The sequence below is a fragment of the Oceanobacillus jordanicus genome, from assembly GCF_022095695.1.
GTDB lineage: Bacteria > Bacillota > Bacilli > Bacillales > Amphibacillaceae > Oceanobacillus_B > Oceanobacillus_B jordanicus.
On the sequence record NZ_JAIFZM010000001.1, the window covers coordinates 288,011 to 454,680 of the forward strand.

The window sequence follows — 166,670 nt, forward strand, 5'->3', positions numbered from 1 at the left end:
GATCAGAAGTGACAAAGGTTTCTCCAGCCTTAAGTCAGGAAAACAGTACAAAATCCGTGGCAACACGTAAAATCGCTGTGTTACTAGATGAGGGCTATAACGGAGAGGTGGTAAACAATATCGTGCAGCAATTGAAGAAGCAGGGGATGGAACCAGAAATCATTGCTTCGAAATTAGGGAAGTTGAAAACAGACAAAGGTCCTCAACTTGAAGTAGATAATACCTTCCTGACAGTAGATTCTGTCCTATATGACGCCGTTTATGTAGCAGGTGGTGCCGGGCAAGACAAAACCTTCCGGGACAAGGCTGGTTACTTCATGAAAGAGGCCTTTTCACATTTCAAGCCAATTGGTGCTACACATGAGGGAGAGGAACTGTTAAAACATCTCGATATCTCCTCCATAGCTGCTGGTGTAATAACAGAAGATTCTACAGAGAGCTTCGTTTCCCGATTCACAGAGGCTGTAAAACAACACCGTTTCTGGGAAAGAGGTGTAGGATAAAAACAAAATAAACTAGTGCGTTGGTAAGATAAAAGATTCCAGTTATCAAATGTGATAACTGGAATCTTTTGTGTTGTAACATTAATAAAACTGGTTGAAATTGCGGATTTTAATATACCCTGTACTTATTCTTTGTCTGTAAAGAGCGTTACGCTAGGTTCACCGCCATTCTTCTTATAGAAGCGATAAACATAGTCGTCGGTAATAGCTTTAACTTCTTTGCTAAGGAAAAGCATTGGTATCACATTGAAGATGACCACAAAGGCAAGCATCAGATCAAGAAACTGCCAAACAAATTGCAAGCCACCAATTGCTCCAATATATATTGCCACAAGGTATACGATACGCATAGACTTCGCTGCGGTTAAACCTGATAAGAATTCGGCTTGTTTTTCTCCAAAGAATATGAGAATCCCAATCGTGGTAATAACAAAGAACAATAGGAATATAGCAACAAATATGCCACCAAATGTTGTTCCGTAGAAGTCGGAAAAGGCAACGGTAATCATGCTAGAGGCATTTGCTGACTCAACTTTTGTCCATGCACCTGTGATGAGGACAAGGATACCAGATACCGTACATATGACGATGGTATCAATAAAGACACTAAAGACTCCCCAGAAAGCCTGTTTCGAAGGGTGATCTGTCTGTGCAGGAGCATGTGCGATAGGCCCAGTACCTAAACCAGCTTCATTGGAGTACAACCCGCGAGCGATCCCCCAGCGAATGGCCTGAGCAATTGCTGCACCGGCAAATCCTCCTGTTGCAGAGATGGGGGTAAATGCATGGGTGAAAATTAAGCTAAACACAGTTCCTAGCTGGTCCGCATTTGCGATAATCACAATTAAAGCTAGAGTTAGATACGCCAAAACCATAAAAGGGACAAGTTTATCGGTAACGTTGGCAATCCTTTTTATGCCACCAATGATAATGACGCCAATTACAAGAAGTACTCCGATGCCTGTTGCTTGTACTGGCCAATTAAATGCCCCCTGAAGCTGTGTAGCGATTGAGTTTGACTGCACCATAACGCTAGGAATAGCTTCAAGCATTAGAAAGACGGCAAACAGGATGGCTATCGTCTTCCAGCCTAATGCCTTGCGTATATAGTACTGCGGGCCACCTACCCACTCACCTTCTTCATTTTTCTCTCTGTATTTCATACCAAGTACAATCTCACTATACCTCGTAGCCATTCCTATTAAAGCTACCATCCACATCCAAAAAAGGGCACCCGGTCCACCGAGTGAAATGGCTACGGGAACACCAACGATGTTTGTAGCACCGGCTGTTGACGCGAGAGCAGAAGTGAATGCTTGAAAGGGAGTAATGGTTCCCTTGTGTTTGTTCTTTTTAAATACTTGTCCAATTGTCTTGCTAATGATGTGACCAAACATCCGAAATTGAAGGAACTTTAAACGGAAGGTGTACAATAACCCCGTAATGATTAAGAGAAAGGATAATACATAAGTCCAAAAGAAATCGGATATGGTTGCGATTAAATCCTCAAATCCTGTCATGTTGTCATCTCCATTTTTATAATTTGTTTTTCTCCGATACCCGATCATGATAAAAGTTAGTCATTAATTTATTAAGAAATTCATGTTTGCACTATTTGTAAACATGTAAACAATAATGTATACAAAAGTAAACAATAATGAAAACATATATACAAATCTGTTTACAAGCTGATATAACAACGAATGCAAAAATGCACACATGTATACATAAAAGAATGCGAAAATAGTAGGATTGCTATTTTCCAAAAAAACTATTAACCTAGTAATTACGGTTAATGTAATAAGAAAAGCGAGATCGGCCGTTAAGCAATGGACATACTGGAGAGCTGCTGAGGAGATAAAGGAAACCCGCGGAACGAAGAGAAGCGAGGTTGACTTATTGAAGGAAGAAGATCGAAGTATGCAAATTGCTGGGCGAACGAGCTAGACAAAGAAAAGCGAGAAGCCCGTTAAGCAATGTGGAATTGGTGGATTTGCTAGTCTTACTATTATATTTTCCTATCTATATAAAAAGGAGATTTTCTATTATGACAAAATCAAGAATTGCAGCAGTGGATGTAGGAAATGATGCCTTGAAAGCAAACTTTGGAAAAATGGAGAATGACGTCTATATTCCAAATGTGGTTGCACAGGACATGGAGGACCGTCCAGTTATCGGAATAGAAGAATTGGATGAAAAAGATGTATTAGATAATTTACATATTCGTGTACACTCCCCTGCCCTAGAGGAGAACAACGTCGTTTATCGTGTTGGTAATTTAGCTACAAAAACAAATAACTCAACAGAGCTGGACATTGGAAGTAATAAATCCGAAGAGGATCAAACACTTGTAATGCTATTTGCCTCTCTAGCGTTGGATGCAGTAGAATCAGGTGCATTCAAAGCAGGCAAAAACGATGTCATAGATGCCAACTACACGCTTGGTACTGGATTACCATTGCGTGAAGTAAAAGAAGGAAAGGATGTTGGCTACAGATCCCAGCTCCTAGGTTCCGTGCATCAAATTGAATTTTTAATTACACCTAAACATCAAGGTAAAAAAGTAAACATCAAATTTGATGAAGTAAAGGTATATCCAGAAGGCTTCGCTGCCTATGTTAACCTCATCATGGATAATGATCTTAACGTTATCAACAAGGAATTAATTGATAAACAGATTCTTATTCAGGATATTGGTGGTTTATCAACAGATATTGCGGTTATCCGAAATCGTAATGTGGATGACGATAAAGCACAAGGTTTCAATCTAGGTGTATCCGAGTCATTGGAGCAAATTCGCGAAGAAATACGGATTAAGCATGGCGTAGAGCTGGACAGCCGTAGAGATGTGGTTGACATTATAACGAGAAATAATGATAGACACCATATTATGGTAAAGGGAAGCAGAACTAATGTGCATGATATTACAGATCACATCTTGCTCGAGCTCGCCAAGAAGGAATATAGATTCCTCCGTAATGTATGGGCAAAAAACTCTCAATCCGAGATTTGCTATTTTGTTGGAGGGGGCTCTGCTGTTCTTAAAGATTATCTAAAAGCATTAAATAACAAGCTTGATGGGTACAATATCGAGTTCTTTGAAGATGAAAATGAAAGTATCTGGATGATGGCAAATGCTTACTACAAGCTAGTTACAGACTTTGCGAGAAAAGCAGAAAAAGAAAAAGTAAAAGAAGAGACAACTACCACAGCTAAAGCTAAGTAGGGTGAGTGTGCATGACAAAGAAAACAATTGAAAGAGGGCAGTCGATCACATTCCGTGTGCCTTCTGATACACCTGATTATCTTTTAAAGCAGCTACAACAATTAAAGGAAACGGCGCGCAGAAACTTCTCAAGTGAAATTGCGCAATTTGTCTTGAAGGGGTTAAATGAGGATCATACAAGGGAACGGGAAACCATTACCGTTCCCCTCCCCCAAAAGCTAACAAAAGAACAAAAAAGCTGGCTCAAGCATGAACATTCGGAAGCGCTGATCGGAAGTCTTATCTATCAGTTATTAAGTGATCCAATGCGTGCTACAACCTTGCTTGCTTCACTTAACAGAGACGCTTATGATCTAGATGAAGAACCACCTACGTATGAGGCTAAGGAGCAAACGAAGAAAGAAGAGTTCCAGCTTCCGAAAAATGTGGAGTTTGACTTAGATGATGTCGATATAGATGGCTTGGAGATAGAGCCAACAGAGAGTGTGAAGCAAGAGCAAGAAGAGGAAAATCCCTTAGGTGACTTCTTTGCCAGTATGAATAAATAGAAAGCTGTCATGATAAGTGAGCATACTTATTATGGCAGTTTTTTTTGTACTCGGAAAAGAATACAATTTAGTGGCCTTACATATTAAGGACACGTAAACGTTTGCTAAAGGAAGAGCAACGTTAACCACAAATATGTTAATACATTCACTTTCGTAATGAAAAATATAAATTAAATAAGCTATCTTCGAAAACTTTTGTGAGATTTTTAAGGTATATAGAGTAGAACGTTATCTAAAAGGAGGATTGGCGCTGTTGATGGATAGAGAAAGCAAGCTCATAAAGAAGATTAAAAAAGGCGATCAGCGAGCGTTTAAGAAACTGTATGACGTGTATGCCGACTACTCGCTCCGGACAGCGTATGGCATTACTGGAAATCAGGCTGACGCAGCTGATATTGTGCAAGAAGTTTTTATTAAATTATACCGAAACATACACTTATTCGATATGAAAAGACCATTTAAGCCATGGTTTTATCAATTATTAGTAAATGAGGCAAGGCGGTATATTGGAAAAAAGGCAAAGCAGGCAATCAGTGTGGAGTCAGAAGAATTACTTGATTATTTGCATACAGGCACAGAAGATGAAGTGGATTTTGAGGATCTCGAAATCGCAATGGATAAACTGGAAGAAAACCACCGTACTGTACTCATATTAAAATACCTGAACGATTTTACAGAAAAGGAAATAGCTGAAATTCTTGAGTTGAATCTAAATACTGTTAAATCACGACTGTATAAAGCGCGAAGGAAGCTGAAAACGTTAATGGGGGGTGTCGCAGATGAGAAATAAACAACAATTTGATGATAAATTGCGAGAAGAAATGCAAAAACGTATTCACGTTGATTCCGAACTAAAAGAAGAAACATGGAACAAAATTCATCAAAATATATTTGAAGCTAAACGCCCAAGCAAATCGAAGAAGAAAAGCTTCGTTGCGGCATTAGGCACTATAGCAGCAATCATACTCCTTACGTTCGGGCTTATGACAGATACTGGCCAGGCGATGATTCAAAATTTGAAAGATATGTTTGTAGAGGAAAAACAGGAAGAAATTGAAATAGAAGGTCAAAAGGAAGAGAGCAACACCCAACTGGAAACGAATGAAGCATTACGCTATGTCATCTATGTCGACGAAGACAGATACAAAATGGTCAAAGGAGAGGAAGTTGACCGTATCGAAACAAAGGAGCCGTTAGGTGATCGTTATCCTGATGTTTATATGGAGATTAGTCGAAGAGAGAATACGACAACGGAAGACGTTTTGCAAGATATCGAACAAGAAATCACAGCTGACGGATTAGAAGTAGTTAGGCAGGAGCATGTAACAGAGCCGATTGAAGCAGAAGTAATTCAAGGGATGGGAAAGAAAACAACGAACGAATCTGGCAAAACAGGGCATCAATGGGATACGCCAATTCACCGATACTATGTGACAGAAACAAGAGAAAACCAAGTGTTTGTTATTAAACAGGCATATTTCTTGGAGGCGGAAGAAGGGCACGGAGCACGTTTTCATTATATGTTGGAGAGCTTTGAAATAGTGGAATAGAAGAGGAGTGTTAACATGTGTGGTTTTGTTGGGATTTTATTAAAAGAGGATGCACTACAATTCAGCCCAGATCATTTAGACGAAATTAAGGCTAGTAGCGAGCTGATTCACCATCGCGGCCCTGATGAGGATGGATTCTATTACGATTCTACTATAGCCCTCTCATTTAAGCGATTAAGTATAATTGATCATGAAGGTGGCCAACAACCATGGGCATTTGGAGAAGATCGCTATCGTATGGTCTTTAATGGTGAAATTTATAACTTTACACAATTACGCTCACAACTTGAGGAAAAAGGCTATGAGTTTATTACAAAGTCAGATACAGAGGTAGTTGGTGCAATGTTTTTAGATAAGGGAGTAGATGCTTTTGTAGAATTACGGGGAATGTTTTCTATTCTAATATGGGATAGACAAGAAAAAGTAATATATGGTGCAAGAGACGCCTTTGGAATTAAACCATTCTACTATACGGAGAGTGACAGCGAGCTTATACTGGCATCCGAAAAAAAGAGCATTACCTATTTATCTCAACAGCAAACAATAAATCACAGAGCATTACAACATTATATGTCATTTCAGTATGTACCAGATCCGATGAGTCTAACAGAAGGGATAAACCGTTTAGAGCCGGGCCACTATTTTATAAAAGAATGGAAAGAGCCTATTAAAAAACAACGTTATTTTCATGCAACCTTTGAGCCGGTAATAGGGAATGAACAACAAATTATTCGTTGTGTCCGAGACGTGCTCATTGACTCCGTTGAAAAACATATGCAAAGCGATGCGCCACTGGGAGCCTTTTTATCTGGCGGAATCGATTCGACTTTTATTGTTGCACTTGCGAAAGAAATTAATCCGCACATTAAAACCTTTTCGGTAGGGTTTGAGGAGAACGGTTACTCCGAGGTTTCTATTGCAGAAAGAAGTGCCGAAGCAATGGGGGTACAAAATTCCAGCTATCATATCACGGCAGAAGAATATGTGAATGCGTTGCCTAAGATAATGTGGCACATGGATGACCCATTGGCAGATCCGGCTTGTGTACCGCTTTATTTTGTTGCACAAGAGGCGGGGAGGCATGTGAAGGCAGTTCTTTCTGGTGAAGGGGCAGATGAGCTCTTTGGTGGCTACAACATTTACCGCGAATCCGAATCTTTAAAGGTCTTTGATTATATGCCAAAGAAGCTGCTCCAACTCTTAAATCGGCTAGCGGCTATTTTCCCAGAAGGGACGAAAGGAAAAAGCTTTCTAGAACGTGGAACGACACCACTTGAAAAACGGTACATTGGGAATGCCAAAATGTTTGAGGAAGCGGATAAGGAGCAATTACTTCAACACTATTATAAAGAAGCGAGGTATGAAAAATGGACTTCACTACTGTATCGACATGTGGAGAATTCCCATAAGGTTCATCAGATGCAGTATATCGATATACACACATGGCTTCCGGGTGATATTTTGCTCAAAGCAGATAAAATGACTATGGCACATTCGCTTGAACTTCGGGTTCCTTTTTTAGATAAGGAAGTATTCGAGATTGCAAGACGTCTACCGGTGGAAGCCAACTTTACATCTGGTACCACTAAATCAATCCTACGAAAGGCAGCCGAGGGGATTGTTCCAGAACATGTGGTGGATCGAAGAAAATTAGGATTTCCTGTGCCAATCAGGGACTGGTTAAGAAACGAACTGTATGATTGGGCTAAAAAGCTTATAAGTGAAAGCGAGACCAGCCACTTGTTAAATAAGCAGGTTGCCATGGAGTTATTGGATGTTCATGCTACCGGTAGAAGGGATTATTCCCGTAAGCTTTGGACAGTTCTTATGTTCATGCAATGGCATCAAGTGTTTGTTGAAAAGGAATATGATGCAAGTGCATTCATTACACTTCAACAGCCTGCTAAGATGACTTCCTAATATAGGCATAATAAAAATGTTGTGTGTCAAACTAACTCTATTAACTATAGGTTATAGGAGTTGTTAAAATGGAATTTGATTGGATATGGAAGTCAATCATCATTGTATTAGGTGGAACATTCCTATTACGGTTAGCAGGAAGAAAATCAATCTCACAAATGACATTGACCCAGACGGTTATTATGATTGGGATTGGCTCCCTTCTAATACAACCACTGGCTGGGGAAGACATTTGGGTCACACTTGGTGTAGGAACGGTGCTAGTTCTAACATTGATTGCAATGGAATTTATTCAAATAAAAGGGGACTTTTTTGAAAATCTTATTACAGGTAAATCCAAGGTACTAATAAAAGATGGTGTTATTCAAGAAGCGAATTTGAAGAAGCTACGGTTAACGGTAGATCAATTGGAAATGAATCTGCGACAAAAAAATGTCCAGCGGATTAATGACGTTCAATGGGCAACACTTGAGCCTAATGGCCAGGTTGGCTTCACCTTAAAGCCGGATTCCCAACCAGTAACAAAAAAGGAGTTTCAACAGCTGGCTAATGATATAAAGAATTATTTACAAACGATGACACCAACGAAGGAAGTAGAACAGCTACGTAACCAGCTAGCGTCTTTATCAGCCCAGGTTCAACAATCTAATGTTGATTCAGAGGGGCTTTTCAAGGAAGTGCAATCTAAGCATCATGAGAATCCACCACCAAAACGGTTGCAGTAATCAATCTCTTAAAGGATTAGAGTCAGATAAAAGAACAGCATGAGATTATAATGTGCTATTGGTTCCCCCCCTAACGTTTAATTTATGTTAAGGGGGGGGATAAAGTCAAAAATAGATTTTCAGCTTATCTTATCTATCAAACAGCGCTTTCATGTCGACATTTTCCCTCTTTTCGGGCGGTGTCTCAAACATAGGTTTCTTTTTAAAACCAAAAGCGCCGGCTATAAGATTACGGGGAAAGGTAGAAATCAGCTGATTATACTTCCCTGTATGGGAATTAAAATTGCGACGTGCTGCTTGAATTTGTTCTTCGATATTATTGATCGAACGCTGAATGTGCAGGTAGTTCTCATTAAACTGGATTTCCGGGTAGCTTTCCATGTTCATCATAATATTAGGCATTTCTTGCTGAAGGGTATTGTGCGCTTTAATTTTTTTATTCATATTAGGCGCATTCATGACACCTGCTCTTAACGCTGTTACATCTTTCAATACTTCCATTTCTTTATCCGTTGCAACTCGAGCTGTTTGAACCAGATTATCCAGCTCATCTACTCGCTTCATTAAAAAAGCATCCAAATCACTAAAAGCATTTTCCACATTTACTTCCTGTTTCTTCATCTTGTTATAGCTCAAGATAAAAAATAAGATAAAAGTAACTGCTACAGCTACAATAATTATCATGCCAGTATCCATATAAACCCTCCTCGTTACGCTTTATTCCTTATTCCATATTCTTAAATTAAGATTTAGTTCATCCACTAGTTCTAGGGCAATATTAATGTCGTGAAAGTAACCCTTCATTACTTCTTTCGTTAAAGGCAAATAGATGCTGAAGGTAAAATGCTCTTTTTCTGTTGGTAACAAGAAATACATTTTGCCATCCTTAAAAGAGAAGTAAGGTGGATTTACAAAGTTTAATTGTGGGGAGTACCGTGCATTCATCGCAATCCGAGATGCTTCTTTAAATGAAGCTGGTTTGGGGATCTCTTTTGTTCGATCCCGTGTTGTAAAGGAAAGTAGCCTGTTCATGAAATTTGGTGTCAGGATATATCTCGCTGTAATCTGATCTGTTGTTCGAACATCAAAAGTATCCATAAAGTCGATGTCTTCCAGTTCTACCTCTTCTAACCTACCCTTACTGTTCTTTTTCTGCTTCTTCGCAACCGTCCGGTCATTTTGTGGGGTGACAATGGTAAGCCCCTCAAAATCTTTATTGAAATCAGCCACAAAAAAGAGGCCTTTGAATAGTGGACGGATACGTTGCTTTTTCTTACCTTCTCTATCTTTAAATGGAACAACATGGAAGGCTTTAACTTCCGAAAACATTAGTTCCGTTTTAGGTTGTCTGTTACCCGACGGATTTCCTTCTACACTGCTGCCTACACTTCCTTTAATAAAGTCATCCCCACTATACCGATTTGGGTCGATATCGAAAATGTTCGAGTTAATAAAATCCTCTTGCGGAACGTATCTTCTTCGAGAATAAGTAAATCTTCGGTTAATAAATTTCACAATATCTGTGACAAGCTCTTCCTTTATCTTTTTTTCAAGTTCCCTACGATTTCTTTCTATATCTTTAAAAAGAAAGGTACAAATAAAAAGGATGCCAAAAAATAGGTAGCCTATAATAAAAGGCCAAAAGAAATAGCTTAATAGTAATACGACAACAGCGGGCAATAGTTTCATTGCCTGCTTTTTGGTCAGGCCTATTGCTTTTCTTCTTTCAGCTTCCAGACGTTCAACATCGCTTTTTAGCTCTTCTTCATAATACGCATCAAATTCTTCCTCTGTTTTTGCAAACCGCTCAAGCTGGTATGCCTCATCCCACTTTTTCATCCGTTTCCTCTCCCGCTTTTTATTATGGATAGTATAGCAAATTATCCCAATAATCTAGGGAGAAATATAAAAAATAATCCAAAAGCACTATGCGCCAAGTCTTGTTTATCCTGATGGAAACAAAGGGAAATAATAAAGTGAAACTGCAACCAGTAGGAGTTTTACGGACGGTTGCTTCGGATAAACAACAGCAAATGAGGAGGAGAGGACATATGAACCACAAGAATGAAGGGAGAAAAATGCCATTCACATCTGTCGGGAGTGGAAACGTACAATTAGTAGCTGATAAGGTGCACTGCTATACAAACCAAATTGTGAACGTGTGTTATGTAGGTGATAAAAAGGAATGGGTGCTGGTTGATGCAGGGATGCCAGGTTCCGCTTCTAAAATTAAGGCAGAGGCAGAGCAGTTGTTTGGAGAAGGAGCAAAGCCAAAGGCAATTATTTTAACACATGGACACTTTGACCATGTAGGTTCTGTAGTAGAGCTTGTAGAGGAGTGGGGTGTGCCGGTTTATGCTCACCCCTTAGAAGTTCCATACCTAACAGGTGAAACGCGTTACAATGAACCCGATCCAAGCGTGTCAGGTGGCATGGTGGCAAAGTTATCTGCATTCTTCCCAAATAGACCAGTCGATCTATCAGGGCACATCCATAAGTTGCCACACGATGGGACGATTCCATTCATGCCTGGTTGGCAATGGATCCATACCCCTGGCCATACACCAGGACATATTTCTGCATTTCGTTTTACTGATAAGACGTTAATTGCAGGGGATGCGTTTACAACAGTAAAACAGGAAGATATGTTGGAGGTAGTACAACAGAAGTTGGAGATTCATGGGCCACCAAGGTATTTTACGCCTGATTGGGAGGCTGCAGAAGTGTCAGTGAAAAAATTAGTACATCTAAAACCACTTCATGGTGTCACGGGGCATGGTGTACCTGTTTCGGGTGACAAGTTGCTTGATGGGTTAACATATCTAGCTGATCATTTTAAAGAGATAGCCGTTCCGAATCACGGACGATATGTAGAAGGAGAGAAATAAGCAAAAATTGAGGGAAACACAAATGCCGAATGGTAGTTGAGCATTAATAAGTGCTAAAATTCATTCGGCATGTTTTAATAGAATCCCTCCTCTCTATTAACTAGAAAAATGGTTGAGAGAGAAAAAATATTTTTTAAATAGATAATGGGTGAAAAACAACGAAATGATAAGAAAACCTAGATTTTTATGAGCATTTTTGGAGTTCTTCTTTGCTTGATTTCGCTTTTGCAATATGGTAGTCTTTAAATACAAGATATTGGTGATTGTAAAGAAAAAAACACTATATATAGTGTTTTTTATAGTTTATAATATATTAGCAACATGATTAAAACACCCGAAAACGGCGCTGAAAAGCATAATAGCGCACGTTCTACTTTACCATAAAACAACCTAGAAAAGGTAGTTAAATTTTAGTGAACTTCTAGTTTTGCTTAACGTTTTGAATCTCCGTGTGTACTCTCGGTTAAAAACCGTTCATTATTAGTCTGATGAGCGGTTTTATATTGAGAAAACTAGGGGAAGTAATTACATAGATTAAGAGGAGGATTCATCGTGAATACCGTAATTCTATCCAATGAAGAAAAAATAATGCAGCTAATTGACGAGGCAGCACAAGGTTTGAATGTGAATACAGAGGCTTATAAGCAAAAAGCAGCAAAAGCCATTCATGCTGAAATGACTGATGAAAAAGTGACAGATACACTTGTTAAAAATGCGCTGGAAAATATTGATGAAGCAGCACCTGAATGGACATATCTAGCAAGTAGAATCTATCTGAATCGTCTTTATCGTCTTGCGGGTGAAAACCGCCATTACGCACCTGAGAAAAAATACGGGGATCTATACGAATTGATCCAGACACTAACAAATGAAGGGGTTTATGCATCAAACCTGCTAGATAAGTACAGCAAAGCGGAAATTGATCAGTTTGCGAACATGATCGCCCCTGAAAGAGATCTGTTATTTAACTATTTAGGACTGCACACCATTGCAACACGTTACCTTGCAACAGATCATGAAAAGAATATCTACGAGCTGCCACAGGAACGTTGGATGGTTATTGCGATGTATCTTATGCAAGATGAGAAATCCTCCCAAAGAGAGCAACTTGTTACAGAAGCGTATTGGGCTTTAAGTAACTTATATATGACAGTGGCAACACCAACGCTAACAAATGCAGGGAAAACACATGGCCAATTATCCAGCTGTTTTATCGACACAGTAGACGATAGCCTGCAATCCATCTATGACAGTAATACAGATATCGCCAAGTTATCAAAAAACGGTGGCGGAATCGGTGTTTATATGGGTAAAATTCGTGGTCGTGGTAGCTCAATCAAAGGCTACAAAGGCATGTCAAGCGGTGTCGTGCCGTGGATTAAGCAATTAAATAATACGGCAGTCAACGTCGATCAGCTAGGGACAAGAAAAGGTGCGATCGCAATCTATCTTGACGTTTGGCATCATGACATTGAAGCATTCCTTGACCTTAAGTTGAATAACGGCGATGACCGAATGCGCGCACATGACATTTTCACTGGTGTTTGCCTTCCAGACTATTTCATGGAGCAGGTAGAAAACAGGGGAGACTGGTATCTATTTGATCCACATGAAGTCCGTGAAGTAATGGGATATTCCCTCGAAGATTTCTATGATGAAGAAAAAGGCGATGGCGAATGGCGCAGGAAGTATGAAGAGTGTGTACAGTCCGATCTTCTTACAAAGAAACAAGTACCTGCTATTTCGATTATGAAACGCATCATGAAGTCACAATTAGAATCAGGTACACCATTCATGTTCTACCGTGACGAAGTAAATAGACAGAACAGTAACGAGCATAATGGCATGATTTACTGTTCAAACCTTTGTACAGAAATAACGCAGAATCAGTCGCCGACTGAATTTCTGGAAGAATACGTGGAGAATGAAGATACTATCGTTAAGAAGTATAAAGCGGGCGATTATGTTGTATGTAATCTAAGTTCCATTAACCTAGGTAAAGCTGTTCCTGACGGTGTTTTAGACCGCCTTATTAAAATTCAGGTTCGCATGCTTGATAACGTTATTGATATAAACACATTGCCAATCAAGCAAACGCAAATGACAAACCAAAAATACCGTGCTATCGGACTTGGAACATTTGGCTGGCATCACCTTCTAGCATTGAAGAACATGAAGTGGGAGACAGAGGAAGCTGTTCAATTTGCAGATGACCTTTATGAACAGGTTGCTTATCTGACAGTTAAAAACAGTATGGAATTAAGTAAGGAAAAAGGCAGCTATCCAGCATTTGCCGGAAGTAACTGGGAAACAGGAAGATATTTCACGAAAAAAGGTTATACCGACGAGAAGTGGACTGCATTAAAAGAAGAAGTTGCAGAAAACGGGATGCGAAATGGTTATCTTATGGCGGTTGCGCCGAACTCAACTACAGCTATGATTGCAGGCTCAACAGCAAGTATTGATCCGATTTTCAAGGCCTTCTACAACGAAGAGAAGAAGGACTTTAAAATTCCAACAACGGCACCTGACTTAAACCATAATACGTACGATATCTATCGTCGTTCTGCGTATATCGTAGACCAACGCTGGTCTATTAAGCAAAATGCTGCAAGACAAAAACATATTGATCAAAGCATTTCATTTAACTTTTATGTGCCAAATACAATAAAAGCATCTGTTTTACTTGATCTTCATATGCGCGCTTGGAGCGAAGGATTGAAAACAACCTATTATGTCCGTTCTACATCCAACGATGTCGAAGAATGTGAGTGGTGTCAAAGTTGAATGCACTAATAGCGTATCTTTCTTATAGTAGTAATACAAAAGAGGTAGCGGAACTTATTGGAGAACAGCTGGAGGCTGAGGGCCTTCAGCTGGATGTTCACCGAATTGGTATCGACCAGCCTGTAGATGCGCAGCATTATGATTTTATTTTTCTTGGAACTTTTACGTGGGATATGGGTTCCACCCCTGATGAAGTGAAGGACTTTGTGCTCGAAGTCGGCTACAAGCCTGAAAATGTAGCTGTCTTTGGCACAGGGGATACCCAGTTTGGGGGCGACGCGCTGTTTTGTAAGGCAGTAGATAAGCTCACAACATTTTATCACAGTAAATGGGCTGGACTAAAAATCGAACAATCCCCCCGTGGCAGCCAAGAAAAGAAAGTAAAGAACTGGGTGGAAGGAGTACTTAATTATGCAAGAAGCTATGCTTAAAAAAGCTAAAACACTAGAGCCGTTAAACCCAAACAAATCGACGGGAATTTTCGGTGGGAAATCCAGCGGCATATTAAACTGGAATGACATTGCCTACCCACACTGGTACAAGATGTACAAGCGACTGATCGGAAACTATTGGCAAGCAGATGAGGTCAATATGTCCAGTGATGTAAAACAGTTTGCTTCACTGGATAAGTCTGAGCAAGATGCCTATTTAAAAATCATTGGTCTCTTGTCAACATTGGACGCACCTCAAACACGTACAGCATTATTGCTTTCTTTGTATGCGAGTGATGCTTCTGTTCAATCGATTATGGCAGTAATCGCCCAGCAGGAAGCAGTGCATAATGAAAGTTATTCTTATGTGTTGTCTTCTGTTGTTTCCTTGGATGAACAGAATGAGGCATTTCAGCTTGGGCGGAAAGACCCCATTCTTCTAAAGCGAAATGAGAATCTCGTTAAGCAATACAATGCTTTTGTGGAAGAACCAACAATGGAAAACATTTTGAAAACGATTGTCTACACTTCATTACTTGAAGGGATGTTCTTCTATTCTGGGTTTGCCTTTTTCTATAATTTGGCTCGACATAATAAAATGGTCGGGACGTCTACGATGATTAGTTATATTAACCGGGATGAGCTAGAGCATGGCCGATTTATCGCGGAACTATTCCGGGCAGCATTGGATGAAAACCCTTCTTATAATACCCCAGAGTTCATTGAATGGGTATATGAGCAATTTAAAGAATCTGTTGACTTAGAAATCGAATGGTCCACTTATGTCCTAAAAGATGTAGAAGGAATCGATTTGGACGAGATGGCAGGGTATGTTAAATACCGTGCCAACAAAATGCTTCGGATGCTTGGATTAAGCGAGATTTATCCAGAGAACTTAGAGAATCCTATGAAGTGGATTCGCGCTTATGTGGATAACTTTGATGGTACAAAAACGGATTTCTTTGAACAGAAATCAAGACAATATACCAAAACAAGTGACCTAAACGGTTTTGATGACTTGTAAAATGATCGTTTAAATAAAGATGCTTGGATAATCTCCAAGCATCTTTGCTATATGAATCGAATCCTTATTCATCTGTACGTAATGTAACGACAACAATTTCGGGGCGGTTAAAAACTCTTAGTGGAAAAAGGCTGTTTCCGAGTCCTCTATTTACAATCATTGTCGTGTCGTTTGCTATATGTTCACCGGAAGTATACGTAGGTAATAGCCCTTGATTCGGGGCAATTAAACCACCTATAAATGGAATTCTAACCTGTCCTCCGTGAGCATGTCCTGAAAACACCAAGTCAATCCCATAGTTACTATAAAGAGATAATAATTCTGGTCTATGGGATAATAAAACTTGAAACGTCTCCTCATCGTCAACATCTTTTAAAGCACTCTCAATATAATTTCCGGTTGTCACGACGTCAGACTCAACACCACTGTTATGTGATGGATCATCCACTCCTATTAGTCTAATTTTCTCTGACCCTAGAGTGATTTCCTCTGTTGTATTTCTCATCACATGTACACCAGTATTTTTTAACTTTTCCTCTAATGAATTGAATTTCTGTGACCGCCATTCGTGGTTTCCTGTTACATAATACACTGGGGCAATTTCCACAATTTTTTCCATCAACTTGATACTAGGTTTCTCATCATATCGCCTTGAATCTATTACATCACCTGTAAATACAATGACATCTGGCTCTGCCTTTTTAATTTTTTCGACTAGGTAGCTTTGATCATCCCCAAAAGACTTGTTATGTAAATCAGATAGTTGCACAATTTTATATCCATCAAACACTTCTGGCAGGTTATCCGATTGTTTCGTATGTTTACTGATTACGATAGAATTGTTTTGATAATAAAAGAATACGATTAACAAAACGATCCCAATAAACACGTATAACCACCACTTTCTCAATATCTTTTTCAATGTGTCTCTCCTTTGTTATTTATCATGAATTACTTTAAAGGTGATTATAACATCTTAGAGATTTGCACAATCCTCTTAATCACGGAATCTACTTCTTCGGTATGCTTCATTACAAATAGATAGTCTGCTTCCTCCTCTTTAGGATCTACGATGTCTTCTAATTGGGATTCAGCTTGTTGCCTTAAAAGCACTTCCTCGAAGTTAGTAAAAGCCCCTCTGAATATATTTGTGCTGCGCTTGCTATGAAAAATTCTTTCCATAAGAACATCATCTGGTATATCAAAATGAACCAGAATACGAACAAACTGTTTTTTATTAAAGAGTCCTTCTAGTAAACGCAATCGACCTTTTTGGCTTCGGTTTGAGTTACAAACAATAAGATGTAAATCAGTATTTTCTATAGCATAATGAACGATTAACCGAGAGAGACTGTGTTTAAGTATGTTTGGTCCTTGTTCTGGCTGCAGTTTGGCATAAAAAGTGTTTAAGAACGCTGCTTGATTGTCTTGGTCCATTACGAAAGAGTTATCCAATTCTTTTTCTAAGGCTCTAGCAAATGTAGTTTTGCCGCTATGTGTTTTACCAACAGTCATAATAACTAATCTTTTCATTATTCCTCCTTCATACATACGGAGAGTATTAAAATCTTAATATGAACTTTTATATACTACTTCAACATAAACAGCCTAGATTCCTTCTACATAGTACTCTACCAATTGGAGCGGACAGTGTAGTATAAAGGTAAAAGGGATGAACCTTGACTAATTAATTATGGGATATATAATAATGGGTAATAGCATATGAGATAAGTTTTCTAGGGTTCCGCAACGAAACACGTTGGTCTGGTCCGAGAGAAAACTCACAGCCTTTGCTGTGTCACGGAAGGATAAAAGCCTGGGAGGAACGATTTTATAGTTCTCTCGGGCATTTTTATTTTTATCTCGGTGTAACCGTCCGTAAAAACATGAAGAGAAATCGTGAGTTTTTAGTGGGAGTAAAAGGACTAACACCCCGATTCATTCAACTAACAATCAATGGGGGAAGAAAGAAAACCTCTACTGATTACAGTTTCATTTTATAATACAAATGGAGGTACGGCTAAAATGAATGCAAACTGGGTTAAAGTAGTAATCGCCGCGATTTTCGAGGTTTTATGGGTCATCGGCTTAAAGCATGCTGATGGAATTTGGGAGTGGACTGGAACAATAATCGCTATTTATATAAGCTTTTACTTGATGATCATGGCTAGTAAACAACTTCCTGTAGGAACGGTGTACGCAGTGTTTGTTGGGCTTGGCACTACTGGAACGGTCCTTGCAGATTTTATGTTTTTTGAGGTGCCACTCAACTTACCTAAAGTCATTTTAATTTTGATTTTATTGGCAGGGGTAATGGGACTGAAGCTAGTTACTAAGGATAATGTAAAAGAAGGAGTGGAATCATAATGGCTTGGGCTTCTTTAATCGTAGCAGGTATATTTGAAATGCTTGGAGTTTCCATGATAAATAAATTGCACAGGGATCGTAATCTGCAGGCCTTGATTCTTTTAATCATTAGCTTTGGTGCTAGTTTTCTATTCCTCGCCTATGCAATGGAATCACTTCCAATGGGAATTTCCTATGCCATTTGGACAGGAATAGGTGCAGCAGGTGGTGCCATTTTAGGGATGATCCTCTACGGAGAATCAAAGGAATGGAAGAGAACTATGTGTATTACAATGATATTAGGTGCAGTGATTGGTTTGAAACTGGTTTCCTAACATCAATATAGAAAAGGCCAAGTCATAAGTGACTTGGCTTTTTCATTATAGTTCGTCTAATAAGATTACGTCACCGGTCGCAGCATTTACTCCGTAAGAACAATCAACTTTACCGCAAAGCTGATAGGTTTCACTATTAGGTTCATAAATATAGACAGGCGTGATCTCAATATAGCTATGCAATTTTTCAAATGCTTCGTCCTTGGTTAACACAGGAGATTCAGCTTCAGAGAAATGGTCAAACATCTCTAGTATAAACTCGTTATCTGTAAAATTGAGTACACTGTAAGTGGCTGGATCAATAAAAAGCTTTAGCTTATGCTGTATCACTTTTTTATCCTGCATCCTTGGCCAGAGCTCTGCAATCAGATAACCGTGTTCGCGGAAAATAGCATATAGCTTCCATTTGCCACTGTCCTCTGGGTATTTTTCTTTTGTAAAGGACCCTACAGCCTCAAAACTCCGTTCTATATCTTCTGGGGTTAAAGGACGTTTATTTTCGTCTGGCTTGTTTGCTAAAGCTTCCTCTAAAGACACCTCATGTGATAAGTCAATCTCTTGAGGAACGAAGGTTTCTTCCGTAGCCTCGAAGTCCCATTCTATATTTCTATCTACGATTTCATAGCTATCCCGCATTTCTGCTTTTTCAAACGGGATGATATGCTGCTTGTTATTGGTTATGAATGTAGTGGTAGTTCCAAAAACCGGAAGCCAACGCTCCTCCTCTTCAATAGGAATCTCCAATAACTGAAGCTGATTAAGGATAATGGGATCTACAATAGAAGAGGTAAGGGCGAAAGGTTCCCATTTAATCTGATCTTCTTGCGGAAAACTGCCATCCATGGAAAATTGAGATAGCATACCTTCTTTGTTAAACACTACTTCAATCGTACCAACAGGAAATACGGGAATGTTATCAGCTGCTGCCAAAAAGCGAATTCCGTTTTCGGCTTCTTCTTTTAGCTGGAACTGTCTTCCGAATTCCAGGCCGGTAGTTTCTTCTACCCATTCAATGATGGACTCACTACCGTCCTTTAACTGTGGAAAAACTTGTTCCTCCACTAAATTGGCACCTTGTACAAACGTGAAGTGACGTAGTTTCTTCGACTCAAGTTCTATTTCAATTACAGCAGTACCTGGAGGATTTAGCCCTTCCTCTACTTCTCCTTCTACGACTCTCGGAACCCATTCCATTGAGAAAAGAAAGGCGTTTTCTACGTTGCTGTTATCGTCACGAAAAAGATGGTATCTTTCTAAGTAATAGTTATCAAGGCCATAATTTTTCTGGCAGGAGTCGGCCAGCTCCTGTAATTGTTCATTCATGTTTAGTCCTCACTTTGCCTACAATTTCCTTTAGTATAACATGGTGTAATCATGGTAAAAAGAAAATGCTTTACCTTCTCGTCACGTTAACGTTTAGTATAATAGACGAAAGGTTGTGAGATTTATGTATATAAAAGAAGTAGCCAAAAAATTAGAGACATCAACTCGGACAATTAGGTATTACGAGGAAAAGGGACTTATTACTCCTGCAAAGGAAGAGAACAATCAGTACCGGTTTTTTAATGATGAAGACCTGATAAGATTGAGTACGATCCTGTCACTTCGTGAAGTGGGACTTCCAGTTGAAGCGATTCATAGCTTATTAAAAGATAAGGATATGCGAGTGGAAGATTATTTAAACGTGCAGCGAGGTGTACTTTATGAGCAATGGTTAGAGCTGAAAGACATGATCCAGACCCTTGACCTGATGACAGAACGAGCTGGAAAAGGAGATAGTGTTACCAACGACTTATTTGGATTGGCGAAACAATTGAAAACCCTTAAAGCAATGCGTAAAAATTGGCAGGATAAATGGAATTTTGATAGCCAAGCCCATGACTATGATCAAAGCATTAAAATGCATGGGTACAAATTTAATGTTCATCAAGATTATGAAACAGCGTTAAATAAGGTTGTTGAGTCGGTTCACCTAAGACCAGGTGATATTTGTCTTGATATTGGGATTGGCACGGGTAATTTGGGTTCACGGTTTATAGTGAGTGGAGCAAAAGTTATTGGTGTAGATCAATCCGAGGAAATGCTTGCTGTCTGTAAAGAGAAGCATCCAGAGATTGAAACGAGGAAGGGGCATTTTCTAGCTCTTCCAGTAATGAACATGCAGGTAGATGCCATTGTTTCCAGTTATGCCTTACACCATTTAACCGATGATGAAAAGCTGCTGGCATTGGAAGAAATGGATCGGGTTCTAAAAAGGCGTGGAGAAATCTGTATAGCAGACCTCATGTTTTTAAATGAGGAACATAGACAGCATATCATGCAAAGTTTTCGGGAAGAAGGCAATGTTGAAGCAATTGGGGCGATAGAAGATGAGTATTATGCAGATCGTTCACAACTAGTTGATTGGTTGCAGAAACATGATTACACGGTGGAAACGCATCAGTTTAACTCTATTTTAAGTATGATCTATGCTAGGAAGCATGTTGAAAATGAAAGGTGAAACAATGGAAAGGGTATCCTTACTGTTTTATTCCGCTGAAAATAAGGCTCAGATGCAATCGTATCATTTAACGAAGCAGCAATTAGAGTATACAGCGCATCCAATCGATGCACTGAAAAAATGTAAGGAAGATCCAAGTCGGTACCCTGTAGTCATTTTAACCGGAACAGTTCCTGCGGGATTTTTCGTACTTCATGAAAAGGAAGGGGTACGACCCTATTCGAAAAATCCTAACGCTATTCTATTGCGTGCCTACTCTGTTCAAACAGCATTTCAAGGTAAAGGTATTGCAAAAAGTTCTATTGAACTACTCACTTTGTTTTTAGCAGAATCATTCCCAACGATAGATGAAATTGTTCTGGCCGTTAATAGTGCAAATGGTGTCGCACAGCAATTATATAAAAAGAGCGGTTTCCGTGATACAGGTAGAAAAATCAATGGGAAATCAGGTGAACAATATATTTTTTCTAAGGTATTAAATTTAAAGACAGGCTATCCATAAAGGACAGCCTGTCTACATTTAATGAAAGTAATTTACCAATCCGTCTGCAATTGCTTCTGCAACCTGGTGGTGATAACCGGTAGTCTGAATGGTTGCATAGTCACCAGGATTTGTGAGAAAGCCTAGTTCAAGTAATATTGCTGGTGCATTATTCTTGCGTAACACCCGAAACTCTTCTTGAAATAACCCACGGTTATAAAGTGGGAGAGATCCGGATAGTTTATTTTGAATATCCTCTGCTAATGCATGGTCTTTATTCAGGGAGGAGTAATAAGTGCCTATGCCTTGAACCGATTGGACGGGAAACGCGTTATAATGAATACTAATAAAAGCATCTGTATTATATGTGTTGCTTATCTCTGCGCGCCTGTCGAGTGAGAGGAAGGTGTCCTTGCTTCTAGTTTGAATGACAGTAGCTCCCTTAGCGCTTAAGACTTTAGCAACTTCGCTTGCTGTTTGACTATTTACTGTTTTTTCTTCCGTACCATTTAGTCCAATGGCGCCTGGATCTTTTCCTCCATGCCCTGCATCAATTACGATATTATACCCATCAAGTGGGCTGCTAGTGGAAACCCCTTTTACCTCTTCGGCAACAGTTCCCGTCTTCTTGCCGGTTTGCTCCTCGGAAGCATCCGCCTTACTCGATTTGTCCGTTAACCACGAGGCAATCCATCCCGTTGAACCATCGTGTAGTTTAATTTTGTACCAATCAGCTTCTGTCTCTACCATGCTGTATGTATCACCTATAGTGGCAGAACCCACAATGGCAAAGTCTGTACTTGGGCCTGAACGGATATAAACACTTTGACCTGTTACCATAAGCTCTTGAGATTCATTTTTTGTAATGGTGTTCTCTTTTTTCTTGGTTAAATAATGTGCTGCAACCCATGCTTCCTCGCCATCATAATAGGTTTGTAGCCAGCCATAATGTTCATTAAAGGCAATTACCTGGTCTCCTTTATGTAATTTGCCGATTACAGGGCCCGTGCTAGATGGCTCACTTCTTACGTTTAATACAATGTCGCCAACTTCATAGACGTCACCACTTTCTGCACTCCCTTGTTTTGGTAGGGAGATAAAGGTTCCGACTAAGACAATAAAAATAATAAGTGCTTTACTAATCTTCATGATAGCCTCCTTTAATTGAATAACTTTATTATGGCATAGTATTTTCCTAGATTGCTAGAAATTAAACGTGCTTTATAGAAAACAAATCGGAAGGACTAGAATATAGTAAGAAATGAGAAGGAAGCAGGAAAAGGAGGACCATTGTAGAATATGTTTAGGTAAGAAGAACTTTTAAAGCGTGGAGAAACTACGAGAAAAGTGATCAGAGACTTGTGGACACAACCACACTCCTATCTATTTTTAGGAGTTGTATTATATTTTACACCTGTAGGATTTGGCTTTAAATTAGTGGTAATGGGAGCCCTGACTGTGTTGGGGCCATTAAATGTAGGTTACAACTACTACATGTGGAAAAAAAGAGAAGCGAAGGTAAACTAAAAACAGCTGTCCAAGCGGGCAGCTGTTTTAATAGAAATTATTGAAGTTCGCTAATTAACGTTGAAGCAGCTTCCAGTGCACGGCGGTCATCTACTATCGCTCCAGGCTTCCGGGCCTCTCCAATGACATAGCCTCCCACTTTTGTACCGTAGAATTGGCAGATGTATGTCAGTTGTTGTATAAGGGGCAAGCCTTTTACAGTTGGTTGGTCCCCGCCAACAAGAATGAAGTAGGCTTTCTTTTTACCCAGTTCTTCTCGAAAGTGGGCGTAATTCGTATCCCTCATTACTTGGGACCAACGATCAATAAATACTTTTAGTGGGCCGGCCATTCCATACCAGTAAATAGGGGTAGCAAAAACAATGATGTCATGTTCGAGCATTTGATCAACCAATTGTAAATGATCATCCTGTGTGTCGGGAAACCCTTCTGGTGAATGGCGTAAGTCTGTAATAGGCTGAATCTCATAATCCCTTAAATAGAAATGGGTGGCCTTATCCTTTGGTACGGCCTGATAAGCTAGATATTCCGTATTTCCTTTTTCTCTTGTGGAGCCGTGAAATACAGCGATCTTCATTAAATACCCTCCTTGTTTTTCGAGCTTTGCTGCATACTATTGCTACCATAACAGTGGTTGGAGGATAAGTTTCATTCATTGAGGTATATAGTAGCGGTCTAATTAAGTTTATTCATCATAATGTAATTTAGAAGTAAAGTTCTTTTCTAGTTAGGTTAAAAAAGTCCTATAATGGGAGTTGGAGTCGTGACCGTGGATTTGAAAAACGGGAGAGGCTTCCCACTCCCGTTTTTCAAATTTAAGCTTTAAGCCATTTTATGATTTCCCCTGGGGTCGCATTTTTTCCGTACATCAGAATACCCACTTTGAATATTTTTCCTGCCAGCTTCATGAATGCCCAAACACTTATAGCAAGAATAGCTAAGGAGATTCCAATTTCAATCCATGGCCATTCTTCTAGTGTGGTTAAGCGAAGCAGCAGGACTGCAGGCGATGTGAATGGAATATAGGTACCTATTTGGGCCATAAGTCCACTTGGGTCACTTAATACAGGCCCGATAAAGACAAATGGTAAAAACGGTAGCATCATGACAAAGCCTTGGAAGTTTCCTGCAGTTGTAACATCAGCCATCGTCGCTCCAATACCTACAAAGATAGAAGCGAATAGGAGATAGCCAAGAATTGCAATAAGTAGATACAATGCAAGCTCTGGAACTAATAAATATTCTAGAAGCGGTTCATCTAGTCGCCACATAAAAACTGGCAATAGAAGTACTGTAGAGACAAGCGTTTGAATGAGACCTAAAGCGAAATAACCGATAATCTTTCCCTGCATCAATTCAGTTGGCGTTAGCGAAGACAGAATGATCTCTGCGATCTTATCTTTTTTCTCTTGGGAAGCACTTTGGAAAATAGCCATCCCTGTAAAGACAACGGATAATAGGACAAAGCCACCAAATATTCCAGGTACCAAGGTTTGTAATGGATTTTCATCCATTCCTACTAAGCTACCTTCACTGGTCTCTGTAGCCGTGTCGTCACCAGCTTCTACGAATTGAACACCTTGGGAGATACCCTCAAACTGGGACTCTGTTAATCCTAGTTCTTCTATTTGCTTCGCTTGAATAGGACTTGCTAAGACCTGAACCTCACTCATAAAGAAGGAGTCCATATCTTCGGACGTATAAACAGATAATGCTCCTTCTTCAAGGCCTTCCTGGTCCACGAACACATAGGCTGTTTCTTCACTGTTTTCTAGATCTTCTTGTGCTTCAGCCTCTGTTAAATCTGTTTGCATGAAGTCCCAACTAACACCTGTTTCTTCTAACGTACTTGCCATGTCGTCATATACACCAAGTTGGTCGTTAACAAATACCGTTGCCGAATCTGATGTTTCTTCCTCGGAATCATCAAAGAAGCTACTAATCACCATAAATCCGATTATAAGGAGTGGAGTTAACAATAGGCCAATAATATAAGATTTATTTTTCATGTTTCGCTTAATTTCCCATTTGGCGACTTTCATCGTGTTACGCATACACTTCACCTGCTTTCTTTTCCTGTAAGAGGTTTTTATCTGATGCTATATCAATAAAGATCTCGTGTAAGGACACTCTGTTTATTTTTAGTTCAAGTATTTGTAGATCTTCTGGTAGCTGCTTAAGCCATTGATTTGGGTTAACATCTTTATCCAAATAGAGGATGGTACTTCCCTCATTTACTTCAATTCGCTGAACATCTGGTAGTAACTCTAATTGTTTAGGATCATTATTCCCATGAATGGTACATTTGAAGTTGGCATATTCTAGCTTCACATCGTCCATCGTCCCGTAAATAACCTTTTTTCCACGATGAATCATGAATAAACGATCAGCCATTTCTTCGACAAGGTTCATTTGGTGAGAAGATAGAAGTATAGCTGTTCCATTTTTTGCTAAATTGCGAATTTCATCTTTAAATAATTCCTGGCTAACAGGATCCAGCCCGGAGAATGGCTCATCTAAAATGAGTAGTTCTGGTTCATGAATTATCGAAGCAATAAACTGTACTTTTTGCCCCATACCTTTAGATAATTCCTCTACAGAAACCTTATCCTTTCCTTCCAAGTCGAACTTTTTTAAGTATTCAAGAGCTCTCGTACGCGCCTTATCTAGTGGATAATCTTTGAGGTCAGCCAAATATAGAAGAATATCCATTACCTTTACATTTTTATATAAACCACGTTCCTCGGGAAGGTAGCCGATTCGATGTCTTGGAATTTCCTTTCCATTGGTACTTTGAAAGTGAATACTTCCTTCATCTGGATACATGATTCCCATAATGTTACGTATGGTGGTAGACTTGCCGGCACCGTTAGGGCCTAAGATAGCCATGATTTCCCCTTTGTGTACATCAAAAGAGATGTTGGAAATTACTTGTTTGTCTTTAAAAGCCTTCCCCAAGTTTGAAACGGAGAGCATTTTATCCATGTTCCTCTTCCTTTCTTTTTCTTATTTATTTAGTAATAGGCTAAGGGATTCTTCAAGGTCCAACGTTTTCTGATTTACGCAATGGAGGTCATGTTCTCGCATGTATGCTTCCATTGCTTCTGGTTTGCTTGTAATAAACTGGTTCCCTTCCCTGGAAACTTCGCCGGGTAGGGACTCTGTAGGTAATGCGTCCCTCATCCAGAATTGACAATACATATGTTGAATCGTTTCTTTTTCATAGGTCCCCATCCATTTTCCCTCTTGTAATACGCACAAGTAGTCAGCAAGTTTCATAATATCGTCAACTTGGTGTGTGCTCATGACAATGGCACGATCCCCTGATTCTATCCATTCTATAAGCAAATCAATAAACTTTTGCTTGGAGGGAATGTCCATAAACGCTGTTGGTTCATCAAGAAGTAGGATGGAGGTGTTTCTCGCAACAGTTAACGCAAGAATAAGTTTTTGTTGCATTCCTTGAGAGAGCTTTCCAAACCGCTTATTTAATGGGACAGAAAAGGCTTGAATAATATCGTTAAATTGCTGATCATCCCATGCCGGGTATAATGGTGCAATAAATTCTCTTAACGCTTTGCCAGAAAAGGCATCCCAACCAATCATCGTTTGTGGCTGGTAGGCGATATGGGTTTTCCACTCTTCATTAAGACCGTTCACAAACATGTTGTGGATTTTAATATTGCCAGCATCTGCTTTAGCTTGATTCATCATCAACTTAAGGAGCGTACTTTTTCCAGAGCCATTCGTTCCTACTAATGCTGTTATTGTCCCGGCTTCAATCGCTAAACTTACTGGACCAAGTTTGAATTCGTCCACATTTTTTTGTACCTGTTTTACTTCTGCTAATGCCTTCATGTTTATGCATCTCCTTTAGGCTTGCGAGATTCTATAACTTCCGCGAATATTTCTTTCACTTGATCTACTGTATACTCGTAGCTGAGCGCGACATCTAAGGCACTTTCAAACGCCTGATAGACGGCTGTTACCTTAATCTGTTGTTTCTTTTCGTTGGCAACCTCTGCTACGAAGGTACCCTTGCCTTGTTCTGTCTGGATAAATCCTTGGTATTCCAAATTCTGATAGGCACGGCGAATCGTGATGACACTCGTCTCTAAATCCTTTGCCATAAGGCGAATGGAAGGAAGTGGAGACCCGGCCTTTAGATAACCACCAGCAATGAGCGCTTTTATTTGGTTCTCAATTTGATGATAAATTGGTTCACGAGAAGTTTTGGAAAGGCTTATTGGTAACTCCATTGTAAACATCCTTCCTTTATAGATAGTCCTGTTTCCCTATTCGTTTTTTCATGTAGGAAATCCAATATCCCATTGCCCCAACGGTAAGTAGTAATGCAACAGCTAGAGAGGCGACAGGTCCTTTTCCAATCGCTACTAAACTCCAATAAACGGGACCTTCTCCTGTGCTGACATGCACAGTTGTAAGGATCGTGAATGAGCCAATGAGTAAAATTAAACTGGCAAAAATAGACCCAGCGACTGTTGTAGTAAGCTTACTCGTATCCCCGGCGTCTGCTACTGGCAGGGCCGAGCCCAAAAATATGCCAATCAATAACCATAATGCCGCAAAAGCTAAATATTCTTGTGTACTTAATACATTGGTAATTGGAGAAAAGATATAGAAGGCGATTAAGAAAAGCAGTTGATATGGTATAGAGTAAAAGAACTGAATGATAAACCTGCTTTTCACCAACACAGAACGCTTTATAGGTAATGCCAGCTGCATCATTAAAATGGGTGATGCTAGGAGGACACCACTAACCTTTTGAATTTGAAATTCCTTTGGTTTTGCCCAAATAGCACCAACAGAAAATAAAAGTAGAAAAAAGAAATCATAACCAACGTACCCATTGTCCAAATAAGATGGCAATGTGGTAATAAGGAATAGTGTTACGAACATCGTGAGCACAAATCCGTAGATAAAACTAAGTTTTGAAGCCTGTAGCTCAAGCTTAGCGAGCTGATAGGCTTGATTCCATTCTGACATAATCTCAACCCCTTAACTGTTATACTGTATATATTTATATACACAGTATATGTCTGTAGTAGATTAAAAGTCAAGGGTGTTTTGAAATAAAACAGATGATGTGCATTTTATCTGGATTCTTCACTCGTTTTGCTCGTCATAGCCTCAATGATGTACAATCTGCCAAGGCATTTCTCTCGATTTGTCCGTCATAGCCTTAATGATGTGCATTCTACCAGGGCCTTTCCCTCATTTTACACGTCATATTTTCAAGATAAAACGCACCACGACACAGTTTTGCCACAACTTTATGTCTTAATTGTGAAACAGTGAGCAATCACCTTTTTTTATTGGAAAATGATGCTAAGATATAAGTGTAAGAAGGAAACACACAATATATTGTGAAACAGTGAGCAATCATCTTAAATAAAAAGGAGTCGGTAAAAATGATGAACAACTTTATTAGAAAAAGCAGTGTTGCAGCAGCTATTTTAGCGTTCTTGAGAGTGTATCTTGGATATCAATGGTTAACAGGTGGATGGGGAAAACTAACAGGTGGAGGATTTGATGCAACTGGGTTTATACAAGGTGCTATTAACAGTGCTGGTGGAGATCACCCAGCTGTGCAAAGCTGGTGGGCCACTTTCCTAGAAACGGTTGCTCTTCCAAACGCAGGCTTATTCAGCTTCATGGTTATGTGGGGTGAGATTCTTGTAGGAGCAGCGTTGATTTTAGGAATCTTTACAAACTTTGCAGCATTAATGGCAATTACAATGAATTTCGCTTTCCTATTTAGTGGAACCGTAAGCACCAATGCACAAATGGTTTTACTCACAGTATTTATTATAGCTGCAGGGTATAACGCCGGAAGATTTGGTGTAGACAGATGGGTTGTACCATTCTTGAAAAGTCATAAGCCTCGTCGTAATAAGAAAGAGAAAAAAGAATTAGCTGTCGCGTAGTCAAAAAACGATAACAGTGTGAAGAGCGAGTAAATCGAAAAAAGCCCGGTTGAAACCCGGGCTTTGATGTGTCCGCCAATCAAAGCAGGACTTCTAACGTTTAAATGCTCCCTAAATGGAAATAAATAGGGCTATAACGAAGGAAGGGAGCAATGAATGTGAAGAGAATGTACATATTTTCTGGTTTGACTTTTTTAGTCCTTCTCCTAACGGCGTGTGGTGGGGATGAGACCAAACACGAACAAGGCAGCAATAGCAATGAAAGCGATAAGAAGGAAAACAAGGAAACACAGGATGTCGCGAGTGTAGTTGAAGAAGAGGTGTTGGTTTCCCTTAAAGATGCTGCTGGAGATGTGGTAGCAGTTGCGAACTTAACGCAAGAGGATGATTACGTGAAAATAAAATTGGAAGGGCAAGGACTTTCTCCTGGTGAACACGGGTTCCATATTCATGAAACGGGGGAATGCAAGGCGCCAGACTTTACGTCAGCAGGGGGTCATTACAACCCAGAGGATACCAAGCATGGTATAGAGCATCAGGATGGATCGCATGCTGGTGATTTGCGTAATATTGAAGTGGCAGAGGATGGAAGGGTAAATACAGAGATAATTGCAGAAAAGGTTACCCTAAAAAATGGGGAGCTGAATTCGGTTTTTAAAGAAAATGGTACAGCATTAGTTATCCATGCAGGAGCAGATGACTACGCTTCCCAGCCGTCAGGTGACGCAGGTGATCGAGTCGCGTGTGGCGTTATTGGCGGTTAAGATAAGCCCGGAGGATTCCGGGCTTTTTTAGTGGGTGGATAATAGTATGTTTTCTATGTTTCTCACTTTTAAAATCCTATAGATACCGTCTATTCGTACCTTCCTTTTGCCGATCATCTCCTGTATACTATATTTCGAGTATCGAAGAAAGGGCGATCATGATGGATACAAAAAAAGCGATGAACGCACAATCTTCTTCAGATAAAATCTGGACGAAGGACTTTTTTCTAATATGTCTTGCAAACTTTTTTATATTTCTTGGCTTTCAAATGACGTTACCGACACTTCCACTGTTTGTTAATGAACTGGGGGGAAGTGATCAATTAATTGGTATTATTGTTGGTATTTTTACCTTTTCTGCATTGCTGTTTCGACCTTATGCCGGTCATGCGCTTGAATCTAGGGGTAGGAGATTTGTTTACATGACAGGACTTGCCATCTTCGTTATTTCAGTGGCCTCCTTCTCTATTATCAGTAGTATTGCAGTATTACTGGTTATGCGCGTTGTACAGGGAGTAGGCTGGGGTTTTTCTACTACTGCAACAGGTACAATCGCAACAGATTTGATTCCTGTAAAGCGCCGTGGTGAGGGGATGGGATACTTTGGCCTTTCAGGGAACATTGCCTTGGCATTTGGACCTGCATTAGGTCTACAACTGGCAGGGATCATCTCCTTCATACAATTGTTTCTTATCTGTGCTGCATTGGGACTTGTTGCCTTTTTACTATCAGCAAAAATTAAATATAAAATGGTAGAAGAATCACCTGCTAAATCTACTACGGTGAAATTTGATATATTTGAGAAAACAGCTTTAGAACCAGCAGTATTATTATTTTTCATTACGGTAACATTCGGAGGGATAGCATCCTTTTTACCATTATATGCAGAGGAGAAAGGAATCGAAGGGATCGGTTTATACTTCCTAGTGTTTGCTATTTTTCTTATGCTCTCACGAACCTTTGCGGGTAAAATTTATGATAAACGAGGCCATATCTATGTATTTTTACCTGGGACGGTATTAATTTTTATTGCCATGCTTTTGCTTTCTTGGCTTCCTAGCACTCTTGCACTGCTTATTGCGGCAGGTTTATATGGATTGGGATTTGGCAGTGTACAGCCAGCGCTACAGGCATGGGCTGTTAATAAGGCCCCGGATAATCGAAAAGGAATGGCCAATGCTACGTTCTTCTCCTTTTTTGATTTAGGAGTCGGACTTGGAGCTATCGTATTTGGACAGCTCGCTTTTCAATTCGGTTATGCAATTATTTATTTAACCGCAGCTGGATCTGTACTTCTTTCTATCATTCTATATGTCTACTTGCTGTTAAAGGCACGAGCGCGGTACGTAGAAAATTAAAGTAAACTAAAAAAGGATGCTAGAATCTGTTGATTTCAGCATCCTTTTTTTATTAACTAGCAACCCTTTAGAACTGCTTAGGCAATACAATTCGCTTGTACATTTGCACTGTAATGAAATAGTAAATACCATAGATTACGAAGAACAATGTAAGCGGGATCCATATTTTTGTATATGGTTCGATAATAATAAAGGAAAACATCTGCATTCCCACGATAACATGGACAATCCCCACAATGGCTGGGAAGAGGAATAGCAGAAACAGCTCGCGGTAAATTGACCTAACGAGTAGTGTCTTTCTAACCCCAATTTTGCGTAGCATACTATAACGATGCACATCCGCGCCAGCGCTAGAAAGAAGTTTAAACATGAGAACACTTGCCATCATCATAAGAAAAGCGATACCAAGAAACACTCCCATAAAAATAGTTCCACTGGCAAACCCTTTAAGTGCTACATAATTACTGTATTTCCCACCAAGTTGTTCAACTTGATTACCAGTATATGTTTCAGCGAGAGACTTTTGGCTAGCATCCAATTTTTCCAATTCAGGTAGGTATGCTGTAAAATCATTTAATTTCGCTAATGTGACATGTTGTTCTTCTCCGTCTACCTCTTGGTAGCTAGATTCTCCATAAACAAAAATAGATCTGTTGCCAAACATGGAGCCTGCCCCTAATTCTGTACTAACTGCTGTCCACCAGTTTCCTGGTAATTCAGTCACGCCTTCTTCGCCATATAGTGCATACTCGTCCGCAGACAATTTTGCTTCAGGAGTAGTTGGTGAAAAACCTTCCGATCCTTCTTCAAATGCCATGACGTCAGGTGGTGCTGCTTCAAGGTCTGTTTTTAGAAAATAGACTCCCTCATCATTGTACTTATAGCGGTAATCCTCTTCTTCTGTCACATCCATTGTTGCCAATGTTTGTTTCTCAGTTTCGTTTGGCTCATAAAGTACAACATCATTGGCATGGAACATAGAGGCCTGTATCCCGATATTATGGTAAAAGGATGTCCCAGCTGTCATTGCCCCTAATCCTAGCGCAATAAGCATCGCCACAGTACCTAGTACCATCATCAGGTTTAGCATCCGGAATCGGAGTTGCCCCAATGTAAATGAGTTGATGCCCGTTTCATTTAAGTTGCGGTTTTGCTTCAGTCTTTTAACCAAAAATGGCAATAAGGAGATGAAGATAAGGTAAGTTCCCGGTATGATGGTCGCGGTCGCAAGTATGATACCGAACTGCATCAATTCTGCAATATGCACCATTGCATAGTAACCGACAGCAATCAAGATGACGGATAACAAAACGCCAAAGAAAGTACGTAATCCACTTGTTTTCACCTGATCTTGTTGCTGACCTGAACGCAACAGACTAAGCACACTTTTCCTGCCAACTCTCCAAGCATTTACAATGGAAGTAAGGAAGAATAAAGCGACATAAAATAGCACTGTGATCAGAAGGGAAGAGGAGTAAAGTGGCTGAAATCCTCCACCTTGGAAGTCAAGTTGCCACATAAGTAGCTCGGCGATGCCATAGGATAGTCCAACACCTAGCACAATCCCGATAATGAGGGCAGTTAAGCCGACAAAAAAAGTTTCCATAAACATTAATTGGGTGATCTTACGTTTTTTAGCGCCTAACGTCATGTACATGCCTAATTCCCTTTGCCGTAAAGATAAAAGAAAGGATGTCGCATAAAAAATGTAGAAAACCGTGATAATGCCAAGAATAAATGTCCCTACATGAAATACGAAGACAATAGAGCTAATAAGGGAATTCGCTTCAAGAAATACTTTATTTTGGGCAAGTGTTTCAAACATATAAAAAATCGAAATGGAAATTGTTAAACCAAATAATAAGACCAAATAGTCTTTTGCTAATTTTCGCATACTCGTTAAAGATAATTTTAGCAGCATATTGTTCACTCCCCCTAGTCCATATCCGGTGACGCAAATTGAGCAAGCACGTCAAGGATATCCTGATGAAATGCGCTTCTAGTGCTGTTTCGGTGAATTTCTTTATACAGTTTTCCGTCCTGGATAAACAGGATGCGCTCACAATAGCTCGCACTTAATGGATCATGTGTTACAAGCATGATCGAGGTGCCGTGATTTTCATTTAAGTGGACCATCGTCTCCATTAGGCTTCGAGCATTCTTAGAATCAAGCGCTCCTGTTGGCTCATCTGCAAGAATTAATGCAGGTTCATGTACTAATGCACGAGCAGCAGCTACGCGCTGTTTTTGTCCACCAGAAATAGTGACAGGGTACTTATTTAAAATTGCCTCAATCCCAAGCTTTGTCGCAACACTTTCTACAGCCGGTTTAATGTTTCGCACCGCAACACTTTGTAAGGAGAGGGGCAAGGCAATATTTTCATAAACCGTTAAATTCTCCAATAAATTAAAGTCTTGGAAAATAAAGCCGAGTTGACTTGAACGGAAATCAGCTAGCTGACCTTGTTTCATGGCGGTGATGTCTGTTCCAGCAATTTTAACGGAACCGTTTGTCGCGGTATCTAATGTGGAGATGACATTAAGTAACGTGGTTTTACCTGCTCCTGATGGCCCCATTACGCCAACAAACTCTCCTTCAGCCATAGCGAAAGAAACACTATTTAAGGCATGAAATTGTTTCTCGCTCTTTTTCCCATAAATCTTATTTAATTGATGTACATCAAGTACGGACTGTTTCATTACACTTACCTCCAATATTATTGAATCTATTTACAGTGTAAACAGTATAGAGAAAGGCTGCTATGTATCTTTCTTTCAGGTAGCTTACAGTTTTGTAAGAATGGATAAAGTGAAAGAGGCGGATAAGATAGAAACAACTAAAACGTATAATATAGCTGATGTCATCCTATCCTTAAGAAAGGGAATAGTTTAAAAACAGAGGGAACTCGTTTACAATGGAGAGAAGAAGAACGGTGGAAGGTAGGTTGCTAGTATTTTGAAAAGTTTCAGCGATATTAACATCCAAAAGCTTTTTCCGGCCATTATTTATAAGCGTGGGCTGGAATATTATAAACGAGGAAAAGTAATGGATCTTTTATACGATCTTAACTACCAGGTCTGGACCGCTACCGTGAAAGGGTCAGAGGACTACTTTGTAGAAATAAATATGAGCCAATTTGCAGACGGGTCCATTGATACGTATTGTGATTGCCCTGCATTCGATACATTTGGCTCCTGTAAGCATGTTGCAGCAACCTTGATCGGTATTTCACAGAAAGAGACGGACCGCCCGCCAGCGCTCCCTCATTTTGATTACCAAACAACAAATCATTTTATCCAGGCATTGACGAATGTACCGCAAACGACGGCAACACATGATATTCTTCCGGAAAAAAGGGAGATGCAAGTCCAATACTTCTGTAGTTGGACTTTAGAAAACAGCCTGCAACTTGAACTTAAAGCAGGTGAGAAACGCTGTTATGTTGTCAAAGATGCTGGACTGTTCTTAGATAGTGTTTTAGATGGAAAAGAGCATTATTTTACAAAGGCATTTACTTATAGCCCTGACCAACATTATTTTAAACCAGAAGATTTAGCAATTTTTGAGACATTGCGGGAAATATTAAACAATGAGCAGATGTATGAGGAACAAAGACAATTTTCTTCTTTTCGGAACAGTAATAAGGATACTCGCTATATAACCATCCCACCATTAGCTGCGAAAGCTTTGCTTGAAGAGTTGGTAAATCGCGATTTTACGGTGGATACCATAAAGAAGAGTTATCATCCTGTAGAGATAGCGCAAGAAAAGCTACCATTTCAGTTTTCTTTATCAAAAAATGAGCGGAATGAATTAATATTAAATATGCCAGAACTTCGAGGTGGCACATACTTACGCCATTACCATATTCTTTTTTCTGATGGTGTGTTTTATTTTCCTTCGAAGGAGCAGATTCCCGTTGTCGAGCAGGTAAGCCAATTTGGATTATCTGATTTACAATTGCCAATAACGAAGCAACAAGCAGACACCTTCTTATCTGAAGTATTGCCTTCATTGAAAAAAGTCGGGGAAGTGGAAATTTCTGAGAAGGTAACAGAAGAAATCATTCAGCTACCTTTACAGGCAAAGCTGTATTTAGAAGTGAGCGACAATTGGATTGTTGGGAAACTGGAATATTATTATGGAGAACATTACATCAACCCGTTTGGTGGCAGGGAAGAGCATGACATCATTATTATACGGGATGTGAAGAAAGAGCAGCAGATCATGCAGCTAATCGAATATGCCAACTTTAAATATAATGGAAAAGAACTCTATATTGAAGCAGAAGCAGAGGAAGAAATTTATGATTTTCTTTATTATGTCTTACCATTGCTTGATGAACACTTAGAGCTATTCTTAACCTCGGAGATTCGCAGCTTTATTATGGATAGGGAGCCTATGCCGAATACAAGTGTGCGACTTGAATCTTCCTCTAACCTTCTGGAAATTGGTTTTGATATAGAGGGTGTGAAGGATGAAGAGGTTTCCAGTATCCTTCAAGCGGTAATTGAAAAGAAAAGATATTACCGTTTAGATAGTGGTGCCCTTCTTTCTTTGGAAGGGGAAGAATTCAGCTCTATGAAGCAGTTCTTTCAGGATATGGAAGTAGATAAAAAGGATCTAAATGATGGTAATATACATGTACCTGTTTATCGAGGGACACAAGTGGATGCATTGATTGAAACGAATAAAAATTATGATCCATCCTTTAGAAAGCTGCTGCATCAGCTTAAGTCACCAGAGGAACAGGTTTATCCATTGCCGGAAGAGCTTCAAGCGAATCTGAGGAATTACCAGCAAACAGGATTTCAATGGTTTAAGTCATTAAGTCATTACCACCTTGGTGGAATTTTAGCCGATGATATGGGCTTGGGTAAGACGTTGCAGAGCATTGCTTATATCGCGTCAGAGCCTAGTGATTTACCACATTTGATCGTCGCACCTTCCTCTGTGGTATACAACTGGAAAAACGAGTGTGAAAAATTTATGCCAAGTCTGTCTGTGGCAGTGTTGACAGGAACCCCTGCAGAAAGAAGGCAGCGGTTGGAGGAAGAAAAAGAGAAAGATGTCTGGATTACCTCCTATGCAACACTACGGCAGGACATTGAATATTACAGGCAGTTACGTTTTCAAACCTTGATTCTAGATGAAGCGCAGTATATTAAAAACTATGTAACCAAAACCTCTCAGGCGATCCGGGAAATTAATGCTGGTAGAAGATTTGCGCTAAGTGGTACACCAATAGAAAATTCAATTGATGAACTTTGGGCCATTTTCCAAGTGGTACTACCAGGTCTAATGCCAAGACAGCGAGAGTTCAAACAGCTCTCTAATGAAAAAATAGCACTTATCACAAGGCCGTTTATCTTACGAAGATTAAAGAAGGATGTATTGAAGGAGCTGCCTGACAAAATTGAGTCTGTTCATGTTTCAGAGCTGACTAAGGAACAAAAGGATCTCTATCTCGGTTACCATAGGCAATTGCAAATTGAAGCGGCACAGTCCATGAAAGAAAGTGGGTTCCAGCAAAACAGGATGAAAATTCTTGCTGGTCTTACGCGTTTAAGACAAATATGCTGTCATCCGTCCTTGTTTATTGAAAACTATGAAGGGCAATCAGGCAAGCTTGAACAGTTAATGGATACCGTTAGGAACGCCATTGGCAATGGGAAGCGAATGCTAATATTCTCGCAATTCACAAGCATGCATGAGATTATTATTCAGCAACTAGAGAAAGAAAACATTGAATACTTTTATCTTAATGGGCAGACACCATCCCAAGAGCGAGTGAAAATGAGTGAAAGATTTAATAATGGGGAGAAAAGTGTCTTCCTTATCTCCCTAAAAGCTGGAGGAACTGGTCTCAATTTGACAGGTGCAGACACGGTTATTTTATATGATCTGTGGTGGAACCCTGCTGTGGAAGACCAAGCGACAGGGAGGGCACACCGATTTGGGCAAAAAAATGTCGTTCAAGTCATTCGTCTCTTAGCAGAAGGGACAATCGAAGAAAAAATTTACGAGCTCCAGCAAAAGAAACGAGAACTAATCGATCAGGTGATCCAGCCTGGAGAAACCATGCTTTCAGGACTTAGCGAAGATGACGTCCGTGAGTTATTAAATATATAATAAAATCTCCAAAGCCAAATGAGCATTCGAATGAACGAAATTCGAATTCATTTGGCTTTTTTGCATGCCTTGGTTAGACCAGTGTGAACAGGGGAATAGTTAAAACAAAAAGAAAGGATGTTTACACGATGACAAAAAGCTTTGTGGCATACTTTAAATCGGAAAATGATGCAGAAACAGCGAAGGCTAAATTAGAAAAACTGCGAGTTTCCAATGTTTTGGTTGATGAACTACCTGAACCCAAAAAGCATAACGCTTATTTCCCTATTGTTGGTATGGGTACTCCTGGGACGATGAGCACGGGGACTGGAGTTATGGGACTAGGGGTGGCTGACGTTTCGGATAACAATCGAGAGGAGTATGGTCAAATAACACACTTATTGGAAGGGAAGGTAGAGGAAGAAGACTACGATCAAGCGATTTCCATACTGGCAGAGAGTAAAGGGTATAAAAATCAATAACGTAGTCTTTCCTTATCTTAACGAAGTGCGAATAGTTTTCTTGGCCGCCCTTTTTGGTAAGGCTTCTCTGACCCGGCTACCTTAATTATTTCTGCGGACAATAGCTTATTTATTGTCCGCTCTGCACTTCGTTTCGTCACGCTGTAATAGTTAGCCACATCATGAGATGAAAATGGTTTATTATTTCGCATCTTAATAAATTCAATAAAGTTATAGGATAGTTCATTGTTTAATTTCGCTTTATGGATCAGTGATTGATATAGAAAAGATGGGTTTATTTGTTTTTTCACACCCACAGGTCCGATACTCGCCTGACTTTCATTGACGATATAGCACGAGCTACCTTCCTCGTCAGTTGTCATCTCTAATGCGAGTAATGCATGTTCCTGCGCCTGCTGATGTGTAAGCCCAAGTCCAAAGCCAATCCCTACAGGCTCCTTGATCTGTTCCTCGATTTTTTGTAGCGGTGGGAAATTCCCAAAATGATTAGTTAAATAATTTAATAGTTTTTTGGAGCCTATTAATACCATATCATGCTGATTGTTACGTAAGGCTATGGCATCTTGTTGTGTAGCAAATTTCTGCAAGAAAGTGTCTAATTCAGCCTGCCTTCTAAAAAGAATCATTTCTTTTAGTGAGCTTGGCAGTTGCTCAAGATGTTTAAAACGGAAGTATCCAATGACGTGTTGTACGGATGTATTGTTATGGAAGGTGATACGTCTTTCCGCCGTATCGAGAGCAGATTTAAAGCATAGGTCAGGAGTCGTAATAAGGCGCACTGGGATGTTTTCTTGTTGCAGACGCTTGGCTATTTCGTTATAAGCTGTAAGTGCAAAGTCGATGCTTTGATCCTCCCAAAGTTTGCGATGGTGGTCCACTATGTTTTCTACAGTCTGACCATCCCAAACATCTTCATAGAATGGAAATAAGTCAACTTGTATTTCCTTTAATGGTGTAAGGACATGTTGAACTACTTCTTCAGTTGTCCCATCGAGTGAAATACGCTTTTGAGGAAGCATATCGGACAGTGACTGGAGAAGAGCGGTAGTTAGAATGTATTCATCGCAATAAATTACAATCGTTGAAAGGCGTCGCTTTTTTGTTTTTTCCTTAACAAAACAATAGGCAATGGACTCGGTAAATAGAAAGATATCACATAGGAAAGCCTGTTCTAACAACTCAGGAGTTTGATTAGCTTCTGTATAGATAAAGGGGAACAATTCGTAGTTGGAAAATTCCTTCTTTAATTTTTGAATTCTAACGACCACATTTTCTGGACCAAACACCGCTACTTTTGCCTTCATGACGACACTCCTATTAAAAATTAGATAAAGTAGATTTTGATCTTGTTATTACATAATCGATTGCATGCTTTCCTATTTGGGCAATAGTGTGCTGTCCCTCTGCGTTTGATGGTAAGTGGTCACTTAGCACAGTTATGTATACCCTTTCTTCCTTGCACTCTAAAATAGCAGCATCATGTTCTATTCCACATAACTCACCAGTCTTATGAAAAATCGTTACAGGCATACTAGGGTGTAAAAAGTTCGCAAGTTTATTCGTAAACTGTTGTTTAGCTAGTATACTCCTCATAAACTTTCTACTTTTACTAGATATGTAATGGTTATCCTCTTCAGAAATTGCCTTCAATAACGTAACCATATCCAAAGCAGTAGTATAATTTTCAAGTCCTTCTTGCTGTGCTTTCGTATCCATGAACTTCCGCTGTACGACTGTGTTTTTAGCGCCAAGCTGCTCTATCGTTTGATTAACAGCTTCCATTCCCAGTGATTCGAGCAGAACATTGGCAGCAGTATTATCAGATACGATTATCATAAGTTCTATTAAGTTCATATAGCTATATATATGGGAATTTGTAAGATAGGATATAATGCCAGACCCTCCTACAAACTGTTCTTCCTCTATGTAGACAAGTTTGTCAGGGTGTAACCGACCACTTTCTATTTGCTGGCATGCCTCGATAAAAATTGGAATCTTGGCAAGACTTGCAGCTGGGCGTAATTGGTGTTCGTTAATGGCTAGGCTTCCATCGCCTGAAGTAAGAAGGACAGAATACTGTGCTTGCGTTTCATGGATTTCTTCACGGATAGATGTTTTAAGTTGATCTAGATTCATACAATCATTATCCTTTCCAAGTAAAGTAGCAGATAGAAAATATAGATCGTGATAACGTTATCAATAGTCCTATCTAAGGAAACTAGGTATATTGTAGGTAGAACGAAATTGAAAACTGCAACAACATTTAATAATTAGTTATATAGTATTGAATTTTCGAAAAATTGTCAAGAATAGCTTATCTAAAGTTACCTTAAATGTTTATGGACAAGGGGATAAAGAAAAGGGATTAGCTTATAGCTAATCCCTTATACAGTGAACGAAGTAATATCTTTTTTATGCGCCTTAACTGGCAGTAAAGGTACAAATTGTTCAACTAACCCTTGTTGGTAGAAGTAGGGACACTCCCAACAAGCGAAATTTTACTTTAGTTGGTAATAAGTTTTAACTTCCTCTCTCAGCTGTCGTTTCAGAAACTTACCGACAGACGTTTTAGGAATGTTTTTTAAGAATAAAATATCATCTGGTAGCCAATATTTAGCAAATTGTGGCTCTAAGAAGGACAGTAATTTCTCTTTGGTGCCCTCCTCTTTTATTCCATCTTTTAGTACAACACAGGCAATAGGCCGTTCCTGCCATTTTGGATCTGGAATTGCGATGACACTTGCTTCCAAAACATCCGGGTGACTCATAATAGCGTTTTCAATTTCAACTGAAGAAATCCATTCTCCGCCGCTTTTAATCAAGTCTTTGGTACGATCAACTATTTTTATTGTTCCTTCTTCGTCAACTGTCACGACATCGCCAGTATGGAACCAACCGTCATGGAACGCTTGGTCACTGCGATCATCTTTATAATATTCACTTGCTATCCAGTTTCCGCGTAAAAGCAATTCTCCCATTTCCTGATCATCCCACGCGATATCTCCCGTTTTACCTTTTACCTTCATTTCAAGGCCTGGGACAAGGATACCCTGTCTAGAACGCTCTTTTATCTTTTCCTCCTGGCTCAACCCCTGTTGGTAGCTCTTCAATCGTGAAATAGTTGCCAATGGTGTTGTTTCTGTTGCTCCATATGCATGATAGAAAGGAATATTAAATTTTTCTTCAAATGCTCGTATTAAGCCGAAAGGTGCAGCCGAGCCCCCACATAGTACTGCTCTTAAACTGGAAGTATCATAGTCGCCAGACTCTAACTCTTGGAGAAGTCCTATCCAAATGGTTGGAACTCCAGCTGATATGGTAACCCGAAACTTCTCTATAAAAGATGCTAGCCTCTTTGGGGTGAAATGGGGGCCTGGCAATACCTGTGTAGAACCAAACCATGTACAGGCAAAAGGTGTCCCCCATGCATTAACGTGAAATTGAGGAACGACAGGCATGGATACATCCGACTCAGATAGCGCTGCTGAATCTGCTAAGCCTAGTGCGAGGCTATGCAGCACAATGCCCCTGTGAGAGTATGTGACCCCTTTTGGCTTGCCCGTTGTGGCTGAGGTATAACACATGCCTGCAGGATCATTCTCATCGATTTCTTTTGTAAAAGGAAATGCGGCATCGCCGGTGCTGAGTAATTCTTCATAGGAGTACAATGGGTGTAGGGATGAATCAGGAAGTTCTTGTTTATCTGTCATTACAATAAAGGCTTCAACAGTGGTCAATTCGTCCTTTATTAGTTCAACAAGTGGAAGGATGTCTTCATCAATTAATAAAATTTTGTCCTCTGCATGATTAATGATGTAGATGATATGTTCTGGGGTGAGGCGAATATTAATAGTATGCAATACTGCATGCATACCAGGTGCAGCAAAGTAAGTTTCTAAGTGACGGTGGTGGTTCCAGGCAAGGGTACCAATTTTATCTCCTTTCTTCGCACCAAGTTCTGCAAAAACGCTCATTAATCTTCTGACCCTTTCGCCAATCTGTTTGTAAGTCAACGAATGTAGCTTGTCATGTGTCTGGGAGTGCACAAGTTTTTTAGGGAAAAATTTCTCTGCATGCTCCATCATAGCTCCAATAGTCATCGGGACGTGCATCATTTCTCATCAACTCCTTAAAAGTAGTATAGTACTCGTTCAAATATATCATAATATTGTAAAAATAATAATAATTATATTAAGAAAGCAACGAAGTTAGATACAAATGTACTAATAATGTAGAATTCTGGTTTTGTTAATAACTAGAAATTATTGGTACAAAATAGGGAGCGTAAAAGGTGTCAAACCTATGTTACTAGCCAAATTTGATAGTAGGATAAAAGTCTCTGAGTTGGGAAAAGTTTGACAACTTTATAGATTCAAAGGTAAAATAAAATTCACTATAGAGTATAAGGGGGAGTTTGTATGAAAAAGAAAAACTATCTATTTTCATTTGCTATGATTTTAGTACTTGCCTTGTTCCTAGCAGCCTGCGGTGGAGATGACGAAGGTGATAAGGCCGATGGTGATTCTGCTGAAGGTGGAGAAACACCTGAGTTTTTACAAATGCTAACAGGCGGCACTAGTGGTACATATTACCCACTTGGTGGCGAAATGGCCAAAATCATAACTGACGAAACAGGTATGGAAACAAATGCAGTATCTTCAAATGCTTCTGCTGATAACATGATTTCTCTTCAGGATGGCGAAGCAGAGCTTGCTTTTGTTCAAACAGACGTAGCCGCAAATGCAATTGACGGTGTTAATTCTTTTGATGGCAACCCAGTAGACAACGTATCAGCAATCGGTTCTTTGTATCCGGAAACAATCCAAATCGTTACGACTGCTGATTCAGGTATTGCTTCAGTTGAGGACCTAGCAGGCAAAAAAGTCTCTGTTGGGGCACCTGGTTCAGGTACATTCGTTAACGCAGAACAGATTTTAGAAATCCATGGTATGACGATGGATGACATTGATCAACAGAACCTTGACTTCGGTGAATCCACTGGTGGGATCCAGGATGGAAATATTGATGCAGCTTTCATTACTTCTGGTACACCAACTGGTGCAGTAGAAGGACTAGCGGCTACTGTTGATGTTAGCATTGTTCCGATTGAACAGGAAAAAGTAGATGAACTAGTTGAAAAATATCCTTACTATGCAGCAGATACAGTTCCAGCTGACACATATAGTGGGCAGTCTGAAGAGGTAAATACAGTTGCTGTATTGGCGATGCTTGCTGTTACCAATTCTTTATCCGAAGATGCTGTTTACGATATTACGAAAGCGATTTACGAAAACACGGATGGAATGGCGCATGCAAAAGCAGAGTTTATTTCAACTGATTCTGCTCTAGATGGTATCGGGATTGACGTACACCCTGGTGCACAGAAATACTTTGATGAAGTAGGAGTAAGTGCTGAGTAAGTAACTTGTAGTTCCTTACTTCATAACGTTCTAGGGAAGATTTGGATACACGGCTAATTAGCCTTATCCTTTTCTTTTGTTAGGCTCATACTGCCAGTTACATAAAGGATAAACATGATGTGACGAGCGGCCGACTGTGAATCCTTTAGTCAGGAGTTGCGTCGGTCGCTCCATTTTTTCATGTTATGTAAGTAGTTCAGAGTGGAGGCTTGCTCTGCGTGCATTGCGTAATTCTTTAAGATTTCAGGTGGCAAAATGATGAAACACAATAAAAAGATAAAAGTTTCAATTCTAATTATTTTACTCGCACTTTTCTCTCTACTTCTATTTGTTCCTTTCCGAACAGCACTTGTATTTTATAAAGAAAATACAGAAGAGATTGAGGCCTTTCTTCCAGTGCAGGAAAGGGATACCTTTCAAATTATATTTACACACTCCATACACCTGACAGATGTGGTAGAAAAATACATTGTTATGGACAACCACGATATTAAACAGTACGAAATTGTTTACGAAGAGTTTGGGATTGGAATGCCTTCCAATGCTCAAGAAGGGGAGAAGTTTGAATATAAGGATGGAAAATACCATATAACAGACCTTGACAATATCTTTCCTTCAATGAATGTAAGAAACGGCAAAACGGTCTCAGAAAACCGCCTCGTATGGGGAAAGAACGATGAACATCTCGTTTACTTTAACGAATATTTTGAACCAGGAGCATGGTTTAAATTAAAGGTAGAGAAACTCTCACTATGGCAGTCTATGAAAGGAGTGAGCATCCATGAGTGATTCAACGAAAGAAAACCCAACCGAAACAAACCAGGAAGAGTTATTACAAAAATATGATGCAGAAGCAAATACAAGAAAACTAGGTGGCGTTGCTGCCAAAGTTGTTTTCTTTGGGTTACTTGCATTCTCTCTATTTCAGCTCTATACAGGTGCTTTCGGCCAATATACAGCATATATTCAGCGTACAGTTCACCTAGGGTTTGCGCTATCCCTAATTTTTCTTTTGTTTCCTGCCAGTAAGAAGAAGGGGAATAAAAAGAAGGTTGCCTGGTATGATTATATTCTCGTTTTATTATCAATCATCGTTTGTGGATACTGGCCGGTATATTATGACACGCTAGTTCAGCAAATTGGTGGAATCGACCAGGCGCAGGTAATCATTGGTGGACTTGCTATACTTCTGGTATTAGAGGCGACAAGACGAGCAGTTGGGCTTCCAATTACAATCATTGCTATTTTATTTATGATTTATGCATTGCTGGGCCCGGACATGCCAGGAGGACTTGCGCACCGTGGTCTATCACTTGAGCAGCTAATTGATTCCATGTTCTTTACAACAGAAGGGATCTTGGGAACACCGCTACAAGTTTCTTCCACGTATATTTTCTTATTCCTACTATTTGGTGCTTTTCTTGTACAAACAGGTGTAGGGAATTATTTCAATGACCTTGCTATTGCGCTTGCTGGAAAACGTACAGGTGGACCTGCGAAAGTTGCGATCTTTTCCAGTGCGTTAAATGGAACAATTTCTGGAAGCTCTGTAGCGAATACTGTTACAACGGGCTCTTATACCATTCCAATGATGAAAAAGCTTGGTTACCGACCTAACTTTGCCGGAGCGGTGGAGGCAGCCTCTTCAACGGGTGGTCAAATTATGCCACCGATAATGGGTGCAGCTGCATTCCTCATGATTGAGTTTGCAGGTGTTGGATACTGGGAAATCGCGAAGGCAGCGACAATTCCAGCTATTCTATACTTCTCTGGTATTTGGATTATGACACATTTGGAAGCAAAGCGAATGGGACTGCATGGGTTGCCTAAGGAACAAATACCGAGTAAGAAATCTGTATTAAAAAAAATACATTTGCTCTTGCCAATTGTGGCAATTGTTCTTCTTTTGTTCCAAGGCTATAGTATAGAGCGAACCGCATTATACGGGATAGGAATTACTATTCTAGTTAGTTTATTTAGAGCAGACACACGGATTACCCCAGGTAAATTCGTGATTGCCTTAACATCTGGTGCGAGAACCGCATTAGGGGTTGCTGCAGCTACTGCATGTGCAGGGATTATCGTGGGTGTTGTAACCAAAACGGGCCTTGGTTTGAAGCTTGGAAACAGTCTTGTAGATATTGCAGGCTCACTTGCAAGTTCACCCGAAACTCAATTGTTGTTGACACTATTCTTTACGATGATCGCTTCCATTATTTTGGGAATGGGATCTCCAACAACAGCAAATTATATTATTACTTCCACAATTGCATTGCCTGCAATCTTGGCTTTGAATGACCAGCTTGAAGTAGCAATTCCTGTTTTAGCTGGACATATGTTTGTGTTCTACTTTGGTATCGTTGCGGATATCACGCCGCCTGTAGCACTCGCAGCATTCGCGGCAACGGGTATATCTGGTGGGGAACCAATTAGAACAGGGGTAAATGCTTCGAAATTAGCGATTGGGGCGTTTATTATTCCATACATGTTCGTACTCCAACCACAGCTCTTAATGATTGATACCCACTTCTGGGAAATAATTTGGATATTGTTTACGGCAATTAGTGGGATGATTGCTATAGGAGCTGGCTTAATAGGATTCTGGTACCGTAAGTTGCACTGGACACTGCGAATCGTATCAGTAGTAATAGGGTTATTCCTCATCTATCCAGAAGGGAATACAGACTTATTCGGACTAGGAGCATTTATTGTCATGATTGTTATGCAGCTTGTCTGGAAAAAAGGAAATCAGACAGATAAGAAACAACAAGTAAGTGATTGATCTTTTCGACCAACATGTGTAGATGAAGGTGACCGGCTAACTACTCGTTAGCCCGGTCACCTTTTCAGGTTTATACATTAGGGAAGTATAAAATTTCAGCAAGGAAGCAAAGTCGACGCAGTTGAAATTTTGAGGTACCAAGTATAAGAAAATCGTACACATTCACCAAAGGACGAGCGAATGCGAGTTCTTCTAATAATATGCTCTGCGGTGTTACTTGAGTAAGGAGTATAGTAAAATAGGTAAAGTGAAACACAAAAGAAAGAAGGAAGAAGGATGAAGAAACAGCATGATTTTACACAGGGTAATATATTAAAACAGCTCATACTCTTTTCTGGACCTATCATGCTGGCGAACCTACTTCAGACGTCTTACCAGGTTGTCGACAGTTTATGGGTGGGAAATCTGCTGGGCGCTAATGCACTTGGTGCTGTCGCAGTATCAAGTACGATCGTCTTCACTGTATTATCTTTTGTTATAGGAATGAATAATGCGGCGTTAACTATCTTATCTCAACAAAAAGGCAAGAACAATGCTACTGGGTTGAAGAATTATCTTAACGCCTTCGTTGTATTATTAACAATAATTTCTATCGGGCTAGGTATTGCAGGTTTTTTCCTGACAGATTGGCTGTTATCCGTTCTGGGCACACCTGAAGAGATGATGGGTTTGGCTGCAAGTTATTTAAGGATTAATTTCCTAGGGATTTTATTTTTATTTGGCTACAATTTCATCAGTACTATATTACGTTCGATAGGTGATAGCAAGACACCGCTATTGTTCGTCGTAACCGCTGTTTGTTTAAACATCATCCTTGATCCTTTGTTTATCAGTTATTTCGGTTTTGGTGTCGAAGGTGCTGCATATGCAACTATTTTATCCCAAGGAATTTCCTTTATGGTTGGATTGGTATTCATATTACATCGTAAACTAGTACCTTTTACTGTACCTAAGCTTCCGCAGCAGCATGAAATTAAGTTGATTTTAAATCTAGGTATCCCTTCTGGTTTACAAATGGCTGTTATTTCTGCAGGAGTGGCAGCTATTATGAGTGTGGTAACAGGGTTTGGGTCTAGTGTTGTGGCTGGATTTAGTGCTGCGCAAAGGCTCGATAGTCTTCTCATGCTGCCCGCCCATGCACTTGGCACCTCTGTTAGTAGCATGGCCGGACAAAACATCGGATCTGATGACTGGGGTAGGGTAAATAAGATTGCTAAATACGGCGTTTTATATAATTTTACGATTATGCTCTTAGTAGGGCTCCTTGTATTTCTCTTGGCAAATTACGGTATTCGGTTGTTTATCGATGATCCTCAATCTATTGCTTTTGGTACCACTTATTTGCAAATCATTGCCTTTTGCTATCCGTTTCTTGGCATAAATTTCATTTTAAATGGTATCGTGCGAGCAGCCGGTGCAATGTATCAGGTATTGGCATTAAACATCCTATCCTTTTGGGTATTGCGCTATCCATTAACAGCGTTCTTTTCAGGAATGCTAGGTGATACAGGTATAGCGATTGGGATGGGGAGTAGTTTTCTTATCAGCAGTCTGGTTGCTTATTTGTATTACCGGTTTGGCGGATGGAGGAAGAAGGAACTGTTTAAGAAAAAGCATGGAGGATAAATATGAAACGTTTAAGTCTGGCTTTCATAGGAATTATTTCGGGTTTATTTTTAGGGGCATTCTTGTGGATCTTTCAAATTATAACGACAATAAATGTATATACATTGTTAATAAATGTTGACTATATTCCTGTATTGAAGGAATGGAATATGCATCCTATAATCGAACTTGTCTTGCATCTTATCGTATCGGTAATAGTTGTTTTTGTCCTATATGCTATTTTCAAACGATGGGGCATGCAGCATCGTGTGCTCCCATATGTGCTGGCCAATGGTGTTATAGGTGTTCTGCTTTATGGGACAACCTCTTTCTCTACCAGGACCCCAGCGCTTCTTGACTATTTCGCTATCTTTTATTGGATACTCGGGCATCTCTTATACGGCTTAATCGTTGGCATCTTCTTGCAAAAGCTAGAAAGGACGTTCCCATGAAACGAAGGAAACGTCACATAAAAGCAATTAAACGTGCGACAATACTATTTTTATTATTTAGTGGGATATTTTTAATTCTTTCCTTTTTGACGAGTGAGAAAAGTAATATTACAGAAAATAGTAGGAAGCCAAAGATTAGTGAGGAAATCAGACAGTACCAACCTTTAGTTAAAATGTATGCAGAGCAATACGGTGTCGAAGACTATATGGATGTCATCCTGGGAATTATGATGCAGGAATCTGGGGGGAGAGGTCAGGACCCTATGCAGGCATCTGAAAGCTATTGTGGTGAAAGAAACTGTATCGAGGATCCAGAGCTTTCAATAAAACAGGGGGTTTCATATTTTTCCAAAACATTAGATGAAGCGAGCGGGGATGTCCAGCTTGCTGTTCAATCCTATAATTTCGGATTAGGTTTTATTGATTTTGTTCAAGAACGGTCTGGGGAATACTCACAGGAGACTGCCATCGACTTTTCACAGCATATGTATGAACAGGACCCAGATAAAGAAAAATATCGCTGTTTGCGAGAAGGCTCACGAGAGCTAGATGCATGCTATGGAGACATTTACTATGTTAATGCGGTGATGGGGTATCGAGACGTCATAGAAGCAGAAGCCCAGTGAAACATGATATGATGAACAGACAGGAATAATGAACACCTAATCAAAGGGAGGTAAAGTTTATGGGGAAGGCTATATTCACGAATAAGGCACCTGCTGCAATTGGTCCTTATTCTCAAGCAATCCAGGCTGGCGATTTTATCTATGTTTCAGGGCAAATTCCGATTAATCCTTCAACAGGTGAGGTAGTAGAAGGAATTGAAAATCAAACAGAGCAAGTATTACAAAATTTAAATGCCATACTGGAAGAAGCAAAGGTCACGTTTGAAGATGTCGTGAAATTTACGATCTATTTGAAAAACATGGATGACTTTGCAACCGTAAATGTAATTTATGGAAAGTACTTAACTGAACCATTTCCTGCAAGAGCTACCGTAGAGGTTAGCCGTTTACCGAAGGATGTCCTCGTAGAAATGGACGTCGTCGTTTATCGCAAATAATAGGAGGTTTATATATTGGAAAACTTTACGTATCATAACCCAACGAAGTTAATTTTCGGCAGAGGTCAGATGGATGCACTGCCTAACGAGGTTGCACAATATGGAAAAAAAGTGCTTATTGTCTATGGCGGCGGAAGCATAAAGCGTAACGGAATTTATGATAGTGTACTAACTAAACTCGATGAAATTGATGCAGAAGTATTCGAATTGGCTGGAGTGGAACCAAACCCAAGAATTTCTACTGTACGTAAAGGGGTAGAAATCTGTAAGACTGAAGGAATTGAGTTTCTGCTTGCGATAGGTGGCGGAAGCACAATTGACTGCACAAAAGCTATCGCTACAGGTGCTAAAACAGATACAGATATGTGGGACATTGTGACTAAGAAAGAACAAGCAACAGACGCATTGCCTTTCGGTACAGTTCTTACTTTAGCAGCAACCGGTTCAGAAATGAATCGTGGCTCTGTTATTACAAATTGGGAGACAAACGAAAAACATGGATGGGGCTCCCCGTACACAAGTCCAAAATTCTCTATCTTGGACCCAGCCCATACGTATTCCGTACCACGGGATCAAACAGTATATGGCATTGTTGATATGATGTCACATGTGCTTGAGCACTATTTCCATCAAACGACAAACACGCCAATACAGGATAGATTCTGTGAATCAATACTGAAAACAGTAATGGAAACCGCGCCAAAACTGTTGGAGGATATGGAGAACTATGAATACCGTGAGACGATTATGCTAAGCGGAACCCTTGCTTTAAATGATATGCTGAACATGGGATTCAGAGGGGATTGGGCAAGCCATAACTTGGAACATGCTGTTTCAGCAGTGCATGATATTCCCCATGGTGGTGGATTGGCAATTTTATTCCCGAACTGGATGAAGCATGTCATTGATGAGAAGAACGAAGGACGTTTCAAGCAGATGGCAGTCCGGGTGTTTGATGTAGAGACATCTGGGAAGTCCGACAGGGAAGTAGCCCTAGAAGGAATTGACCAGTTAAGAGCATTTTGGAGTAGCATTGGGGCACCTGCAACGCTTGCTGATTACGATATTGAAGAGAGCAGCGTCCAGGACATGGCTGAAAAGACGGTTGTAGCAAGTCCGGAATTTGGAAACTTTAAGAAACTAACCAAAGAGGATGCTGTCGAAATTTATAAAGCAAGTTTATAAAATCCGACGAAATATTTCCCGGGAAATTGTTTTGTCATATTATGTATAGAAGAGCGTGGATTCGCTCATTATGAACGACTCCGCGCTTTTCTACATAAAAAAAGAACTGACTGTTTATTGATAAACGGCCAGTTCTTCTTTTATTGCTATTCGTATTTTATCTAAACATTCTTCAGGTGTGTTACCGAAAATGCGTCTGTTATTAATAAGTGCATATGGTTTTACCCTGCACAAACCGCAAAAGGATAAACATTCGTTCATCAAAACGGCTACTTCTGGAAATTCCTTTTCCAAAATTTCTTCTATATTAATTGTAGTGATTGCATTTCCGTCACAGACCTCAACTACGACTATACCCATACGATCACGTACCTTCTATTGAAATTCTATCCTAATATAGGACTCTGTTAGTTTTAGCATATATTTAAAAAGAAATCAATCGTTTGGTTTTTTGTAACGTGCTGGAAGTGTATAAAAGTTTGGCTAGATAGCGTAGGCGTAGTGAACCAACTTGACGGTTATTGCTCTGTCCGATCAACAAAACTCATGCTGACCCAGTGGCGTTTTCGCCATCTACGTAACATAAAGACTCCTCTCAGCCATTCATCAGCGATAAACGCAATCCAAATTCCAATGAGGCCAAGATCTAAAAAGATCCCGAAGAACCATGCAAACGTTACGCTGATTCCCCACATGGAAGCAATGCCAATATAGACGGGAAATTTTACATCGCCAGCTGCTCGTAATGAACTGATCATTACTAAATTAAACGCTCTTCCAGGCTCTAATATGACAGTCATCAGTAGAAGGAAGGCACCGGTTTCAAGGATGGTTGGGTTGTCTGTGAAAATGCCAAGTAACTGGTCGTGCAGTATATAGACGATGCCTGCTGTTCCCAAGGAAATGAAAATAGAAATTCGCAGGCTCTTAATCGCACGTTCATAAGCATCTTCTATCTTCCCTGCACCAATCATATGGCCAATTAAAATCTGGGTTCCTTGACCAATGGCAATCGAGAATAGAAAAATGAACATCATGATGTTTTGGGCATATACTTTGGTTGTAATAGCTACTGTACCAAGCTGTGCTACAAAGTATGTAATAACCATTTGACTAGCATTATAGGAAAGCTGTTCACCGGCAGATGGGATACCAATCTGCAGTAACCCTTTTACATGCTGCCTTGGATAGCGAAGAAATCGCGAAAAGTCTAGCTCACCTTGCGTACGTTTAATAAGAAGTAATAACAGTACAACAAAACCAATGAAACGGCTAATGGCGGTGGAATAAGCAACACCAGCTACACCAAAGACAGGAAATCCGAACGGTCCAAAGATAACGAAATAGTTTCCGACCACATTTAAGATATTCATACCAATAGTGACCATCATTGTATCCTTTGTATGTCCATAGCTTCGCAAAATAGCACCAGTTGTCATAATGAGTGCCTGAACAAAAATAAGTCCCCCAACAATTTGCATATAGGCTGTAGCTTCACCCATAATTTCATTTGGAAGGTCCATGATACGTAGGATACCTTTCGCGCCAAAAAACAGTGCGACACTTAACAGGAGGGAGAACCAGAGGTTTAAGCTAATCGATAGTACAGAAATTTCACCGGCTTGTTTGCTGTGATTCGCCCCAAGGTTTTGTGCAATTAATATTGCTGCACCTTGTGCTACGAAACCGAACATAACAATTACAACAGAGAGTATTTGGTTGGATACACCAACAGCGGCAACTGCCTTATCAGAATACTGACTGAGCATAAGTGTATCGGCATTTCCCATCAGCATGTGCAGTAGTATTTCGACAAAAATAGGCCACGTAAGAGCGAATAACGTGAGATGCTTCGTTTTATTTTCTTTCATTCAGACCCCTCTTTCCTTTTAAAATAAAGAATATATAATCATTAACTAATGGCTTTATAAATGCAATTTGGTTTTGGGCAATAAAGACAGTCTACCTTTTATTTGAGAAAATAAAAAGGTACAAATTTATTACATTAATACCTATCCCAAATTGGACAAGTAGTCCCTCGCCATCTAGAAGATGACAATAAAAAAATCCCAAGGGGGCAAAGGCTCCCTGGGATGCTATAGAGCGTCATGCATTTTTAAAAAAATCTACTCAGTAAAAAGGTGGTAAACTAGCTAATGTCGTGAGGCGGAAAAGGAATGCCTGTGTCTTCCACTATATTCATGTTTATACCATGTCACAAGCATGATAATACCGCTTATAATGAGTAATACACTTGTCACTAGAAAAACAGAAGAGAAGCCGAAAAATCCAGACAGCGCTCCGCCTAACGCAGGACCAATAATGTTTCCTAGGAAGCGTAAACTGGTGTTATAGCCGAGCACTTCTCCTTGCATGGAAAGTGGTGCCTCCTGCCTTATATATGCTATACGTACGGGTATAATGCCGCCAATTGAAATCCCCAGCAAGAATCTTAGTACTACTAGTTGCCAGATGTTTGTAACAAAGGCACCAGGTAAGTAGACTATCCCTGCCATGAATAAAAGGAAGATGAGAATCTTAATATAGCCTATACGATCACCTAACCTGCCCCATCTCCTGGCCATGAGTAAGTTGCCGAGACCGGCTGCTGAGAAGGCCATTCCAGAAAAGAAAGCAATACTCACTGGGCCATGTATTTCGGCGACGAACAATGACAGAATAGGCTGAATGCTAAAGTGTGCTATTTGCACAAGTACGGATATCAGCATAACAACAAGCAAGACGGGTTTTCTTATAATATGAAGAATGACCTCTTTACTAGAGTAGGATTTATAATCCGAATCATCTTCTGAAATTCTCAAATTCAGTTCTTTAATGCCAAAGAAAACAATAATAGCAGAAAGAAATACGGTTAAAGATACCCATTTAAAGGTGCTCGCATAGCCAAATGCATCTGCGAGGACCCCACCGAGTAATGGACCCATTAACGTTCCTGTAATACTCCCGGTTTGCAGGGTTCCTAAGACTTTCCCAGCAACTTCTTTGGGAGTTTGGGTGGAAATGAATGCCTGTGACATTGGGATAAACCCAGTTACGATCCCCATAAACAAACGCAATAAAAAAAGCTGCCAGACTGTTGTGGCGTAGCCCATTAAAAATACAGATAAACCTAATCCGATGGCTAATATAATGAGAATTCTTTTTCTGCCGTATTTGTCACCAATTCTTCCCCAGATCGGCGAAAAGAGAAAAGCAGATACGAACGTAATAGCAAAAATCCATCCTGACCAATTTTGTACATAAGCATCAGAGAAATTCCCCATTGATTCTATATATAAAGAGATAAATGGCAGCACCATCGTGATACTTCCGGCAATAAAAAAGTTAGCTAACCACATGATAGCTAAGTTTCGTTTTACTAAACTATTCTGATCAATGATTGCAATGCCCTTCTTTCTTAAAAATATTTCGTTACCCTAAATATATCTTATTTTACCCTTTGTTTAAAGTTATTTGCATTCCTTTTCTTAACAATTCAACTGTATTCATTTAATCCCGAAAAAGGTATAATAGTAACGAGGGATATTGCCAAATGGACAGGCATATGCTAAAGAGAAGTCCAGAAAGCCTCATAGAGTTGGACCCTCGTACAACCTTCCTAGCATTCTAAGGAAAAAGACCTGCGGTAACATCTCAAGGAAAGATTGATAAGTTATTTGATTATCAGGGCACAAATCTTACAAAAAAGCATCACGAAACTAGACCAATAAAAAATTGTACATTACGGGTACCATTTAATAGGATTTAGAAACGACAGTTTCTTCCTATATCTACGCTCCTTACGGCGTGTAGATTTGGTTCTTGCGTAGTAGCGCATCAACCAAGCGTACAAATTTTCTTGCGGTTAGAACGAGTGCTCTTCAGGTGGTAAAGTGTCCGGGCTAGTGTATACGTCAGCACATGCCTTTGTAAGAACAACAGAGATTGTCCAAGTGATTGATATGAATTCATTGGAAGAGAAACGAAAATCAGGTTACCTAGAACGAATGGCGGCGACTCCTGTGGGAATAGCATGAGACTTGAGACCCCACAGAATGAAGGAGCAAAGGCTAATACCGCCACCTCCTGTGGCAACGCCTTCGTGACCAACCTCCTGTTGGCCCGAGGCTCAAGCCATGCCCCACGGAAAGCGTCCGTCTGTAGCGAAAGGTAACGGTGTTTAACTGTCTTAGGACTTTAAAAATGAAAGAAGAAATAGGCAAAAAGTGAATGCCTAAATATACTATACGAGGGGAAACGAAGATGAAAAAATATACGATTAAAAAAGTATTTACGCTTATACTTATTGCATTATTTATGTTGGGAACTTCCGTACAGGTAATGGCCGATAGTGGTGCCAGTGATTCAGACAGTATCAATGAAAAGCTTGGAGCTCCAATTGTTGTTTATGGTGACACTTTATCAGAATCACAGAGAGAAGAGGTTCGTAGCTTACTGAAGGTTGCCGATGCTACAGCAGTACAAGAATACAATGTTACAGGAGAGGATATAGCGAATTATATTAACGGTGATGTGCACTCCAATATGTATTCAAGTGCAAAGATAGTGCGACAAGAAGAAGGAAATGGGCTGACGATCAATATTGTAACACCAGAAAATATAACGGAAGTAACAAAGGAAATGTATGCAAATGCGTTGCTTACTGCTGGGGTTGAAAATGCCACCGTTGATGTTGCCTCACCTGTAAAGGTTAGTGGTCATTCTGCTTTGACAGGTATTTATAAAGCGTATGATGTAGAGGGAGAAGAGCTCGACAAGGAACGGATGGAACTAGCTAGTGACGAGCTCGATGTTGCTACAGACCTTGCGGAAAAAGAAGGTATGGATCAAGAGAAAGTAAGTGAGTTATTAGCCGAGATCAAGAAGATGATTGCAGAGCAAAACCCTGCAACAAAAGAGGAAGTTGAACAAATTGTTGAAGATCAATTAAGCAAGTTGAACATCACGTTAAGTGATGCAGATAGACAAATGCTAGTTGATTTATTTAACAGAATGCGTGACCTTAATATAAATTTTGATCAGGTAAAAAATCAATTAGAAGATATTGCTTCAACAATTAAAGATAAAGCTGATGAACTCGGCTTAGATGAGGGCTTTTGGGAGAAGGTAGGAAACTTTTTCCGAGAAATCTTCCAGTCTCTCAGTAACATGATAAAAGGATTATTCAACTAGATATTATGGGGGGATGGGGAACAAAGATCGGAGTTATCCATCTCTATCTAATGATAAACCTATTTACAAACAATTTTATTTAAAGGCAGATTTTATAAATCACAATAAAAGCACTCTTGACCTCGCGGGGCTATGAGTGCTTTTATTGTGACTATTTTGCTTTATGGATACGTTAACTACGCGTTTTCCAGAATTACGCATGCTTTAAACAGACAGGTTATACAGCAATAATGTGCAAAGCATTACAGCTATTGTTATTACACCTACCATGAAAGGGATTAAGTAGTTTTGTGGTACGAGTTCTGATAGCGGACGCCTGTCCTTATCCTGCATACGACTAAAAAAATGCTGAAAACTATAAAATACAATATCAAAAAATCTGCCCTTCAACACATAGCCTGCTAATGAATAAAGGATGAAGAAGGTACCAACAATAAAGGAGACATTTGTATAGGACAGAAGGTTAATCCCGTTGTAAAAAATAAAAGTGAACAAGAGGATTAATAATTGTGATATTACAATCCACCACAAGACTTTTTTAAACATATTATCAACTTCCTTAAAAGAATATATGGATCATTATATCACTAGTTAGTTAAGAAATTATAAATTCTATATTATTGGAAAGAGAAATAGTGATAAAACAAGAGGTACCCGTTATCACTAGTTAGACTAAAGTCCCGTTGAATAAAATACCATTAGTTGGTAATTTTGAAAGAGTTTGGTATTTTAAAGATTGTAAAAATTATGAAATTATGTGCGGTTTTTGTCGAAAATTGTTAGAAGATTCCCCTTATAAACCCTTATAACATGCTGGTTTGACCTATTTTGCGACATAAAGTGTCAAATTTTATCGAATTAAAAGACAATTTACAATTAATTCCCTTGTTTGTATAATAACTATTGTGAATAAGAAAAGGGAGTGTAAAAAGTGAAAAAGTCAAAATATTATCTCATTATTGCTTTAGCTTTAACAGTAGGATTAGTACTTTCTGCCTGTAACTCTGGTTCAGATTCTGGCAGTGATGATGGAGGAGATAGTAACAATTCCTCAGAGTCAGGAAAACAAGTCCTAAATATGATAGAAACAGCAGAAATTCCGACTGGCGACCCGGCACTAGCTACAGATGCCTCAAGCTTTATTGTTTTTGGACAAACAATGGAAGGTCTATATATTTTAGATGAAAATGATAACCCTATCCCAGCAATAGCCGATGGGGAGCCTGAAATTAGTGAAGATGGAAAGGAATACACTTTTAAATTGCGTGAAGATGCAAAATGGTCTAACGGTGACTCAGTCACTGCAAACGATTTTGTTTATGCTTGGAAAAGAGCAGTAGATCCTGAAACTGGGTCACAATACGCTTACATGTTTTCTGGGATTATAGAAAATGCAACGGCGATCGTAAATGGAGAAGCTGATCCAGAAGAATTGAGTGTAGAAGCCACTGATGATTATACATTAAAGGTAACACTTGAAGAACCGGTTGAGTATTTGAATTCATTACTTGCATTTGGAACTTACTTACCATTAAATGAAGAGTTCGTTGAAGAAAAAGGTGACGATTTTGGTACAAATAGTGACAATATGCTAGCAAACGGTCCATTTGTACTTGAAGAGTGGGATGGCACAGGCCTAAATTGGAAATATACTAAAAATGACGAATATTACGATTTAGACAATGTAAGCTTAGATGAAGTAAATGTACAGATTTCTAAAGAACCAGGTACAGCGGTTAACTTATTTGAGACTGGAAAAGCAGATCGTACAGCTGCCTTAAGCGCAGAATATGCGAAACAGTACAAAGGTAACGAAAATGCTGCTACGTTTGAAGAAGGAAGCTCTTGGTATTTGAAGTTTAACCAAGAACGTAATGGTGAAGAAACTCCATTAGCTAATGAGAATATTCGTAAAGCATTAGCTATGTCTTTTGACAAAGAGGCTTATACTGAACAGGTACTATCTAATGGTTCCGTTCCAGCTGACGGTTATGTGCCAAGAGGCTTGGCAAAAAATCCGGAGACTGGTGAGGACTTCAGAGAAGAAAGTGGAAGTCTAATTTCATATGATGTAGAAAAAGCCCAAGAGTATTGGGAAAAAGGTTTGGAAGAATTAGGCGTTGATGAACTTAATCTAGATTATCTAAGTGATGATACAGAAAATGCCAAAAAAACGTCTGAGTATTTCAAAAACCAGTTGGAAACAAATCTTGAAGGTCTAACTGTTAATCTAAAAAATGTACCATTTAAAGTACGTCTTGATACAGTGACGAAGCAAGATTACGATATTGTAATGCATGGTTGGGGACCTGACTACCTGGATCCAATGACCTTCCTTGATTTGTATGTTACAGATGGAGGAAATAATAATACAGGTTATTCAAATGAAGAATACGATCAGTTAATCGACGATGCTAAAGTGAAATATGCAAATGATCCTGCTAAACGTTGGGAAGTAATGTTAGAAGCTGAAAAACTTTTAGTACAAGAGGATACAGTAGTTGCACCTATTTACCAACGCGGAAGATTAACACTAATTAAACCATATGTAAAAGGGTTAGAAGAACATTTATTTGGCCCAGATTATTCACTTAAAAATGTAACAATTGAAAAGTAAGATAAGTAATTAAAAGAATAACCAGCAAAATGGTAAAAGAGGGTATTTCATATACTCTCTTTTATCCGTTTTTGTACCCGTTTATTTAGAAAATTTTCATTTATTTGTGTTTAGGAGGAAACAGGATGGCGAAGTATATTACAAAGCGTATAATTTTTCTAGTTATTACGTTGTTTATTATAGCTTCAGTAACATTTTTCTTAATGAAGTTTCTGCCTGGTACCCCATTTCAAAATGAAGAAAAATTATCAGTTGAACAGCGAGAGATTTTAAATGAGAAGTATGGCTTGGATCAACCGGTACCTGTACAATATGCGAATTATATGATCAATATTGTAAAAGGTGATTTGGGAGTATCGTTTCAATTTGACAATCAATCTGTAACGCACCTATTAGCAAATAGAGTAGGACCATCATTACAGCTTGGTTTTCAAGCAATGCTAATAGGAACAATAATTGGCGTCTTACTTGGTGTACTGGCTGCAATGTTCCAAAATACGTGGATTGATTACGGGAGTACGTTCTTGGCTGTATTTGGAAAATCTATTCCATCCTTTGTATTCGCAGCACTTCTTCAATTCGTAATAGGAGTTAAGCTCGGATGGCTCCCCGTCGCTTCATGGGATGGATTTTCCTCATCGATCATGCCCACCATTGCATTAGCAATTTTCCCTATCGCAACAGCAGCTCGTTTTATGAGAACGGAACTGATTGATGTTTTAGGGTCAGACTATATTACATTAGCTAAAGCAAAAGGTAATTCCAGAATGGAAGTATCCTTCAAACATGCTGTCCGCAACGCGCTCATTCCCCTGATAACTGTACTAGGGCCAATGGCCGTTGGATTAATGACCGGCTCCATGGTTGTAGAGCAAATATTTGCTATTCCAGGAATTGGTGAGCAGTTTGTAAAATCCATTCAAACAAATGATTTCCCAATCATTATGGGGACAACATTGTTTTTTGCTTTCTTGTTGACAGTGATCATTTTAATCATCGATATACTCTATGGAATTATTGATCCAAGAATCCGCTTGGCTGGAGGGGATAAATCATGACAAAAAGTGCAGAAGAGATAGAAAAGCACCGGTTTGCACCTGCTCCTCAGCAGAATGGTGATAATGAGAGAATCGCGAAACCACAACTTTCATTTAGTAAAGATGCTTGGCTTCGTGTTAGAAAGAATAAAGGGGCGCTAATTAGTTTAGTTGTTTTGGCCCTTGTGGTTCTAATGGCTATAATAGGCCCACATCTTTCTCCTCACGACGGGTACGAACAAGATGTTACAAGAAACAACCTTGCGCCTCGTATTCAAGGTTTAGAAAAATTAGGGATATTTGATGGTACCCAGAAAATTGGTGGGGAAGAAGTAAATAAATATGATGATCTCAATGTAGACGATTATTACTGGTTTGGAACAGATAGCCTTGGACGTGATTTATTCACTCGTACTTGGTTGGGAACTAGAGTTTCATTATATATAGCACTTTTAGCAGCAGTTATCGATATGCTCATTGGTGTGATTTACGGTTTGATTTCTGGTTTCAGAGGTGGACGAGTTGATAATGTCATGCAACGAATCCTAGAGGTGCTTTCTGGCATACCGAATTTGATCGTTGTAATTTTAATGTTGTTGATCTTAAATCCTGGTATCTTGTCCATTACAATTGCCATGGTTATCACTGGCTGGATCGGAATGGCTAGGGTTGTACGTGGACAAGTATTAAAACTAAAGGATCAGGAGTATATTTTAGCTTCAAGAACACTTGGAGCCAAAAACAACAGGTTGCTATTTAAACACTTATTACCAAATTTGTCAGGCGTTATTATTATAAACACGATGTTCACGATACCAAGTGCTATTTTCTTTGAAGCTTTTCTAAGTTTTATTGGAATTGGGTTACAGGCACCGGAAGCATCCCTAGGTACATTAATTTCCGACGGATATAAAACGTTCCAATTCTTGCCTCACTTAATGGTTATTCCATGTATTGTGATTTGTATTATTTTAATAACATGTAATTTAATTGGAGATGGACTTCGTGATGCATTTGATCCAAAAATGCGCGATTAAAATTGAGGTGAAATGGATATGAAAAAACTATTGGAAGTGAAAGATCTTCATATATCGTTCCATACATTTGCAGGAGAAGTACAGGCAATCCGTGGAGTGGACTTTGATTTAAATGAAGGAGAAACGCTTGCGATTGTAGGAGAATCAGGTTCTGGTAAATCGGTAACAACCAAGTCTATTATGCGCTTGCTACCCCCAGGGAATTCTGAAATAAAAGCTGGGAATATCCTTTTTAATGGTAAAGATCTTACCAAAGCATCGGAAAAAGAGATGCAAAAAGTGCGTGGCCAGGATATTTCAATGATTTTCCAGGATCCGATGACCTCTTTGAATCCTACAATGACAATAGGAAAGCAGATTATGGAGCCTTTATTAAAACATCAAAAGTTAAGCAAACAGGAAGCAAAGGAACGTGCAATTAAATTGTTGGATTTAGTTGGAATTCCCAAACCGGAAATTCGCCTAAAGCAATATCCGCATCAATTCTCTGGAGGAATGAGACAACGTGTGGTAATTGCTATTGCACTCGCTTGTGCTCCTAAAGTACTGATTGCAGATGAACCAACAACTGCTTTAGATGTTACGATACAAGGCCAAATATTGGACTTAATGAAAGATCTACAAAAACAAATTGAGACATCGATTATTTTTATTACGCATGACCTAGGCGTTGTAGCAAATGTTGCTGACCGTGTAGCAGTCATGTATGGTGGTAAAATTGTCGAAATTGGAACAGTGGATGAAATCTTTTATAATCCACAACATCCATATACATGGGGACTAATTAGCTCAATGCCTAGCCTGGATAGTACAGAAGAGGAGCTCTATGTGATTCCTGGTACTCCACCAGACTTGCTTAATCCCCCTAAGGGTGATGCGTTCGCTCAAAGAAACCCTTATGCAATGATGATAGATTTGGAAGAAGAACCACCAATGTTCAAAGTGTCGGACACTCATTTTGCAGCCACATGGCTTCTGCACCCTAATTCGCCAAAAGTAGAGCCACCTACTGCGGTCAAAGAAAGAATGGCTAAATTCCAAGCGAAACAAGCTAATTCTTTGAAAGGGGGAGAGTGACTTGACGGAAAAGCTATTGGAAGTAAAAAATCTTAAGCAACACTTTAATGTTGGCAAACCAAAAGAAGTCCGCGCTGTTGATGGGATAACTTTTGATATCTATAAAGGCGAAACATTAGGGCTTGTTGGGGAATCTGGTTGTGGGAAATCGACAACCGGAAGAACGATAATACGTTTATACGATGCTACAGATGGTGAGGTTCTGTATAAAGGTGTCAATGTTCATGGAAAAAAATCTAGTTCTGAGTTAAAGGAATTTAACCAAAAAATGCAAATGATTTTCCAGGATCCTTATGCATCATTAAACCCAAGGATGAAGGTATCTGATATTATTGCAGAGGGGATGGACATCCACGGTCTTGCCAAATCACAAAAAGATCGGGCGGAAAAAGTCTATTCACTATTGGAGACAGTAGGCCTAAATCGTGAACACGCTAACCGTTACCCCCATGAATTTTCTGGTGGACAAAGACAAAGGATCGGGATTGCCCGCGCACTAGCTGTAAATCCTGAATTTATCATTGCTGATGAGCCAATTTCGGCTTTGGATGTATCAATTCAAGCGCAAGTAGTAAACCTGTTGAAGAAATTGCAAAAAGAAAAACAGTTAACCTATTTATTCATAGCGCATGATTTGTCTATGATTAAATATATAAGTGATCGTATTGGAGTTATGTATTTTGGGAAGTTGGTTGAACTTGCTCCAGCGGAGGATTTATACCGTAACCCCATGCATCCTTATACGCAATCATTACTCTCAGCTATTCCGCTTCCAGACCCTGATTACGAACGGTCAAGAGTGCGAAAAACTTATGACGCTAGTCAGCATAAGTATGAGCAAGGGGAAGAGGTAAAAATGCGTGAAGTAGCACCAGGACATTTTGTCAGCTGTTCAGAGAAAGAGTTTGCAGAATACAAAGCAAAGTATATTGTATAGGTTTCACTAGAGAGAAACTAGAACATAATTGCCTAGTTAGATAGAAGGCTCCGATTATCAAGTTTGGTAATCGGAGCTTTTTAGGTTATATGTATTTTAAATAGAGTAATCACAAAATTTTTTAAGTTAAAAACTCTTAATCCTACCAGTCTAAATCCAAGTAATAGCAAGGGTTTGAAACGTGTATAAATAAATAACTGAATATTTTAAATATCTAATAATACTAACTTTTTTGCAAAAAAGTAGTGAAATAATTCTAAATTAGTAGTATAATTTGCTCATGGGTAATTTCGAATTATCTGTTAATTATACTAGAGAAGAATTAGGAGGGTCAATGAATGTTAAAGAAGAAATGGTTTTTGCTATTAACTTTGGTTTTTGCTTTAGGTCTTCTATTAGCAGCATGTAGCGGGGATGATTCGGGAGAAGAATCCAGTGGAGACAGTAATGCAGGGGAAGACAGTTCAGATAATTCAGAAGGGTCAGATGGGGAAGAGAAGCTTGCTGCTGACCAAACATTTGATATAAACATAAAAACAGAGCCACCTTCATTAAATCCAGGGACCGCATCGGACACTACTTCCGGAGCTGTACTTGATCAGGTTTTCGAAGGTCTAATGCGAATTAACCAAGATGGCGAAGTTGAAGAAGCAATGGCTGAGTCATATGAAGTCTCAGATGACCAAAAAACATACACGTTTAAAATTCGTGAGGATGCAACTTGGTCAAATGGTGACCCTGTAACAGCACAGGATTTTGAATATGCTTGGAAATGGGTGCTAAATCCTGACCATGCAGATACTGATTATGCTTATCAGCTATATCCAATTAAAGGAGCTCAAGCAGCAAAAGAAGAAGGAGCATCCTTGGATGATGTAGGAATCACAGTAGAAGATGATAAAACACTTGTCGTGGAATTAAACCAAGGAACTCCATATTTCCTTGATCTAACAGCATTTTATACTTATTATCCAGTTAACCATAAAGTAGTAGAAGGTAATGATGATTGGGCTCAGGAAGCATCTGACATGTACGTAACAAATGGTCCATTCACTTTGGAATCATGGGCACATAAAGATCAGGTAGTACTTAAGAAGTATGAAGATTACTGGGATGCCGAAACAGTAAAACTTGAAACAATTAACATGTATATGGTTGACGATGCTAATACAGCATTAGAAATGTACAATGGTGGAGAATTGGATTGGGCGGGAGATCCGACAAGTTCATTACCACTTCCAGCAATTCCATCTTTGAAGCAGGACGGATCGTTAAATCTATCACCACTAGCGGGTGTATACTATTATGCATTTAATACAGAAGAGTCTCCTTTTGATAATGTAAATATCCGTAAAGCATTTGCTTCAGCGATTAACCGTGAAGGAATAGTGCAAAGTATTACGCAGCGTGAAGAGCAACCTGCAATGGCACTAGTTCCTCCATCAATCTGGGAAGAAAATGAAGAAGGGTACTTTGAAGACAATAACGCTGAGCAAGCAAAAGAATACTTGGAAGCTGGCTTAGAAGAATTAGGTATGGACGAATTACCACCAATAAGCTTGTCTTATAACACGGATGAGGCGCATGCTGCGATTGCGCAGGCCGTACAGGATATGTGGAGAGAAAATCTTGGTGTAGAAGTTGAACTAAATAACGAAGAATGGAACGTATATCTTGACAGCATGGGCGAAGGTAACTTCCAAGCAGGAAGAATGGGCTGGTTAGCTGACTTTAACGATGCGATCAACTTCCTTGAAATCTTCCAATCAGTAGGTGGAAACAACTACACAAATTGGGAGAGCGAAGAGTACTCCGATCTACTTGAGCAATCAAGAACAGAGGGCGATGCTGATGCACGTAAAGAAATCTTACGTGAAGCAGAGAAGATCTTTATGGATGAAATGCCAATTGCTCCAGTATACTTCTATACAAACGCATGGTTAAGTAAAGACAATGTTAAGAATATCGAAGTTTCTGGGCTTGGTGGAGTTCAATTTAAGTGGGGTTACCTAACAGAAGAGTAAAAAAAGATTATAAACAATAATGGAGTATAGGGGTATATAATTTATATACCCCTATACTCCCCATATCTTTTAACATAGAAAATTCCAGAAAATAACAACACGACTATTAAACTCCTAGAAAGAATAATGAACATAATAGCGAAGCTCCTACTAGAGCTTTCTTTATCAGCTGTGTATCTGACACCAACATGTTGGGTGACTCGGTACTTTTTAGGGGGTGAACCATTTCACTCCCTTTAAATTTGGAATTAACTAAATACTTCATTTATTTAGAAATAAAATTGGAGGTGTGTACATATGGCAAGATATCTGCTGAAACGACTTGTTTACATTGTTGTTTCCTTGTTTTTAATCGTAACCATTACTTTTTTCTTAATGCAGGCCGCCCCTGGTGGTCCCTTTGCTTCCGAAAAAAAATTGACCCCCGCCATAGAGGCGCAGATGAATGAGGCATATGGCTTGGATGAACCATTGCACGTACAATATATGAATTATGTGGTCAACGCTTTCTCCTTTGATTTTGGCCCTTCTTTTAAATACGTTGGCCAAGACGTTACAGATATTATTGCAAGAAGTTTTCCATATTCCCTAATACTGGGCCTTGAAGCTATTTTCATTGCTTTATCAATTGGTGTGTTACTCGGTGTGGTTGCAGCAGTAAAGCACAATAAATTTGGTGATTATACGGCAATGGTAATTGCGGTACTAGGTATCTCGGTTCCAAGCTTTATAATGGCGACTATTCTTCAATATATATTTGCAATTAAGCTGGGAGCGTTACCTGTGGGTAGGTTTGATACATTTTGGCATTCCATCCTTCCAGCCGTTGCACTAGCTACGACTCCACTTGCTTTTATAGCACGACTTATGCGCTCAAGTATGCTGGAAGTACTAAATTCGGATTATATAAAGACGGCGAAATCCAAAGGGATGAGTCAAAAAGTAGTAACGTACAAACACGGACTTCGAAATGCGATTTTACCAGTAGTATCCTATTTGGGGCCGCTGGTTGTCAGCATTCTAACAGGAAGTTTTATTATCGAGAGTATCTTTGGTATTCCCGGGTTGGGCAGTGAGTTTGTACAAAGTGTAACAAACCGAGATTACACGGTAATCATGGGTACGACAGTATTTTTCAGTGTGCTGTTACTTATATCTATTCTTATCGTGGACTTATTATATGGTCTCGTCGACCCACGAATTAAGGTTACTGGCAAGGGAGGCAAATCGTAATGGCACAAACACAATTGAAGGATTCAGATTTCGAACCACTATACGTGGATGAAAATGAAGCTGAGAAAATTGCCGGGGAAAGTAACTCCTATTGGAAGGATGCTTGGCGACGGTTTAAGAAGAATAAACTCGCACTTTCTGGGGTTGTCGTCATAATCTTATTAGGAATCATGTCTTTTATTGGTGGACCGATATCAGGGCATAATTATTTTGAGAACGACCTTTTAAGTGCAAACAAACAACCTTCTGCGGAACATTGGTTTGGGACAGACAACCTTGGAAGAGATATTTTTGCAAGAACGTGGTATGGTGCTAAGATTTCGTTGTTTATTGGACTAATGGCAGCCTTGATTGACCTTATTGTTGGAATTATTTGGGGTTCCATTGCAGGCTTCTTTGGCGGAAAAGTAGATGAGTATATGATGCGTGTTGCAGATATTTTATACGGTGTGCCATATCTTCTTGTTGTAATATTGCTTATGGTAATACTTCCACAGGGCCTATGGACGCTGATTATAGCGATGACAATTACTGGTTGGATAAATATGGCCAGAATTGTTAGAGGACAGGTTATGCAATTAAAGTCAGAAGAATATGTGTTGGCTTCACAATCACTAGGAGCGAGTAATGTAAGATTGCTATTTAAGCATCTCGTGCCAAATACAATGGGCCCGATCCTTGTTACGTTAACACTAACTATTCCGACTGCAATCTTTACAGAAGCATTCCTTAGTTTTCTTGGACTTGGTGTCCCTGCACCACTTGCGAGTTGGGGAACCATGTCATCTGATGCATTAGCATCGTTTCAGTACTTCCCATTCCAGCTATTCTTTCCAGCCTTTTTCATTTGTTTGACCATGCTGGCTTTTAACGTAATTGGAGATGGAATGAGAGATGCTCTAGATCCGAAAGAAAGATAGAAAAGGGGAAGATACAAATGAGTAAAATACTAGAGGTGAAAGACCTTTCGATAGCATTTGAAACGTATGGAGGAGAAGTCCAGGCGGTCCGTGGTGTAGAGTTTGACCTACATGAACAAGAAACATTGGCCATTGTGGGAGAGTCTGGTTCAGGTAAAAGTGTAACTGCACAATCACTTATGAGATTAACTCCGATGCCTCCCGGAAAATTTACCAGCGGCTCGATTATGTTTAATGGCGAAAATCTTGTTGATAAGTCGGACAAGCAAATGGAAGAGATTCGTGGAAGAGACATTAGTATGATTTTTCAGGATCCAATGACGTCTTTAAATCCAACTATGACAGTTGGAAAGCAAATTGCTGAAGGCCTGATTAAGCACCAAAATATGTCGAAAAAAGCAGCCCATAATCGTGGGGTTGAGTTGTTAAAACTTGTAGGTATTCCAAATCCTGAAACTAGAATTAATCAATACCCCCACCAATATTCGGGGGGAATGAGGCAACGTGCTATGATTGCAATAGCACTTGCTTGTGATCCAAAGCTATTGATAGCTGATGAACCTACCACGGCTTTAGATGTAACAATCCAGGCGCAGATACTTGACCTGATGCGTGAAATCCAAAAGAAAACTGGAACAGCTATCATTCTCATTACACATGACCTTGGCGTTGTTGCGAATGCTGCAAGTAGGGTTGCTGTAATGTATGGTGGGAAAATTGTAGAAACAGGGAATGTTGATGAAATCTTTTATCAACCAAAACATCCATATACATGGGGCTTGCTTTCTTCCATGCCAAGTCTAGATAGTAAAGAGGAAGAATTGGAGGCGATACCAGGGTCTCCACCAGATTTAAAGGATCCTCCAAAGGGTTGTCCTTTCGTTACCCGTTGCCCCTATGCAATGAAAGTTTGTGAGAATCACATGCCGGAATATACCGATGTTTCTGCTACACAAAAAACAGCCTGCTGGTTGCTAGATGAGCGTGCTCCTGATGTGGAACCACCTCAATCTGCAAGAGTTGAAGGGGTGAAGACACATGCATAGCAGCAAAGAAAAATTACTAGAAATAAAAGATCTAAAAAAGCATTTTAAACTAGATAGGAAAAATATATTGAAAGCTGTCGATGGTGTTTCATTTGATATTTACAAAGGTGAAACTTTTGGACTTGTAGGGGAATCTGGTTGCGGAAAATCTACTGCAGGAAGAACCATTATGCGATTATACGAGGCAACAGAAGGCGAAGTTGACTTCTATGGTGAAAACGTTCATGGGAAGAAACGTAAAAAGGAATTAAAGAAGTTTAACCAGGATATGCAGATGATTTTCCAAGACCCTTATGCGTCATTAAACCCACGTATGACGGTTAAGGATATTATTGCAGAAGGGCTTGATATTCATAAGCTGGCTCATTCAAGAAAAGAAAGAATGGACAAGGTAAATGAATTGCTAGAAACAGTGGGGCTCAACAGTGAACATGGTAACAGGTATCCCCATGAGTTCAGTGGAGGGCAGCGTCAACGTATTGGTATCGCCCGTGCATTGGCAGTAGACCCTAAATTTATTGTAGCTGATGAGCCGATATCTGCACTGGATGTTTCTATTCAAGCACAGGTTGTTAATCTTCTTAAAAGATTACAAAAAGAACATGGGCTTACCTACTTATTTATCGCTCATGACTTGTCCATGGTAAAACATATCAGCGATCGGGTAGGAGTTATGTACTTAGGGAAAATGGCAGAAATTGCGCCAAGTGATGATTTGTACGCAGAGCCTTTACATCCATACACACAGGCATTACTAAGTGCTATTCCTATTTCAAACCCAGAAGTAGAACGTTCCCGCGAGCGTATTATAGTGGAAGGCGATGTCCCAAGCCCTGTAAGCCCACCAAGCGGTTGTCGCTTTAGAACAAGATGCCCATTTGCTATGGAGTCTTGTGCTAAAGTGGAACCAGAATGGCAAGAGCATACAGAAGGGCATTGGGTTGCATGCCACTTGTATAATGATAAGTATAATCAAGAATACAAACAAAAACAGGCTAATTAATAGAAGAAGAGGACGGGACATAACAGAAAGTTTTAGTCAAAAGACGGATGATAGCTAGAATAAGCGAAGAATATTTCTGAAGCGGTTTTTCAGACACCATTACTTCGTGTTTATCATTTGCGTAAATAACTTTGTCCCGTCCTCTTTTTTCTGTGTGCATTTATGTAATAAGATACGTATATTAGCAATCTATTGTAATATTAGTGAGATATATAGGCAATTTGACACAAATCTATTATATTTGTAATATTTGAGGCTAGTTTTGGTAATGCTTGTAATAGACTCTTAAAAGTCTTGTAACTGCATTGACTCTACCCGTGTGGTACGATAGTCAATGTCAGAAATTCAAGGAGGGACTATCGAATGAGAAAATTAGTAGCTTCATTCGCAACAGGCATTATTATTGCTGGCGCTGCTGCAACAACTGTTTCAGCAGAAGAGTACGAGGTAAAACCTGGAGACAACCTGTGGGACATTGCAGACGAATATAACACAACCGTAGACGATCTAGTTGACATAAATGAATTGAAATCCACTGTGATACTACCAAAACAAACATTATTTATTAATGAAATGTATGAGGTAGAAAAAGGAGATACGTTAATTGGTATCTCTAAAAAGTTTGATACTACGGTAGAAGATTTGAAAGAATGGAACGAGCTAGACTCTGATTTACTTACAATTGGACAAGAGTTAAAAATTCAGGGTGTAAACGTTGCAGAGGACAACAAGCCAGCTGCCAAAGTTGAAAAGAAAGAAACAGAGGAAAAAGAAGTAACTACACAGAACAATGCTAAAGCCGATAAAGAAGAGCAAGAAACTAAAGCAGAGAAAACAACGAAACAAACTTCAAATTCCGATCAAAAAGCAGAAGGAAAAACGATCTCTGTAACAGCAACTGCGTACACTGCAAATTGTGATGGTTGCTCTGGTGTTACTTCAACAGGTGTTGATTTAAATAAAAACCCTGATGCAAAAGTAATCGCTGTGGACCCTAATGTAATTCCACTTGGTTCTAAAGTTTATGTGGAAGGTTATGGTTATGCCACAGCTGCCGATATCGGCGGAGCAATTAAAGGTAATAAAATTGACTTGCACGTACCAAACAAAGATGCCGCTTATGACTGGGGCGTACGTACAGTAGATGTTACTGTTGTTGAATAAGTAAACAATTAAAATTAAATATAAGCTTTATAAAATAAAAGGGAAGCATCGTTTAGTAGATGTTTTCCTTTTATTTTTTTATATTAAACATATATTTTATCTAAGATTGGACACTAATAGAATGCGAGTTTTCGTCAACTATTTCTGTTGCGTCATCATTGACTTGAGTATAACCAATTACGCCAAATCCGACGATGAGCACTGCAAATAAGGCTACAAGTAATTTCTTCATGCTGATGCCTCCACTAATTTATTTATCCTGCCTTAAAACTGGCAGTAATCCCCCCACCAATTGAAGGTTCACGTTATATTTTAAGTATAATCGAGATTGATATTCCTAGCTATGCTTTTTGGTTACATTTTTACAGGTAATTCTTACAAATTTGTAAGGGTTTTAGAAGAGTAAGACTATTTAACAGGTACCTACTTCCATTAAACATTTAGTTGGCTTTGTGTTAAACTTAAAGTAAAGAAGAAGTACAACAAAGTGAAACTTCAATCAGTGGGGTTCATTCTTAACACTGATTGTTAGTTGAACGAATCGGGGTGTTAGCGTCCGTTTTCTCTCACTAAAAACATACAGTTTCACCTCAAGAAGTGGGAGACTTACGGACGGTTGCACCGGGATAAATCCATGTGATTGCCATATAAGGAGGAAAAAGTAATGAGTAGTAAGATACTAAATAACTTTTTAAATGAAAATATTGCTGAACTTAAAGAACGTGGATTATATAATGAAATTGATCCAGTAATCGGTGCAAACGGCCCGGAAATTAACATTGATGGAAAGTCGTTAGTGAACTTGTCTTCCAACAACTATTTAGGTCTCGCAACAGATGATAGACTGAAAGCGGTTGCGAAAGATGCTGTAGATTCGCATGGTGTTGGAGCTGGTGCCGTACGTACAATTAATGGGACGCTGGACCTCCATCTAAATTTAGAGAAAAAGCTAGCTGAATTTAAAGGTACAGAGGCGGCAATTTCCTTCCAATCTGGTTTTAATTGTAACATGGCAGCAATTTCAGCTGTTATGGATAAAAATGACGCAATTTTATCGGATGAACTAAACCATGCATCCATTATTGATGGATGCCGTCTATCAAAGGCGAAAATAATCCGTGTAAATCACTCTGATATGGAAGACCTTCGTCAAAAAGCAAAAGAGGCAACAGAGTCAGGCAATTATAATAAAGTAATGATTATAACCGATGGTGTATTTTCTATGGATGGCGATATTGCCAAGCTTCCTGAGATTGTGGAAATTGCAGAGGAGTTTGATCTGATCACCTATGTGGATGATGCACATGGCTCAGGAGTACTTGGTAAAGGCGCCGGAACAGTGAAGCATTTTGGCTTGCAGGATAAGGTGGACTTCCAAATGGGAACACTTTCTAAAGCAATTGGCGTAATTGGCGGGTATGTTGCTGGTAAGGCAAACTTAATTGACTGGCTGAAAGTTCGCTCCCGTCCATTTCTTTTCTCCACAGCCGTTTCACCAGCAGATGCAGTTGCGAGTACCCGAGCTATTGAGTTATTAATGGAAAGCACAGAACTTAATGAAAAACTATGGGAAAATGCCAACTACTTGAAAGCCGGTTTGAAAGAATTAGGCTTTGATATTGGGAATAGTGAAACACCAATTACCCCGTGTGTAATTGGGGACGAAAATGATACCCAAAAATTTAGCAGAAGACTTTATGAAGAAGGCGTATATGCAAAATCCATTGTGTTTCCAACAGTTCCACGAGGCACAGGGCGTGTCCGTAACATGCCAACTGCTGCACACACGAAAGAAATGCTGGATAACGCCTTGAAGGTTTATGAAAAAGTAGGTAAAGAGATGGGCATAATCTAGCATCAACGAAGATGAGGGGTTTGAAACGATGAAAAAAATACTAGTGACAGGAGCCCTAGGCCAAATTGGCTCCGAACTTTTGGGCAAACTACGAGAGACTTATGGCACGGACAATGTTATTGGTACAGATATTCGAGAAGCAGAGGGCGGCCATAATGATGGCCCTTTTGAAATCGTCGATGTGACGAATGCTGAACAACTTCATGAAGTAGCAAACAAGTACAATGTAGATACAGTTATGCACTTGGCTGCATTGCTGTCTGCAAAAGCGGAGGTCTACCCAAAAGTCGCATGGGATATCAATATGGGCGGCCTTGTAAATGCTCTTGAAGTAGCGCGTGAGCTGGATCTAAAATTCTTCACGCCTAGTTCAATCGGCGCATTTGGTCCATCTACACCAAAAGATAACACTCCACAGGACACGCTCCAGCGTCCAAACACAATGTACGGTGTAAATAAGGTAGCAGGAGAACTATTGGCTGATTATTATTACCACCGCTTTGGTGTGGATACGAGAGGGGTACGTTTTCCTGGTCTAATTTCTTATGTCGCACCGCCGGGCGGGGGAACCACAGATTATGCCGTGGAGATATATTATGAAGCAATTAAAAAGAAGACCTATCACTCTTATATAGGCGAAGGTACGAAAATGGATATGATGTACATGCCGGATGCTCTGAATGCTATTATCCAGTTAATGGAAGCTGATCCTACTAAATTGGAACATCGTAACGCTTTTAATATTTCTGCGATATCTGCTGCACCAGAGGACTTCGAAACGGCGATCCAAAGGCATATACCAGATTTCAAATTAAGCTATGATGTGGATCCAGTCCGACAAAATATTGCCAACAGCTGGCCGAATAGCATAGATTCGTCTGTTGCTTCAAAAGAATGGGGATTTAAAGCAGATTACGATATTGATAGAATGACAAAAGAAATGCTGGAAAAAGTAGAACAGAAGCTTGTAAAACAATAAGAATTCAATAAGGAACACCCCGAAAAGTAGACCCTACTTTCGGGGTGTTTTTTAGGAAGACAAGCTTTTAGAAAAGAAGTCGAGTATTTAAGGTGAAAAAAGAACGAATTACGCTTGATGCGTAATTCGCTCCAATTTATGTTTAGGGTAACAGATTAACCAGCATACATTGCAGAAATTTCTTTTTGAAGCTTCTTATCTGCAACATACTCGTCATAGCTCATTTCTTTATCGACAATACCATTTGGTGTGATTTCAATTAGACGGTTTGCGATACTTTGCACAAACTGATGGTCATGTGACGTGAACAAGATAGAACCTTTGAATTTAATTAGTCCATTATTTAGAGAGGTAATGGATTCCAAATCAAGATGGTTAGTTGGTTCATCTAACATTAGGACATTGGCATTGCTTAGCATCATTTTAGACAGCATACAACGCACTTTTTCACCACCGGAAAGGACGCTTGCTTTTTTAAGTGCTTCTTCACCCGAGAACAGCATTCTTCCAAGGAAGCCTCGAAGGAATGTTTCTGTTTCATCCTCTGGTGAATATTGACGAAGCCAGTCAACTAATGGTAGGTCATTGTTTTCAAAGTAAGCAGCGTTATCTTTAGGGAAGTAGGACTGAGATGTTGTTACACCCCATTTATACGTACCCTCATCTGGTTCTATTTCGCCTGCAAGGATTTTAAATAACGTTGTTTTTGCAATGTCATTTTTACCGACTAAGGCAATTTTATCATCCTTATTCATAGTAAAGCTGATGTCATCAAGGACCTTCACACCACTAACAGTTTTTGTTAACCCTTCTACACGTAAAAGATCATTGCCAATTTCACGTTCAGGCGTGAAAGCAATGTATGGATACTTACGTGATGATGGCTTGATATCATCTAACGTAATATTATCCAACATTTTCTTTCTTGATGTTGCTTGCTTAGATTTAGAGGCGTTTGCACTAAACCTGGCAATAAAGTTTTGTAATTCTTTAATTTTCTCTTCTTTTTTCTTATTATCATTTTGTGCCATTTGTGCAGCCAACTGGCTGGATTCGTACCAGAAATCATAGTTCCCGATATAAATTTGGATTTTACCAAAATCTACATCCGCTATGTGTGTACACACCTTGTTTAGGAAGTGACGATCATGGGATACCACAATAACAGTATTCTCAAAGTTAATTAGAAATTCTTCTAACCATTGGATAGCTTGAATATCTAGTCCGTTTGTTGGCTCATCCAGTAGAAGAATATCTGGATTACCGAATAATGCTTGAGCAAGGAGTACCTTAATCTTTTGGTCTGCAGCAAGATCGCCCATTTGTAACATGTGAAGGGATTCGTCAATGCCTAGTCCTTTTAATAAAACAGCGGCATCAGATTCAGCTTCCCAACCATTCATTTCAGCGAATTCGCCTTCAAGTTCAGCTGCACGCATACCGTCTTCCTCAGAAAAGTCGCCTTTCATGTAAATAGCATCTTTTTCTTGTTTGACAGCATATAGTTCCTCATGACCCATCAGAACTGTTTCCAACACTTGATGATCTTCATAAGCAAAATGATCCTGTTTTAATACAGCAAGTCTTTCTCCTGGTGAGAGACTTACATTTCCGGATTGGGCTTCAACTTCACCCGATAAAACCTTTAGAAACGTTGACTTACCTGCACCATTGGCCCCAATTAGACCATAACAATTGCCGGGTGTAAATTTTAAATTTACATCCTCAAACAATTTTTTATCTCCATATCGTAAACTTACATTATTTACATTAATCATGTATAACCGATTCCTCCAATAAAAATGAAATTGCAGTCACAGTTAGATTACGGTATTTAAGAGGTTTCGTCAATGTATAACACGCATATATTATAATAGGAAGTAATCTTTTCTAAAAATTTACTTGTATATTTGTTCGTTTTTTGCAATAGTAGATAAAAAGGGATTATGAAACAAGCATCTTAACATATAGAGAGAAGTAAGATTGGAGAGGGGGGACTGATTTGCAAGAGCGAACAATTTATTTGCTATTTACTGATACAGGTACTTACTTGGCAAAGGCCATAAACTTTTGTACACGGCAATCGCTAAACCACGTTTCCATTTCTCTTGATGGAGAGCTAAGACAAGTATATAGCTTTGGAAGAAAACGTCCAAGAAACCCTTTTATTGGAGGATTTGTAGAAGAAGACGTAACAAGTGATTTTCTAAGAAACTCTCAGTGTGCTGTATACAGTTGTAGCATTTCAGCAGAAGAATGCGAACAGATCATGGAAAATATAAAAGAAATTGAAGCAAAGAAAGATAATTATCGATATAATTTCATTGGACTTTTTGGTGTATTATTTCATATTAAAATAAATCGTAAAAACGCCCTGTTTTGCTCACAATTTGTGGCGACAGTACTAGAGGGTGTAAATACAATCCAGGTAAAGAAACCATCCCATTTTATAAGGCCTGGTGATTTACGAACGCTGGAAGGTATGCAATTAATTTATCAAGGGAAATTAGAACATTATCCGCGTCATTTAATGAGGCAAGAGAAAACTTTGGTAACTGGAACGCAGACAGAACAAAAGCAATCATTTATTTTTCTATTATCTTCTAAAGTTAAACGATTTGTTATTCGATAAAAACGAGCTATTGCTCGTTTTTTTATGTTAGGAGAGAATTACGATGCAATTACGATTACTTTTTCCTCTCCCAACAACATTAGTCAATTCCTAAGGTCTGATAAGGGATTCGAATACGGAAAGCAAGATTATTTGCCTCAAGATCAATATGTTCTACACCAACTTCGAAATTACTTCGAATATCCATTTCTGTAACGGCAACATAAATTTCTTCCTCTTTTGGATTCACGGTCACCCAGTCTGGCATAGGGAGGTACTTTCCAATATACTCCATTATTTTTCGATTCGGTAATTCAAGTAACCCTATGGATATTGATTTTTGCTTCAATATAATATCCCCATTTTCCTGTACCAATGGTTCCAGGTGTGCAGAGAGCGGAACTGTTGCGGAGAATACAGGAAGTTCTCCAATCAGGTGTACATCCTCATCTAATTCGATACGGTAGTGATGACTCGTGCCCTTCAATAATTGGTCTGTATAAGCGTTTATTAGGTCGTTAAGATTTTGTTTTGTCGTTCTTACAACAAATTCTGAGCTTTCATCCTGAGATGTTGCCTCATTTTCGGGATAGGAAGCATCAGGGACTGGCCAGAAGATAAGCGCAAGGAGGATGACTACCACTACAACATTTATCGCTAATAAGCTATAAAATAACTTTTTCCATTTACTTTTTACTTTCCTACGTTCTTTTCGATCTGTCATTGTTTTCATCCTTCTTCACTTGTTAGATATTCAAGCACCCTTTTAGCAATCCGTTTATATCCCTTATCATTGGGATGAAAGTTATCTTCGGAAAACAGATCAGCTTCTGACCCTTCGAAAAGATCTCTCGTTGGAATATACATTGTATTATCCAGTTCCTCCGTGACCTTACGACTAGTACCATTCCATTCTTCAACGATAACGCTAAGCTCCTTAATTTCTCGGAAATATTTACTAAAAGGATCGTAAAAACCTAGCAAGTATATTTGAGATTTCGGACTAATATCGTGGATTTTAGAAAAGATTTTCCTTAATCTATCTTCGTACGAGTCCCGTGCTTCATCAAAGTCTTCCATTTTTAGATTGGTGAAATTTTCTTTTACCACTTGCATAATATCATTCGCACCAATCGTAATGAGGACAATGTCTGACTGATGTATGGAGTCGACCACCTCGGGATCTTCTAACCTAGAGAGTAACTGATCTGATCGATTTCCACGTATCCCAAGGTTATCAATTGCTACAAGATCCTCTTCCTTGTTAATGGAACGGTCCAATATTCCGACATACCCACCTTGTTCATTTGTCGCCCCAACCCCCTGGGTGAGCGAATCACCGATGGCCGTTACATGTGTCTCTCTTAATGAAAAGAACTCCAAGGTGCTTTCTACGACATTAACAACGATCTCTGAAAGGGGCTTTTGTTCTGTTTCGCTAGCTGACTCTTGTTCAGTCTGCTCCTCTTCTTCTTTTTCAAGGTCCTCTTTTTCTTCTTCCGGCAGTTCGCTTTCCATAATAGTTACATCTTTAAATTGCGAGTTAGGCTGGTAAGAATAGATAACAACCATGCCGATACCGATAATAAGAACGGAGAGCAAAATAAGTATTATTACATTACGTTTTTTCATCAATATCCCACACCTAGCTGTTTGAATTTATTTAACATGTCAGGGAGTGTAAGTTCCAACAGATTAATTTGTTGGTTTCATATTATCCTATGCAAGATAGGCCTGTATTACATGTTGTCAGGCTAGTACTTCTAAAATATCACACTAGATTATCTCATGAATTCCGTCATTTAGGAAGTGGACAACTTCTTTTGTATGTTATGTAGGAATACTAGGTTAGAAGAGCAACGTGGGCCCGGAGGATCCGGGTCATGCCGATCGTTAACCCAGGACGGGTCGAACTTCGTCGGCCTTCCTTAATACGTGCGCTCTGCGCTTTTCTTTGTCTAGCTTCGAGCGGCAAAAACTAGGCGACTTCACGCATCACCCTACGATAAAGAAGACTTGCCGACTGGTGAAAACCAGAGGCTTAGTCACCCTTATACCCGGAGGGTGAAAGTCATCATCGATTCGACAATTAAGGTCGGTCGACTAATAGCGGCCTTTGCGGCCAACGCCGACATACCCCTTTTGCAGGGGCATGATTCCTTTATCTCCTACGTAGGAATGCTCCATTAAAATCGCCACTTTGCGTGGCAACACGGAGCCACCTGGCATGGCCAGGCGCAGTTCGTACGTGGGCCCGGAGGATCCGGGTCATGCCGGCGTAGCCACAGGACGTGGCGTTCTTAGTCGGCCTTCCTTAATACGTGCGCTCTGCGCTTTTCTTTGTCTAGCTCAGAGCGCACAGCGACTAGCGCAACTTCCTTCACCTCCGTACAATAAGTCATCATCGATTCGTACCTCATCGTGATTCCTTTATCTCCTACGGCTCAGTCCAGTTCGTACGTCGCTCTTCGTGCGCTCTGAGCTTTTCTTTTAACATCAAAGAAAAATCGCCTTTTAAAAGGCGATATGTGAAAGAAAAGGGGTTATCTTTATTTTCCCCCATTTTGCAGAAAGATAAACCTGTTTTTCTGCAAGCTATTATATTAATTGTTTAGGAAGTGTTCGACCACAGGTCCCCATTTGTTGAATTCTGTTAGAAAACCATCATGGCCAAACTCTGTATCTACGTGAAAGTAACTTCCATTTGCCACTTCGCTTACGAACTGTTTCATGAAGGAGGGCTCAAAAATTAAATCCCTATCGTAGCTTATTGCAAGCAGGGGAGGCTTCATACTTCTTGCGGCAACCTCCCAACCACCTCTGTCCTTTCCAATATCATGCTCGTTCATTGCACGGAGCAACGTCAAATAACTGTTCGCATCAAACCTCTCTGTCAATTTTTTTCCCTGGTGGTCTAAATAACTACTAACGTCATATTTAAGTTGATTACCTTTTCGATCAAAACGCTGATTGAACAAGGTAGCACTTCTATAGGTGACCATGCCAATCATCCTAGCAATTTCCAATCCTTTTAATGAATGGTTCGATTCATACTGGCCATTTTTCCAGGCGGGATCCTGTTTAATGGATGTTTCAGCAATATGGTTGTAAGCAATCCCGTAGTCTGTAAACACTGGAGTAGAGGCAAGAACGATGAGTTTATCCATTTTATCTGGATAGAGGAGTCCCCATTCCATTACCTGCATACCTCCGAGTGATCCTCCCATCACGGCAGCAAGGTGGTGGATACCCATTATTGTCAATGCCTTGTGTTGAGCATGGACCATATCCCTAACCGTGATGTCAGGGAAATGACTTCGGTAGGCCGCATTGGTCTTGTTATGAATAGTGGTGGGACCTGTTGAGCCATGACAACCACCAAGTACATTAAAGGTGAGGACTTGATAGGCGTCTGTGTCAACATACATACTCTCGCCAATAAGACCACTCCACCAGCCGGGATTTTTATCATTTCCAATTGTATGCTGGTTCCCTGTTAAGGCGTGGCATACAAGAATAAAAGGAGCACCCTCTGGTCCGGAAATCTCATAACGGAGAGAAACCTCCTCAAGCAGCTCCCCAGAAGTGAGGAGGAGTGGTCCAATGGTGATGTCCCCAGTAGTAGCAACCGTTCTCTGGGAATTTGTCATAAAACGCCCTCCTTACCCTTGAAGAGTAGTGCTTTGGTTGATTCATTTATCACAAGATAACCTCCCAGGAAATTTCCATTCTCACACTCCTGCAATCACACTCTCAGGAAGCCCTCCCCTTAAGCGGATGAATTCATCATAGGGGGTATTTCCAGAGACAACTGTAATCCCGGTTGCCTCAGCATTTTCGATAAGTTGTGTATGGCCCTCTGCATAACGTACCCATAAGATACTGCTTTGCTTATTTATGAATTGTTCTAAAGTGTCAGATGGAAGGACGTTGTGATCTACATAGACAGCGTCTACTTGATAAGGTACATCTGCTAACTGAGTAAAACGATTCTCTTCTCCGTTGATTTCCTGCTGGATTGTTGGAACAAGGAATCCGAGTGCTTTAAGCTGTTCAATTGTTTTATTCACTTCTCTATTGTTTCCTTCAGTATAAACTGCGATTGCTTTTTGTCTTACTGTCCCATCACTTCGGTCGAATGGAGATCTGACGAGCCATTCTATTGCATCTTTTTCCGAAGGTTTTTGGTTCGTTGTTTTACCAACAGCCTGATTGATCGCCTCATCCAATGTGCTTAGCAGGTCAGAAGTAGCTTCTAACCCGATAGATAATCGAACTAACTCTTCCGACACCCCGGAGCTTTTCAACTCTTCTGGGTTAAGCTGCTGGTGGGTAGTCGAGGCTGGATGGATAATGAGCGACTTCGCATCCCCCACATTCGCTACATGTGACCATAATGATATGGAATCAATCAGTTTCCGGCCAGCTTCCCGGCCACCTTTTATGCCAAACGTTATGATAGAACCATATCCGTTTTTTAAATACTTTTTAGCTAGCTGGTGAGAGGGATGGTTTTGTAGACCAGGGTAGTTTACCCATTCAACAGCAGGGTGATCGGCTAGGTACGCAGCAATTTCTTGAGCATTTTTAGTGTGTTTTTCTATTCGCAAATGTAATGTCTCCAGTCCCTGTAATAACTGAAAGGCACTTTGTGGGCTTAAACACGCTCCAATATCACGTAAAAGCTCTACGCGTAATTTTGTCGCAAAGGCGGCTGCCCCGACATCAATAAAACGTAATCCGTTATAGCTTTCCTGAGGCTCAGTAAACCCTTTAAATCTCGCATTGTTCCAATTAAAGCGGCCACCGTCAACCACAACACCACCAATTGTTGTTCCATGTCCACCGATCCATTTTGTAGCTGAATGGACAACGACATCCGCTCCCCAAGTAAGTGGCTTGGTTAAGTACGGTGCAAACGTGTTATCAATAATGAGCGGGATGCCATGCTGGTGAGCGATGGCTGATACAGCCTCTACATCAAAGATATTTAGACTAGGGTTTGTAATGATTTCTCCAAAAATAGCTTTTGTCTTGTCTGTTATAGCATTCTTGATTTCTTCAAGATCGGTCCCATCTACAAATTTTACAGTTATTCCATAGCGCGGCAACGTGTGAGTAAATAAGTTGTAGGTACCACCATACAAATTGCTGTCTGCAACAATTTCATCTCCAGATCCGGCAATGTTTAATATTGCAAAGGATATTGCGGCCATACCTGATGACGTAGCTACAGCTGCAACTCCATCTTCCAGTTGGGCAATTCGTTGTTCAAATACATCAACCGTTGGGTTCCCTATCCGTGAATAAATGTTACCCGCTTCTGATAAACCAAATAGGTTTTGTGCATGCTCCGTATTATTGAACACATAAGAAGTTGTTTGATAAATGGGTACAGCCCTTGCCCCGGTAGATGGATCAGGCACCTGTCCTCCGTGAAGTAACGTTGTTTCATCCTGTTGGTAAGTAAATGATGACATGTAAATTCCTCCTTTAAGATTATGGACTGCCAGTCAACAGCTGTTCGATGTAAGACTGCAGTTTGCAGTGTAACCGGTCTGGGGGAGGAGGGGGGAATATAAAAAGCCCTCTTCCTAAGAAGAGGGCGTATTATTCACGTTCCTCCTCTTATCTTCCAGATCCAAGATGATCTGTAGGATTTAGCACCATCGGAAGCAAACAAGGTTTGCTTTCAGGTTGCCGGGCTTCGCAGGGCCTATTCCCTCCACCGCTCTTGATAAGAGATTTAATTTTTAAATTATTCACATTATAATACCAATTATACGCGATTGTCAACCGTTTATTGAAAATAATTGTATAGTAAAAAAACAAGAGGCAAGAACCTCTTGTTAAGTGACATACGGTCTATTCTCTCGCCCTTTTTCGAAAAGGGAAATAAGTTGATAGCATATAGTTGATGAGGGCTATCCAGATAAGAGAAAATGCGATTAAATGAGCAGTAGTGAAGGTTTCATTATATACAAACACACCGAGAACCAACATAATGGTCGGAGCAATGTATTGGAGAAACCCAATCATGGCTAGCGGTATTCTTCTTGCTCCACCTGCAAACAAAAGTAACGGAACTGCTGTAACGATTCCTGCGCCAATGAGTAGCAAGGTGGAGGACGTAAAGAAAGTATTAGCCTGAAAAATATTTTCCGGGATAATCAGTAAATAAAGGATAGCTATTGGTGTAATAAACATTGTTTCAATTGTTAAACTAGCAAAAGCTCCTACATTTAATCTCTTTTTAAATAATCCGTATAGCCCAAAGCTCATAGCGAGCAATAAGGATACCCAAGGGAAAACCCCGTAGCTGACTGTTAAAAATAAAACACCCGCACCTGCAAGAATAAAGGAAACCAGCTGTCTTTTTGTCAGGGTTTCTTTTAACACGAGAATACCGAGTAATATACTAATTAATGGATTAATATAATAGCCAAGGCTTGCTTGAAGAACATGGTCGCTATTCACAGCCCAAATGAAGGTCAGCCAGTTGAGTGTAATCATAATGGATGCAAAAATCACAGCAATTAATTGCTTTTTGTTGGTCAAGATTGCTTTGCATTCCTTGAGTACGGTGGACCACTTTCCTAGCAAGGCAATGAGTACTAGCATGAAGACGAACGACCATACGATTCTGTGTGCGAGAATTTCACCAGCAGATACATGATTCACTGCCTTCCAGTAGATCGGTAGAAAACCCCAGAGTAAATATGCCCCTGCAGTTAGTAGAATGCCTGTTTGTTCCTGTTTTGCGTTCATGCCAACCCTTCTTTTCTATACAAATTTGTCCCCCGTGTATTACTGCAGTAATTCCTAAACTTCTTTTATCAAATAAACTCCATTTTAAAAGAGTCTGATCTAAAAAGCAAAAAGCATGATTGTAGTTATAAGAAAACGCTTTCAAAAAGAGTGTGAATAGAATAAGATAGTAGTAGAATAAGAAATCATTTCAGGGGGGATCTTTGTGAAGAAAGACGATCAACATATCGAAACAGCAGTTATCCACCAGGGCTATGACGCAAAGGATATGCTGGGGAGTCTGACACCACCTATTTTCCAGACCTCCACGTTCACATTTGCTACCGCAGAACAAGGAGAAAGGCGGTTTGCAGGGGAGGAAGAGGGCTACATTTACTCACGGCTAGGGAATCCAACAGTAAAGATTCTAGAAGAGAGAATTGCTTCATTAGAGCAGGCTGAACGTGGTCTAGCTTTTGCTTCAGGAATGGCTGCTGTGTCTTCAGTGCTAATTGCTCTAACAAAAGCAAACGATCATATTCTATGTTCTTCAGGGCTTTATGGCTGTACCTACGGCCTTTTATCTATGCTACAAGAGAAGTACCAGATAAGCCATGACTTTTCAGTAATGGATACTGAAGAGAGTATCCGAGAAAAAATAAAACCAGAAACAGCATGTATTTATGTCGAAACACCAATTAATCCGACGATCCGGTTAATTAATCTTAAAATGGTTGCAGATATAGCAAAGGAGTATAATATTCCTGTTGTGGTCGACAATACATTCTCCACACCCTATTTACAGCGACCACTGGAACTTGGCTGTGACATCGTAGTTCATAGTGCTACCAAGTATATTGGTGGGCATGGTGATGTGATAGCAGGTCTAGTAGTAGGAAAGAAAGCGTTTCTTGATTCAGTTGCCATGACAACACAGAAAGATATTGGAGGCATTATTTCTCCATTTGATGCATGGCTGCTTCTTCGGGGTATGAAAACATTGCCTATCCGAATGGACCGGCATTGTGATAATGCAGAAAAGATTGCAAGACTGCTCGAGAACCATCCTAAGATATCGGCTGTTTATTATCCATTTAGTGCCCAGATGAAGGAGCAGAATTTTGATGAACAGATGAGACGCGGAGGCGGGGTCCTCTCATTTGAGATTTATGGTTCAAAAAAGGACGCCCAAACATTGCTTAACCATCTCACTTTTATAAAAATTGCAGTAAGCTTAGGGGATGCGGAGACATTAATTGAGCATCCGGCAACAATGACACATGCGGTTATCCCAGAAGACACTCGTATGGAGATGGGGATAACTGATCAGCTTATAAGGCTTTCAGCGGGATTAGAGGCATGGGAAGATATTTGGCATGATTTGGAACAGGCACTAAGTAAAATATAGTATTGATACCCCTTACAGAGGCACTCTGTGAGGGTTTTTTCTCGGCTTCTTCGTTTTTGTTTTTAACTAGGCGCTATTTGCTTGTCGTTTTTTCCTGGCATAATCTTCAAGCTCTGAGGGTAAATATATAAGATGGGATAGGTGCATGGTACCCATATGACGGTATATGGAAAGATGTGCTATATTATATAAATGATCCGTTTTAGACCGTGAGCAGAGTTTTGGAGGGAGCCTTACATATGGAAATCATATCCTTATTATTAGGTCTAACTATCTTTTTTAATATTGCGCTAGGCATCTCCATTATCTTTTTGGAAAGAAAGGATGCCACTTCTACGTGGGCGTGGTTGATGGTATTATTGTTTATTCCGATTATCGGGTTCTTTCTTTACTTAATTTTTGGAAAGCCAATAAGTAAACGTAGAATTTTCACTTGGGACACGAAAAGTCGTCTCGGTGTAAAGACTGCTGTCCAATCCCAACTGCGGGCCCTGGAAAGAAATAACTTTAGCTTTAAGCATGAGGAGATCGCCGAGTATGAAGATTTAGTTTATCTACATCTACGCAATGATGATGCTATTTTTACCCAAGATAATACCGTGGATATTTTTACAGACGGTAAGGAAAAGTTTGATGCTTTAATCCAGGATATGGAGAGAGCTACCGATCATATACATCTTCTGTACTATATTTTAAGAAGTGATCAACTAGGAGATAGAATTGCAGACGTATTAATCAAGAAGGCTAATGAGGGAATTGAAGTTCGGGTGCTCTATGATGACATGGGTTCCAGAACGCTAAAACCCAGATACATAAAAAGACTTCGTCGGGCTGGCGCTCAAGTAGAAGCCTTTTTTCCGCCAAAGATACCGAAGATCAATTTTAAAATAAATTATCGGAATCACCGTAAATTAGCCATTATTGATGGGAAAGTGGGCTATACTGGGGGATTTAATATTGGGGATGAATACCTTGGTACAGTCAAAAAGTTTGGATATTGGCGTGACACCCATTTAAGGATATGCGGAGATGCGGTAACAAATATGCAGACACGTTTTATACTAGATTGGAATCAGGCTTCAAGACATCATATTTTTTACGATGAACGATACTATAACCATAGCCATAAGGGAGATGTCGGGATTCAGATCGTCTCCAGTGGGCCAGATTCTGAGTGGGAACAAATTAAAAATGGTTACATCAAAATGATTATGTCAGCTAAAGAATATATATACATTCAAACCCCCTATTTTATTCCTGATGACAGTTTGCGAGACGCCATACGAATTGCGACACTGTCAGGGGTGAAAGTAAGAATTATGATTCCGAATAAGCCTGACCATCCTTTTGTATACTGGGCAACCCTTTCCTACATTGGCGATTTATTAAATGCAGGAGCAGAGATTTATATTTATCAAAATGGCTTTCTGCATGCTAAAACCATTGTAGTAGATGGAAAAATAGCCTCTGTGGGAACGGCAAATATTGATGTTCGCAGTTTCCGTTTAAATTTTGAAGTAAATGCTTTTCTCTATGATAAAGGGGTAACCGAAAGGCTAGTCGAGGCATTTAACAATGATATTGAACACTCTACACAAATGACGAAAAAGCTTTATGACCAGCGTTCTCTTGGGATTCGCTTTAAAGAATCTATTTCACGACTATTATCGCCTGTTTTGTAAAATACTAAAGAGAGATGGGGATGGGCTTTTGCCCATCCAATGACTTGTGGTAATATATATCAATACGTTTTAAAACAATTATTTTCTATACTTAAGTAAAATGAAAGAATATGAAGGAGGAAGTGCTGTGAATAGAAAGCCATGCTCTGAATCGCTAACAGTAAAGACATCCCATGTATTACCACCAGATACGAACACACATGGCACCCTATTTGGAGGAAAACTGATGGCCCATATTGATGATGTGGCCGCAATTGCTGCTGTCAGGCATGCTAGGCAACTAGTTGTGACAGCTTCTACGGATTCAGTAGATTTCCTACAGCCTGTTAAGGAAGGCGACTCCATCTGTATGGAAGCCTTTGTAACATGGACACATAATACGTCCATGGAGGTATTTGTGAAGGCTGTAACAGAGGATTTGCTGACTGGCAAAAGAAAAGTGTGTACCACTGCTTTTCTTACCTTTGTTGCGATTGATGAAGACGGGACTCCTATACCGGTTCCGCAAGTCTACCCTGTAACGGAACATGAAAAAAAGCTTCATGAAAATGGGGCTCTTCGTGCAGCCCATCGTAAAGAAAGAAGAAAACAATCCAAGGAGCTGGCGGAGGAATTCGGTACAAGTTTTCCTTGGAACAAAGAGAGATAAGAAGCCTTTATAACGGGGCTTCTTTTCGATTTGGTTGTCTGTAGGTTCGCATAGTCGAAAAAAGGGGTATATGAGCCCTAAGCAACCAACACAACAAGGAGGATAATCACATGGCATTATTAGAAAATATTATTGGTGATATAAACAATGTTCTATGGAGCTACATATTAATAGTTGTCTTAATCGGACTTGGTTTATGGTTTACCATTCGAACAGGTTTTGTCCAATTTCGTTATTTTCCAGAAATGATCCGGGTCCTTTTCGACAAGCGAACGTTAAGCGCGTCTGGTAAAAAGGGGACATCTGCATTCCAAGCCTTTGCCATTAGTGCCGCATCACGTGTCGGAACAGGTAATATGGCAGGGGTTGCTACAGCAATTGCAGCAGGTGGTCCAGGAGCGGTATTTTGGATGTGGCTCATCGCACTTCTAGGAGCAGCTTCTGGGTTTGTAGAGAGTACGTTGGCACAGGTTTATAAAGTTCCGGAGAAAAATCAATATCGTGGCGGGCCAGCTTATTACATGGAAAAGGGATTAAAAAACCGTAAGCTAGCTATTGCTTTTGCCGTTATTATTACGATCACATACGGTCTTATTTTTAACTCGGTACAATCCAACACGATTAGTTTAGCTTTTTCTGAACAATATGATTTGAATAAGGGTTTACTTGCAGGGATTTTATTCGTCTTTACCGCTATTGTCATATTTGGCGGAATTAAAAGCATTGCCAATGTGTCTCAAGTCATCGTACCAGTAATGGCTATACTCTATATTTTTATTTCTGTCTATATACTTCTAACTAACTTCACCGCAATACCTGATATGATTTCGATCATATTTACAAACGCATTTGGAATTCGAGAAGTAGCTGGTGGTGGATTTGGTGCTGCGATAATGATGGGAATTAAAAGAGGGCTATTTTCCAATGAGGCAGGTATGGGTAGTGTGCCCAACGCTGCTGCCACTGCAGAGGTAACACATCCGGCAAAGCAAGGGTTTATTCAAGCATTCGGAGTGTTTGTTGATACGATCCTTATTTGTAGTGCTACAGGATTCATTCTTATTACAGCAGGTGGTTATGAGGGGAAAGAAGATCTTGACGGGATTCAGCTAACCCAAGATGCTTTTGCTTTCCATATAGGTGATTGGGCAAGTACATTTATTGCCATCGCTATTCTGTTATTTGGTTACAGTTCTATTTTAGGGAATTACTATTATGGCGAAAGCAATATTGCCTATATTAAAAACAGTCGTTTGGTGATGTTTCTTTACCGTGTAGCCGTATTGCTTATGGTAGTATTTGGAGCGGTCGCTGCATTTGATCTTGTTTGGTCTTTGGCTGATTTGGCCATGGCAGTAATGGCTCTTATTAACCTATATGCCATAACGCGGTTATTTAAGATTGCCAACCGGGTATTACAGGATTATATAACACAACTTAAAGCCGGTAAGGATCCTGTCTTCTACCGAGATACACTTGAAGATGAAGACGGGATTGCTTTTTGGGGCAGAGATCAGAGCTCTGACAAAGAAAAATAAAGTAAAAGCTTAGTAAAGAAAAAGCCGATCGTGATTCGAAACTATCATTCGAAGTCGATCGGCTTTTTGTCTGTTTTGATGGTGTAAATACTGTGAAATAACGACGTTCATTGCTTCCTAGCCAAAATTCTATACTTTCCTAACATATAAAAAAAGGGCGGCAAATGCCGTCCAGTTTACTCACATTCTGTATTCAATTCTTCTTCTGTAACATGATTGTCGGCCCAGCATTGAATCTCTTGTATCACTGGCTCAAGAGCCTTTCCTTTATCTGAAAGAGAATACTCTATTCTAACAGGGAACTCTGAATAAATATTTCGCTTTACGATTCCTTCTTTTTCGAGCATTTTTAATCGATCAGAGAGTAATCGTCCGCTAATAGGTAAGTCAGATTCCATCTCCGAGAAACGCTTTGTCCCACCGAGCAAATCAGATAGTATTAAACCAACCCAGCGTGTGCTAAGAAGTCCCATTGCCTTTTCAAAACGTGGACATAATTTCTCCATGATCATCACCTCACTCTACGACGATATGCTCTAAAGCTAATAAATCTACATTAATTACAAAAAGTAACTACCTTCTTATTATCATAACACAACTCTTATTGGCCGTAAATAGAGATAAGAATTGTGGATTATAGTCGTACTATTTGAAAAGTTATTTTGGTAATTTCTTTCGTTTTATGAAATAATAACGGTATACGAAATTTATTTATTGGAGGTAGAAGGATGGTTAGTCAACAAACAAAAGAAAAGTATGCAGATTTAGCGCTTCGTAAAGGAGTTAATTTACAAAAAAACCAAGCGTTAATGATTAATGCACCATTAGAGGGAGCGGATTTCACTAAAATTGTTGTCCGTAAAGCCTATGAAATGGGTGCTAAAGATGTACATATTAATTGGGTTGATGATGAACTGACCTTGTTAAAATATGAAAATGCACCAGATGAAGTGATTGCGTCCTATCCAGATTGGAAGGTCCAATTACATGACAGCTTTGCTGAGGATGGCGCAGCGGTATTAAATATCCGTTCTACAAATCCTGATTTGCTTAAAGATATTGATCCAACAAGAGTAGCAAAAGCAAATAAGGCTGTAGCACAGGCTATGAAAAATTTCCGCAAATATACAATGAACGACCGAATTGCTTGGTCTATTATCTCTATTCCAACAGGTGATTGGGCGCAAAAAATCTTCCCTGACAAAACAAAAGAAGATGCAGTAGAGGCCCTTTGGGACGCTATTGTGAAGATTGTAAGAGTTGATCAGGAAGACCCAGCAGCAGCTTGGGATGCCCACAATGAGACATTGAGAACAGCGCGGGAGATTTTAAATAAAAAGGATTATAAAAAACTTTTATTTAGAGCGCCTGGAACTGACTTAGAAATGGAACTTCCAGAAGGACATATTTGGAAAGGTGGGTCTGCTGTAACAGAGGGCGGAACTACGTTCAACCCGAATATGCCAACAGAAGAAGTATTCTCTATGCCACATAAGTATGGGGTTAATGGTACAGTTTCTAGCACGAAGCCATTGAATTATGGTGGTAGCCTAATTGATAATTTTAGCCTGACATTAAAAGATGGAAAAGTTGTCGACTTTAAAGCAGAGCAAGGGGAAGACACACTGAAGCATTTACTTGATACAGATGAAGGGGCAACACGTTTTGGTGAGATTGCGTTAGTACCACATGAATCACCAGTTTCCCAGTCTGGGTTAATTTTTTATAATACGCTATTTGATGAAAATGCGTCTGTTCACATTGCGTTAGGTAAAGCCTATCCAACAAACTTGAAGGGTGGCTCTGCAATGGATGAGGAGCAATTGGATAAGCATGGCGTAAACGATAGCCTTACACATGTTGACTTTATGATCGGCTCAGAGCAACTTGATATTGACGGTGTCCTTGCAGATGGAACTACAGAAGCCGTGTTCCGTAATGGTACATGGGCATTGAATGTAAAATAGTAAACAAAAGCGCAAACGCCCGTATTAAGGAACGCCGACTAAGTTCGCCTCGTCCTGAGGGAACGTCGGCATGACCCGCAGCCTCCGGGCCCACGTAGCGGCTGGAGCGAGAAGTCGCCTAGTTTCTGGGTGCTGGAGCTGGACGTGGCTATTCCTGTTAATGAACGGCAATGAGAACAAGATCTTATGCTTTCCTATTTCAATTTAAAAAGAGGCCATACTTCGTTAATTCGAAGTATGGCCTCTTTCTCTTAGGATTACATCTTGTCATTCTTTACAAGGGCTGCTTTGATTTTGGTATAGTCGAAGCTATCGCCGAGCGTTTCTTTTATTTCTTTAAGTTTAGGTTCTTCTAATTGCTGGTGTACTGCAAGGACTTTTGCCTCTTCCTCTTCATTGAAAAATATTTGCCATAAGAGGGGATGTCCATCTTTGTAAGCTTTAAATAAATGGCTTTCTACAGTTTGCTTAGAAAGGTCTCGCATCGCGGCAATATCTTTTATAGACTTGCCAGATTGGAACAATTTATAACTAACAAGGTGACTAGGACCTTCCTCACTCTCTTTGCGTGGCTTTGCTCGAGGTGTGTCCGAAATGCGTACCCGTTCTGTTACATCTTGATTACCTTGGCGCCATTCCTGAATAACTTGGAGAAAAGTTTCTCCATATTGCTCGTATTTTTTCTCGCCAATTCCTTTAATGGTTAGCATATCTTCTTTCGTAACAGGGAAGTAACGACTTAGTTCCTTCAGTGTAGCATCAGAAAAGAGGACATATGGTGGAACGTTCTTTTCATCCGCTAATTCTTTCCGTCTTGCTCGTAACGCTGTAAATAAATCTTCATGATAGTCTGTCTCCTCAGATTGAGGAATAGGTGCAGTAAACATCCATACTTGTCGTTTACCTTTCAATACATCAACGGATTGCTGATTAAGTTTTAACACCGGAAATTTCCCTTCTTCTGTAGCAAGCAGTTGCTCTGCAATCAAAAAGTGGATCCACTCGGTCAGTTCTTTTTCAGTATAAGAAGAAAGGATGCCATAAGTTGAGATCGAGGTAAGCTGAAACTGGCTTATCTTTTTATCCTTGGATCCCTTTAACACTTTGGCGGTCATTCCTACACCAAATCGTTCTCCCATCCGTTTGACACAAGAAAGAATCTTTTGGGCTTCCTCCGTAATATCACTTTTCTCTTGGCGCTCTAGACAATTACTACAGCGACCACATCCCTCTCGTGAAGGCATATCGGAAAAGTAGTCTAATATAAAGTTAGTCAGACAACTATGCGTGTGACAATAATTGATCATTGCCTGTAGCTTTCTGTATTCACCTTGCTTTGCTGCTTCTTCCATTTGCGACTGCTCAATTAGGAATTTCTGCAATTGAATGTCTTGAGGGGAGAAGAGTAGGATGCAATCACTCATCTCCCCATCCCGTCCAGCTCTTCCTGCCTCTTGATAGTAGGATTCTATATTCATAGGCATGGCATAGTGAATAACATAACGGACATTTGACTTATCAATACCCATCCCAAAGGCATTTGTCGCTATCATGACCGTTGTTTCATCATGAATAAAAGCAGCCTGGGCTTGTTTCCGTTCTGTCTCACTTAACCCAGCATGATATTTTGATACCGAAACGCCTCGTTTGGTCAATTGCTCATGTAAGGCGTCTGCTTGTTTTCGAGTTGCCGTATAAATAATACCAGATTCGTCCTCATGTTTTTGAATAAACGAACGTATATAAGTAGGCTTGTCCTTTCCTTTTATAAGATGGAAGTTCAGGTTTGCGCGTTCAAAACCTGTATTTATAACATGATCCATCTGCAGCATTTGCTGAATGTCCTTAATCACTTCTCCCGTTGCTGTGGCGGTTAGGGCGATCAAGACAGGGACGGACTGTAACTTCCTTAGGTTAGGTACAATCGAACGATAGCTTGGCCTGAAGTCGTGCCCCCACTGAGAGATACAGTGTGCCTCATCAAAGGCAATAAGGGACAACGGAATACGTCGTATTACATTGATGAAAAAGGATGATTCAAAGCGTTCTGGAGCTACGTAAACAAATTTGTAACGTTTTGCAGCAATATCCTGCATGCGTTGCTGTTGTTCTTCAGTGGTTAACGAGCTATTTATATATGTAGCAGGGATCCCTAATGATTGGAGGGCATCTACCTGGTCCTTCATTAATGAGATTAATGGGGAAATAATAATGGCTGTGCCATCGAGAACCATTCCGGGAACCTGGTAACAAAGGGATTTCCCGCCGCCGGTAGGCATGACAGCCAGGGTATTGCGTTGCTGCAAGACATGTTGGATCGTTTCCTTTTGCCCAGGGCGAAAAGATTCATAACCAAAATAAGACTGCAGAATTTCTTGTTCTTTTGCCATCATAACGCTCCTCCTCTAAAAATATCCTATCACATATTCGTGAATAAAGAAGTATGTTTTGCCCCGGTGGAACCGTCCGTAAGACTCCCACTTCAAAACATGAGGTGAAACAGTTAGTTTTTAGTGGGAGTAAACGGACGTTAACACCCAGATTGGTTCAACCAAAAATCAGTGGGGGATATTAAAAACCCCCACTGATTGAAGTTTCACTTTATCGGAATATGGGGATTGCTGCTCGTTCGCTAAATTGAAAAAAAGGGTGTTCCACATAATCAAACAGCCTTGTGCTTTAGCGCTTTTGTTCTTTTATTTGTGTGATTATCAAACCTAAGAATACACCAAAAATCGCAGGTAGGATCCAGCCCAGTCCAATACCGAAAAAAGGCAGGTTTGCAACATATGGGTTTGCCCAGGTTAGCGGTACACCAAACTCCTTTAAGCCATCGTAAAGACTTATAAAGGCTGTAAAAAGAATGGCGAAACGATATACATAAGGAGAACCGTGAAACATCTGATTTAAGAAAGTAAGGATAATCAAGACAATGGCAATCGGGTAGATGAATACCAACACTGGGACGGAAAAACTTAAAATAGTGTTCAACCCTTGGTTGGCGATAATATAACTAACCATCGTTACAATCAATACTAGCCATTTGTATGGAATGGGCGTTACCTTGGAAAAAAACTGCCCACATGCAACGACTAGCCCTATTGAAGTAGTAAAACAGGCTAGGGTGACAATAATACCTAAAAGAATAACACCATATTCTCCAAAAATGGTGTCAGCAGCAAAAGAAAGGATATCTCCTCCGTTATCAAAAGAGCCATGTTGGCCCATCTTCGCGCCTATCCAGCCAATTGACCCGTATACTGCGATTAAGCCAATTCCTGTCACCAAACCAGACTTCAAGGTTTCCTTTACAATGGCCCGACTACTATGGATCCCTCTTTCCCTGTAAGCATTAACGACAATGATACCAAACGCAAGTGCTGCGATAGCATCCATGGTAAGATAGCCTTCTACAAAGCCATTAAAAAAGGGATTGCTTTTGTAATTACCGCTAGGTTCACCAAGTGGCTCTTTTAATAGAAAGAACCCACCAACTATGAGGGCAGTAATAACCAACAGTAACAGTGGTGTCAGGTATTTGCCAATCTGATTTACCACCTTCGAAGGGTTAAGACTAAATATAAATACGAGTATAAAAAAGAAAGTTGTAAAGATTAAGAGTGAAAGGGACCCAGTCTTAAATGGCTCGATAGACATTTCATAGCCTACGGTTGCAGCACGAGGGATACCAAAAAATGGCCCAATTGCTAAATAAACTACAGATGTAAAGATCAAACCAAATAAGGGGTGCACCTTGTCTGCAAGTTCCCTTGCATCATTTTTAACATAGGATATGGCGGTCACAGCAAGAAGGGGAAGCCCAACCCCAGTGATAACAAATCCGCTAATTGCGGTAAAATAAGATGTGCCAGCTTCTATTCCGAGAACAGGAGGATAAATTAAATTTCCCGCACCAAAAAATAAAGCAAATAACATAAAACCGATGATAATATTATCCTTATTCATTAAAAATAACTCCTTGGGAGAAAAATAGGTTGTGCCCTGTCCTCTAGAGAATGGAAAGGTCGAACCTCTGAGAAAAGGGCATCTGGTTAGAACTGCATTTTGTCTTATTTATTTTACTTTAGGAAAGTATAAAATTTTAAGATCCTTAGTCCAAGAAAAACGTTCAGCTTCCCTAAAAGAAGGGTGAATACTAGTTTTTCTAGTCTGTATTATCTGACAAAAAAAGTCATTTCATGCTAAAAAACAATTTAACGTACGGTGCTCTCCATACTTTGGATAGCAAAACAAAGGTAATCGTAACAAGAAGGGAAACACGCTGTCAATGGCTAGATTTTACAGCCATTGTAATTTAAATGAATGCGTGTACATAACATTAGCGATAAAATATAAGTTTAAAATTGTTTACTTTCTCCTAATAGACCTATAAAATGTCCTTATTAATATAGAATTACAAAGTGTGGAAAAGTAAGTCACACTATTATTAACGCTATCCTATAGGGGGTATGACATGGTTCCGTCACTATTATTTGAAGTTATGCTGATCGGTCTTCTCGGGATTGGCTCTCAATGGCTTGCTTGGCGTTATCGTATGCCGGCAATTGTTGTAATGTCCATAACTGGTCTACTAGCTGGTCCAATCCTAGGTATACTTAATCCTGAAGAAGATTTCGGCAGTTTATATAGTCCCATTATTTCCGTAGCTGTAGCAATCATACTATTTGAAGGCAGCCTAAATCTTAGTTTTAAAGAATTGCGTGATCTGGGAAAACCCGTATTCCGCATTTCCACTATTGGGGCATTTATTGCCTGGATTTTAGGATCACTGACTGCGCATTATATAGCAGGATTATCTTGGGCAGTAGCATTTGTAATTGGAGGCTTATTTATTGTAACAGGTCCGACTGTTATTATGCCTTTACTACGTCAATCTAAACTTAACCCACGCCCAGCAAAGATTCTAAAGTGGGAAGGGATCATTGTAGATCCAATCGGGGCTTTACTGGCAGTATTCGCTTTCGAGATTATCTCATTTATGACTGCTGATAATCCTGATGGTACAAAACTATTACTATTCTTTGCTGCTTCCCTGTTTGCCATAATATTTGGTTGGGCATGTGGCCGTGGAATGGGCTGGATGTTTGAAACAGGACATATTCCAGAATTCCTAAAGTCACCGGCTGTTGTAATTGTCGTCATACTTTGTTTCACAGGTGCAGATGAAATCATGCATGAAACGGGCTTACTGTCCGTGACTGCGATGGGGATTACATTAGCAAATATGGGGATAAGTTCTATTTCGGATATGCGCCACTTTAAGGAGAATATATCCATTCTCTTAATTTCGACGATCTTCATCATGCTGACAGCGTCATTACAACTGGAAACCCTTCTGCAAATTTTTAGTCCGAATATTATTGGGTACGTTATTCTTATGATGTTTATCGTTAGACCATTGTCGATCTTTCTCTCGACCATTGGAACAGGGTTATCCTTTAATGAGAAGGCGCTAGTAGGTTGGATTGCGCCAAGGGGGATTGTAGCACTTACAGTCTCAGGATACTTTAGTGGAGTTCTCCAAGAGGCTGGTTATGATGATGCAGGAATTCTGACAACCCTCACTTTTGGTTTAGTGTTCTTTACCGTACTAGCCCATGGTTTTTCAATTGGATGGCTTGCTAAAAAGCTCCATCTGTCAATGGAAGGAAAACCTGGTACATTAATCGTCGGTGCCAACAGATTTACTGTTGAGCTTGGTAAATCACTACAAAAAGCAGGGCTTCCAGTTATCATTGTAGATTCCTCATGGGAAAGATTGCGCAAGGTTAGAGAATCTGGTTTGAATTTCTATCATGGCAATATGCTGTCAGAGCAAACGGAGTATAACCTGGATACCATTCCGTATGAATATCTGCTTGCTGCGACAGACGATCGTGCGTATAATTCCCTCATCTGTACTACGTTTATGCCAGAGTATGGAAGGACGAATGTCTTTAAGATAAGTCCGTTTGTTGAAGGGAAAAGTACGAATTCAGAGATAGTCTCTAAGGTAGGCGGAAGAATCCTATTCGATAAAAAATTCTCAATGGATGATCTTACGGATAAAATGGCAAATCATTATATTTTCCGTCAGACTACATTAACGGCACAATATAATTATAAGCAGTATGTAGAAGATAAAGATCCATCTACCGTATTTTTATATTTAATCAAGCCGTCTGGTCAACTTAAGTTTTATTCTGAAGAGATGCGCACTGTCCCAGTAGTAGGGGATACCATCGTAAGTTTGACACCACCGAATAAGGAAAAAGCTAAAATACAGGCAAAGCTGGAAACAAATCGTAATAACAATCAAAATGGGAATCAAAACTAAGAAAGAGTGGGTGCCATAAAAAGGTACCCACTCTTTCTGTTTACAGTAGAATATAATTAATCGCTTGCTAGTACAGTGCTCTGCATTTAAATTTAGGCTTCATCCAATCTTTCACGAATGTCTGCAATTTCCTTTTCCAGTCTGATTAACTGCTCCTCAGCTGAAGAGACACGTCCCCGAACATACTCAAGCTTGTCCATGTCGCTTTGAATACGTACATAGTCTGACTTTAACTCATCCAATTTAGCTTCTAATGCTTGTTTATTCATCCGTATCACCTCTCTAATAAGTGTAGCCGATTTCCCCTTTGCAAAACAAGACAAATCTAATAATTGCTACATTTGTAAGGAGTTTGTGAAAAGCTTGGTTGTGGGTGTTAAAGATGAAAAACAACGAGGCTGGGACGTTATGTCCCAGCCTCGTTAGAAATCTTTCCCTATTCTATATGAGGGAATCTTCTTTTGTGTCCTTTGATTTCTGGTAAGTCTTATAAAAGTGAACGATAATGGTTTTTATTACCGCGTAGAAAGGTACTGCAAAAAGGATTCCTACAAATCCAGCAATACTACCTGCAGCAAGGATAACGGTGATAACTGTTAGCGGGTGCAAATCAAGCGCGCGTCCCATGACGTTTGGCGAAATAAAATTACTCTCAAATTGCTGAACAACCAGCATCACGATCGAAACCCAAACAATCATAAGTGGGTCTTGGAAAGCACCAACGATGAGAGCTGGCACCACTGCTATAAACGGACCGATAAAAGGGATCACGTTCATCACCATAGCGAATAAGGCAAGCGTCAAGGAATAGTCTAACCTGATGATGAGGTAGCCGATAAATAATAGAACACCTACAGCAAAGCTGACAATTAACTGTCCTTGGATAAAAGCGGTCAGGGTATCATCGATTTTACCAAGCAGACTACGCAGATTCTTTGCTTTTTTCTTTGAAAAAATTTGGGTTACAAATGGTACGAGTCTATCCCCATCTTTTAGCATAAAGAACAGGAAGAATGGTACCAATACAAGTGCTGCAATAACCGAAATTAACTGTCCGATAAAGCCAAACAGGTAATTTAAAACATTTTCGATATGGGACTGCAGATTATCCGTGAAATTGCTAATTGCCGTATCGACTTGTTCAGGGATCATTGTCTGGTTGGATTGCCAATATGTGATCATATCTTGTGCCCAGTCTACCATTTTCGGAATATTGTTTATCAAGTTCTTAAACTGGTTTTGCGCTATGGGAGCTATGTAGATCCACACGAGATATCCCAGTAAAATGAGGACAATGAATACTAGAAAGATAGATACAATTCGATTAATACGAAAACGTTCGAACAAATGCATTAAAGGCTTTGTCAGGTAATAGAGAATTCCTGCCCCAATGAGAGGTAATGCCACAGCACCCAAATATTTGATAACAGGATCAAATACAAAATTCGTTTCGGAAATTAAAAGGATGAGGAGAAATACTAATATAAAGTATACTAAAACCTGAAACCAACGTTTATTTACCAAATCTAACCCTACTCTCGTAATCTAATATATATATTTAAGTTTATCGTTTTATTAACGAAATAGAAAGCGGTATATAAGTTTTATTTTAACCTAAATTCCTTTAGGTTAAACACCTTGTCTATAGGAATAGAATAATTAATAAAAGTATGCTAGAATTTGAACATCTATACATATGTTGGGGGAAAAATGCATGTACAACTGGGAAAAAAATTTTCAAAAGTGGCGTTCTTTTCAAAATCTTGATTTATCTTTGCAACAAGAGCTAACGAATTTGGAAAATGATAAGACAAAGTTGGAAGATGCCTTCTACAAAGAATTAACATTTGGGACAGGCGGAATGCGAGGCATTTTAGGACCTGGAACGAATCGAATGAATATATATGTAGTGCGCAGAGCGGTAAATGGCCTTGCGAATTATCTTTTAAAGAATACCGTGAATGTGAAAGATCGCGGTGTAGTGGTTGCTTATGATTCTCGTTATATGTCACAGGAGTTTGCAGTTGAAACTGCTAAGGTACTTGGGGCACACGGAATAAAAACACATGTTTTTGAGTCGTTAAGACCGACTCCGTTACTGTCATTCGCGGTACGTTACTTTGGCACAGTAGCGGGTGTGATGATTACAGCAAGTCACAACCCTCCTGAATATAATGGTTTTAAAGTATATAATGAGGATGGTGGGCAAATTACACCATCTCAGGCTGAACAAATTATTGAGGAAATCCAAAAGACTGAGGATGAGTTGCTTGTTCCAGTTATGGAAAAGGAAGACCTAGAGCAAGAGGAATTGTTAGATTGGATTGGCAATGAAGTAGATAATGCTTATTTGGAACAATTAAAGCTGATCTCAAAATTGAGTTTAGAAGAACAAGATAGCGAAAAAGATTTAAAAATTGTCTTCACCCCATTACATGGTGCAGCAAATGACCTTGTGGTAAATGGCTTGCGACAATTACAATTTAACCAGCTAGAAGTCGTAGAAGAACAGGCTGTTCCAGACCCAGAATTTTCAACATTAGCTTCGCCCAATCCGGAGGAGCACCAGGCATTTACGATGGCAATTTCCCAAGGTAAGAAAATGGGTGCCGATATTCTGCTTGGAACAGATCCTGATGGAGATCGCTTAGGGGTCGCTGCTAAGGGAGAAGATGGAGAGTATCAAGTGCTAACAGGGAATCAACTTGGAGCATTGCTTCTCGATTATATTTTATCTCACAGCAATCACACTGTCTTAAAGAGCGCACGAATGCTCAAAACAGTGGTCACATCAGAACTAGGAAGAGCTGTTGCAGACGCCTACAATGTGAAAACAATCAATACGTTAACTGGATTTAAATATATTGGGGAGAAAATCCATCAGTTTGACGCAACTGGGGAAACCTTTATTTTTGGCTATGAAGAAAGTTATGGTTACTTAATTAGTAGTATGAGTAGGGACAAAGACGCGGTACAGGCTGCTGTTATGTCTTGTGAAATGGCCTCCTATTGGAAACAACAAGGCAAAACATTGTTGGAAGCATTGGACGTCCTTTATGATCATCATGGTTATTTCCTTGAAGGCATGTCTTCCCTGACCTTGAAAGGAAAAGCAGGTACAGATCAAATTGCTACCATTATGGAAAGCTTTAGAAACGAACCAATGGAGAAAATAGCTTCCTACAAAATTGAAAAGGTAGAGGACTATTTGGTAAGTGAGCGCACTATTCTTGACGGCGAAGGGAAGAAGTCAGAAACCATCGAACTTCCAAAAGAAAACATGCTCAAGTTTATTCTTCACAATGATAGTTGGGTAACGTTACGACCATCTGGTACAGAACCAAAAATCAAATGTTATTATGGAGTTTGCACAGACAGTAGAGAAGATAGCCAGCAAAAATTGGCTGCATTAAAAGAAACAATGGACAATAAAATTGCAGTTATTTTAGATAATGATAAGTAAGATCGTATAGCGAAAACCTATCAGGGCAACCTAAAATGTGTATAAAAATCCGCAAAGAGAAAGCAGTTTTTTCCATAATTAGATATATGGTAGGGTCTATTGTTATTGACTTTTTAGTCATAAAACGTTTTAATAAAGAAAGTAATATTCCTAAAGGGGAGTAGCTGTACAATTTAAGTCGTCATTACGAGAAATATTCTCCGGCTTATTTTGGCAACGGACGTTGTTTGCGAGACCTTTACCACTAACAGGTAAGGGTCTTTTTATGTTCTTATCTGTTGGTAGGATCATAAAAAGGAGAGAAAAAACATGCCAGTAGATTTATTATTGGAATACTTATGGGTACTTGTTGTTTTGATTGGTCTGGAAGGATTATTAGCTGCGGATAACGCATTAGTGCTTGCCATTATGGTAAAACATCTTCCGGAAGAGCAACGCAAAAAGGCATTATTTTACGGGCTGGCTGGAGCGTTTGTGCTGCGATTTGGCTCACTATTTGTTATTTCATTTCTTGTTGACGTTTGGCAGGTACAAGCATTAGGGGCATTGTACTTATTGTTTATGTCGATTAAACATTTGTATGACAAGTTAAAGCCAAAGCGAGAGGTTCAAGAACAAGAAGAATCCGAAAAGGCAAAAGGCAGTGGCTTCTGGATGACGGTCCTTAAAGTAGAGTTTGCTGACTTGGCATTTGCGGTCGATTCTATTTTGGCAGCCGTAGCTTTGGCTGTGGCACTTCCAGCAACGGGGCTTGGAACAATCGGGAGTCTTGATACAGGGCAATTTATTGTTATATTTGCAGGCGGCATGATCGGACTTATCATTATGCGTTTTGCAGCGAATATTTTTGTTGATTTACTTAACAAGCGCCCTGGCCTGGAAATCGCCGCATTCATCATCGTTGGTTGGGTTGGTGTGAAGCTAGCGCTGATCGTGCTTGCGCATGAGGATATTGCGTTGATTCCACATGATTTCCCACATTCTACTTTATGGAAGGCTATTTTCTATGTAGTATTGGTAGGGATTGCGGTTGTAGGTTGGTTTGTCTCTGGACGTACGGTCGAGAAAGTTAAAGATAATACAAATAACTAAGCAAGACGAGAGCAGTCATCTTTCTATAGAGATGACTGCTTTTTTTCGGTATAAGACGTCCTCACGTTTTTTCTTACACCCGAGCTTTTGAGCACCACGAAGGTAGATCGGCTAACAACAACGCCTTTAGCTGGAGCTGGGAGCGGCCACTTGAACTACCTTGCTTACTTCATTCGCTACTAAGCGGACGTTTCACTTAGCTACTCATCTTCTCAATTTGTAATGAATAGTTGTCTGGTAAAATATCTGCTTGCAAAATCCTTTCTATATAGCTTTCGGCAGCCTTGTAATTTGAGAATGTAATGATTTTGTCGTTCTCTGCGAGGTATGCGCGAATCCTGTTTTTTCCTATTACCATCACTTTGAACATGTCGTATCCCTCCTGATTAGTCCTTCCTAAAACACGCAAGCACTTCCAGTCAGACGCCGATGAATATTTTTCTGTATATCACTGCTATCTAAATGAAAATAAAAAAGCCGAGAAGGAAGAAAGATTCCTTTTCGGCTTATCTCTTGGCACTATTGTCCAGACATTCCCACCATTATTTAGTTGGATTTAATATTAATATGACGTATCCTGCGTCATCTGAAAAATCCCAATCGACAAATATGTCATCTATTGTTAAACCAAGCACTGCTTCGAGGTATGGTTTGTTTATTAGGCTTTTTTCTAGTTTCCTTTTAGCTAAGCGAAGCTGTTCATTAAAACCAGAACGTATTAACTCTTGTTCAATCTCCACAAATATTTTATCGCGTTTCGACACAATCGTTCGCGAATTTAGCTTATAAGAATGTAGCTTTTCTGGTACTTTTTGTGCCTGTTCTGTGAATCGGTTAATTTCTTCGTGTATGCCATCCTTTTCTGGATAGTCTTTAAGTCGATTATTTTCATAATTCTCATTTGAAACAAATTCTGCGAAGATAATACCTGTCTTTTTATCTAAGCACCAGTCATAATAAATGCCTTTAACTTGTTCATTTGTTTCCGCAACAATAATGTTTTGAATCTCTGGGATAAGTTTATTCATCAAGGCATCACGTGTTTCTTGTACACGTAATGGATTGTCCTGACTTAATAGCACATTTTCCATTGGGGCTAAAAAATCTCTTAAATACATCGTAATAAAGGGTTTGCCGACACTTACGTATATCGAGCCAGGTCCCTTCCCAAAATTATCACGAAGTAGTTTGCCAATCGTACTGGCTAAAGTGGTCTCTAACGTCTTTTCCATTCGTTTCGTTCCATCCTTCTTTTAGAGGAAGACACATTATATTGCTTTCCCTATTTTTTAGTATAACATTACCCACTATAGAGTGCCAACAAACCTTTCATGTAAAGATTATGTAAATTTTGCTTAACATTAGTAGAAAGTATGGTATTTTTATTTTAACTGTTTTTATAGGAGGTATTTATGAAGAAAGAAAAAAGACAATTAGAAATACTAAGATCCTCGCTAAAGCTTGGCCTTACTTCGTTTGGTGGTCCAGTAGCACACTTGGCATACTTTAAAGAAGAATACATAGATAGACGCAAATGGTTAAATGAAAAACTCTATGCAGACATTATTGCACTATGTCAGTTTCTCCCTGGTCCTGCGAGCAGTCAAGTTGGGATTGCGATAGGAATGATGCGTGGCGGCTTACTTGGAGGAATCGTATCTTGGCTTGGCTTTACCCTTCCATCTGTGCTGATCCTTGTTTTGTTTGCATTGTTTTATCAGAATTTCCAATTAGGGGATACAACTTGGATTGCAAGCTTGAAGGTTGTTGCGGTAGCAGTGGTGGCTCATGCGGTCCTGGGCCTTGGAAGAAAACTTGCGCCAGACAGGCCGAGGATGGGGATTGCCCTTGTGGCCATGCTTATTATGCTAATGTTCCCATCTGCTTTGGTGCAAATAGGGGTCATTGTAATGGCGGCGCTTGTCGGCTATGTAGGCTTCAGAAAGGGAAAGCAGCCTTCTCTATCAACGTTCTCCATTTCTATTACGAAAAGACAGGGTGTTTTATCACTTAGCATACTAGCTTTGCTGCTTGTTGGGCTCCCTATTCTTGCGCAAACTGTGTCAAATGCCTATATTCAACTATTCGACACGTTTTTTCGAGTTGGTTCCATCGTATTTGGTGGGGGACATGTAGTGTTACCGATGTTAGAGCAGGAAATCGTTCCTCCTGGATTTTTGACAGGGAGTGAATTTCTCGCCGGATACGGGATGGCACAAGCCGTACCAGGACCTCTATTTACCTTTGCTTCTTATATAGGTACGACGATGGAAGGAATACTAGGTGCGATTGTCGCAACGGTCGCTATTTTCCTTCCGTCCTTTCTACTGCTCATTGGTGCCTTGCCTTTTTTAAGTGAATTAAGAGGAAAGCAATCCTTTCAGGGTATGTTAATTGGTGTGAATGCTAGTGTTGTTGGTATATTACTTGCAGCCTTCTATAATCCAGTGTTTACTAGCGCGATTCTAAGTAGCCAGCACTTTGCCTTAGCGGTGATTTTATTTGCTCTAATGCAATTTTGGAAAATCCCTGCCTGGGCAGTAGTTGTGATTGGGGTCCTAGGTGGAGAGGTGTTACTCGGTATTCTGTAATCATGAAGCAGATTATTCCCTTGTTATAAAGTTAATTTGGTAGTATGGGAAAAGAGGTGATACTTATGGCAACACATCTATTTCAATTAAAGGCAGATTGGCCTGGTGGAAGAAATAGTGAAGGATTTATTGAAGCAGGGAATCTAAAAACCAAAATTTCTATACCGAAGGAAATGGATGGCCCTGGTATAGGAACAAATCCGGATGAAATGCTTTTAGGAGCAGCTGCCACCTGTTATCTTATAACGCTCGCTGCTATGATCGAACGGTCCAGTCTTCCTTTGAAACAAATGGAGCTTGAATCTGTTGGGTATGTTGATGTAACAGACGGCGTTATAACCTATAAGAAGATTGTCCATAAACCAACCGTGTACCTACAACCTACCGCAACAGAGAGGGAGCAGGAAAAGCTTAGACGGTTAGTTGATAAGGCTGAACAAAGCTGTATGATCTCACGTGCGATTAAAGGCAATGTAGACGTCGAATTAGAACCAACGTTAGGCTAGAAATTAAATGTAAACCGTACGAGATCGAATACCTTCTTAATTCGATTGCTCGTGCGGTTTTTGTCTAAGTGAACTGCTCCCACCACTTCCCACCCTTATGGGTTGCTTGAAGTGGGGGCTTCTTGGGTAATCATCACTTTTGGTAGCTGACGAAATAGACCAAGCTAACCCTCTTGTTCCAAGAGTTTGTATTTTCATTAGGTAGTTGCTAACAAGCGAATGCCTTCTTTTTTGATATTACGTGCTGCATTATAATCTCTATCCAGATTTAGTCCACACGAACAAGTGTATATCCTCACTTCCATAGGCATTGGTTGGGTCTTTCCGCAACTTGAACACGTTTTGGTAGATGGGAACCATTTGTCAATTTTGATAAGGTGTTTCCCTTGTTCTTTGAGTTTGTACTGTAAGAATGAAGTGAACATTCCCCATCCATTATCAGCAACGCTTTTACCAAATTTAAGTGCTTGTGCCATTCCTTTCATGTCTAAATCTTCAATTACGACAGCATCAAATTTAGAAACTAACGCCTTTGATTTATAGTGCAGAAAGTTCTTCCGTTGATTTGCTACTTTCTCTTGAATCTTAGCTACTCGAATACGCTGTTTATTCCAATTTGAAGAGCCTTTCTTTTTACGGGAAAGTTTACGTTGTTCTTTTGCTAATTTTTCAAGCATTAGTCGATAAAATTTAGGGTAATTGGCTTTCTCACCCTCGCTATCGACAAACAACCCATCCATCGCAAAATCTAATCCCACCACTTTTTCAATTTCTTTGCTTTCTATCTCCTTCTCATATTCTGTAAGAATAGAAATATAGTATTTTCCTGATGCACTCATAGATACGGTACAAGATTTTATTTTGTATTCTAATGGTATCTTTCTATGTTGTTTCATTTTAAGGCTTTTCAATTTAGGTAATTTGATATGACCATCCAACAACTGAATATTTCCATTAACGACATTCGTTGTGTAGCTTTGTTTATGTCGTTTACTTTTGAATCTCGGAAATCGAGCATTTCCTTTGAAAAAGGCTTTATATGCCTTATCTAAATTTAATTGTGCGTTTGCCAACGCTAAAGAATCCACTTCTTTTAGCCATTCGTATTCTTTTTTGAATTTAGCAGGAGTAGGATGTTTTACCTTTTTCCATTCTTCTTTATTCTCTTTTAAGGTTTCATACGTTTCTTTTCGTTCTGCTAACATTTTATTATAAACAAAGCGAACACAACCAAAGGTCTTTCGTATAACGAATTCCTGTTCTTTTGTTGGAAAAAGTCGAAACTTATATGCTTTATGTTGTTTAGCCATATCAAATACCTCACTTTATCCCTTGATTTTCAATGTATTTTTTCACCACTTCAATAGGAGAACCACCAGTCGTTAACAAACAAAAACTTCTTGACCAAAACATTTCTTTCCATAACTTTTTACGAACATGAGGAAAGTCCTTCTTGATAAGTCTTGAACTGGCACTTTTATAGGCATTGATAAATTTCGATAATTCACTGTTGGGTTGTGCTTTGAACAAAATATGAACATGGTCCATATCGTGGTTCCATTCCACCAATGTAATATTATATTTTTCACATAAAGACACAAATTTATCTTTAGCATAGTCTGAAATCGTATCATCTACTACTTTTCTTCGATATTTCACAACTAACACAAGGTGGTAATGCATTAAGAATACTGAATGATTATTGCTGTCTAATTTCATTGTATATCATTCCTTATACTTTATACGACTGATTATACCATGTTAAGGGAAAAGCTAGAAGAAAAGGCCTCTGGGCTATCGCCCAAACGAAATTCATCTCCCCCTTACCGTTGGGATATGCCCTTCACACGCTTGAAGAAGGGAGACTTCTTTCGTAAATACGTTAAAGTACTACATTTAATGTATTTTTCTCTCATTCCCTTTTAGCCATTTTGACAATGAAATTAATCCCTTGACACTTTGTATGATGCATTGTATCTTATTAAAGCATACTATTTTTATCGGAATTATATATAATATAACGTACGATAGAAGATCCGTCTGCATAGACTGGATTTAGGTAATTACCTAACTACATACATATCGTAGTTAGAGGATAACTAAAACAGGAGGAAAAGGAGGCAACAAAATGGATGTTTTATATATTGTATTAAACATTGTCGTGTTATTAGCAATCATCGGTTTACTTATTTGGATGCAAAAAAAGCATTTTTCTTTTACAAAACGCGTATTTACTGGTTTGGGATTAGGAATAGTGCTAGGTACGGTGTTGCAATTAATTTATGGTGCTGGCTCAGAGGTGCTTACCGAAACAACGGGTTGGTACAGTATTGTAGGTAGTGGTTATGTACGATTACTAATGATGATCGTTGTTCCACTCGTTATGGTTTCCATCATTCAGTCGATTATTAATCTGGAAAAAACAGCAGAGCTTGGTAAAATGTCTGCTTGGATAATCGGGACTTTAATTTCTTTAACAATGGTTGCAGCATTGGTCGGAATTTTAACAGCTACAGTTTTTGATCTTAGTGCTGAACAAATTGAAGCAGGTCAGGCAGAGAGTGAACGTGGTTCTATGCTTGAGGATAGGCTAGGTGATGTAGAGGCCCAGTCAACTCCAGATAAGATTCTTAACTTTATCCCATCAAATATCTTCCTTGATATGACAGGGGAGCGTTCCACTTCCGTTATTGCAGTGGTAATCTTCTCACTTATTGTGGGAATTGCAGTGCTCGGGGTAAGAAGAAAGAATCCGGAACAGGCAGAAACATTTACTAAAATTGTAAACTCATTTTACGCAGTCGTTATGCGTATCGTTACACTGATCTTACGACTTACGCCATTTGGTATTCTTGCATTAATGGCAAATACGGTGGCAAGTACAGACTTTGCTGGAATAATAGAATTAGGTAAATTTGTGATAGCTTCTTATGTTGCATTGGCTGTCATGTTCATCATTCATCTCGTACTTGTAGGTGTATTCGGCTTAAATCCAATGGTTTATTTACGAAAAGTAATACCTGTATTAGGATTTGCCTTCACGTCTCGTTCAAGTGCTGGTACGATTCCATTAAATATTCAGGCTCAACGAAACTCGCTTGGTGTAAATGAAGGTGTGGCAAACATGTCAGCATCCTTCGGGGCAACAATGGGGCAAAATGGTTGTGCTGGTGTATATCCTGCCATGCTTGCTGTTATGATTGCGCCGACTGTGGGAATTGATCCATTAGATCCAATGTTCATTCTACAGCTTGTGTTAATTATAGGTATTAGTTCATTTGGTATCGCTGGAGTTGGTGGTGGTGCAACCTTTGCAGCACTAATTGTACTATCTTCTATGAATATGCCTGTTGCGCTTGCTGGTTTGTTAATTTCTGTAGAGGCCTTAATTGATATGGGTCGTACAGCGCTTAACGTTAACGGTGCAATGGTTTCTGGAACGATTACTTCACGAATCATGAAAACTTTAAACCTTAAAACGTACAATGATAAAACCGCAATTGAAGAAAACACATCATTGTAATATAAAAACTGTTAAGTAAATTTAAAGCGAGAGCCGAAAGATCATTACGAATGGTCTTTCGGCTTTATTTATTTCACATTAGGAAAGTATAAAATTTTAGCTAGGAAGCAATAACGACGTAGTTAAAATTTTGAAGTCCCAAGTATAAGAAAAACGAATACATTGCTAAAAGACGAGCGAATGCGAGTTTTTCTAATCAGGTAAACAATGTAAGAATCGATTCAGTTTGTTGTTCCTGCTTGGCAAGTTGATAATTGGAAAAAGGGCAACCAAGTTCTTTTACGCGTCCCGGAACATTGTTTATCGTAAATTGCTCGGGTGATAGCCCATCCTTGACCTCATTCCAAAAGAGGGGAGTGGCAACGGTCGCCTCTGCTGTTTTACGTGTAGAGTATGGCGCAATTATGGTCTTATCTTTTCCATGCTGAACATAATCAATGTATAGACGCCCGCCACGATTTTTCTTCATTCTCTCCGTAGTAAAGCTTTTTGGTTGGGCTTTTTCAATTGTCCAGGCCATTGCCTGTGTAAAAAGGGCAGTCTGTTCATAAGACATACTTTTCTCAGGAAGCGGAATGTAAATCTGAAGCCCTTTGTTTCCAGATGTTTTTACAAACGATATCAAGTTAAGCTGATCAAGTAGTTCTTTAAGTAAGCTAGCTGCTTCAATGGCAAGCGGAAAACTATTTCGATCTGGTGGGTCCAAATCAAACACAATTTCAGCAGGATATTCTGAAGCCCGTTTTTGAAACGGGATATGGTATTCTACCGTGCCATGATTGGCGTACCACATGAGTGAATCAAGCCCTTCACAAGTTAGGAGAAATTCATTATCCCCAGCGGGTATTCGCTCTATAAAATCAGGCGCGTATTCTGGAAGGTGTTTTTGGTAAAAGAAATCCTCCTCCACGCCATCAGGGGACCGAATGATCGTTAAGGCTCGCTCCTTTAAGAAGGGGAGCATATAAGGCGAAATCTCCCTTACATATGTGAGCAAATCCCCTTTTGTATATCCTGGTTTAGGCCAAAAGGTCTTATCCGTGTTCGTCAGTTCGATCGTTTCAGGGAGCATTGCCATGTCCAGTTTTAATCGTTTTCTCGTCATTGCAGAAGGTTGCTCAAGTGGGAGAAGGGAAGCGAAGGCCGGTTCGCGAAGCTCATTTTTGTATAAATCTAAACTGTGAATCTGGGCACAAATAGCTGGCGGGAGATGATAGAAAGCACCTCTCTTTTCGCCATTTGTAAGAAACAATTCTTTCAATGTGCGAAAATCTGTTTCTCTCAGTCCATGGGCACATTTCCCAATTTCGGTTACATCGTCCTCCTCTTGATATATACCAATGGAAAAGTAGTTATTTTGTGAATCGTATGTGGTAAGAAATCCATGCAGCTTTCGCCAATTTTTAATTTTATACCAATCACGATGGCTTTTTCCGACTTGATACGTGCTATTTTTTCGTTTTGCAATCAGTCCTTCCCCTTTATGGTCAAAAAGAATATCCCATAGTTGCTTTGGATTAGAATGAGCGGGAACGTAGGAAAGTGTCTTGCCTTTGCCTATCTGCTTAAAAACAGTAGCAAGGGTTTCCTTTCGCTTCATTAGCGGTTCCTTCTCTATTGAAGTCCCATGCAGACCAAGGATATCAAATGCGAGGAAAGAAGCTGGTCGCTGTTCTGCAGCCTGCTTTATCCTTGTGGGGTCTTTTAATCGACCTCGTTGTTGAACAAGCGCAAAATTTGTCTGGTAATCAGTATTTAATACGACAAGTTCCCCGTCTAGAATGAGTGGGAGAAAATTAGCGACAGTTGACTCATGCTTTAAGCAAAATTCTACAATTTCAGGAAAGCTGTCTGTCAGATTTTTTCCGTTTTTACTTGTTAGTCGAATCCTGTCCTTCTCCCAATGTATCACACAACGAAAACCATCATATTTTATCTCATACAGCCATTCTTCGCCTGTTGGTATATCTGAGCTTGCTATCGGTTTCATTACGGCCATTTTCCCAACCCCTCTTTCCTAATGGATGAATGCTTTTTATCTCGGTGCAACCGTCCGTAAGACTCCCACTTCAAAACATGAAGTGAAACCCTTAGTTTTTAGTGGGACAACGGACGCTAACACCCCGATTCGTTCAACTAACAATCAATGGGGGAAGAATGAAAACCCCTGCTGATTGAAGTTTCACTTTATAGCTTTCGTTTTCCACTGGAAAAACATACAGTTTGGATAAAACGTTACAACTTCCGGCAAACTAGTGAAAAAGGAGGAATTCGGATGCACACCATGTGGAAAGGTACTATAAGCTTCGGGTTAGTAAATATTCCTGTCAAAATGCATGCTGCAACAGAGAACAAGGATGTAAGGCTTCGTCAGTTACACAAGGAATGCCAATCACCAATTAAGTATGAAAAAGTTTGCCCAATATGTGATAAGCCAATTGAGCAAGAAGAGATCGTGAAGGCTTACGAGTATGCAAAAAATAAATTTGTTGTTCTTGATGAAGAAGATTTAGCAGCATTGCAGAAAGAGCAAGAGGATAAAGCGGTGGAGATTGTCGACTTTGTAAAATTAGAGGAAATTGATCCCATTTATTTTGAAAAAAGCTATTACCTATCCCCGAATGAAGGGGGCACTAAGGCATATAGTCTGTTACGGAATGCGTTAGAGGAAACAGGTAAGATTGGGGTAGCTAAAATGATTATTCGATCTAAAGAACAGCTGGCTGTAATTCGTGTTTACCAAAATACCTTGGTCGCAGAGACCATTCATTATCCAGACGAGGTAAGGAATGTAGCGGATGTGCCGAATGTTCCTGAGGCATCAGCTAATTCGGAAAAAGAGCTGGATACTGCCAAAATGCTTATTGAGCAACTAACAACAGTATTTGAACCAGAAAAATATACAGATGAGTATCGCACAGCCCTGATGGAGCTTATTGAACAGAAGAAAAATAATGAAGAAACGACAACTCCGGTTGCAACGGAGAAAGGTAAGCCTACAACGGAGGGTGCAACGAATTTGATGGACGCCTTGCAGGCATCACTTGATCGTGCAAAACAGGATAAACCAAAACCAAAGCAACCGACCAAGAAAGTAAAGAGTACGACCAAAAAGAAAACTGCGACATAAAAATACGGTTTGTTCTATTTATCCCGGTGCAACCGTCCGTAAGACTCACCCTTCAAACATGAAGTGAAACCGTGATGTTTAAGTGGGAGTAAACGGACGCTAACTCCCCGATTCGTTCAACTAACAATCAGTGAGGGAAGGATATAAACCCCACTGATTGAAGGTTCACTTTATAAAGTGAACAATTTAATAAAAGAATCTAGGGTACTGCATACTTATCGCTACGAAAAATACAAGCTTTCCGTGGGCACGGCCTCAGCCTCCTCAGAAGCAAAAAACGCTTCTTCCGGGGTCTTCAAACTCGTGCTCTTCCCACTGGAGTCTTATATTTTCCTCCGCTAATTAATGCGTCTCGTATCCATAATGTTATAAAAAGTTCCGGACGTATTTAATAAATTCGTCCGGTTTTTGCTTTACCGATACTCCAATTTCCCAGGCCTTTTAATTCTAGCTTAGCAAGAACGTGAGAAGGTACTTTTGAAAATGTGGCAAATTACACCATGATCATTACAGTTTGAAGGCTTTTTTGCAAAACATTTACATGCTCCTAACAACTACATAAAATCGGCGGCCAACCTATATATTTTTATAGAAAAAGAGGTAAAGTGAAATATGCAACCTTAATTTAACTATTAGAGGATGAGAGATATGGAAAGAAATGCCTTTTTTGATAATGCGAAGGTCGTTTTAATTTTCTTCGTTGTATTCGGCCACATGATACAACCTTTCGTAGATGGATCAAGAGAAATGAGCACATTATATTCTTGGATTTACACCTTTCATATGCCTGCGTTCATTTTAATGTCTGGCTTTTTTGCTAAAGGCGCAGGGAACTTCAGTTATATTATAAATCTAGTTAAGAAGCTGCTCGTGCCGTACTTGATTTTTCAAGTATTGTACACCGGCTATTATTTCTTAATAGGGAAATCAGGATGGCAGACAGATCTTTTTAGTCCCCACTGGGCGTTATGGTTTTTGTTTAGCTTATTCAGTTGGCATCTTTTATTATATTGGTTTAAAAAAATGCCTCCATTGTTAAGTATTGCAATTGCTTTGCAAATTGGTTTAATCATTGGGTACTTTGGCGAAATTGGTCATACCTTTAGCCTGTCAAGAACCTTTGTATTCTTCCCGTTTTTCTTAATCGGTTACTTTTTGACTGAAAAGCAGATCATGCTTTTAAAACATAAAAGTGTTAAAATAGCTTCTCTTGTTATTATGAGTGCTGTTTTTCTAAGTATTTACTTTATGCCAGAGTTTAACTCGGGCTGGCTTCTTGCTTCTAAATCATATGGTGATCTAGGAATGGCAGAGTATGGGGGACTTGCTCGCTTGCTAGTTTATATTACGGCAGCTATCATGGTCGTCAGTGTGTTGGCATGGATTCCTAAAGCACACTATAACTGGACGAAATTAGGTGCACGTACATTGTATGTATACCTACTGCACGGCTTTTTCATCCAGTATTTTCGTCAGGCAGACGTGTTTCAGATTAACGGACTGCATGATTTTCTTGGATTAGCAGCATTATCACTGGGTCTCGTCTTTCTACTTTCAAGTAGACCAATCCTGGGATTATGGCAGCCAGTAATAGAAGGAAAAGCATCCATTCTAAAACAAAATCTGAAAACGTAAGTTTCCCTGAAACTAGGGAAAACGTCTCATTTATACAAAGAGTAAGCTATTTTAGTCAAATGAACGAAACAAATTCTCGATTAAAACGTATATATATGATACCCCCTTTTAATATAAAAAACAGACGGCCATTTAACGGCCGTCTGTTTTGCTGTTTAAAAGATTAGATGTGCAATTAAGATAATGACAGGTAAGGTAATGAGTGTACGGAGCAAGAAAATTACAACAAGATCCTTGAACGATACAGGAACCTTAGACCCCAATAATAATCCCCCAACCTCTGACATATAGATCAGCTGGGTAACAGATAATGCTGCGATAATAAATCGCGTTATTTCTTCCTCAATTCCTGAAGCTAGAATTGCTGGTAAAAACATATCGGCAAAGCCAATTAATATGGTTTCAGATGCTGCAGTAGCTGATGGGACTTGCATCCACTCCAATACTGGAATAAAGGGAACACCGAGCCATGAAAAGAGTGGAGTGTTTTCCGCAATAATTAATGCCGTCAACCCAAAAGCCATTACGACAGGTGCTACACCCATCCACATATCAAGGATATTCTGTAAGCCTTCTTTAATAAATTGGTAGAAGCTTGTTTCCTTTCTACCTCTATCAATCGCTTTTTTATAACCATAAGTGAAGACATTATAACCTTCTGGTATTTCCTCACTAACTCCGTCCGAGTTAGGATCGATATAACGATCCGCTTTTCTGGATAGTGGTGGGATACGAGGCATAATAAGTGCTGCTACAAAACCAGCAAATAAAACAGTTAAGTAAAATGGGACGAACATATGTTGAAGTCCGACTTCGCCAATTATGACAAGAGAGAAGGTAATGGATACAATCGAAAATGTCGTACCAATCACGGCAGCTTCTCGCTTGGTATAATTTCCTTCCTCGTACTGTTTACTTGTAAGTAGAATACCAATTGTTCCATCGCCAATCCAAGAAGCGAGGGAATCAATAGAAGCTCTTCCTGGTAACTTGAACAATGGACGCATAATCTTGGTCATCATCGTACCGACCAGTTCGAGTAACCCAAAATTCATTAAGAGTGGTAGAAACAATCCAGCAAACAAGAAGACTGCAAAGAGTACATGAAGCAGGTCATCAAGCAGCATTTTTCCAGTGTCTGCCCCGTGTATAAATGATGGGCCAAGTTCGAAATACACCATCACAGCGAATATAGCCGCTATCACACGGGTAATTGTCCAAAATAAACTTACATAAAATAGCTGTTGGAAAAAGGGCGTCTTTTGTAAGGCATCCTTACCGGACATTTTAGCTATTAAGGTAAACACTGCGGTTAAGACAATAATAACCATCATTATGGCAGAAAGACGGCCTGCAAGAGCATCCTGCACGATTCCTGCCAACAATGCAATTGGGATGGTCACTCCATCATCGGTTTTGAGCGGGAACATGAAGAGAAATACCCCAATTAAAGAGGGAATAATAAACTTAATATGATCACTAATTCTGTAATGATTTTTTTCCATATAAATACCACCTAGGTAACATAATTTTTCTGATTTGGTTTCTCCTGTATAGGTCTGTTTGATTTTGCAGGCATATAGTAATTACTATGTTCTTATGCATACATTGAGACTACGAAATATATAACGATCTAGGCGTGAGACCCTTTAAAAAACACACTACCGGAGAAACTCCCTTTTGTATTATAAGCGAGTATATTAGATTCGACAAATATTTATGCGTTTTTGTGTTTTTTTATAACCTCTCCTTATAGATTTATAGCTACTTAGCAAGAGAGCGTTGCTCCATCTTTTTATACCTTTTTCTTGGAAAGGTAAAACCTGTTTTATTCAAGGATAAAGTAGGGTATTGATAACAGAGGTGTTTACGTTGCGAAACAAAAGAAATTACAATCTTATTTATCGTTGCAGCATTTTGGTTTGGATGGCCTGCAAGTTTCTTGTGCAAATATACTCCTTCCATTTTATACATAGTATCTGGGATGAGCGGACAAGGCAGAAATGGGACAGGTTGTTAATGAAACAAGCTAGAGAGTATCGGAAACGGGCTGTTCAGCTAGGTGGTGTTCTTATAAAGGTCGGACAGTTTCTTAGTACGAGGACCGATTTTATGCCACAAGTTTTTATTAATGAATTAAGTGGTCTTGTCGATAAAGTGCCACCCATGCCCTATTCGTATGCAAAAAGCTTACTTGAGGATGAATGGGGTACGGAAGTTGATCAAGTGGTTGACCATATTGATGAAGATTCGATCGCCTCTGCCTCTATTGGAGAAGTTTACGCTGCGACATTAAAAGAAAATGGGGAGAAGGTAGCCATTAAGGTGCAGCGCTATCAGATAGAGAAAATCTTTCACATGGATTTTATCGCACTTCGCATCGTCTTTTGGATCCTCTCTGTATTCACTTCGTTTGGAAGAAAAGCTGATCTCAAATCGTTGTATACAGAGTTAATTACGGTCATGGATAAAGAACTTAATTTTCATCAAGAGCTAGATAATGCACTGTACTTCCAAGACCGATTTAAAGAAAATCCGCACATTCATATTCCAGATTATTATCGGCATCTATGTACAGAAAAGGTTCTTGTTATGGAATGGGTGGATGGTGCAAAGGTAACTGATATTGCCTTTATGAATCGAAATCACATTTCGGTTGAGCAGACAGCTAAGCGGTTATTCGAATTTTATGCTGATCAGATTCTTAACGAAGGTAGCTTTCATGCTGATCCACATGGCGGAAATATACTCTTACAGAAGGATGGCACCCTGTGTATTATCGACTTTGGTATGATCGGATCAGTGAGCAACCAAGATATCCATTATTTTAAGCAAATTATCCAAAATGTAATAATGGATGACTATGATCGGGTGATTGACGTCCTTGATGATATGAAGTTTATTTTGCCTAATGCAAACCGAGCAAAGCTCAAACAAATGATTAAGCACACGGTAGAGATGTATCAAAATGGATCATTTAAAACGCTGGATGCACATACAATGGAACAGCTGAAAGAGGACATTCGTATCTTTATAAAGGATCAACCAATTCAGCTATCTGCAGAATATGCTTACCTGGGTAGAGCAATGTCTATCGTCCTTGGGATTTTACTGGCAATCTATCCGGATGTCGAGTTGGATAAGTGGGTAAAGCGAAAAGTCAAAAAATGGTTTGGTGGCAGGCGGCTTATTGAGTCGATTTACAAACAGTACGCAAAGGATACAATTCAGCCGGTTTTTTCTTTTCCTAGAGCGATGTTAAATTGGCTGGAAAATGGGGAAAAGGATAGGCAATGGGACAAGAAGAAGCAGCAAATGAAGCTAAAGCATCATTTTCTTCTTGTGCTGGAGATCATGTTATTCTCTTTAGGAGTATTTAGTGGGAGTGTTAGCCTGCTTGGTTCAAATCTTGGCTCAACAGCTAGCATATTCCTCATGTGGGGTTCTATTGTCTGCTTCGCAGGTTTAGGGCTTAGTATGATACGCCATTACCGATTTCTACGGTCGGAACAGTGAGGGGGGTGTTTCAAGTGAATGAAGTATTAAAAAAAGGATTTTTACTAGGTATAGGAGCAGCTGTCACAAGCAAAGAAAAGCTTGACCAGAGGTTCAAAGCGCTAGTTGATAAGAATGAACTTTCCCAAGATGAGGCAAGATCTGTCATGCAAACATACATGGACAAGGGAGAAATGAAAAAGGACGAGTGGAGCGCAAAGCAATATGAACAAACGCAAAAAATGGCGAAAGACCTTGGTTTGGCAACAAAAGAAGATATCAATGAACTTCGCGCAAGAATCACAGAACTAGAAACAAAGCTTGGGCAGAATAGCGAACTTTAATAGAAGAACAATCTCAATATAGTTAAAGGTCGAACGATTACTCAATAGAGTACGTTCGACCTTTTTTGCATTGGAGCAAACGTTATTGGGTGCAGGATAAGAATGGTCACAAACCTTCTAGCCTCTCTATTCTTCTCTGGTGTGTTTAAGGGAATGTCATATAGGGAAATGGTTAGCGTTTATGCAAGTGTGATCTGACATCGTTTTTTGACAAAAACGATCGCGTCCAGCACCTAGCGCTTTGATCTGTTCCAACTACCAAAAAAGGATGATAGGTATGAAAAGACTTCTGGTAATGCCCTTCTTACTCCTATTAACGGGCTGTAATATAAAGGTATTAGATTCGCGAAGTGACACTGCGAATGATCAAGCTTTTTTAATTATATACAGTTTTTCCTTAATGTTGATAGTCGTATTGGTTGTTTCCATTCTTTTTATACGATTTGTTTTTAAATATCGGTATACGGAGGAAAGAAAAGATAATATTCCACCTGATGTAAAAGGGAATAAGTGGCTGGAGACTGCTTGGGTAATCGGCCCACTCCTCTTGCTTGCGATATTAGCTGTTCCCACTATTATGATGACATATGACCAGTCACCTGTGCTATCTACTGAATCCGAACAGGAGGGAACTTCGGTGCAAGTGACCGCAGAACAATTTAACTGGACGTTTGAGCACGCAAACGGGAAAACCGAACAAAATCGTTTGGTAATACCGGAAGGGGGAACAATCCTCCTCCATCTTAAATCAGAGGATGTCATTCATTCTTTCTGGGTTCCAAGACTTGGTGGTAAGGTGGATGTCATGCCTGATAGAGAATTAGTATATGAAATTAAGAATCCGCAAATTGGTACATACGAGGGAAAATGTGCGGAGTATTGTGGGCTGGGCCATACAAATATGAAGTTTGAGGCTGAAGTTGTTTCAGCAGACGAGTATGCCAGCTATTTAAATGAAAAGTAAACTGTCATGCAGGAGTGGTATAAATGAAATTTACTTTATTTGGAGTTAATATCATGTTGCCTTCTGATGTTCTTGCAGCATGGGTTTTCACCCTCCTATTAGGCGCTGTTGTGGTATTTCTTGTCTTGAAGAAGAAACGTTTAGGGCTTATATGGGAGTATATGGTGACGACCAATCATCGGAAAATTGGTATCCTCTATATATTATTTGGTATTATTTATTTTTTTCGAGCTGGGTTGGATGCATTATTTATCCGCACACAGCTAGCTTTTCCCAATAATGATTTTTGGGTGTTTCAAGGTGAAAAGTACAATGAGGTTTTTACAACACACGGTACAATGATGATTTTCTTTGTAGCGATGCCTCTTCTTTTAGGCCTAATGAATACGGTCGTACCGTTGCAAATTGGGGCAAGGGATCTTGCTTTTCCATTCTTAAATGCAGTAGGATTCTGGCTGTTTTTTTTCGGATCTATATTCTTTAATATTTCCTTCTTCCTTAATATGACACCAGAGATTGGCTGGACAGGCTATGCACCGTTATCAACAGAGCAATTCACACCCGGTGCGGGCAGTGATTTTTACATATTTGGTTTACAGATTTCTGGGTTGGGAACGATTTTTACGGCTCTAAATTTAATTGTAACCATTGTGCGCCATCGTGCCCCGGGAATGAAAATGACTAGAATGCCATTGTTTGCCTGGACATCCTTAATTACTTCATTTTTAATCCTAATCGCTTTCACTGTACTTGCCATTGCCCTTTATCTATTAATGTTTGACCGGCTATTTGGCGCAGGCTTTTTCTCAGGGACAGAGGGAAACCCGATTTATTGGCAGCATCTGTTCTGGATATTTGGTCATCCGGAAGTCTATATTCTCGCTCTTCCGGCATTTGGTATCTTTTCTGATGTTATTTCGACCTTCTCAAGGAAAAGGGTTTTCGGTTACCCAATTATGGTGCTGTCTGTGGCATTGATCGGCTTTTTAGGGTTTATGGTGTGGGCACACCATATGTTTACAGTCGGTCTCGGCCCAATGGCAAATACATTCTTTGCGATAACGACTATGTTAATTGCTGTACCAACTGGAATTAAAGTGTTCAACTGGCTATTTACCATGCGACTTGGCGTTATTCGCTTTACGACGCCGATGCTTTTTTCACTAGGCTTTATTCCATCCTTTGTTATGGGTGGCGTAACAGGAGTGATGCTTTCCGTATCTGCAGCAGACTTTCAATTCCATGATACGCATTTTGTAGTAGCACATTTCCATTACGTCATTATCGCCTCTACCATTTTGGGGATATTTGCTGGGTTGTATTACTGGTATCCAAAAATCACTGGGTATGTCTTGGATGAAAAGCTAGGTAGGTGGCATTTTTGGACCTTCTTAATTGGCTTTCATTTAACCTTCTTCCCTATGCATATCACTGGTTTGGAGGGGATGCCACGACGAGTTTACACCTATGATGATTCAGGCGGATTAGCAGAGCTTAATTTTATGAGTACAATCGGAGCATTTTTGATGGGGGTTAGCATGTTATTTGCTATTTGGAATGTGTATAAGACATATAAAGAAGGCAGAAAGGTTGGAAATGACCCATGGGATGGTCGAACACTGGAATGGAGTGTAGCTTCCCCAGCACCTGAGCATACGTTTGATCCCATGCCTGTTGTTGAAGGAATCGATTCATTTTGGTTTGCAAAGTCGGCTGGGAAGAAGATGCCTGTAACGGATCAAGTGCGAGCAACACCTCTTGAAGTGCAATCTATTTTACCTTTTCTTATCGGATCGACACTTTTCTTTCTGTCACTGGGTCTTACCTTTTCTTGGTATTGGCTGTCTATTTTATCTGCCTTCATTTTATTTACACTGCTTGTAGTACGTTCATTAAAGGATGAACGTGAAGACCATTATGGAAGGAGGAAATAGGATGAATCGTGCTGAACAAGCTTTATTTAACGATAAAAAAATGGGGTTCTTTATTTATCTGGGTGTGGAGGCAATTATGTTTGCCGTACTTTTTGCGACATATTTAATCTTCACTCCTGCTTCAAATGGTCCCCAACCATCTGAAATCTTTGAAGCTAAAACTGTCATTCTTTCCTCCTTTTTTCTTTTATCTAGCAGTGGTACTTTATGGTTAGGGGAGCGGGCTTTAAAGAGTGAAAAGCAAAATATTTTTTTAACAGGTTTAGGAATAACGATGTTATTTGCCATTATTTTTCTAGGCTTTGAAGTATATGAGTTTGCAAGCTTTGTAAGAGAGGGACACGGAATGGGGGTAAATGTGTTCATGTCCTCTTATTATGTGCTAGTTGGTCTCCATGCAGCCCATGTGGCGTTTGGAATTGGCTGGATGGCTGTTCTGTTTGTTCAATATTTTCGACAAATACCACTAACACTTTTCACGGAAAAGCTAAGCATTTTCTCTTATTATTGGCATTTCGTTGATGTTGTCTGGGTGTTTATCATTGGAATTGTTTACTTACCATACTTATTATAGTCGGATAGTTTGTTACTAGCATATGATGCCAAAAACTGCATCTCGATAAAAGATTGTCACAATGAAACGAAAATAAAATGTCAAAACCAGTAGTTATCTGTAAATTCAGCAAATTAGTAATTTACTTGTTGCCAATACGAGGAAATCGCGATACAATAGCTTCAAGATTAAAAGTGTCATCGCTTGGGGGGAACGTAGCGAAATGGAGAGCTTTTTGCAAATATGTGAAGATACCACAAACAGTTTGGGCAGACAGCTTGAGGCTAAAGAAGAGCAGTTTTTGCAATGGGTGTATGATCGCTATGCGGCAGAACAAAAAGAAATTATAAATAATTAATATTTTTTACATGGGACCTTGGTAATCCAAGGTTTTTTAGTTTGGGAAAATACCCTCGACCGCTTGATATATAGACTAGCTTCGCTTTAGTTCTCTCAATGAGTAAGCTCGTGTTATAATATGCACGAATGAACCTAATGAAGGAGCGATGGTGATGGCGGTTGCAAATGAAACCATCATACAAAAGATGATGAAGGAATTACAGCAGGCGAAAGCAAATAAATATGATGATCGCATCGTGCAACAGCATGTACGAAGTGTAAGATTATTATGCGATTTATTCCTTGAAGATGAGCAGACAACGCAGTCTGAAACAACAACAAAGATAGATGATATTTCAACTGAGGAACTAAAGGCAATGATGGGGAAAGATGCCACAGGGAAACAATCGAACAAGCAACATAATTTTCTTGACGATGATGAAGGGAACGGGGATTCCATCTTTGACTTTTAATAGAGAGGGGCTACAATAATGAAGTTATTTTTACTACTAGGTGTAATTAATGGGTTTTTAGCAGTCGCGCTTGGTGCTTTTGGAGCACATGGGCTTGAAGGAAGAATATCAGAGAAGGCCATAGCAACATGGGAAAAAGCAGTCACCTATCAAATGTTTCATACGATGGCATTGCTTGTAACGGGTTTGCTGATGGCTAAGTTCACAAGTGGTAGTCTTGTATGGGCAGGTTCCATGTTTTTTGCAGGAATTATTTTATTCTCTGGTAGTCTTTATATTTATTCCGTTACATCTATTAAGACGTTTGCCATGATTACGCCAATTGGTGGCGTGGCGTTTTTGATTGGCTGGGTGCTTATCGGTACAGCCGTTGCAAAATATTTATAGTTGAAAAAGCAGGTAGGTTGCAATAAGAAATATAAGGAAAGCGCGCAATGCATGCTTGGCCCCTTGAGCAGTTTGGTGAGATTGCCATTCAAGGAGTGCGGAACAACTAAAGCTAATAGTAACTAGGTACAGACTTGCTATTGTGAGAAATAGATAACCTTGAATAATGGAAATAAGACCGATGACCAGCGCAAGCGCAATGGTTAGCAGTTCGATGCGGATAATTTTTTCTAGCGGATGCCGCATATGATCACCCCTTTGCTTGGCAGTTGAATAATATTAGGAAAAAGGATGACCCAGGGATGCAGCTTCCCGGTCATCCTTTTTATTAAATGTCGAAATCGCAGTCCAAATTATCAATCTGTTATCTTGGTGCATAAGAGGACATGGAAGAGTTATTACCATACGGATAAGAATAATTGATCTCTTCATCAAAAGTTACATAATCAAGGTAAACCATAAGTAGTAAATATCGTTTTCCTGATTGTGGATCACTCAAAATAATGTGATCTCTTCCTGCAGCTTCAATAATTCCCCTAAAGACTTTGGCATTCCATTGACTATTTCCTTCAAAGGTCATATAGACGGTTGCCTGCTTGCCACGATTTAGACGTAGAATATTTTCAATATAAGATTCTTGTAGTGGAAGCATACCTTGCTCAGATCCTGAAGGCATTTGCTGCTGTGTCTGCTGGGTTTGTTGGGGATATTGTTGGCGTGTGTTATAGACAGGATAATATGCTGGAGAGGCCGTTGGGTAATAATAATATGGGTAACTTGGATATTGATTTCCTTGTGGTAATTGCTGGTTTTCTTGATTTTCTTGACTTTCACTCATGTAAATCCCTCCTAATAATTACTTCTATTTTCAAGGCCACATCACCGGAAGACTTGTAGTCGATCCATTGCTGGCATTACGGTGTGCCTTAAAACGTCCTACATTCCATCAACTGCTGGGTGGACAGTTATTATCCGATAGGCATTCCTCATTTCCGCAAAATCTTGGTGCAAAACTCACTATTAATAGATATGTAGGAAAGTAGGCAGATATGCAAAAAGAAATAGATGTGAAAATAAAAGAAAGGGGGCTGCCTGATCGACTTATCGACTTCTAGGCAGCCCCTTTTCAAACTAATTATATGGAAAGATAGGTCCGAAGATGCTCTTTTGGAAGATGGTTTCCTACAAAGAATTCACCAAATTCCCCGTATTTGGAGCTCACTTCATCAAAGCGCATTTCATACACGATTTTCTTGAACTCAAGTGGTTCGTGTGCAAATAGGGTAACGCCCCACTCCCAGTCATCAAGGCCGATTGAGCCTGTAATGATCTGCTTCACTTTACCTGCATATTTACGTCCTGTCTTGCTATGTTCATAAAGCATTTTAGCCCGAACATTTTTTTCTAATGTATACCAGTTCTCATCACCTTGGCGTCTTCTATCCATTGGGTAAAAACAAATATATTCCCATTTAGGAAGGATAGGCTTAAGACGTGCTTGCGTTTCAGGTAATGTTTCTGGATCAATCCCGTCTTTAGACTCACGGTATTTAGAAAGCTCTACAACAGATACGTAAGAATGGGCTGGTAGCAAAAACTCACCCATTTTAGATTTGCTAAGCTCTGTTTCCATTTCAGAAAGCTCATCCATAGTGGGGCGAAGGAACATAAACATGAGATCAGCTTTTTGACCAAGTACTTTATATAGAACCTGACTGCCGTCTTTCGCCTCTTCTACAGCTTCCCATTTATCAAGTAATTTGTGAAGGCTGTCGATTGCTTGTTTTCGTTCTTCTTCTGTAGCCAGTTTCCATGCATTCCAATCAATGGAACGTAAGTCATGCAAACTATACCAGCCATCCATGGTTTCTACTGCTTCGACCATATTTATCTCTCCTTAAATTTATAAATGTTATGTGTATGTTTTTACTATAGCATAATTAGGGAATGATATTCATGACATAGATTGTGTATGAGATGACGAATTCCCCTGAAATTTGATATATTGTCATAGGTCTGTCAAAAAAGTCTCCGTCAACGGGAGCAATTTCTTTGATTTACTATGCAAATCATCTAGAATTTAACTATAAGCAATCAGGAGGTTAAGAAACATGAGTCAATTATTTGATCAATTAAAAGAAAGAATCTCTTCAAACAACAAAAGCATTGTGTTCCCAGAAGGCACAGATGAGCGAATTCTTACAGCTGCTAGCCAACTAGGAGCGGAAGGCGTATTGAAGCCCATCTTAATTGGAGAGCGCGCAGCTGTGAAGCAAAAGGCAGAAGAAGCTGGAGTGGACGTGTCTACTTCTACTATTATCGACCCAAATGATTTTCCGGAATTCGATCTAATGGTGGAAACTTTTGTCGAAAGACGTAAAGGTAAGGCAACCAAAGAAGATGCACAAAAGATTCTGCTTGATGAAAATTATTTTGGTACGATGCTCGTTTATATGAACCAGGCAGATGGCCTTGTTAGTGGTGCTGCACACTCAACAGCAGATACGGTACGTCCAGCACTTCAAATCATCAAAACGAAGGAAGGTATCAAAAAAACTTCCGGTGTGTTCATTATGGTTCGCGATGACGAGAAATATGTATTCGCAGACTGTGCAATTAACATTACCCCAGACAGCCAAGACCTTGCTGAAATTGCTGTAGAGAGTGCGGAAACTGCAAAGCTATTTGACGTTGATCCACGCGTTGCAATGCTAAGCTTTTCAACAAAAGGATCAGCTAAGTCTCCCGAAACAGAAAAGGTAACAGAGGCTTTACAAGTTGCTAAGGAAAAAAACCCATCTCTTGTAATTGATGGTGAATTCCAATTTGATGCTGCATTTGTTCCAAGCGTTGCAAGCAAAAAAGCGCCTGATGCAGAAATTCAAGGGGATGCTAATGTATTTGTATTCCCAAGTCTAGAAGCAGGGAACATTGGTTACAAAATTGCCCAGCGTCTTGGTGGCATGGAAGCAGTTGGACCAATCCTTCAAGGACTGAACAAACCTGTAAATGACTTATCACGTGGTTGTAGTTCTGATGACGTGTACAAGCTAGCGTTAATCACTGCAGCACAAGCAGCTGAGTAATAAATAGCTAAAATAAATAAAGCAGAACAGATTCGGAGCATATGCTTCGACCTGTTCTGTTTTTTTGTTATCCACTAAGGTTCCTAATGTTAGTATGCTGATTTTTCCCAATCCACTTCCATTTCCTCAAGCATCTCATAAATAGGATTTTCACCAACGATTTCGTAGGTTGTGTAGCCGATGTTGATCAACTTCTCACTAACATCAATATAATAAATAGGTTGATTTTGCATGTTTAAACTATAAATCTCATCCCAGTCTACATTAACCTCTAGACTTTCGCGAACCTCTAGGGTAAACAGCGTATTAAACAAACGATTGATCAAGTTTGAATCCTCTATAGTAATCATCCGTTCATTTGACCTATCCCCGTTCCACATATAGTTTTCAATCTCCAGTTGTTCGATCGTTCTAGGATCGAATAGTTCTTCATCTTGTACGACTTCCTCAATAGAAATAATTCGTTGTGTAATATAAAGAATGCTGGTAAAGATAATAGCAAATCCAATCATACGGACAAAATGGAAAATATATTGTTTTTCTTCTTGGGCATATTTATATTCAACAAGAGATTGGTACCCGGTATAGAATATGGAAGCGCCCATTGCTATTAACAACGTTAATTGCAAGGTAGAATAAATGAATAAAAGAGTTACAATCATGATAAGCAGGAATAAAAAAATGCGCTTTATAATTTTTTGTCTGTGGTCGATAGGTTGTTTCTCTTCTTCGATATTGTAATGTTGTCGAATCAGATAATTCGCGAGCTGTGTTCCTAACAAAATAAAAGTGCTGAAAATGGAGATTCCAGACACGAATACTCTCCCCCCTTGAAGTGAAAGCGACTACAATTCTTTTCTCTTATCCTAACATATCAAAGCCACGGATTGTGCCATACTTTGGGAGGGAAATGTTTTTCGTCATAAAGTGAAACTTCAATCAGTGGGGGTTTTCGTTCTTCCCCTACTGATTGGTAGTTGCACCGGGATAAAAAAACCTACCTTAACCCGTTATGGTCGAAGTAGGATAGAATAATGCCATCTATTGAATTTTTTCATTGCGTTTGTGCATTTGTTTTAATCTCTTTTCAAAATGGGATATCTCTACATCCGAGAAATCCATCGTCACAACATTCTCTGAGAAAACTGCCAATGCTTGGGTGACACGTTGCTTCATATCCTGAACCGTCAAATCAATTCCGAGTAGTTCAGAAAGGGAACCCATTACACTTGGGTCGACATTTGGGTAACTAAAGGAAGTCTTCTCATTCTTTTTACCAATTTCATAAAATTGCTGAATCAGTGTTGCGCGTTCCTTACTGTTTCCTTCTACATCTAAGTAAATTTGAATGGCGGCGCCGTCCTTCACACGCCTTTGTGATATACCAGCAAACTTTCTGCCGTTTATACTTAAATCATAGTCTCCAGGACAATAGGATTGTACAATCTCATAAGCTTCAATAGCGTCTGTCAGATCATGTAGCATATACTGAACAAAGCTTACCATGGCTTCATAGCAGTCTTGAATGGAGAGTTGCTTTACACCCGGAAGTATTAAGGAAATGTTTAATACGCCTTTATCTAGGGCGACAGCAAGTCCTCCCGAATTCCGGATCACGACTTGTTTTTTAGCCTGTTGAAGAAATGCAATACCCTCGTCTATATAGGGTAGCTTTCCATCGGGTATCCCTAGGACAATTGTTTCATCATGTACCCATAGTCGAACAGCAGGTGGTGACTGCTCGTCGCTTACCGATAGTGCCAACGCATCATCGATAGCAAAGGAGGTCATTGCAGTATATGGTTCACCATGAAAGGTTGGTTGATTAGAATGGTCAATATAACGGAATGTTTGATGTCGGATAATATCTTTCCAATTTTTCATAAGTACTCCTTTACCGTTTAGGCTTTCTTTAAGAATTAGAAACATCTCTTTTTTATCATGCTTATCTATTATATAATAATACTATTATAAGAACGAACAGAAACGGGTTGTAAAATAAATGGCATATAAAGACGAGCAATTGATAGAAGAAAAAGTTTTTAAAGACCCTGTACATAGATATGTCCATGTGAAGGATCGGGTGATTTGGGACTTGATTGCAGCTCCAGAGTTTCAAAGACTGCGCAGAATCAAGCAGCTCGGCACAACAAATTATACCTTTCATGGCGCAGAACATAGTCGCTTCAACCATTCTCTTGGTGTTTATGAGATTGTACGAAGAATTATTTATAACTTCCAAGGGAGAGAGCATTGGAATAATGACGAGCGATTGCTATGTCTTTGCGCAGCCTTACTTCATGACTTAGGACACGGGCCTTTTTCCCATTCCTTTGAAAAAGTGTTTAAGCTTGATCACGAGGAATATACGCAAAAAATCATTTTGGGAGAAACAAAGGTTCACGAGATTCTGGAACAGGTTGAGGAAGGCTTCGCTCAAAAAGTGGCGGATGTCATTGCCAAGACGTATCAAAATAAGCTTGTCGTTAGCCTGATTTCAAGTCAGATCGATGCAGACAGAATGGATTACTTGCAACGAGATGCCTATTTTACGGGCGTAAGCTACGGCCACTTTGATATGGAACGGATTTTAAGGGTCATGCGACCAATAGAGGATCAGGTTGTCATAAAAGCGACGGGGATGCATGCAGTAGAAGATTACATTATGAGTAGATACCAAATGTATTGGCAGGTGTACTTCCACCCTGTGACAAGAAGTGCAGAGGTTATCCTTACAAAAATTCTTCATCGTGCTAAATATCTGTATGAAACAAAGGAATTTGACTTCAAACTGAAGCCGACTCACTTTATTTCCTTTTTCACAGGTGACGTGAAATTAGATGAGTACCTAAAGCTTGATGAGGGTATCGTATCGTATTATTTCCAGCTTTGGCAGGAAGAAGATGACGAGATTTTACGTGACCTTTGTGAGCGGTTTATGAACAGAAGATTATTTAAGTATGTTGAGTTCAATCCAAATCTACAAATGGCGGAATGGATGGAGCTCTATAGGCTATTTTCTGATGCAGGAATTGATCCAGAATACTATCTTGTTGTCGATTCTTCATCTGATTTACCATATGATTTCTATCGTCCAGGAGAAGAGGAAGAACGACTGCCTATCCATTTACTTATGCCAAATGGTGATTTAAAGGAACTTTCACGCCACTCAGACATTGTGGAATCCATTTCAGGTAAAAAAAGAACCGATCATAAATTATATTTCCCGAAGGATTTACTTGAAAGTCTGCCTGACGAGGAAAAGAAAACACGGATAAAGGAAATTTTATACGGGCAAGGGGAGTTAATAGATGCTAACGAATCACGCTAAATTAATGCAGTTTTTTTCTGTAGCAAACGAGGTAACAGGCCGTAAAAAGCTTCAGAAAATGATATATATTCTGCAGAAGTGCAAGCTGCCGTTTGAGGAGAAATTCCAGTTCCATTTCTACGGACCTTATTCAGAGGAATTAACATTACGTGTGGAAGAGCTTTGTAATCTGCATTTCATCCAAGAGGAAAAGGAAGATAAGAGCAATTATTATCAATATCGTTACTCTATAACAGATGACGGCCAGTCTTTCTTAGATCAATTTGCTATGGATATGCCTGGTTTGGGGAATAAAATAGCGATGCTAAAAGGTAAAAGTTCTCGCTTCTTAGAACTTGTGGCGACAATGCTTTATTTTGATGATTTACCACTTGAAGAAAACATCCAGAAAGTGCATACTGTGAAGCCGAAGCAAAAATATACCGATGATGAGATAGAAGAGGCCATTACGTTTATTGCCTCTATAAGTGATGAAAACAGTTAAGATGAAACAACGCTTTAGCTGTGCTAAAATGGGATTCAAGAGTGAAAAAGGAGGATTCCAGAAATGAGTTCTGATAACTCTTCAAACAAGAAGAAACCAAATGCTTTTACTATTATAAAGGACGATTCAACAGACGGACATGGTGGTTATGGCGCCGGCACGATCAGTTTGGAAAATATGTCACCTGTTATTGTGGACCCTAACGAGAAGAAAGCTTATGTCGACATGGGGGCAATGCATGGACGAAGTGATATTGAACGTCGTGTTAAATTCTTGCCGAACAAGGAAGAAGTCCCGAATGGATTACTTTACTGGATTGTTTGGGTAAATGTAGAGCGTAACGAAAACGGAACCTATTATGCTGGTGTCGCAGGTAGTGAAATTAGGGTGGACCGTCCAATTAAGCGAGCATACAAATCTATGCCAGAGCACGTTACTCATATGGATAAGTCCTTAAAAGGTAAAATTATTTTAGAGCATATGGATGAAGAATCTAAAAAGCTTCTAAAGGATTTCCTAGTTGAATTTGATCCTGAAATGTGGGCTAATTCTACTGATGAATTAAAAGAAGTGCTTTCGGTTTAAAGACATAAAGTGAAACTTCAATCAGAGGGGATTTTCGTTCTTCCTCCACTGATTGTTAGTTGAACGAATCGGGGGAGTCTTACGGACGATTGTTCCGGGATAAAAGTGTCGATTTTGTGACAATGTTTAAACGATTCTAGAATAAATGTACCTGGGTTTGGGGGATTCGAGTATGCGAGCATTGACTCAAGAGCATGTCGGACTTAGTCGATGTTCCATCTACAGACGCTTGCGCTTTTGTACTGGAATTTGTAAAATATGTATACATGGGCTAACTCATGTATTACTAGGACAAAAAGAAGCTGATTCCAATCGGATGGGAGGAATCAGCTTCTTTTTGTCTTTTTTTAGGTCTACCAATCTCTAGGGAACGGAATGGCATAAGTTTTAGCTCGGAAGTTAGATACAAAGGCAAGGAGACTAGCTTATGGTCTTTTCGTAAACTCTTTTACCGAAATAAATTAAATAATTGTTCCACCATGCTTTTTTCCTCATCTTTATCCTCTTTTTGGTAATGTTCCGTGCAATATCCCTCTGGTTCTGTTCCTTTTTCAAAGTACATAACACGGCTTGATTCGCAATATGGTGTTGCTCGCAGTCCTGTTACAGGATCAATAGGAATTCCTACAACACCGCTTGGTGCAGTGAAATTTTCCACTGGAAGTTCTTCATGTGCTGCTTCCATGAATCCTGCCCAGATTTGCTTGGTATAAGCAGATTCTGCAACCTTCTCCATTGGTCGATTATCATCATAGCCAGCCCAAACCCCTGTCACAAGTGATGGACTATAACCAATCATCCAACTGTCGGAATTGGTTGTACCGGACTTTCCGGCATAGATTCTGGAGAGTTGGTCTGAAACCGACGAACCTGTCACAGACATATAGCCATCCAGTTCCCTATCAAACATACCAGTCATAAGTTGTGTAAGGAGAAAGGCTGTCTTTTGGTCGAGCTTCTGCTTCCCTTTTTTCGTTTTATGTTTATAAACGGTTTTACCTTCTCGGTCGACAATTTTTTCGATTGTATGGCCTTGAAGTTCATGGCCCCCGTTTGCTAGCATGCCATAGGCAGTGACCATTTCTTTTACATTTACAGTTGCAGTCCCAAGTGCTAGGGAAGGAACGGCAGGGAGCTTACTTGTTATGCCAAATTCTTTTGCAGCATCTACAAGCCTCTCTGGGCCAAGATACATATTTGTTTTTACCGCATAAACGTTATCAGACAAAGCGATAGCTTGTGCTAGTGTAATGGGTTCATTTGCATAATAGCCATTAAAATTACTTGGTTGGTACACGTTGCCATCTGCTAGCTCGAAGCTAGTTGGCTTGCTCATCAACATGGTATTGGGCGTATAGCCATTTTCAAGTGCAGCATAATATAGAAAAGGCTTAAAAGAAGAACCAGGCATTCGCTTTGCCGATGTTGTCCGGTTAAAGGGACTCTGATTATAGTCTCTGCCACCAAGCATGGCAGTAATCCCACCCGTGCTAGGATCGACCGCTAAAGCGCCTATCTCCAGTTCTGTTTCAGGCTGAACTGTCTTCTCTACTTGTTGTTCAAGTAGCTTTTGCTGTTTGGTGTTAAGTGTTGTATAGATAGAATAACCGCCTGCCCGGACTTCTTTCTGTTTCCTGCCTAGTAGCTCAGCGGCTTCCTTGATAACTGTATCTTGGAAATGGGGGGCGGTTTTTTCCTGGCTGTTGGGACTGTTTTTAGCATAGATTAATTCCTGTCGCAATGCCGAATCAAAAGATTTTTGGTCGATAATCCCTTTATCAAGTAAGTTGGTCAATATTTGTTTTTGACGATTTCGCGCCCTTTCTTCATCGTTTAGAGGGGAGTAATAGGTTGGTCCCTTTGGGATGCCTGCTAGCATTGCTGCTTCAGCAACCGTTAAATCTGTGGCTGGTTTATTAAAAAAATAGTTACTAGCGGCTTCGATTCCATATGCTCCGTGACCGTAGTAAATAGAATTTAAATAGCCCTCCAGAATGTCTTCTTTGGAGTAAAACATTTCAAGGCGCACTGTATAAAATGCTTCCTTGATCTTTCGGGTGAGGCTTTTTTCATGGGTTAAATAAAGATTCCTTGCATATTGCTGGGTTAAAGTGCTGGCACCTTCTTTGAGGGACCATGTTTTAATATCCTTTACAATTGCTCCCATGATACGTTTCAAATCAAAACCATGGTGATTATAAAAGTTCTGATCCTCGGTAAGTAGTGTGGCTGCTATAATTTCCTCTGACATTTCGCTCAGCTCAACCCATTGCCGGTATTCCGGTCCACGTTCTTCTCCAATCACTTCTTCATTAGTACTATAAAGAATGGTATTCTGATCCATTTGCAAATCTGGTGGGCCAAGCAGGAAACTAGTAAGGTAGATGGCACCCGCTCCAAGTAGGAAAACTGCCACTAGCCACACGATTAATTTTAATAGGAGTTTTGACCCCAAGTTATACTTTCCTTTTCCCATGATTCGTATCTCCAGTATGTGTGCATTTCTATCAGTATGGGAAAAGATAAAAAGATCTAAACAAAATGTGAGAAAAAGCTTGTCTTTTTGTAGAAATTCTCTATAATTTTATTGTCTTGATAGATGAAGGAGTGAAGAAAATGAGCATGTGGTTTACTGAAAATCAAACAGCCAATTTTGGCATTACAGCAAAAATAAAACAAACACTAGCTACTGTGAAAACAGACTTCCAGGAGCTTCAAATGATAGAAACAGAAGAATGGGGCAATATGCTTGTACTAGACGATATGGTCATGACAACAGAAAGGGACGAATTTGTTTACCATGAAATGGTTGCCCACGTACCATTATTTACCCATCCTAATCCGAAGCATGTCCTAGTTGTGGGCGGAGGAGATGGTGGGGTTATTCGCGAAGTACTTAAACACCCCTCTGTCGAAAAGGCGGTCCTTGTTGAAATTGATGGGCAGGTAATCGAGTACTCTAAAAAGTTTCTGCCTTCCATTGCAGGAACATTGGATGATCCGCGAGTAGAAGTGAAAGTCGATGATGGCTTTTTATACATTGCAAATAGCAAGCGTGAATTTGATGTCATTATGGTGGATTCCACAGAGCCTGTAGGCCCAGCGGTTAGCCTCTTTACAGAAGGGTTTTACAGCGGAATAAAGGATGCTTTAAAAGATGATGGCATTTTCGTTGCGCAGACGGACAACCCGTGGTTCAAAGCAGACCTCATTCATCAGGTATACCATGATGTGAAAAAGATCTTCCCTGTTACAAAGCTATATACTGCTAATATTCCTACGTACCCAAGTGGGCTGTGGACATTTACAATGGGAAGCAAAATACACGATCCGCTAAAAGTGAAGCCAGAACGTTTCCATGAAATCGAAACGAAATACTACACACCAGAACTGCATACGGCTTCCTTTGCGTTGCCGAGGTTTGTGTCAGATTTATTGAAATAGAGGAGGGACTCCATGCGATTCGATGAGGCGTACTCAGGAAAAGTGTTTATTATGTCAGGAAATGATTACGAAAAAGCACAGGCTGTCATTTATGGCATGCCAATGGACTGGACAGTGAGCTTTCGCCCTGGTTCACGATTTGGCCCTGGACGTATTCGAGAGGCCTCTATTGGACTGGAAGAATACAGCCCATATATGGACAAGCATTTAGAGGAAGTTTCCTATTTTGATGCAGGAGATATTCCACTACCATTTGGCAATCCCCAGCGTAGCTTGGACGAGATTCGTAAGTATGTGACAAAGCTTAGTGCAGATGGGAAATTCCCGCTTGGTCTTGGGGGAGAACATTTAGTTACCTGGCCGGTCATTCAGGCGATGCACGAGGTATATCCAGATATGGCAGTAGTTCATATTGATGCGCATGCCGATCTCCGCGAAGAATACGAAGGGGAAGCACTTTCCCATTCGACCCCTGTACGGAAGATCTGTGGCTTGCTTGGTGCAGAGAACGTCTATTCATTTGGGATTCGTTCCGGGATGCGTGAAGAATTCCAGTTTGCTAAGGAAAGCGGCATGCATATGACAAAGTATGATGTAGCGGATCCATTAGAAAAAGTATTACCACAGCTTGCAGGACGAAAGGTATACGTCACCATCGATATTGATGTATTGGACCCTGCTTTTGCTCCAGGTACCGGTACAGCTGAAGCTGGTGGGATCACATCCAAAGAATTGCTAAAAGCAATTCAACTAATTGCCGAGTCTGAAGTGAAGGTTATTGGTGCAGACCTCGTAGAAGTTGCACCAGCCTATGACCATTCAGAAAAGACAGCTATTGCAGCAAGTAAATTCGTTCGTGAAATGCTGCTCGGATGGGTGAAATAAAATTCAAGCCTCTACCTACGGGTGGAGGTTTTTAAATTTCAATATTGTTAAAACCTCTGGTCCATCAACCACATGCGCAGTCCAATCGATTACGAGAGAGGTTTAATCAACCATAGGAGCAGTCCAATCGATCATGTGACAGGTTTAATCAATCAGATGAGCAGTCCAATCGATTACGAGAGAGGTTTAATCAACCATAGGAGCAGTTCAATCGATCACGTGACAGGTTTAATCAATCATAGGAGCAGTTCAATCATCACGCAACAGGTTTAATCAATCATAGGAGCAGTCCAATCGATCACGCGACAGGTACAATCAATCACATGAGTTGTCTAATCACCGGCCAGCTAACTTCAATAGGATGCAAATTCAGGAATTTTAAAGGTAGTTCTGGCATTTCCCCCCTGATTAACGATATAATAGGTCATTATATGATTTTTTACGATTGAGGAGATTTGATGACACAACAAGGACGAAAAGTCATGATTGAGCTTTCTACCTCCATTGAAGACAATGGAAATGTGGAAAAAAGCCAGATGAAGCATACGGCCGAATTTTTTCAAAAAGGCAAGCTGGATGTGTTGCGCTATGAAGAGCAGGATGAGAATGGTTCTTCAACAAAAAATCTGATTACCATACAGCCAGATAAAGTGAGTATTAAACGAACTGGTGATGTTAGTATGAATCAGCAATTTCAGCAAGGTTACATTACCGAAAATGTGCTGAAGCACCCTTATGGTAGCATGCATATGGAAACATCTACCCAAACAATCAGCTATAATGCACCAACAGACCATTCTGAAGGGCGTTTAAAAATAGATTACACAGTTAAATTAAATGGCCAGGATGAACGCAGCCATGAGATCAAACTTACAATTATAGAGGAGGGTGCCAAATGAACGTGTTGGCCCAAACGGAAGAAATATTAAAACAAGCAATAGCAACAGCTGTCATACAGGCTGACCTAGCGACAGAAGAGGAGCTCCCTTCGATTGTTCTCGAAAAACCAAAAGACAAAGCACATGGTGATTTCGCAACAAATATCGCGATGCAGCTGGCTAGAATTGCCAAAAAGGCTCCTAGACAAATAGCGGAAGACATTACGGCTAACTTAGACAATACAAAAGCTTCCATCGAAAAAGTGGAAATTGCTGGTCCTGGATTCATTAACTTTTTCATGAAAAATGATTTTCTCGGTGAAATCATTCCAACTATTCTTAAAGACCAAGCATCATACGGAAGAACTAATGCTGGTCAAGGTGAAAAGGTTCAAGTAGAATTTGTTTCGGTTAATCCTACAGGCGATCTACATTTAGGGCATGCTCGTGGCGCAGCTTTTGGGGACGTACTTTGTAATGTCCTAAATGCTGCTGGCTACCAAGTGGAACGTGAATATTATATTAACGATGCAGGAAACCAGATTGATAACTTGGCGTTGTCCGTCGATGCGCGTTATCTCCAGGCACTTGGAAAAGACGTTGCGATGCCTGAAGATGGCTATCACGGTGAAGACATCGTGAAGATTGGCGAAAAGCTGGCAGAGGAGCATGGTGAAAGCTGGGCTGAGAAAGAACAGTCTGAGCGTCTAGCCTTCTTTAAGGAATATGGATTAAAGTATGAACTAGGTAAAATTGAAGAAGACTTAGCAGAATTCCGTGTGCATTTTGATAACTGGTTCTCTGAGCGTTCTTTGTATCAGGATGATAAAATCACGGATGCACTTGATGTATTGAAAAATGGCAACTATGTGTATGAGAAAGATGGTGCGACCTGGTTCCGCACTACAGATTTCGGTGATGATAAAGACCGTGTTCTTAAGAAACAGGATGGTAGCTACACCTATCTAACTCCAGACATTGCTTACCATAAAAATAAGCTGGATCGTGGTTTTAATAAAATTATTAATGTATGGGGTGCTGATCACCATGGTTATATCCCAAGAATGCGCGCAGCCATTCAGGCGTTAGGCTATCCAGTGGAAAAATTTGATGTGAAAATCATACAAATGGTGAACCTGTTTGAAAATGGCGAGAAACTACGTATGAGTAAACGGACAGGTAAAGCAGTAGCACTTCGAGAATTAATGGAAGAAGTGGGCGTCGATGCCGTTCGTTACTATTTTGTAACCCGTTCAAATGATTCACAGCTTGATTTTGACATGGATTTAGCACGTTCACAATCCAATGACAACCCAGTATTCTACGTACAATACGCCCATGCACGGATATGTACAATGCTGAAGCAGGCGGAAAGCAAGGGATACGAGGTGGAGGCGGGCTATGATGCAAGTCTGCTAACAGCAGAGAAAGAAGTAGACCTACTGAAAAAACTTGGTGAATTTCCGCAAACTGTTGCAGATGCCGCAGAAAAGCAAACACCTCATAAAGTCACACAGTATGTGTATGACCTTGCGACATTGTTACACAGCTTTTATAACGCTGAAAAGGTTTTGGACGAATCCAATAAAGAGCTGACACATGCCCGTATTGCCTTAATGAAAGCAGTAAGAACCGTATTACAAAACGCATTAAAGTTAATTGCTGTTACCGCACCAGAGAAAATGTAAAAAAGATAACTTATATGGTAAAAGCCGGGCTGATCAGCTCGGCTTTTTGCTTAGCAATAAAGAGCACGGGAGCATAGTCCGAGAAAGGCTGAACATCGGCCGGAAATGCGGGAACATCGCCCGGGAAAGATTAAACATCGGCCAAGAATACCTGAATATCGCCCGAGAGAGGTCTAACATCGGCCAACTTCGTATAAGTCCACTGCGCAAGCAACAAATATGGTTAAACAAAAACTCAAGATTGTGGCTTTAATTAGAAGCAGATGTATCTTGTCCCTTAGAACGAATATTTTACAGAATTTAAGTTGACTGAATGATCATTCATCGTTTAAAGTAGAGGTAGAAGTTATTTGTTTTTTACTATTCACAAAAATGAAATCGCTAACATCTTTTGGGGATAGGAGACATGCCAAGAAATGACAGAGGGGGAGCGGATAATGGAGACATTTTTGCTAATAAACGGATTAGCCTTTGCAGCCATCACACTATATGGCCTGTATTTATTCGCTAGAGTTGTAGCGACTAGGGTAGCGTACATTCGACTTGGGAAAAAATCAGAGTTTGACCGACAGTATAAAGAGCGGTTTCGCAGGATAGGGAAAATTGTATTTGGCCAATCAAAGCTTTTGAAAGATAAGAAGTCTGGTACCATTCATGTCATGATGTTCTATGGATTTATTCTTGTTCAGTTCGGTGCCATTGATTTTATTGTAAGAGGAATTTCACCGGGCAACCATTTGCCGTTTGGAATCTTTTATCCAGGCTTTGTATTTTTTCAAGAGCTTGTAACGTTGATGATTCTTGTTGCGGTTGGTTGGGCTTTTTATCGTCGTTATATGGAAAAGCTTGTCCGTTTGAAGCGCGGATTTAAAGCAGGGCTAGTTCTTATTTTTATTGGTAGTTTGATGGTTTCCGTGCTTGTTGGAAACGGAATGGCGCAAATCTGGCACGGTCATGAAATGACATGGACAGAGCCAATTGCTAGTTTAATAGCAGGAGCATTTAGTTGGATATCACCAACTGCTGCAATGGTTGTATTCTTAATTGCATGGTGGGTTCATACCATTACATTACTGTCCTTCCTTGTTTACGTTCCGCAATCCAAGCATGCTCATTTAATAGCTGCCCCGATTAATGTATTTCTAAGTAAGCGGGTCCCGGGTAAACTGAAGAAACTTGATTTTGATATTGATGAGGATGCCGAGGAAAGCGAAGAGGAGATATCCTTTGGTGTTGGAAAGATAGAGGATTTTGAACAACATCAGATGATAGATTTTTATGCATGTGTAGAATGTGGTCGCTGTACCGATGTCTGTCCTGCATCTGGAACAGGCAAAATGCTTTCTCCGATGGATATCATGGTGAAACTAAGGAACCACCTAACAGAAAAAGGTGCTTCAATCACAGGGAAATCACCTTGGGTTCCAGCTTACGCGTTTGCAGGTACACAAGGAAATCAAGCTACTTCAAATGAAGAAGCAGCAGCCACAGTGCAACATGCTAGTTTAATTGGCGATGTCATTACAGCGGAAGAGCTTTCTGGTTGTACGACATGCCGAAACTGTGAGGATGCTTGTCCAGTAAATAATGAACACGTTGGTACGATCATTGATTTGCGGCGCTATCTTGTGATGACAGAAGGAAAGATGGATCAAGATGTACAGCGTGCTGTAATGAATATTGAACGTCAAGGAAACCCGTGGGGACTGTCGAAAAAAGACCGTGTGAAATGGCGGGATCTTGATGAGACAGCTTATATTCCAACAGTAAAAGAACTGAAAAAAGAAGAGAAAGAATTTGACTATCTATTCTGGGTTAGCTCGATGGGGGCTTATGATAGCCGCAGCCAGAAAATTGCAATCTCCTTTGCCAAGCTTATGAACCAGGCAGGCATCCGATTTGCAATACTTGGGAACAAGGAAGCAAATTCTGGAGATACGGCAAGACGAATTGGAAATGAATTTTTATTCCAGGAAATTACCGAGAAAAATATAAAAGAATTTGAGAAAAATGGTGTAACCAAAATCGTAACGATTGACCCGCATGCATACAATATCTTTAAAAACGAATACCCCGATTTTGGGTTTGAAGCAGAAGTCTATCATCATACACAAATGCTTTATGATTTGGTAATGGAAGGAAAGCTAGCCCCTAAGCGGGAAATAAAGCAAAGACTCACCTATCATGATTCCTGCTATCTAGGAAGATATAACGGAGTGTATGATCCACCTAGAGAAATTTTGAAATCCATACCAGGTCTTGAGTTAGTAGAGATGACACGTAGTAAAGAGAATGGTATGTGTTGTGGTGCAGGTGGTGGCTTGATGTGGACAGAGGAAACGACTGGAAATCGGATTAATGTGGCAAGAACCGAACAAGCTATTGCCGTGCAACCGACAATGATCTCAAGCGCGTGTCCTTATTGTTTGACGATGCTTAGTGACGGAACGAAAGCGAAAAATGTTGAAGAGGATATAAGCACAATGGATGTTGCAGAGATCCTGGCATTGTCTGTGTTTACGGAAACAGAAAGCAAAACAGCGTAATTCGAAAACATAACTATGGTAAAATGACAGAGAGGGAGAAGGGAGACTTCCTTCTTCTTTTATGCACGTAATCTGAGCGAGCGTTCAATCAATTTCCATGCGGCTACTTGGTATGGAGTGATAGTTTAATAAGCCGTTTTTAAATAGAAGAAAAGGTGGTAGTGATAATGAGAAAATCTGTAATTGTATCTGGAGCGAGAACGCCATTTGGTAAGTTTGGTGGAGCACTTAAAGGATTTACCGCATCCCAGCTGGGTGGTAAGGCAATAAAAGCTGCTTTAGAACGAGCTGGAATGGAAGGTTCCGAGATTAACGAAGTTATCATGGGAACCGTGCTTCAAGGTGGGCAAGGACAGATCCCGTCACGACAGGCTGCAAGAGAAGCTGGGATACCATGGAATGTAAAAACCGAGACGATTAATAAGGTGTGTGCCTCTGGTCTTCGTAGTGTGACACTTGCTGATCAATTAATCCGACTAGGAGATGAAGAGATCATTGTGGCAGGTGGGATGGAGAGCATGAGTAATGCGCCATACTTTCTTCCAGATGCCCGTTGGGGAAATCGAATGGGTGATAAACAAGTAAAAGACATGATGATCCATGATGGTCTGACGTGCTCTTTTGAAGGGGTACATATGGGGAATTACGGCAATTCCACAGCAGGTAAACATGATTTAAGCCGAGAAGCACAGGATGAGTGGTCTTATCGTAGTCATCAGCTTGCTGTAGAAGCGATCGACAATGGTAAATTTACCGACGAAATTATTGCGGTGGAAGTACCACAGCGCAAACGTGATCCGTTAATTGTGGACACAGATGAAGCGCCTAGAAGAGATACAACGCAAGAAAAACTTGCTGGTTTACGTCCAGCCTTCGATCCAAACGGCACAATTACGGCGGGAAATGCACCTGGAGTAAATGATGGTGCATGTGCATTTGTTGTTATGTCTGAAGAGAAAGCAACGGAAATGGGCAAAGCACCAATGGCCTATGTGCTCGGTCATGCAGAAGTAGCAGTTGAGGCAGAAGATTTCCCAGAAACGCCTGGTCTTGTTATTAACAAGATTTTAGAAAAAACGGGCCACTCTAAGGACGACATCGATTTATTTGAAATTAATGAGGCATTCGCTGCAGTATCATTGGCAAGTGGTAAAATAGCTGGAATTGACCCGGGAAAAGTGAATGTAAATGGCGGAGCTGTTGCGCTAGGGCACCCAATTGGCGCGAGTGGAGCTAGAATTATCCTAACATTAATCCATGAGCTAAAACGTCGTGGTGGAGGGCTAGGCATTGCAGCAATCTGCAGTGGTGGTGGCCAAGGCGACGCAGTACTCATTGAAGTACCAAAACAATAAACAAAAGCGAAGAGCACTGTATTCTAGGCTGTGTCTTGAAAAACCATAATACCCCAGGTGGAAAAGGAAGCCGGGGTATCATGGTTCCTAACATGAGTTTTCCTAATTTTCGTTACATAAAATGAGGAGGGATGGCATGATCAAAAAAGTACTTGTAGTAGGAGCAGGTCAAATGGGTGCTGGAATTGCACAAGTTTGTGCCCAAGCAGGATTAGAAGTTTTCTTGCATGATCAAAAGGAAGAAGCTGTGCAAAAAGGACTCCAGTCCATTGGAAAACTGCTTGGCAGAGCAGTGGAAAAGGGACGGATGACGGAAGGGGAGAAAATCGCTACACAGCAACGGTTAACCCCCTCTACGTCATTACAGGACGCGGCGGACTGCGATCTTGTTATTGAAGCAGTTGTGGAAAAGATGGAGGTTAAAAAAGCAGTCTTCCAAGAGTTAGATGGGATCACGCCAAAGCATGCTATCCTTGCTACGAACACCTCGTCGCTCGCCATTACAGAAATCGCAGCAACAACAAAGAGACCAGACCAAGTGATAGGCATGCATTTTATGAATCCGGTTCCAGTTATGAAGTTAGTAGAAATAATCCGTGGCTTGCAAACAAGTGAGGAAACCTTTAAAGAAATTGAAGAGCTTGCTAAAGTACTTGGAAAAGTACCGGTGTCAGTAGAAGATTATCCCGGATTTGTCTCTAACCGAATTTTAATGCCAATGATTAATGAGGCTATCTTCACCGTATACGAAGGAGTGGCAACAGTAGAGGATGTCGACACGTCGATGAAGCTTGGGATGAATCATCCAATGGGCCCGTTAACGCTTGCAGACTTTATTGGGTTAGACACATGTCTTTACATTATGGAAGTGTTGCATGAAGGGTTTGCTGATAGTAAATATAGACCATGTCCCTTGTTAAAGCAGTATGTCCAGGCAGGCTGGCTTGGTAAAAAGACTGGCCGTGGCTTTTACCAATATGAAAAAACAACAGGATAGACAGGGGGGATAGAGATGGACTTTCATTTTACGGAAGAACAGACCATGCTTCAAAAGATGGTACGCGATTTTGCCAAGGAAAAGGTGGCACCAGAAGTAGAACGTATGGAAAGAGAGCATCGATTTCCTAAAGAACTAATTGGGGAGATGGCAGAGCTTGGACTACTCGGCATCCCCATACCAGAAGAATTTGGTGGAAGTGGGATGGACTTTATTTCCTATGTTAGGACTATTCATGAGCTTTCTAAAGTAAGCGCTTCCTCAGGGGTAATTCTTTCTGTGCATACCTCGGTTGGAACGAATCCGATACTCTATTTTGGGACTGATCAGCAGAAGCAATATTATTTGCCAAAATTGGCTAGTGGAGAATTCCTAGGAGCCTTTGCATTAACAGAACCTAGTGCAGGTTCTGATGCTTCCAGTATAAAAACGAGAGCTAAGAGGGATGGCGATCATTACATCATAAACGGGGCAAAAGTGTTTATTACAAATGGTGGTCATGCAGATACCTTTATTACATTTGCTCGTACAGGAGAGGGTTCTACTGCGCTTAGTGCCTTCATTTTAGAACGAAATACGCCAGGACTTGAAATTGGAAAAGAAGAAAGGAAAATGGGGCTCAATGGGTCCTCCACGGTACCACTAACATTGGAAAATTGCCGGGTTTCTAAGACACAGTTGCTTGGTAAAGAAGGGGATGGCTATAAAATAGCGATGAAAAACCTTCATGTCGGCCGGATTGGAATTGCTGCCCAGGCGTTGGGGATTGCAGAGGCGGCGGTCGAGCTTGCAACAGATTATGCGAAGGAAAGAGAGCAATTTCAAAAACCGATTGCAGCAAATCAGGGGATTGCCTTTAAGTTAGCTGATATGGCGACAGCTGCTGAAGCGGCAAGTCTATTAACCTACCAAGCAGCCTCTCTTGTACAAGAAGGTGTCTCGTGCTCAAAAGAAGTATCGATCGCGAAAATGTTTGCATCCAAGACAGCTGTGAAAAACGCCATTGAAGCGGTACAGGTGCTTGGTGGGTACGGGTACACAAAGGATTATCCTGCTGAGCGACTTTTTCGAGATGCTAAGGTAACGGAGATCTACGAAGGAACCAACGAAATTCAACATATGGTAATTGCCAAAGAATTGTTAAAGAAATGATTGGGGGATGAAGCAATGAATTTTCAATTAACCGAAGAACAGGAAATGCTACGTAAAATGGTTCGGAGTTTCGCGGAAAAAGAAGTGGAGCCAACTGCTGCTGAACGAGATGAAGAGGAACGATTTGACCGGGAGATTTTTGACAAAATGGCTGAGCTTGGCCTAACAGGCATTCCATGGCCTGAAGAATATGGCGGAATTGGTGCAGATTATGTCAGCTATTGTATTGCAGTAGAGGAATTATCGCGCGTGTGTGCCTCAACAGGGGTAACGCTTTCAGCACATCTATCCTTGGCAAGCTGGCCGATTTATACATACGGCAATGAAGCGCAGAAAACGACGTTTCTTAAGCGTCTGGCCACAGGAGAAGCATTAGGTGCCTATGCGCTGTCAGAACCGGGAGCCGGAAGTGATGTTGTTTCGATGAAAACAACAGCAAAGGAAGACGGGGCAGATTATATTTTAAATGGCAGCAAGGTTTGGATCACCAATGGTGGTGTAGCAGATATTTACATTGTGTTTGCTAAAACAGACACGGATGCAAAACATAAAGGGATTAGTGCCTTCATCGTAGAAAAGGGCACGGACGGGTTTACCTTTGGTAAGAAGGAGAAAAAGCTAGGAATTCGTTCTTCACCGACAACAGAGCTTATCTTTGAAAATTGTCGGATACCAAAGGGAAACATGCTTGGTGAAGAAGGGGAAGGCTTTAAAATTGCCATGACGACGTTGGATGGTGGACGAAACGGGATTGCGGCCCAAGCTCTTGGCATTGCCCAAGGTGCACTGGATGCAGCTGTTGGCTATGCAAAGGAAAGAGAACAGTTTGGCAAGCCGATCGCAACGAATCAAGGAATCTCGTTTAAACTTGCAGATATGGCGACAGACGTCGAAGCTTCAAGACTATTAACCTATCAGGCGGCCTGGTTGGAATCCGAGGGCCTTCCGTACGGGAAAGCTTCTGCTATGTCAAAATTATTTGCAGGGGATGCAGCAATGCGAATTACGGTAGAGGCTGTGCAAGTATTTGGCGGGTATGGTTACACCAAAGATTATCCTGTTGAAAGGTATATGCGGGACGCCAAAATAACGCAAATTTACGAGGGAACCAATGAAATTCAGCGGCTCGTCATAGGTCGTATGTTGACCAAAGCCTAAAAAAGAGTTTGCTGAGAAGAAGGGGGGAGTGCTCGGTGGCCGAGGAGCAGGTTTTTTCAGCAGTAAAAGATAAAGGATTAGTGGAGAAAAGACGCAAACAAATGATTAAAGGCGCCCTTAACCTGTTTAAAGAAAAAGGGTTCCACCGAACAACAACTCGAGAAATTGCCAAAGAATCAGGGTTCAGTATTGGCACGCTTTATGAATATATTCGAACAAAGGAAGACGTTTTGTTTCTTGTATGTGATTCTATCTATGACCAGGTCCAAGTACGACTTGAGAAGGTCATTAATGTCCATGGTTCTCCACTTGAAAAGCTTGTTTCCGTAACTGAAGCATATTTTCGTTTAATGGATGAAATGCAGGAAGAGATTGTCATTATGTACCAAGAAGTGAAATCACTGAAAAAGGACACGAAAGAGTATGTCCTGCAAAAGGAAAGAGAAATGGTGCAAATGTTAGAAAAGGTGATTGTGACCTGTTTGCCGGAAGAAAGCATTTCATCAAAGGATGCAATGCTTATGGCAAATAACATTTTTATTCAAGGACAAATGTGGAGCTTTCGTCGTTGGATGTTGCAACGTCAATTTACCTTGGATGAATATATTGAACGGCAGACCCAGTTTATTTTGCGCTCCTTATCGATTGGGGCATCTAAGAAAGGAGAGAAGTAAAAGCATGGATCAGACGATTTATAAACCGGAACATCCAGTTCGTTTTGTAACCGCATCCAGTTTATTTGATGGGCATGATGCTTCGATTAATATAATGCGACGAATTTTGCAGGCGAGTGGAGCAGAAGTGGTACATCTTGGACATAACAGATCAGTGGAAGAAGTCGTGCATGCTGCAATCCAGGAGGATGTACAAGGGATCGCGATGTCTTCTTATCAGGGTGGGCATGTAGAATATTTTAAGTATATGGTCGACTTATTGAAGGAGCTTGGTGCAGAGCATATAAAAGTTTATGGCGGTGGTGGGGGTGTCATCATCCCACGTGAAATTAAAGAACTGCATGCTTATGGTGTAGCACGAATTTTTTCCCCAGAAGACGGCAGGGAATTAGGGCTGCAAGGGATGATTAACTTGATGCTGAAAGACTGTGATTACCTGCCACCAATTGATACAGAGAAGGACCAGGAAGCACTTGTTAAGGGAGAACGTCAGGCAATTGCCAGGTTTATAACGTATATGGAAAATACCGAAGTTGACGCAGATGAAAAGCAGGCTGTTTTACAATCACTAAGGGAAAAGAATAACGGTAACACCCCTGTTCTAGGTATCACCGGAACAGGAGGAGCGGGTAAAAGCTCTTTGACTGATGAACTTATTCGTCGATTTATTCATGGGATTACTGATAAGAAAATTGCTGTTATCTCAATTGACCCAACTAAGCGAAAAACAGGAGGGGCCTTGCTGGGTGATCGTATACGGATGAATGCCATCTTCTCAGAACGGGTTTACATGCGATCTCTAGCTACGCGAGATTCTCACAGTGAATTATCAAAAGCCATTCAAGATGTACTCGATGTGGTACGCGCTTCAGGCTATGATTTTATTATCGTAGAAACGAGCGGGATTGGGCAGGGAGATGCCGCTATAACAGATGTGACAGATCTCTCCATGTATGTCATGACAGCAGAATTCGGTGCTCCTTCACAGTTAGAGAAGATCGATATGATTGATTATGCCGATTTTATTGTGATCAATAAGTACGAACAAAAAGGCTCAGAGGATGCACTGAATCAGGTCCGCAAACAGTATGAACGAAGCCATATGCTTTTCCATGAGGATAAGACGGAATTCCCTGTCTATGGGACAATCGCCAGCCAGTTTAATGATGCAGGGACAAATGCTTTATTTGCCTCGCTTATTGATACGTTAAACGAAAAATTTGACTGGGCAGACGAGGCTGATTTCAAACGTCATGTAATCGCAGAAAAGCAAAATATGATTATTACAAATGAACGCAGACATTACCTTCGAGAGATCGCGACACATGTACGCCATTATCACCAACACGCTAATAAGCAAAGCGATGTTGCAAGAAAGATTTATCAACTAAAAGCAGCAGCGGAAATGGTTGAGGAGGAATCTTCTAAAGAAAGTCTACAGAAATTAATCGAATACCATGAAGGACAACTGGATAGCAGATCCAAGCGCCTGCTTGACTCCTGGGAAGAAATGCAAGAGGCATACAGCAAGGATAAAATGGTCTTCAAAGTACGGGATAAGGAAATAGAGATGGATATTGTATCCGAATCCCTTTCAGGCATAAACATACCAAAAGTGGCATTCCCGAGATTTCAAGACTGGGGTGAGCGGCTATATTGGTTAATGAAAGAAAATGTACCTGGTTCTTTTCCATTTACAGCAGGGGTTTTCCCATTTAAACGAAAGGGAGAAGACCCGACAAGGCAATTTGCTGGTGAGGGGACTCCAGAACGGACCAATAGAAGGTTCCATTATTTATCAAAAAATGAAGAAGCAAAACGCCTTTCGACTGCTTTTGACTCGGTAACTCTTTATGGAGAAGATCCTGCACACAGACCTGACATTTATGGGAAAGTCGGCGAAAGTGGGGTGAATATTTGCACCCTTGATGATATGAAGAAGCTGTATGCGGGATTTGACTTATCAAGTCCGTTAGCTTCTGTTTCCATGACCATTAATGGTCCTGCACCGATTATTTTGGCAATGTATTTTAATACAGCAATTGACCAACAGGTGGATAAATTTAAACAAGAACAGGACAGAGATCCAACGGAAGCGGAGTATGCACAGATAAAAGAAGAAACCATCGCTGTCGTACGGGGAACCGTTCAAGCAGATATTTTAAAGGAAGACCAAGGGCAGAACACCTGTATTTTTTCCACGGAGTTTGCATTACGGATGATGGGGGATATCCAGCAATACTTTATTGATAAAAATGTACGAAATTATTATTCTGTGTCTATCTCTGGCTATCATATTGCAGAAGCTGGTGCCAACCCAATAACACAACTCGCCTTCACGCTGGCAAACGGATTTACGTATGTGGAGTATTATTTAAGCAGGGGGATGGATATAAATAAATTTGCGCCAAATCTATCCTTCTTTTTCTCCAACGGGCTAGATCCGGAGTATTCGGTTATTGGCAGGGTTGCAAGACGTATTTGGGCAATCACAATGCGGGACAAATATGGTGCGAATGAACGCAGTCAAAAATTGAAGTATCATATCCAAACATCAGGGCGTTCCCTGCATGCACAGGAAATTGACTTTAATGATATCCGCACAACTTTACAAGCATTGCTCGCCATTCAAGATAACACGAATTCTCTGCATACCAATGCTTATGATGAGGCGATTACCACCCCGACAGAAGAGTCTGTTCGAAGAGCGATGGCAATCCAATTGATAATCAATAAAGAATATGGGCTTGCTAAAAATGAAAATGCACTACAAGGAGCCTTTATAATTGATGAACTGACAGATTTGGTAGAGGAAGCTGTTCTTGAAGAGTTTGACAAGATGAATGACCGTGGCGGCGTTCTTGGTGCGATGGAAAGACAGTACCAACGCGGTAAAATTCAGGAGGAATCGTTGTATTATGAAGGGAAGAAACATTCAGGGGAGCTACCTATTATTGGGGTAAACACTTATTTAAATCCTACCCCACCTTCAGAGGACCAAATAGACTCCATGGAGCTTGCTCGTGCTTCCAAAGAGGAAAAAGAACATCAAATTAAAGAACTGCTTCGTTTTCAAAATGAGCATAGTGCCCAAACAGATCAGGCGCTAGAGAGACTAAAGGAAGTCGCAGCTTCTGGTGGCAACATTTTTGCGGAATTAATGGAGACCGTCAAAGTAGCAAGCCTCGGCCAAATCACAAACGCCCTATACGAAGTAGGCGGCCAATATAGAAGAAATATGTAAAAACAAAAGCGAAGAGCACACGTTTAGCGACGTACGAACTGCGCCCCGACCTTTGGGGTGGTTCGACCTGTCGAACATTCCTACGTAGGAGATAAAGGAATCACGATGAGGAACGAATCGATGATGACTTATTGTACGGAGGTGAGGGAAGTTGCGCTAGTCGCTGTGTGCTCGTAGCTAGCCGAAACAAAAGCGAAGAGCACACGTTTAAAGGAAGGCCGACTAAGAACGCCACGTCCTGTGGCGACTCCGGCATGACCCGGATCCTCCGGGCCCACGTACGAACTGCGCCCCGACCTTTGGGGTGGTTCGACCTGTCGAACATTCCTACGTAGGAGATAAAGGAATCACGATGAGGAACGAATCGATGATGACTTAAGAAAAAGGCGTGAAAGGAAGTAGAAAAACACGCCTTTTTCTTTTTTGCTATAGCATAAAGCCCGAATATTTGTTTATAATGAAGGATACGGTTCTTGTTGCTGTTGCAAGGAAGGCCAAGATGGAAATGGCGTTCGCTAAAATTTAACAGTTTAAATTACATAAGGACACATTTTACTTTATACCTTATTCTTGTTTATAGTATAATGAGTTTTATTACCATTTCATAATGGAAAAAGTAGAATGAAGATGCATTGGGCTGATTAAGCCTTGAATATATAAGTAAAGGGAGTGCGTTACCGTGAGCTTAAAGAACTATAGCCACGAAGAGAGCAAGAAGTTATCAATGATTGAACTGGCAAATGCCATAATGCTTGATGAGAAAAAAGGGATGAATTTTAAAGATGTCTTTGAGCAAATTGCAGACATAAAGGAATTCTCTGATGCGGATAAGGCAGCTAACATTGCCCAGTTCTATACAGACTTAAATGTGGATGGTCGCTTTATTACAATCGGTTCCAATGTGTGGGGATTGAAACGCTGGTACCCTGTAGAAACAATGGATGAAGAAGTAGCTGCTGCACCGAAAAAGAAAAAGAAAACGAAGAAGAAAAAGAAAGAAGAAGAGTCATTGGATCTGGTCGAAGAGGAATTGGATATTGTGGATGAAGACATTGAGGAAATGGCTGATGACTTCGACGATGATGAAGAAGATGAATTTGATGCTGATCTGGAAGAAGATCTTGAAGATGACGCCGATGATGACGAAGAAGTTGATGAGGAAGATACCAAAGATAAAAAGTAGCTTTACGCCTCAGAAATCTATCTTGACTTTTTGATAGAGGATGGGTACAATTCTTATTGGGCTCTTTAAATTAACTTTCAAAGCGTTTCCCCTACCTAGTGGGGGAGGCGCTTTTATTATTTTGTATACGTATAGTGCCATTTGTCTGATGCCAACCATCTACGTGTGTATGGATTAGCATACCTATGTGAAATAGAGGCACAGTAAGAGGTAGATAGAAAATACAATTCCCGAGCGTTTCCTAATAATGCCATATAGGCAATGAATAAAATGATAGAAAGAGGTAGTTGGATGACGAATTATATTTTTGTAACCGGTGGTGTGGTTTCATCGCTTGGAAAAGGAATAACTGCTGCTTCACTGGGCCGTTTACTTAAAAACCGTGGACTAAAGGTAACGATTCAAAAATTCGACCCATACATCAATGTGGATCCAGGAACAATGAGTCCATACCAGCATGGAGAGGTTTTTGTTACAGAAGATGGAGCTGAAACAGACCTGGATTTAGGTCATTATGAACGTTTTATTGACATTAATTTAAACAAATTTAGTAACATTACAACAGGAAAGGTTTACTCTAGTGTAATCCGTAAAGAACGTCGTGGGGATTATTTGGGAGGAACTGTACAGGTTATTCCGCATATTACGAATGAAATTAAAGATCAGGTGTTCCGTGCTGGAGAAGCAACAGGAGCGGATGTTGTCATCACAGAGATTGGCGGAACTGTTGGGGATATTGAATCGCTTCCTTTCCTTGAAGCCATTCGTCAAATTAAAAATGAGGTTGGCAAGGATAGTGTCATGTATCTCCATTGCACACTTGTTCCATATATTAAAGCTGCAGGCGAAATGAAAACAAAACCGACTCAGCACAGTGTAAAGGAACTTCGCTCATTAGGAATCCAGCCTGACGTAATTGTACTTCGGACAGAACATGCAATAAGCAAGGAAATGAAAGAAAAAATTGCCTTGTTCTGTGATATTAACGAAAAGGCTGTTATCGAAATGATGGATGCAGACACCTTATATCAGGTGCCAATTTCCTTACAACAACAGAATCTTGATCAAATTACGTGTGACCACTTTGGCTTAAATTGCCAGCCTGCCGAAATGAATGACTGGAAAGAACTTGTTACCAAAGTAAGATCGCTTTCGAAAAAAGTAGACATTGGCCTTGTTGGGAAATACGTGGAGCTCCCTGATGCGTATATTTCCGTTGTAGAGTCATTAAAGCATGCAGGCTTTGCTTATGATACAGATATTAAGGTTCACTGGATTAATTCAGAAAAACTAGATAAAGAACAAATGCATGAAGCACTTGATAATGTGGATGGTATTCTTGTCCCAGGTGGTTTTGGTGATCGAGGAATTGAAGGGAAAATTGAAGCTATTAAATATGCTAGAGAAAACAATGTACCTTTCTTTGGAATATGTCTCGGTATGCAGCTTGCAACCGTTGAATTTGCGCGAAATGTTATTGGTCTTGAAGGTGCACATTCTGCTGAGATCGATCCGACTACGCCATACCCGATCATTGACCTTCTGCCTGAACAAAAGGACATCTCGGATCTTGGGGGAACATTAAGACTCGGATTGTATCCATGTAAATTACAGGACGGAACAAAAACCAAAGCAGCATATGGTGGGGAAGATTACATTGAAGAGCGTCATCGTCACCGCTATGAGTTCAATAATGCTTATAGAGAGCAAATGGCTGAGAAAGGATTTATTTTCTCTGGTACAAGCCCTGACGGAAGATTGGTGGAAACCATTGAAATTGAAGACCATTCTTGGTTTGTCGCATGTCAGTTCCACCCTGAATTCACATCTCGTCCGACGAGAGCACAAGCTCTTTTCAAAGGCTTCATTGGAGCATCTGTGGAAAACCAATCCCAGACAAAATAGACCTTTTTGGCAAATAACCGGGTAGCGAAGGCTATTCGGTTTTTGTTTTTAGTGAATTGAAAGGGTCTACTATCTAAATGGTAATTGTTATATGATTGAGGAAAGTTTTACCACGATAAAAAATTCTGAAAACAGGAAGGATATTTCCGGTTTTTAGCGAAATATATACAGTAGAGGAGACGGATAATTGAACAGAAAGGAGTAGTGTTATGTGGTTAAAAAAGAGATCCTAATAGTCGACGACCAATTCGGAATTCGCTTGCTTTTAACAGATATACTGGAGGGAGAAGGATATAGTGTAGCCACAGCAGTAACTGGGAAAGAAGCGTTAGAAAAACTAAAAAAAAATACATATAGCCTTGTTCTATTGGATTATAATCTTCCCATTTTGCACGGTGGTGAAGTCTTAAAACAAATGGACGTAGGGCATATCGAGGTTCCAGTCATTGTGATGAGTGGATTATCCGATCAGGTGAAAGGCGAAATTAGCGACTATACTAATGTTAAGCATGTTCTTGCAAAGCCTTTCAACATCATGGATGTCCAAGAGCTTATTAAAATTACGTTGAGTTCTTAGCCACTATTGTTGCGCAGTAGTGTTGTTGTTGGTATTCTTATAGTGTAGTTAAAACTTATTTAATGTAGATGAAACCATTCATCTAAGAGGAGGACATAGTAATGCCATTAGTATCAATGAAGGAAATGCTTGAACAAGGAAAATCCAATGGTTATGCAGTTGGACAGTTCAACATTAATAACTTGGAATATATCCAAGCAATCCTTAAAGCAGCTGAAGAAGAAAAATCACCAGTAATTCTTGGCGTATCTGAGGGTGCTGGAAGATATATGGGTGGATTTAAAGTCGTTGTAACAATGGTAAAAGCTTTGATGGAAGAATATAAAACAACAGTACCTGTTGCTATTCATCTTGACCATGGTTCAAGCTTTGAAAAATGTGCTGAAGCAATCCATGCTGGTTTCACATCAGTTATGATTGATGCATCTCACGGCCCACTAGAAGAAAATATTGCAGTTACTTCTAAAGTAGTAGAACTTGCACATATCCATGGTGTTTCTGTTGAAGCCGAATTGGGAACAGTTGGTGGACAAGAAGATGACGTTATCGCAGAAGGCGTTATTTACGCTGACCCGAAAGAATGTCTGAAGCTTGTTAACGAAACAGGAATTGATTGCTTGGCACCTGCACTTGGTTCTGTACACGGACCTTATAAAGGTGAGCCTAACCTAGGCTTTGCTGAAATGGAAGAAATCTCTAAGACAATTGAATTGCCACTTGTACTTCATGGTGGAACTGGTATCCCAACGAAAGATATCCAGCGTTCTATTTCTTACGGAACAGCTAAAGTAAATGTAAACACAGAAAACCAAATTGCACAGGCACAAGCTGTTCGCAAAGTACTTGCTGAACAACCGGATCAGTATGACCCTCGTAAGTATCTTGGACCTGGTTCTGAAGCTATTAAGCAAACAGTAATTGGCAAAATGCGTGAGTTTGGTTCTTCTAACCAAGCGTAAAAAGTTAAACTGAAATCCTAGTATGGGGAGAATGGAGGCGACTGAAAGTGAAATTTTTTATTGATACAGCCAACATTGAAGAAATACGCTCAGCTAACGCACTTGGTATCTTGGCTGGTGTTACCACCAATCCAAGCCTAGTAGCGAAAGAGGGAATTTCTTTTCATGACAGACTTGGTGAAATTACAGAAGAAGTTTCAGGTTCGGTTAGCGCAGAAGTAATTGCTGAAGATGCAGAAGGAATGATTCAAGAAGGTAAGGAACTTGCAGCAATAGCCCCGAATATCACGGTGAAAATTCCGATGACACTAGAAGGTCTTAAAGCGGTTAAAGCTTTAAGTGATCTTAATATCAAAACGAATGTTACCTTGATCTTTAACGCAAACCAAGCGTTATTAGCAGCGAGAGCTGGCGCATCTTATGTTTCGCCATTTCTTGGACGCCTAGATGATATTGGGCATGATGGAATGAATTTGATTGCGACCATTGCAGAAATCTTTGACCGTCATGATATCCCATCAGAAATTATTGCTGCCTCCATTCGTCACCCATTACATGTGATTGATGCAGCGTTAAATGGAGCGCATATTGCAACGATTCCCTATAACGTATTAGAAAAGCTTGTCAAACATCCATTGACTGACCAAGGCATTGAGAAGTTTCTGACAGACTGGAATAAAAATTAATTGCATAAAATTGGTAACTAGTGCACAATCTAAAAAAGCAATATAACGTGTAACTTTAAACCAGCAAATCCAAAGTCCTTCTAAAAATGTGTATTACAACTCTTGTAGGAAAGTCGTCTAATCCGATTTCTTTAACTGCAGCTGTTTATCCTTTCATTTTTAGAGGGACTTCTTGTTACACATTAGGAAAGTTATAAATTTAGCTGGAAGCAAATTCGACGTAGTAAAAATCTGGGAGTTCTAAGTATAAGATAAACGTAGACCCGCTCTGAAATGAGCGCGTAGTTTTTCTAACTATACTGGTACTCGTACGTCCTGTACGTCAAAAAAGCGGGGTTTTTTTATCATGCAGAAAATGTTAGTAGAAGGTGGCCATCTATTAAATGGTCAAGTACGTATTAGTGGAGCAAAGAACAGCGCAGTAGCATTGCTGCCAGCAGCAATCCTTGCTGACTCAGAGGTTACCATTGAAGGATTACCGGAAATTTCGGATGTCTACACATTAGGTGATTTACTTGAGGAGATCGGTGGGTCGGTTTCTTGGGACGGGCAAACAGTTCATATTAATCCAGAAAATATGATGGCCATGCCATTGCCAAACGGAAAAGTGAAAAAGCTAAGAGCCTCCTATTACTTTATGGGTGCGATGCTTGGTAAATTTAAAAAAGCAGTTATCGGCCTTCCTGGCGGCTGTTTCCTTGGCCCACGTCCGATCGACCAGCATATTAAAGGATTTGAAGCGCTTGGGGCTAAAGTAACCAATGAACAGGGTGCAATTTACTTGCGTGCTGACGAATTACGGGGAGCAAGAATTTACCTCGATGTCGTAAGTGTTGGAGCTACCATTAATATTATGCTTGCGGCAGTTAAGGCTAAAGGTAGAACAGTTATTGAAAATGCCGCCAAAGAACCTGAAATTATTGATGTTGCAACACTACTCACTAGTATGGGTGCGCAAATCAAAGGTGTAGGAACGGACGTGATTCGAATTGAAGGGGTCTCTGAGTTGAAAGGCTGCAAACATACAATAATTCCTGACCGTATCGAAGCTGGAACCTATGCTATTGCTGCAGCAGCTCAAGGGAAAGAGGTTATCATTGATAATGTCATTCCACAGCATCTCGAGTCACTGCTTGCCAAGCTGAGAGAAATGGGTGTCACAGTAGAAGAAAATGATGAGCAGCTATTTATTGCGCCTAGAAATCCTTTGAAAAGTGTTGATATTAAAACGTTGGTTTACCCAGGTTTTCCAACAGATCTGCAACAGCCGTTTACTTCTTTGTTGACCAAAGCAATGAATACCGGTGTGGTGACGGATACGATTTACTCGGCTCGCTTAAAGCATGTTGATGAACTCAGACGTATGAATGCCGCCATTAAAGTAGAGGGCGGGTCTGCCATTGTATCTGGCCCGGTACAATTGGAAGGAGCGAGAGTAAAAGCTTCTGATTTACGAGCAGGAGCAGCTCTTATCATAGCAGGGCTTATGGCTAATGGAATCACCGAAATTACGGGACTAGAGCATATAGATAGAGGATACGATCATTTCACAGAAAAGCTTACCCAGCTTGGAGCCAAGGTATGGCGAGAGGAAATGACCGAGCAAGAAATTATTCAATTCCAGAATTCTTAGAATAATGTTAGAAAGAGGGCCTTTCTTAACAGCCCTCTTTCTAAACAAGGATTTTGGTGTAGGGATGATGGTAAGAAGAATAACGTTATAGAGAATAATACTGGAATCTAATTTGCTATAATGGTTAGATGAAAGTAGACGATGCAGCAATACGCCTTGTAATCAAAGGATAAGGTGTATTTTTGCTATCTAATGGGTAAACTATCTTTAGTATATAATAAGAGGAAGCCATACCATCTCGGCTTCCTTTTCTATTAAATTAATAAATCCTAAAAAATAGAGTTGAATAATAGTATTCAAAAGAGTAATATGGAATATGCTTAATACAGATTAAGGATATGATCTTCAAATCCAACTACAGTAACTTCTTCATTTCTACGAAGCTAGACCTTCCAACTAAAGAAGTGTGCAATTCTCAATTTTAAATATAACTGTACAGAAGGCCTTTCGCTGTGCAAAGCAATTATTTAATTATTATTTTTATTTTAAAAACAAATAGGCGTGGTGATCTTATGGCAGCATTAACAATCTCTCATTTGGAAACATTAAAATTAAAAGAAATCTATAACTTAGCGAGAGAATACAAAGTATCCTATTATGCAAAGCTAACCAAAAAAGAATTGATATTTTCAATCTTAAAGGCGCAGGCTGAAAAGGATGGCTATTTATTTATGGATGGCGTGTTAGAAATTATTCCTTCAGAAGGATTTGGTTTTTTACGTCCAATAAATTATTCTCCGAGCGCAGAGGACATTTACATATCTGCATCGCAAATTCGTAGATTTGATTTGCGGAATGGTGATAAAGTATCAGGAAAAGTTAGACCACCGAAGGAAAATGAACGTTACTATGGTTTGTTACACGTAGACGCAGTAAATGGGGAAGATCCTGAAACAGCAAAAGAGCGTGTTCACTTCCCAGCATTGACGGCATTGTACCCAGACCGTTTTATGAAATTGGAGAATCCAACGAGTCGACTCTCCACACGTATCATTGATTTAATGACCCCAGTTGGGTTTGGACAAAGGGGACTTATTGTAGCTCCACCAAAGGCAGGTAAAACAGTACTGTTAAAAGAGATTGCCAACAGTATTTCAAAGAACCATCCTGAAGCGAAGCTTATTATTTTACTTGTAGATGAACGACCAGAGGAAGTAACGGATATTGAGCGTTCTGTACATCCTGATGTTGATGTAGTAAGTTCAACATTTGATGAAGTACCAGAAAGCCACATAAAGGTCTCTGAGCTTGTTCTAGAAAGAGCAATGCGCCTTGTAGAGCATAAGCGGGACGTTATTATTTTGATGGATAGTATTACAAGACTTGCAAGAGCCTATAACCTTGTTATTCCTCCAAGTGGACGTACATTATCCGGTGGTATTGACCCTGCTGCCTTCCATCGACCAAAACGGTTCTTCGGGGCAGCTCGTAATATTGAAGAGGGTGGAAGCTTTACCATTCTGGCAACAGCGTTAGTGGACACGGGTTCAAGAATGGATGATGTCATTTATGAGGAATTCAAGGGTACCGGGAACATGGAACTTCACCTTGACCGCAACCTTGCACAACGCCGTATTTTCCCTGCCATCGATATTCTTCGCTCAGGCACAAGGAAAGAAGAGCTGCTAGTCGATAAAGCTCATTTAGATAAGATTTGGGCCATTCGTAAAACAATGCAGGATTCCAACGAATTTCTTGAACGCTTCCTAAGAAGATTGAAAGCATCGGAAAATAACGAGGAATTCTTTAAGCAAATGGATGAAGAGATGAAGCGTAAGGGAACGAAAAGGTAGTTATCCCCTTAGGTTGGAAATAAATTTTTAGTTGCTCACTATTGCAATCAAATACCCTGACTGTTATAATCTTTTTATGTGAGTTTTGATAAGGTATTGCACCTATGACGGCTCTTACAATAACTCTGTTTCGAAGGATCCAGGGCAAAAAGGAGTGGAAGAAATGAAAAAGGATATTCATCCAGAATACAGAAAAGTAGTATTTCTTGATACTAGTTCAGATTTTAAATTCTTGAGTGGTTCAACACAAAGCTCAGAAGAAACAATCGAATGGGAAGATGGTAACACATACCCATTGATCCGTGTTGAGATTAGTTCAGACTCTCATCCTTTCTACACTGGTAAACAGAAAGCTGACAAAGTCGGCGGACGTGTAGACCGATTCAAGAAAAAATATAATATGAATTAAAATGTGGAATGAAAAGCCTGTTCTTCAAACAGGACAGGCACACATTCTATTCAGGAAAACAGGCAAATCGTCTATAAATTTGCCTGTTTTTTTACTTTTATATATACATAACAATTTGGAAAGGAGCGCGTCGCTCATGTACGTGATGAAACAAAGTGGTTGGGTTGAAGTAATCTGTGGGAGTATGTTTTCTGGAAAGTCGGAAGAACTGATTAGAAGAGTTCGCCGTGCTACCTATGCTAATCTTACAGTGCGTGTATTTAAACCCGCCATCGACAACCGGTATGATAAGGAATCCGTTGTCTCCCATAATGGGACATCGATTATTGCCCGTCCTGTAAAAAGCTCGGATGAAATGTTGCAATTTGTGGATAAGCGAGTGGACATTATTGGGATTGATGAAGTACAGTTCTTTGATGAAAATGTCGTGGAAGTAGTAGAAGAACTTGCTAATCAAGGGATTCGGGTGGTTGTAGCTGGATTGGACACGGATTTCCGTGGTGAACCATTCGGACCGATGCCGAAGTTAATGGCACTAAGCGAATCGGTTACCAAATTAAACGCTATTTGCCCGGTTTGTGGATCACCTGCAAGCCGTACCCAACGCCTAATTAATGACAACCCTGCATCCTACGATGACCCCATCATACTTGTCGGTGCATCAGAATCGTATGAGCCGCGCTGCCGTCACCATCATGAGGTGCCAAATAAGCCGAAAAATCAAATTCTATCCGGGTTATCCAACCAATTAAAATAAAAGCGCCTAGGTAGGCGCTTTTATTTATGGTAAGAGTGTGAGCGATTTCAATGGGCCTGGAGTATCCTGGTCACGCCGGCATTGCCCCAAGACGGGTCGTTCTTAGTCGTCCTTCCTTAATACAGGCGTTCTGCGCTTTTGAATATAATTTTGACCTTCTTACATGAGTATACTATAATTATACTGTTAATCTGAAAGAGGTGACCGTGATGTTAGATCGTTTACAAACATTAGAAAACCGTTACGATAAATTAAATGAAATGTTAAGTGATCCTGAAATCATAAATGATACGACAAAGTTACGTGAGTATTCCAAGGAACAATCTGGACTGGAGGATGTGGTCCAGGCATACCGCGAGTACAAGGATACTACTTCTCAGCTTCAGGATGCGAAAGAAATGCTGGACGATAATCTTGATAGCGATATGTATGAAATGGTGAAGATGGAAATTTCAGAATTGCAGGAGTCCAAGGTAGAGTTAGAAGAGAAGATGAGAATTCTCTTACTCCCTAAGGACCCGAATGATGATAAGAACGTGTTCATGGAGATCCGCGGTGCTGCAGGTGGAGATGAGGCAGCCTTGTTTGCAGGAGATCTTTATAAAATGTATACACGCTATGCAGAGCAATATGGTTGGAAGACTGAAATCATGGAAGCCAGCACAACAGGTGTTGGGGGATACAAAGAAATTATTTTCATGATAAATGGAAATGGGGCATACTCCAAGCTGAAGTTTGAGAATGGTGCACATCGTGTACAACGTGTTCCAGAAACGGAATCTGGTGGCCGTATTCATACTTCTACTGCTACGGTTGCTGTTCTTCCTGAAGCGGAAGAAGTGGAAATAGATATCAATGAAAAAGATATTCGTGTCGATACCTTCGCTTCAAGCGGACCTGGTGGACAAAGTGTTAACACTACCATGTCAGCAGTACGACTAACTCACGTACCAACAGGGGTTGTCGTTTCTATCCAGGATGAAAAGTCGCAAATTAAGAACAAAGAAAAAGCGATGAAAGTGTTACGCGCACGAATTTATGATAAGTACCAACAGGAAGCCCAGGCAGAAATTGATGAGAACCGTAAATCAGCTGTCGGTACAGGCGACCGCTCAGAACGTATTAGAACATATAATTTTCCACAAAATCGGGTTACGGACCATCGCATTGGTTTGACCATTCAAAAACTGGACCAGATCTTACAAGGAAAGCTGGATGAGTTTATCGATGCTCTATTGGTAGAAGAACAAACGAAGAAATTGGAACAAATCGGTGAATAGCATGCATAACAGAAAACAATACGAAGTCCTCAAATGGGCTTCTCTTTTTTTGGAAGAGCACCAACGCGAGGCGAGAGTAGCGCAATTACTTTTGCAGCATCATTTAGGTAAAGGGAGCGCACAGTTTTATGCAGATATGCAAGAGACTGTTCCTGAAGCACTTATAGAACGTTATGCAAAGGATATAGAGGAGCATGCCCATACTGGGGTTCCCATCCAACATTTGATTGGGAAGGAGTCCTTCTATGGCAGGGACTTTAATGTTAATGCTAATGTGTTAATCCCACGTATGGAAACAGAAGAACTAGTCCAGCATGTACTTCATTCTGTATCCACAGACGCTCCTCTTAACATTGTGGATGTAGGTACAGGAAGTGGAATTATTGCCATTACGCTCGCTTTAGAATTGCCGAATGCGACGGTTTATGCGACAGACCTATCTCATGAAGCATTAGCAGTCGCTCAGCATAATGCAACGCAGCTTGGAGCTGAAGTGACTTTTTCACAGGGGAATTTTCTGCAGCCTCTACAGGATGCGAATGTGGTCGTAGATGTTCTAGTCTCGAATCCTCCTTATATCGCAAGATCAGAAGCAACTACTTTATCGGATACGGTGAAAAACTTTGACCCGGAGTTAGCGCTGTATGCAGAGGAAGAAGGACTCGCGGCATATAGAGAGATCGTTAAACAGGCAAAGGGCGTGTTAAAGCATGAAGGAATGATGGCAGTGGAAATTGGCCATTCACAGGCAGATGCTGTAACGGCTCTAATCAAACAGGAATTTCCTTCTTATCAAGTGAGAACCGTCAAAGATATAAACGGAAAGGACCGTATTATATCAACAGCCCTCTAAAAGTGGGCTGTTTTTTGTGTTTTTATGAATGACGTGCATATTGAGAAAAAACCGAGTGGAAGTGTCTGTCATAGACGTAATGACGGACATGTAGAGGAGAAAATGGAGTAGAACTGTCGGTCATGGAGTGAATGACGTACTTATAGAGAAGAAAATCGAGCTGAACTGCACGTCATCCCCACCAACTACTTCCAATGCATATAATAAAAACGAGATCTATCACTCTATCATTCTATTTTCAAAAACAAATTCAGTTTACTAGTTTAAAATCTTCTTGGCCTGCCCATACTGTTGCTAGTACCCACAGTTGGAAGGAGATTGAATGATGAAGAAACTAGTACTTATCGTCTTTATATTTATTTTATTACTTATAACGTTTCCTTTAATAGGAATGAGTCAGCTTGAAGAAAAACAGGGTGGAACAGATTATCAGGTTATTCCAGATGAGGCAATCAGGTTAAGGATTTTGGCTAATAGTGATAGTGATGCAGACCAAGAGCTAAAAAGAATGGTACGGGATGAAGTGAATGAAGTCATTACAGAGTGGGTAGCCGAAATAACGGATATTGAGGAAGCTCGTAAACTAATTGAAGCTCGAATCCCTGAAATAAATGAAATAGTAAAAGAAGTATTAAAGGGAGAAGGTTCTAGTGACTCCTTTAAAGTTGAATATGGTTCGGACATTACCTTTCCTGCCAAGCTATATGGAGATTATGTGTATCCAGCAGGAGAGTATGAGGCAGTGCTTATCACGATAGGTGAAGGGAAAGGCGATAATTGGTGGTGTGTGTTATTTCCGCCCCTTTGTTTCCTTGATTTCTCAAATGGAACTACTGTAGCGGCAGAGGAAGATACGGAAGAGGAGCCTCAGGTGGCAGAGGAAAAAACAGAGGTAAAGTTTTTCCTTTTTGAATGGTTTGGTTGGTCATAATCGTTTCATTTCGGCATACATTAGAATAATATAACAGATTCTATTAAAAATAGTAGAGGTGATCGAGTATGAATCTAATCCCAGCAAATCAAATGGATATGGAGAAGGTAGAGCAGTTTCTAGAAAAGAATGAGGGTATTAATAAAGCTAGTTTAGTAAGAGCAGGTTATGTTGTTGAGGTCGCCGGCGAAATCGTAGGGTGTTTTTCTCTAGAAACAATGGAAGAAGAAATTTACTGGTTAAAGCAATTATATATAAACCAAACGAACGCTTCCAAGCTTCCTGTTCTATTAGAGGCAATATTATCCTTAGCAAAGCAGCAACAGGCTAAAAGTGTTTATGTACACAGTCACCAACCAGTGGTGGATATTTTATTGGAAGCATTACAATTCCATCCACAGAAGGAAAAGATGTTCGTGGATAAGTACAAGAGAGATGAGGGGAATTGGTGGTTATACCACGTTTCTTGAGTAATACAACACTTATCCACAAAAACGGTGGATAACCTGTTAAAAAACTGTGCATAAGTAAGAATTACTGTTCATAACTTCTCTTTTGCTGAAGTGGAATAGTTTAAATAAAGGGAGTAGCCTGTGGATAACCACGGGCTGTTTCTGTTGTGGAAAAATCGATCGTTTCCATTTGTGGAAAACTTGTTCTCACCTTACCAATTATGCTACAGAACGCGAGACTTTGCGAAATAGGAGGGAATCTAATAAAATGGGGTAAGGAAAAGAGGGACATGAATGGATACGAAACGATGGTATGCTAACGATTTTCAACAGGATAAACAGGAGGCAATCCAGTCTGCAGCAGAATTATTAAAGGCTGGGGAAACTGTTGCGTTTCCCACGGAAACAGTTTATGGACTAGGGGCCGACGCGACAAACAAGGCAGCGATTAATAAGATATTTCAGGCGAAGGGGCGTCCACAGGACAATCCCCTCATTGTCCATGTGGCGACACCGCAGCAGTTAAAAGAGCTTGTAACATCGATCCCAAACTATGTGGATAAACTGCTTGAAGCTTTTACTCCTGGCCCCATTACGTTCGTATTGCCGAGTAATGGCCGTTGTGCTGAAAATGTGACTGCAGGATTGGATTCGGTAGGGGTTAGATTGCCTGGTCATCCAATAGCATTAAAATTATTGCAGGAAGCGGCTGTGCCTGTCGCTGCGCCAAGTGCAAATTTATCTGGAAAGCCAAGTCCAACCTCTGCAGATCATGTGTGGGCAGATTTAAATGGAAGGATTGCTGGTTTACTCGATGGCGGAACTACAGGAGTCGGATTGGAATCGACAGTGCTTGATTGTACACAGGCTATCCCCATCATTCTACGCCCGGGTGGAATTACAAAGGAACAACTTGAGGAAGTAGTAGGAACAGTAATGATCGATCCTGGTTTAGCGAATGATAAGGAGCAGCGTCCAAAATCCCCAGGCATGAAGTACAGGCATTATTCCCCAGACGCTCCTTTATGGCTAGTGGAAGGGTCTTCGGAAAAACTTCAACAGGTGATTGATGCGGAAATGAAGAAAGGCCATCGTGTTGGGGTGATGGCAGCCAGCAAGACAGTGACTGCAATAGAGGCAGATTTTAAAATAGACTTGGGCGCTAACATGGAGACAGTGGCTGCTACTTTATACGATGCCTTACGCATGTTTAATGAACATGATGTAGACCTTATTCTTTGTGAAGCTTTCTCGGAACAAGGGATCGGACAGGCTGTCATGAACCGATTAAAAAAAGCTGCTAGCGATTATATTAAGTAGAAAATAATTGGGTTGTCCTCATAATCCCTCTTGGACATGCATATAGTTTAGAAGCATGTTCAAGGGGGATCTTAATGTCAGGATATGTTGGTGAATTTATTTCAATTTTATTTCTAGCCTTTGCGCTTGGTATGGATGCATTTTCTGTGGGACTGGGCCTAGGAATGCAGCAGCTGCGTCTAAAACGAATAGCCCTGATTGGCATTGTCGTTGGGATTTTTCATATTTTAATGCCGTTTATTGGGATTGTATTAGGGCAATTTATTTCAGAAGGAATTGGGCAGATAACCATTTTATTAGGTGGCCTTCTGTTAGTTGGAATTGGCTCTCAAATGCTGTTTTCTGCTTTCAACCATGAATTGAAAAAAGTCATAGAACCAGTTGGAACAGGGCTCTTAATCCTTTCTTTTAGTATTAGCATTGATAGTTTCTCTGTAGGGTTAGGTCTTGGGATGTCAGGAGTTAAAACAGCTCTCGTGTTATTAATGTTTGGTGCAGCTAGTATGCTTCTATCGTGGATGGGAATGTTGCTAGGGAAGAAGGTCCGTGGCTTGTTAGGGGCATATAGTGAGATTTTAGGTGGTAGTATCTTAGTAGCATTCGGTATCAAAATAATATTTGGCTAACTTGTAAACGGCAAGGCTCTGGTTTAAATGCCAGGGCTTTTTTTAATGTATAAGAAGCTATAAATTTTATTTAGCTGTGGATAACTTAGTATACTGGAAAAGCCACGTCCGGCTCCAGCGCCCAGCAACTAGAAGATCTTTTGGTGGGGCGAGCGTTAGCGCAGTCCCAAGCTTCACATTTCTCCACTACGATAAAGCAGACTTGCCGACTGGGGTAAACCAGAGGCCTAGTCTCCCTTATACCCTTGTAGTGAAAGTCAACATTGGTTCTCACCTCACCGTGTTTCCTTTATCTCATTGCGAAGTGCTCCAGCTTGTACGTTGCTGAACGGGCGCTTCCGCCTTTGTGCTTGTCTACTAATTGTGGTTATCTTCGATGCTATTTCCTTATGGAACTGACATGCAATCCTGTTATGTGATATATTTAGAATAGAGAATTTTTACACGTTAGGAAAGTGAAAATTTTAGCTAGAAAGCAAGATGATGTAGTTGAAATTTTGAATTCCCAAGTATAAGAAAAACGTACACGTTCGCCAAAAGACGAGCGAATGCGCGTTTTTCAGCGGAGGTTCATTTATGAAGATATTATTTGTCTGTACTGGGAATACATGTCGTAGCCCGATGGCTGAGGCGCTTGTTAAACACAAAATACCTGAAGCAGAGGTACAGTCAGCAGGGGTTTATGCAGGTACTGGAGAACGGGCAAATGTAAATGCAGTAGAGGTTTTAAAAAAACGCGGGATACAGCTTCAACATGTCTCCCAACCTGTTACCGACAGCTTGTTGCATTGGGCCGACGTGGTAATGACCATGACAACCCAGCATAAACAATCCTTGATTATGACGTTTCCAAGCTACCAGGAAAAGTATTTCACCTTGAAAGAATATGTTTCAGAATCAGATAAAAAAGTATGGAATGAGCTAAAGCAAGCATATGCAGAATATGAAGAGAAGCGATCTTTGTTTATTCAAAAGAACCAACATAAATTAGATAACATACGGCTAGATAAAGAACTTAGGGGCTTTTTGGCAGACGACCTTCAGCATATAAGAAGCCTAGAAGCGATGCTAATTAACTATGATATTTCGGATCCATTTGGTGGAAGTGTGGAAGTGTACCAAAAAACACTAGACGAAATGGATAAATATATTGATCTCCTGAAAAAGAAGATTAACTAGGAAAGATGCTAGAATACTTTAAAAGAAATTCACATACCAACACAGAAGGGAAGAGGTCACGATGAAGGTTATTATTACGGCAGATCATGCTGGCATGACAGTACGCAATGTAGTAAAGGAATTATTAGAGGAAATGGGCATTGACTATGAAGATACAGGATGCAGCTGTGAATCATCGGTTGATTACCCTGATTATGCCCTGCCTGCAGCCGAACGAATAGCGAATGGGGAATTTGATCGTGGAATCTTTATCTGTGGTACAGGGATTGGCATGTCTATTGCAGCTAATAAGGTAAAAGGCATTCGTTGTGCGTTAACACATGATATGTATTCGGCAAAACTTACTAGACAGCATAATGACTCGAATGTGCTGGCACTTGGGGAGCGCGTGATAGGTCCTGACCTTGCTCGCGAAGTTGCTAGAGTTTGGCTTGAAACAGAATTTCAAGGCGGTCGCCATGAAAATCGCATTGGTAAAATTGGCACGTATGAAGGCAAGGATGCCTAAACGTCAACAAGATACAGACTGAGGTGGGTAACATGACGGAAATCTATGACAACCTTAAGGCAGAGTTATCAGAGATCGTACAGGAGTGGAACCACGGGAAGTATTTGCGGAAAAACCTTCCCTTCGTCATTGGCTGTTCTACTAGTGAGATAGCTGGAGAGCGAATTGGAACAGCAGGAAGTGACACCATCGCAGAGATTGTTTTTGCGTCGGTAAAGGAGTTGCAGGCTAAAACGGGTATTTTTCCCGTTTTTCAATGTTGTGAGCATTTAAATCGCGCACTCGTCATGGAGCGAGACGTGATGGAACACCTACAGTTGGAGGAAGTATCTGTTGTCCCTGTTCGAACTGCAGGAGGAGCAATGGCTACTTACGCCTTCCGACATTTAAAAGACGCCGTTGTAGTAGAAGCCGTACAGGCTCATGCTGGTATGGATATTGGAGAAACGATGATTGGGATGCATTTAAAGCATGTTGCTGTTCCATTAAGGTTTAAGCAACGATTTGTTGGAAAGGCACGGGTCACCACTGCCATGACTAGACCTAAACTCATTGGTGGTCAGCGTGCACACTATGAACATATACAAGCTAATTCTAGCTGTAAATAAATTTACATAGGGGGCAATACGTATGGAGCATGTAAAACAAGCAGACAAGGAAATTTTTGAGGCAATACAGGCGGAGAAAACCCGCCAGCAGGAAAAAATCGAGTTAATCGCATCGGAGAACTTTGTCTCTGAAGCAGTCATGGAAGCGATGGGATCTGTTCTAACTAACAAATATGCTGAAGGATATCCAGGTAAAAGATATTATGGTGGTTGTGAGCATGTCGATGTGGTGGAAAATTTAGCGCGTGACCGCGCTAAAGACTTATTTGGCGCAGAACATGTAAATGTGCAGCCACACTCTGGTGCACAGGCAAATATGGCTGTTTATTTTACCTTGCTTGAACCAGGTGATACAGTGCTTGGGATGAACTTAAATCATGGTGGACACTTAACACATGGTAGCCCAGTGAATTTTAGTGGAACCTTGTACAATTTTGTGGATTACGGTGTAGACAAAGAAACAGAACAGCTCGATTACGCGTCCGTGCTTGAAAAAGCGATGGAAGTAAAGCCAAAATTAATTGTCGCAGGTGCAAGTGCTTATTCTCGTATTATTGACTTCTCCAAGTTCCGTGAAATTGCGGATGCTGTAGGGGCTTATCTAATGGTTGATATGGCGCATATTGCTGGGCTTGTAGCCACAGGCCTGCATCCAAACCCAGTACCTTACGCTGATTTTGTTACAACCACAACCCATAAAACATTACGTGGGCCAAGAGGCGGCATGATCCTATGTAAAGAAGAGTACGCAAAGAAAATAGATAAATCTGTGTTCCCGGGAATGCAGGGTGGTCCACTCATGCATATTATTGCGGCGAAAGCTGTATCGTTTAAAGAAGCATTGAGTAATGAATTTAAGACATACTCTAAGCAAATTATCCAGAATGCGCAAACGCTAAGTAAAGCATTGAATGACGAGGGAGTACGCATTGTTTCTGGTGGTACGGATAATCATTTACTATTATTAGATGTTACCCCACTTGGCCTTACTGGAAAAGTTGCGGAAAAAGTACTTGATGATATCGGAATTACAACAAATAAAAATACCATCCCATTTGATACCGCTAGTCCATTTATCACAAGTGGTGTTCGTGTGGGAACTGCTGCTGTAACTTCTCGTGGTTTTGGGGAAAAAGAAATGAAAGAGATTGCTTCCATTATTTCACTAACCTTAAAAAATCATGAAGATACTGCAAAGCTTAACGAAGCGAAGGAACGTGTAGCAGAGCTAACATCTAAATTGCCTCTCTATGCATAAGATAAAGGATGTCCTTTTTGGGCATCCTTTTATTTGTATGCGAAGAAAGATGGTTATGTACGAAGCTTTTATTATTTAACTTGAAAGCATGGCTTTTTTTCAGTACAATTTGAAGGATGTATTAATTCTAAAGGAGTGATCGGCAAAATGGGTAACGTATTCGTACTGGATCATCCGTTAATCCAGCATAAATTGACCTACATAAGGAATAAGGAAACAGGAACAAAGGAATTTCGTGAACTAGTCGATGAAGTAGCAATGCTAATGGCTTTTGAAATCACACGAAATCTTCCCTTGCAAGATAAGACAATTCATACACCTGTTGTAGAAGCACAGGCGAAGGTGCTTTCAGGTAAAAAAATTGGCCTCATTCCGATATTGCGTGCAGGTCTTGGAATGGTTGATGGGGTTTTAAAATTAATTCCTGCTGCAAAAGTTGGTCATGTCGGACTATATCGTGATCCGGAAACATTTCAGCCTGTTGAATATTATATTAAATTACCATCAGATATAAATGAACGTGAATTAATTGTGATTGATCCAATGCTTGCAACCGGTGGTTCGGCAAATGATGCGATTCATTCCTTGAAAAAGCGTGGCGCGGAAAACATTCGTCTTATGTGTCTTATTGCAGCACCAGAGGGCGTAGAAATGATTAAAGAAGAACACCCAGATGTTGATATTTACCTAGGTGCCTTGGATGAAAAACTTGATGAGAAAGGCTATATTGTTCCAGGTCTTGGGGATGCTGGAGACCGTTTATTTGGTACGAAATAGATAAACTGGGTTAGGAGTGCTTGTCATGAAGAATCGTATAAAAGTAATGACCATTTTTGGGACAAGGCCAGAAGCGATCAAGATGGCTCCGCTTGTTTTAGAGTTGCAAAAACGAGCAGAAGAATTTGACTCCATTGTTACGGTTACGGCACAGCACAGGGAGATGCTTGATCAAGTGCTGGAAATCTTTAAAATCACACCAGATTATGATTTGAATATCATGAAAAAACAGCAGTCGCTTGCACAGATTACCACAAGAGCCCTCGAAGGTCTTGATGAGGTGATGAAGGAAACGAAGCCTGACATCGTACTCGTGCATGGTGACACAACAACTACGTTTGCTGCATCGCTTGCTGCTTACTATAACCAGATTGCGGTAGGGCATGTAGAAGCTGGGCTCCGTACATGGGATAAATACTCCCCTTACCCGGAGGAAATGAATAGACAATTGACCGGTGTAATGGCCGATCTTCATTTTTCGCCAACGGAAAAATCAAAACAGAATCTTCTAAATGAAGGGAAGCCTGCTGAACGGATTGCGGTAACAGGGAATACAGCAATTGATGCACTAAAAACAACAGTCGATCATGCATACACTAGTCCGATTATCGAAGCAATTGGTGATAAACGATTGGTGCTCATGACAGCCCACCGTAGGGAGAACCTTGGGAATAACATGGAGCAGATGTTTCGGGCTATTAAACGGTTGGTTGAGACACATGATGATATCCATGTTATTTATCCTGTCCATCTAAATCCAGTCGTACAAAATACAGCAAAAAACATCTTGGGTGATAATGAGCGGATTCAATTAATTGAACCACTTAGCGTAGTAGATTTTCATAACTTTGCGTCAAGAGCGCACTTGATTCTCACGGATTCTGGAGGGGTACAAGAAGAAGCTCCATCCCTTGGTGTACCTGTTCTGGTGTTAAGAGACACGACCGAACGACCAGAAGGTATTACCGCTGGCACATTAAAGCTTGCTGGGACAGATGAAGAAAACATTTTCACGATGGCTAACGAGCTTCTTTCTGATGACAAGGCACACAAGGAAATGGCGAAAGCCTCAAATCCTTATGGTGATGGACAAGCTTCAAAAAGAATAGCTGATGAAATTGTGAAGTATTTTAATTAAAGCTACAGAAAGTAATTAAGAATAAACAGCGATAAAATACCGGACGTTTTTCGAAATCTAACATGGTGGTAACTCTAGGCCGAGATATCGATAATCGTCCGGTTTTACATTTATCGTTTTATTTTAAGCTAAAATACAATTAACGGAGAAAAATAACGCAGACTCCAGCGGGAATAGCGCGAGTCTGAAAGCCCCGGAAGAAGCGCTTTTGGCTTCTGAGGAGATTGAAGCCGTGCCCGCGGAAAGACCAGCTATGAGTTGTCAAGGAGAGAAAGACATTTTTTTATAGTAATGCTTATTTAAAAAATCTCATGCCAAAATACACCTCTCTTTCAAGGTGTTATGGGGAACCTAGGTTCGTGAACATTTTATTTCACATGAGGCTCATATGGCTTTTGATCTCGTAAAATGGCAAAAATGATATGTGTTAACTTTCGTGCTACAGCTCCTACAGCGACTTGGTGGCTTTTCCCCCTACTTTTTAACCTTTTATAATGCTGAGATAATGCCGGGTCACATTGGCTCGCAGAGAAGGCGGCATACCAAATAGCTCGTCGTAAATAAGGGGAGCCTCTTTTGGAAATTTTCACGTAGGAAGCCTCAAAATTACCAGATTGTTTCACAGCCGGGTCTAACCCAACAAACGCTACTAACTGTTCAGGGCGTTCGAAACGTTTTATGGACCCTATTTCTCCTAAGATTACGGCTGCGGTTGGATAGCCAATACCGTTTATAGTTGTTAAATGTGTATTTTGGTTATCTACAAGTTTCATCAGCTTTTTATCAAGCTCATCTATTTGTTTGTCCAATAAAGATATCTGTTCTAGAAGCAGATGGATTTGCATCCTAAAGGCATCTGTTGCCATGTTGATACCGAAG

At 40.1% G+C, this 166,670-nt stretch carries 148 protein-coding genes and 2 riboswitches (1 of these 150 cut by a window edge); of the genes, 101 read left to right on the plus strand and 47 right to left on the minus strand.

Annotated elements, in window-relative coordinates; genetic code table 11:
* Positions 1-503, plus strand: the 3' portion of a protein-coding gene (locus tag K3T81_RS01395) for a catalase (protein WP_238017728.1). Its footprint begins 1,549 nt before the window's first position; the window shows 503 of its 2,052 coding nt (coding positions 1,550-2,052); the start codon falls outside the window, past its left edge; its stop codon occupies positions 501-503.
* 125 nt (positions 504-628) lie between these two features.
* On the opposite strand, the gene K3T81_RS01400 is transcribed toward K3T81_RS01395, so the two are convergent.
* Positions 629-2,023 (minus strand): alanine/glycine:cation symporter family protein, encoded by a 1,395-nt coding sequence (locus K3T81_RS01400; protein ID WP_238017730.1) that lies wholly within the window; start codon positions 2,021-2,023, stop codon positions 629-631.
* Positions 2,024-2,550: 527 nt separating this feature from the next.
* On the opposite strand from K3T81_RS01400, the gene K3T81_RS01405 reads away from it, so the two are divergent.
* The 6 genes from K3T81_RS01405 to K3T81_RS01430 all read left to right on the plus strand — a co-directional run bounded on the left by K3T81_RS01405 (position 2,551) and on the right by K3T81_RS01430 (position 8,472).
* Positions 2,551-3,729, plus strand: a complete 1,179-nt coding sequence (locus tag K3T81_RS01405) for a ParM/StbA family protein (protein ID WP_058949601.1) — start codon at positions 2,551-2,553, stop codon at positions 3,727-3,729.
* Positions 3,730-3,740: 11 nt separating this feature from the next.
* Positions 3,741-4,277 carry a hypothetical protein gene (locus K3T81_RS01410; protein ID WP_106898158.1) on the plus strand — a complete coding sequence of 179 codons (537 nt, stop codon included), beginning with the start codon at positions 3,741-3,743 and terminating at the stop codon, positions 4,275-4,277.
* Between the two features lie 256 nt (positions 4,278-4,533).
* The gene (locus K3T81_RS01415; protein ID WP_238017957.1) at positions 4,534-5,067 is read left to right on the plus strand and encodes an RNA polymerase sigma factor; all 534 of its coding nucleotides are present in this window, start codon (positions 4,534-4,536) and stop codon (positions 5,065-5,067) included.
* Entirely contained in the window at positions 5,057-5,827 is a 771-nt protein-coding gene (locus tag K3T81_RS01420) for a hypothetical protein (protein WP_238017732.1), read from the plus strand. Before K3T81_RS01415 ends, K3T81_RS01420 begins: the two co-directional genes overlap by 11 nt.
* A gap of 15 nt (positions 5,828-5,842) precedes the next feature.
* Complete coding sequence (asnB, locus tag K3T81_RS01425; protein WP_238017734.1) at positions 5,843-7,747, plus strand: asparagine synthase (glutamine-hydrolyzing); 1,905 nt, start codon at positions 5,843-5,845, stop codon at positions 7,745-7,747.
* Between the two features lie 68 nt (positions 7,748-7,815).
* Positions 7,816-8,472, plus strand: a complete 657-nt coding sequence (locus K3T81_RS01430; RefSeq protein WP_238017736.1) for a DUF421 domain-containing protein — start codon at positions 7,816-7,818, stop codon at positions 8,470-8,472.
* 129 nt (positions 8,473-8,601) lie between these two features.
* On the opposite strand, the gene K3T81_RS01435 is transcribed toward K3T81_RS01430, so the two are convergent.
* Together K3T81_RS01435 and K3T81_RS01440 are read right to left on the minus strand one after the other, a co-directional pair.
* The gene (locus K3T81_RS01435) at positions 8,602-9,168 is read right to left on the minus strand and encodes a LemA family protein (protein WP_238017738.1); all 567 of its coding nucleotides are present in this window, start codon (positions 9,166-9,168) and stop codon (positions 8,602-8,604) included.
* A 21-nt stretch (positions 9,169-9,189) separates the two neighbouring features.
* Positions 9,190-10,311 (minus strand): DUF3137 domain-containing protein, encoded by a 1,122-nt coding sequence (locus K3T81_RS01440; RefSeq protein ID WP_238017740.1) that lies wholly within the window; start codon positions 10,309-10,311, stop codon positions 9,190-9,192.
* A 212-nt stretch (positions 10,312-10,523) separates the two neighbouring features.
* On the opposite strand from K3T81_RS01440, the gene K3T81_RS01445 reads away from it, so the two are divergent.
* The 4 genes from K3T81_RS01445 (at position 10,524) to K3T81_RS01460 (ending at position 15,602) form a co-directional block, all read left to right on the plus strand.
* Positions 10,524-11,360, plus strand: coding sequence for an MBL fold metallo-hydrolase (locus K3T81_RS01445; RefSeq protein ID WP_238017742.1), 837 nt, complete (start codon positions 10,524-10,526; stop codon positions 11,358-11,360).
* 588 nt (positions 11,361-11,948) lie between these two features.
* The gene (locus tag K3T81_RS01450) at positions 11,949-14,147 is read left to right on the plus strand and encodes a ribonucleoside-diphosphate reductase subunit alpha (RefSeq protein WP_238017958.1); all 2,199 of its coding nucleotides are present in this window, start codon (positions 11,949-11,951) and stop codon (positions 14,145-14,147) included.
* Entirely contained in the window at positions 14,144-14,578 is a 435-nt protein-coding gene (locus K3T81_RS01455) for a flavodoxin (RefSeq protein WP_238017744.1), read from the plus strand. The genes K3T81_RS01450 and K3T81_RS01455 overlap by 4 nt, the downstream gene beginning before the upstream one ends.
* A complete protein-coding gene (locus K3T81_RS01460) occupies positions 14,559-15,602 on the plus strand; it encodes a ribonucleotide-diphosphate reductase subunit beta (protein WP_036577682.1) in 1,044 nt (347 codons plus the stop codon). The genes K3T81_RS01455 and K3T81_RS01460 overlap by 20 nt, the downstream gene beginning before the upstream one ends.
* A gap of 64 nt (positions 15,603-15,666) precedes the next feature.
* Here K3T81_RS01460 and K3T81_RS01465 read toward each other — a convergent pair whose 3' ends face one another.
* A complete protein-coding gene (locus tag K3T81_RS01465) occupies positions 15,667-16,524 on the minus strand; it encodes a metallophosphoesterase (RefSeq protein ID WP_238017746.1) in 858 nt (285 codons plus the stop codon).
* Positions 16,525-16,568: 44 nt separating this feature from the next.
* The gene (locus K3T81_RS01470; protein ID WP_238017748.1) at positions 16,569-17,135 is read right to left on the minus strand and encodes an AAA family ATPase; all 567 of its coding nucleotides are present in this window, start codon (positions 17,133-17,135) and stop codon (positions 16,569-16,571) included.
* 192 nt (positions 17,136-17,327) lie between these two features.
* Positions 17,328-17,427: riboswitch (guanidine-I (ykkC/yxkD leader) on the plus strand.
* Positions 17,428-17,627: 200 nt separating this feature from the next.
* On the opposite strand from K3T81_RS01470, the gene K3T81_RS01475 reads away from it, so the two are divergent.
* Positions 17,628-17,969, plus strand: a complete 342-nt coding sequence (locus tag K3T81_RS01475; RefSeq protein WP_106898146.1) for a DMT family transporter — start codon at positions 17,628-17,630, stop codon at positions 17,967-17,969.
* A complete protein-coding gene (locus K3T81_RS01480) occupies positions 17,969-18,283 on the plus strand; it encodes a DMT family transporter (RefSeq protein WP_238017750.1) in 315 nt (104 codons plus the stop codon). Before K3T81_RS01475 ends, K3T81_RS01480 begins: the two co-directional genes overlap by 1 nt.
* A gap of 45 nt (positions 18,284-18,328) precedes the next feature.
* Here K3T81_RS01480 and K3T81_RS01485 read toward each other — a convergent pair whose 3' ends face one another.
* Positions 18,329-19,606, minus strand: a complete 1,278-nt coding sequence (locus K3T81_RS01485) for a hypothetical protein (protein ID WP_238017752.1) — start codon at positions 19,604-19,606, stop codon at positions 18,329-18,331.
* Between the two features lie 124 nt (positions 19,607-19,730).
* Here K3T81_RS01485 and K3T81_RS01490 point away from each other — a divergent pair, with 124 nt between their 5' ends.
* Positions 19,731-20,783, plus strand: a complete 1,053-nt coding sequence (locus K3T81_RS01490) for a MerR family transcriptional regulator (RefSeq protein WP_238017754.1) — start codon at positions 19,731-19,733, stop codon at positions 20,781-20,783.
* Complete coding sequence (locus K3T81_RS01495) at positions 20,773-21,285, plus strand: GNAT family N-acetyltransferase (protein WP_238017756.1); 513 nt, start codon at positions 20,773-20,775, stop codon at positions 21,283-21,285. Before K3T81_RS01490 ends, K3T81_RS01495 begins: the two co-directional genes overlap by 11 nt.
* Positions 21,286-21,303: 18 nt before the next feature.
* Here the strand turns inward: K3T81_RS01495 and K3T81_RS01500 are convergent, their stop codons facing one another.
* The 7 genes from K3T81_RS01500 to K3T81_RS01530 form a co-directional block, all read right to left on the minus strand.
* Positions 21,304-22,413 (minus strand): N-acetylmuramoyl-L-alanine amidase family protein, encoded by a 1,110-nt coding sequence (locus tag K3T81_RS01500; RefSeq protein ID WP_238017759.1) that lies wholly within the window; start codon positions 22,411-22,413, stop codon positions 21,304-21,306.
* A gap of 415 nt (positions 22,414-22,828) precedes the next feature.
* The gene (locus K3T81_RS01505; RefSeq protein WP_238017761.1) at positions 22,829-23,368 is read right to left on the minus strand and encodes a flavodoxin family protein; all 540 of its coding nucleotides are present in this window, start codon (positions 23,366-23,368) and stop codon (positions 22,829-22,831) included.
* Between the two features lie 238 nt (positions 23,369-23,606).
* The gene (locus tag K3T81_RS01510) at positions 23,607-24,845 is read right to left on the minus strand and encodes an ABC transporter permease (RefSeq protein WP_238017763.1); all 1,239 of its coding nucleotides are present in this window, start codon (positions 24,843-24,845) and stop codon (positions 23,607-23,609) included.
* Positions 24,838-25,776, minus strand: coding sequence for an ABC transporter ATP-binding protein (locus K3T81_RS01515; protein ID WP_238017765.1), 939 nt, complete (start codon positions 25,774-25,776; stop codon positions 24,838-24,840). The genes K3T81_RS01510 and K3T81_RS01515 overlap by 8 nt, the downstream gene beginning before the upstream one ends.
* Positions 25,777-25,797: 21 nt before the next feature.
* On the minus strand, positions 25,798-26,649 hold the full coding sequence (locus tag K3T81_RS01520; protein ID WP_238017767.1) for an ATP-binding cassette domain-containing protein: 852 nt from the start codon (positions 26,647-26,649) through the stop codon (positions 25,798-25,800).
* Between the two features lie 2 nt (positions 26,650-26,651).
* Complete coding sequence (locus tag K3T81_RS01525; RefSeq protein WP_106898135.1) at positions 26,652-27,050, minus strand: GntR family transcriptional regulator; 399 nt, start codon at positions 27,048-27,050, stop codon at positions 26,652-26,654.
* Between the two features lie 16 nt (positions 27,051-27,066).
* Positions 27,067-27,798 carry a hypothetical protein gene (locus tag K3T81_RS01530; protein WP_238017769.1) on the minus strand — a complete coding sequence of 244 codons (732 nt, stop codon included), beginning with the start codon at positions 27,796-27,798 and terminating at the stop codon, positions 27,067-27,069.
* Positions 27,799-28,223: 425 nt separating this feature from the next.
* Here K3T81_RS01530 and K3T81_RS01535 point away from each other — a divergent pair, with 425 nt between their 5' ends.
* The 3 genes from K3T81_RS01535 to K3T81_RS01545 all read left to right on the plus strand — a co-directional run bounded on the left by K3T81_RS01535 (position 28,224) and on the right by K3T81_RS01545 (position 30,861).
* Positions 28,224-28,739, plus strand: a complete 516-nt coding sequence (locus K3T81_RS01535; RefSeq protein ID WP_238017771.1) for a DoxX family protein — start codon at positions 28,224-28,226, stop codon at positions 28,737-28,739.
* A 152-nt stretch (positions 28,740-28,891) separates the two neighbouring features.
* A complete protein-coding gene (locus K3T81_RS01540) occupies positions 28,892-29,503 on the plus strand; it encodes a superoxide dismutase family protein (RefSeq protein WP_238017773.1) in 612 nt (203 codons plus the stop codon).
* Between the two features lie 161 nt (positions 29,504-29,664).
* The gene (locus K3T81_RS01545) at positions 29,665-30,861 is read left to right on the plus strand and encodes an MFS transporter (protein WP_238017775.1); all 1,197 of its coding nucleotides are present in this window, start codon (positions 29,665-29,667) and stop codon (positions 30,859-30,861) included.
* 67 nt (positions 30,862-30,928) lie between these two features.
* Here K3T81_RS01545 and K3T81_RS01550 read toward each other — a convergent pair whose 3' ends face one another.
* Positions 30,929-32,782 (minus strand): ABC transporter permease, encoded by a 1,854-nt coding sequence (locus K3T81_RS01550; protein ID WP_238017777.1) that lies wholly within the window; start codon positions 32,780-32,782, stop codon positions 30,929-30,931.
* Between the two features lie 14 nt (positions 32,783-32,796).
* Positions 32,797-33,561 carry an ABC transporter ATP-binding protein gene (locus K3T81_RS01555; protein WP_036577638.1) on the minus strand — a complete coding sequence of 255 codons (765 nt, stop codon included), beginning with the start codon at positions 33,559-33,561 and terminating at the stop codon, positions 32,797-32,799.
* 256 nt (positions 33,562-33,817) lie between these two features.
* Here K3T81_RS01555 and K3T81_RS01560 point away from each other — a divergent pair, with 256 nt between their 5' ends.
* Positions 33,818-36,994 (plus strand): DEAD/DEAH box helicase, encoded by a 3,177-nt coding sequence (locus K3T81_RS01560; protein WP_238017779.1) that lies wholly within the window; start codon positions 33,818-33,820, stop codon positions 36,992-36,994.
* Between the two features lie 128 nt (positions 36,995-37,122).
* Positions 37,123-37,455 carry a hypothetical protein gene (locus tag K3T81_RS01565; RefSeq protein WP_106898130.1) on the plus strand — a complete coding sequence of 111 codons (333 nt, stop codon included), beginning with the start codon at positions 37,123-37,125 and terminating at the stop codon, positions 37,453-37,455.
* Positions 37,456-37,472: 17 nt separating this feature from the next.
* Here the strand turns inward: K3T81_RS01565 and K3T81_RS01570 are convergent, their stop codons facing one another.
* From K3T81_RS01570 to K3T81_RS01580, 3 genes are all read right to left on the minus strand, one after another.
* The gene (locus K3T81_RS01570; protein ID WP_238017781.1) at positions 37,473-38,759 is read right to left on the minus strand and encodes a hypothetical protein; all 1,287 of its coding nucleotides are present in this window, start codon (positions 38,757-38,759) and stop codon (positions 37,473-37,475) included.
* A 13-nt stretch (positions 38,760-38,772) separates the two neighbouring features.
* Positions 38,773-39,591 carry a serine hydrolase gene (locus K3T81_RS01575; protein WP_238017783.1) on the minus strand — a complete coding sequence of 273 codons (819 nt, stop codon included), beginning with the start codon at positions 39,589-39,591 and terminating at the stop codon, positions 38,773-38,775.
* 362 nt (positions 39,592-39,953) lie between these two features.
* Positions 39,954-41,570 carry a long-chain fatty acid--CoA ligase gene (locus K3T81_RS01580; RefSeq protein ID WP_238017785.1) on the minus strand — a complete coding sequence of 539 codons (1,617 nt, stop codon included), beginning with the start codon at positions 41,568-41,570 and terminating at the stop codon, positions 39,954-39,956.
* 303 nt (positions 41,571-41,873) lie between these two features.
* Here K3T81_RS01580 and K3T81_RS01585 point away from each other — a divergent pair, with 303 nt between their 5' ends.
* The 8 genes from K3T81_RS01585 (at position 41,874) to K3T81_RS01620 (ending at position 49,962) form a co-directional block, all read left to right on the plus strand.
* Entirely contained in the window at positions 41,874-42,875 is a 1,002-nt protein-coding gene (locus K3T81_RS01585) for a TAXI family TRAP transporter solute-binding subunit (protein WP_238017787.1), read from the plus strand.
* A 258-nt stretch (positions 42,876-43,133) separates the two neighbouring features.
* Positions 43,134-43,664 carry a DUF1850 domain-containing protein gene (locus tag K3T81_RS01590; RefSeq protein WP_234368387.1) on the plus strand — a complete coding sequence of 177 codons (531 nt, stop codon included), beginning with the start codon at positions 43,134-43,136 and terminating at the stop codon, positions 43,662-43,664.
* Positions 43,657-45,657 carry a TRAP transporter permease gene (locus K3T81_RS01595; RefSeq protein ID WP_238017789.1) on the plus strand — a complete coding sequence of 667 codons (2,001 nt, stop codon included), beginning with the start codon at positions 43,657-43,659 and terminating at the stop codon, positions 45,655-45,657. The genes K3T81_RS01590 and K3T81_RS01595 overlap by 8 nt, the downstream gene beginning before the upstream one ends.
* Before the next feature lie 276 nt (positions 45,658-45,933).
* The gene (locus K3T81_RS01600; RefSeq protein ID WP_238017791.1) at positions 45,934-47,283 is read left to right on the plus strand and encodes an MATE family efflux transporter; all 1,350 of its coding nucleotides are present in this window, start codon (positions 45,934-45,936) and stop codon (positions 47,281-47,283) included.
* Between the two features lie 2 nt (positions 47,284-47,285).
* Positions 47,286-47,714 (plus strand): hypothetical protein, encoded by a 429-nt coding sequence (locus K3T81_RS01605; protein WP_238017793.1) that lies wholly within the window; start codon positions 47,286-47,288, stop codon positions 47,712-47,714.
* Positions 47,711-48,340, plus strand: a complete 630-nt coding sequence (locus K3T81_RS01610; protein ID WP_238017795.1) for a lysozyme family protein — start codon at positions 47,711-47,713, stop codon at positions 48,338-48,340. The genes K3T81_RS01605 and K3T81_RS01610 overlap by 4 nt, the downstream gene beginning before the upstream one ends.
* Positions 48,341-48,399: 59 nt before the next feature.
* Positions 48,400-48,777 (plus strand): RidA family protein, encoded by a 378-nt coding sequence (locus K3T81_RS01615; RefSeq protein WP_238017797.1) that lies wholly within the window; start codon positions 48,400-48,402, stop codon positions 48,775-48,777.
* A gap of 15 nt (positions 48,778-48,792) precedes the next feature.
* Positions 48,793-49,962 (plus strand): iron-containing alcohol dehydrogenase, encoded by a 1,170-nt coding sequence (locus tag K3T81_RS01620; RefSeq protein ID WP_238017799.1) that lies wholly within the window; start codon positions 48,793-48,795, stop codon positions 49,960-49,962.
* 114 nt (positions 49,963-50,076) lie between these two features.
* Here K3T81_RS01620 and K3T81_RS01625 read toward each other — a convergent pair whose 3' ends face one another.
* The 3 genes from K3T81_RS01625 to K3T81_RS01635 form a co-directional block, all read right to left on the minus strand.
* Positions 50,077-50,322 carry a YuzB family protein gene (locus K3T81_RS01625; protein WP_036577616.1) on the minus strand — a complete coding sequence of 82 codons (246 nt, stop codon included), beginning with the start codon at positions 50,320-50,322 and terminating at the stop codon, positions 50,077-50,079.
* 158 nt (positions 50,323-50,480) lie between these two features.
* Positions 50,481-51,833: an MATE family efflux transporter gene (locus K3T81_RS01630; protein WP_238017801.1), complete on the minus strand. Its 1,353-nt coding sequence runs from the start codon at positions 51,831-51,833 to the stop codon at positions 50,481-50,483.
* 282 nt (positions 51,834-52,115) lie between these two features.
* A complete protein-coding gene (locus K3T81_RS01635; protein WP_106898117.1) occupies positions 52,116-53,321 on the minus strand; it encodes an MFS transporter in 1,206 nt (401 codons plus the stop codon).
* Positions 53,322-53,855: 534 nt separating this feature from the next.
* Here K3T81_RS01635 and K3T81_RS01640 point away from each other — a divergent pair.
* Both K3T81_RS01640 and K3T81_RS01645 read left to right on the plus strand, forming a co-directional pair.
* Positions 53,856-53,999, plus strand: coding sequence for a hypothetical protein (locus K3T81_RS01640; RefSeq protein WP_238017803.1), 144 nt, complete (start codon positions 53,856-53,858; stop codon positions 53,997-53,999).
* Between the two features lie 226 nt (positions 54,000-54,225).
* Entirely contained in the window at positions 54,226-55,155 is a 930-nt protein-coding gene (locus K3T81_RS01645) for a DUF1002 domain-containing protein (protein WP_238017805.1), read from the plus strand.
* Between the two features lie 204 nt (positions 55,156-55,359).
* Here K3T81_RS01645 and K3T81_RS01650 read toward each other — a convergent pair whose 3' ends face one another.
* Positions 55,360-55,701 (minus strand): DUF3899 domain-containing protein, encoded by a 342-nt coding sequence (locus tag K3T81_RS01650; RefSeq protein WP_106898115.1) that lies wholly within the window; start codon positions 55,699-55,701, stop codon positions 55,360-55,362.
* Positions 55,702-56,086: 385 nt separating this feature from the next.
* On the opposite strand from K3T81_RS01650, the gene K3T81_RS01655 reads away from it, so the two are divergent.
* From K3T81_RS01655 to K3T81_RS01705, 11 genes are all read left to right on the plus strand, one after another.
* Positions 56,087-57,772: a peptide ABC transporter substrate-binding protein gene (locus K3T81_RS01655; protein ID WP_238017807.1), complete on the plus strand. Its 1,686-nt coding sequence runs from the start codon at positions 56,087-56,089 to the stop codon at positions 57,770-57,772.
* A 125-nt stretch (positions 57,773-57,897) separates the two neighbouring features.
* Complete coding sequence (gene opp3b, locus K3T81_RS01660) at positions 57,898-58,830, plus strand: oligopeptide ABC transporter permease (RefSeq protein WP_106898113.1); 933 nt, start codon at positions 57,898-57,900, stop codon at positions 58,828-58,830.
* Positions 58,827-59,846 (plus strand): oligopeptide ABC transporter permease, encoded by a 1,020-nt coding sequence (gene opp3C, locus K3T81_RS01665; protein WP_238017809.1) that lies wholly within the window; start codon positions 58,827-58,829, stop codon positions 59,844-59,846. The genes opp3b and opp3C overlap by 4 nt, the downstream gene beginning before the upstream one ends.
* Positions 59,847-59,864: 18 nt before the next feature.
* Positions 59,865-60,923, plus strand: a complete 1,059-nt coding sequence (locus K3T81_RS01670) for an ABC transporter ATP-binding protein (RefSeq protein WP_238017811.1) — start codon at positions 59,865-59,867, stop codon at positions 60,921-60,923.
* A 1-nt stretch (position 60,924) separates the two neighbouring features.
* Entirely contained in the window at positions 60,925-61,860 is a 936-nt protein-coding gene (locus K3T81_RS01675; protein WP_238017813.1) for an ABC transporter ATP-binding protein, read from the plus strand.
* Positions 61,861-62,198: 338 nt separating this feature from the next.
* A complete protein-coding gene (locus tag K3T81_RS01680; RefSeq protein WP_238017815.1) occupies positions 62,199-63,884 on the plus strand; it encodes a peptide ABC transporter substrate-binding protein in 1,686 nt (561 codons plus the stop codon).
* Between the two features lie 297 nt (positions 63,885-64,181).
* Positions 64,182-65,117 (plus strand): ABC transporter permease, encoded by a 936-nt coding sequence (locus K3T81_RS01685; RefSeq protein WP_238017817.1) that lies wholly within the window; start codon positions 64,182-64,184, stop codon positions 65,115-65,117.
* A complete protein-coding gene (locus K3T81_RS01690) occupies positions 65,117-66,037 on the plus strand; it encodes an ABC transporter permease (RefSeq protein WP_238017819.1) in 921 nt (306 codons plus the stop codon). The genes K3T81_RS01685 and K3T81_RS01690 overlap by 1 nt, the downstream gene beginning before the upstream one ends.
* Before the next feature lie 17 nt (positions 66,038-66,054).
* Positions 66,055-67,083, plus strand: coding sequence for an ABC transporter ATP-binding protein (locus tag K3T81_RS01695; RefSeq protein WP_238017821.1), 1,029 nt, complete (start codon positions 66,055-66,057; stop codon positions 67,081-67,083).
* Complete coding sequence (locus K3T81_RS01700) at positions 67,076-68,086, plus strand: ABC transporter ATP-binding protein (RefSeq protein WP_106898105.1); 1,011 nt, start codon at positions 67,076-67,078, stop codon at positions 68,084-68,086. The genes K3T81_RS01695 and K3T81_RS01700 overlap by 8 nt, the downstream gene beginning before the upstream one ends.
* 363 nt (positions 68,087-68,449) lie before the next feature.
* Positions 68,450-69,250 carry a 3D domain-containing protein gene (locus K3T81_RS01705; RefSeq protein ID WP_106898104.1) on the plus strand — a complete coding sequence of 267 codons (801 nt, stop codon included), beginning with the start codon at positions 68,450-68,452 and terminating at the stop codon, positions 69,248-69,250.
* Between the two features lie 100 nt (positions 69,251-69,350).
* Here K3T81_RS01705 and K3T81_RS19450 read toward each other — a convergent pair whose 3' ends face one another.
* Positions 69,351-69,482 carry a hypothetical protein gene (locus K3T81_RS19450; RefSeq protein WP_259343647.1) on the minus strand — a complete coding sequence of 44 codons (132 nt, stop codon included), beginning with the start codon at positions 69,480-69,482 and terminating at the stop codon, positions 69,351-69,353.
* A gap of 432 nt (positions 69,483-69,914) precedes the next feature.
* On the opposite strand from K3T81_RS19450, the gene K3T81_RS01710 reads away from it, so the two are divergent.
* A complete protein-coding gene (locus K3T81_RS01710; RefSeq protein WP_238017823.1) occupies positions 69,915-71,105 on the plus strand; it encodes a glycine C-acetyltransferase in 1,191 nt (396 codons plus the stop codon).
* A 28-nt stretch (positions 71,106-71,133) separates the two neighbouring features.
* Complete coding sequence (locus K3T81_RS01715) at positions 71,134-72,084, plus strand: L-threonine 3-dehydrogenase (protein WP_238017825.1); 951 nt, start codon at positions 71,134-71,136, stop codon at positions 72,082-72,084.
* 155 nt (positions 72,085-72,239) lie between these two features.
* Here K3T81_RS01715 and K3T81_RS01720 read toward each other — a convergent pair whose 3' ends face one another.
* Complete coding sequence (locus tag K3T81_RS01720) at positions 72,240-73,862, minus strand: ABC-F family ATP-binding cassette domain-containing protein (protein ID WP_238017827.1); 1,623 nt, start codon at positions 73,860-73,862, stop codon at positions 72,240-72,242.
* Between the two features lie 224 nt (positions 73,863-74,086).
* Here K3T81_RS01720 and K3T81_RS01725 point away from each other — a divergent pair, with 224 nt between their 5' ends.
* Positions 74,087-74,716, plus strand: coding sequence for a hypothetical protein (locus K3T81_RS01725; RefSeq protein ID WP_106898100.1), 630 nt, complete (start codon positions 74,087-74,089; stop codon positions 74,714-74,716).
* A 79-nt stretch (positions 74,717-74,795) separates the two neighbouring features.
* On the opposite strand, the gene K3T81_RS01730 is transcribed toward K3T81_RS01725, so the two are convergent.
* The 5 genes from K3T81_RS01730 to rarD all read right to left on the minus strand — a co-directional run bounded on the left by K3T81_RS01730 (position 74,796) and on the right by rarD (position 81,463).
* Positions 74,796-75,419 carry a YpmS family protein gene (locus K3T81_RS01730; protein WP_036577585.1) on the minus strand — a complete coding sequence of 208 codons (624 nt, stop codon included), beginning with the start codon at positions 75,417-75,419 and terminating at the stop codon, positions 74,796-74,798.
* Between the two features lie 5 nt (positions 75,420-75,424).
* Positions 75,425-76,327, minus strand: a complete 903-nt coding sequence (locus K3T81_RS01735) for an SGNH/GDSL hydrolase family protein (RefSeq protein WP_238017829.1) — start codon at positions 76,325-76,327, stop codon at positions 75,425-75,427.
* Between the two features lie 971 nt (positions 76,328-77,298).
* The gene (metX, locus tag K3T81_RS01740; RefSeq protein ID WP_106898097.1) at positions 77,299-78,345 is read right to left on the minus strand and encodes a homoserine O-acetyltransferase MetX; all 1,047 of its coding nucleotides are present in this window, start codon (positions 78,343-78,345) and stop codon (positions 77,299-77,301) included.
* Positions 78,346-78,426: 81 nt separating this feature from the next.
* Positions 78,427-80,175, minus strand: a complete 1,749-nt coding sequence (locus K3T81_RS01745; protein WP_238017831.1) for a PLP-dependent aspartate aminotransferase family protein — start codon at positions 80,173-80,175, stop codon at positions 78,427-78,429.
* 145 nt (positions 80,176-80,320) lie between these two features.
* Positions 80,321-80,439, minus strand: a riboswitch (SAM riboswitch).
* Positions 80,440-80,560: 121 nt separating this feature from the next.
* A complete protein-coding gene (rarD, locus tag K3T81_RS01750; protein ID WP_106898095.1) occupies positions 80,561-81,463 on the minus strand; it encodes an EamA family transporter RarD in 903 nt (300 codons plus the stop codon).
* Positions 81,464-81,731: 268 nt separating this feature from the next.
* On the opposite strand from rarD, the gene megL reads away from it, so the two are divergent.
* The 4 genes from megL to K3T81_RS01770 all read left to right on the plus strand — a co-directional run bounded on the left by megL (position 81,732) and on the right by K3T81_RS01770 (position 86,719).
* Positions 81,732-82,850: a methionine gamma-lyase gene (megL, locus tag K3T81_RS01755; protein ID WP_476703934.1), complete on the plus strand. Its 1,119-nt coding sequence runs from the start codon at positions 81,732-81,734 to the stop codon at positions 82,848-82,850.
* A gap of 239 nt (positions 82,851-83,089) precedes the next feature.
* Positions 83,090-84,532 carry a cardiolipin synthase gene (gene cls, locus K3T81_RS01760; protein ID WP_106898093.1) on the plus strand — a complete coding sequence of 481 codons (1,443 nt, stop codon included), beginning with the start codon at positions 83,090-83,092 and terminating at the stop codon, positions 84,530-84,532.
* Between the two features lie 127 nt (positions 84,533-84,659).
* On the plus strand, positions 84,660-85,181 hold the full coding sequence (locus K3T81_RS01765; RefSeq protein ID WP_106898092.1) for a hotdog domain-containing protein: 522 nt from the start codon (positions 84,660-84,662) through the stop codon (positions 85,179-85,181).
* 110 nt (positions 85,182-85,291) lie between these two features.
* Positions 85,292-86,719 carry an alanine/glycine:cation symporter family protein gene (locus K3T81_RS01770; protein WP_238017835.1) on the plus strand — a complete coding sequence of 476 codons (1,428 nt, stop codon included), beginning with the start codon at positions 85,292-85,294 and terminating at the stop codon, positions 86,717-86,719.
* 176 nt (positions 86,720-86,895) lie between these two features.
* Here the strand turns inward: K3T81_RS01770 and K3T81_RS01775 are convergent, their stop codons facing one another.
* Entirely contained in the window at positions 86,896-87,225 is a 330-nt protein-coding gene (locus K3T81_RS01775; protein ID WP_106898090.1) for a winged helix-turn-helix transcriptional regulator, read from the minus strand.
* A 222-nt stretch (positions 87,226-87,447) separates the two neighbouring features.
* Here K3T81_RS01775 and K3T81_RS01780 point away from each other — a divergent pair, with 222 nt between their 5' ends.
* Positions 87,448-88,686, plus strand: a complete 1,239-nt coding sequence (locus tag K3T81_RS01780) for an aminopeptidase (protein ID WP_238017837.1) — start codon at positions 87,448-87,450, stop codon at positions 88,684-88,686.
* Between the two features lie 257 nt (positions 88,687-88,943).
* On the opposite strand, the gene recQ is transcribed toward K3T81_RS01780, so the two are convergent.
* Both recQ and brnQ read right to left on the minus strand, forming a co-directional pair.
* Positions 88,944-91,079 carry a DNA helicase RecQ gene (gene recQ, locus K3T81_RS01785; protein ID WP_238017840.1) on the minus strand — a complete coding sequence of 712 codons (2,136 nt, stop codon included), beginning with the start codon at positions 91,077-91,079 and terminating at the stop codon, positions 88,944-88,946.
* 286 nt (positions 91,080-91,365) lie between these two features.
* Entirely contained in the window at positions 91,366-92,652 is a 1,287-nt protein-coding gene (brnQ, locus tag K3T81_RS01790) for a branched-chain amino acid transport system II carrier protein (protein WP_238017842.1), read from the minus strand.
* A 508-nt stretch (positions 92,653-93,160) separates the two neighbouring features.
* On the opposite strand from brnQ, the gene K3T81_RS01795 reads away from it, so the two are divergent.
* A complete protein-coding gene (locus K3T81_RS01795) occupies positions 93,161-95,023 on the plus strand; it encodes a cation:proton antiporter (RefSeq protein ID WP_238017844.1) in 1,863 nt (620 codons plus the stop codon).
* Between the two features lie 92 nt (positions 95,024-95,115).
* On the opposite strand, the gene K3T81_RS01800 is transcribed toward K3T81_RS01795, so the two are convergent.
* Both K3T81_RS01800 and K3T81_RS01805 read right to left on the minus strand, forming a co-directional pair.
* Entirely contained in the window at positions 95,116-95,292 is a 177-nt protein-coding gene (locus tag K3T81_RS01800) for an SE1832 family protein (RefSeq protein WP_238017846.1), read from the minus strand.
* 172 nt (positions 95,293-95,464) lie between these two features.
* Positions 95,465-96,547 carry an AI-2E family transporter gene (locus tag K3T81_RS01805; protein WP_238017848.1) on the minus strand — a complete coding sequence of 361 codons (1,083 nt, stop codon included), beginning with the start codon at positions 96,545-96,547 and terminating at the stop codon, positions 95,465-95,467.
* 190 nt (positions 96,548-96,737) lie between these two features.
* Here K3T81_RS01805 and K3T81_RS01810 point away from each other — a divergent pair, with 190 nt between their 5' ends.
* A complete protein-coding gene (locus tag K3T81_RS01810) occupies positions 96,738-98,486 on the plus strand; it encodes a phospho-sugar mutase (RefSeq protein WP_238017850.1) in 1,749 nt (582 codons plus the stop codon).
* 309 nt (positions 98,487-98,795) lie between these two features.
* Positions 98,796-99,578 (plus strand): TerC family protein, encoded by a 783-nt coding sequence (locus tag K3T81_RS01815; RefSeq protein WP_238017852.1) that lies wholly within the window; start codon positions 98,796-98,798, stop codon positions 99,576-99,578.
* Positions 99,579-99,774: 196 nt separating this feature from the next.
* On the opposite strand, the gene K3T81_RS01820 is transcribed toward K3T81_RS01815, so the two are convergent.
* The gene (locus K3T81_RS01820; protein WP_238017853.1) at positions 99,775-99,948 is read right to left on the minus strand and encodes a hypothetical protein; all 174 of its coding nucleotides are present in this window, start codon (positions 99,946-99,948) and stop codon (positions 99,775-99,777) included.
* Between the two features lie 172 nt (positions 99,949-100,120).
* On the minus strand, positions 100,121-100,810 hold the full coding sequence (locus K3T81_RS01825; protein ID WP_238017855.1) for a Na-translocating system protein MpsC family protein: 690 nt from the start codon (positions 100,808-100,810) through the stop codon (positions 100,121-100,123).
* 180 nt (positions 100,811-100,990) lie between these two features.
* Between K3T81_RS01825 and chrA the strand changes: the two genes are divergently transcribed.
* Both chrA and K3T81_RS01835 read left to right on the plus strand, forming a co-directional pair.
* The gene (chrA, locus tag K3T81_RS01830) at positions 100,991-102,169 is read left to right on the plus strand and encodes a chromate efflux transporter (protein ID WP_238017857.1); all 1,179 of its coding nucleotides are present in this window, start codon (positions 100,991-100,993) and stop codon (positions 102,167-102,169) included.
* A gap of 65 nt (positions 102,170-102,234) precedes the next feature.
* Entirely contained in the window at positions 102,235-102,675 is a 441-nt protein-coding gene (locus K3T81_RS01835; RefSeq protein WP_238017859.1) for an OsmC family protein, read from the plus strand.
* Positions 102,676-102,872: 197 nt separating this feature from the next.
* On the opposite strand, the gene K3T81_RS01840 is transcribed toward K3T81_RS01835, so the two are convergent.
* Both K3T81_RS01840 and tnpA read right to left on the minus strand, forming a co-directional pair.
* Positions 102,873-103,985: an RNA-guided endonuclease TnpB family protein gene (locus tag K3T81_RS01840; RefSeq protein ID WP_238017861.1), complete on the minus strand. Its 1,113-nt coding sequence runs from the start codon at positions 103,983-103,985 to the stop codon at positions 102,873-102,875.
* A 10-nt stretch (positions 103,986-103,995) separates the two neighbouring features.
* Positions 103,996-104,394, minus strand: a complete 399-nt coding sequence (gene tnpA, locus K3T81_RS01845; RefSeq protein ID WP_119575137.1) for an IS200/IS605 family transposase — start codon at positions 104,392-104,394, stop codon at positions 103,996-103,998.
* A gap of 409 nt (positions 104,395-104,803) precedes the next feature.
* On the opposite strand from tnpA, the gene K3T81_RS01850 reads away from it, so the two are divergent.
* Positions 104,804-106,198, plus strand: coding sequence for an L-cystine transporter (locus tag K3T81_RS01850; protein ID WP_238017863.1), 1,395 nt, complete (start codon positions 104,804-104,806; stop codon positions 106,196-106,198).
* 196 nt (positions 106,199-106,394) lie between these two features.
* On the opposite strand, the gene K3T81_RS01855 is transcribed toward K3T81_RS01850, so the two are convergent.
* The gene (locus K3T81_RS01855) at positions 106,395-108,197 is read right to left on the minus strand and encodes a DNA ligase D (protein ID WP_238017865.1); all 1,803 of its coding nucleotides are present in this window, start codon (positions 108,195-108,197) and stop codon (positions 106,395-106,397) included.
* 276 nt (positions 108,198-108,473) lie between these two features.
* Here K3T81_RS01855 and ku point away from each other — a divergent pair, with 276 nt between their 5' ends.
* Together ku and K3T81_RS01865 are read left to right on the plus strand one after the other, a co-directional pair.
* Positions 108,474-109,328, plus strand: coding sequence for a non-homologous end joining protein Ku (ku, locus tag K3T81_RS01860; RefSeq protein WP_238017867.1), 855 nt, complete (start codon positions 108,474-108,476; stop codon positions 109,326-109,328).
* 648 nt (positions 109,329-109,976) lie between these two features.
* Positions 109,977-110,963, plus strand: a complete 987-nt coding sequence (locus K3T81_RS01865; protein ID WP_238017869.1) for an acyltransferase family protein — start codon at positions 109,977-109,979, stop codon at positions 110,961-110,963.
* Between the two features lie 155 nt (positions 110,964-111,118).
* Here K3T81_RS01865 and K3T81_RS01870 read toward each other — a convergent pair whose 3' ends face one another.
* Entirely contained in the window at positions 111,119-112,468 is a 1,350-nt protein-coding gene (locus K3T81_RS01870; protein ID WP_238017871.1) for a YjiH family protein, read from the minus strand.
* Between the two features lie 514 nt (positions 112,469-112,982).
* Here K3T81_RS01870 and K3T81_RS01875 point away from each other — a divergent pair.
* The 8 genes from K3T81_RS01875 to K3T81_RS01905 all read left to right on the plus strand — a co-directional run bounded on the left by K3T81_RS01875 (position 112,983) and on the right by K3T81_RS01905 (position 119,452).
* The gene (locus tag K3T81_RS01875) at positions 112,983-114,479 is read left to right on the plus strand and encodes an AarF/UbiB family protein (RefSeq protein WP_238017873.1); all 1,497 of its coding nucleotides are present in this window, start codon (positions 112,983-112,985) and stop codon (positions 114,477-114,479) included.
* Positions 114,480-114,493: 14 nt separating this feature from the next.
* Positions 114,494-114,802, plus strand: a complete 309-nt coding sequence (locus K3T81_RS01880) for a phasin family protein (protein WP_238017875.1) — start codon at positions 114,494-114,496, stop codon at positions 114,800-114,802.
* Positions 114,803-115,079: 277 nt separating this feature from the next.
* Positions 115,080-115,766 (plus strand): cytochrome c oxidase subunit II, encoded by a 687-nt coding sequence (coxB, locus tag K3T81_RS01885; protein ID WP_238017877.1) that lies wholly within the window; start codon positions 115,080-115,082, stop codon positions 115,764-115,766.
* Positions 115,767-115,789: 23 nt separating this feature from the next.
* Complete coding sequence (ctaD, locus tag K3T81_RS01890) at positions 115,790-117,700, plus strand: cytochrome c oxidase subunit I (RefSeq protein WP_238017879.1); 1,911 nt, start codon at positions 115,790-115,792, stop codon at positions 117,698-117,700.
* A gap of 1 nt (position 117,701) precedes the next feature.
* A complete protein-coding gene (locus K3T81_RS01895; protein WP_238017881.1) occupies positions 117,702-118,274 on the plus strand; it encodes a cytochrome c oxidase subunit 3 in 573 nt (190 codons plus the stop codon).
* Between the two features lie 202 nt (positions 118,275-118,476).
* Positions 118,477-118,611, plus strand: coding sequence for a hypothetical protein (locus K3T81_RS19455; protein WP_259343645.1), 135 nt, complete (start codon positions 118,477-118,479; stop codon positions 118,609-118,611).
* Between the two features lie 154 nt (positions 118,612-118,765).
* Positions 118,766-119,065, plus strand: a complete 300-nt coding sequence (locus K3T81_RS01900; RefSeq protein ID WP_238017883.1) for a YwdI family protein — start codon at positions 118,766-118,768, stop codon at positions 119,063-119,065.
* Between the two features lie 18 nt (positions 119,066-119,083).
* Positions 119,084-119,452, plus strand: coding sequence for a DUF423 domain-containing protein (locus tag K3T81_RS01905; protein WP_036578553.1), 369 nt, complete (start codon positions 119,084-119,086; stop codon positions 119,450-119,452).
* Here K3T81_RS01905 and K3T81_RS01910 read toward each other — a convergent pair.
* The 3 genes from K3T81_RS01910 to hemQ all read right to left on the minus strand — a co-directional run bounded on the left by K3T81_RS01910 (position 119,447) and on the right by hemQ (position 121,337).
* Positions 119,447-119,698, minus strand: coding sequence for a hypothetical protein (locus K3T81_RS01910; RefSeq protein WP_238017885.1), 252 nt, complete (start codon positions 119,696-119,698; stop codon positions 119,447-119,449). The genes K3T81_RS01905 and K3T81_RS01910 overlap by 6 nt on opposite strands.
* A gap of 118 nt (positions 119,699-119,816) precedes the next feature.
* On the minus strand, positions 119,817-120,290 hold the full coding sequence (gene gerQ / locus K3T81_RS01915; RefSeq protein ID WP_238017887.1) for a spore coat protein GerQ: 474 nt from the start codon (positions 120,288-120,290) through the stop codon (positions 119,817-119,819).
* A 297-nt stretch (positions 120,291-120,587) separates the two neighbouring features.
* Positions 120,588-121,337: a hydrogen peroxide-dependent heme synthase gene (gene hemQ / locus K3T81_RS01920; protein WP_036578548.1), complete on the minus strand. Its 750-nt coding sequence runs from the start codon at positions 121,335-121,337 to the stop codon at positions 120,588-120,590.
* Positions 121,338-121,563: 226 nt separating this feature from the next.
* Here hemQ and pta point away from each other — a divergent pair, with 226 nt between their 5' ends.
* Complete coding sequence (gene pta / locus K3T81_RS01925) at positions 121,564-122,538, plus strand: phosphate acetyltransferase (RefSeq protein WP_238017889.1); 975 nt, start codon at positions 121,564-121,566, stop codon at positions 122,536-122,538.
* 89 nt (positions 122,539-122,627) lie between these two features.
* Here pta and K3T81_RS01930 read toward each other — a convergent pair whose 3' ends face one another.
* Together K3T81_RS01930 and K3T81_RS01935 are read right to left on the minus strand one after the other, a co-directional pair.
* Complete coding sequence (locus K3T81_RS01930) at positions 122,628-123,353, minus strand: DUF4181 domain-containing protein (protein WP_238017891.1); 726 nt, start codon at positions 123,351-123,353, stop codon at positions 122,628-122,630.
* Between the two features lie 226 nt (positions 123,354-123,579).
* The gene (locus K3T81_RS01935; protein ID WP_238017893.1) at positions 123,580-124,422 is read right to left on the minus strand and encodes a lipoate--protein ligase family protein; all 843 of its coding nucleotides are present in this window, start codon (positions 124,420-124,422) and stop codon (positions 123,580-123,582) included.
* Between the two features lie 118 nt (positions 124,423-124,540).
* Between K3T81_RS01935 and K3T81_RS01940 the strand changes: the two genes are divergently transcribed.
* The 3 genes from K3T81_RS01940 (at position 124,541) to K3T81_RS01950 (ending at position 126,938) form a co-directional block, all read left to right on the plus strand.
* Positions 124,541-125,869 (plus strand): HD domain-containing protein, encoded by a 1,329-nt coding sequence (locus K3T81_RS01940; RefSeq protein ID WP_238017895.1) that lies wholly within the window; start codon positions 124,541-124,543, stop codon positions 125,867-125,869.
* Positions 125,850-126,353, plus strand: a complete 504-nt coding sequence (locus tag K3T81_RS01945; RefSeq protein ID WP_238017897.1) for a YwgA family protein — start codon at positions 125,850-125,852, stop codon at positions 126,351-126,353. Before K3T81_RS01940 ends, K3T81_RS01945 begins: the two co-directional genes overlap by 20 nt.
* A 63-nt stretch (positions 126,354-126,416) precedes the next feature.
* Positions 126,417-126,938: a YwhD family protein gene (locus K3T81_RS01950; protein ID WP_238017898.1), complete on the plus strand. Its 522-nt coding sequence runs from the start codon at positions 126,417-126,419 to the stop codon at positions 126,936-126,938.
* Between the two features lie 448 nt (positions 126,939-127,386).
* Here the strand turns inward: K3T81_RS01950 and K3T81_RS01955 are convergent, their stop codons facing one another.
* A complete protein-coding gene (locus K3T81_RS01955) occupies positions 127,387-129,414 on the minus strand; it encodes a transglycosylase domain-containing protein (RefSeq protein WP_238017900.1) in 2,028 nt (675 codons plus the stop codon).
* 140 nt (positions 129,415-129,554) lie between these two features.
* On the opposite strand from K3T81_RS01955, the gene speE reads away from it, so the two are divergent.
* From speE to wecB, 32 genes are all read left to right on the plus strand, one after another.
* On the plus strand, positions 129,555-130,382 hold the full coding sequence (speE, locus tag K3T81_RS01960; protein WP_238017902.1) for a polyamine aminopropyltransferase: 828 nt from the start codon (positions 129,555-129,557) through the stop codon (positions 130,380-130,382).
* 12 nt (positions 130,383-130,394) lie between these two features.
* Positions 130,395-131,267, plus strand: a complete 873-nt coding sequence (speB, locus tag K3T81_RS01965; protein WP_238017904.1) for an agmatinase — start codon at positions 130,395-130,397, stop codon at positions 131,265-131,267.
* A gap of 458 nt (positions 131,268-131,725) precedes the next feature.
* Positions 131,726-132,166, plus strand: a complete 441-nt coding sequence (locus tag K3T81_RS01970; RefSeq protein ID WP_106898056.1) for a YwiB family protein — start codon at positions 131,726-131,728, stop codon at positions 132,164-132,166.
* On the plus strand, positions 132,163-133,833 hold the full coding sequence (gene argS, locus K3T81_RS01975; RefSeq protein WP_238017906.1) for an arginine--tRNA ligase: 1,671 nt from the start codon (positions 132,163-132,165) through the stop codon (positions 133,831-133,833). The genes K3T81_RS01970 and argS overlap by 4 nt, the downstream gene beginning before the upstream one ends.
* Before the next feature lie 437 nt (positions 133,834-134,270).
* Entirely contained in the window at positions 134,271-136,379 is a 2,109-nt protein-coding gene (locus K3T81_RS01980) for a (Fe-S)-binding protein (protein ID WP_238017908.1), read from the plus strand.
* Between the two features lie 167 nt (positions 136,380-136,546).
* Entirely contained in the window at positions 136,547-137,734 is a 1,188-nt protein-coding gene (locus K3T81_RS01985; RefSeq protein WP_238017910.1) for an acetyl-CoA C-acetyltransferase, read from the plus strand.
* 136 nt (positions 137,735-137,870) lie between these two features.
* Positions 137,871-138,731, plus strand: a complete 861-nt coding sequence (locus K3T81_RS01990; RefSeq protein WP_238017912.1) for a 3-hydroxybutyryl-CoA dehydrogenase — start codon at positions 137,871-137,873, stop codon at positions 138,729-138,731.
* Between the two features lie 15 nt (positions 138,732-138,746).
* Positions 138,747-139,883 (plus strand): acyl-CoA dehydrogenase family protein, encoded by a 1,137-nt coding sequence (locus tag K3T81_RS01995; RefSeq protein WP_238017914.1) that lies wholly within the window; start codon positions 138,747-138,749, stop codon positions 139,881-139,883.
* 15 nt (positions 139,884-139,898) lie between these two features.
* Positions 139,899-141,041 (plus strand): acyl-CoA dehydrogenase, encoded by a 1,143-nt coding sequence (locus K3T81_RS02000; protein ID WP_238017917.1) that lies wholly within the window; start codon positions 139,899-139,901, stop codon positions 141,039-141,041.
* Between the two features lie 35 nt (positions 141,042-141,076).
* Entirely contained in the window at positions 141,077-141,715 is a 639-nt protein-coding gene (locus K3T81_RS02005; RefSeq protein WP_161463920.1) for a TetR family transcriptional regulator, read from the plus strand.
* Between the two features lie 4 nt (positions 141,716-141,719).
* Positions 141,720-144,959 carry a fused isobutyryl-CoA mutase/GTPase IcmF gene (gene icmF / locus K3T81_RS02010; protein ID WP_238017918.1) on the plus strand — a complete coding sequence of 1,080 codons (3,240 nt, stop codon included), beginning with the start codon at positions 141,720-141,722 and terminating at the stop codon, positions 144,957-144,959.
* Positions 144,960-145,638: 679 nt separating this feature from the next.
* A complete protein-coding gene (rpoE, locus tag K3T81_RS02015; RefSeq protein WP_238017920.1) occupies positions 145,639-146,142 on the plus strand; it encodes a DNA-directed RNA polymerase subunit delta in 504 nt (167 codons plus the stop codon).
* A 291-nt stretch (positions 146,143-146,433) separates the two neighbouring features.
* Positions 146,434-148,047, plus strand: a complete 1,614-nt coding sequence (locus K3T81_RS02020; RefSeq protein WP_106898045.1) for a CTP synthase — start codon at positions 146,434-146,436, stop codon at positions 148,045-148,047.
* 211 nt (positions 148,048-148,258) lie between these two features.
* Entirely contained in the window at positions 148,259-148,624 is a 366-nt protein-coding gene (locus tag K3T81_RS02025) for a response regulator (RefSeq protein WP_238017922.1), read from the plus strand.
* Positions 148,625-148,725: 101 nt separating this feature from the next.
* Positions 148,726-149,583 (plus strand): class II fructose-bisphosphate aldolase, encoded by an 858-nt coding sequence (locus K3T81_RS02030; RefSeq protein ID WP_238017924.1) that lies wholly within the window; start codon positions 148,726-148,728, stop codon positions 149,581-149,583.
* 47 nt (positions 149,584-149,630) lie between these two features.
* Positions 149,631-150,269, plus strand: a complete 639-nt coding sequence (gene fsa / locus K3T81_RS02035; protein ID WP_036578511.1) for a fructose-6-phosphate aldolase — start codon at positions 149,631-149,633, stop codon at positions 150,267-150,269.
* 346 nt (positions 150,270-150,615) lie between these two features.
* Entirely contained in the window at positions 150,616-151,902 is a 1,287-nt protein-coding gene (locus K3T81_RS02040; RefSeq protein WP_106898041.1) for a UDP-N-acetylglucosamine 1-carboxyvinyltransferase, read from the plus strand.
* A gap of 512 nt (positions 151,903-152,414) precedes the next feature.
* Positions 152,415-153,695 (plus strand): transcription termination factor Rho, encoded by a 1,281-nt coding sequence (gene rho / locus K3T81_RS02045; RefSeq protein WP_036578509.1) that lies wholly within the window; start codon positions 152,415-152,417, stop codon positions 153,693-153,695.
* A gap of 163 nt (positions 153,696-153,858) precedes the next feature.
* On the plus strand, positions 153,859-154,104 hold the full coding sequence (locus tag K3T81_RS02050; protein ID WP_036578508.1) for a type B 50S ribosomal protein L31: 246 nt from the start codon (positions 153,859-153,861) through the stop codon (positions 154,102-154,104).
* Positions 154,105-154,240: 136 nt separating this feature from the next.
* On the plus strand, positions 154,241-154,861 hold the full coding sequence (locus K3T81_RS02055) for a thymidine kinase (RefSeq protein WP_036578505.1): 621 nt from the start codon (positions 154,241-154,243) through the stop codon (positions 154,859-154,861).
* A 209-nt stretch (positions 154,862-155,070) separates the two neighbouring features.
* Positions 155,071-156,141, plus strand: coding sequence for a peptide chain release factor 1 (gene prfA, locus K3T81_RS02060; RefSeq protein WP_106898040.1), 1,071 nt, complete (start codon positions 155,071-155,073; stop codon positions 156,139-156,141).
* Position 156,142: 1 nt separating this feature from the next.
* Complete coding sequence (gene prmC, locus K3T81_RS02065) at positions 156,143-156,994, plus strand: peptide chain release factor N(5)-glutamine methyltransferase (RefSeq protein ID WP_238017926.1); 852 nt, start codon at positions 156,143-156,145, stop codon at positions 156,992-156,994.
* A 325-nt stretch (positions 156,995-157,319) separates the two neighbouring features.
* The gene (spoIIR, locus tag K3T81_RS02070) at positions 157,320-157,925 is read left to right on the plus strand and encodes a stage II sporulation protein R (RefSeq protein WP_161464539.1); all 606 of its coding nucleotides are present in this window, start codon (positions 157,320-157,322) and stop codon (positions 157,923-157,925) included.
* A gap of 68 nt (positions 157,926-157,993) precedes the next feature.
* Positions 157,994-158,395, plus strand: a complete 402-nt coding sequence (locus K3T81_RS02075; protein WP_238017928.1) for a GNAT family N-acetyltransferase — start codon at positions 157,994-157,996, stop codon at positions 158,393-158,395.
* Positions 158,396-158,671: 276 nt separating this feature from the next.
* Entirely contained in the window at positions 158,672-159,697 is a 1,026-nt protein-coding gene (locus tag K3T81_RS02080) for an L-threonylcarbamoyladenylate synthase (RefSeq protein WP_238017930.1), read from the plus strand.
* Between the two features lie 74 nt (positions 159,698-159,771).
* Positions 159,772-160,323 carry a manganese efflux pump MntP gene (locus K3T81_RS02085; protein WP_238017932.1) on the plus strand — a complete coding sequence of 184 codons (552 nt, stop codon included), beginning with the start codon at positions 159,772-159,774 and terminating at the stop codon, positions 160,321-160,323.
* Positions 160,324-160,899: 576 nt separating this feature from the next.
* Complete coding sequence (locus tag K3T81_RS02090; protein WP_161464062.1) at positions 160,900-161,502, plus strand: low molecular weight protein arginine phosphatase; 603 nt, start codon at positions 160,900-160,902, stop codon at positions 161,500-161,502.
* A 61-nt stretch (positions 161,503-161,563) separates the two neighbouring features.
* Complete coding sequence (gene rpiB, locus K3T81_RS02095) at positions 161,564-162,010, plus strand: ribose 5-phosphate isomerase B (RefSeq protein WP_238017934.1); 447 nt, start codon at positions 161,564-161,566, stop codon at positions 162,008-162,010.
* A 32-nt stretch (positions 162,011-162,042) separates the two neighbouring features.
* Positions 162,043-162,618 (plus strand): TIGR01440 family protein, encoded by a 576-nt coding sequence (locus K3T81_RS02100; RefSeq protein WP_202606440.1) that lies wholly within the window; start codon positions 162,043-162,045, stop codon positions 162,616-162,618.
* Positions 162,619-162,640: 22 nt separating this feature from the next.
* On the plus strand, positions 162,641-163,876 hold the full coding sequence (locus tag K3T81_RS02105; RefSeq protein WP_238017936.1) for a serine hydroxymethyltransferase: 1,236 nt from the start codon (positions 162,641-162,643) through the stop codon (positions 163,874-163,876).
* 147 nt (positions 163,877-164,023) lie between these two features.
* Positions 164,024-164,653 carry a uracil phosphoribosyltransferase gene (gene upp, locus K3T81_RS02110; protein ID WP_161464064.1) on the plus strand — a complete coding sequence of 210 codons (630 nt, stop codon included), beginning with the start codon at positions 164,024-164,026 and terminating at the stop codon, positions 164,651-164,653.
* A gap of 25 nt (positions 164,654-164,678) precedes the next feature.
* Complete coding sequence (gene wecB, locus K3T81_RS02115) at positions 164,679-165,791, plus strand: non-hydrolyzing UDP-N-acetylglucosamine 2-epimerase (RefSeq protein WP_238017937.1); 1,113 nt, start codon at positions 164,679-164,681, stop codon at positions 165,789-165,791.
* 368 nt (positions 165,792-166,159) lie between these two features.
* On the opposite strand, the gene K3T81_RS02120 is transcribed toward wecB, so the two are convergent.
* Positions 166,160-166,670 (minus strand): IS110 family RNA-guided transposase (locus K3T81_RS02120; protein WP_238017939.1); only part of this gene is annotated, 511 nt, incomplete at its 5' end.

Excerpts from the sequence above, each read along its gene's own strand:
- K3T81_RS01400 (WP_238017730.1), bottom strand. The coding sequence starts at position 2,023 with ATGACAGGATTTGAGGATTTAATCGCAACCATATCCGATTTCTTTTGG.
- K3T81_RS01405 (WP_058949601.1), top strand. The coding sequence starts at position 2,551 with ATGACAAAATCAAGAATTGCAGCAGTGGATGTAGGAAATGATGCCTTG.
- K3T81_RS01410 (WP_106898158.1), top strand. The coding sequence starts at position 3,741 with ATGACAAAGAAAACAATTGAAAGAGGGCAGTCGATCACATTCCGTGTG.
- K3T81_RS01415 (WP_238017957.1), top strand. The coding sequence starts at position 4,534 with ATGGATAGAGAAAGCAAGCTCATAAAGAAGATTAAAAAAGGCGATCAG.
- K3T81_RS01420 (WP_238017732.1), top strand. The coding sequence starts at position 5,057 with ATGAGAAATAAACAACAATTTGATGATAAATTGCGAGAAGAAATGCAA.
- asnB (WP_238017734.1), top strand. The coding sequence starts at position 5,843 with ATGTGTGGTTTTGTTGGGATTTTATTAAAAGAGGATGCACTACAATTC.
- K3T81_RS01430 (WP_238017736.1), top strand. The coding sequence starts at position 7,816 with ATGGAATTTGATTGGATATGGAAGTCAATCATCATTGTATTAGGTGGA.
- K3T81_RS01435 (WP_238017738.1), bottom strand. The coding sequence starts at position 9,168 with ATGGATACTGGCATGATAATTATTGTAGCTGTAGCAGTTACTTTTATC.
- K3T81_RS01440 (WP_238017740.1), bottom strand. The coding sequence starts at position 10,311 with ATGAAAAAGTGGGATGAGGCATACCAGCTTGAGCGGTTTGCAAAAACA.
- K3T81_RS01445 (WP_238017742.1), top strand. The coding sequence starts at position 10,524 with ATGAACCACAAGAATGAAGGGAGAAAAATGCCATTCACATCTGTCGGG.
- K3T81_RS01450 (WP_238017958.1), top strand. The coding sequence starts at position 11,949 with ATGCAGCTAATTGACGAGGCAGCACAAGGTTTGAATGTGAATACAGAG.
- K3T81_RS01460 (WP_036577682.1), top strand. The coding sequence starts at position 14,559 with ATGCAAGAAGCTATGCTTAAAAAAGCTAAAACACTAGAGCCGTTAAAC.
- K3T81_RS01470 (WP_238017748.1), bottom strand. The coding sequence starts at position 17,135 with ATGAAAAGATTAGTTATTATGACTGTTGGTAAAACACATAGCGGCAAA.
- K3T81_RS01475 (WP_106898146.1), top strand. The coding sequence starts at position 17,628 with ATGAATGCAAACTGGGTTAAAGTAGTAATCGCCGCGATTTTCGAGGTT.
- K3T81_RS01480 (WP_238017750.1), top strand. The coding sequence starts at position 17,969 with ATGGCTTGGGCTTCTTTAATCGTAGCAGGTATATTTGAAATGCTTGGA.
- K3T81_RS01485 (WP_238017752.1), bottom strand. The coding sequence starts at position 19,606 with ATGAATGAACAATTACAGGAGCTGGCCGACTCCTGCCAGAAAAATTAT.
- K3T81_RS01490 (WP_238017754.1), top strand. The coding sequence starts at position 19,731 with ATGTATATAAAAGAAGTAGCCAAAAAATTAGAGACATCAACTCGGACA.
- K3T81_RS01495 (WP_238017756.1), top strand. The coding sequence starts at position 20,773 with ATGAAAGGTGAAACAATGGAAAGGGTATCCTTACTGTTTTATTCCGCT.
- K3T81_RS01500 (WP_238017759.1), bottom strand. The coding sequence starts at position 22,413 with ATGAAGATTAGTAAAGCACTTATTATTTTTATTGTCTTAGTCGGAACC.
- K3T81_RS01505 (WP_238017761.1), bottom strand. The coding sequence starts at position 23,368 with ATGAAGATCGCTGTATTTCACGGCTCCACAAGAGAAAAAGGAAATACG.
- K3T81_RS01510 (WP_238017763.1), bottom strand. The coding sequence starts at position 24,845 with ATGCGTAACACGATGAAAGTCGCCAAATGGGAAATTAAGCGAAACATG.
- K3T81_RS01515 (WP_238017765.1), bottom strand. The coding sequence starts at position 25,776 with ATGGATAAAATGCTCTCCGTTTCAAACTTGGGGAAGGCTTTTAAAGAC.
- K3T81_RS01520 (WP_238017767.1), bottom strand. The coding sequence starts at position 26,649 with ATGAAGGCATTAGCAGAAGTAAAACAGGTACAAAAAAATGTGGACGAA.
- K3T81_RS01525 (WP_106898135.1), bottom strand. The coding sequence starts at position 27,050 with ATGGAGTTACCAATAAGCCTTTCCAAAACTTCTCGTGAACCAATTTAT.
- K3T81_RS01530 (WP_238017769.1), bottom strand. The coding sequence starts at position 27,798 with ATGTCAGAATGGAATCAAGCCTATCAGCTCGCTAAGCTTGAGCTACAG.
- K3T81_RS01535 (WP_238017771.1), top strand. The coding sequence starts at position 28,224 with ATGATGAACAACTTTATTAGAAAAAGCAGTGTTGCAGCAGCTATTTTA.
- K3T81_RS01540 (WP_238017773.1), top strand. The coding sequence starts at position 28,892 with ATGAATGTGAAGAGAATGTACATATTTTCTGGTTTGACTTTTTTAGTC.
- K3T81_RS01545 (WP_238017775.1), top strand. The coding sequence starts at position 29,665 with ATGGATACAAAAAAAGCGATGAACGCACAATCTTCTTCAGATAAAATC.
- K3T81_RS01550 (WP_238017777.1), bottom strand. The coding sequence starts at position 32,782 with ATGCTGCTAAAATTATCTTTAACGAGTATGCGAAAATTAGCAAAAGAC.
- K3T81_RS01555 (WP_036577638.1), bottom strand. The coding sequence starts at position 33,561 with ATGAAACAGTCCGTACTTGATGTACATCAATTAAATAAGATTTATGGG.
- K3T81_RS01565 (WP_106898130.1), top strand. The coding sequence starts at position 37,123 with ATGACAAAAAGCTTTGTGGCATACTTTAAATCGGAAAATGATGCAGAA.
- K3T81_RS01570 (WP_238017781.1), bottom strand. The coding sequence starts at position 38,759 with ATGAAGGCAAAAGTAGCGGTGTTTGGTCCAGAAAATGTGGTCGTTAGA.
- K3T81_RS01575 (WP_238017783.1), bottom strand. The coding sequence starts at position 39,591 with ATGAATCTAGATCAACTTAAAACATCTATCCGTGAAGAAATCCATGAA.
- K3T81_RS01580 (WP_238017785.1), bottom strand. The coding sequence starts at position 41,570 with ATGATGCACGTCCCGATGACTATTGGAGCTATGATGGAGCATGCAGAG.
- K3T81_RS01585 (WP_238017787.1), top strand. The coding sequence starts at position 41,874 with ATGAAAAAGAAAAACTATCTATTTTCATTTGCTATGATTTTAGTACTT.
- K3T81_RS01590 (WP_234368387.1), top strand. The coding sequence starts at position 43,134 with ATGAAACACAATAAAAAGATAAAAGTTTCAATTCTAATTATTTTACTC.
- K3T81_RS01595 (WP_238017789.1), top strand. The coding sequence starts at position 43,657 with ATGAGTGATTCAACGAAAGAAAACCCAACCGAAACAAACCAGGAAGAG.
- K3T81_RS01600 (WP_238017791.1), top strand. The coding sequence starts at position 45,934 with ATGAAGAAACAGCATGATTTTACACAGGGTAATATATTAAAACAGCTC.
- K3T81_RS01605 (WP_238017793.1), top strand. The coding sequence starts at position 47,286 with ATGAAACGTTTAAGTCTGGCTTTCATAGGAATTATTTCGGGTTTATTT.
- K3T81_RS01610 (WP_238017795.1), top strand. The coding sequence starts at position 47,711 with ATGAAACGAAGGAAACGTCACATAAAAGCAATTAAACGTGCGACAATA.
- K3T81_RS01615 (WP_238017797.1), top strand. The coding sequence starts at position 48,400 with ATGGGGAAGGCTATATTCACGAATAAGGCACCTGCTGCAATTGGTCCT.
- K3T81_RS01625 (WP_036577616.1), bottom strand. The coding sequence starts at position 50,322 with ATGGGTATAGTCGTAGTTGAGGTCTGTGACGGAAATGCAATCACTACA.
- K3T81_RS01630 (WP_238017801.1), bottom strand. The coding sequence starts at position 51,833 with ATGAAAGAAAATAAAACGAAGCATCTCACGTTATTCGCTCTTACGTGG.
- K3T81_RS01635 (WP_106898117.1), bottom strand. The coding sequence starts at position 53,321 with ATGTGGTTAGCTAACTTTTTTATTGCCGGAAGTATCACGATGGTGCTG.
- K3T81_RS01645 (WP_238017805.1), top strand. The coding sequence starts at position 54,226 with ATGAAAAAATATACGATTAAAAAAGTATTTACGCTTATACTTATTGCA.
- K3T81_RS01650 (WP_106898115.1), bottom strand. The coding sequence starts at position 55,701 with ATGTTTAAAAAAGTCTTGTGGTGGATTGTAATATCACAATTATTAATC.
- opp3b (WP_106898113.1), top strand. The coding sequence starts at position 57,898 with ATGGCGAAGTATATTACAAAGCGTATAATTTTTCTAGTTATTACGTTG.
- opp3C (WP_238017809.1), top strand. The coding sequence starts at position 58,827 with ATGACAAAAAGTGCAGAAGAGATAGAAAAGCACCGGTTTGCACCTGCT.
- K3T81_RS01670 (WP_238017811.1), top strand. The coding sequence starts at position 59,865 with ATGAAAAAACTATTGGAAGTGAAAGATCTTCATATATCGTTCCATACA.
- K3T81_RS01680 (WP_238017815.1), top strand. The coding sequence starts at position 62,199 with ATGTTAAAGAAGAAATGGTTTTTGCTATTAACTTTGGTTTTTGCTTTA.
- K3T81_RS01685 (WP_238017817.1), top strand. The coding sequence starts at position 64,182 with ATGGCAAGATATCTGCTGAAACGACTTGTTTACATTGTTGTTTCCTTG.
- K3T81_RS01690 (WP_238017819.1), top strand. The coding sequence starts at position 65,117 with ATGGCACAAACACAATTGAAGGATTCAGATTTCGAACCACTATACGTG.
- K3T81_RS01695 (WP_238017821.1), top strand. The coding sequence starts at position 66,055 with ATGAGTAAAATACTAGAGGTGAAAGACCTTTCGATAGCATTTGAAACG.
- K3T81_RS01700 (WP_106898105.1), top strand. The coding sequence starts at position 67,076 with ATGCATAGCAGCAAAGAAAAATTACTAGAAATAAAAGATCTAAAAAAG.
- K3T81_RS01705 (WP_106898104.1), top strand. The coding sequence starts at position 68,450 with ATGAGAAAATTAGTAGCTTCATTCGCAACAGGCATTATTATTGCTGGC.
- K3T81_RS19450 (WP_259343647.1), bottom strand. The coding sequence starts at position 69,482 with ATGAAGAAATTACTTGTAGCCTTATTTGCAGTGCTCATCGTCGGATTT.
- K3T81_RS01710 (WP_238017823.1), top strand. The coding sequence starts at position 69,915 with ATGAGTAGTAAGATACTAAATAACTTTTTAAATGAAAATATTGCTGAA.
- K3T81_RS01715 (WP_238017825.1), top strand. The coding sequence starts at position 71,134 with ATGAAAAAAATACTAGTGACAGGAGCCCTAGGCCAAATTGGCTCCGAA.
- K3T81_RS01720 (WP_238017827.1), bottom strand. The coding sequence starts at position 73,862 with ATGATTAATGTAAATAATGTAAGTTTACGATATGGAGATAAAAAATTG.
- K3T81_RS01730 (WP_036577585.1), bottom strand. The coding sequence starts at position 75,419 with ATGACAGATCGAAAAGAACGTAGGAAAGTAAAAAGTAAATGGAAAAAG.
- K3T81_RS01735 (WP_238017829.1), bottom strand. The coding sequence starts at position 76,327 with ATGAAAAAACGTAATGTAATAATACTTATTTTGCTCTCCGTTCTTATT.
- metX (WP_106898097.1), bottom strand. The coding sequence starts at position 78,345 with ATGACAAATTCCCAGAGAACGGTTGCTACTACTGGGGACATCACCATT.
- K3T81_RS01745 (WP_238017831.1), bottom strand. The coding sequence starts at position 80,175 with ATGTCATCATTTACTTACCAACAGGATGAAACAACGTTACTTCACGGA.
- rarD (WP_106898095.1), bottom strand. The coding sequence starts at position 81,463 with ATGAACGCAAAACAGGAACAAACAGGCATTCTACTAACTGCAGGGGCA.
- megL (WP_476703934.1), top strand. The coding sequence starts at position 81,732 with ATGCTGGGGAGTCTGACACCACCTATTTTCCAGACCTCCACGTTCACA.
- cls (WP_106898093.1), top strand. The coding sequence starts at position 83,090 with ATGGAAATCATATCCTTATTATTAGGTCTAACTATCTTTTTTAATATT.
- K3T81_RS01770 (WP_238017835.1), top strand. The coding sequence starts at position 85,292 with ATGGCATTATTAGAAAATATTATTGGTGATATAAACAATGTTCTATGG.
- K3T81_RS01775 (WP_106898090.1), bottom strand. The coding sequence starts at position 87,225 with ATGGAGAAATTATGTCCACGTTTTGAAAAGGCAATGGGACTTCTTAGC.
- K3T81_RS01780 (WP_238017837.1), top strand. The coding sequence starts at position 87,448 with ATGGTTAGTCAACAAACAAAAGAAAAGTATGCAGATTTAGCGCTTCGT.
- recQ (WP_238017840.1), bottom strand. The coding sequence starts at position 91,079 with ATGATGGCAAAAGAACAAGAAATTCTGCAGTCTTATTTTGGTTATGAA.
- brnQ (WP_238017842.1), bottom strand. The coding sequence starts at position 92,652 with ATGAATAAGGATAATATTATCATCGGTTTTATGTTATTTGCTTTATTT.
- K3T81_RS01795 (WP_238017844.1), top strand. The coding sequence starts at position 93,161 with ATGGTTCCGTCACTATTATTTGAAGTTATGCTGATCGGTCTTCTCGGG.
- K3T81_RS01800 (WP_238017846.1), bottom strand. The coding sequence starts at position 95,292 with ATGAATAAACAAGCATTAGAAGCTAAATTGGATGAGTTAAAGTCAGAC.
- K3T81_RS01810 (WP_238017850.1), top strand. The coding sequence starts at position 96,738 with ATGTACAACTGGGAAAAAAATTTTCAAAAGTGGCGTTCTTTTCAAAAT.
- K3T81_RS01815 (WP_238017852.1), top strand. The coding sequence starts at position 98,796 with ATGCCAGTAGATTTATTATTGGAATACTTATGGGTACTTGTTGTTTTG.
- K3T81_RS01820 (WP_238017853.1), bottom strand. The coding sequence starts at position 99,948 with ATGTTCAAAGTGATGGTAATAGGAAAAAACAGGATTCGCGCATACCTC.
- K3T81_RS01825 (WP_238017855.1), bottom strand. The coding sequence starts at position 100,810 with ATGGAAAAGACGTTAGAGACCACTTTAGCCAGTACGATTGGCAAACTA.
- chrA (WP_238017857.1), top strand. The coding sequence starts at position 100,991 with ATGAAGAAAGAAAAAAGACAATTAGAAATACTAAGATCCTCGCTAAAG.
- K3T81_RS01835 (WP_238017859.1), top strand. The coding sequence starts at position 102,235 with ATGGCAACACATCTATTTCAATTAAAGGCAGATTGGCCTGGTGGAAGA.
- K3T81_RS01840 (WP_238017861.1), bottom strand. The coding sequence starts at position 103,985 with ATGGCTAAACAACATAAAGCATATAAGTTTCGACTTTTTCCAACAAAA.
- tnpA (WP_119575137.1), bottom strand. The coding sequence starts at position 104,394 with ATGAAATTAGACAGCAATAATCATTCAGTATTCTTAATGCATTACCAC.
- K3T81_RS01850 (WP_238017863.1), top strand. The coding sequence starts at position 104,804 with ATGGATGTTTTATATATTGTATTAAACATTGTCGTGTTATTAGCAATC.
- K3T81_RS01855 (WP_238017865.1), bottom strand. The coding sequence starts at position 108,197 with ATGGCCGTAATGAAACCGATAGCAAGCTCAGATATACCAACAGGCGAA.
- ku (WP_238017867.1), top strand. The coding sequence starts at position 108,474 with ATGCACACCATGTGGAAAGGTACTATAAGCTTCGGGTTAGTAAATATT.
- K3T81_RS01865 (WP_238017869.1), top strand. The coding sequence starts at position 109,977 with ATGGAAAGAAATGCCTTTTTTGATAATGCGAAGGTCGTTTTAATTTTC.
- K3T81_RS01870 (WP_238017871.1), bottom strand. The coding sequence starts at position 112,468 with ATGGAAAAAAATCATTACAGAATTAGTGATCATATTAAGTTTATTATT.
- K3T81_RS01875 (WP_238017873.1), top strand. The coding sequence starts at position 112,983 with ATGAAACAAGCTAGAGAGTATCGGAAACGGGCTGTTCAGCTAGGTGGT.
- coxB (WP_238017877.1), top strand. The coding sequence starts at position 115,080 with ATGAAAAGACTTCTGGTAATGCCCTTCTTACTCCTATTAACGGGCTGT.
- ctaD (WP_238017879.1), top strand. The coding sequence starts at position 115,790 with ATGAAATTTACTTTATTTGGAGTTAATATCATGTTGCCTTCTGATGTT.
- K3T81_RS01895 (WP_238017881.1), top strand. The coding sequence starts at position 117,702 with ATGAATCGTGCTGAACAAGCTTTATTTAACGATAAAAAAATGGGGTTC.
- K3T81_RS19455 (WP_259343645.1), top strand. The coding sequence starts at position 118,477 with ATGGAGAGCTTTTTGCAAATATGTGAAGATACCACAAACAGTTTGGGC.
- K3T81_RS01900 (WP_238017883.1), top strand. The coding sequence starts at position 118,766 with ATGGCGGTTGCAAATGAAACCATCATACAAAAGATGATGAAGGAATTA.
- K3T81_RS01905 (WP_036578553.1), top strand. The coding sequence starts at position 119,084 with ATGAAGTTATTTTTACTACTAGGTGTAATTAATGGGTTTTTAGCAGTC.
- K3T81_RS01910 (WP_238017885.1), bottom strand. The coding sequence starts at position 119,698 with ATGCGGCATCCGCTAGAAAAAATTATCCGCATCGAACTGCTAACCATT.
- gerQ (WP_238017887.1), bottom strand. The coding sequence starts at position 120,290 with ATGAGTGAAAGTCAAGAAAATCAAGAAAACCAGCAATTACCACAAGGA.
- hemQ (WP_036578548.1), bottom strand. The coding sequence starts at position 121,337 with ATGGTCGAAGCAGTAGAAACCATGGATGGCTGGTATAGTTTGCATGAC.
- pta (WP_238017889.1), top strand. The coding sequence starts at position 121,564 with ATGAGTCAATTATTTGATCAATTAAAAGAAAGAATCTCTTCAAACAAC.
- K3T81_RS01935 (WP_238017893.1), bottom strand. The coding sequence starts at position 124,422 with ATGAAAAATTGGAAAGATATTATCCGACATCAAACATTCCGTTATATT.
- K3T81_RS01940 (WP_238017895.1), top strand. The coding sequence starts at position 124,541 with ATGGCATATAAAGACGAGCAATTGATAGAAGAAAAAGTTTTTAAAGAC.
- K3T81_RS01945 (WP_238017897.1), top strand. The coding sequence starts at position 125,850 with ATGCTAACGAATCACGCTAAATTAATGCAGTTTTTTTCTGTAGCAAAC.
- K3T81_RS01950 (WP_238017898.1), top strand. The coding sequence starts at position 126,417 with ATGAGTTCTGATAACTCTTCAAACAAGAAGAAACCAAATGCTTTTACT.
- K3T81_RS01955 (WP_238017900.1), bottom strand. The coding sequence starts at position 129,414 with ATGGGAAAAGGAAAGTATAACTTGGGGTCAAAACTCCTATTAAAATTA.
- speE (WP_238017902.1), top strand. The coding sequence starts at position 129,555 with ATGAGCATGTGGTTTACTGAAAATCAAACAGCCAATTTTGGCATTACA.
- speB (WP_238017904.1), top strand. The coding sequence starts at position 130,395 with ATGCGATTCGATGAGGCGTACTCAGGAAAAGTGTTTATTATGTCAGGA.
- K3T81_RS01970 (WP_106898056.1), top strand. The coding sequence starts at position 131,726 with ATGACACAACAAGGACGAAAAGTCATGATTGAGCTTTCTACCTCCATT.
- argS (WP_238017906.1), top strand. The coding sequence starts at position 132,163 with ATGAACGTGTTGGCCCAAACGGAAGAAATATTAAAACAAGCAATAGCA.
- K3T81_RS01980 (WP_238017908.1), top strand. The coding sequence starts at position 134,271 with ATGGAGACATTTTTGCTAATAAACGGATTAGCCTTTGCAGCCATCACA.
- K3T81_RS01985 (WP_238017910.1), top strand. The coding sequence starts at position 136,547 with ATGAGAAAATCTGTAATTGTATCTGGAGCGAGAACGCCATTTGGTAAG.
- K3T81_RS01990 (WP_238017912.1), top strand. The coding sequence starts at position 137,871 with ATGATCAAAAAAGTACTTGTAGTAGGAGCAGGTCAAATGGGTGCTGGA.
- K3T81_RS01995 (WP_238017914.1), top strand. The coding sequence starts at position 138,747 with ATGGACTTTCATTTTACGGAAGAACAGACCATGCTTCAAAAGATGGTA.
- K3T81_RS02000 (WP_238017917.1), top strand. The coding sequence starts at position 139,899 with ATGAATTTTCAATTAACCGAAGAACAGGAAATGCTACGTAAAATGGTT.
- icmF (WP_238017918.1), top strand. The coding sequence starts at position 141,720 with ATGGATCAGACGATTTATAAACCGGAACATCCAGTTCGTTTTGTAACC.
- K3T81_RS02020 (WP_106898045.1), top strand. The coding sequence starts at position 146,434 with ATGACGAATTATATTTTTGTAACCGGTGGTGTGGTTTCATCGCTTGGA.
- K3T81_RS02030 (WP_238017924.1), top strand. The coding sequence starts at position 148,726 with ATGCCATTAGTATCAATGAAGGAAATGCTTGAACAAGGAAAATCCAAT.
- K3T81_RS02040 (WP_106898041.1), top strand. The coding sequence starts at position 150,616 with ATGCAGAAAATGTTAGTAGAAGGTGGCCATCTATTAAATGGTCAAGTA.
- rho (WP_036578509.1), top strand. The coding sequence starts at position 152,415 with ATGGCAGCATTAACAATCTCTCATTTGGAAACATTAAAATTAAAAGAA.
- K3T81_RS02050 (WP_036578508.1), top strand. The coding sequence starts at position 153,859 with ATGAAAAAGGATATTCATCCAGAATACAGAAAAGTAGTATTTCTTGAT.
- K3T81_RS02055 (WP_036578505.1), top strand. The coding sequence starts at position 154,241 with ATGTACGTGATGAAACAAAGTGGTTGGGTTGAAGTAATCTGTGGGAGT.
- prfA (WP_106898040.1), top strand. The coding sequence starts at position 155,071 with ATGTTAGATCGTTTACAAACATTAGAAAACCGTTACGATAAATTAAAT.
- prmC (WP_238017926.1), top strand. The coding sequence starts at position 156,143 with ATGCATAACAGAAAACAATACGAAGTCCTCAAATGGGCTTCTCTTTTT.
- spoIIR (WP_161464539.1), top strand. The coding sequence starts at position 157,320 with ATGAAGAAACTAGTACTTATCGTCTTTATATTTATTTTATTACTTATA.
- K3T81_RS02075 (WP_238017928.1), top strand. The coding sequence starts at position 157,994 with ATGAATCTAATCCCAGCAAATCAAATGGATATGGAGAAGGTAGAGCAG.
- K3T81_RS02080 (WP_238017930.1), top strand. The coding sequence starts at position 158,672 with ATGGATACGAAACGATGGTATGCTAACGATTTTCAACAGGATAAACAG.
- K3T81_RS02085 (WP_238017932.1), top strand. The coding sequence starts at position 159,772 with ATGTCAGGATATGTTGGTGAATTTATTTCAATTTTATTTCTAGCCTTT.
- K3T81_RS02090 (WP_161464062.1), top strand. The coding sequence starts at position 160,900 with ATGAAGATATTATTTGTCTGTACTGGGAATACATGTCGTAGCCCGATG.
- rpiB (WP_238017934.1), top strand. The coding sequence starts at position 161,564 with ATGAAGGTTATTATTACGGCAGATCATGCTGGCATGACAGTACGCAAT.
- K3T81_RS02100 (WP_202606440.1), top strand. The coding sequence starts at position 162,043 with ATGACGGAAATCTATGACAACCTTAAGGCAGAGTTATCAGAGATCGTA.
- K3T81_RS02105 (WP_238017936.1), top strand. The coding sequence starts at position 162,641 with ATGGAGCATGTAAAACAAGCAGACAAGGAAATTTTTGAGGCAATACAG.
- upp (WP_161464064.1), top strand. The coding sequence starts at position 164,024 with ATGGGTAACGTATTCGTACTGGATCATCCGTTAATCCAGCATAAATTG.
- wecB (WP_238017937.1), top strand. The coding sequence starts at position 164,679 with ATGAAGAATCGTATAAAAGTAATGACCATTTTTGGGACAAGGCCAGAA.